We start from the raw sequence: 225,293 nt of genomic DNA, 5'->3' as shown, positions 1-225,293 counted from the left end.
GCATCCCACTAATTTCACCCCTACCTCTTGACCGGAACGCTTTGTCTGTTCATGTCGAGACACGACTTTTCGGCGCAAGGCGCCCGTTTCGCCGCGCGTCCAAGGGTGCGGCGCCCGTACTCAGAGAAAAATGACGATGAATGTTGTAGTTGTGGAATCGCCTGCCAAGGCCAAGACGATCAACAAGTATCTCGGCCCCGGCTACACGGTGCTCGCCTCCTTTGGCCACGTGCGCGATCTGCCCGCCAAGGACGGCTCCGTGCGCCCGGACGAGGACTTCGAGATGTCCTGGGAAGTGGACAGCGCCTCGGCCAAGCGTATGAAGGACATTGCAGACGCGGTGAAATCCTCCGACGGCCTCATTCTCGCGACCGACCCGGATCGCGAAGGCGAAGCCATCTCCTGGCACGTACTCGACGTCCTGAAGAAGAAGCGTGTCATCGGCGACAAACCGGTCAAGCGCGTCGTCTTCAACGCCATCACCAAATCGGCCGTGCTCGATGCCATGCGCAACCCGCGCGACATCGACATCGCGCTGGTCGATGCCTATCTCGCCCGCCGTGCCCTCGATTATCTCGTCGGCTTCAACCTCTCGCCGGTTCTCTGGCGCAAGCTGCCGGGCGCCCGCTCGGCCGGCCGCGTCCAGTCGGTGGCGCTGCGCCTCGTCTGCGACCGGGAATCCGAAATCGAGCGTTTCGTCTCGGAGGAATACTGGAACCTCTCCGCCCTCCTGAAGACGCCGCGCGGCGACGAGTTCGAGGCGCGCCTCGTTTCGGCCGAAGGAAAGCGTCTCCAGCCAAAGGCGATCGGCAACGGCGAGGAGGCGAACCGCCTCAAGGCGCTGCTCGACGGTGCGGCCTACCGCGTCGAAAGCGTCGAGGCCAAGCCCACCAAGCGCAATCCCTCGCCGCCCTTCACCACCTCCACCCTGCAGCAGGCCGCCTCCTCCAAGCTCGGCTTCTCCGCCTCCCGCACCATGCAGGTGGCGCAGAAGCTCTATGAGGGCATCGACATCGGCGGCGAGACGGTCGGTCTCATCACCTATATGCGTACCGACGGCGTGCAGATGGCGCCGGAGGCGATCGACGCCGCCCGCAAGGCCGTTGGCGAGCAGTTCGGCGCACGCTATGTGCCGGAAAAGGCCCGCATCTACTCCACCAAGGCGAAGAACGCCCAGGAGGCCCACGAGGCGATCCGCCCGACCTCCTTCGACCGCACGCCCGACCAGGTGAAGCGCTATCTCGATCCGGACCAGCTGAAACTCTACGATCTCGTCTGGAAGCGCGGCATCGCCAGCCAGATGGCCTCGGCCGAGATCGAGCGCACGACGGTCGAGATCGAGGCGGACAATGGCGGGCGCAAGGCAGGCCTGCGCGCCACCGGCTCGGTCATCCGCTTCGACGGCTTCATCGCCGCCTATACCGACCAGAAGGAAGATGGCGAACAGTCGGACGACGGTGACGACGACGGCCGCCTGCCGGAGATCAACGCCAACGAGACGGTCGCCAAGCAGAAGGTGAATGCCAGCCAGCACTTCACCGAGCCGCCGCCGCGCTACTCGGAAGCCTCGCTCATCAAGAAGATGGAAGAGCTCGGCATCGGTCGTCCGTCGACCTATGCCGCAACGCTTGCGACGCTGCGCGACCGCGAATACATCATCATCGACAAGCGCAAGCTGATCCCGGAGGCCAAGGGCCGCCTCGTCACGGCCTTCCTCGAGAGCTTCTTCACCCGCTATGTCGAATACGACTTCACCGCCGGCCTTGAAGAAAAGCTCGACAAGATCTCGGCCGGCGAACTCGACTGGAAGCAGGTTCTCCGCGATTTCTGGAAGGACTTCTTCGCGCAGATCGAGGACACGAAGGAACTGCGCGTCACCAACGTGCTCGATGCCCTCAACGAGGAGCTCGCCCCGCTCGTCTTCCCCAAGCGCGAGGACGGCAGCGATCCGCGGATCTGCCAGGTCTGTGGCACTGGCAAGCTCTCGCTGAAGCTCGGCAAGTTCGGCGCCTTCGTCGGCTGCTCGAACTATCCGGAATGCAACTTCACCCGTCAGCTTTCCGCCGACAACGGTTCGGATGCGGAGGCCGCCGCCTCCAACGAGCCGCAGAGCCTCGGCAAGGATCCGCATACGGGCGAAGAGATCACGCTGCGTAACGGCCGCTTCGGGCCGTATGTGCAGCGCGGTGACGGCAAGGAAGCCAAGCGTGCCAGCCTGCCCAAGGGCTGGACGCCGGCGAGCATCGATCACGAGAAGGCGCTCGCCCTGCTTTCGCTGCCGCGCGATATCGGCCAGCATCCGGAAACCGGCAAGATGATTTCCGCCGGCATCGGTCGCTACGGCCCGTTCCTGCTGCATGACGGCGGCTATGCGAACCTTGAAAGTGTCGAGGACGTGTTCTCGATCGGCCTCAACCGCGCTGTTTCTGTCATTGCCGACAAGCAGTCGAAGGGCCCCGGTGGCCGCTCGCGCGGCACGCCTGCGGCCCTGAAGACGCTCGGCGACCATCCGGACGGCGGCCCCATCACGGTGCGGGACGGCAAGTACGGCCCCTACGTGAACTGGGGCAAGGTCAACGCCACACTGCCCAAGGGCAAGGCCGCCGACAGCGTGACGCTGGAAGAGGCCCTCGTATTGATCGCCGACAAGGCCGGCAAGACGCCCGCCAAGGGCAAGGCCAAGGCGACGAAGACCACCAAGGCGGCGAAGTCGGACGATGCCAAGGCCGCAAAGCCGAAGGCAGCGCCCAAGGCCAAGACCGCAACCAAGGCAAAGAAGGCCTGACGGCATGACGAGAGAACCACGCGGCCGGGCAGGACGATCCATGCGGCCGGGCCGCGCGGGCCATGACCTGCCGCCGGCAGACGATACCCCGATCATCCATGGTGCCATCCCGCCGCGCGACGTGCTGCTGCGCTTCATCGCCGACCACCCGGAACAGGCCTCGAAGCGCGAGATCGCCAAGGCCTTCGGCCTGAAGGGCGAGGCGCGCGTCGAGCTGAAGGCGCTGCTGAAATCCTTCGAGGAAGACGGGTTTCTAGAAAAGCGCCGCAAGTCGCTGGTGCGACCCGGCGCACTTCCTCCGGTCACCGTGCTCGACATCACCACGCGGGACGTCGACGGCGAACTGATCGGCCGCCCGGCGGAATGGCTCGACGATGCCGGCGTCGCGCCCGCCGTCCTGATCCGTCAGTCGGGCGGTGCGCGCAAGGACAAGGCGCCCGTTGCCGGGCTCGGCGACCGGGTGCTGGCCAAGATCTTCCCGGCGAAGGAGCGCGGCGGCCCGGCCTATACGGCGCGCATCATCAAGGTGCTCGACAAGAAGAAGAATTCCGGCATGGGCGTGTTCCGCTCCATGGCAGGCGGCGGCGGACGCATCATGCCGATCGACCGGCGCGGCGAGGAGATGGAGGTCGACGCGGACTTCACGGCAGGCGCCAAGGACGGCGACCTCGTCGAGATCGACGTCGTGCGCATGGGCCGCTACGGCCTGCCACGCGCGCAGATCAAGGGCGTGGTCGGCTCCGTCGCCTCGGAAAAGGCGATCTCCATGATCGCCATCCATGCGCATGGCATTCCCTACATCTTCCCCGATGCCGTCATCCGCGAGGCGGAGGCCGCCGGCCCCGCCACCATGGCGCACCGCGAGGACTGGCGCAGCCTGCCGCTCATCACCATCGACCCGGCCGACGCCAAGGACCATGACGACGCTGTCTTCGCAGAGCCCGACCCGTCGCCCGACAATCCCGGCGGCGTGATCGTCACCGTCGCTATCGCCGATGTGAGCTACTATGTGCGGCCGAAATCGGCGCTCGACCGCGAGGCGCTGAAACGCGGTAACTCGGTCTATTTCCCGGACCGCGTCGTGCCCATGCTGCCGGAGCGCATCTCCAACGACCTCTGCTCGCTGAAGGAAGGCGTCGACCGCCCGGCGCTCGCCGTGCGCATGGTCTTCTCGCATGAGGGCCGCAAGGCGGGCCACACCTTCCACCGCATCATGATGAAGAGCGCGGCAAAGCTCTCCTACCAGCAGGCGCAGGCCGCCATCGACGGCGCACCCGACGACAAGACCGGCCCGATCCTCGAGACGATCCTGAAGCCGCTCTGGGAAGCCTACCGCATCATGACGGTCGGCCGGAACCGCCGCCAGCCGCTCGAACTCGACATGCCCGAACGCAAGATCCTCCTGAAGGAGGACGGCACGGTCGACCGCGTCGTCGTGCCGCCGCGGCTCGATGCCCACAAGCTCATCGAGGAGATGATGATCCAGGCCAACGTCGCGGCCGCAGAGACGCTGGAAAAGAAGAAGCAGGTCCTGATCTACCGCGTGCACGACGCGCCTTCGCTCGCCAAGCAGGAGGTGCTGCGCGAGTTCCTGCAGACGCTCGACATATCCCTGGTGAAGGGCGGCAACATGCGCTCCAACCATTTCAACGGCATCCTGGCGAAGGCCAAGGACAAGCCGTTCGAGCAGATGGTGAGCGAGATGGTGCTGCGCTCGCAGAGCCAGGCGATCTACAGCCCCGAAAACATCGGCCACTTCGGCCTCAACCTGATGAAATATGCCCATTTCACCTCACCGATCCGCCGCTATGCGGACCTCATCGTGCACCGGGCGCTGGTGGGCTCGCTCGGCCTTGGCGAGGGCGGCATCACGCCGGACGAGGAAGCGGTGCTCGACGACATCGCGGCCGAGATCTCGACCTTCGAGCGGCGCGCCATGGCGGCCGAGCGCGACACGGTCGACCGGTTGATCGCCCATCACCTGGCCGGGCGCATCGGCGAGGAGTTCGACGGGCGTGTTTCGGGCGTCACCAAGGCGGGACTTTTTGTCACCCTGCCGGCATATGGTGCCGATGGTTTCGTGCCTATATCTATGCTCGGACGCGACTACTTCATCTACGACGAGGCGCATCAGGCCCTGTCCGGCGAAAAAACCGCGCTCGGCTATCGACTCGGCGACGAGGTGCGCGTCAAACTCGCGGAAGCGGTGCCGCTTGCCGGTTCGCTCCGGTTCGACATGATCAGCGAGGGACGCAAGATGCCGACGGCGGTGCGCTCCTTCCACAAGTCGGGCCGGCGCAAGGGGAGCGCGCCGCGGCACCAGCCGGGTACGCGCCCGCCCCGCGGCAGACGCTGAGCGGTATCGCGCCGCCCCCGGCGCGAAGAGAAATGGCCGGCGCGAAGTGCCGGCGGGAAGGACAGGACATGCAGGCGAACGAAACCAGCGGCAACACGCAGCATTTCGGCGACAGCCCGGCCGCCCGGCCGGTGGAGCGCCCGCTCGGCCGTGCCATCAAGCGCGGCATGCTGAACCGCTGCCCCGCCTGCGGTTCAGGCCGCCTGTTCAAGTCCTTCGTCAAGCCCGTGGAAAACTGTGCCGCCTGCGGCGAGGACTACACGCACCAGCGTGCCGACGACCTGCCGCCCTATCTCGTCATCACCATCGTCGGTCATATCGTGGTCGGCGGCTACATGGCGACGGACCTCGTCTGGCCGCTCACCACCTGGCAGCACCTCGCCATCTGGACCCCGATCACGCTCATCCTGTCGCTCCTTCTGCTGCAGCCCATCAAGGGCGGCGCCATCGGCCTGCAATGGGCGCTGAAGATGCACGGCTTCGGCGACAAGCCGGAAGAGAGGGAAGTGGACACGGCGTCCGCCTACGGCGACCGGACGGCATGACACCCGTCCGACCCGTCGATGCAGCCTCGATCCTGCTTCTCGACCGGTCGGGCGAGCGCATGCGGGTGCTCGTCGGCCGGCGCAGCAGCAAGCATGTCTTCATGCCGGATGTCTATGTCTTTCCCGGTGGCCGGCGCGATGCGACGGACCGCCTCGTTCCCGTCTCCCATCCATTGAACCCGCTGGCCTGCGAACGGCTGGCGCTGCGCAGCGGCACCCGATGCTCCGATTCGCGCCTGCGAGCGCTGGGCGTTGCCGCGTTGCGGGAACTCTACGAAGAGGCCGGTATTTCCGTCGGCACGTCGATCGAGGCTGCCTCACAAAACGCCCTGCCCTTCCGCCCCGACCTTTCCAACCTGCGTTTCCTTGCCCGCGCCATCACGCCGGCCGGCATGGTCCGGCGGTTCGATACGCGCTTCTTCGCGCTCTTTACCGACGAGGCGGGCATCGACCCCGCCGGCGCAACGGCGAGCCATGAGCTGGAAGACCTGCGCTGGGTGAATATTTTTGACCGCGGCGGCATCGAGATGCCCGACATAACCGTATTGATCCTTGAAGAGCTTCAAAAAAGCCTTCAGGAAGACAAGTCTCTGCCCTTCGGAAGAACCGTGCCTCTGTATCACACCCAGCGCGGGCGCTTCCTTCGGGACCTTCTTTGAGGATCGATCGCATATGACGCAGCCGCAATCCGGCACCTCGGGCCCGGTGGAGAGCATCCACTGGCGGTCTCTCTTTGCAGCCGTCGCCGCCATTTCCGCCGTCGGCATCGCCATCGGCCTCGGTCTTCCGCTGCTCTCCATCATCATGGAGAAGCGCGGCATTTCCTCCACCATGATCGGCATCAACTCTGCCATGGCCGGCGTCGCCGCCATGGCTGCCGCCCCCTTCACCACGCGCCTTGCGCATGCCTGGGGCACCTCGACGATCATGATCGCCGCCATCATTCTGGCGGCGATCAGCGGCCTCGGCTTCTACTACATCCAGAATTTCTGGCTGTGGTTCCCGCTTCGCCTGGTCTTCCACGGCGCGATCACCACGCTCTTCATCCTCTCCGAATTCTGGATCAACGCCGCGGCCCCGCCCCGCCGGCGCGGTCTCGTGCTGGGCATCTATGCCACGGTGCTGTCGCTCGGCTTCGCCGCCGGTCCCCTGCTCTTCTCGCTTCTGGGCAGCGACGGCGTGCTGCCCTTTGCGGTGGGTGCCGCCATCATCCTTCTGGCTGCCGTTCCCATTTTCATCGCCCGCGGCGAAAGCCCTGATATCGACGAGAAGCCCGAGCTGCATTTCATGCGCTACATCCTTCTCGTACCGACGGCGACAGCGGCGGTCTTCATCTTCGGCGCGGTGGAGGTCGGCGGCCTTTCGCTCTTCCCCATCTACGCGACGCGGGCCGGCTTCAGCGAGCCGCAGGCCGCCCTGCTGCTGACCGTGATGGGTATCGGCAACATGGCGTTCCAGATCCCGCTCGGCATGCTTTCCGACCGCATGAAGGACCGCAGGCGCCTCCTGACGATCATGGCGGTCATCGGCCTCGTCGGCGCGCTCTGCCTGCCCCTCATCTCGCACAGCTGGGTGCTGATGGCGACCGTGCTGTTCCTGTGGGGCGGCTGCGTCGCCGGCCTCTACACGGTCGGCCTCAGCCACCTCGGCTCGCGCCTCGTCGGCGCGGACCTCGCGGCGGCCAATGCCGCCTTCATCTTCTGTTATGCCGTCGGCACCGTCGTCGGTCCGCAGGCCATCGGCGCGGCGATGGATGTTTCCGGCAATGACGGTTTTGCCTGGGCGATCGTCGGCTTCTTCGGGTTTTACCTCGTACTTTCTCTCGCCCGGATGGTTTTCCGGCCGAAACGGGGTTGACTTTTCGGGCGCGATTTGTAGTTTCCGCCCAGATTTAAGCCGTAGAGCAGACTGGCTGTCCGCGGCTTCGTTTTTGATAAAGGCAGGACGACCATGGCCAAGGCTACCACCATCAAGATCAAGCTGCTGTCGACGGCCGACACCGGTTTCTTCTACGTGACCACGAAGAACAGCCGTACGATGACGGACAAGATGACCAAGACGAAGTACGACCCGGTCGTCAAGAAGCACGTCGAATTCAAGGAAACCAAGATCAAGTAATCTTGGGAGCCGCTTCGGTTCGCAAAGGCGCTGGACGGAAACGTCCGGCGCCTTTTCTTTTTGCCGGCAGCCTTCGTGTCGCTTGCCCCGAATCAAAAACGCCGCTCCCCTGAGGGAGCGGCGTTGAATGGGGGTCGGCCAGACACGACGACGGCACGAGGATTCCGTATTTGTCGTAGCTGACCGACCGACCCCACGACCCAGGAGATGCGGCGGACCTAGCATCATGGGGTAACCGGTTGTGCGGCCTCGTTTGCCGCGCATGAGTTGAGCATCGCGCGAAAAAGAAAAAAAATCAACGAATTCTTAACGCTCCCCCGCCGGCGCCTTGTCTCATAGTTAACCGCGCCGAGGAGACGTGTGCCATTGAGCAGCGGTTCCGTCATGGATCGCAACAATGGTTGGCAACGCCAATTTCAACCATTGCGAGAGAAATATGCAACCATGGCAAAATACCCGGTTGACGTACGGGAAGGCGGTACACGACACAACCCATTGATAGGCTTCACCAAAGTCGAATAGTACGACTTATAGCCAATTTTCACCACGTGACCGGATTCCAAGGGCGACACGGTTCACGTACGGTCAGCAACCGGCACGAACCGTGCAACCTGCGGATTTCCAAGTCAAATGCCCGAAATATGAATTCGCCTGTGGACAACCTCGCGGCGAATCGGCCGCCTCACGCAGCGGCAGCCACGACCCGGTTTCGGCCGGAGCGCTTCGCCTCATAAAGCGCGGTATCGGCGCGCTTCAACAGGGCTTCCGGACTGTCTCCGGCCGACAGCGCACTGGCAAGGCCGAGCGAAGCGGTGATGGACAGGAAGACGTCCGTGCCGGGCACGCGGAACGGTTCCCGTTCGACGATCGTGCGGAGGCGCTCCGCGACACCTGCCGCCATGTCGGCAGAGGTATCCGGCATCACCAGAACGAACTCCTCCCCGCCGTAACGGCAGGCAAGGTCGGCGCCGCGCACGGCCGAGCGCACGCGGCTGGCGAATTCGCGCAGCACCGCATCGCCGGCATCGTGGCCATAGGTGTCGTTGACCAGCTTGAAGCGGTCGATATCCGTGATGCAGACCGACAGAGGCCGGCCCCGCGCCGTCGCACGGTCGATCAGCAGCTTCATGTGGCTGTCGAGATAACGACGGTTGTGCAGACCCGTCAGGCCGTCCGTGACGGCCAATTCGATCGTCTGGCGCACGCTGGCGCGCAGGCGGTCGTTGCAGCGCTTGCGGCGGATCTGGGTGAGGCTGCGGGCGATCAGCTCGTTCGGGTCGATCGGCCGCATCAGATAGTCCGTGACGCCGAGATCGAGTGCGCGCACCACCATGTCGTCGTCACCCTGCTCCGCGATCAGCAGGATCGGCAGAAAGCGGGTGCGTTCCAGCGAGCGGAGCTGCGAGCACAGGCGCAGCGGATCGTAGTCCTCGAAATTGGCGTTGACGATCACCAGCTCGAAATTGCTTTCGGCCGCCTGGAAGAGTGCAGCCTGCGGATCGGACATCGAGGTGACCTCGGCGATCGGCTTCAGCGCGCGGGTGATGCGCTCCTGGGAGCTGGCGCGGCCATCGACGAGGAGGATATCGCCCGGCTCGTCGCCGAGATTGCTGTCCAGCCCCTCCTCCAGGGAAATGGCGCGGGCGGTGGCCGCGCGCATGCGCAGCTCGTCCGTCAACGTCTTCAGCCGCACGAGGCTCTTCACCCGTGACATGAGTTGCAGGTCGTTGACCGGCTTGGTGAGAAAATCGTCGGCGCCGGCCTTGAGGCCGCGCACGCGGTCGGAGGGCTGGTCGAGCGCCGTCACCATGACAACAGGGATATGGGCCGTGCGCGGATTGGCCTTCAACCGTTCGCAGACCTCGAAACCATCGATGCCGGGCATCATGATGTCGAGCAGGATGAGATCCACCTGCGTGCGTTCGCACATGGCAAGCGCATCATAGCCATTCTCGGCCGTCAGCACGTCGAAATACTCCGCGAGCAGCCGCGCCTCGAGCAGCTTTACGTTTGCCGGAATGTCGTCGACGACGAGAATGCGCGCTGTCATGGCCCTGACCTCCGACTCATGCGTCGCCGAGATAGGTTTTGATGGTTTCGATGAACTTCGGAACGGAGATCGGCTTGGAGACATAGGCCTCGCAGCCGCCCTGGCGGATCCGCTCCTCGTCGCCCTTCATCGCGAAGGCCGTGACGGCAATCACCGGGATGACATGCAACTCGTCGTCTTCCTTCAGCCACTTGGTGACTTCGAGGCCGGAGACCTCGGGAAGCTGGATATCCATCAGGATCAGGTCCGGGCGGTGTTTGCGGGCAAGATCAAGGGCTTCCATACCATTCCGGGTCTGGATGGTCGTATAGCCGGACGCCTCGATGAGATCCCGGAAGAGCTTCATGTTGAGCTCGTTGTCCTCGACAATCATCACCTGCTTGGGCATCGTGCGTCCCTGTTCCTCTCGCCGGCCTTGCAACCTTCCGGTGGATCGATAAGTTGCGGCAAAGCCGAAATCACCCAGCTTGTCCGCATCGACGTTAGCGCGACTTGGTTGATTAAAAGGTAAATTTCCCGAGGAAAAACGATGAAAAGCCAAAAAGATACACCCGCGGTTGCCGATGCCGAGGCAACCGCCGTCGCCATCCTCGGCTGGCTGGCCGGAGAACCCGAACTGCTCTCGCGTTTCCTCTCGCTCACCGGCGTCTCACCTTCGGATGTGCGCAATGCCATCGACGATCCCGGCTTTCTCGCCGGCCTCGTCGCTTTCCTGATGGAGTACGAACCGACGCTCCTTTCTTTCAGCACCGCGACAGGTGTCACGCCGGAGGCGGTGGTGCACGCCCACGCCGTCCTCAGCGGGCCGCACGGCAGCGACGATTTCTGAGCGGGCGATAAGCGGGGATCTCCACGCGCTTGCCTGTGCGTCGTCATGCCTTCACCTCCCGCAGCGCTTGAGACTCGTGAATTTAAGCGGTAATGTCGCGATGTTCAATATTTGTTCCGCATGATGAGCACAGCCGAATCGCGTTTTCCGGGCTTCTGCCGCGACTGCCTTGCCGGGCAGCCTGTGAACCTGCGCCGTTGTCGCGCGTGCGGCAGCCCCCGCCTCGTCTATCATGCCGAACTCTATGGTCTGACGCTCGCCCATATCGACTGCGACGCCTTTTATGCGGCGATCGAGAAGCGCGACAATCCGGACCTTGCGGACAAGCCGGTCATTATCGGCGGTGGCAAACGCGGCGTCGTCTCCACCGCCTGCTATGTCGCACGGATCCACGGCGTGCGTTCGGCCATGCCGATGTTCAAGGCGCTGGAGGCCTGTCCCAACGCCATCGTCATCAGTCCGAACATGGAGAAATACGTCGCCGTCGGCCGGCAGGTGCGCGCGATGATGCAGGACCTGACGCCGCTCGTTCAGCCGCTTTCCATCGACGAGGCCTTTCTGGAGCTCAAGGGCACCGAACGCCTGCACCACGATCCACCTGCCCGTGTGCTCGCCCGATTTGCCCAACGCGTCGAAAACGAAGTCGGCATCACCATCTCGATCGGCCTTTCCTACTGCAAGTTCCTCGCCAAGGTGGCTTCGGACCTCAACAAGCCGCGTGGTTTTTCCGTCATCGGCGAAGCCGAGGCGCTCGACTTCCTGCGCGAGAAGCCGGTGCGCCTCATCTGGGGCGTCGGCAAGGCCTTTGCCGAGACGCTGGAGCGCGACGGCATCCGCACTGTCGGCCAGCTGCAGACCATGCAGGAAACCGACCTGATGCGCCGCTACGGCGTCATGGGCAAACGGCTCTTCAACCTCTCCCGCGGGCAGGACGACCGGGAGGTGCATGCGAACGATCCGGCCAAGAGCGTATCGGCCGAAACCACCTTCTTCGACGACATTTCAAGCTATGACGAGCTGGTGGCGCACCTGCGCCGTCTCAGCGAGAAGGTCGCCACGCGCCTGCGTAAGTCGGGCATCGCCGGCCACACCGTCGTCCTGAAGCTGAAGACGGCCGATTTCAAAGGCCGCACGCGCAACCGCAAGCTGGAAGACCCCACCATGCTCGCCGACCGCATCTTTCGCACCGGTATCGAGCTTCTGCGCAAGGAGGTGGACGGCACGAAGTACCGGTTGATCGGCATCGGCGTCAGCGATCTTGCCGATCCCGGCCGCGCCGACCCGCCCGATCTCGTCGATCCCGCCGCCAGCCGCCGCGCCGCCGCCGAGGCCGCGATGAACACCCTGCGCGACAAGTTCGGCAAGGCGAGCGTGGAGACCGGCTACACGTTCGGCAAGAACGGCCCCAGCCGGTTTCACGAAAAATTGACATTCAAGACCGCCGGAAAAATCGACGGACCCACCGAATAAATCCCGGCAAGCCAGCGTTCTTGACTGCATCGGGATGGCACAGATCGGGGGATCGTCTGCGTGCATCAAGCCTTCCTTAAATCGGATGCACTACGCTTCCTGCCGGTTTGTATTGCGTACGGATGGGTCACATGAAGTTTCGCCTCGTTACCGGCATGAGCATAGTGGGCCTGATGCTGAGCTGCGCCACCGCGCTCGGCGGCACGCTCGAAGGTCCGCTCCAGATCATGGTGTCGAAGGACCTGCAGGAGTTGAAGGTCTATGACGGCGGCGTGGTGGTCGCCACATCGCGCGTTTCCACCGGCAAGGCGGGACATTCCACGCCGACCGGCATCTTCTCGATCCTCGAAAAGAAGCGCACACATTTCTCGAACCTCTATGACAGCGCGCCGATGCCTTTCATGCAGCGGCTGACCTGGTCGGGCATCGCGTTGCACGCCTCCAACAGCGTGCCCTCCTACCCCGCCTCGCACGGCTGCGTGCGCCTGCCGAACGATTTTGCGAAACTGCTGTTCAGCACGACGCGCCGCGGCGGTCATGTCCTCGTCACCGACCGCGAGATCACGCCGCAGCGCATCGTGCATGCCGCGCTGTTCAAGCCTGTCGTCGTCGTTCCGGATACGCCGCTGCTCTCCGAGGCCGGCCTTCGCCCCGCGCTCATCGAAGCCGGCGAGAAGAGCGTCGAGGTGGCGATGACCGATCCGAAGCCGGAGGTCATCACGCCCATCGTACAGAGAACAGAGCAGGACCCGATCCGCATCCTGATCACCCGCCGCGGCGAGCGCGAGATGCTGATGGATCTGCAGACGCTGCTGACGACGCTCGGCTATGACGCCGGCGTGCCGGATGGCCTGCACGGCAAGCAGACCGTTACCGCCATCCGCGCCTTCCAGCTCGCGGAAGGGCTGAAGGAAGACGGCATGATCTCTCCGGAGTTTGTCGCCGCCGTCTACGCCAAGGCCGGCAAGGGGGCGCCGCCGAATGGGCAGATCCTCGTCCGGCAGAAATTCAAGCCTGTCCTCGAAATGCCGATCACCATCCGCAACCCCGAAATCGCCCTTGGCACGCATTTCCTGCTGGCCCGCGAGGTCGATGCCGACAAGGGCAAGGCGGAATGGTACGGCGTCAGCATGGACAACCAGCTTTCGCAGGCGACGATGAAGCGCCTCGGCATCACCACCGAAGCCGATGCCGCTGCCCCCGAGGTGCTGGCAAAAACCCTCGACCGGCTCGATATTCCGGAGGACATGCGCCTGCGCATTTCCGGCCTGATGGGCGAAGGCGCCTCCCTCTCCATCTCCGACACCGGGCTCGGCCCGGAAACCGGCGACGGCACGGACTTCATCACCGTGACGCGCAAGGTGCAGAAAGCCGATGCAGGAGCGGTACAGAGCGGCAAGACATCGAAGAAAATGAAGAAGGCATCGATCACCGTCGTGAACTGACAGGCAGCTGTGGCCTGCCTTGCAGCAGGCCATCGATACCGCCTGCCGGCGAACGTCTCGACGCGGGCGCCGTCCATGACATGACGCCCCTCGCTGCCTCTTCTCTTCAAAGGTGTCTGAATGACCTTCGGAAAACGCGTGACGCCACCCCAGCCGGCCCTTGTCGTCCCGATCCCTCATGCGCTTGCCAAGGATAGTCCCGGCAACGCGTCCGAGCTCGTTGCGACCGTCGTCGATTTCGTCAACCACCTCTTTTCGGCAGGCCTTTACCGTGCCGACGAGGTGCCGCATCGGCTGATCCAGCTCTACCACGCCGATTTCTACATCGCGCAGGTGCTGAACGGCGGACACAGCCAGTTCGTTCACAATTGCGGGACACGAAGGCAGGCCATTCTTGCCAATGCCATGGCAGGGCTGTCCGCCATGGGCGCGCCCGACCATGCCGCACTGCTGGGTGAGCTCGGCCTCTGGATTGCCGCCAACCCAGACCAGGCGGATGCACAGACCGGCTTTTCCGGCGGCCGGGACGGCGCGCTCGATGCGCTGGACAAGCGTTTCGAGGAGGCAGAACGCCTCAGGCCGGCCACGGACCAGGCGGCTGCCTGGATCAAGGCATGGCCCGACGTCCGCTTTCTCGATCCTGTCGGTTTCGAGGCGGCCTGGGCACAAGGTGCCCTTTCCAATCCCAGGCGTGCGCTCCGGCTGTCGAAAGCCCGCATCGAAGCCTTCCGGCAATCTCTTTCCGACCCTCTGCTCCTCGCTTTGGGGCTCGCGGCCGATGCGGCGGACGAGACCCTGATTGATCCGGGAACCACAGAGGTGATCGACATCGGCGGCCGCCGCGAAGAGGTCCGGCTCGTCCAGACGAGCTTCGGACTGCGTGGCGCAGCCTGCGCCGGCGGCGGTGTCCGCCTCTACGCCTTGCAGCTCGGCGGACGGGACGTGACATGGACGGCCGTCTCCCTGATCGGCATCGCGGAGCGGACGGACGTCGACACCATCACGGCCTTCGTCAGACACGAACCTGTCGCCGCAGCGGCCGACCTCCTGCTCCGCCGCGCCCGGCCCGCCGCAACCCATTGCGCGATCCAGCCCGCTGCGATGGCCGACGGCATTCCCCACCCGATTTTCCGGATCTCGATTGCCGACGACATGCTGATGCTGACAAAGGCAGGCTCGGGCTACGTCCTGGCGGGGCGGGCGCCGGGCGACACCCATGGCCCCGTCTCCTTCGCGCAAATCGCAGCGCACGAACGGGAAATCGACGGCCACGCAGGCTGAAAGGCCCCTCTTCACCGCTGCCGTCTTGAGACATGCCAGGCGACGAACATCACCGGCAGAATATCCCACGCCGCCGCCTAAGCGCTGCGTGCTGCGATTTCCTCCAGGGAAACGGTGCCGCGGGCCTCGGTGACCGCGCCATCGGCGATCCAGATGGCCTTGCCGAAACAGGCGACCCTGCCCTCATGAACGACCGCCCCGTCCCCATCATTGCAGGCAAGAATGGGGCGCCGCGTGTGCCTGCTGTAACGAAGGAGCGCGGGGAGATAGGCCGCGTCGTCATCGAGATGCGGGAAAAATTCCAACGGCATCAGATCGAGGGCTTCGCCCTCCACATCCTCCGGCCGTTCTCCAAGGAAGAGCGCGTCGGTCGCGATCGTCGGCGCCATGAGAATGGCGCCCGCGCTGACCCCGATCAGGACACCGCCGCCTCGTGCCCAGTCCCGCAGGGGCGCGAGCAGCGCACTGCGCTTCAGCCGCATCAGAAAATCGCCGGTATGCCCGCCGGAAAGGTGAATGGCATCGCAGGCGAAGAGCCGGGCGACGTCCATGGCATCCCGGGTGAGGTCCAGGTCGTGATAGAGGCAGAGATCAAGGCCGAGCCGCGCGTAATAGGCCCTGCCCGCCTGAAAAAACGTACGCTCCGGATCCGGGCCCGACGCAACGTAACCGATCCGGGCATCGCCGCGCCGCTCACGAAGGACGCCCAGGAGACAGGCATCGATCTCCGCGCCCTCGCCCGCGGTCTGATCGCTGTAGAGGACGAGGTTGACCAAGACACTCCGTCTCCCGTGCCTCAGACCAGTTCCACGTCCAGCACGCCCGGCGTGGAGCGCATGGCGGCGGCGATTTCCGAGGAAATGCGGAAGCGTTCGTTGAGCTCCACCTCGATTTCCCGCTGGCCGTTGTCCTTGATCACGATGAAGGAGACGAGACCGTCGCCCTTCGTGTTGAGATGGGCGGCGATGGAGCGAAGCGGGCCGCTGTCGCGCACGTAGACACGCAGCGCCTTCTGCGTCTGCAGCGATTCTTCCTCCAGCGACCGCAGCGTCTGGATGCGCAGGCCGATGCCTTCCGGCCGCTCTTCCGCCTGCACGGTCAGGACCAGCGACTTGCCGGGCTCCAGCAAGTCGCGGTACTGGTTCAGCATTTCAGAGAACAGCACTGCCTCGAACTGGCCGGACGAATCGGAAAAGGCGACGATGCCCATCTTGTTGCCGGTGCGCGTCTTGCGCTCCTGCTTGGAGGTCACCGTGCCGGCGAGGCGACCGGCGGTCGCGCCGCGCTTCACCGCCGCGGCGAAGTCACCGAAGGTCTGCACGCGCATCTTGGAGAGGATCGGCGCATAGGTGTCGAGCGGGTGGGCTGACAGGTAGAAGCCGAGCACCTGGAATTCGCGGTGCAGTTTTTCCGAGGCGAGCCAGGGCGTGTAGGACGGAAGCGTGATGACCTCCGGCCCCGTCGCCGCGCCCATGCCGAAGATATCGCCCTGCCCGCTCGTCTTGTTCTCCTGCGCGCGCTGGGCGGCGCCGAGAAGCCTGTCGAGGCCGGCGATCATCGCCGCGCGATCATGGCCGAAACAATCGAAGGCGCCGGCGACGATCAGGCTTTCGAAGACCCGGCGGTTGACGAACTTGGGGTCGATGCGCACGCAAAAATCTTCCAGACTCTTGAACGGCGCCGTACCGCGCACATCGACGATATGCTGCACCGCGGCCCCGCCGACGCCCTTGATGGCGGCAAGCGCATAGTAGATGCGGTTTTCCCCGGTCTCGAAATGAGGGAACGAGGTCTGCACCGAGGGCGGGATGACCTCGATACCGAGCCGGCCGGCATCCTGCCGGAAATCGTTCAGCTTGTCCGTGTTGGACATATCGTAGGTCATCGACGCGGCGAGGAACTCGACCGGGTAATGCGCCTTGAGATAGGCCGTCTGGTAGGAGACGATGGCATAGGCGGCGGCGTGCGACTTGTTGAAGCCATAGTTCGCGAACTTGGCGAGCAGGTCGAAGATGAGATCCGACTGCGGCTTCGATACGCCGTTCTTGACGGCGCCATCGACGAAGCGGGCGCGCTGCTTGTCCATTTCCTCCTTGATCTTCTTGCCCATGGCGCGGCGCAGTAGATCGGCTTCGCCGAGCGAATAGCCAGACAGGACCTGGGCGATCTGCATCACCTGTTCCTGGTAGACGATAACGCCCTGCGTCTCCTTGAGGAGATGGTCGATCATCGGGTGGATCGATTCGATCTCCTCCTCGCCGTGCTTGCGGGCGTTGTAGACCGGGATGTTCTCCATCGGGCCCGGGCGATAAAGCGCCACCAGCGCGATGATGTCTTCGATGCAGTCGGGCCGCATGCCGATCAGCGCCTTGCGCATGCCCGCGCTTTCCACCTGGAACACGCCGACCGTCTCACCGCGCGACAGCATCTCGTAGGTCAGCTGGTCGTCGAGCGGCAGGCTTTCGAGCTTCACCTCGATTGCGCGCTTGCGGATGAAATCGACCGCCGTCTTCAGCACCGTCAGCGTCTTCAGGCCGAGGAAGTCGAACTTGACGAGGCCGGCCTGCTCGACCCATTTCATGTTGAACTGGGTGACCGGCATGTCGGAGCGCGGATCGCGGTACATCGGCACGAGCTGCGAGAGCGGACGGTCGCCGATCACGATACCGGCGGCGTGCGTCGACGCGTGGCGGTAGAGGCCCTCGATCTTCTGGGCAATGTCGAGCAGGCGCGCGACGACCGGTTCCTTCTCCGCCTCTTCCTGCAGTTTCGGCTCCTCCTCGATCGCCTTGTAGAGCGGCGTCGGGTTGGCCGGATTGTTCGGCACGAGCTTGCAGATCTTGTCGACCTGGCCATAGGGCATTTCGAGCACGCGGCCGACGTCGCGCAGCGCCGCGCGCGCCTGCAGCGACCCGAAGGTGATGATCTGCGCCACCTGCTCGCGGCCGTATTTCTGCTGCACGTAGCGGATCACCTCTTCGCGGCGGTCCTGGCAGAAGTCGATGTCGAAGTCCGGCATCGAGACGCGTTCCGGATTGAGGAAGCGTTCGAAGAGCAGCGAGAAGCGCAGCGGATCGACGTCGGTGATCGTCAACGCATAGGCGACGAGCGAGCCCGCGCCCGATCCACGCCCCGGGCCGACGGGGATGTTGTGCTGCTTGGCCCATTTGATGAAGTCTGCAACGATCAGGAAGTAACCGGGGAACTTCATGCGCTCGATGACGCTGAGCTCGAAGTCCAGCCGCTCGCGATAGTCCTGTTCCGTATAGCCCGGTGTCAGGCCGAGCAGTTCCATGCGGCTTTCCAGCCCCTCCACGGACTGGCGCCGCAGTTCCGCGGACTCCGCGCGCTCCGCCTCCTCCGGATCGTCCGTCGCACCGGTGAAACGCGGTAGGATCGGCCCGCGTGTCTGCAGCACGAAGGAGCAGCGCCGGGCGATCTCGATCGTGTTCTCCAGCGCCTCCGGCAGGTCGGCGAAGAGCTTCGCCATGTCCTTGCGGCTCTTGAGATAGTGGTCCGGTGACAGGCGGAAACGGTTGTCGTCCGACACCATCGCATTGTGCGCCACCGCCATCAGGGCGTCATGCGCATCGTAATCGTCGGGGGCCGGGAAGAACGGCTCGTTGGTCGCGACCAGCGGCACGTCCTCCGCATAGGCGAGCTCGACCATGCGCCGTTCATGCTGCTTGTCAAAGCGGCCGTGCCGCTGCAATTCGATATAAAGCCGGTCGCCGAACACGCGCTTCAGCGCGTGAAGCCGCGCCCGTGCGACGGCCGGCTGGCCGGCGAGGAAGGCCATGTCGACGGGGCCGCCGAGCGCGCCGGAAAGCGCGATCAGTCCTTCCGCTCCCTCTTCCTGCAGCCAGCTATAGGCAATGCGGATCGCCTGGCTGCCTTCGCCGCCGAGATAGGCACGGCTGACAAGCGCGACGAGCCGCGCGTAGCCCGCATCCGTCGCCGCGAGAAGGACGATCGAAGGCAGCTTTGCAAGCTGGGCCTGCCCGCCGCGCCGCTCGCCTTCCCCCTCGTCTTCCATGTCGATGGACAGCTGGCAGCCGATCAACGGCTGGATGCCGTCGCCGACTGCCTTCTGCGAGAATTCGAGCGCCGCGAACAGGTTGTTCGTGTCGGTGATCGCGATCGCCGGCTGCTGGTCGGACGTCGCCTTGCCGATGATCTTCTTGATCGGCAAGGCGCCCTCGAGCAGCGAGAAGGCCGAATGGACGCGCAGATGCACGAATTCCGGCGTCTCTCCGATTGTCACGCCATCCGTCTTCTGCGCCGCGTCCGCCATGCCATCATCCTTCCGATCAGGAAGGGAAGCTTAAGCGGATTCGCACCCCTCCCGTCCAGACCGTTCTTGGCGTTGCACCCGCTTTCCACGCATGCAACACCGAACGGACGGCGACATACAGTCAGATGCCGAAGAGGATGACGGAGAAGCTGGCGACGAACATGGCCATGGAGGTGAATGCTGCAAGATCACGAAGAAAATCGGTCATTGTGGCTCCCTTTCCTTTTATGTTTTTACTTTGTTCTATTGTTGTTCTCATGTCAACCCTTATCCACAGGCCCTCTGGACCGGCATTGCGCGGCACAATAAGGTCGCGTCGATCACATGGAGGAAATGAGATGAAGTCGTTGAGTGCCGCCCTTCTGCTGTCGCTTGCCCTGCCCCTTGCGGCCGAGGCCGCGGACTTTCCGGCCGAGCGCGTCGCAGCCATGGCGAGCGGCGACTGGAACAAGGACGGCGTGGCCGATCTCGTCCTCGTCGCAACGCCGGGCGACAACAGCGGCGAGGACAACGGGCTTTACGTCTATATCGCCAAGCCGGAGGAGAACCGCCTGACGCTCGCCCTCACGCTGCCCAACACCATCTGGGGAAACCTCGCCATGTATGGGCAGGAGCCGGAGCTCGCCGCGCTCGCCAACGGCTCGTTCACGCTGACGACGAAGAACGATTCGGTCGGCCGTGACCGCTGGCGGCAGTCACTGACCATCGCCTACCGCAATTTCGATTTCATCGTCGCGGGCTATACGTTCTCGTCCTACGACACGCTCAATCCGGACGCCGGCAGCGAATGCGATCTCAACGTTCTGACCGGCAAGGGCAAGGCCCGCGGCCAGCCGATTGCCGGCAGGGCGCAGTTCGTGCTGCTCAAGGATTGGCAGGACGATGTCGGCCGCTCGATCTGCGGCCTCGACAACTGACAGGAAAAACCGGGACCGGCCTCAGGCGAGTTCGCGCACGAGGCCGTCCTCGATCGTCACGCGGCGATCCATCAGGCCGGCAAGCTCGTGGTTGTGGGTCGCGATAAGCGCGGCAAGGCCGGACTGGCGGGCGAGCGCCTCCAGCGCCTCGAAGACATAACCCGCAGTCTCGGGGTCAAGATTGCCGGTCGGCTCGTCAGCCAGCAGAAGAAGCGGCGCATTGGCGACGGCGCGCGCGATGGCGACGCGCTGCTGCTCCCCACCGGAAAGTTCCGAGGGGCGATGGTCTGCGCGATGGCCGATGCGCATGTAGTCGAGCAGCTGGGCGGCGCGCTCGCGCGCCTCCGCCTTGGTGAGGCCGGAGATGAGCTGCGGCATCATGATGTTTTCCAGCGCACTGAATTCCGGCAGCAGGTGATGGAACTGGTAGACGAAGCCGATCTCGCTGCGACGGATTGCCGTGCGCTGGTCATCGGCGAGCGTCGCGCAGGAATGGCCGTTGACGAAGACCTCGCCGGCATCCGGCTTCTCGAGAAGGCCGGCGACATGCAGCAGGGTCGACTTGCCGGTGCCGGACGGGGCGACGAGCGCAACGGTCTCGCCGCTCTTCAGCGTGAAATCGGCTCCCTTCAAGATCGACAGCAGGGTCTCGCCCTGGCCGTAGTGCCGTTCGATGCCCTTCAGTTCCAGAGCGACGCGCGCATTCATGCGTTTATCCTATTCGTACCGCAGGGCCTGGACGGGATCGAGCTTGGAGGCACGCCAGGCAGGGAAGATCGTCGCGAGGAAGGAGAGCGCCAGCGCCATGACGATGACCGAGACCGTCTCGCCGGCATTCATGTCCGCCGGAAGCTGGCTGAGGAAATAGAGCTCCGGATTGAACAGCGTCGTGCCCGAAAGCCACGAGAAGAACTGCCGGATCGATTCGACATTGAGGCAGACGACAACCCCGAGCAGCACGCCCGCAAAAGTGCCGACCGTGCCGATCGCCGCGCCCGTCATGAAGAAGATGCGCATGATCGAGCCTGACGTCGCCCCCATGGTGCGCAGGATCGCGATGTCGCTGCCCTTGTCCTTCACCAGCATGATGAGGCCGGAGATGATGTTGAGCGCGGCCACGAGCACGATCAGCGTGAGGATCATGAACATGACGTTGCGCTCGACCTGCAGGGCCGAGAAGAAGGTGCGGTTGCGCTGGCGCCAGTCGGTGATGAAGATCTGGCGTTCGGCGGCGGCCTCGATCGGCTGGCGCAGGTCGTCGACATCGTCGGGGTTGGCGACGAACAGTTCGATCGACTGCACGATGCCTTCGGCATTGAAATAGAGCTGTGCTTCTTCGAGCGGCATATAGATGATCGACGCGTCGTATTCCGACATGCCGATCTCGAAGATGGCCGAGACGGTGTAGGTCTTCACGCGTGGATTGACGCCGAGCGGCGTGACGTCGCCCTCGGGTGCGACGAGCGTGATCTGGCCGCCGGCGCTGAGGCCGAGCTGTTCGGCCATACGCGAGCCGATCGCGACGCCGCTGCCGGCGGCAAAGCCCACGAGGTCGCCTTCCTTGATGTTGTCGGAGACGGCCTTCATCTTGGCAAGGTCGTCGGCGCGCACGCCGCGCACCAGCGCGCCGGTCCCCGCGCCCGCAGTGCCGGAGGCCAGCGTCTGGCCCTCGACGAGCGGGATCGCCATGGTGATGCCCGGGACAGCGGAAAGCCGCTCGGCGAGAGCGGCATAATTGTTCAGCGGCGTATCGATCGGCTGGACGATCATGTGGCCGTTGATGCCGAGGATGCGCGAGATCAGCTCGGTGCGGAACCCGTTCATGACGGCCATGACGATGATGAGCGTTGCGACGCCCAGCATGATGCCGATGAAGGAGAACCCGGCAATCACCGAGATGAAGGCTTCCTTGCGCCGGGAGCGCAGGTAGCGCCAGGCGACCATCCGCTCGAAGGCGGAGAACGGGCGGCTCTTGTTGAAGGCCTGCGCCCCGGTTGCAGATGCACCGCTCGCTGCGTCAGCCATGATTCCTCCCGTTGCCGCCTGCGCCTGCGGGCATCAGTTGCCGGATGTCAGGCGGTTGATCGCCGCCTCGATGGTCAGCGTCTCGCGCTCGCCGGTCTTGCGGTCCTTGATCTCGACCTCACCGTTCGCAATGCCCCGCGGACCTGCAATGACCTGCAACGGCGCGCCAATGAGGTCGGCGGTCGCGAACTTCGCGCCGGCACGTTCATCCTTGTCGTCGTAGAGCACATCGATGCCGGCGTTCAGCAGTGCGCCGTAGATCTGCTCGCAGGCCGCGTCGCAGGCGGCATCGCCCGACTTCATGTTGATGACGACGACTTCGAACGGCGCGACGGCCTTCGGCCAGATGATGCCGTTCTCGTCATGCGAGGCTTCAATGATGGCGGGCACGAGGCGCGTCGGGCCGATGCCGTAGGAGCCCATGTGCACGGTGTGTTCCTTGCCGTCAGGGCCCTGAACCTTGGCACCCATGGCTTCGGAATATTTCGTACCGAAATAGAAGATGTGGCCAACCTCGATGCCGCGGGCCGACAGGCGTTCGCCTTCCGGAATCGCCTCGAAGGCGGGCGCATCGTGCATCTCGGAAGTGGCCGCATAGCGCGAGGTCCACTTGTCGAAAATGCCCTTGAGGCCTGCGACGTCCTCAAAGTTGGTGTCTTCGCCGGGAACGTCGAAGTTCAGGAAGTCCTTGTGGCAGAAGACTTCGGATTCGCCGGTATCGGCGAGGATGATGAATTCGTGGCTGAGGTCGCCGCCGATCGGGCCGGTATCGGCGCGCATCGGGATGGCGCGCAGGCCCATGCGCGAGAAGGTGCGCAGATAGGCCGCGAACATGCGGTTATAGGCGTGCACGGCGCCCTCGCGGTTGAGATCGAAGGAATAGGCGTCCTTCATCAGGAACTCGCGCGAGCGCATGGTGCCGAAGCGCGGACGGATCTCGTCGCGGAACTTCAGCTGGATATGATAGAGGTTGAGCGGCAGGTCCTTGTAGGACTTCACAAACGAACGGAAGACGTCCGTGATCATTTCCTCGTTGGTCGGGCCGTAGAGCATCGGGCGCTCCTGGCGATCCTTGATGCGCAGCATCTCCTTGCCGTAGGCGTCGTAGCGGCCGCTTTCCTGCCAGAGCTCGGCGGACTGCAGCGTCGGCATCAGCAGCTCGACGCCGCCGGAACGGTTCTGTTCCTCACGGATGATGGCGTTCACCTTGTCGAGGACGCGCTTGCCCAGCGGCAGCCAGGTATAGATACCCTGGGACTGTTGCTTGACCATGCCCGCACGCAGCATGAGCCGGTGGGAGACGATCTCGGCCTCCTTGGGGTTTTCCTTGAGGATGGGCAGGAAGAAGCGGGAAAGGCGCATATCGGGTTCCGGAGTGACTGATCCGCCCTATTTCGGGAATCGGGCAAAATGACGTTGATTTTGATGCGTTCATAAACGCTTCGCCACAGGAAGGAAACCCGGCAGCCCGAGGCGGAACACCGACTCACGCGAGCCGTCCACCGCCCGAGCGATCCAAAGAAATGTGGCAGAAAAATGGGGCCGCCAATAACAGAAATTGCGCGCGCCTTGTCAATGGAAAAATTTTATTCCACTGTAGCAAAAATGCAAAAAAAGCGGATGACAACGCCTAACGTTTGGGCTAGTTTCAGGCCACAAAACAGGCAAGAAGTGCAAATTCTTGCCATTTTCGCGGTCAAGTCTTGGGAGGATCAGATCTTTGGCGCGCGCAGACGCTGCCACCGCACAACGGATAAAGATCACGCGATACCTGTAAAACAAGGCTTTCAGCCTTGTTTTTTTTTGCCTTTTACCGACGATGCCTCCGCCTCTAGCAAATTCGCCGGGAAGCTCCATGCGTCAAAGACGCACACCGCGCGCTCCGCGACACTCCGCCTCACCCAAAGTGATGCAAATCCCTCGGCATGCACATGACTCGGCGTCAGAGGTCCGCTCCGCCGGCATTTTCCTGAAAAATGGGAGAGACGCCCAGCGGAAGACTTTTCCCGAACAGCCCGGGACACCTGGAATGGCTTGCCCCTGGCCCCGACGGGCGCGTTAACCTTTGTGGCAGCCGCCTATCTGAAACTCGGCATGAACTGCGGAATGGAATCGATGCCGTAGCCGAGGCGCACCGACAGGACGTACCAGGTGCCGTAAATGATGGCGGAAACGATCGTCGTCGTCAGAACGATGCGGCCACCGCGGAACCGTGCCGGCGCGCTTTCCACCGTACCGGGCACCACCTCCTCCGCCTCCGCCTGCGTCCTCAGCCCGAAGGGCAGCACGGCAAAGAGCGTCATCCACCAGACGATGAAATAGACGGCGAAGTAGGAAAAGATCTGCATGGGCGGCCTCTCGTGCGACAGCGGTCTTTTACGCTTGTCGCGGGCGAAGTTCAAACGGCGCAAGGGCGGCGTGCTGTCACACCCGTTTCGGCGGTGCCGCGCGTCCCCGCCGCGCCTGTGGCGACGGGGATGAATGCGCCTGTACCTGTCTCGTCAGACCTTTGTCAGGAAGACGGTGACGACGGGCTTCTTGCCCCAGATCTCGTTCGCCGTGGAGCGCACCGCGCGGCGCACGGCCTCGCGCACCATCTCAAGGTCCTTGCGGCGCGCGCGCGGGATGCTTTCGACGGCGCCGAGCACGGCGTCATAGAGCGTATCGCCCATGTCCTCGCCCTCGTCGTCGAACTGCGGCAGGCCGAAGGGCTCCACCTCGGGATCGCCCTGGAAGTCATAGCGACTGTCGAGCAGGATGCTGACGGCGACATGGCCAACGAAGGCGAGCTTGCGGCGGTCGCCGATGCCCATCTCGTCATAGTCGCCGATGAGATTGCCATCCTTGAAGATACGGCCGAAGGGCGCGTGATCGACGACCTCGGGCTCACCCGGCGCCAGCCTCAGGATATCGCCGTTGCGCACGCGCGGCACGTCGGCGATGCCCGACTGTTCGGCAAGCTCGGCATGGGCGGTGAGATGTGCAGCCTCGCCGTGCACGGGCACGACCATCTTCGGCCGCGTCCAGCCGTACATCTGCTGCAGTTCGTGGCGGCGCGGGTGGCCGGAAACGTGTACCAGCGCCTCGCTGTCGGTGATGACGTTGATGCCCTGCTCCACCAGCCCGTTCTTGATGTCGTTGATCGCCTTCTCGTTGCCCGGAATGGCGCGCGAGGAGAAGATGATCGTGTCGCCATCGGTAAAGGCGACGTTGCGCATCTCGTCGCGGGCGATCTTGGCGAGAGCCGCGCGCGGCTCGCCCTGGCTACCGGTCAAGATGACGACGACCTTGTCGCGCGGGATATAGCCGAATTCGTCTTCCGCGATGAAGGGCTTCAGGCCTTCCATGAGGCCGATGTCGCGGGCGACTTCCGTCACGCGCTTCATGGAACTGCCGAGCAGAAGCACCTCGCGGCCGGCAGCTTCGGCAGCCTGGGCGATGGAGCGGATGCGGCCGACATTCGATGAGAAGGTGGTGATGCCCACCCTGCCCTCGGCTGCCTCGATGATCTTGGTGAGGCTTTCCGACACTTCACGCTCGGAGGGCGAAACGCCATCGCGCAGCGCATTGGTGCTGTCGCAGATCAACGCCAGCACGCCCTCGTCGCCGAGTTTGCGGAAACGCGCCTCGTCCGTCAGGGGGCCAAGCGAGGGATCGAGGTCGATCTTCCAGTCGCCGGTGTGGATGACGGTGCCGAGCGGCGTCTTGATCGCCAGCGACATCGGCTCGGGAATGGAGTGGTTGACGCCGATCGCCTCGATCTCGAACGGGCCGACATTGATACGGTCGCCCTGCTTGAAGATCGTCACCGGGATTTCGGTGCGGCTCCTCTCGTAGTCGCGCTTGGCCTCCAGCATACCTGCGGTGAAGGGCGAGGCATAGACCGGCACGTTGAGACCCGGCCACAGCTCGTTCAGCGCGCCGTAATGGTCCTCGTGCGCATGGGTGATGATGATGCCCTTGAGATTCTTGCGCTCCTCGGCGAGGAAACGGATATCGGGCAGCACGAGATCGACCCCCGGCAGGTCCGGCCCCGGAAAGGTGACGCCGCAATCGACCATGATCCACTGGCGGTTCTTCTTCGGGCCGTAGCCGTAGAGCGCCAGGTTCATGCCGATTTCGCCGACGCCGCCAAGCGGCAGGAATACCAGTTCGTCTTCTTTTGCCATCGGCTTCTAAAATTCCTATCCAAAAAACACGTCGCCGGCCGCGATCAATCGCGTGCCGCCGTCATCCGTCTCCAGTTTCAGGAGACCTGTATCATCAATTCCGGAAAAGCGCCCGGAAATAGAACGGTCGGGCAGATTGACCGTGATGTTTTCCCCGATGCCGCCCGCCACCCGTTTCCAGCGCTCCATGATGGCGACAATGCCCTGTCCGCCGTCCCACAGCGACAGGGTCGTCGCCATCGACTGGAAGAGATGGGCGAACAGCTCCTCCGGCGAAGCAGTGGCGCCGAACTCGCGCAGCGTCGCCACGGGGTAGAGCCCTGCATCCGGCGCGACGGCGACATTGATCCCGATGCCGATGACCAGCCCGTGGCGCCCGTCGGGGAGCGTCTCCCCCTCGATCAGAATGCCGCAGACCTTGCGGCGATCGACGAGGATGTCGTTCGGCCACTTGATCAGCACATCGGGCGCGTCGAGCGGCATGATGCGGCTCACCCCGTCCTGCACGGCGACGGCGACGGCGAGCGGCAGGGAGCCGAGCCGGTCCATCGGCGCAGGATCGATCAGGAGCAGCGAAGCGTAGAGATTGCCGGGCTCGGAAAACCAGGCGCGTCCGCGCCGGCCGCGACCGCCCGTCTGCCGCTCCGCCGTGATCCAGAGACCGGAAAGCGCGCCCTTTCGGGCGCGCTCCAGGCATTCCGTATTGGTCGAGCCCACTTGCGCGAGCGCCTCATGCCGGAAGTCGTCCAGCGACATCCGGCGGTGCGTGCCGAACCCGCTCAAAAGAACGTCCGGGCCGCAGCTTCGGCGGCAGCGCCGATCGGCCCGCCGATCAGCACGTAGCCGACGACGAACAGGCCGGAAAGGCCGAAGACCAGCTTCAGTTCGCCGGCCGTGCGGGCGAACTCACCAGTCGGCTCGTCGAACCACATCACCTTGATGATGCGCAGGTAGTAGTAGGCGCCGACGACCGAGGCGAGCACGCCGATGATGGCGAGCGCATAGAGATGCGCCTCGATGGCCGCCATGAAGACGAAGTACTTGGCGAAGAAGCCTGCCATCGGCGGGATGCCGGCGAGCGAGAACATCAGGATCGTCAGAACGGTCGCCATGAACGGGTTGGTCGAGGCAAGGCCCGCCAGGTCGTTGATGTCCTCGACATTGCCGCCTTCCTTGCGGCGCATGGCGAGGATGATCGCGAAGGTGCCGAGCGTCATGACCATGTAGATCAGCATATAGAGCGCAACGCCGCGCACGCCCGCCATGGAGCCGGCGGCAAGGCCAACCAGCGCATAGCCCATGTGGCCGATCGAGGAATAGGCCATCAGGCGCTTGATGTTGCGCTGGCCGATGGCCGCGAAGGCACCGAGCAGCATGGAGGCGATCGAAATGAAGACGATGACCTGCTGCCAGTCGGCAACGACGGGCTCGAAGGCTTCGATGACGATGCGCACGAGCATGGCCATAGCGGCGACTTTCGGCGCAGCGGCGAAGAAGGCCGTGACTGGGGTCGGCGCACCTTCATAGACGTCCGGCGTCCACATATGGAACGGCACGGCCGAAATCTTGAATGCGAGGCCGGCAAGGATGAACACCAGGCCGAAGACGAGGCCCAGCGAGCGGCCCTCGGCGGTCAGCGCGGCGGCGATCTCCTGGAAGCCGATATGGCCGGTGAAGCCGTAGACCAGCGACATGCCGTAGAGCAGCATGCCGGAGGAGAGAGCGCCGAGCACGAAGTACTTCAGGCCCGCTTCCGTCGAACGCAGGCTGTCACGGTTGATCGCGGCGACGACGTAGAGCGCCAGCGACTGGAGCTCCAGCGCGAGATAGAGCGACAGAAGGCTGTTGGCCGAGATCATCAGCAGCATGCCGAGCGTCGACAGCACGATGAGCACCGGGAACTCGAAACGGTCGAGCTGCTCCGAGCGGGCGTGGCCGACCGTCATCACCATGGCGGTGATCGAGCCGATCAGCGCCAGCACCTTCATGAACTTGGCGAAGGGATCGGAGACGAAGGCGCCGCCATAGGCCTGGCCCTCGCCCGTGGCGAGCCCCAGCCAGAGGCCGGAGATGATGAGCAGCGCGACGGCAAGCCCCGTGACGGTCGTGCCCGAGCGTTCGCCCGAGAACACGCCGATCATCAGAAGGGCCAGAGCGCCGACGGCAAGAATGATCTCGGGGGTCGAGAGTTGAAGGCTGGCAAGGATCGTATCAGCGGTCATGTCTTCGAGTCCCGTCGTCAGTTCGCCGAAAGCGCAACGGATTGCGCCGCCTGCAGAGCCGCGGAGTAGTTATTGAGCAGCGCGTCGACCGAAGCCGCCGTCGCATCGAATACCGGCGCCGGATAGACACCGTAGAAGATCGTCAGGATCAGGAGCGGATAGAGCAGCAGCTTCTCGCGCAGATCAAGATCGAGCAGCGACTTCAGGCTTTCCTTCTCGAGCGCACCGAAGATCACCCGGCGATAGAGCCAGAGGGCGTAGGAGGCCGAGAGGATGACGCCGGTCGTTGCGAAGAGCGCGACCCAGGTGTTGGCGCGGAAGATGCCGATCAGGGTCATGAACTCGCCGACGAAACCCGAGGTGCCCGGAAGGCCCACATTCGCCATGGTGAAGATCATGAAGGCGACCGCGTATTTCGGCATGTTGTTGACGAGGCCGCCATAGGCCGCGATCTCGCGGGTGTGCAGCCGGTCATAGACCACGCCGACGCAGAGGAAGAGCGCGCCGGAGACGATGCCGTGCGACAGCATCTGGAAGATAGCGCCCTGAAGGCCCTGCGCATTAGCCGCGAAGATGCCCATCGTGACGTAACCCATATGGGCGACCGACGAATAGGCGATCAGCTTCTTGATGTCGTCCTGCATCATCGCGACCAGCGAGGTGTAGATGATGGCAATGACCGACAGCGCGAAGACGAACGGAGCAAAATAGTCCGAGGCCAGCGGGAACATGGCGAGCGAGAAACGGATGAAACCGTAGCCGCCAAGCTTCAGGAGAACGCCGGCCAGGATGACCGAGCCTGCCGTCGGCGCCTGAACGTGTGCGTCGGGAAGCCAGGTGTGGACCGGCCACATCGGCATCTTCACCGCGAAGGAGGCGAAGAAGGCGAGCCACAGCCAGGTCTGCATATGGGCCGGGAAGTTGTAGGCGAGCAGTTCCGTGATGTCCGTCGTGCCGGCCTGCCAGTACATCGCCATGATGGCGAGCAGCATCAGCACCGAGCCGAGCAGCGTGTAGAGGAAGAACTTGTAGGACGCGTAGACGCGATCCTTGCCGCCCCACACGCCGATGATGATGAACATCGGAATGAGGCCCGCTTCGAAGAACACGTAGAACAGCACGATGTCCAGCGAGACGAAGACGCCGACCATGAACACTTCCAGAAGCAGGAAGGCGATCATGTATTCGCGCAGGCGCTTCTCGATCGAATGCCAGCTCGCGAGCACGCAGAACGGCATCAGGAACGTCGACAGGATGACGAACAGCATGGAGATGCCGTCGACGCCGAGATGATAGGAGATGCCGGTGCCGAGCCATTCGGTCTTCTCGACCATCTGGAAACCGGGGTTCGAATTGTCGAAGCCGATCCAGATGAAGAGCGAGAGCACGAAGGTGAAGACCGTCGTCAGCAGCGAGACGTTCAGGATATTGCGGCGGCCATACGGGCTGTCCTCACGGGTCAGCAGCAGAAGCGCCACGCCGACGAGCGGGAGGAAGGTGACCGCTGAAAGAATGGGCCAATCGGTCATCAGAGGGAGCTCCCGAGCATCATCCAGGTAACGAGTGCTGCAATACCCAGCAGCATCGAGAATGCGTAGTGATAGAGGTAACCGGTCTGGAGGCGAACGACGCGTTCGGTGACATCGGCCACGCGGGCGGCGATACCGTTCGGGCCGAGGCCGTCGATGACGGCGCCATCACCCTTCTTCCAGAGGAACTTGCCGACCCACATGGCAGGACGGACGAAGATGAAGTCGTACAGTTCGTCGAAGTACCACTTGTTGAGCAGGAACTGGTAGAGACCGCGGTGCTGCTCGGCGAGGTACTTCGGCGTTTCCGGCGAGCGGATGTACATGTACCAGGCGGTGACGAAACCGAGGGCCATGGCCGCGAACGGGCTCCACTTCACCCATTTCGGAACGTGATGGTACTCGTTGACGAGGTCGTTGCCAGGCAGCGTGAACAGGGCACCCTGCCAGAATTCGGCATAGTGGTGGCCGAAGAAATACTCGACGAAGATCACGCCCGCGACGACCGCACCGGTGGCCAGCAAATAGAGCGGGATCAGCATCACGGCCGGCGACTCGTGCACATGGTGCATGACGTCGGCAGAGGCGCGCGGCTTGCCGAAGAAGGTCATGAAGGCCAGGCGCCAGGAGTAGAAGCTCGTGAAGAGCGCGGCGATGACCAGGAGCACGAAGGCGAAACCGGCGACCGGGCTGTGCGAGGCGAAGGTCGATTCGATGATCGCGTCCTTCGAGAAGAAGCCGGCAAAACCGATGACCGTACCGGGAATGCCGACGCCGGTCAGCGCCAGGGTGCCGATCGTCATCATCCAGAACGTGATCGGGATGTGCTTGCGAAGACCGCCCATGTAACGCATGTCCTGCTCGCCGTCGACGGCGTGGATCACCGAGCCGGCGCCAAGGAACAGAAGCGCCTTGAAGAAGGCGTGCGTGAAGAGGTGGAAGACCGCCGCACCATAGGCGCCGATGCCGAGCGCGACGAACATGTAGCCGAGCTGCGAGCAGGTCGAATAGGCGATGACGCGCTTGATGTCGTTCTGCACGAGGCCGACCGTCGCCGCGAAGAAGGCGGTGATGGCACCGACCAGCGTCACGACCATCAGGGCGGTGTGCGACAGTTCGAAGATCGGCGACATGCGGGCGACGAGGAAGACGCCGGCGGTGACCATGGTCGCGGCATGGATGAGCGCCGAAACGGGCGTCGGGCCTTCCATGGCGTCCGGCAGCCAGGTGTGCAGCAGGAACTGCGCCGACTTGCCCATCGCGCCCATGAAGAGCAGGAGGCAGGTTGCGGTCAGCGCATCCGCCTTGTCGAGGCTCATGCCGAACAGCGTGATGACGGGGGCTGCGGCATCCGCGGCGCCTTCGGCCGGCAGATAGGTCGCGGCCGTCGCGAAGATCGTCTCGAAGTTGATCGAACCGAAGAGCACGAAGACGCTGGAAATGCCGAGGATGAAGCCGAAGTCACCGACGCGGTTGACGATGAAGGCCTTCATGGCCGCAGCGCAGGCCGACGGCTTCTTGTACCAGAAACCGATCAAGAGATAGGACGCAAGGCCCACGCCTTCCCAGCCGAAGAACATCTGCAGCAGATTGTCCGACGTCACCAGCATGAGCATGGCGAAGGTGAAGAGCGAGAGATACGCGAAGAAGCGCGGCCGATGCGGGTCGTGGTGCATGTAGCCGATGGAATAGACATGCACGAGCGTCGAGACGGAGTTCACGACGACGAGCATGACGGCCGTCAGCGTATCGACGCGGAACGCCCACTCGACGTCGAAGCCGCCCGACTGGATCCAGCGCAGCACGCTGACCTTGACCATCTCCGTCTCGCCCATGGCGACGTCGAAGAAGACGATCCACGACAGGACTGCCGCCAGGATCATGAAGCCGGACGTGACATATTCGGACGCCTTGGCGCCGATGGCATTGCCACCGATGCCGGCGATCAGGAAGCCGATCAGCGGAAGGAAGACGATTGCCTTGATGATGGTATCCATGACCCGATCAGCCCTTCATCATATTGACGTCTTCGACGGCGATCGAACCGCGGTTGCGGTAGAAGACGACGAGAATTGCAAGACCGATGGCCGCTTCCGCAGCCGCGACGGTCAGAATGAACAGCGCGAAGACCTGGCCGACGATGTCGTTCAGGAAGTGCGAGAATGCGACCATGTTGATGTTGACCGACAAGAGGATGAGTTCGATCGACATCAGGATGACGATGACGTTCTTCCGGTTCAGGAAGATACCGAAGACGCCGAGGGTGAAGAGGATGGCGCTGACGGTGAGATAGTGGGAAATACCGATTTCCATGATGCTTTTCCTTGGTCTCGCGCTGCCTCAGATGCCCTGACCGGGCTTCACCTTGACGATCTCGACGGCGGTCTCCGGCGTACGGGCGACCTGGGTCGGGATGTCCTGGCGCTTGATATGCGGCTTGTGGCGCAGCGTCAGCACGATCGCGCCGATCATGGCGACGAGCAGCACGAGGCCGGCGATCTGGAAGTAGTAGACGTAGTGGGTATAGAGCACGTCGCCGAGGGCGGCCGTGTTCTGGCGCTCGGCGACCGGCGGGATCGGCATCGAGGCGTTGCTGGCGATTTCCGGCGAGAGCGTGGAGCCCCCGACGACGACCACGAGCTCGATCGCAAGGATCAGGCCGATCAGCGCACCGACCGGCGCGTATTCCAGGGCACCTGCCCTCAATTCGGCGAAATCGATGTCGAGCATCATGACGACGAAGAGGAAGAGGACCGCGACCGCGCCGACATAGACGACCAGCAGGATCATCGCCAGGAACTCGGCGCCCGTCAGAAGGAACAGGCCCGCCGAGTTGAAGAAGGTGAGGATCAGGAACAGCACGGAATAGACCGGGTTCCTGGACGCGATCACCATGAAGGCGGACGCCACCGCCACGAAGGCGAACAGATAGAAGAATAGAGCCTGCAGACCCATTTTGGTGCCTTTTCGTCTTCCCCGGAGAAGGTTCCCCCTCCCCCGTCGAAGCCTGACGACCGCTCGTCAGGCACTTTACATTCGTTATGCCTTCCGCCTGAAATCAGCGGTAAGGCGAATCCATAGCAATGTTGCGGGCGATTTCCCGCTCCCAGCGATCGCCGTTCTCGAGCAGCTTCTGCTTGTCGTAGTAGAGCTCTTCGCGCGTTTCCGTCGAGAACTCGAAGTTCGGGCCCTCGACGATGGCGTCGACCGGGCAGGCTTCCTGGCAGAAGCCGCAATAGATGCACTTCACCATGTCGATATCGTAACGCACCGTGCGGCGCGTGCCGTCGTTGCGGCGGGGGCCCGCCTCGATGGTGATGGCCTGAGCCGGACAGATGGCTTCGCACAGCTTGCAGGCAATGCAGCGCTCTTCACCGTTCGGATAACGGCGCAGCGCGTGCTCGCCGCGGAAGCGCGGAGAGACCGGGCCCTTTTCGAAGGGATAGTTCACCGTCGCCTTGGGGCGGAAGAAATAGCGCATCGACAGGAAGAACGCGCCGACGAATTCCTTGAGGAACAGCGAATTTACGGCTTGCGAAAGACTAGCCATGCTTAAGCTCCAATGCTGCTGAGGTCGCGGGCGGTCATGCGGACCAGCCCGTAAGCTTCAGCACGAATGCAACGATGACGACCATGGCGAGCGAGATCGGAAGGAAGACCTTCCAGCCGAGACGCATGAGCTGGTCGTAGCGGTAGCGCGGCACGAAGGCCTTCACCATCGCGAACATGAAGAAGACGAAGCACGCCTTCAGGACGAACCACACGATGCCCGGGACCCAGTTGAGGAACCAGACGTCGACCGGAGGCAGCCAGCCGCCGAGGAAGAGGATCGTGGTCAGCGCGCACATCAGGCAGATGGCGGCGTATTCACCGAGCATGAACATCATGTACGGGGTGGAGCCGTACTCCACCATGAAGCCGGCGACGAGTTCGGATTCGGCTTCCGGCAGGTCGAAGGGCGGGCGGTTCGTTTCGGCGAGCGCCGAGATGAAGAACACCACGAACATCGGGAACAGCGCCAGCCAGTGCCAATCCAGGAAAGAACCGGGCAGGCCGATCATCGTGCCGACGCCGTCACGCTGCGAATTGACGATATCGGTCAGATTCAGCGAGCCGACGCAGAGCAGAACGGTGACGATGACGAAACCGATCGACACTTCGTAGGAGACCATCTGCGCGGCGGAGCGCAGCGCGCCGAGGAACGGATACTTCGAGTTCGAAGCCCAGCCGCCCATGATGATGCCGTACACTTCGAGCGAAGAGATCGCGAAGATGTAGAGGATGCCGACATTGATGTTGGCGATCACCCAGCCTTCGTTCAGCGGAACGACCGCCCAGGTGGCAAGCGCCAGCGTCACGGAGACGAGCGGCGCGAGAAGGAAGATCACCTTGTTGGCCGTCGCCGGGATCACCGGCTCCTTGAAGACGAACTTCAAGAGGTCGGCGAAGGACTGGAAGAGACCCCAGGGGCCGACGACGTTCGGGCCGCGGCGCAGCTGCACGGCCGCCCAGATCTTGCGGTCGGCCAGAAGCACGTAGGCGATGAAGACCAGGAGCGCGACGAGCAGCAGCAGCGACTGCGCCACCATGATCACGCCGGGCCAGACATAGGTCGAAATGAAAGCGTCCATTACCGTCTATTCCTTCGCGCTCATTCCGCCGCGGCTTTGAAATTGTTGCGGGCAAGCGCCGAGCATTCGGCCATGACCGCGGAGGCGCGCGCTATCGGGTTCGTCAAATAGAAGTCTTTGATCGGAGACGCAAACCCGGAATTCGCCATCGTCCCGCCTTTTTTCGCAAGTGCGGAAAGATCAGCGGTTTCACCCGCCGCAATCTCGTCGATCGCAGCGAAATGCGGGTAGGCCTCGTAGAGCTTCGCCCGGAGCTGGACGAGCGAATCGAAAGGCAGTTTCTTGCCGAGCACGTCGGAAAGCGCGCGCAGGATCGCCCAGTCCTCGCGGGCGTCGCCCGGCGCAAAACCAGCGCGGTTGCCCATCTGGACACGGCCTTCGGTGTTGACCCACGTACCGGATTTTTCGGTGTAGGTCGCGCCCGGCAGGATGACGTCGGCGACATGCGCCGCATTGTCGCCGTGCGAGCCGATATAGACGGTGAAGGCGGTCTTGCCGGCAAAGTTCATTTCGTCCGCGCCGAGCAGGAACACGACGTCCGTGCCGGTGAGCATGTCGGCCGCCGTCTTGCCCCCCTCGCCCGGCACGAAGCCGAGGTCGAGGCCGCCGACGCGCGCGGCTGCGGTGTGGAGAACGGCAAGACCGTTCCAGTCCGCCTTCACCGCACCGACCTTCTCCGCCAGCGCGGAGACGGCCGAGAGGACGGCGAGGCCGTCGGGACGCGACAGCGCGCCCTGGCCGACGATGATCATCGGGCGCTCGGCCTTCTTCAGCTTGGCGGCAAACTTGACGGAGCCGTCGAGGAGGCCGGAGAGCGTGTCCGTGCCGGCACCGAGATAGTCGTAGCCGTAGCGCAGTTCGCCCTGCTCGCCGATCACGCCGATCGGGAAATTGTCCATGCGCCAGCGCTTGCGGATGCGGGCGTTGAGCACGGCGGCCTCGAGGCGCGGATTGGCGCCGACAATGAGCAGCGCATCGGCCTGCTCGATGCCTTCGATGGTCGGGTTGAACAGGTAGCTGGCGCGACCGAGCGACGGGTCGAGCACCGAGCCGTCCTGGCGGCAGTCGGTGTTGGTCGAGCCGAGCGCGGTCATCAGTTCACGCAGCGCGTAGATTTCTTCGACCGACGCAAGGTCACCGGCGATCGCGCCGATGCGGTCACCGGAGGTCGCGGAAACGGCGGCCTTGATGGCGCCGAAAGCGTCGGCCCAGGTGGCAGGCTGCAGGCGGCCGTCCTTGCGGACGTACGGGCGGTCGAGACGCTGGGTCTTCAGGCCATCCCAGATGAAGCGGGTCTTGTCGGAGATCCACTCTTCGTTGATCTCTTCATTGACGCGCGGCAGGATGCGCATGACTTCGCGGCCGCGCGTATCGACCCGGATCGCCGAGCCGACGGCGTCCATGACGTCGACCGATTCGGTCTTGTTCAGTTCCCACGGGCGAGCCGTGAAAGCGAAAGGCTTGGAGGTCAGCGCACCGACCGGGCAGAGGTCGACCACGTTGCCCTGAAGCTCCGAGGTCATCGCCTGCTCGAGATAGGTGGTGATCTCGGCGTCCTCGCCGCGGCCGATCAGGCCGAGTTCGGTGATGCCGGCAACCTCGGTCGTGAAGCGAACACAGCGCGTGCAGTGAATGCAGCGGTTCATGATCGTCTTGACGAGCGGGCCGATATATTTGTCCTCGACCGCGCGCTTGTTTTCCGCGTAGCGCGAACTGTCGATGCCGAAGGCCATCGCCTGGTCCTGCAGGTCGCATTCGCCACCCTGGTCGCAGATCGGGCAATCCAGCGGATGGTTGATGAGCAGGAACTCCATCACGCCTTCGCGCGCCTTCTTGACCATCGGCGTGGTCGTGAAGACTTCCGGCGCTTCGCCGTTCGGGCCGGGACGCAGGTCCCGCACGCTCATGGCGCAGGAAGCCGCCGGCTTCGGCGGGCCACCCTTCACCTCGACGAGGCACATGCGGCAGTTGCCGGCAACCGACAGCCGCTCGTGGAAACAGAAGCGCGGAACCTCGGCGCCGGCCTCCTCGCACGCCTGAAGCAGCGTGAAGTGATCCGGGACTTCGATTTCTTTTCCGTCGACTTTCAGCTTTGCCATATCTCAATCCCGCTTTTGACCCGGGAAAATCCCGCGTCGCGCCAGCGCCATTCTCTCCGGCGTCCGCTCGGGGCTTTCGCCCGTCCCGTACGCCCTTGTTCCATCTGCCGGGTCCGGCGGGGATTACCCCCTGCCCTTCGCCAGCGCCTTTGCCTGCTCCACCCAGCCGTCGCGGGCGATACGCCCCGCGAAACCGAGTTCGGCTTCGATCCTTGCGACATCGGTAGGCGCGAGGCCCGCGATGTCGGCATACCGCCGGAAGCCCATGCCGTTCAGCACCTGCTCCAGCTTCGGCCCAATCCCCGAAATCGCTTTCAGGTCGTCAGCCTTGGCGGCCTTTGCCGTCGGCGCCTTGCGCGCCGGCCGGACTTCCACCGTCTTCGGCGTCGCACTCTTCTCGCGCGCCACCTTCACCGTCTTCGCCACAGCGGGCTTTTCCGCCTTCGGCACCACGGTCAGCACCGGCTTCGCCTTGACCGGTTCGACCGGCTGGGGCTCCGCTTTCGCCTCCGCCAGCGCCGCGGCTTCGTCGAGCGCCACCTTCGCCCGCTCCGCTGCGCTCTGCATCACGCCGAGCATTGCGCCTGCCATCTGGCCTGCAATGCCGAAACCGATCGCGGTCGTCGCGGCGATTGCCGCCACCGGGTGGGCCATCAGCGGGTGCAGCGGCACATCCGGCATTTCCTTCAGCCACGGTGCGAGCCCGAAGGGGTCACCGCCGCCGGCTTCCGCCGGCTGAACTCTGGTTGCATTCGCATCCTGTCCTGCCGGCGTCTTCATCTTCTTACTCCGCCGCTTCCAGCACGGCGCCATGCGCCATGGCGTTGGCCGTGTACTGATCGATGCGCGCCTCGATTTCCGGACGGAAATTGCGGATGAGGCCCTGGATCGGCCAGGCCGCCGCATCGCCGAGGGCGCAGATCGTGTGGCCTTCGATCTGCTTCGTCACGTCGAACAGCATGTCGATTTCGCGCTTCTGCGCATTGCCCGTGACCATGCGCTGCATGACGCGCATCATCCAGCCGGTACCTTCGCGGCACGGTGTGCACTGGCCGCAGCTCTCGTGCTTGAAGAAGGCCGAGATGCGCCAGATCGCCTTGATGATGTCCGTCGAGCGGTCCATGACGATCATGCCGCCGGTGCCGAAGGAGGATTTCACCTCACGCAGGCCGTCGAAGTCGAGCGCCACGTTCATCATGTCCTCGGCCTTGACGACCGGGCAGGATGCGCCGCCGGGAATGACGGCAAGCAGGTTGTCCCAGCCGCCGCGAATACCGCCGCCGTGCTTTTCGACCATCTCCTTGAAGGAGATGCCCATGGCCTCCTCGACCGTGCAGGGACGGTTGACGTGGCCGGACATCATGAACAGCTTGGTGCCGACATTGTTCGGGCGGCCGAACGAGGAGAACCAGCTGGCGCCGCGGCGCAGGATGGTCGGCGTCACGGCGATGGATTCGACGTTGTTGACCGTCGTCGGGCAGCCATAGAGGCCCATATTCGCCGGGAACGGCGGCTTCAGGCGCGGCTGGCCCTTCTTGCCTTCGAGGCTTTCGAGCAGCGCGGTCTCTTCGCCGCAGATATAGGCGCCGGCGCCGTGGTGAACGTAGATGTCGATGTCGTAACCGAGCTTGTTGTTCTTGCCGAGAAGGCCGGCGTCATAGCACTCGTCAATTGCCGCCTGCAGCGCCTCGCGCTCGCGGATGAACTCGCCGCGCACATAGATATAGGCGGCGTTGGCGCCCATGGCGAAGGAGGCGATGACACAGCCTTCGATCAGCGTGTGCGGATCGTGGCGCAGGATGTCTCGGTCCTTGCAGGTGCCGGGCTCGGATTCGTCGGCGTTGACGACGAGGTAGTGCGGACGGCCGTCGGATTCCTTCGGCATGAAGGACCACTTGAGGCCCGTCGGGAAGCCGGCGCCGCCGCGGCCGCGCAGGCCCGAAGCCTTCACCTCGTTGATGATCCAGTCGCGGCCCTTTTCGAGCAGCTGCTTCGTGCCGTCCCAATGCCCCCGGGCCATGGCGCCTTTCAGCGACTTGTCCTTGGTGCCGTAGATATTGGTGAAGATACGATCCTGGTCCTTAAGCATGGTTCTTACCCGCCATTTTCCGTGGCATTGCCCGCGCCGAAGACGCGTCTGGCAATGAATTGAAACGCTACGCCGCCGGCAACCGCACTGCCCGCCGCCTTCAGCAGCAGCAGCGCGACGGCGCCCATGTCGGTGGTCTGCAGTCCGTCCTTGAACGCGGTCTGCTCACCGACTTCCACTCCCAGGACCTCGGAAGGCGCCAGGAATGTCGAATAGACAAAGTAGCCGAACCCGACAAGCGCACCTGCCAGATAGGCCGGCGACTTGAACGGATTGGTGCGGACGGCATGAAGGTCGTCCAGCGACTTGCGGAACTTGTTGGCCACCCAGTAGAAGAACAGGCCGGCCAGCAGCGATGTCAGAACGACGGAAAACGGATCCGTCCTGCCGCTCATCACCACGTTGAAATAGGCCGCAAACAGCGCCATGCCGACGCCCACGGCTTTTGGCCAGTGCTTCTCGACGAAGACGACCGTCGGGTTGGCCGCGCGCGGCTCGTGCGCACGCACCATCACACGGCTACGATCGCCCGACACCTGGTGCGGACTGGCGGCCTGCGGCAGACGCACGGACGCCGTCGGGGTTTTAGCCCCGACACCGGTCTCCATGCCCTTCTTGCCGAATGTCGCCATCGGTTCCCTGCCTTACCGCGGCTTCTTGCCGAAGACGCGGATGTATTCCGCTTCGCCGCCCTTGGCGAGCGCCTTGGCCTGCTTGACCCAGTCGTCGCGCTCGATGCGGCCCTTGAAATTGAGATAGGAATCGACCCACTCGCGCTCTGCCTTCTTCCAGGCCGCGACCTGCGCGAAGGTGAAGATGCCGAGCTCGTGGAGAATACCCTCGATCTTCGGGCCGACGCCCGAGATGAGCTTGAGGTCGTCAGGTGTTTCCGGGCGGGCAATGCCGGCCGGACGGTTCTTGTCTTCCAGCGATGGCTTGCCGACGGCGGCCGCGACCGGCTGCTTGGCGGCGGCATCGCCACCTTCGGCGCGCGTGTCGCCGGTCGCCTTGGTGTTGGCGGCGGCTTCCGCCTTGGCGTTTGCCGGCGTCTTCAGCTTGGGATCGGTCTCGACGGCATCCGTCTTCGGCTTTGCGGCATTCGACGGGGGAACGCTGACGCTTTCCTCCTCGGTCTTCTTGGCGCGGGCCGGGGCCTTCTTTGCGGCCGCTTCCGGTTCGTTGAGGCTGGTGAGGCCACCGACCGGGGCGGAGAAGATGCGATCGACCTGCGGGCCGGTCTCGACCGTCGAGCCCTTGCCGGCATCGAAACGGTCGATGATGTGCTCGAGCTGCGTCGCCGTCAGGTCTTCATAGCTGTCCTTGAAGATCATGATCATCGGCGCGTTGACGCAGGCGCCCTGACACTCGACCTCTTCCCAGGAAAGCGTGCCCGTCTCGTTGAGATGGAAGGGCTCGGGATGGATGCGTTTCTTGCAGACGTTGATGAGGTCTTCCGCGCCGCGCAGCATGCAGGGCGTCGTGCCGCAGACCTGGACATGGGCGCGCGTACCGACCGGCAGCAGCTGGAACTGGGTGTAGAAGGTCGCGACCTCGAGCACACGGATATAGGCCATGTCGAGCATGTCGGCGACGGATTCGATCGCCGCCTTGGTGACCCAGCCGTCCTGTTCCTGCGCCCGCATCAGGAGCGGAATGACCGCCGATTGCTGGCGGCCCTTCGGATACTTGTTGATCGTTGCCTTGGCCCAGGTCGCATTCTCCTTGGTAAAGGCGAAGCTGGCGGGCTGGACATTGTCATCGGCTAGTCGACGAACGGACATTCTGTAACGCCTTGTCTCAGTTAATCTGCCGGCACTGCGTTTGCGTCGTGTTGACGAATTCGCAGGCGTAGGCCGACGTGTCTTTCTGCATGAATACGACGTAGCGGCTGCCGTTCGGCGCCGCCGCCTTGATCTCGTAGCCCTGGCTTGCCAGTTGGCCCATGGAGGCGCTGGACGCACCGACCTGCACGTCCTCCTGCGCGCCGGCGACAGCGGCGCTTCCCAGGAAGATCAGCGTGGCAAGGGCTAGTTTCGGCATCAGCGATCGACCTCGCCGAACACGATGTCGAGGGAGCCGAGGATCGCCGAGACGTCGGCGAGCTGGTGGCCGCGACAGATGAAGTCCATCGCCTGAAGATGGGCGTAGCCCGGTGCGCGGATCTTGCAACGGTACGGCTTGTTGGTGCCGTCGGCGACGACGTAGACGCCGAATTCGCCCTTCGGCGCCTCGACGGCCGCATACACTTCGCCGGCAGGCACATGGTAGCCTTCCGTATAGAGCTTGAAGTGGTGGATAAGCGCTTCCATCGAGCGCTTCATCTGGCCGCGCTTCGGCGGCACCATTTTGCCGTCGATCGAGGAGACCGGGCCGACCTTGGCATCGCCCAGAAGGCGGTTGACGCACTGGCGCATGATCTTGGCCGCTTCGCGCATCTCGATCATGCGGATGACGTAACGGTCGTAGCAGTCGCCGTTCTTGCCGATCGGGATATCGAAATCGAGGTCGGAATAGCACTCATAGGGCTGCGAGCGGCGCAGGTCCCAGGCCGCGCCCGAGCCGCGTACCATGACGCCCGAAAAGCCCCAGGCCCAGCAGTCTTCCAGCTTCACAACGCCGATATCGACGTTGCGCTGCTTGAAGATGCGGTTGCCGGTCAGAAGCTCGTCGATGTCGTCGACGGTCTTCAGGAACGGGTCGATCCACTTGCCGATGTCTTCCACCAGCTCGTGCGGCAGGTCCTGGTGCACGCCGCCGGGACGAATATAGGCCGAGTGCATGCGCGCGCCGCAGGCCCGCTCATAGAACACCATCAGCTTCTCGCGCTCTTCGAAGCCCCAGAGCGGCGGCGTCAGCGCGCCGACATCCATGGCCTGCGTCGTGACGTTGAGGAGATGCGAGAGGATGCGGCCGATTTCGGAATAGAGCACGCGGATCAGCTGGCCGCGGATCGGAACCTCGGTGCCCGTCAGCTTTTCGACGGCGAGCGCGAAGGCATGCTCCTGGTTCATCGGCGCCACATAGTCGAGGCGGTCGAAATAGGGCACGGCCTGAAGATAGGTCTTCGTCTCGATCAGCTTCTCGGTGCCACGATGCAGCAGGCCGATATGCGGATCGACGCGCTCGACGATTTCGCCGTCGAGTTCGAGCACGAGGCGGAGAACCCCGTGCGCCGCGGGATGCTGGGGCCCGAAGTTGATGTTAAAGTTACGAACGTTGTGCTCGTTCATGCCGCTTGCTCCAGAAGCCGGCGCCCAATCGGGTCGCCTGACCCAAAATCAGTTCGTCTTCGCCTTCTCGTCACCCGGCAGCACGTAATCCGTGCCCTCCCAGGGAGAGAGGAAGTCGAAGTTGCGGAATTCCTGCTTCAGTTCGACAGGTTCGTACACGACGCGCTTGACCTCGTCGTCGTAACGCACTTCCACGAAGCCGGTCGTCGGGAAGTCCTTGCGCAGCGGGTGCCCCTCGAAGCCGTAGTCGGTGAGGATGCGGCGCAGGTCCGGATGGCCGGTGAAGAGAATGCCGTACATGTCGTAGGCTTCGCGCTCGAACCAGTCTGCCCCCGGATAGACCGGGAAAGCAGAGGGCACAGGCACGTCCTCGCCCGTTGCGACCTTGATGCGCACGCGAAGATTCTGGCGCGGCGACAGGAGGTGGTAGACCACGTCGAAACGCTCGGCGCGGGCCGGCCAGTCGACACCGCAGATATCGATAAGATTGACGAACCCGCACTGCACGTCGTCGCGCAGGAAAGTCAGAAGATCGAGGATGCGCGCACCGTCCGTCTTCAGGGTGAGTTCGCCAAAGGCGATGTCGGCGGAGGCGACGAGATTGCCTGCCGCTTCGCCGATATGGGAGGAAAGCTCCTGGAGGGCTTCGCTCATGTCTAAAGTCCCCTGCCCTTAACGCTCGATCGTACCGGTCCGGCGGATCTTCTTCTGCAGCAGGAGCACACCGTAAAGGAGCGCTTCCGCCGTGGGAGGACAGCCTGGTACATAGATGTCGACCGGCACCACGCGGTCACAGCCGCGCACCACCGAATAGGAATAGTGATAGTAGCCGCCGCCGTTGGCACAGGAGCCCATCGAGATGACGTAACGCGGCTCGGGCATCTGGTCGTAGACCTTGCGGAGCGCAGGCGCCATCTTGTTGGTCAGCGTACCGGCGACGATCATGACGTCGGACTGGCGCGGCGAGGCGCGCGGCGCAAAGCCGAAACGCTCGACGTCGTAGCGCGGCATCGACAACTGCATCATTTCAACGGCGCAGCATGCAAGGCCGAAGGTCATCCACATCAGCGAGCCGGTACGGGCCCAGGTGATGAGTTCGTCCGTCGAGGTGACGAGGAAGCCCTTGTCGGCGAGCTCGTTGTTGATCTCGCCGAAGAAGGCGTCGTTGCTGCCAATGGGCTTGCCGGTGTTGGGATCGATGATCCCCTTGGCCTGCGGCGCAACGAGCGTCGTGTTGGTGTGGGCTACTCCCATTCGAGCGCTCCCTTCTTCCATTCGTAGATAAAGCCGATGGTCAGCACACCGAGGAAGATCATCATCGACCAGAAGCCGAACCAGCCCATGTCGCCGAAGGAGACGGCCCAGGGAAAGAGGAAGGCCACTTCGAGGTCGAAGATGATGAAGAGGATCGACACCAGATAGAAGCGGATATCGAATTTCATGCGCGCATCGTCAAACGCGTTGAAGCCGCACTCGTAAGCGGAAAGCTTTTCCGAATCGGGGGCCTTGTATGCGACGGCAAACGGCGCGACCAGCAGTGCAATGCCGATCACGAGCGCGATACCGATGAAGATGGCGATCGGGATATAGGAACCGAGAAGTTCAGTCATTGGCGTCCATCCTGCCTGCTCGTGGCGCCGGAGAGACGCCTGTTGGTCCAAGACCTGCAAGCCGAGAAAGTATGTTGCAACGCCCCGTCGTTAGCGCAGTGAGCGCCCCCGCGCAAGGCTTTGTCCGGCTTTCGCCCCATTCATTGTGTTCTTTTCCGGGCGACCAGCAAATGCCTGCCGCAAAGCCATTTAAATCGTTACGATTTCACGACTGCCGCAATGCGGGACGTTTCGCCGCAGTTGCGAAGAAAAAAGTCTGACAAATCGCTCCTTCTACCGATTTACATTGAAATCGGGCAGCATGGACAGAGCCGCCGATCGGCCCTGCAAAGCGACAACCCCTCTCCCCCCTTTTGCCCGACCCTCTCTTTTCGGGGAGACAGGATTCGCCGTCAGGCACCAAGGCAAATCATGGCGACTCACAACGGCGGCTCGAAACGAGCGAATCCGACGCCCGAGAAAGGGCGCCGCACGAATCCCGGCTACCGCGAAAACGAAACAGATTTGAAAAGGAGGACACGGCGAAGCGACGTGAGAAAAACGCTGCAATGCCTTGGAGAGAAAGAAGAATGGCGCGAGTGACGGGGCTCGAACCCGCGACCTCCGGCGTGACAGGCCGGCACTCTAACCGACTGAGCTACACCCGCGCATCTTATGGCCTTGCGGCCCCGCATGTTTCGTCCGGCCTTTCGAGTGGCGCGAGTGACGGGGCTCGAACCCGCGACCTCCGGCGTGACAGGCCGGCACTCTAACCGACTGAGCTACACCCGCATCCTCGAAAGCGTCCGGAAGGCGAACCATCCGTCCCGAGCGGCCTGCGCCGTTCGATGAGCGGCTAACTAAGGGGTTCGCCTTTGGGTGTCAAGCAGGTTTCACGACAAAAGAATGACGTGTCCGAAAATGTTTCCACAGCCTTGGGCATCTTCATGGTCGCATTCAAAAAAATGCAAAAACTTTGCGATTGCCTCTTGCGGTTTGATCCGGTTCCGCATAGATCACGGCCACCAACGCGGCGGGCGATTAGCTCAGTTGGTAGAGCGCCTCGTTTACACCGAGGATGTCGGGAGTTCGAGTCTCTCATCGCCCACCATTTCCCCCCAGAATTCAAATTTCCCCGAGAATTCAACGCGCTCCGCGCGGGGAAACGGTATTTCAAAGCTCCGCCTGCCCCTACCCCGCCTTTCCAAGGCTGCGCGTTTCCCTGCGCAGATCGCGGAGAATTGTCCTGCGGTGCGGCAGATTCCGATTGCAATCGGAACCTGAGCGACTAGTTGACTCAGGAAAGAGCGGCTTCACACGGAAAGTTCCGTCGATAATGTCCAGGTATCGGCAATCGGCCACGAGATCGGGCAGGACGCCACGCCATCCCGCGGATGGATTTTGGATTTTTGGCAGATGAGGGATTTTGCTTGAGCGGCAAGGTGGCGCCGGGACAGCGTTTTGGCAGCGAAACCGACGAACGCCCGGCGGCCTCCCGGGCGTTTTTGCGCCGGTTGCGGCTGTGGACGGGCCTCACCCTTTTCCTCTACGCCACGATGCACCTTCTCAATCAGGCCTTCGGCATTCGTTCGCTCGAGGCGATGGATATGGCGAGCCGGGTGCTTTTCCATCCTTGGCAGAGCCCGCTGGGACGGGTGCTGCTTTACGGCGGGCTCCTCATCCATGCGTCGCTCGGGCTGCGTGCGCTCTACCGGCGGCGCCATCTGCGTCTGCCTGCAGTCGATGCGGTGCAGCTGGTCTTCGGGCTGGCGATTCCGGCCGTCCTCTTCGCCCATGCCGGCGCAATCGCCTATCTGAAGGGCGTCTACGGCGCGCGAATCGATTTCGACAAGACCGTCTACACGCTTTGGGTCGCCAGCCCCGATGCCGGCCTGCCCCGCCAGTTCCTGCTGATCCTCGTCGTGTGGATCCACGGATGCCTCGGTGTGCGCGCCTGGCTGCGCGGAAAACCCTGGTATCCGCGTTTCGTGCCGATCCTGATGTCGCTCGCCACCCTGCTGCCGGTGCTGGCGATCCTCGGCTTCATCAATGCCGGCCTCGATATGCGCGATCTCGCGGCCCAGGGCGCGGAGGCCCTGCGGCCCGGTCTTCTCGACCTGCCGGGTTCGCCAGCCGCGCTTGCGGCCGCCGAGGCCAATGCCGTCGCAAACCGCCTCACCATGGGCTATCTCGCGCTGCTCGCCGGCATCTTCATCCTGCGCATGGCGCGCGACTGGCATGCCACCCGGTTCGATTCGGTCCGGATCACCTATCCGGGCGGGCGCATCGTCTCCGTTCCGGTCGGCTTCAGCGTGCTCGAGGCGAGCCGCTGGTCCGGCGTTCCGCATGCGTCCATCTGCGGCGGCCGGGGCCGCTGCTCGACCTGTCGTGTCGAGATCACCGCAGGCGGCGAAACGCTGCCGGCCCCGGCGGGTGACGAGCAGCGCCTGCTGCGGCGCATCGGAGCGCCACCATCGGTGCGACTCGCCTGCCAGATCCGGCCGGAACAGGACCTCACGGTCGTGCCGCTCGTGCATTCCGCCACCGCGGCCCAGCTGCCGAAGGGCCAGCTCGGACCGGTGACGGCCGCCCGGCGGGAGGCGGAAGTGGCAGCGCTCTTCGTCGACCTGCGCCAGTCCACGCGCCTTGCCGACGACCGCCTGCCCTACGATACCTTCTTCATCGTCGAACGCTACATCAAGGCCGTGTCCTCGGCGGTGCGGGCGAGCGGCGGTCACGTCATCAACATCGCCGGCGACGGCGTCATGAGCGTTTTCGGCACCGACGGGCCGACGCATGATGCCGCCCGCGACGCCTTTCGCGCGGCGTTGCGGCTGTGGGAGGGGATCGACGCCCTTAACGAGGAGCTGCGGCAGGAACTGAGCGAGCCGCTGCGCATCGGCATCGGGCTGCATGTCGGGGTCGCGGTTGTCGGAACGGAATGGACGGGCGGCCTCGAAGGCACTCCCTTCCTCGGCGATACCGGCAATGTCGCCGCGCGCCTCGAGGCTCAGACCAAACAGCTCGGCGCCACCCTGATCGCCTCGAAGGAGGCGGTCCTGATGGCGGCGGGCGTACCGAACGACCTCACCTTCGCCCCCGTCATGCTGGCCGGAAAACAGGAGCCGATAGAGGTCCTTTGTTTTCGCGACAGCGAGGCGCTTCGCCAGCTCGTCGGCGCCGCCGCTTCCGGCTAACGCGCCGCGGCATTGCCACCACATCCTCTGCCACTGTCCTTTCGGCCGCGTTCCCATGCGTGCTGGACAACCGCTTGACAGCCGCCATCAAAAATAAGAACATAAAGAGAACAAATGGAGGTGCCGATGCAAAGCGATGCCGTTGAACGCGCCCTGGCCGAAGTTGCCGCCTGCCGGGCCCTGCGCGAAAAGCAGCAGGCTCACAGGGCGGAATTCCAGCGCAAGCTGGAGGCGGTCGCCAAGCCTCTCTATGTGCTGAAGTCCAAGGCGCAGCTGGAGCTGCGGCTGCAATGATGCATGTTATGAGACGACCGGGCGGCATCGTGCGCGAAGAGGCCGCCGAAATCCTCGCCCTTCACAACGGCAATGCGCTGGAGGCCCTGCGCACATTGATTGCCGAACGGGACGCCGTCGAGGAACGGCTTGCCGTCGCAACGCTTATCATGCGCCGGCAATGGGAGGCGGACGATCAGCGATGATGCCCGACAGATCGCTCAGGAAGGCGATCAGATCCGGCGCTTGCGCTGGACATTAGGAGGCAAGCAGACCCGGATGTTTGTCCGACAGGTGACGGTGGACGTTCCCCGTCACCAGGCGCCAGGACAAACAACCTAGCGCGTCGCAAGCAGCGCCACGTAAGCAATGACCGTCATCAGCAGCCCGCGGAAGGCGAAGCCGACAAAGCGGTACTTGTCGCGGGCGATGGAGGCCATCGCATCGGCATTCTGCATGTATTGTTCGAAGAGATAGCCGACATCACGGTCATGCGCCGCCTTGCGGAAACCCTCGCGGTGATGCGGCCAGGCCCCCCAGAACAGCGATGTCGCCTTGTCGGCCCGGCGTGGCAGCACGACGAGAATCGCCGAGACGATGGAGAAGATCAGCGCGAAGGCGAGCAGGCCGGAAAGGGCGATCGCCGTGAGGTTGCCTTCCGCATAACGCGACCAGGTGAAGACAGCGCGGCTTTCGGTGGAGGTAACCAGCAGCGCGAGCATGAAGGTGAAGATATAGGCAGCCTTCTGGTCGGAAATCTTCACCTGATCATAGAAGACGTCGTTGATGCGGCGGATATGGTCGAAATGCTCGAGCGCAATGCCCTGCGTGCCGTCAAGGGCCCGCTCGAGGATGGTCTGCCGCGTTTCCAAAGCCGTCATGTCGCGTCTGCCCCTGCTGCGCTTGTCCCGTGATAGCCGAGTGCCTTGAGAAAGCAACGGCCGCCCCTCCACACCGCTTGACTTTTTCAGGGCGATGTCGAGTTCTGGTTGCATGCTGAACCTCGCCCCGCCTCCCGGTCCGCCGACCCCAGCTGCCTTGCGGCACGCCAACCGGAGCCACGCATGAGCGCGGCGCTGCGCCTTCCTCACCGCTGGTCGCGCCGCACCCGGCGGCTTGCCGTTCTGGCCCTTGCGGTCATCACGCTCGTCTCTGCCCTGACACAGCTGCCGGCCTGGTCGCTCGCGGACCTGCGCGCCTTCGATTATCTCTCCACCGTCGACGATCCGCGCCCGCCGGCCGGCGGACCGGTGGTCGTCGCGATCGACGAGCCGTCGCTGGCGGAAATCAATGCGCAATGGCCCTGGCCGCGCGAACTGCACGGCCGGCTGGTCGAAAGCCTGCGCAAGGCCGGCGCCACGGCGATCGGCCTCGACATCATCTTCGCAGAGCCGTCCAACCCGGCCTCCGATGCCGCCTTTGCCGCAACGCTCGGCCCCGATGTCGTTCTGGCCGGCGACGAAAGCGTCATCGTCACGCCGCAGGCCGAGCAGCTTCTGCGCACGACGCCGCTGCCGGCATTCACCGAGGCCGGCGCGGTGACCGGTATCGCCGCGATCACGCTCGGCGGTGACGGCGTCTTCCGCGACCTGCCGCGCTACGAGGATGGCTTTGCGCTTGCGCTGGCCCGCATTGCGGGCACGCCGGCAGTCTCGCCAGAGGGCAAGCTCCTGCAATCCTACGGCCCCGCGCGCAGCTATCCGACGGTCTCCTACTATCAGGCGCTCGATCCGGACAACATGCTGCCGAAGGATACGTTCAGAGGCCGCGTGGTGGTGGTCGGCCTCAGCCTACAGAATGCGCCGGTCATCAATTCCGGCGGTGCGGACGCCTTCGCCACGCCCTATACCGTCCATACCGGCCGGCTGGTGGCGGGGGCCGAAATCCAGGCGACGATCCTCGACAATCTCACCGCCGGCGCGGCGATCACCCGCGCGGGCACGCCGCTCGCCATCACCGCCGTCGCGCTCGCCGCCCTGCTTTCGGCGGCGATCGTGCGGCGCGCGACAAGGTGGCAGACGGTCGTGCTCAGCGTCCTCGCAAGCGCCGGCCTCGCTCTCCTCAGCTTCGCGTTCATGCGCGAGGCCAACCTTTTCGTTTCACCCATCGGCCCGACCATTGCGCTTCTCCTGGTCGCAGCCGGCCAGACGGCGCTCGACTATGCCGAAGAGCGGCGCCAGCGCCGCGAGATCGTGCGCGCCTTCTCGCAATATCTCTCGCCCGCCCTCGTCGAGCGTCTCGCACGCGACCCCTCGCAGCTGAAGCTCGGCGGCGAGCGGCGCACGCTCTCCATCCTGTTTTGCGACGTGCGCGGCTTCACCACCATCGCCGAAACGATGAAGGACGATCCGGAGCAGCTGACGACGCTGATCAACCGGCTGCTGACCCCCCTCTCCGACATCGTGCTCAAGCACGGCGGAACGATCGACAAATATATCGGCGACTGTGTGATGGCCTTCTGGAACGCGCCGCTCGACGACGAAAACCATGCCCGGCATGCCGTGGCCGCCGCGCTCGACATGCTCGACGTGATGGCGACGCTGAATGCGAAACTCCAGGCAGAGGCGGCGGCGAGCGGAAGCACCCATCATGCGCTGCGCATCGGTATCGGCATCAACACCGGCGAATGCGTGGTCGGCAACATGGGCTCCTCGCAGCGATTCGACTATTCGGTGCTCGGCGATGCGGTAAACCTCGCCTCGCGTCTCGAAGGCGCCTCCAAGGCCTATGGCGTGCCGCTGCTTATCGGCGAAAGCACGGCCAGGCTGGCGTCGGCGGATTTCGCGGTGCTCGAACTCGACCGGATCACCGTCAAGGGCCGCAGTCTCGCCGCCCCCGTCTTCACCGCCATCCGCAGCCTGCCGGACGCGGCGAAGGCACTGCATGCCCGTTTTGTCGAAGAGAAATATGCCGGGCAACTCACCGCTGACGATGCGGCCTTCGATACGCTGATCGAAGCCGCCCCGACACTGGCACCGTACTATGCCACCGTGCGGGCCGAACACGCGGCCGGCGGAGCGTAGACCTCAAGCGCCCTGCTTGGGGTGCGAAGGGGCGAATTCGGCGACGAGCTCGTGTTTCTCGCCGGGATAGGTCAGCCGCACATGGGTGACATAAAGGCCGCCGCTCCAGGTGCGCCGCTCCACGACGAGGCAGGGCGTTCCGGGCGCGATCGCCAGAAGCTCGGCGGCGCGGGCATCGGCCCCGACCGCGCGGATACGGTGTTCGGCGGCGCTCCAGGGCACGCGGCTGATCAGCCAGGCGCCGGGCGCGATGCCGTCAAAGCTTTCCTCGGCCGCTTCCGGCACGGCTTCGAGATTGATCAGGCGGTCTTCCAGGCAGAAGGGCTGAGCGCCGGCGAAATGCAGGGCGGAAATGTCCGTCAGGCGGGCTGATTCGGAAAGCTCCATCAGCCGCCGGTCGACGGCCCTCGCCGCGCGGTTAATCCGTGTGCGCCGCTCGTAGCGATACGGCAGGCCGAGCGATTCGACCTCCAGGCGGATGTCGTGGATCTCGAGCACCGCGGATTGGGCATGCGGGTGGGTGACGTAGCTGCCGGATTTGCGCCGGCGCTCGATCAGGCCGCGCTTGACGAGTTCGGTGATCGCCTTGTTCACCGTCATGCGCGAGCACTGGTATTGCTCGGTCAATTCGTGCTCGAAGGGGATGCGGTGGCCCGGCGGCCATTCGCCCGAAAGGATCCTGCCCTCCACATCCTCCAGAATGCGGCGGTGCAGCGACGGCTCCTTGGCCTCGGGCTGCCTGTTGTCCTCGACGGTGGAAATGGTCGCCTCCGCGCTTGCCGGGCGCAGATTCGCCCGGTCGGGAAAAGTCATAAGAAAGGCGGGGGCGCCTTTCAATACGTCGTCAGGCCTCGGCCAGCGCCCGCATGGTGGCGGTGAAGCGCCGCCCGACCGCCTCGCGCGCCACATGGCGGCCGCCCTCGACCCGCCGGCAGCCGTTCACCCAGACGCAATCGACCGTCGCACCATTGGCAAAGATCCAGCCGTCGAGCAGCGCATCGCCCGCAAGATCGAGACCATGCCGTGCCTTGAGGCTGACGAAGTCGGCGGCGCGCCCGGCCGAAAGGCCCGATTCGGCACCGAGCGCCGCCGCGCCGCCAAGCAGCGCGCCGTCGAAGAGCGCCCGGCCCGTCGAACCGCCGGGGGCGGCCAGCACGTTGCGGGCGCGGTGGGCGAGACGCTGCGAGTATTCGAGCTGGCGCAATTCGTCCGGCAGGCCGATCAGCACGTTGGAATCCGAGCCGACGCCGAAGCGGCCGCCATGAGCCATAAAAACCGGTGCCGGGAAGGTGCCGTCGCCGAGATTGGCCTCCGTCACCGGGCAGAGGCCGGCGATCGCCCCGGTCTTCGCCATGCCGCGCGTTTCAGCCTCCGTCATGTGCGTCGCGTGGATGAAGCACCAGCGGCCGTCGACCGCCTGGTTGTCGAGCAACCACTCCACCGGACGGCGGCCGGACCAGGCAATACTGTCCTCGACTTCCTTGACCTGCTCGGAAATATGGATGTGGACCGGCGCATCGCCGGCCATGGCCACGACGTCGGCAAGCTCGTCCGGCGTGACGGCGCGCAGGCTGTGCGGGGCGACGCCGGTGATGCCGGCGGGCAGCGTATCGGTCAGCGCGCGGCAGCGCTCCAGCACTGCGCCATAGGACCGCCGGTCGTTGATGAAGCGGCGCTGGCCCTCGCCCGGCGCGGTGCCGCCGAAGCCGGCATGGGCGTAGAAGACGGGCAGCAGCGTCAGTGCGATGCCGGTCTCGGACGCCGCCGCGGCGATGCGCGCGGCCATTTCGGCGATATCGGCATAATGCCCGCCATCCTTGTCATGGTGCAGGTAATGGAACTCGCCGACGCGCGTATAACCAGCCTCCAGCATCTCGATATAGAGCTGGCCGGCGACCGCTTCCACATCGTCGGGCGTCATGGCGAGCGCGAAGCGATACATGACGTTGCGCCAGCTCCAGAACGAATCGCTGCCGGGCCCACGGGTTTCCGCCAGTCCTGCCATACCGCGCTGGAAGGCGTGGCTGTGCAGGTTCGGCATGCCGGCGACGATGGTGTCGTGGCGCTCGTCGCCCGGCGCCGGCGCGGCACCGGTTTCGAGCGTCGCGATGCGGCCGTCCACGATGCCCATACGAACATCCCTCGCCCAGCCGCCCGTAAGCAGCGCCTGCCTTGCATGAATGACGGCCATGGCCCGTTCCTTCTCCCGATGGTGCATCCTGGCGCCGCGCCGGCAAATTGGCTCTTGCGCCTCTCATAATTATGTATATACATTATATTCATCACAGGGAAGAGGCAATCACGATGACGACACCGGAAAAGGACAGTCCCCGAGTCTGGCGCAATGCCCGGCTCGCGACGCTCAAGGAGAGCCTGCCGGACCTTGGTATCGTCGAAAACGGCGCGATCGCCGTCCGCGACGGCCGCATCGCCTTTGCCGGCCCCGAGGCCGAGCTTCCCGCAGAATTCTCCGCCGCGGAGGCCATCGACTGCGAGGGCCGCTGGATCACGCCGGGCCTCATCGACTGCCATACCCATCTCGTGCATGCCGGCGACCGCGCCCATGAATTCGAGCTGCGCCTTGCCGGCGCCTCCTATGAGGAGATCGCCCGGGCCGGCGGCGGCATCGTCTCCTCCGTCAAGGCGCTGCGCGCGGCGAGCGAGGACGAGCTGGTACGTCAGACTCTGCCCCGCCTCGACGCCCTGATCGCCGAGGGCGTGACGACGGTCGAACTGAAATCCGGTTACGGCCTCGATACCGAGAACGAAGTGAAATCCCTACGTGCTGCACGGCGCATCGCGGAGATGCGCGACGTCACCGTGCGCACCACCTTTCTCGGCGCCCACGCGCTGCCGCCGGAAATGAACGGCGACAAGACGGCCTATATCGACAAGGTCGTCGGCGAGATGCTGCCGGCCATCGCGGCCGAAGGGCTTGCCGACGCCGTTGACGGCTTCTGCGAGGGCATCGCCTTCTCGCCGGAGGAAATGGCAAAGGTCTTCGACGCTGCCAAAGCACATGGCCTGCCCGTAAAGCTGCACGCCGACCAGCTTTCCAACCTCCACGGCGCGGAAATGGCCGCCCGCTACGGCGCGCTGTCGGCCGACCACCTCGAATACACCGACGATGCTGGCGCGGCTGCCATGGCCAAAGCCGGCACCGTCGCCGTCATCCTGCCGGGCGCCTTCTACTTCATCCGCGAGACGAAGAAGCCGCCGGTCGATCTCTTCCGCAAGCATGGTGTCCGGATGGCTGTTGCGACCGATGCCAATCCCGGCACCTCGCCGCTGACCTCGCTGCTTCTTACCATGAACATGGCCGCGACCCTCTTCGGCATGACCGTCACGGAATGCATTGCCGGCACGACGCGCGAGGCCGCCCGCGCCCTCGGCCTCGTCGACGAGGTGGGAACGCTCGAGGCCGGGAAATGGGCCGATTTCGTCCTCTGGGACATCGGCCGGCCGGCGGAACTGGTCTACCGCATGGGGTTCAATCCCCTGCATGCCCGTATCCGCAGCGGACACTGATCCATTCAACAGGCAGCACAAGGCTGCATCGGGAACTGCACCATGACGATCACGCTCCATCCGGGCTCCGTGCCCCTCAAGACCCTTGAAACCCTCTACTGGACCGGCGAAGCCACCCGGCTCGACGCGTCCTTCGACGCGGGCATCGAGAAGGCCGCCGCGCGCATCGCGGAAATCGCCGGTGGCGACGAACCGGTCTACGGCATCAATACCGGCTTCGGCAAACTCGCCTCCATCAAGATCGCGCCGGCCGATGTCGCGACCCTCCAGCGCAACCTGATCCTGTCGCATTGCTGCGGCGTCGGCAAACCGCTCGCCGAAAACATCGTGCGCCTCATCATGGCACTGAAGCTGATCTCGCTCGGCCGCGGCGCGTCGGGCGTGCGCATCGAGGTCGTGCGCCTCATCGAGGCGATGCAGGCCAGGGGCGTCATCCCGGTCATCCCGGAACAGGGTTCCGTTGGCGCCTCCGGCGACCTCGCCCCCCTCGCCCACATGACGGCGGTGATGATCGGCGAAGGCGAGGCCTTTTATGCCGGCGAACGCCTTTCCGGCGGCAAGGCGCTGGAAAAGGCCGGCCTGAAGCCCGTCGTGCTCGCCGCCAAGGAGGGCCTCGCCCTCATCAACGGCACCCAGGTCTCGACCGCCCTGGCGCTGACCGGCCTCTTCCGCGCTCATCGTGCCGCCCAGGCCGCCCTCGTCACCGGGGCGCTTTCCACCGACGCCGCCATGGGTTCCTCCGCGCCGTTCCATCCGGATATCCACACGCTGCGCGGCCACAAGGGCCAGATCGACGCCGCCTCCGCGCTGCGCGCGCTGCTTGCCGGCTCCGTCATCCGCGAAAGCCACATCACCGGTGACGAACGCGTGCAGGATCCCTATTGCATCCGTTGCCAGCCGCAGGTCGACGGCGCCTGCCTCGATCTCCTGCGCTCGGCCGCCCGCACGCTCGAAATCGAAGCCAACGCCGTCACCGACAACCCGCTGGTCCTCTCCGACAACAGCGTCGTTTCGGGCGGCAACTTCCATGCCGAACCGGTCGCCTTTGCCGCCGACCAGATCGCCATCGCGACCTGCGAGATCGGTGCCATCGCCCAGCGCCGCATCGCGCTGCTGGTCGATCCCGCCCTCTCCTTCGGCCTGCCGGCCTTCCTCGCCAAGAAGCCGGGCCTCAATTCCGGCCTGATGATCGCAGAGGTCACCTCGGCCGCGCTGATGAGCGAAAACAAGCAGATGGCGCATCCGGCCTCGGTCGATTCGACGCCGACCTCCGCCAACCAGGAAGACCACGTCTCCATGGCCTGCCACGGCGCCCGCCGCCTGCTGCGCATGACGGAAAACCTCTCCGCCATCGTCGGTATCGAGGCGCTGACGGCCGCGCAGGGCATTGAGTTCCGCGCCCCGCTCGTCACCAGCCCGGAGCTGAAGAAGGTCGTCGCCGCGCTTCGCACCGTCGTCGCCACGCTGGAAGAGGACCGCTACATGGCGCCCGACCTTGCCGCCGCCAGCAGCTTCGTCTCCTCCGGCGCGCTCGCCGCCTCCGTCACCAAGGGCATCCTGCCGGTTCTGGAGGCCTGAGGTGGCACTGGTCGAAACCCGGCAGGGCACATCGCCCGTGATTCTCGCCTTCCCGCATACCGGCACGGATGTCCCGGCCGATATCTGGGAACGCCTGAACGACAACGGCCGTATCCTCGCGGATACGGACTGGCACATCGAGCGTCTCTATGCCGGCCTCCTGCCGGAGGTGACGACGGTGCGCGCAACCTTCCACCGCTATGTCATCGACGCCAACCGGGATCCCGATGGTGTCAGCCTCTATCCCGGCCAGAACACGACAGGCCTCGTTCCGGAAACGGATTTCGACGGCAAGCCGATCTGGAAGGACGGCGAGGCGCCGACCGAGGCGGACATTGCCTATCGGCTCGCCCATTTCCACGCGCCCTACCACGCGGCCCTTGCCGCCGAGATCGAGCGCGTCAAGGCGGTCCACGGCGTGGCAATCCTCTATGATTGCCATTCTATCCGCTCGCTGATCCCCTTCCTGTTCGAAGACCGGCTGCCGGATTTCAATGTCGGCACCGACATGGGCCGCACCTGCGCCAGGGAGATCGAAACGGCGACGTTCGAAATCTGCGCCAAGGCCGAAGGCTATACCAGCATCCTCAACGGCCGCTTCAAGGGCGGCTGGACGACGCGCCACTACGGCAGGCCGCAGACCGGCGTGCACGCCATCCAGATGGAGCTTGCGCAGGTCAGCCACCTTGCCACGGAAGCCCTGCCCTTTGCCCTCGACGAGACGAAGGCCGCAAGACTGCGCATTCCCCTTCAAGACATCCTGAACCGTCTCGAGGCGCTTGCCTCCACCCTCACACGCTGATCCGGGAGAACCAGCCATGACCGACAATCCCCGCCACAACATCCGCGACGTCCGCGCCGCCACCGGCACCGAACGCACCGCCAAGAGCTGGCTGACCGAAGCGCCGCTGCGCATGCTGATGAACAACCTCGACCCCAACGTTGCGGAAAACCCGCACGAACTCGTCGTCTATGGCGGCATCGGCCGCGCCGCCCGCACCTGGGCCGATTTCGACAAGATCGTCGCGTCGCTGCGCGATCTGGAAGACAACGAGACGCTGGTCGTGCAGTCCGGCAAGCCGGTCGGCATCTTCCGCACGCACAAGGATGCCCCGCGCGTCCTTATTGCCAATTCCAACCTCGTGCCGCATTGGGCCACCTGGGACCATTTCAACGAGCTGGATAAGAAGGGCCTTGCCATGTACGGCCAGATGACGGCCGGCTCGTGGATCTATATCGGCAGCCAGGGCATCGTTCAGGGCACCTACGAAACCTTCGTGGAAGCCGGCCGCCAGGACTACAATGGCGACCTCAAGGGCAAGTGGGTGCTGACCGGCGGTCTCGGCGGCATGGGCGGCGCCCAGCCGCTCGCTGCCGTCATGGCCGGCGCCTCGTGCCTTGCCGTCGAGTGCAACCCGGACTCGATCGATTTCCGCCTGCGCACCCGCTACATCGACGAAAAGGCCGACACGCTCGACGAGGCGCTTGCGATGATCGACCGCTGGACGAAGGCCGGCGAAGCCAAGTCCGTGGGGCTTCTCGGCAACGCCGCCGAAATCCTGCCGGAAATGGTCCGCCGCGGCATCCGCCCGGACATGGTCACCGATCAGACCTCCGCCCACGACCCGATCAACGGCTACCTGCCGAAGGGCTGGACGATGGCCGAATGGAAGGCCAAGCGCGAAAGCGATCCGAAGGCTGTCGAAAAGGCCGCCCGCGCCTCGATGCGCGAGCATGTCGAGGCGATGATCGCCTTCCAGGACATGGGCATCCCGACCTTCGACTACGGCAACAACATCCGCCAGGTCGCCAAGGAAGAAGGCCTCGAAAACGCCTTCGCTTTCCCCGGCTTCGTTCCGGCCTATATCCGCCCGCTGTTCTGCCGCGGCATCGGCCCTTTCCGCTGGGCCGCCCTTTCGGGCGACCCGGAGGACATCCGCAAGACCGACGCCAAGGTCAAGGAACTGCTGCCCGACAACAAGCACCTGCACAACTGGCTCGACATGGCCGCCGAGCGCATCGCCTTCCAGGGTCTGCCGGCGCGCATCTGCTGGGTCGGCCTCGGTGACCGCCACCGCCTCGGCCTCGCTTTCAACGAGATGGTCAAGAACGGCGAACTCAGCGCACCCATCGTCATCGGCCGCGACCACCTCGATTCGGGCTCCGTCGCCTCGCCGAACCGCGAGACGGAAGCGATGAAGGACGGTTCGGACGCCGTGTCCGACTGGCCGCTGCTCAATGCCCTGCTCAACACCGCCTCGGGCGCGACCTGGGTGTCGCTCCACCACGGCGGCGGCGTCGGCATGGGCTTCTCGCAGCACTCGGGCGTCGTCATCTGCTGCGACGGCACGGATGAGGCGGCCGAGCGCATCGGCCGCGTTCTCTGGAACGACCCGGCGACCGGCGTCATGCGTCACGCCGATGCCGGCTACGACATCGCGCTCGACTGCGCCCGCGAAAAGGGCCTGCGCCTGCCGGGCATTCTCGGCAACTGATGCTTGTCGCCGGAAGCTGTGCAGCGGTTCTGGGAGAACGACATGCATAACGGAGCCCGCCTCCTGCGCAACAGCGACCATCGCCGCATGCCGTGGAAGAACGGCGGCGGCGAGACGGTCGAGGTGATCGTCCATCCGGAAGGCGCCAGCCTTTCGGATTTCGGCTGGCGCGTCAGCATGGCGACGGTGGCGAGCGACGGGCCGTTTTCGGTCTTCCCCGGCATCGATCGCACGCTGGCCGTCCTTTCCGGTGACGGAATGGCGCTTTCCATCGAGGGGCTCGGCGACAAGCTGCTGACGCCGGTCTGCGCGCCCCTCGCCTTTCCCGCCGATGCACTGACGACCGCCCGGCTGACGGGCGGCCCCATCACCGACCTCAACGTGATGACACGGCGGGGCGCCTTCCGGCATTCGCTGACGCACCAGGTTGCGGAAGGGGCCAGAGCGCTTCGCGAGACCACGGGGAAACGCCTGCTGCTGGCGCTTTCGCCGCTCGGTGTTTCCACCACCGAGGGCCTGATCGGCCTTCACCCGCTCGACGCCCTCGTGTTCGATGGCGCGCAGAAGGCGGAGGTGATCCCGACGGGTGAGAAGGCGGCTTTCTATCTGGTAGAAATCACGCCCGTCTGAGCCATCGGCGCAAGCGATTTCCTTGTTCGCCTCCCTGCGGAGTGCTACCTCCCGGCACAACGATTTTTGCCGGGAGACATTTTCATGAGACATCGCAAATTCGGCCGCACGGGTTTCACCACCACGGATATCGGCTTCGGCGCCTGGCAGATCGGCGGCGCCTGGGGTGATGTCAGCGAGGCGGACGGCCGCGCCGCCCTCAACGCCGCGCTCGATGCCGGCATGTCCTTCATCGACACCGCCGACGTCTATGGCGACGGCCGCTCGGAAAAGATCATCGCCGACGTGCTGAAGGACCGCGGCGGCCAGCGCCCGATGGTGGCCACCAAGGCCGGTCGCCGGCTTTCCCCGCATGTCGCCGATGGCTATACCAAGGAAAACCTCGAAGGCTTCATCGATCGCAGCCTGAAGAACCTCGGCGTCGAACGCCTCGATCTCGTGCAGCTGCATTGCCCGCCGACGGAGGTCTACTACCGGCCCGGGGTCTTCCATGCGCTGGAAGAGATCAAGACCGCCGGCAAGATCGCCAACTACGGCGTCAGCGTCGAGAAAGTCGAGGAAGCGCTGAAGGCGATCGAATATCCCGGCGTCGTCAGCGTGCAGATCATCTACAACATGTTCCGTCAGCGCCCGGTGCAGCTCTTCTTCCGGGAAGCCGCCCGCCGTCAGGTCGCCGTCATCGCCCGCGTGCCGCTGGCAAGCGGTCTGCTCTCCGGCAAGATCACGCGCGACACCGCCTTTGCCGCCGACGATCATCGCAACTTCAACCGCCAGGGCGATGCCTTCGACGTGGGCGAGACCTTTGCCGGCGTGCCCTTCGAGACCGGCCTGCAAGCTGTCGAGGAAATCCGCGCCCTGGTGCCCGCCGGCACCGCGATGGCCGCCTTCGCGCTGCGCTGGATCCTGATGGCCGACGCGGTCAGCGTCGTCATTCCCGGTGCGCGCAATGCCGCGCAGGCAGAGGCCAATGCCCGGGCTGCAGGCCTTCCGGCAATTTCGGAAGACGTGATGGAAGCAACGCGCGAGGTCTATTACCGGCTCATCGCGCCCCATGTGCACGATCGCTGGTAAGGAAAATCCGGAGAGTCTCGCGCATCAACTGAAATGATAGCCGACATCATGGCTATCTATTTCGTTTATGCGCGAGGCCGCGCTACCGTTCCCTATCGGTCACAATCACAACAGGGGAACGACCATGAAGAAAATGCTGCTCGCGCTGGCTCTCGCAGGCTCCACGCTGCTTTCCGCCCCGGCTTTTGCCGAGACGCTGAAGATCGGCACGGAAGGCGCCTACCCGCCCTTCAACTTCCAGGATTCCGCCGGCAAGCTTGGCGGCTTCGACGTGGAAATCGGTCTTGCGCTCTGCGAGAAGATGAAGGTCGAATGCGAGGTGGTGGCACAGGACTGGGACGGTATCATTCCCGGCCTCGTCGCCAAGAAGTACGACATGATCATCGCCTCGATGTTCATCACCGAAGAGCGCAAGAAGCAGGTCAACTTCACCGACCCCTACTATCTTGCCGCCATGACCCATGCGGCGCCGAAGAATTCCGGCATCACCGATTTCACCAATGAAGGCATGAAGGGCAAGACGATTGGCGCCCAGTCCGGCACCACGCAGGCCGATTTTGCCGCCGCCGTCTATCCGGATGCGGACATCAAGCTCTATCCGACGCAGGACGAGGTCAATCTCGACATGGCGAACGGCCGCCTCGACGTGCAGGTCGGCGACATGATCCCGCTGCTCGACTGGGTCACCAAGAACGACGACGGCAAGGCCTGCTGCGAGCTGATCGGCGAGCCGATCACCGACAAGAAGTTCGTCGGCGAAGGCGTCGGCATTGCCGTGCGCCAGGAAGACAACGACCTGCGCGAAAAGCTGAACGCCGCGTTGAAGGCCATCCGCGAGGACGGCACCTACAAGAAGATCAACGACAAGTATTTCTCCATCGACATCTATACGATGAAGTAAGCCAACCTCTTCCGCGTTGTGGTCAGGCTCGACTGGACCATGACGCGGCAGCGGATGGGACGATGTGGACATCAGACTGAGGCGGCTTCGGCCGCCTCTTTCGTTTTCGGGATCAAGGTAAGAAACGGAAGGGGCTCCCGCCCCGAGCGCCATTTATGGGCCGCGTAAAAAAGGCTTCGCCTTCTCCCTCGTCCGCCGGCCTCACCAGAAACGGATAGGGATCCAGCGCCCGCCGCGGGCGAAACTCCATCCGCGCCGCCACCCCGTCCGCCAGGAGGCCATCGAGATACGCCCCCGCGAGGCCGCTGGTGCTAAACCGTTCCCACATCACGTTTTTCCCCTTTATTCGCGATGGGCAATGCGCCAGCCTGCTTTTTGGTTCCGCGAAAAACCGGGCGCGCCGATCACATTTCGACGGTTCCAAGACCCGCCTCCCCTTGCCTTTGTCGACGCCGTGGCCGTAGCTACACGCATGCCGATCAACCGCCTTGAACGCTTCGCCCACAATCTTGACTGGAACCTCCTGCGCACCTTCGTGGTCGTGGTCGAGGAGGGCTCGATCACGCGGGCGGCGAACCGTCTGCTGCTGCAGCAGCCGGCTGTCAGCATGGCGCTGAAGCGACTGGAGCAATCGGTCGGCCACCGGCTGATCGACCGAAGCCCCGGCCGTTTCGAGCTGACCGAGGCCGGCGAGCGGCTGCATGCGCTCTGCCACGATATCTTTTCCGCCATCGTGCGCCTGCCGGAGGCCATGCAGCCCTCCGGCGAGGACATTTCCGGCCACATCACCATCCATGCGGTCAGCCATGCGATGAACCCGGCCTGGGACAGGGCGATCGCCGATTTCTTCCGGCTGCACCCGCGCGTCACCGTGGGTGTGACGGTGGAAACGACGACCGACGTCATCCGCTCGGTGGAGCGCGGCGTCGCGACGCTCGGGCTCTCGGACGGCATCATACCGGAGGGCCTCGACAAGGCCCCCTTCTGCTACGAGCGCTACGCGCTCTATTGTGGCCGCGGGCACCGGCTGTTCGGCATGCTGGATGCCCGGCTGGAGGACCTGCGCGGTGAACCCTATGTCAGCTTCCTTGCCGACGTTTTGGGCGGGCCGCATATGGGGCCGGTGACGGCGGTGCGGGCCATCGGCTCCTTCGGCCAGCAGGTGCGGGCGCTCGCCTTCAATGTCGAGGAGGTGCTTCGGCTCGTCGTCGCCAATGCCGGCATCGGCATGCTGCCGGTGCATCTCACCGGTGCCGCGCTGACGGCCGGCGAACTCTGGCAGCTACCGCCCTATGACGACCTGCCGGTGGCCGAGACCTTTCGTATCACCAATCCCGGTTCCGCGCTCAACCCCGCCGAGCGGGCCTTCCTCGCCCATATGACGGATGTGCCGCCCTGGCGCTGGGGCGAGCCACATCAATACGGATGATAGCTACCTTCATCGCTATAAATTTGAAGAATGCCGACGGCTTGCTTAGGCAGGAGGAAAGGGTTCACAGCGGAGGCAGGCCATGCGGACATTCGACATCGCGATCATCGGCGGCGGCATTGCCGGCCTTTCGCTCGCCTATTTCCTGAGCCCGTTCCGCTCCGTCGTCGTTCTGGAGCAGGAAGGCGCGCTCGGCTATCACAGCACCGGCCGCTCGGCGGCGGAGTTCACCCTGCGGGACAATGCACCGCTGGTGAATGCGCTCGCCCGCGCCAGCCATGATTTCCTGATGCAGCCGCCCGAGGGGTTTGCCGACGTACCGCTGCTCATAGAGCGGGGCAGCATCATCCTTGGCACGGCTGAGAAGACGGCACTGGTGCGCGCACGCTTCGAGGCCGCCAAAGCGCTCGGCGTGGCGGTGGAGTGGCTGGACGAAGCCGCAATGCTCGCCCGTGCGCCAATGCTCGACCCGGCCTATGCAGCGGCCGCCTATTTCGACCCCGACTACTGGGATATCGAGGTGGACGCCCTGCTGCAGGCCTATGCCCGCCACGCCCGGCGCAACGGCGCACAGATCCTCGAAGGGCAGACGTTCTCCGGCGCCCGGCGGGTCGCGGGCGCATGGCGGATCGAAACCGGTGGAGACACCATATCGGCCGGCACGCTGGTGAACGCGGCCGGCGGTTGGGCCGATGCGGTGGCCGCGCTTTCGGGCGTCGCCCCCGCCGGCATCGTGCCGCACCGCCGCACGGCCATCACCGTCGACCTGCCCGGGGGCATCGACGCGAGCCGCCTGCCTGAAATCAACGAGATCGAGGAACTGTTCTATTTCAAGCCGGAGGGGGGCCGCCTGCTCGCCTCGCCGGCCGACGCCACGCCCTGCGAGCCGGCGGACGTGCAGCCGGAAGAGCTCGATATCGCCTATGCCGCCCACTATGTCGAGGAAGTGACGACGCTCAGCGTGCGCCGCGTCTTCAAGAGTTGGGCCGGCATGCGCAGCTTCTCCGCCGACCGCCTGCCCGTCATCGGTCCGGCGAAAGACGAGCCGTCCTTCTTCTGGCTCGCCGGACAGGGCGGCTACGGCATCCTGACCTCGCCCGCCCTCGGCAGCCTTTCCGCCGCCCTCCTCACCGGAAGCTCCATGCCCGAACCCCTCGCGCGCGAAGGGATAACGGCGGAGACGTTCAGCCCCTCCCGCTTCTCCTGAAACGAAACGGGCGCCCCAGGGGCGCCCGCTTTGGTCTTAGGCTTCGGTTGCCGGCGTCGTTGCCGAACCGGGCGCCCGCGCGGTATCGCGATCCTTCCACCAGCGGCTGAGGAAGAGCAGGATCGGGCCGCCGATATAGATCGACGAGGTCGTTGCGACGATCACGCCGAACAGCATCGGCCAGGCGAAGGGCTTGACCGTGTCGCCGCCCCAGATCGCCATCGGCAGCAGCGAGGCCGCGACGGCAACCGAGGTGAAGATGCATCGCATGATCACCTGGTTGATCGAGAGATCGATAAGGTCCGAGAAGGGCATCGACTTGTACTTGCGCAGGTTTTCTCTCATGCGGTCGTAGACGACGACCTTGTCGTTGACCGAGTAGCCGATCAGCGTCAGCACGGCGGCGATGGCCGTCAGGTTGAAGTCGATCTGCATCAGCGAGAAGAAGCCGATCATCTTGGTGATGTCCAAGAGCAGCGTCGCGATGGCGCCCACGGCGAAGTGCCACTCGAAGCGCCACCAGATGTAGATCAGGATCGCCAGCATACCGAGGCCGACGGCGAGGAAGCCGGAGCGGGCAAGTTCGGTGCTGACCGTCGGGCCGACCACTTCCGTACGCTCGAAGCTGGCGTCCGGGATCACTTCGGCGACGCCGTCGCGGATCATCTGGAGCGCTGCGGTCTGCACCTCTTCGCCGCCCGGCTGGCGCTGGACGCGCACGAGGACGGACGTGCCCTGGCCGAATTCCTGCAGGGCCACTTCACCGAGATTGAGGCCCTCCATCTTCTCGCGCAGCGGGGCAAGGTTGATCGGCGTCTTCGACGTCGCCTCGACCTGGATGCCGCCGACGAAGTCGATGCCGTAGTTGAGGCCCGGCGTGAAGAACAGGATGACCGAGCTGATCGAGATGAAGGCCGACATGCCGATCGCGATATAGCGGCCACGCATGAAGGAGAAGCTCGGGATCGCCCAGACCTTGCCGAAGATCGAATGGATGTCGATCTTCTTCATCTTGCGGCGGATGACCACCTCGCGCATCAGGAGGCGCACGAAGGTGATCGACGTGAACATCGAGATCGCAAGACCGATGATCATGGTGATGGCGAAGCCACGCACCGGACCGGAACCGAACATGAAGAGCAGGATCATGCCGACCATGGTCGTCATGTTGCCATCGACGATGGTGGCATAGGCCTTGTTGAAGCCCACATCGAGCGCCTTCATGGCCCCCGCCCCGGCCGCCGTTTCCTCTCGGATACGGGCGTTGATCAGGATGTTGGCGTCAACGGCCATGCCGATGCCGAGGATGATGCCGGCGATGCCGGGCAAGGTGAGCGTCGAGCCGAGAAGACCGAGAAGACCGATCGTCAGGACGGTATGCAGCACGAGGCCGAGGTTGGCGATGAGACCCCACGAGCCGTAGAGCACCTGCATCAGCACCACGACGGCGGCAAGGCCGGCGAGACCCGTGTAGAGACCCATGCGGATCGAGTCCGAACCGAGGTTCGGCCCGACGGTGCGCTCCTCGATGATGGTGAGCGGAGCCGGCAGCGCGCCGGAGCGCAGCAGTGCCGAAAGGACGGTCGCTTCCTGCGGGTTGAAATTGCCGGAGATCTGGCCCTGGCCGCCGATGATCGGCTCGCGGATGACCGGCGCCGTCAGCACCTTGCCGTCGAGAACGATGGCGAAAGGCTTGCCGACATTGGCCTGGGTGATTTCCGCGAACTGGCGCGCGCCCGTCGAATCGAAGCTGAACGAGACGATCGGCTCGTTGGTACGCTGGTCGAAGCCGGCCTTGGCATCCGCAAGGCGATCGCCCGAAATGGCGACGCGCTCTTCCACGGCATACTTGCCGGGATCGTTGGCGCCGGGCAGGATCATCACGCCGCGCGGGGCGACGCTGTTCGGATCCACCGTCTGGTCGACCATGTGGAAGCTCATCTGCGCGGTCGAGCCGAGCAGCTGGCGCAGGCGCGTCGGATCCTGCAGGCCAGGCAGCTGGACGAGGATGCGGTCGCCGCCGACGCGCTGGATCAGCGGTTCGGCAACGCCGACCTGGTCGACGCGTCGACGGATGATTTCAAGGCTCTGCTCGACGGCGGCCGACATGCGCTCGTTGATGCCGGCTTCCGTCAGCGTGACGTTGATCAGGTTGCCGCTGGTGGCGACATCGATATCGGCGCTGCCGGCGGTGAAGCCGAGCGTCGTCGTCGGCGTCGCGAGCTTGCGCACCTCCGGCAGAATCTTGTCGAGCGTCGCCTGGTCGGGCAGCGTGATCGTCAGCGTGGTACCGCTGAGGCGGGCGGCCGAGGCGCGCTCGCCGGCAGTGCGCAGAATGGCGCGCGTATCGTTCAGCAGCACGTCCATGCGCGCTTTGCGCAGCGCCGCGGCATCGACCTCCAGCACGAGATGCGAGCCGCCCTTCAGGTCGAGACCGAGCGTGACGGGATTGGCGGGCAGGTAGCTCCCGAACTTGGCTTGCTGTTCGGACGTCAGCACGTTGGGCACGGCCGCGAGCACCCCGAAGAGGATGATCGCGATATAGACCAACAATGCCCATTTGGAGGTTTTCATGGGTTTGTTCCATCTAGACTGCCGGACGGGCGCGACAGGAAGTCGGCGCCGTCCGCGGGAATCGGAATTTCGAACGAATGGCGCGGCGTGCAGAGACGCCACAGGGCCTCAGGCGGCAAGGACCGGAGGCGCACGGCTGCGGAAGGATGCCGGGCCCAGGCGGAGGGGCACCGCATCGTCGACAGCGACAAAGACCACCGAAACAGAGGTCTCGAAGGGGTAGAGCACGACACCGGCGCCCGGGACGAGTGCCTTGCCGGCAGCATCGCCTTCCGGCAGGCCGCTCTTGGCCTTGGCGACCCGCCGTTCGGCATGGCCGCTTGCCGGGAACCACAGTTCATCGCCGGTCGCCGAGAGCGGCGATGGCGCGACGCCGCCTTCGGCGGCTGCCCGCGGCGGGTGGCCAGCATCATTTGCGCTGCCAGGAAGGGAGAATTGCGAGAGGAACAGGGTGACGAGCAGCACGAGGAAGCCGACGGGCGCAAAACCCCGCTCCCAGATCGTCGCTTCTCTGCCGGTCCTCAACGTCATACCCGTCCGTTTCTTCAGGGCGGAGCGCCGCGCGAAGCAGGCTTCGCAGCAATGCCGATGGTGCGCCAAGAACCACTTACCATCGGCCAAGTCAAGTTTTGACCGTAACGCTTCCTTTACACTTCGACGTTTCAGGCCTCACAATTCATGGATCGTGACGTCAGGGCAGGCCTTTTTCGCGAGGTCGCAGAGATGCTCGTGATGGGTCAGGTAGATCACCTGCCCGCCCGTCGCCATCGCGCCCATCACCGTCAGGGCATTGAGCGCACGCCGGTCGTCGAAGGTTTCCATGATGTCGTCGGCGATGAAGGGCACGATCTCGCGACTGGCGGCGATCTCGTGATAGCCCGCAACGCGCAGCGCCAGATAGAGCTGGAAGCGCGTGCCCTTGGAGAGGTCCTTCGCAAGCTTCGAGCCGCCTGGGGCGGCGTTGACGACGAGGAATTCGCTGTCCTTTTCGAGGATCGTCGACAGGCCGGTATATTCGCCCGCCGTGATGTCGCGGAACGTCCGCGAGGCGCGTTCCATCATCGCGCTGCGGTGACGCTCGCGGTAGAGTCGCAGAGCCTGTTCCGCCGCCAGAATGCCGGCGCGCGTCGCCAGATAGCGGCGCGACTTCTCCGCAAGCTCGATCAGCACCGTGCGCCGCCGTTCCTCCAGCACCGCCGCCGCATCGCTGCCGGCGACCTTAGCCAGCGCTTCCTCCGCTCGGGCGCGCAGAAGGTGCTGCTCCTGCACCGCGCGGTCGAGCTCCTCGAGCCGTGCGGAAAGGTCTCCCCTTTCCGCGGAAAGCTGGTCGTCATCGACCGCCGAGAGCAGCGCCTCGGCTTCATCGACCGTTTCCGTGTGCAGCTGCTGGGCGAGATCACGCCCGACATCCTGGACGCGCGCCAGAATGTCGTCGCGCTTGCGATAGGCTTCGATGAGAAGATCCGCCTCCGCAAGCGTGTCGCAGCCAAGGACGGAATAGACCTCCGCGAGCCGCGCGGTAAGCACCGCACGACGCTCGTCCAGTGCACCCTCCTCCTCGGCAAGGCGCAGCCCCGCCTTGTCGATCGCCTCGCGCCGCTGGCGCACCGCTGTCGCCGCGGCAAGCCGCCGGCCGAAGGCCGCGACGGTGGAAAGCGGGTCCTCATTGTCGAACGGCTCGGACAGACGCTCGGCAAGGCGACGGGCGTGGCCGGCATAATCCTGCTGGTCCCGGCGCATGCCGGCGATGCGGTGATCGAACTCCCCGCGCCGCTCGACATTCTGGGCGAGCGTCTGCAGCGCCGGAAGGAGGGCGCCGACGCGCTCCAGGGCGACGGGCGCGTCCGGCCCGGCGAGCCAGGTGCCGGCGATGTCCCGCTCCCAGGCCTCCTGCCATGCGCCAAGTGCCGCCGTGGCGTCTTCCGCGGCCTTGCCGCGCATATCCATATCGGCCTTCAGACGGGCAAACTGCACGGCCGCAGAATTCCGCCGGGCCTCGGCGGCCTTCAGCGCCTCCAGCCGGTCCTCGGCAAGGAACAACGCTTCATCGAAGGGGCTGTCCTCGGCCAGCACTTCACCCAGCAGGGCGGCCAACCGCGCCAGTACGTCGTGCCTCTCCCTTTCCACGAGATCGGCTTCCACGGTGCGCTGAGCAAGCCCGCCGATGGCATCAAGCGCTGCCGCCCGCCGCTCCAGCCAACCGGCCATGTCCGCCAAAGTCGTCCCCTCAGGCAAGCCGAGGCGTGCGGCAAGCGACGACACCTCACCTTCGACTTCCGCCCGCACCTCGGACAGACGGGTCCCTTCACCGGCAAGGGTCTCCAGCCGCGCCGTGCCTTCCGCGATCGTCCGTTCGAGAAGGCGCAGCTCCGAAAGGCGGTCGGCATTGCGCAGGCGCGCATCCGAAGCCTTGTCATCCGCGCGCATCGCCTGCTCGAAGGCATCGGCAGAGCCGCTGTCGAGCGTGCCGGCATGCCTCTGCCAGGCCGCATCCCGCAGGGCTCGCAGATGGCCGGCATGTTCTTCGCCCGCCGCACCGGTCGCCTTTTGAAGCGCCCCGAGCGTTGCGCGGGCAGAGGCGACCTCCAGCTCCAGCGCGGCAACCTGCTCGCGTTGACGGTGCAAGGCCTCATCGGCCGAATCATGTCGTTTGCGCAAACCCTCTATATCGCCGGGCGATGGCGCAGCCACGGCCTCCAGGCTCGCCGCGGTGCCGGACCAGGGAGCAAGACGCGCCATCGCTCCATCGGCATCCTGCCGGGCCAGCGCGACGAGGCGACGGGCCTCGCGCAAGCGCGCCGAAAGGTCGCCGGACCGCGCAGCGCGCAGGGCTGCGGCGAGCGAGGACTGACGCGCCGCGTCCGCCTGCACGTCCTCGTCCGAAATGGCGCCCGCCTCGTCTCCCATGGCGGCAAGCGCCCGCTCGGCCTCGGCACGCTCGCGAAGCGCCGTCGCGGCGCGTTCGGCAAGCGCCGACCGTCGGGACAGGAGGGCGGCAAGCTTTTCGCCAAGGCCCGGAGGCAGCAGAATGCCCGCCGGGTCGGCATCCGCAGCGAGCCCGAACGCGGCGAGGCTTGTCCCGATGGAAACGGCAACCCGGTCCCGTTCCGCCTCGCGGACAGCAAGATCCATCGCCGCGGTGCGGAAGCGGGCCTCGAGCGCGGAACCGGAAAGCGCCGTGATATCACCTGCGGCCGCCAGAACGGCCTCGTCCTCAGGCAGCTCCGCCAGCTCCTCGGAAAAATGCAGGCGCTCCCCCTCCATGCGCGCCGCGCGGGCAGCGATTTCCGCCTCCTCGCGCGCCAGTTCGCCGGAGAGCGAACGCCAGCTGATCGGCGGAGAATCGCCCAGATCGAAGGCGCCGAGCTCGGTACGCAAAGCCCGCAGGCGCCGAAGGTAAGGCAATGCGGAAAGGCAGCGCTCCACCTGCGCCAGCGCGGCGCGCACCTCGGTCCGGGCGGCCGTCATCTCGCCGTGCCGCTCGACAGCGGCGTCGCGGTCGCGCACCAGCAGGCCGTAATCGCGGGCGGCGACATCGAGCGCCTTGCGCTCGGCCGCCAGCGTCTCGATATCCGCCTTGAGCCCGGAGAGCCCGTGCTTGCGGCCGGAGGGACGATAGAACTCGTCGGCCTCCGCCTTCAGCGCCGCAAGACCCGTGGCCATGTCGGAAAGACCGGAGCTGGCGGAAAAGAGCATCGACCCCAGCTCGCCCTCGCTCTTCAGGATGTCCTCGCCGCCCCTCTCGATGCTCTCGTCGTCGAGCGAGAACATGGTGCGATAGGCGTTGCGATCCATGCCGCCGAGCACGGCGGCAAAGAGCGTCTCCGGCAAGGGCCGGTCATCGGCGGTGACGAGCGAGGCCTGGTTGCGCTTCAGGCGGTAGGCCTCGTGGCGCTCGGCACCGACGGAGAACTGCCCGCCGACGCGCATCAGGGCATAGGGATGCAGGAAGCCGTAGGCGCTGGATTTCTCGATGCCGAAAAGCAGATCGAGATAGGCCGAAAAAAGCGTCGACTTGCCCGCCTCGTTCGGGCCGTAGACAAGATGGAAATCCGGCTTGCCCGGCGTGGCCGTACCGAAATCGAGGCTGCGGTCGGTAAATTTTCCGTAGCGGACGAGGTCCAGGCGATCGAGACGCATCGGCTAGCCCCCCGCCCCTTCGCCGCCAAGGCGGGCGAGAACGGCATCGGCCCCTCGCAGGGCGAGGTCGTGCAATAGGGCCTCCTCCGCCGCTTCGTCCACGGCCAGCAGGCCGCGCGCCTCCTTCGGCAACTGGCGCAGGAGATCGCCCAGCGTCTCGCGCAACTCTTCGCGATAGGCATGGCTTTCGATGACATCCTCGCGCATCAGACGGGACATCTCCGTGAGCGGACCGGCATCGGCACCCGCCGCGGCAAGCGGCACGGAAACGGAAAGTTCCACCGCCTCGATCCAGCATTCGCCGAGCGAGGCGGCAACGTTCTGCAGCTCGGCGGTGAGCAGATCCTCGTCGCGGCGCAGGCGCCAGGAAAGCGGTGTGGCGCCGTCAAGCGCAAGGCGTGCGACGAGATGGGCGCCGCGTGCTTGCGCCCTCGCCTCGGCCAGCACGGCTTCGACGCGGTCAAGCATGCCGTGCCAGTCTTCGATACCAGAGAGATCGACGGAAAGCCGCTCGAACACCGCGACCGCGACCGGATGCATCTCGCAGGTGATCGTGCCGTCGTCCTCGATGGTGGCGAGCGTGATGCCTTTGGGGCCACCTTCGTTGATGTCGCGGCCCTGCGGATTGCCGGGCATGACGATCCACGGTTTTTCGAGATGCACCCGCCGCTGGTGGATGTGTCCAAGCGCCCAGTAGTCGAAGCCGTGCGCGGCAAGATCGGCTGTGCCGACAGGTGCATAGGGATCGTGGCGGCTCGCACCGGCCAAGCTGGTGTGCATGAGGCCGATGTTCACCGCATCCGGCACGGGTGCACGAAAACTCGGCAGCAGCGATGCCGGGGCATGGGGGTTGGCAAAGCTGATGCCGTGGACGTGGATCTCGCGGCCACTCGCCAGCACGCCGGCCTTCACCGGCTTTCCGCGGCCATCGAAGACGTGCACGTTCGGCGGAAAGGTAAGTTCGCGGGTGATCTGCGACTGGGCGTCGTGATTGCCGCGGATGAGGAAGACGCGGATGCCGGCCGCATCCAGCCGGCGCATCTGGCCCATCAGGAAGAGCGCCGTCGCCATGGAGGTCTGCGAACCGTCGTAGAGGTCGCCGGCGATGATGAGGGCATCGACCGCCTCGGTGATCGCAAGATCGACGATACGCTCCAGCGCCTTGCGTGTCGCTCCGCGCACCAGCTCGCCAAGCTCGGCATTGCGCAGAGCGAGCGATGTCAGGGGCGAATCGAGATGGAGATCGGCGGTGTGAATGAAGCGGAACGGCATGGCCGGACAATCGCTTTCCCCCTCCTCCGGGTCAATGCTTGGCGCCCCGCAGCCAAGGTTATGCAGGAGAGAAATCGTCTCACCCCGAAAATTCCGGGAAAGGGCAGGAATAACGCCCGCGACCTGACCGTTCGCATTTACAGAGATCGTTCAATATCTATGATCAAATTATCCGAAAACCTTCGTGATCATTTGACATGGTCCCTCATAATACCTATATTTCCCCTCATGAGTAGCACGATAGAAATTTCCCAGGGCATGTTCAAACTCTACCATCAGGTGAGCCGCCTGGTGAACGAGTGCATGATGGATGAAGGCGTGTCGCTTGCCCGTAGCAAGTTCCTGCTTCTTCTGGAATGTCAGGGCCCGCAGCGTTCGACGGACATCGCCTGCGCGCTCGGTTTCGCGCCCCGCACGGTAACGGAAGCGATCGACGGCCTCGAGCGGGACAAGCTGGTCAAGCGCGAGCCGGACCCGAAGGATCGGCGTGCCAAGATCGTCTCGATCACGGATATGGGCCGCACGGTGATCTCCGCCGCACAGCAGCCGCAGCACAAGATGATCGAGGCGATCTTCGCGGTGCTGACCGAAGACCAGAAGCAGCACCTCAAGGACATCATCGGCTGCCTCAGCGAGAAGACCGAGGAATTGCAGCGCGAACGGGACAAGGTCGAAGGCGACACCGCCGCAGCGCCCATGCGCCCCTTGCGGGCCGTCGGCTAAGCCGGACGGCAACGGAAAACGGAAGAAGGCCGGGATTTCACGACCCTGGCCTTCTTTGTCTGAAGCGTTCAGCGTCCTCCCCTGCCCGCTGCCTCCCCCCCCCCAATAAGCGGGGAGAAGTGTAAGCAAGAATGGACGGCCCGCGGAGCTTACATGGCGTTCATCGGGCCGATGCCGAAAAACAGCGTCTCACCCGAGGAACCATCCACGCCGTCATTGTCGGTCATGACGAAGCCATTGCCGGCGGCGTCGATGGCAAAGCCTTCGACCTTGTCGACGACGAAGCCGTTGGTGGCGCCCTTCAGGTCCGGGATGAGGTCACGGACCTCTTCCTTCTTGACGACAGGCAGTTCACCGCCGAGTGCGGCCGGCTTCAGATCGGCAAGCGCCACGCGGTACAGCTTCTTCAGCTTGGCCGCCTGGCCGATCAGGTTGTCGCGCTCGATGATATAGGCATGGTCGCCGCTGACGGTGATTTCGGAAAGGCCGACCCAGCCGCTTTCGGTTTTTTCGAGCGGATAGCGCACGGCGCCCCATTCCTCGGAGGACGGCTTGTAGGAGACGAGCTTCACGAAACCCTTCTCGTCGTCGCCCCATTCACGCTGCATGGCCATCCACAGCACCTTGTCATCGCCTTCGCCGACGCTGGTGATGCCTTCGAAGCCGAAGCGCTTCTCGCCGGCGCGCAGCGCGGCGGGAATGGCGATTTCCTTCTGGATCTCGCCCTTTTCGTTCACATGGATGATGGCATGGCCGACCAGCTTGTCGGCATCGCCCTCGTTGGCAAGCCAGAAACCGCCCTCGCCATCCGGCGTCAGGCCCTCGCTGTCGAGCTTCTGGGCGGCGGCACCGTTGCGGGTAATGCGCAGCGCATCGACGATCTTCGCCGGCTTCGCGGTGGCGTCGATCGTGAAGATCGTCGGCTGCGAGGCGTAGAAGGAATCGTTGACGGCGTAGAGCATACCCGGCTTGTCCTTGACCGGTGCGAGGCCCGAGAGGGCGCCGAAGCCGATCAGTTCGCCATCCTTTTCCGTGGAGACGATCTGCGGATAGGCAGCTTCGCCTTCGGCACGCTCATAGATCATGACATGCGAACGGGCGCCGCCGTCCTCCACGAGATCGGTCTCGTTGGCGGTCACGAAGAGATTGCGGTTCGGGATGGCGACGGCTCCTTCCGGGCCAACGCCCGAGGGCAGCAGCTGGAGAAGCGCGGGCTCGGCGCCGGTATCCTTGTAGACACCGACGATCGAGGCGCGCTCGGCGAGCACGAAGAACAGGTTGTCATCGCCGAACTTGGCGGCTTCCATGCCTTCCGGCTCGACGCCCTTCTTGTTGCGCTTGTCCGGATAGTGGCCGATCTTGGCAATCTCGCGCTCGAAGGCCGCGCCGTTCTCGTAGAGGACCTTGCCCTGCTTGTCGAAGATGGTGAAGCCGCGGGCGCCACCCTTCCAGTCGCCCTCATTGGCGACGACCAGGCGGTTGTCGTCCAGCCACTTCACGGCATCGGGCTCGCGCGCCACGTCCTTCATCTCGCCGGTGAATTTCAGCGCACCGTCCTTCTTGGTGTCGACGCCTTCAAGGCTGACCGTACCGGCGGAGAAGTGGCTCTTTACCGTGCCGGCCTTGCCGTCGACGATGACGATATGGTTGTTTTCCTGGAGGGTAACGGCAACTTCGTCGAGGCCGTTGAAGGAGACGAATTCGGGTTCGGGATCCTCGCCGGCGACATCGGCAAGGCCGGTCAGCGCCACATGCTTGATCGAACCGCAATCGACGACACCGTCCTTGAGGGAGAGCAGCACGAGATCGCCGGCCGGCATCTGCGGGATGGCGCCGTCATTGACCTCTTCGTCGCGCTCGTTCTCGATGGCGATGGCGGCGATCGTCCTGTCCTTGTTGAGGGCGATCGAATCCGGCTGACCGCCGAGATCGCAGGTCGCCTCGACGGCCCTGGAGGCCACATCGACCTGGGCGAGCACACCCGACGGCTTCACGAAGCTTTCGCGCGTGTTGATCGCGACGAGCGCCTTGCCGGCGGCAATGGTGACCGAGGTCGGCTCGCCGTCGAAGGCGACGGTGCCGCCGGCCTTCGGAGCCTTGGCGTCGGTGATGTCGATGAAGCCGATGGCCTTGTTCGGGCTGTCGGAATAGACGAGCGTGTTGCCGTCTTCCGAGGCGCTGATGATCTCGGACGAGGTCGGCGTCGCCTTGTCGACACCCTCGGGCAGGTTGTCGGCAACGGCGAAGGACGCAATGCGATTGAAGACGGGCTCGGCGCTGGCGGCGGAGGCCACCGATGCGGCGAGAACCGCAGCGAGCGCGGCGGTGATCGAACGGTTTTTCATGAAATCCTCCGGGATCCGGTCAAAAGGAACCCGGCGGTTCTGAGGCTTTCGTGTTACAGGCCGATGACATTTCGGCGACGGTCCGTTGCCTTCCCGTCAAATAAAAGGGGGCCCGGAAGAACCGGACCCCGACCCTGAATTTCAGGTTTGGCGGCGGAGTGGATAACCGCTCTGCCCGAACCAAGGATCAGCCGTTGACGGCGTCCTTCAGGCCCTTGCCGGCCGAGAACTTCGGCACGTTGCGTGCCGGAATCTCGATCTCGGCGCCGGTCGAGAGGTTGCGGCCCTTCGAGGCTTCACGGCGCGATACGGAGAAATTGCCGAAACCGACGAGACGAACGTCGCCGCCGTTCTTGAGCTCACCCTGGATCGTCTCGAAAACGGCGTCGACAGCCGATGCTGCGTCCGTTTTGGAGAGGCCAGACTTCTCAGCCACTGCGGATACGAGTTCATTCTTGTTCATGTTTCCACCCCTTTCATACGGTTTGAAACGACTCATACAAGTCGGGGGCAGAATACGCATCGCCCCTCGCCCCGCAAGAAAATTTCGTCGCAAAACCCTGAGAATCCGGGCTTTACACACGTTTTTCAACGAAAAAGACCGGCCGAAAGGCCGGTCTTTTCTCGTTTCGCTCCAAAATGCCGGATGCATTACCCGGCATCAAGGCTCAATGCGCGATCGCGCCGGTGCTCTCATCGGTCGATTCGACCGCCGGAACCTTGGCGTCTTCGACCGTCGCATCCCATTCGATCGGCTCCGGCCGGCGAACGAGCGCATGCTTGATCACCTCACCCATGCGCGAGACCGGAACGATCTCCATGTTGTTCTTCACGTTATCCGGAATCTCCGCCAGGTCCTTGGCGTTCTCTTCCGGGATCAGCACCTTCTTGATGCCGCCGCGAAGCGCCGCGAGCAGCTTTTCCTTGAGACCGCCGATCGGCAGGACCCGGCCGCGCAGCGTCACTTCGCCCGTCATCGCGATGTCCTTCGAGACCGGGATTCCGGTCATGATGGAAACGATGGCGGTCGCCATGGCGATACCGGCCGACGGACCGTCCTTCGGCGTCGCGCCTTCCGGCACGTGCACGTGGATATCGGTCTTGTCGAAGCGCGGCGGCTCGATGCCGAAATCGACGGCGCGCGAGCGGACATAGGACGCCGCTGCCGAGATCGATTCCTTCATCACATCCTTCAGGTTGCCCGTAACCGTCATGCGGCCCTTGCCACCCGGCAGGCTGACGCCTTCGATGGTGAGCAGCTCGCCGCCGACTTCCGTCCAGGCAAGACCCGTAACAACGCCAACCTGATCCTCGCGCTCGGCCTCGCCGTGGCGGAAGCGCGGAACGCCGAGGAAGTCGTGGATGTTGTCTGCCGTGACCTCGACCGTCTTCGACTTGCCCTTGATGATCTCGGTGACCGCCTTGCGGGCGAGCTTCATCAATTCACGCTCGAAGTTACGCACACCGGCTTCGCGGGTGTACTGCTGGATGACCGCCATCAGCGCGCCGTCCGTCACCGAAAACTCCTTCGGCTGAAGGGCGTGATCGCGGATCGCCTTCGGCAGCAGGTGCCGCTTGGCAATTTCCAGTTTCTCTTCTTCCGTATAGCCGGCAATGCGGATCACTTCCATGCGGTCCATGAGGGGCGCCGGAATGTTCAGCGTGTTCGCCGTCGTCACGAACATGACGTTGGACAGGTCGTATTCGACTTCCAGGTAGTGGTCCATGAAGGTCGAGTTCTGTTCCGGATCGAGCACCTCCAGGAGAGCCGAGGACGGATCGCCGCGGAAATCCATGCCCATCTTGTCGATCTCGTCGAGCAGGAAGAGCGGGTTGGACTTCTTCGCCTTCTTCATCGACTGGATGACCTTGCCGGGCATCGAGCCGATATAGGTGCGGCGGTGACCGCGGATTTCGGCCTCGTCACGCACGCCGCCGAGCGCCATGCGGATGTATTCGCGGCCGGTCGCCTTGGCGATCGATTTCGCGAGCGAGGTCTTGCCGACGCCCGGAGGGCCGACAAGGCACAGGATCGGGCCCTTGATCTTGGCCGAGCGAGCCTGCACGGCGAGATATTCGACGATGCGCTCCTTGACCTTGTCGAGGCCGAAATGATCCTCGTCGAGAATCTTTTCCGCAGCGTTGAGGTCGGTCTTGATCTTCGACTTCTTGCCCCACGGAATGCCCGTCAGCCAGTCGAGATAGTTGCGCACGACGGTGGCTTCCGCCGACATCGGGCTCATCTGGCGCAGCTTCTTCAGCTCGGCATCCGCCTTTTCGCGGGCCTCCTTGGAGAGCTTCGCCTTGGCGATCTTTTCTTCCAGTTCGGCCATCTCGTCACGGCCGTCCTCGCCGTCGCCGAGCTCCTTCTGGATCGCCTTCATCTGTTCGTTGAGGTAGTACTCGCGCTGCGTCTTCTCCATCTGGCGCTTGACGCGCGAGCGGATGCGCTTTTCGACCTGCAGGACCGAGATCTCACCTTCCATGAAGCCGAGCGCCTTTTCAAGGCGCAGCTTGACGCTCGTCGTCTCCAGCATCTCCTGCTTTTCGACGATCTTGATGGAGAGGTGCGAGGCGACGGTGTCGGCGAGCTTCGAATAGTCCTCGATCTGGCTCGCGGCACCGACGACTTCGGGCGAAATCTTCTTGTTGAGCTTTACATAGTTCTCGAACTCGGAGACGACCGAGCGCGATAGCGCCTCGACCTCCACCGGGTCTTCTTCCGGCTCGGCCAGGACATGGGCCATCGCCTCGTAGAATTCCTCGCGGTCCGTATAGCCGTCGATCTCGGCGCGCGCGCGGCCTTCGACCAGCACCTTGACGGTACCATCGGGGAGCTTGAGGAGCTGGAGCACGTTGGCGACGGTGCCGATGCGATAGATGGCATCGGTTTCCGGGTCGTCGTCGGAGGCATTGATCTGGGTGGCAAGCATGATCTGCTTGTCGGTACCCATGACCTCCTCGAGTGCGCGGATCGACTTCTCGCGGCCGACGAACAGCGGGACGATCATGTGCGGGAACACCACGATGTCGCGCAGGGGCAGGACCGGGAAGGCCGTGGAGTCGTGCGACGCAGACGTCTTTTTCGTCATGTCATTTCCTTTCAAACGTCCCGTTTCCGGGAACCGGTCCATTCGGCGCTCAGAGTGCCGGGCCGGCGATCTTTTCCATCCACAAGTGGCGTGCAGCCAACACATTTTCAAGCCCGGTTGCGGAGTGCCCCACCCCGTGACAGACAAGCGAACCAACACCGGAAGTGTAGTCTTCCGCGCTGTCGCGGAACTTGCGGCCTTCCCCCCGGCAGCACCGCCGGAGCATACGCAGAACAGAATCGAAGTCTTCCATTCTGGCTTGGCGCGCACCGTTTCGCAACGGCTCCCGAAGCAGCGGAAGGTTGCACATCATGCCCCTTCCCGCTGCAGGCGACCAGTCACGAAATGTCACTAGCCGCCTCAAACGAAAAGACCCGCCGGCGGCGGGTCCTTCCTGAACGGGTTTGGCGCGATCAGGCCGAAACGTTGGCCTTCTCGTCGGTGCGCTCCGAGTAGATGTAGAGCGGACGGGCCGACCCCTTGACCACCTCGTCGGAGATGACGACCTCGCGCACGCCTTCCAGCGTCGGAAGTTCGAACATCGTGTCGAGCAGGATCTTCTCCATGATCGAGCGCAGGCCGCGCGCACCGGTCTTGCGGACGATCGCCTTGCGGGCGATCTCGCGCAGCGCGTCCTCGTGGAAGGTCAATTCGACGTCTTCCATCTCGAACAGGCGCTGGTACTGCTTGACCAGAGCGTTCTTCGGCTCCGACAGGATCTGGATCAGCGCGTCCTCGTCGAGGTCTTCGAGCGTCGCCAGGACCGGCAGACGGCCGATGAATTCCGGGATGAGTCCGAATTTCACCAGGTCTTCCGGCTCCAGTTCGCGCAACACTTCACCGACGCGGCGGTCTTCCGGCGAGCGGACCTGTGCCCCGAAGCCGATCGACGTCTTTTCGCCACGGGCGGAGATGATCTTGTCGAGACCGGCGAAGGCACCGCCGCAGATGAACAGGATGTTCGTCGTGTCGACCTGCAGGAATTCCTGCTGCGGATGCTTGCGACCACCCTGCGGCGGTACGGATGCAACCGTGCCTTCCATGATCTTCAGAAGCGCCTGCTGCACGCCCTCGCCCGACACGTCGCGGGTGATCGACGGGTTGTCGGACTTGCGCGAGATCTTGTCGACTTCATCGATATAGACGATGCCGCGCTGCGCGCGCTCGACGTTGTAATCGGCGGCCTGAAGCAGCTTCAGGATGATGTTCTCCACGTCCTCGCCGACGTAACCGGCTTCGGTCAGCGTCGTGGCGTCGGCCATGGTGAAGGGTACATCGATGATGCGGGCGAGCGTCTGGGCGAGATAGGTCTTGCCGCAGCCCGTGGGGCCGACCAGCATGATGTTCGACTTCGCCAGTTCCACGTCCGAGCCCTTGGCGGCATGCGCCAGTCGCTTGTAGTGGTTGTGCACCGCGACCGACAGGATGCGCTTTGCCTGCTGCTGGCCGATGACATATTCGTCGAGAACCTTGATGATATCCTGGGGCGTGGGAACGCCGTCACGGGATTTCACCATGGAGGTCTTGTTCTCCTCGCGGATGATGTCCATGCACAATTCGACGCATTCATCGCAGATGAACACCGTCGGTCCGGCAATCAGCTTGCGGACCTCGTGCTGGCTCTTGCCGCAGAAGGAGCAGTAGAGGGTATTCTTGGAGTCGCCGCCGTTGCTGCCGCTGACCTTGCTCATATCACTTTCCTTCCAGCACGCCGTTCATCTCCCGGAAGATGGCCGGACCACTCAAACCGCCTTTGCCGGATACGCCTACGCGCCCTTTCAAAGGCTCCAGGGGTACTGACCGGCCAGGGCCCCGCCCTTGAACCGGTTGCAACGCATTCCCCGTTTAAACACCGAATGCTAAGCCGTCACAAATCAACATAGCATTAACGGCCAATATTACCGGCTTTGTGGCGAGGATAAAGCCCCGCGATCATTACAAATCGCGTGATTGCCTTCATCCGCGCATTAGGCCAAGATCGGAACGAGCCTTGCGCGTCAGTTTCGCCGCCACCAGACCGTGACTTTCCCTTAGATAGTCACACAACGCCGCATCATCAACTGATTCGCCCGTTTGCCGCTGGATCCACTTCATTCCGCGCGAGGCGAGATAGGGTGCTGGACGGCACCCCGGCTGCTCGCTCAGAATGTCGAAGGCGATGTCGGACACCTTGAACGTGACCGCAAGCCCCGCCGTGTCGCTCCATCCGGCAATGGCGAAAACCTTCTCGCCGACCTTCCAGACATGCGCCCCGCCCCATTGCACCACGTGGTTCGTGGCGGGGAGCGAAGCGCAGAAGGCGTTGTAGTCGTCGAGCGTCATGAGATCCTGCGGCGTCGAACGAGGTGTTACGTGGCGTCCGCGCCCTCGATCGCCTCGCGGCTGGTGATGACGCGATCGACCAGACCCCAGTCCTTCGCCTCGTCGGCGCTCATGAAATGGTCGCGATCAAGCGTCTGCTCGACTTCCTCATAGGTGCGGCCGCAATGTTTGACATAGACCTCGTTCAGCTTGCGCTTCATCTTGAGGATGTCCTTGGCGTGGCGCTCGATGTCCGATGCCTGGCCCTGGAAGCCGCCCGAGGGCTGGTGCACCATGATGCGGGCGTTCGGCGTGGCAAAGCGCATGTCCTTGTGGCCGGCGGCCAGCAGCAGCGAGCCCATCGAGGCGGCTTGGCCGATGCACAGCGTCGAGACAGCCGGCTTGATGAACTGCATCGTGTCGTAGATCGCCATGCCGGACGTGACGACGCCGCCCGGCGAATTGATGTAGAGCGCGATTTCCTTCTTCGGGTTTTCGGCCTCAAGGAAGAGAAGCTGCGCGCAGACGAGCGTGGCGATATGATCCTCGACCGGACCCGTCAGGAAGATGATGCGCTCCTTCAGGAGGCGTGAATAGATGTCGTAGGAACGCTCGCCGCGGTTGGTCTGCTCGACGACCATCGGCACCAGAGCCATGGCGGTATCTACGGGATTTCTCATGTCAATCCTTCATCGGTGTGGCCCTGAAACCCTTCGCAAACGTTGGGAATCAGCAAGTTTCGTCTTCCCTACATAGAGTGTGAGGGTGGCGGACTTCAAGACAGGTGCGTGTTTTGCGGCGCTCTATGCGAGAATGCAGTTAACTGACGCAACGGGCGGCAGCGATTTCCACAACCGAACCGCCGGCAAGGTGAAGGAAGGGTAAATCGCTCCCAGGCCTTGCCTCCTCCCGGTGATCGTCTGCACTATATCTCCCTCCAGTGGAGGTAGCCATGATGAAACGATCTCTCGTCGCCCTCGGGCTTCTTTTCCTGACATCGGTCGGGGTATCCGCCCAGCAGGCGTCCGACAGCGTCGCGCCGGAGCGCGCAACCGGCCTTGCGGCGGCGAAGGTCGTCACCGCGAAGGCCCATATGGTGGCGGCCGCCCACCCGCTCGCGGCCGAGGCCGGCGAAAAGGTTCTTGCGGACGGCGGCAGCGCAATCGACGCCATGATCGCCGTCCAGACCGTGCTCGGCCTTGTCGAGCCGCAATCCTCAGGCCTCGGCGGCGGCGCCTTTCTCGTCTACTACGATGCCGGGACCGGCCGGCTCACCACGCTCGACGGCCGCGAGACCGCGCCGATGGAGGCAACACCCAGGCTCTTCCTCGACGAAAAGGGCGAGCCGCTGAAATTCTTCGACGCCGTCGTCGGCGGGCGCTCCGTCGGCACACCCGGCACCGTCATGCTGATGCAGGAGGCGCACAACCGCTGGGGCCGCAAGCCCTGGAAGGACCTCTTCGTCCCCGCCGAAACGCTGGCCCGCGACGGTTTTTCCGTCTCGCCGCGTCTTGCCGGCCTGATCGCCACCGAGGGGGACCGGTTGAAGACCTTCGAGACGACAGCCGCCTATTTCTTCGGCGCGGATGGCGCGCCGCTGAAGGCCGGCAGAATCCTCAAGAATCCGGCCTATGCCGAGACGCTTTCGGCCATCGCCGGTGGCGGTGCGCCGGCCTTCTACACCGGCACTATCGCCCAGGGCATCGTCGATACGGTGCGCAGTTCCGGCAAGAATGCCGGCGTGCTCTCGCTCGCCGACCTTCAGAACTACCAGGTGAAGGAGCGCCGGCCGGTCTGCACCTCCTACCGCGCGCTTGACGTCTGCGGCATGGGACCGCCCTCCTCCGGCGCAGTCGCCATCGGCCAGATGCTCGGCATGCTGGAAAATTTCGACCTCAAGGCACTCGGCAAGGACAATGCCGAAAGCTGGCGGCTGATCGGCGACGCACAGCGCCTCGCCTTCGCCGATCGCGAACGCTACCTTGCGGACACGGATTTCGTGCCCGCCCCGATCAAGGGGCTTCTCGACAAAACCTATCTCGGCGAGCGGGCCAGGCTGCTAGACGGCGACAAGGCACTTGCCGAAGATGCCGTGACGGCGGGCAAGCCCGAATGGGACCACGCCTTCGACTTCGGCCGCGACGCCGCACTCGAACTGCCCTCCACCAGCCATTTCGTCATCGTCGATGCGGCAGGCAATGTGGTCTCCATGACGACCACGATCGAGAACGGCTTCGGCTCGCGGCTGATGACCGGCGGTTTCCTGCTCAACAACGAACTCACCGACTTCTCCTTCAAGACCCATGACGAGGGCATGCCGGTTGCCAACCGCGTGGAGCCCGGAAAACGCCCCCGCTCCTCCATGTCCCCCACCATCGTGCTGAAGGATGGCAAGCCCGTGCTGGCCATCGGCTCTCCCGGCGGCAGCCAGATCATCGGCTACGTCGCCGAGGCGCTGATCGCCCATATCGACTGGGGCATGGATGTCGGCCAGATCGTCGCCATGCCGCATCTCATCAATCGATTCGGCCCCTACGACCTCGAAGCCGGCACCGCAGCGGAAAAACTCGCCGCGCCTCTGAAGGCGCTCGGCTACGAGGTGAAGGTGGGCGAAATGAACTCCGGTCTGCACGCCATCGCCATCTCAGCCGGCGGCCTCGCCGGCGCTGCCGATCCGCGGCGTGAAGGTGTTGCCGTCGGGAAATGATCAGACGAGCCGCACCGGCCCGTCGTAGTCGGCGACGCGCGCGTCCGCCGTCAGCAACAGCAGGCCCTCATATCTCGCCTGTGCGATAAGAATGCGGTCGAAAGGATCACGATGCAGGGATGGCAGGTTCGCCACGGCGATGGCATGGCCTGCAGCGATCGGCAGTTCGATGTAACCGTTGTCGACCAGGCCCCGCCGCAGGCGTCCGGCATCCGCTTGAAAATCCGGGCGGCCGAGGCTCGATTTGATGACCACCTCCCACAGGCTCGCCACGCTGAAGTGGAGGGCGTTGTCCGGATCCGCCATCAGCGCCATCGCGGTGCCGCTCAGCCGCTCCGGGCTTGCCGCCGCCCAGAGCAGCAGGTGTGTGTCGAGGAGCAGCTTCATTCGTCACCGGAAAACTGGCGGGTGATTTCATCCTCGCCCATCCGGTCGAAATCGTCAGGAACCGTCAACTGCCCGCGCAGAAAACCGAAACGGCTCACCCTCCCCTCATCCGGCGCATCGAGCGGCACGACCTTGACCATCGGCTTGCCCGCCTTGGCAATAACGAAGCTTTCCCCTTTCGCCGCCTGCTCGACAAGGCGCGAAAGATTGGTCTTCGCATCGTGAATGTTGACCGTCCGCATCGCCATCTCCATGGACTTAGTTTATCAAACTTAGTTCACAGTCATGAACAAATCAAATTCCGGTTTCACCCGGTGCCGGAATACGCTACCGGTCTTTGATGACCACGACACATATCCCCTTCCTGTCCATCGACCCCGCCAGCCGCCGCGTTTCGCTCGACGGCCGTAATCCCGATTTCTACCGCGATCCGAACCCTGTCTACGCGGCGCTGCATGCGCACTGTCCCACCTTCTGGTGGGAAGAGCAGAAGATGTGGTATTTCACCGGCTACGACCATGTGAACGGCCTCCTGCGCGACCGTCGCTTCGGCCGGCAGATTTTGCATGTGGCGACGCGCGAGGAGCTGGGCCTGCCGGAGCCGCAGGCGCATCTCGCCCATTTCGACGCTGCCGAGGCCTGGTCTCTGCTCGAACTGGAACCGCCGGAGCACACACGGCTGCGCACCCTCGTCAACCGCGCCTTCGTCTCGCGCATGATCGAGAAGCTGACGCCGGAGATTTCCGCGCTCTGCCACGAAGCGATCGACCGGTTCGAGAAGGACGGGAAGGTCGAACTGCTCGCCGCCTTCGCCGATATCCTGCCGGTGACGATGATCGCCCGCATGATCGGCATTCCCGACGAGATGGGGCCGCAGCTCCTGAAATGGTCGCATGCCTATGTGCGCATGTACATGTTCGGCCGCACGCCGGAAGACGAGATTATCGCCGACAAGGCGGCCGAGGAATTTTCCGACTATGTGCGCAGCGTCATCGCCGAGCGCCGGGCGGAGCCGCGCGACGACCTGCTTTCGCATATGGTGCACACCGAGCACCGCGGCCAGCTTCTCACCGAAGACGAGCTGATCTCGACGACCATCGTCCTGCTCAATGCCGGCCACGAGGCGACGGTGCACCAGATCGGCAATGCCGTACGCAGCATTCTGGAGAACGGCGCCGATCCCAAAGTGATTTTCGCGGATGAGAAGGCGACGGAACGCACGGTCGAGGAATGCCTGCGCATTTCCGCCCCGGTGCACATCTTCGACCGTTTCGCGCTTGAAGATGTCGAACTCGACGGCATCCATTTCCGCCGGGGCGACAAGGTGGCCATGATTCTCGCCGCCGCCAATCTCGACCCGAAGAAATTCACCGATCCCCTCGCCTTCAAGCCGGATCGCAACGAAGGCGCCAACCTCTCCTTCGGCGCCGGCATCCACTTCTGCATCGGCGCGCCGCTCGCAAGGCTGGAACTCAACATCGCCCTGCCGATCCTCTTCCAGCGCCTGCCGGGGCTGAGGATCGCGAAAGAGCCCGTGGTGAAGGACGTCTATCACTTCCACGGGCTGGAGGCGCTGGAACTGGCGTGGTGAGGTCCGGAAACCCTAGACGCGGATGACGTAGTCCTTGCGAGTCGTTTCAACGACTTCCCAGGTTCCCCTGAAGCCGGGTCTCAGGATCAGGCGGTCGCCGGCCTTCAGGTGCGTGGCCTCGCCATCTTCCGATACCAAGATCGAATATCCCTCGAGGATGTGGAAATACTCCCACTCGTCGTACTGGACGCGCCATTTTCCCGGCGTCGATTGCCAGATGCCGGCATAGATGCCGCCGTCGGCTTCCTCGATGTTCCAGGTGGTGAAGACCGGGTCGCCGGAGATCAGCCGGTCGGCGGCCGGGCGGCCCTCTTCGGGTGTGATGCCGGAGACATCGAAGGATTGCGTGCTGCTCATGGATCTGTCCGCCTGCTGAAATGGGCCGCCTGCTGAAATGGCGCGGGCGGCCCGCTAAGATTCACGCCTTGGCCAACGACTGCTCGATGTCCGCGATGATGTCCGCGACATCCTCGATGCCGATCGACAGGCGCACGACATCGGGACCGGCGCCGGCAGCCACCTGCTGCTCCTCGGTGAGCTGGCGATGGGTAGTCGAGGCCGGGTGGATGACGAGGGAGCGCGTGTCGCCGATATTGGCGAGGTGCGAAAGCATTTCCAGACCCTCGACAAAGCGCTTGCCCGCTTCGTAGCCGCCCTTGAGGCCGAAGGTGAAGACGGCGCCGGCGCCCTTGGGCGAGTAGCGCTGCTGGGTGTCATGATTGGGATCGTCCTCAAGGCCCGCATAGGTGACCCAGGAGATTTTTTCATGGCCCTTCAGCCACTTGGCGACGGTGAGCGCATTGTCGCAATGGCGCTGCATCCTGAGCGGCAGGGTTTCGATGCCAGTCAGGATCTGGAAGGCGTTGAAGGGCGAGATGGCAGGGCCGAAATCGCGCAGGCCCAGAACCCGGCAGGCGATGGCGAAGGCGAAATTGCCGAATGTGGCGTGCAGCACCATGCCGGCATATTCCGGACGCGGCTCGGAGAGCGCAGGGTACTTGCCGGAGGCAGTCCAGTCGAAGGTGCCGCCATCGACGATGACACCACCCATGGAATTACCGTGGCCGCCCATGAACTTGGTCAGCGAATGCACGACGATGTCGGCACCGTGCTCCAGCGGGCGCACGAGATAGGGTGTCGCCATGGTGTTGTCGACGATGAGCGGCAGGCCGTGGCGGTGCGCCACTTCGGCAATGCCGGCGATATCCACGAAGGTGCCGCCCGGATTCGCCAGGCTCTCGATGAAGATCGCCTTGGTCTTGTCGTCGATCTGGCTTTCGAAGGAGGAAAGATCGGCCGTATCGGCCCAGCGCACATGCCAGTCGAAACTCTTGAAAGCATGGCCGAACTGGTTGACCGAGCCGCCATAGAGCCGGCGTGCGGCGATGAAATTGTCGCCCGGGCGCATGATCGTGTGGAAGACGAGAAGCTGGGCGGCATGGCCCGAGGCGACGGCAAGCGCCGCCGTGCCGCCTTCGAGCGCCGCGACGCGCTCCTCGAGCACGGCCTGGGTCGGGTTCATGATGCGGGTATAAATATTGCCGAAGGCCTGGAGGCCGAAAAGCGAGGCAGCGTGGTCCGTGTCGTTGAACACGAAGCTCGTGGTCTGGTAGATCGGCGTGGCGCGCGCGCCCGTCGTCGGGTCCGGCTGGGCGCCGGCGTGGATGGCGAGCGTTGCAAATCCGGGCTTGTTCTTCGTCATGAAATGGCCTCCCTGGCTGAAGTCGGGCGCACTATTTCAGAGAGCTAAGAGCCGGTCAAAGAAAGATTTTCCGGAAAAGCACGGGTGCGGCGATACGCGTTGCGCCGATGGCGAATTACGCGACGAGACGGGGATACTCGATCGCCGGGCAACGATCCATGACCACCTTCACGCCCGCGGCCTCCGCTGCCGCCGCCGCCGCGTCATGGCGCACCGAGAGCTGCCCCCAGATGACCTTGGGTAGCGGATTCAGCGCCAGCACCTCCTCCACGACCGACGGCAACGCATCCGCTGCGCGGAAAACGTCGACCATGTCGATCGGCTCGACGATATCGGCAAGACGGCCGACGACGGGCTGGCCGAGGATTTCCTTGCCGGCCTGGCCGGGATTGACCGGGATGACGCGATAGCCCTTGCGCAGCAGGAAGGCCATGACCCGGTGGCTGGGGCGCTCCGGATTGGGTGAGGCGCCGACGAGCGCAATCAGCCTGGTCGAGCGCAGGATGTCGGCGATGTAATAGTCCGGATAGGAATCATGGTTCATGCGGCTACCCCGTTTTGCTGCCGGAGAATTGGGGTAACGTTGCGTGAAGTCAATATGCGCGGCGCTCAGGAGGCCTTGAGCATCAGCACCGGATATTCCGTCACGGGGCAGCGATCCATGACCACCCGGATGCCAGCAGCTTCCGCCCGCGCGGCGGCGGCATCGTCGCGCACCGTGAACTGGCCCCAGAGCACGGAGGGACGCGGGGCGAGCGCCAGCACCTCGTCGACGACGGCAGGGAACTGGCTTGCCGCGCGAAAGACATCGACCATGTCAATCGGCTCCGCAATATCGGCGAGATGCGCATAGACCCGCTGGCCGAGAATGGTCTTGCCGGCATGGCCGGGATTGACGGGGATGACGTGATAGCCCTTGCCGAGCAGGAAGCCCATCACGCCGTGGCTCGGCCGACCATCGTTCGGCGAAGCGCCGAGCACCGCGATCGTGTGCACGGATCCGAGAATGTGGCGGATGTAGCTGTCGGGATAGTGATCGTGGTTCATCGCTGCCTCCTCCGGCGTTCGCGACCGTCTCTCACATGTCTTCCTGCCCGTCAGACTAGCGCAGAACCTTAAAGAACACGACCACGCCGGAGCAGCCGTTCAGCCACCGCTTGTGCCATTGTGGGTCAGCTTCGGCCGGTTTGCCGCTAAACCCGCGAGAATCCCGATTGCAAATCGGTGAAATTGCGCAGATGAAGAACCGAGCCCCTCCCCCCAATGGCCTGCCCTTCGAGGTCCCAGATTGCCGTTAGACGTTCTTTTTCTCGTGCTGTTCGGCGCGGCACTTCATGCCGTCTGGAATGCCCTCGTCAAATCCGGCACGGACAAATCGCTCGACGCGGCCATGGTCTCGCTCGGCGGCGGCATGGTCGGCCTTGCCTTCCTGCCCTTCGTGCCCATGCCCAACCCGGCGGCCTGGCCCTTCGTGCTCACCTCGGCCGCCTTGCAGTTCGCCTATTTCCAGCTCGTGGCCGCAGCCTACCGGGCCGGCGACATCGGCCTCGTCTATCCGCTGATGCGCGGCGCCGCGCCTCTCCTAGTCGCAATGACAAGCGGCATCGTCCTCGGCGAGCATCTGACACCGGGGGCGATGGCCGGCGTTCTCGTCATTTCCGTCGGCGTGCTGACGCTCGCCTTCGAATCGCGCCACGGCAGCCGGCGGGCCATCGTCTATGCACTGGCGAATGCCGCCGTCATCGCCACCTATACCTTCGTCGACGCTGCCGGGGCGCGGGCTTCCGGCAACGCCGTGTCCTATACGCTGTGGATGTCGCTGCTGCCGCCGGTGCTGCTCTTCGGCTGGGCCGTCGCGCGGCGGGGCAGCCGACCGGTCTGGACGCATGTGCGGCGCAACTGGGCGCGCGGCCTCTTCGGCGGCGCCGGCTCCATCGCCTCCTACGGCCTTGCCCTCTGGGCGATGACCAAGGCGCCGGTGGCCACCGTCGCGGCGCTGCGCGAAACCGCCATCCTCTTCGCCCTCCTCATCTCGGTCTTCATTCTCAAGGAAAAGGCCAGCATCTGGCGCTACATCGCCGGCGCGGTGATCGCGGCGGGCGTGCTGGTGCTGAAGCTGGCTTAGCAGCTACTCAAAGCCAAATTCAGCCTTCATAATCCCAAACAATTGGCGGGCCGCTTCCTCGTCCAATTGAAACGTTTGGCTCATCTTGCCAACACCCTGCCGGCTGGAACGCCCATAAGTTGATATTTAAACAAGCTTTCGACCATCGTAGTTTTGAACAAACAGCTTTGCATCAACTTCATCGTGAAGCTGAAGGCGGTCCATTTGGTCGCGCTGAAAATGTGTAATCCGGGCCACTACTTCTGCCTCCACTCCGGCATGCGCTTGCCGAGAAAGGCGCCGATCCCCTCTTTCGCATCGTCGACGAGCATGTTGTCGACCATTGCCGCGACGGCGACGTCGTAGGCTTCGGCGAGCGGCAAGCCGGCCTGGGCGCGGAAGGCGGCCTTGCCGATGCGCAGGGCCTGCGGCGACTTCGAGGCGATGACGGCGGCGTATTTGTCGACGACCTGGCGCAGGTATTGCTGCGGCACGATGCGGTTGACGAGGCCGAAATCCTTGGCCGTCGAGGCGTCGATCGTCTCGCCGGTCAAAAGCATTTCCATCGCCTGCTTGGGGTGCGCGGCGCGGGTGACGGCGACCATCGGCGTCGAGCAGAACAGCCCGATATTGACGCCGGGCGTGCAGAAGGTCGAGGTGTCCGTGCAGATGGCGAGATCGCAGCTTGCCACGAGCTGGCAGCCGGCGGCCGTGGCGAGGCCGTCAATCTCGGCAACGACGGGCTGCGGCAGCGCGGCGATCTTCAGCATGATATCGGCCGCCATGCGCATGGTCTTTTCGAAGAAGGCGCGGCCGCCGTCTTCATCCGTACGGCGGGCGGTCATTTCCTTGAGGTCATGGCCGGCGGAAAAGACTTTTCCGGTCGAGGCGAGCACGACGACGCGGGTGGCCTCGTCACCGGCCACGACATCCAGCGCGTCGCCAAGCGCCTCCATGACGGCAATCGAGAGGGCGTTGGCGGGCGGATTGTTGAGCGTGATACGGACGACCGGTCCCTGGCGCTCGATGCGCACCAGCCCGGCTGGTTCCTCTTTCCTGAACGACACCACATCCGCCATGATCGCCTCCATTCTGTTTCATCTGCGGTCCTACGCCTCGCGAGAGACGGTTTCAAGCGCGGCGACATAGACTTTGAGAGGGCTTGCTCCCCGGCACAAACCGGTCTGTAAACGCAGGGCAGACGAAGGAGAACGCCGTGAACCTGACGCCCATCATGGACCGGGACGCCCTGAACCGGTTCCTCGAAACCGATTTTCCGCAGATCCACACGGACGGAAAGGTTTTCGACGTGACCGAGGTCAGGTCCGGTACGGTCGTCATGCGACTAGATCCGAACGAGCGGCACCTGCGCCCCGGCGGCACGGTCTCCGGCCCCACCCTGTTCGCGCTGGCGGACGTTGCGGCCTATTGCGTCGTGCTGGCGCATATCGGCCCCGTGGCACTCGCCGTCACGACCAGTCTCAACATCAATTTCCTGCGCAAGCCCGAACCCGGCCCCCTCTCCTGCACCTGCCGGCTTCTCAAGCTCGGCAAGCGGCTGGCAGTGATCGAGGCGTCGATTTTCGGCGCGGATGGCGAAGATCTGGTTGCCCACGCCACCGCGACCTATTCGATTCCACCGTGATAATTTGCGGTATCAAAATACCTCAAATACAAGCCATTGTTTTCATTAAGATATCTTTGATGGCGCCCGGATCACATCCCTTGACGCCCCATCGGCTCTCGCTTATAAGCCGCACCAGATCGCGGTCCCCTCGGGCCGCGTTCGATTTTTGGCATCCACAGGGTGCCAAACCAAGCAACAAGAAACGCCCGTCGCCCAAAAAGCCTCGGGATCGCAAAAGAAAGACATCTCCCATGGCAACCTTCGTACAGAAGCCCGCCGAGGTAGAAAAGAAGTGGATCCTCATCGACGCCGAAGGCCTCGTTGTCGGTCGCCTCGCTACCCTCATCGCCAATCGCCTGCGCGGCAAGCACAAGGCAACCTTCACGCCCCACGTTGACGACGGCGACAACGTCATCGTCATCAACGCCGACAAGGTCGTCTTCACCGGCAAGAAGTACTCCGACAAGAAGTACTACTGGCACACCGGTTACCCGGGCGGCATCAAGGAGCGTACGGCTCGCCAGATCATCGAAGGCCGCTTCCCGGAGCGCGTTCTCGAAAAGGCTGTCGAACGCATGGTTCCGCGCGGCCCGCTCGGCCGTCGCCAGATGAAGAACCTGCGCGTCTACGCCGGCTCCAACCACCCGCATGAAGCCCAGCAGCCCGTCGCCCTCGACGTCGCCAAGCTGAACAGCAAGAACACAAGGAGCGCCTGATAATGGCCGACCTCTCCTCGCTCAAGGACCTCGGCGTCGCCGCTGCAGCTCCGGCCGCTTCCGCCCCGGTTCACGTCAAGAAGGTTGACGCCCAGGGCCGTTCCTACGCCACCGGCAAGCGCAAGGACGCCGTCGCCCGCGTGTGGGTCAAGCCGGGCTCCGGCAAGATCACCGTCAACGGCAAGTCGTTCGAAGCCTATTTCGCACGCCCGGTTCTGCAGATGATCCTGCAGCAGCCGATCGTCGCAGCTGCCCGTGACGGCCAGTTCGACATCGACGCCACCGTCGCCGGCGGCGGCCTCTCCGGCCAGGCCGGTGCCGTTCGTCACGGCATCTCCAAGGCACTGACCTACTTCGAGCCGGGCCTGCGCTCGGTCCTCAAGAAGGGCGGCTTCCTGACCCGCGACTCGCGCGTCGTCGAACGCAAGAAGTACGGCAAGGCCAAGGCCCGTCGTTCGTTCCAGTTCTCCAAGCGTTAATCGCTCGGAAGACTTGTTCTTCAGGAAAGGCCGGGGTTCGCCCCGGCCTTTTCGTTTTTCAGCGCGAAACCCCTTGCCTTCAAGATCGCGATTGGCGAACGTCCCGCCAGAATTCGGAGGGACATACATGGCCAACAAGACGATCGACCACGCCATCACCGCCAAGACGCTGAAAAGCGCCGCCTCGGACCCGACCCATGCGGGCATCCTCTCCTTCATGCGCCGGCGCTACACGAAAGTGCTTAAGGACGTCGACGCGGTGGTCTGGGGCATCCCCTTCGATGCCGCAACTTCCAACCGGCCGGGCACGCGCTTCGGGCCGCAGGCGATCCGCCGCGCCTCTGCCATCATGGACAACGACCCGCAATATCCCTTCGAGCGCGACCTCTTCGAGGACATGGCCGTCATCGACTACGGCGACTGCCTGCTCGACTACGGCAACCACCACAAGACGCCCGGCACCATCGAGCGCGAAGCCAAAAAAATTCTCAAATCCGGCGCCTATATGCTGACGCTCGGCGGCGATCATTTCATCACGCTACCGCTGCTGCGCGCCCATGCGGAAAAATACGGCCCGCTCTCCCTCGTCCAGTTCGACGCGCATCAGGATACCTGGGCGGACGAGAAAGGCCGCATCGACCACGGCTCCTTCGTCGGGACGGCCGTGCGCGAGGGGCTGATCGACCCCGAAACCTCGATCCAGATCGGCATCCGCACCCATGCGCCCGAAGATTGCGGCATCCGCATCCTCTATGGCTACGACGTCGAGGAGATGAGCGCCGGTGCGATCGCCGATGCGATCGTGCATCACGTCGGCGATCGTGCGACCTACCTGACCTTCGATATCGACTGCCTCGATCCCGCCTTCGCCCCCGGCACCGGTACGCCCGTTTCGGGTGGCCCGTCGAGCGCGAAAATCCTGTCGGTCCTGCGCAAGCTCGGCGCGCTCAACATCGTCGGGTCCGATGTGGTCGAGGTCGCGCCGGCCTATGACCATGCGGACATCACGGCCATCGCCGCTTCCAACATCGCCATGTACATGCTGGGGCTGCACGCCGAAGCGCTCGCCGAACGACGCTGAAAACAGCACATTGAATGCGACGGACCAAGGGGCTATATCGGCCGGAAACCGCTTTCCGCAGGCGGCGACGCAAAACCGTCGCACGGTTCTGCTGGAATGCTTTCAGGCTTCTTGAAGGATTGGATTGCAGATGAAACCGAAGATCTTCATCGATGGCGAACACGGCACAACGGGCCTGCAGATCCGCACGCGCATGGCCGGCCGCGACGATGTCGAGCTGCTCTCCATCCCCGAAGCCGAGCGCCGCAATGCCAAGCTGCGCGAAGACCTCCTGAACAGTGCCGACGTTGCCATCCTCTGCCTGCCGGACGATGCGGCGAAGGAAGCCGTCGCCATGGTTGCCGGCAACAATTCCGTCCGCATCATCGACACCTCGACGGCGCACCGCATCCACCCCGACTGGGCCTATGGCTTTGCCGAGATGGACCGCGAGCAGCCGAAAAAGATCGCCGGCGCCCGCCATGTCGCCAATCCCGGCTGCTATCCGACGGGCGCGATCGGTCTCCTGCGTCCGCTGCGCCTCGCCGGCCTGCTGCCCGAGGACTATCCGGTCACGGTCAACGCCGTCTCCGGTTACACGGGCGGCGGCAAGCAGATGATCGCGCAGATGGAAGAGGCAGGCCACCCTGATCCCATCGACGCGCCGCACTTCCTTTATGGTCTGCCACTGAAGCACAAGCATGTGCCGGAAATGCAGGTGCACGGCCTTCTTGCCCGCGCCCCCCTCTTCTCGCCGTCGGTCGGAAAATTCCCGCAGGGCATGATCGTGCAGGTGCCGCTCTATCTCGCCGACCTCAACGACCACGCCTCGCTCGGCTCGATCCACGAGGCGCTGGTGGAGCATTATGCCGGCCAGGATATCGTCGAGGTCGTCGACCTCAAGGAAAGCGCCAACCTCGCCCGCGTCAACGCCGTGGAACTCGCCGATACGGACCGCATGAAGCTCTACGTCTTCGGCACCGCAGGTGCGCCGCACGTCAACCTCGTCGCCCTGCTCGACAATCTCGGCAAGGGCGCTTCGGGCGCGGCCGTGCAGAACATGGACCTGATGCTGAGGGGATGAGCAGCAGCCTGCCGCCCTTCCCCGCCGAATGGCGGATCGAAAATGCCGAGCCGATCGCCGATACCGTTGCCGGCAGCGTCTATGACGTGACGCTCGCCGGGGGTGTCTCAGCTATCGTCAAGCACCTGAAGCCGAAGGTTCTGGAAGACAGCCAGCGCGGCGCGGATTTTTTGGCCTGGCGCGACGGCGTCGGCTGCGTGAGGCTTCTTGCCCGCACCGGCACGATGCTGCTGATGGAACATGCCGGCAGGACGACCTTGCGGGACCATCTTGAAGCCCAAGGCGATGCGGACGCGACCCGCATCGCCGCGGAGGTGCTTCTCGCGTATCACCGCCCCTCCGAGACGCCACCACCGACGAGCCTGCAACCGCTGCCGCGCTATTTCGCAAGCCTCTTCGACAAGGCCGAACGGGACCGCCGGGAGGGCCTCGCAGGCCCGTTCGCCGAAGCGGCGGACATGGCCGAGGCGCTGATTGCCGACCAGCGGGACATCAAGCCCCTGCACGGCGACCTGCATCACGAGAACATCGTCTACGGCCCGCGCGGCTGGCTCATCATCGATCCGGCCGGGCTGATCGGCGATGCGGCGCTCGATGTCGCCAACATGTTCTCCAACCCGCTCGACCGTTTCGACCTCAACCGCAGCGAGGAACGCATCGCCGCGATGGCCGGTGTCTTCGCCGAAACGCTCCAGCGCGATGTCCGCACCATCCTGCGCTACGCCTTCGCCTATGGCTGTCTGTCGGCGGCCTGGCATGACGAGGGCGGCGACACGGAAGAGTGCGACAACGAGCTTGCCGTTGCCACCGCCATCCGCACTGTCCTCGGACAGGCCTGATCAGTCGTCCGCGATCTCCCGCGGATATTCACCGTAGAACCCGCGCCAATGGGCAATGGCGAAGCCGAGAACGACCAGCGCTCCGCCCTGGTGCGCCAGCGCCCAGCCGAGCGGCACCTGCCAGATCAAAGTCAGGATGCCGATCGTCGCCTGGAGACAGACGAGGCCGAACAGCACCAGCGCGCGGCGGGCATGCGTCGTTTCCGGCGCGGCGCGCAGCGAGGCGATCATGTGCATGACGACGAGGGCAAAAAGCACGTAGGCGCCGATGCGATGGACGAACTGTACCGTCTTGGGGTTCTCGAAGAGATTGATCCACCAGGGCTGCTGCACGAAGAGGCCGCCGGGCACGAGGGCGCCGTCCATCAGCGGCCAGGTGTTGTAGGTGAGGCCCGCGTCGAGGCCGGCGACGAGCGCACCAAGATAAATCTGGAAGATCGCCATGCAGGCGATGATGCCGGCCATGCGGCGAGAACGGTCCGTCGGCGCGGCATCGTCGCTGTGCGGCGAGAGCGCGCGCATCAACCATGCCGTCCAGGCGAAGATCAGACAGGCGATGGTGAGGTGCGTGGCGAGCCGGTACTGGCTGACCGAGACACGTTCGGCAAGGCCCGACGAGACCATCCACCAGCCGATGAAGCCCTGAAAACCGCCGAGCGCCAGGAGACCGACCAGCGGCCAGCGCAGCTTCCTCTCGATCCGGCCGGTCAGCCAGAAGAAGGCGAGCGGCACGGCGAAGACGAAGCCGATGGAACGGGCGATCAGCCGGTGGGCCCATTCCCACCAGAAGATCGTCTTGAACTCCTCGACGGTCATGTCCTTGTTGACCTGCTGGTACTGCGGAATGCGCTTGTAGAGGTCGAACTCCTCCTGCCACTCCACGTCGGTGAGCGGCGGCACGACACCGTGGATCGGCTTCCACTCGGTGATGGAGAGGCCCGATTCGGTGAGCCGCGTCGCGCCGCCGACAAGCACCAGCACGAACAGCGTGAACAGCACGAAACCGAGCCAGCGGCGTACCTGGCGGCGGTCGCGGTCAATCCTGTCCGTGTCACTGGGGCTGCGGTATGCGGTCGCGGTCGTGGCGCTCATCGTCTCGGCTCCTTTTCCGGAATGGCGGGCCGGCCGCCGTTCCGGTTCCTTTCTCGCGTCCTTCCGGGTGCAAAACCGCGCGCGCGGCTTCAGCGGGAAGGACTGTGGCGTTGATTTGCCTGACCGGCCCGTGCAAAACAAGGCCCGAACCTTTGCGGCATGCCGTCGCGCCATTTTGCCGCTACCCAATCGAAAGACTGCCTATGCCCCCTCGCCTCCGAAAACTGATCGGCACGATCCTGATCATCATCCTCGTGCTCGTCTATGCGCTGGTCGCGACCACCATTGCCGCCGCAACGCTTGGAGAAGCGCCCTGGTATATCCACCTTCTCTACTTCACCGTGACCGGCCTTTTGTGGATCCTGCCGGCCATGCTGATCATCAAGTGGATGGAAAAGCCCGGCAAGCCGCGCGACGAATAGGTCATTTTTCAAGATGGGCGGCAAGGCCGGTGGGGTACAGCTCCACGCCGGCCGGCAGCGCTAGCGGATAGAACCAGCGTGCTGTCCAGATGGAGCGGTCATGCTCGACGAGCGTGATCTCGGGCCGCCGATAGAGGCTTTCGTCGAGCAGGTAGATGTTCACGGCGAAAACGAATTCGTGGCCCTGCGCGCCTTCATGCCAGAAGATGTTCTCGAAGGTCGTCCATGGCCCATCTATGGCGATCTCGCAACCGAGCTCTTCGCGGAACTCACGGGCAAGCGCCTGCTCCCGTGTCTCGCCGAATTCGATGGAGCCGCCGGGCGGGCGCACACCCTTGACCGTGCAGTCGTCGCGCGTCACTTCCGCCGCCAGCAGCCGGCCGGCGTGCCAGGCAAGGCCCAGCACCTTCACGTGGATTTTCTGCGGCGGCCGCCAGGTCTGCATGGGCTCCTCCTGCCGGTGGGCGCTCCGCCCACTGTTCCCGTTATCGACTTGCTAACCGCTCCGGCCGATTTCACGGGGCATACCGGGCAGGGTCAGCGGATGTAAACCAATTGCGCAAGCCTAGCGCCTATGGTGTCGCTGCGGCAACCGAATGCACGAAAGCCAGGTATGGGAGCGATGCAACTCCATTTCCAGATCATGCCGTCCGAGCACGACCTTGCACACGGCAATCTGGCGCCGAGCGAGAGCGGCGGCCAAGCACGTTCACCGATGCCGCTGTCGATACGCCTGCACGAACAGATGGAACCGGTGGAGGCCGGCTGGCGGGCACTCGAAACGGAAAACGCGCTTTCGCTCCACCAGAGCTACGACTGGTGCCGTTCCTGGGTGGAAAGCCATGCCTGCAGGCTTCTGATTGTCGAGGGCTTTTGCGCCGGGTGCACGCATCTCCTGCTGCCCTTCGAAATCGTGCGCCGCGGGCCGATCCGCATCGCCCGCTTTCTCGCCGCCCCGTTCAGCAACATCAATACGGGCCTCTACTCGCAGGATTTCCGTACCCTTGCCGCCCCGCCCCGGCTTCGGCAGGCGCTTGAGACGGCGCGCAGCCAGCTTGCCCGGCACTGCGACATCCTCCTTCTGGAAAACATGCCGCTCGACTGGCGCGGCGAAGCCAGCCCCTTTTCCGATCTGCCCGCGGTGCTGAACCAGAACGCCGCCTTCCAGATCGAGCTCTTCGCCGATTTCGAACGCACGCTGGCGCAGGTCAATGCCCGTCGCCGCCGCAAGAAGTTCCGCGCCTCCGAACGCCGCCTGATGGCGCTTGGCGGCTACGAACACGTCATCGCCGAGGCCGGCGCGGAAAGCCGGGCATTGCTCGAAACCTTCTTCCAGCAGAAGGCCGCCCGTTTCGACGCCATGGGCCTGCCGGACGTCTTTCGCGACGAGAGCACACGGAATTTCTTCCGGCGACTGGTATCCGTACCCGAAGCGGACGGCAGCTACCCGCTGCAGCTCCACGCCGTGCGCCTCAGGGGCGAGAATGACGGCCGTATTGCTGCGATTGCCGGCCTGTCGCGCAAGGGCGACCATGTGATCTGCCAGTTCGGCTCGATCGACGACACGATCGCCGCGGATGCCAGCCCCGGCGAGTTCCTGTTCTACCTTGCGATCGGCAAACTGTGCGGTGAAGGCGTGCGCCTGTTCGACTTCGGCATCGGCGACCAGCCCTACAAGCGCTCCTGGTGCACGATCGAGACGCGGCAGCACGACCTGCTCTGGCCGACGACGCTGGCCGGCGCGACGGTCGCCGCGCTGCACCGGGCCAAGGCCGGCGCGAAACGACGCATAAAACAGAGCCCGCAGGTCTATGCCTTCCTGCAACGCCTGCGCTCCGGCAAGACGGCGCGTCCGCACGAGGACAGTGTGGACTGACCGCCTTTACGCCGCCCGGCGGCCCGGATAGCGCGGCGGCTCGGCTCCCTCTCCCGTCATCAGCATGACCTCGCTGTAGCCAGCCTCGCCGAAGGCATCGATCAGTTCGACGATCTCGTCCTCCTCGGCCCCCGGAAGCGAGAGGAGAACATCCGTCTCCTGGTCGCGCGTCAGGCGCCGCACGCCCTCCACGTCGGCCGGGCCGCATTCGACGATCACCGTGTCATAGGCGTCGGCGAACGAGGAAATGACCATCGCCAGCCGGTCGATGCCGCGCATGGCGCGCTTGATATTGGCATTGCCGCGCGGAATGATGTGCGCTCCGGACAACCGGTCGCCATGGATGATGTCACCGAAGACGGCATCGCCGACGAGGAGATCGGTGATCCCCGGCATGTGGGCGGATTCGGCCATCAGACGCGTCGGGCAGGCAGAACCGGTCAGGTCGATGACCAGCGTCTTGCGGTGCTCCTCAGCAATACGGCGCGCCAACATGACGGTGGCGGTCGAACCACGGTCGCCGGAGGGCGAGACGGAGATCGCGACGGAAATGTTGTTCTCGATCATATAGCGGGCGACGGCGGCAATCGAGAACTCGACTTCCTCTTCCTCTTCCTCAGGCTCCGGCTCGTCGAGCAGCAGATCGTCTTCGCTCTCATCGGCCAGCATCTCCTCCTCGTCCGGCTCGATATCGGCCAGCAGCGATTTCGTGGGGGTCTCGGCATCACGGACCGGAACATGGTCGAAGCGGGCAACCGGATCGCGGCGCACGACGGGCGTCTTCTGGATCACGGGCTCTTCCGCTGCAGCCTCCGGCTCGAGCGCATCCTCGACAACCTCTTCCTCGCGCCGCAGCGGCATCGCCGCGGCAGCACCGACCGGCTTCAGCGCGCGGCCGCTGAAAAGTTCGGCGAGGAGAATGGCGATCGCGCTCAGCATGAAGCCCGCAACGCCGCCGACGACGGTGATCGGCACGATCTTCGGGAAGGCCACCTCCGTCGGCTCGACAGCGGCCGAGATGATGCGGGCATCGGCCGGCGTGGAACCGCTGTCGGTGCGCGAGGTCGCCTCGCGGTAGCGGGCGAGATAGGTTTCGAGCAGCTGGCGCTGGGCGGTCGCCTCGCGCTCCAGCGCCTTGAGGCCGACTTCGTCCTCGCCGGCGCGCGCGCTGTTCGCCTTCACCGTGTTGAGCTGCTGCAGGAGCTGGGTTTCACGCAGCTGGGCGGTCTTGGCCTCGTTTTCGAGGCTCGACAGGATCTTCTGCGTTTCCGACTTGATCTGTCCGCGGATGCCGACGAGCTGCGAGCGCAGCCCCTTCAGACGCGGATGGCCTTCGAGCAGCGAGGTGGAAAGGTCGGAGATCTGCCCCTGGATCTGCGCTTCGCTTTCCTTCAGGCGCTGGATCATCTGCGAGCCGACGACATCGCTCAGCGTGTCGGGTGCGCCGCCGGTCTTGAGCACGGCGCGCACGCTTTCGGCCCGTGCCTCCGCATTGGCGCGCTCGCCGCGCACGCGGGCAAGTTCCGTCGAGATGTCGGTGAGCTGGCGCGCGGCGAAGTTGGAGTTCTCGCCGGTCGGCAGGAGATCGGACTGCGAGCGATACTCGGCAACCTTCTGCTCGGCCTCGCGCACCTTCTCGCGCAGGTTGGCGATTTCCGGCTCCAGCCAGCGCGTCGCCTCGGAATTGGTGTCGAGTTTCGCCCCGCTCTGCAGCGAGAGGTAAACCTTTGCCATCTCGTTGGGGATTTCAGCGGCCAGGCGCGGGTCTTTCGAGGAGAACTCGATGCCGATGACGCGCGAGCGCTCCACCTGATAGACGGCGAGCTTGTCGGTGAATTCCTTCAACACGCGCTCTTCCGGTTCGATGTCGAGCGGGCTTTTCTTCAAGCCCGAAAGAACGAGCAGGTCGGAAATGGCAGAGGGTTTTGCCGCCGGGTCGAACTCTTCCAGTTCATAGAGCTTCATGTTGCGCGCGACCTGCTTGATGAGGTCGGCGGATCTGAGGAGCTGGACCTGGCTGGCGATGCCGAGTTCGTCGAGCGCCGGCTGCGGATCGCGGCCCTGCGTGCGGTCGGAGCCGGTCGTGAAGGCCGGTTCGCGCGTTTCGATGAGAAGGCGTGCCTCGCTCTTGTAGCGAGGCGTGACCAGGCTGGCGCCGGCAAAGGCAATGCCGGCGCAGGCGACCGTGGCCAGCAGCACGCGCATGCGGTTGCGCCAGATCGCGCCGAAAAGGCCGCCAAGATCGATATCGACATCCTGCTGGCTGTTTGCGCCCGACATATCCCAACTCCAAACACCACGATTTCCGCGCAAGGTAAACAAACATGGTAACGCAAGGGTTAATTATCGGCGGTTGTCTTGCCCTTCCCTCTCACCACCCTTGCGAAAAAAATCCGCGTCCTCCTGCCCATCCTTGCTGCGCCTTTACCAGCCATTAACCCTAACGGATCGATAACGGGCTCCAGACTTCTGATTCCGGGATTGGGTAAAGCGAATGACATTCGCAACGATCAATAAGGGCATGCTGCTTGCGCTGGCGCTCATCGTGCCGGCCGTCGCCGGCTGCAGCGGCTACCGCCCCGCCCCAAAGGCATTCCACGAGGCAACCATTCAGCCCTACCGCCTCGACAGCGGCGACAGGCTGCGCATCACCGTCTTCGAGCAGGCGGGCCTCAGCAACACCTATTCGATCGATCAGGCCGGTTATGTCGCCTTCCCGCTCATCGGCGCAGTGCCGGCACGCGGCCAGACGATCCAGGAACTGGAGCGCGTCATCGCGACGAAGCTCAAGCAGGGATATCTGCGCGACCCGGACGTCTCCATCGAGGTCGACCGCTACCGCTCGATCTATGTCATGGGTGAAGTCGGCCAGGCCGGGCAGTACAGCTATGTCGCCGGCATGACGATCCAGAACGCCATTGCCGTGGCCGGCGGCTTCTCTCCGCGCGCCAACCAGGGCGATGTCGACGTTACCCGCAAGATCAACGGCAAGATTCTCACAGGCCGTGTGTCCATCTCCGATCCGGTGCTGGCCGGCGACACGATCTATGTCCGCGAACGGCTGTTCTAAGCACAATGGCGGACGATGGGCCCCTGCGCATCATTCACTGCTTTCGCTCCCCTATCGGCGGGATCTTTCGCCATGTGCGCGATCTCGCCGAGTTCCACGCGAAGGCAGGCCATGACGTCGGAATCGTCTGCGACAGTCTCACCGGCAGCTCCTACGAGGACGGCCTCTTCGATGAAATCCGCCCCTATCTCTCGCTCGGCCTCACGCGCCTGCCGATCAGCCGGTCGATCAGCCCGCGCGACATCGGCGCGTTCTGGAGCAGCTATCACGAAATAAAAAGTTTGCAGCCGGATGTCCTGCACGGGCACGGCGCCAAGGGTGGCGCCATTGCCCGGCTCATCGGCTCAGCCCTGCGGGTCAACAGGTATCGCGTAGCCCGCCTCTATTCGCCGCATGGCGGCAGTCTGCACTACAATCGCCGCACGGCTACCGGCATGGCGATTCTCACCGCCGAGCGCCTCCTGGAAAGGCTCGGCGATGCGCTCGTCTTTGTCTGCGACTACGAGCGGGAGGCCTATGCCGCCCGTGTCGGCCGACCGCACGTCAGGGCGGAGCGCATCTACAACGGCATCCACGACCGCGACTTCGAGCCCGTCTATTCCCGTGAGGACGCCGTCGACTTCCTCTATATTGGCATGCTGCGCGACCTGAAGGGCCCCGATGTCTTCGTCGAGGCCTTCGCCCGCACGGAGCGCCGGATCGGCCGTCCGCTTTCCGCCCTGATGATCGGCGACGGACCGGACAAGGCGAAATACGAGGACATGATGCTGCGCATGGGCCTCGGCCGGCGCATCGGCATGCTGCCGGCCATGAAGGCGCATGACGCCTTCGCGCTCACGCGCAACGTCATCGTGCCTTCACGCGCCGAGGCCATGCCCTATATCGTGCTGGAAGCGCTCGCCGCACGAAAGCCGGTCATCGCCACCCGCGTTGGCGGTATTCCTGAAGTGCTCGGTCGCGACAGCATTGCCCTCACGGAACCGGGCGATCCAGACGGCCTCGCCGCCCTGATGGCCCGGGCCATCACCGATGCGGACTGGCCGCGCAGAGTGATGCCCGAACCGACGGGGTTCAAAGCGTCCTTCTCCGCCTCCACCATGTCCGGCGCCCTGCTCGACCTCTATCGTGACATCCTCACCCGGCAGACCGGCGGAAATCGGCACAGCACCTGACGCTGCGGCAACCGCAACGTAAACGTTTCTTAGGGGCTTCGTGCTATTTCCGGGACAGAGCTCCCTGCAGGTGCGTGCCATGAACCATGTCGACAAACCCGTCTCCTTCGATCCGGAAGCGCTGAGGCGCAAGGTATCCGAAATATCGGTCGCCGCACCCGGCGAGAACCAGGATGCCAACAGCCCTGTCGAGCTCAACCCGCTCGCCCGGAAGATCGCCGCACAGTTCCGCGTCGACACCTATTCGCCGAGCATGATCACCGGCCTCCTGCGCCTTTTCGAATTCGGTGCGCTGCTGGCGCTCGGCTATGGCATTCATGTGCTTTATGTCAGCGGGATGAGCCTGTCCGTCTTCTACCTTTTCGTTCTCGGCGGCGGCGCGGCGATCGGCGTCCTGATGCTCCAGCTGGCCGATGCCTATCAGGTTCCGGCACTGCGCTCGCCCTGGCGCATGACGCCGCGCATCCTCGCCGCCTGGGCGCTCGCCTTCGGCGCGATGGCGCTCATCGTCTTCTTCTTCAAGTCGGGTGAGGAATATTCCCGCGTCTGGTTCGCCTCCTGGTTCGTGGCAGGTGCCGTCTACCTCGTCATCGAGCGGCAGATGATCGCCTATTCGATCCGCCGCTGGGCACGCAACGGCACGATGGAGCGCCGCGCCGTCATCGTCGGCGGCGGCGAACCGGCCAAGGAGCTCATCCGTACGCTCGAACACCAGCCGGAGAACGACATCCGCATCTGCGGCATCTTCGACGACCGCGACGAGCGCCGCTCGCCGGCGATCATCGCCGGCTATCCGAAACTCGGCAATGTCGCCGAACTCGTCGAATTCGCCCGGCTTGCACGGATCGACATGCTGATCATCTCGCTGCCGCTTTCGGCCGAGGCGCGCATCCTCTCGCTTCTCAAGAAACTCTGGGTTCTGCCGGTCGACATTCGCCTTGCCGCCCATTCCAAGGGCCTGCGCTTCCGCCCGCGCAGCTACTCCCAGATCGGCAGCCTGCCGATGCTCGACATCTTCGACAAGCCGATCGCCGACTGGGACAATGTCGCCAAGCGAATCTTCGACGTCTTCTTCAGCGTGGTCGCACTGCTTCTGCTTTGGCCGGTGATGCTCGGCGCAGCCATCGCCGTCAAGCTGTCCTCGCCCGGCCCGATCATCTTCAAGCAGAAGCGGCACGGCTTCAACAACGAGGTCATCGAGGTCTACAAGTTCCGCTCGATGTACACGCACCTTGCCGACCCGACGGCAAAGGCCGCCGTGACGAAGGGCGACCCGCGCGTCACCCGCGTCGGACGGTTCCTGCGCAAATCCTCGATCGACGAGCTGCCGCAGTTCTTCAACGTCCTCAAGGGCGACCTGTCGCTGGTCGGCCCGCGGCCGCATGCCATCCAGGCGCAGTCGAACGACCGCAAATATGTCGATGTTGTCGAAAGCTATTTCGCCCGTCACCGCGTCAAGCCCGGCGTCACCGGCTGGGCGCAGATCAACGGCTGGCGCGGCGAGATCGACCATGACGACAAGATCCGCTTCCGCACCGAATTCGACCTCTATTACATCGAGAACTGGTCGCTCTGGCTGGACCTGAAGATCCTGTTCATGACCCCCTTCCGTCTGCTCAACACGGAAAACGCCTATTGAGCGACGCGGTCCTCCCCTACGCTCCACCGTTCCAGCCGCAGCGTGCAGCCCTTGGCATCATCGGCTCGCTGCTGGTGGTGTTCGGGGTGTTCCTCTCCGGCTTCGTCATCAGCGAGCCGGCCCCCTATGAGCTCTTCATGGCCGGGCTGATCACCCTCTGGGCGATCGTCGGGCTGCGCATCTCACGGGCCATCACGCCGCTGCTCGTGCTGCTCGTCCTGTTCAACATCGGCGGCATGCTATCGCTGACGATGGTCGACGACCTCTCGGTCGGTCCGCTCTACATCGCCGTCTCGCTGTTCCTGGCGCTCTCCAGCGTATTCTTCGCCGCCATCATCGAGGCGAAGCCGGCGCGGCTTGAGCTGATCTTCCGCGCCTGGGTGGCCAGCGCGCTCATCACCGCCTCGCTCGGCATTCTCGGCTACTTCCACGCCTTTCCCGGCTCCGAGGCCTTCACGCTCTACGACCGCGCCAAGGGCGCCTTCCAGGATCCGAACGTCTTCGGCCCGTTCCTTGTCGGTCCCTCGCTCTACCTGCTCTACGGCCTGCTTTCCGGGCGCATCCTCGGCGCGCCGCTGAAGGTTGTCGGCGTGCTGATCCTGGCGCTCGGCATCTTCCTCTCTTTCTCGCGTGCGGCCTGGGGGCTCTATCTCCTTTGCGTCGGGGCACTCGTCTTCGTCATGCTGCTGAAGGAGCGCACCGGCGCCTTCCGGCTGAAGATCCTGATCCTCAGCCTTTCGGCAGCCGGCCTGATGGTCATGGCGCTCGTCGTCGCGCTGCAATTCGACAAGGTCGCGAACCTCTTTTCCAGCCGCACCCAGCTCGTGCAGGAATATGACGGCGGCCATCTCGGGCGTTTCGAGCGCCACCGCATCGGCTTCCTCATGGCGATGGAAAAACCGCTCGGCATCGGCCCGATGGAATTCAGCAAGATGTTTCCCGAGGACGAGCACAATATCTGGCTGAAATCGCTGACCACCTACGGCTGGCTCGGCTTCGTCTCCTACCTCACCCTGATCGTCTGGACGCTCGCCGCCGGCTTCAAGGCGCTCCTGCGCGACCGGCCCTGGCAACCCTTCCTGATGATCTCCTACATCACCATCGTCGGCCACACCGCGATCGGCTTCGTCATCGACACGGATCACTGGCGGCATTTCTATCTGCTGCTCGGGGTCGTCTGGGGATGCCTTGCCCTCGAGAAGCGCCACAACAGGCAGATCGCCCCGGACTGACCGCACCATGAGCAGAAAACAGGACAGGGTTCCACGGCAGATGCGCCTCCTGCAGGTGCTGGAGACCGGCGGCGGCGGATCCGGCCGGCATTTCATCGACCTGTGCCGCGGCCTGACGGCCCATGGACATGCCGTGCATGCCATCTATTCGCCATTGCGGGCGGAAACGCGTTTCGTCGAGGAACTGCAGGCGCTGGGCCTTGCCGGGCTGCACACCGTCGCCATGACGCGCGCCCCCGGTCCATCGGACCTCCGTGCCTGGCGGGCAATCCGCGCCGTCATGCGCAGCGCCGGCCCCTTCGACGTCATCCATGCCCACAGCTCGAAGGCGGGTGCGCTGGCGCGCCTGCGCCTGCCCGGCCGTCATGTCCCGCGGGTCTATACGCCGCACGCCTTCTACACGATGGATCCCGGCCTCGGCGCGCTCGGCCGCAAGGTCTACGGCTCGATCGAGAAGCTGCTCGCCCGCACCCTCACCGACCGGGTCATCTGCGTTTCCGCAGATGAATATGCCCATGCCCGCGCACTCGGCATGCCGCGCAAAAAGCTGTCGATCGTCGTCAACGGCGTCGAAACGCCGCCCGCCGATTCCCGCGCCACCGTCCGGCAGGCCCTCGGCATCCCCATGGATGCGCTGCTCTTCGGCTTCGTCGGCCGCCTCTGCCACCAGAAGGCGCCCGAGCGGCTGGTGGCGGCCTTCGTGCGCGTTGCCGAACGCGTGCCGCACGCCCATCTCCTGATGATCGGCACAGGCGATATGGAGGCGGAGGTGCGCCGGCAGGTCGCGGCAAGCGGCCAGGGCACACGCATCCACCTCACCACGGGCTTTACCGGCGTCGAGGCGATGGCGGCCATCGACGTGCTGACCATGCCGAGCCGCTACGAGGCCATGTCCTATGTGATGCTGGAGGGCGCGGCTGCCGGCAAGCCGTTGATTCTCACCGATGTCGGCGGCGTCTCCACGGTGCTGAAGGACGGCGAGAACGGTATTCTCCTGAAGAACGCCGATGATCCAGAGGCCCTCGCCGATGCCATGTTGCGCCTCAGCGAGCCCGGCCACCTCGCCCGCCACACCGCCGCCGCCCTCACCCGCGCCCACAGCCCTGAATACCGCCTCGACCGCATGGTGGGTGAAACGGAAGCCATCTATCGCAGCCTGATCACATGAAACGAAAAACCGCCGTCCCTTCGGAGCGGCGGTTCCTGACGATCGAACACGTCTTCCTGGCGCGGCATCTTACCGCCTGATCGCCCGTGCCAGCGCAATGAGAATGCAGGCGCCGATGAAGCCCGCGATCAGATAGCCGATCCAGCCACCGAGCGAGACGCCGATCAGGCCGAGCAAAAGGTTCGCAACCATCGCGCCGACGATGCCGAGCACGATGTTCATCAGCACGCCCATATTGCTTTTCATGAACATTTCGGCGAGCCATCCCGCAATACCGCCGATGATGATAGCCGCAATCCAGCCGACACCTGCATCTTCCATTTCCGTCTCCTCACGCTGCCGATATCACCGGCAAACGAGGCCGGCCGTCGAGAACGCAAGTGAACGCGCAAGGTTCCGTACGGAACCGCGTAAAGTGTAGAGGAGGAAGGAAAAATGGTCGGAATGGCGGGATTCGAACCCACGACCCCTTGACCCCCAGTCAAGTGCGCTACCGGGCTGCGCTACATTCCGGACCGCGGAAACCCCTATAGTCTCGGGCACTTGGATGCAAGCCAAAAAATAGGTGGCAGGGACGAAAGTGGACAAATGTCTCGCAGCAGGAACCACACGGTCAGAAAACTCCGCGGAAAATTCCATGCATTCCCGGACCATGCCGGGACGGCGGCCCGCGAAGACGATCAGCCGCGCCCTTCCCACTGTTGGCTTGTCGCCGACCTAAACACCGAAAAGTGCAATTTTTTTCACAACCGTACCGGAAACGCCGAATCAGACCTTCCCCGACATTAGACGAAAGTCTTATGGTGCCCTTGCTCGCTTGTCATTTGCGAGCACTCCCCCGCGTCACTGAGAGCCAAGCGTGACGCTTGTTTGCCCCGCCACTGTGCGGGGCCTTTTCCTTTTGCGGCCTCTCTTGTTTGTGCGCTTGACTCTGCGGCGCATGAGAACATAATAGGAACGAACGGAAGAACCTTCACCCGACCCCAAAAGTCCCCGACTTGCTGTGTCACCACAGGAGAATACCGACGTGCGACCGCTTCCCGAGTACGAAGCACCAATGGAACCGCCGGAAAGCGGGGATGACGCCGTATGCGCCGCCCTCGCCTGGCATGATGGCGATGCACATGCGACGATCGCGACGCTGCTTGCCGACTGCGCGCATCTCCGGCGCCAGCTCGCACTGACCCGTTCGGCGATGGGCCGCGGCTTCGTGCGCGGCTGGGAGCCCGTGCAGCAGCGGGATTGATGCGGCCTCTCGTCGATCAGTGACTGGTGCTGAGGCGTGTGAGCAGCGCGGTTCGTGCCCGTAGCCAATGACAAGCCGATGCATACCCGCGCGCCACGCCTCTTTCGATACGGCCATGGGCGCCGCTACAAACCCGACGTGAAAGGAGCGGATTCCAAGGACGACAATTCGCCTGCGTGCATGCCTCGGTGCACACAGGCCTGCTGTCAGCAGCAGGACGCGGAACGCCCCACCTTGCAACGGCCCGCGGTAGAGAAACGGCGCTCAGCGCACCTGATCGAGCAGGCGCTTGCACTCCAGAAGATCGTAGAGCGCTTCCTGCAGGAGCGCGCGGTCTTCCTTGCCGACGCTGGTCTTGCCGATCGAGATTTCCGGCGTATCGTCCCCGCCGCCGACGAAGGAGAAGAAGCGGCGGCTGGCCGGTGCCTTGGCGCGGCCGACGATTTGGTCCTCGTCATTGCCCGCCTTGGGCGGGGTGGGCTCTTCGTGGCTGGCCGCGGCGAGCGCCTCGACGGTCGCGAGGTCCCCGCTGGCAATGGCGGCGACGAAGCGGTTGCCATTGACCTTCAGGAGCTTCTGGACGCCCTTGATCGTGTAGCCGTGGTCGTAGAGGAGATGGCGGATGCCCTTGAGAAGATCGACGTCCTCGGGGCGATAGTAGCGCCGCCCGCCGCCGCGCTTCATCGGCTTGATCTGCGTGAACCGAGTCTCCCAGAAGCGCAACACATGCTGCGGCAGGTCGAGATCGTCGGCGACCTCGCTGATGGTGCGGAACGCGTCCGGACTCTTGTCCATTCTACCCTCGATGAAAGCGCGTGGCACGGCAAACGAAAGCGTTGCCGAATCGTATGCATTTCAGCGGGTTGCCGGACGATATTCAAGTTTCAAATTGCCGAACCGCCGGCAATCGGCAGAAAATCGCTCAGGAAGCGGGCGAAGCCGGCTTCTGTTTCGCCTTGCGCGAGAGATGGGACTTCAGCACCCGCTGCTTGAGCACGTTGGATGCCTTGAAGGTCATCACCCGGCGCGGCGAGATCGGCACTTCCTCGCCGGTCTTCGGGTTACGGCCTATGCGCTCGTTCTTGTCGCGCACCTGGAAGGTCGCGAAGGAGGAGAGTTTCACGCTCTCGCCCCGCACGATGGCATTGCAGATCTCGTCGATCACGGTTTCGACGAGCTCTGCGGATTCGGTCCTGGAAAGGCCGACCTTCCGGAAAACCGATTCGGCCAAATCTGCGCGTGTCACCGTCTTGCCGCTCATCGTTCCTCACCGATTTCCCATTGAAAGCCTATGGTTACGTGGCGGAAGAGTATTGTCCTTGCCCCCGCGGGTCAAGCGGCCCTGCGCCCTGATGCGGGAGAGGCTGTTTCCCCGGTCACCAACCGGCGCTTCGGCACGACAAAGGGAGGCCGAAGCCCGCAGATTGCCCCTGTCCGTTTGCCGGGAAGCCGCCCTTCCATGGGAAAGGCGGCTGGAAACAGCTACCAGCGCAGCAGCACTGCACCCCAGGTAAAGCCGCCGCCCATGGCTTCCAGCAGCACGAGGTCGCCGTCCTTGATTCGTCCGTCGCTCGCCGCTGCAGCCAGTGCCAGCGGGATCGAGGCGGCAGAGGTGTTGCCGTGCAGGTCGACGGTGACGACGACCTTTTCGAGGGGAATGCCGAGTTTCTTGGCCGAACCGTCGATGATGCGCTTGTTTGCCTGATGCGGCACCAGCCAGTCGATATCCTCGGCGGTGAAGCCCGTCGCGTCGAAGGACGAGATGACCACGTCGGTGATCATGCCGACCGCATGCTTGAAGACCTCGCGGCCCTCCATGCGCAGATGCCCGACCGTACCCGTGGTGGACGGGCCGCCATCGACATAAAGCTTCTCACGGTGCGCGCCGTCGGAGCGCAGCTGCGTCGTCAGGACGCCGCGGTCCTGGTTGGTGCCCGCCCCTTCCGCAGCCTCCAGCACGATGGCGCCGGCGCCGTCGCCGAAGAGCACGCAGGTCGTGCGGTCCGTCCAGTCGAGGATGCGCGAGAAGGTCTCCGCACCGATGACAAGCACGCGTTTTGCAAGGCCGCCGCGGATATAGGCATCGGCGGTCGTCACCGCATAGACGAAACCGGAACAGACGGCCTGCACGTCGAAGGCAAAGCCATGGTGCATGCCGAGGCGGTTCTGGATGTTGACGGCGGTGGCGGGAAACGTGTTGTCCGGCGTCGAGGTGGCGACGATGATGAGGTCGATGTCGGCTGCCGTCAGGCCTGCCTTGTCGAGAGCGGCACGTGCGGCACCTTCGCCGAGCGACGCCGTCGTCTCGCCCTCGCCGGCGATGTAGCGCTGGCGAATGCCGGTGCGCTGCACAATCCAGTCATCGGACGTGTCGACCATGCTTTCCAGCTCGGCATTGGTAAGTACCCGCTTCGGAAGCGCCGTTCCGAAACCGCGGACCACTGAACGAATCATTCTATACCTCGTCGCTCATGCTCTGGGCGGCCCCTTCGACGGGGCGGCCGGCATGATACTTCTGCAAATCTTTTTCGATCTTGTCCTTCAGGCCGTTGCGGGCCATGTCGTAGCCGACATCGACAGCCGCGGCAAAGCCCTCGGCGTCCGTGCCCCCATGGCTCTTGATGACGATGCCGTTGAGACCGAGGAACACGCCGCCATTCACCTTGCGCGGGTCCATCTTCTCGCGCACCCGGTCGAAGGCGCTCTTGGCGAGGATATAACCGAGTTTGGCCATCCAGGTGCGCGACATGGCCGCGCGCAGATACTCGGCGATCTGCCGCGCCGTGCCCTCGGCCGCCTTCAGCGCAATGTTGCCGGCAAAACCTTCCGTGACCACCACGTCCACCGTGCCGCGACCGATATCGTCGCCTTCCACGAAGCCGTAATAGTCAATCGTGTCGAAATTGGCTTCGCGGATGAGTTGGCCGGCAGCCTTCACCTCTTCCTGTCCCTTGATCTCCTCGACGCCGACATTGAGCAGGCCCAGCGTCGGCTTGTCGATCCCGAACAGCGCGCGCGCCATGGCGCCGCCCATCAGCGCGAAATCGAAAAGCTGGTTCGCATCGGCGCCGATCGTCGCGCCGATGTCGAGAACGATGCTCTCGCCCTTCAGGGTCGGCCAGATGCCGGCGATCGCCGGGCGCTCGATATTGGCCATCATGCGCAGGCAGAACTTCGACATGGCCATCAGCGCGCCGGTATTGCCGGCGGAGACCGCAACATCGGCCTCGTTCTTGGCAACGGCATCGATCGCCTGCCACATGGAGGACTTTCCGCGGCCACGGCGCAGCGCCTGGCTCGGCTTCTCGTCCATGGCAACGGCAACGTCGCAATGGTGGAAGGTACTGGCGGCCTTCAGCTTGGGATGCTGCGCCAGAAGGGGCTCACATTCGGCGGCATTGCCGAAAAGCACGAAACGGATCTCGGGATGGCGCTCGAGAGCCTTGGCTGCGCCCGGGATAGCGACCTTGGGGCCGAAATCGCCACCCATGACGTCGACGGAAATTCTGACCACGCGTGTCTTGCCTTAATTCTTGTTTTCCAGGGACAGAGGGCTGCCGCGGCGGAATTCGGTCAAAATACCGCTTTTCGCCGGGGGCACAACTGAATTATCAGGCGCCTCAGGAGCCGTTCAGTCTTTTTTCCAGTCCTTCAGAACGGCAAAAGGCGACGGTTTTTTGTCATCCTTGTCCGTGCTCTCGATATGGCCGGAAAAGTCCACGTCGGACTTGCGCGGATAAGGATCGATGGCAAGCGCGGCATGTTCGGCAGCGACCACGCCGGCATCGATCGTATCGCCCGTGAAGATTTCCGGAGCATCCGGCCCATCGGGATCAAGCAGCATTTCGCCGGTCTCGCTTGCAACCGGAAGCCGCGCCAGCTTCGAGCCCTCGGGCACGAAGACCACCTCGACCGGCTCGTCGATATGCGCCTCGACGGGGTCGAGCGTGACGACGCAGGCCTGCACGACATCCGCCACGACGCGGCCCTTGAGGCGCACGCCGTCGCGCTTCCAGCGCTGCAGCTGGAAGGTGGCGGAAAGCGCCTTCACCTCCAGCACGGACCAGAGCTCGGCAAGGCCGGCGCACTCCTCGGCATTGGCGCTGATCGTCACCTCGACCGGGTTGGCGGAAATGTGCCCCACCTTGACCAGGTAGGAGAACGGCGTGTCGTCGTCTGTCTTCATTCTATTCCCTTTGGGCCGCCTTCAGGCGGCATGTCCTTGCGGGCCCGGCTCCACAACGCCGAGCGCTCCGACCCTGATATCGTCCTCGCTGACGGCCATCATCGCCCTTTCAGCCGCAAAGAGATAGAGGGCGAGCCCCGCCATCGACGGCGCGCCCTCGCCCGCCTCCGGATGGATGTTGCGCCGTAGCGCAGCAGCAAGACCGTCATGATCGTCGGAATCGAGCGCGCCGGCGTAGGACTCCAGCCGACCGTAGAACATGCCGGCGAACTTCTTCATGCGCTTGGGCACGCCGACATCGCCGACTCCGAGCTCGCGAATCGAATGATCGACATCCTCGAAGAAGGCATCGACGATCTCCTGGGCGATCTCCTGGCCGGACGTGCCGCTTGCACGGGTGCGCCGGAAGTAAAGGATCAGCATGGCCGAGAGCATCTCGAAACGGCCCATAACCGTGTCGGGAACATCAAGCACTTCATAGAGATAGGGATGGCGCGCCGCCTTTGTCAGCGTTGCGTACTGCTTTTCAACGATACGCCGGTTGCCGTTTTTTTTGCCGAACAGGCCGAAAATCATCATAAAGCCTAGTTTTGCCCGATTCAAACCATGGAGCCGTCGCAAGTCATGTTGCATGACGGTCGAAGCTGGTTTACCGAAGCAGGCATGAATTGCAATGGCTGCGCGGCCATCACAGTCCCGGGGATGTTGTTGAAGAGAGATGCTCTGAACATGAAGCTGTTGCGTAACGCCGCCATTGCCATCGCGCTTTCCTCGTCCGTTCTCGCAGGCTGCCAGGGTCCCGGCGAAGTGCTGCATCAGGGCTACGTCGTCGACCAGGAGACGCTGGCGCTGGCCCCGGTCGGCTCCTCGCGCGAACAGGTCATGCTCTCGCTCGGCTCGCCGTCCGCGACAGCGACCTTCGACAACGAGGTCTTCTACTACGTTTCGCAGAAGCGCAGCCGGCCCGTCGCCTTCATGAAACCGAAGGTCGTCGAGCAGAGCGTGCTCGCCATCTATTTCGACAAGGAGGGCGTGGTCGAGCGCCTCGCCCACTATACGCTGAAGGACGGTCGCGTCTTCGACATGATCTCGCGCGTCACACCGACCGGCGGCGTCGAGCTCACCTTCCTCGGCCAGCTGCTGCGCGGCACCGGCGGTGCACCGGGCGCGGCGATCCAGAACATCTTTGGCGGCGGCGGCCCGAAGTAAGACGCTTCGGCCCTTCCGGGAATCAAGAAACCGCGGGGATCGCTCCCCGCGGTTTCTTTTTTGCAGCATGAACGGCGATGCCGGTCAGGCGAGAACGGCCAGCAGCAGGAGCGCCACGATGTTGGTGATCTTGATCGCCGGATTGACCGCCGGGCCTGCCGTATCCTTGTAGGGGTCGCCGACCGTGTCGCCGGTGACGGAGGCCTTGTGCGCTTCCGATCCCTTCAGGTGGCGCGTGCCGTCCTTGTCGACGAAGCCATCTTCAAAGCTCTTCTTGGCATTGTCCCATGCGCCGCCACCCGACGTCATGGAGATCGCCACGAAGAGGCCGTTGACGATGACGCCGAGCAGCGAGGCGCCGAGCGCCGCAAAGGCCGAGGCCTTGGAGCCGGAGAGGAGCAGCACGCCGAAATAGACGACGAGCGGCGCCAGCACCGGCAACAGCGAGGGCACGACCATTTCGCGGATTGCCGCCTTGGTAAGAATGTCCACCGCGCGCCCGTAGTCCGGTCGCTCGGTGCCCGCCATGATGCCCGGCTTGTCGCGGAACTGCTTGCGCACTTCCTCGACGATGGAGCCCGCTGCACGGCCGACGGCCGTCATGGCGATGCCGCCGAAGAGATAGGGGATGAGGCCGCCGAAGATGAGGCCGGCCACGACGTAGGGGTTTGAGAGGTCGAAGGAGATCGTGCCGATGCCGGCGAAATAGGGATACTTGTCCCCGTTCGCCGCGAAATAGGCAAGGTCGTTCGAGTAAGCGGCGAAGAGCACCAGCGCGCCGAGGCCCGCCGAACCGATCGCATACCCCTTGGTGACGGCCTTGGTCGTGTTGCCGACCGCGTCGAGCGCGTCCGTCGACTTGCGCACTTCCGGCGGCAGGTGCGACATCTCGGCGATGCCGCCGGCATTGTCGGTGACCGGGCCGAACGCGTCGAGCGCCACGATCATGCCGGCAATGCCGAGCATGGCGGTGACCGCGATACCGGTGCCGAACAGGCCGGCAAGCTGGTAGGTCGCGATGATGCCGCCGACGATGACGATGGCCGGCAGCGCAGTCGATTCCAGCGAGACCGCAAGGCCCTGGATGACGTTGGTGCCGTGACCGGTGACGGATGCCTGGGCGATGGAGTTCACCGGGCGCTTGTTGGTGCCGGTGTAATACTCGGTGATCACCACGATGAGCGCTGTCACCACAAGCCCCAGCAGTCCGCAGATGAACAGGTTCGTCCCGGTGATCTCCCTGCCCGCGACGGTGCCGACAACGCCCCAGCCGATGGTGAGCGACGTGGCGACAGCGAGGCCGACGATCGACAGCAGGCCCGTGACGATAAGGCCCTTGTAGAGGGCGCCCATGATGGAGCCGTTCGTGCCGAGCTTGACGAAGAACGCGCCGACGATCGAAGTGATGATGCAGGCGCCGCAGATCGCGAGCGGATAGATCATCACGCTGGAGAGAACCGGCGTGCCGGCAAAGAAGATCGCCGCGAGCACCATGGTGGCGACGACGGTCACCGCATAGGTCTCGAAGAGATCGGCGGCCATGCCGGCGCAGTCGCCGACATTGTCGCCGACATTGTCGGCGATGGTGGCCGGATTGCGCGGATCGTCTTCAGGAATGCCGGCTTCCACCTTGCCGACAAGATCGCCGCCGACATCCGCACCCTTGGTGAAGATGCCGCCGCCGAGGCGGGCAAAGATGGAAATCAGCGAGGCACCGAAACCGAGCGCGACGAGCGCGTCGATGACCTCACGCGAGGCCGGCTCCTGACCGAGCAGGCCGGTGAGAATCCAGTAGTAGATCGAGACGCCGAGCAATGCGAGGCCGGCGACAAGCATGCCGGTGATCGCACCCGACTTGAAAGCGATGTCGAGGCCGGAGGACAGGCTGACGGATGCGGCCTGTGCCGTGCGCACATTGGCGCGGACGGACACATACATGCCGATAAAACCGGCAGCACCCGACAGGACGGCGCCGATCAGGAACCCGATGGCAGCCGTTGCGGAAAGCAGTAGCCAGGTGCCGACGAAGACGACGACCCCAACGATGGCAATGGTCTTGTACTGCCGGGTGAGATAGGCCTGCGCCCCTTCCCGGATATAACCTGCAATTTCCTGCATGCGGGCATTCCCCTGATCGGCGGCAAGCACCGACCGTGTCGCCCAGATGGCATAGACCACCGAAAGCAACCCGCATGCGATAACGCCCAACAATATGGTCATTTCGCTCTGTCCTCCTTGGAGGCCACAGGGTCCTCTCCCCGCAGCCGATACGCGCCCGCTCCCGTTTGCCTCCTCACAAGACAGGGGCCGGCGCGGGGTCAGAGTGCGTTTGCGAATCGGTTGCGTCAAGCCGCCGCACTGCGGCAAGCCGTGCGCTGCGCTGGATTTTTCGACGTCGGTCTGCGGGCGGGCTCAGGCAGCCGGTCGGCGGCCGCGCAAAAGCAGGAGAAGAACGAGAACGAGGCTCACCCCGGTGATCGGCCAGAACAAGAGGTTGATCGCCTGCCAGCCATAGGTGTTGAACACCTTGCCCGAGGAGAAGGAGGCAAGTGCCACCGTGCCGAACAGGATGATGTCGTGGAAGCCCTGCACCTTGTCCGCCTCATGCGGCTTGTAGCTGGAGGCGACGATGGCGGTTGCACCGATGAAGCCGAAATTCCAGCCGACGCCGAGCAGGATCAGCGCGCCCCAGAAATTCCACAGCGCGATGCCGGCATGGGCGACCGCGGCGCAGGCCATGAGGATGAGGAGACCGGCAGCGACGACCCTTTCCGTGCCGAAGCGCTGGATCAGCATGCCCGTGAAGAAGCTCGGCGCGAACATGGCGAGCACGTGCCACTGGATGCCGAGCGTCGCCATCTCCGGCGAGAAACCGCAGCCGATGACCATGGCCAGCGGCGCGCCGGTCATCATGAAGGTCATCAGGGCGTAGGAGGAGATGCCGCAGATCATGCCCGTCATGAACCGCTGGGTCAGCACGATCTCGCGGAGCGGCCGCGCCGCCTCCCCCGTCGCGACAGCCGCCGCCTTGTGGTCAGGTAGACGCAGGAAGAGGAAGAGCCCGATGGCGGCAAGGCAGAGCGGCGCGAGCGCCACGAAGGCACCGGCAAACAGCACCGGCTCGAACAGGTCCTTGGTGAGGATGACCACCTGGGGGCCGAGCACGGCGGAAATGACGCCGCCGGCAAGGATCCAGGAAATGGCGCGCGGCTTGTAGAAGGACGGCGAGGCATCGGCCGCGGCAAAGCGGATCTTCTGGGCAAAGCCGCTGGAAATGCCGACGAGCACGAAGCCGAGGGCAAAGAGCCAGAAATCGCCGCGGAACAGCGCAATGGCAGCCAGAAGGCCGCCCCCGGCGCCAATGAGCGCCCCGACGATAAAGCCGTAGGTGCGACCGAGCATGCGGGCCGCGATGGCGACGAGCACGGCGCCGAGCGCCACGCCGACATTGAAGCCGGTCAGCGGCGCGGTGGCGAGCGACTTGTCCGCGCCGAGCAGGTTGTAGCCGGCAAGGCCACCGACAGAGAAGACGATCGGCCCGGCCGAGGCGAGCAGGGCCTGTGCAATCGTCAGGAGGAAGACATTGCGGCGCGCGGCCGAAAGTTCCTGTTCAAGACCTTCGACCGTACCCGTGCTCATGTCGCCTACCGTTTACTTGCGTGTGTCCGGCCGAAGCTGCTTGGCGATGCGGTCAAGCACCGCATTCACCAGCTTCGGCTCCTCGTCCTCGAAGAACGCCTTGGCGATCTCGACATATTCCGTGACGATCACGGCGACCGGCACGTCCCTGCGCTCCTTCAGCTCGAAGGTGCCGGCACGCAGGATGGCACGCACGGTGGAGTCGACCCTGGACAAGGCCCAGTCGTCCTGCAGCGCCGCGCCGATCATCGGGTCGAGCAAGCGCTGGTCGCGCACGACACCCGAGACGATGGAACGGAACCAGGAGGCATCCGCCTTGAGATAGGTATCGCCGTCGACCTCCTGGCCGAGACGATGCGCTTCGTATTCGGCGACGACTTCGAGAACACCGCTGCCGCCGATATCCATCTGATAAAGCGCCTGAACGGCGGCAAGGCGCGCCGCGCCGCGCTGGTTGGCCGGTTTCACCGGCTGATGATCCCTGTCCGTCGTCACTGTTCGCCGCCCAGTTTCTTCTTCAGATCAATCATGGTGAGCGCCGCGCGCGCCGCAAAGCCGCCCTTGTCGCCTTCCGAACGGCGGGCGCGGGCCCAGCCCTGCGCATCGTTCTCGACGGTCAGGATGCCGTTGCCGATCGGCAGGCCTTCGCTGACCGAAAGGTCCATCAGCGCACGGCTCGATTCGTTGGCGACGATATCGAAATGGTAGGTCTCGCCGCGGATGACCATGCCGAGGGCGACGAAGCCGTCATACCAGGTGCCGGCATTTTCCATGCCGTCGAGGGCCATGGAGATGGCGGCAGGAATTTCGAGCGCGCCCATGACGGTCACGATGTCGTAGGTTGCGCCCGCGGCATCGAGCGCATGCTTGGCGCCGTCGAGCATCGCGTCGGCCATGTCGTCGTAGAAGCGCGCCTCGACGATGAGGAGATGGGGATTATCGGTGTTGGCCATAAATCACCTGAACATTGGAGGCAGGCCACGCATCAGCGGGCAGAGGCGGCGGTCAAACCACGACGGGCGAAGCTTGGCAAGCATTTTCCACCCCCCGCGTCGATTTCGGCGCCCCGGCGGGAGCCGCTTCGACCGAACGGGATTGACACAATGGAACAAAGTGCGAACAATATGTCAAGAGTCATAAAGGAGATGCGAATGGACGCCCAGAAACCGCCGATCGTCAATCTCGCGAGGCTGGCGCTGGAGCACTGGACGCAGGGAACGCTCTACGAATCCCGCGACACATCCTTCGGCGCCCGCCTCGGCCTGAAGGATCTCGGCATCGGCTATGGCGAGGTCCCGCCCGGCAAGTCCGGCTGTCCCTTCCACAGCCACCATGTCGAAGACGAGCTCTTCGTCATCCTAGAGGGCCACGGCACCTATCGCTACGGCAGCGAACGGCATCTCGTTGGTCCCGGCGACGTGCTGGGTGCGCCGGCCGGCGGACCGGAGACGGCGCACCAGATCCTCAACACCGGCACCGTGCCGCTGAAATACCTGTCCATTTCGTCCATGGCGGCGACCGAGATCTGCGAATATCCGGATTCCGGAAAATTCCTCGCCAAGACGCGCCTTGCCACGGGCGGGCGGACGGAATTCCGCACCATCGGCCGCGCGGGCGAGACCGTCGACTATTGGGAGGGCGAGCCCGGCGCCTGACATCCCCTCAGGCGGCGAGCGACACACGGTTGCGGCCGTTGCGCTTGGACATGTAGAGCGCCTCGTCGGCATTGCTGAGGAGGGAATCGAAACTCGTGCCGTTTTCTCCGGCAAGAGCGATTCCGGCACTGACGGTGCACGTGATGGACCGGCCCCCGATCGGGATGAGTTTGGCAGCGAAATCTTCGCGGACGCGTTCGGCGATGCGCTGCGCGCGTTCCGGCAAGGTGCGCTCCAGAACGACGACGAACTCTTCACCGCCAAGGCGGGCGAGGCAGGCCGCCACCCCGCAGGAATCGCGCAGGATATCGGCGAAGACCATGAGCACCGCGTCGCCCGCCGCATGACCGTGCCGGTCGTTGACCGCCTTGAAGTTGTCGAGGTCGAAGGCGATTGCCGCCTGGTGCTCACCGACGGGAAGCGCCCCGTAGCGATCGAAAAGGGCGCGACGGTTGAGGAGACCGGTCAGGGCATCGGTCATGGCGGCGTGGCGGTGGCTGCCGGCAACCCGCCACTGGTTGAGCGCGAGCGACATGGCCCCAATACCGGTGATGCCCATGATTGCCGCGACCAGATTGAGATTTTCCGCCCAGTTGTCCGGCGCGTGTCCCATCACCCAGCGGCCGTCGTGAATCAGCACGCCGGCGCAGAGCAGGAAGGAAACGGCGGTCAGGAGGTAGAGGGTGACGATGCCGGTCAGCGGCAGCGGCGCTTCCGCGCGGCCGCGCCAGTACTCCCGGGCCGTCGCGGCGAGGCAGGCCGTGATAAGCAGGTTGAGCGCAATGAAGGCGATGCCGTCATAGCCGGCGACCAGCGGCGGCAGAGCGATGGCGAGGCAGGCCGCAAAGACGATGGCGATGCGCCGGCGGGCGGAGGCGCCGGAGCGGAACCTGTAGGCTGCGCCATAGATGAAGGCGAAGCCGAGGAACTGCAGCGTGAAGGCGAGGCACCCGATCGCGACATTCGCCTGATCGATATAGAGGCTGTAGACCGCAACCGCGGGTACGATGCAGCCGATACCGATGGACCAGCTGAGAAGGAAGCGCTCGACGCGGGCGGACATCCACGAGGCGAACAGCGTGGCCGACAGGCAAAAACCCGCGAGCCCGATCGCCAGCAGAAGGGTTTGGTAATCAGGCGCCATGCGGCAACGGTCTCCAGCGGTCCGATGCGCGCACACTAGGGAGCAAGAAGTATCGATATCGTTACCTTGCAGGCCGGCCGTCACGCCGGTCTGTGCCGATCCGTGACGGCGCCCGCGAAAGTCACGCTGCCGTCACGCCTTGGGGGCGGGAAACTCGGCAAGCCGCGCCGCATACCGTGCCATGGTGTCGACCTCGAAGTTGACGAAGTCGCCCGCCTTGCGCTCGCCCCAGGTGGTGACATCGAGCGTGTGGCGGATGAGAAGCACGTCGAAGATAGCGCCATCGACGGCGTTGACGGTGAGCGATGTGCCGTCGAGCGCGACCGATCCTTTCGGCGCCACGAAGCGCTCCAGCCCCGCGGGCGCGCGGATGCGGAAACGCGTCGCGTCGCCCTCGGCCTCGACGGAGAGGATCTCGGCCTTGCCGTCGACATGGCCGGAAACGATGTGGCCGCCGAGCTCGTCGCCGATCTTCAGCGAGCGTTCGAGGTTGATGCGGGTGCCGGCCGTCCAGCCGGCGATGGTCGTCAGCCGCAGCGCCTCTTCCCAGGCCTCCACTTCGAACCAACGGGCGTTCGAGCCCTCTTCGGGCAGCGCCGTGACGGTGAGGCAGGTGCCGGAATGGGCGATGGAGGCCCCCATGTCGATGGTGGCCGGGTCGTAGGCCGTGCGCACGCGCAGGCGTACGCCCTCGTTCATGGGCTCGACCTTCTCGACCGTTCCGATGTCAGTGACAATGCCGGTAAACATCAATCGTCTCTTTCGTATTCGTGCAAACTGTCCGCGCCGAGGCGCGCCGTGTTCCGGAGCGAAAAGCCATCCGGCATGCGCCCGGACACACATGGGGATGCGACCCCGTCTTTGCCAATGGTACCGGTGCCCGCAAACAGCAGGATGCGATCGACGAGGCCGGCTTCGATGAAGGATTGCGCCGTGCGCGCGCCGCCTTCGACGAGCAGCGAGGAGACGCCGCGGGTGGCGAGCGCCATCAGGAGATCGTCGAGCCGGCGCGGGTCGCAGGTCAGGATTTCGACGCCCGCGGCTTCGAGGGCGCCGGCGCGCGCGTCGTCGGCCGGCAGGCCAGAGGGGGGTATCTCCGTCCCCTTGGTCGTCACAACGATAACAGGCACATCCTTCGCCGTCCGCGCCAGCTTCGAGGCCGGCGACAGTTCCAGCCGAGGATCGAGCACGATGCGCACGGGCGAGCGGGCTTCGAGCCCCGGAAGACGGCAGGTCAGCTCCGGATCATCGGCCAGCGCCGTGCCGATGCCAATGAGGATCGCATCTGTCTCGGCACGCAGACCATGCACCTGCCCGCGCGAAACCGGCCCCGTGATCGCCACCTGCCCCGCACCGAGGCGGCCAAGCATGCCATCGGCGGAAACGGCAAGCTTGAGAGTCACATAGGGGCGCTTCTTCGTCTGGCGTGTGAGATAGGCGGCGAGCGCCGCGCGGCCTTCCGCTTCCAGAACGCCCGTCTCGACCACGATGCCGGCATCGCGCAGCATCGAAAGCCCCCTGCCCGCCACGCGCTCGTCCGGATCCGTCACCGAGACCACGACGCGGGCGATGCCAGCGGCGATCAGCGCATCGGCGCAGGGCGGCGTCTTGCCGTGGTGCGAGCACGGTTCGAGCGTGACATAGGCCGTCGCGCCGCGCGCGGCTTCCCCCGCCTCGGCGAGCGCCTGCGTTTCGGCATGCGGCCGCCCGCCGCGCGCGGTCACGGCGGCGGCGAGGACCACACCGTGCTTGACGATCAGGCAGGCAACGGAGGGGTTTGTGGCAGTCAGGCCGAGATGACGGCGGCAGAGGCGGATGGCCGCTGCCATGAAGCGTGCGTCGTCTGTCGCCGCGCCGGACATCTAGCCGTCGGCGCCCGGATCCCGGGCGATCTTGGCGGCGACTTCGGAAAGGATCTTCTCGAAATCATCGACATGGGAGAAATCGCGGTAGACCGAGGCATATCGCACGAAGCCGACGTCATCGAGCGCCTTCAGCGCCTCCAGCACCTGGAGGCCGATTTCCTCGGAAGAGATTTCCGTCTCGCCGGAACTTTCAAGCCGGCGGACGATGCCCGAGACCGCGCGTTCGATGCGGTCCCGGTCGACGGGCCGCTTGCGAAGCGCGATCTCGAAGGAGCGAAGCAGCTTGTCGCGGTCGAAGGGGGCCTTGCGGCCCGTCTTCTTGGCGACCATCAGCTCACGCAGCTGCACCCGTTCGAAGGTCGTGAACCGGCCACCGCAATCCGGGCAGATGCGCCGGCGGCGAATGGCGGCCCCGTCCTCTGCAGGACGGGAATCCTTCACCTGCGAATCTTCCGAACCGCAATAGGGGCAGCGCATGAAGTCTCCTTGCTTTACGCGGTTCCGGACGGAAAACCGCGCGGCACTTTTCCTGGTACTGCTGTCTTACATATACGAGTACATCGGGAAGCGGTCCGTCAGCGCGACGACCTTCTCCCGAACGCCAGCTTCGACAGCCGCATTGCCCTCGTCGGAATTGGCGATCTTCAGGCCGTCGAGAACCTCGACGATCAGGTTGCCGATTTCCTTGAACTCGGCTTCCTTGAAGCCGCGGGTCGTGCCGGCCGGGGTACCGAGGCGGACGCCCGAGGTGACGAACGGCTTTTCGGGGTCGAACGGGATGCCGTTCTTGTTGCAGGTGACATAGGCGCGGCCGAGAGCGGCTTCCGCACGCTTGCCGGTGGCGTTCTTCTTGCGCAGGTCGACGAGCATCAGATGGTTGTCGGTGCCGCCCGAGACGATATCGAGACCACCGGCCTTCAGCGTCTCGGCAAGCGCCTTGGCATTCTTGACGATCTGCGCGGCATAGTCCTTGAACTCCGGCTGCAGCGCCTCGCCGAAGGCGACCGCCTTGGCGGCGATGATGTGCATCAGCGGACCGCCCTGCAGGCCCGGGAAGACCGCCGAGTTGACCTTCTTGGCAATCGTCTCGTCATTGGTAAGCACGATGCCGCCGCGCGGGCCGCGCAGCGACTTGTGCGTGGTGGTCGTGGCAACATGGCAATGCGGGAACGGCGACGGGTGCTGGCCGCCGGCAACGAGGCCGGCAATGTGCGCCATGTCGACCATGAGATAGGCGCCGACTTCATCGGCGATCTCGCGGAAGCGCTTCCAGTCCCAGATGCGGGAATAGGCGGTGCCGCCGGCAATGATCAGCTTCGGCTTGTTGGCGCGGGCCTTTTCGGCGACGTCGTCCATGTCGAGCAGGTGGTCTTCTTCACGCACGCCGTAGGAGACGACGTTGAACCACTTGCCGGACATGTTGACCGGCGAACCGTGCGTCAGGTGGCCGCCCGAGTTGAGGTCGAGCCCCATGAAGGTGTCGCCCGGCTGGAGCAGCGCGAGGAAGACGGCCTGGTTCATCTGCGAACCGGAATTCGGCTGCACGTTGGCGAAATCGACGCCGAACAGTTTCTTCGCGCGCTCGATGGCGAGTTCTTCGGCAATGTCGACGAACTGGCAGCCGCCGTAGTAGCGCTTGCCCGGATAGCCTTCGGCATACTTGTTCGTCATGATCGAGCCCTGGGCTTCGAGCACGGCGCGCGAAACGATGTTTTCCGAGGCGATCAGTTCGATCTCATGGCGCTGGCGACCGAGTTCCTTCTGGATCGAGCCGAAAATCTCCGGGTCGGTGTCGGCAAGGGAACGCGTGAAGAAAACGTCGGTAGCGGAAGAATTGCTCATCCTCGAGGCTCCTTAAGGGTGGGTGGCACGGTGTTTAACGTCCTCGCATGGCAAGGGCAATATCCGCTCCACGGTTTGCGCCATTTCCGCGCGTGTTCTGCGATAAAAACGACAGACGCAAAAAGCCGCAAAACAGAAAGGCCCCGCATTCCAAAGGGAAACGGGGCCTCGCAAAAGTCAGACAAATTGCCTTATTGCGGCAGAAGGTCGCTGTCGACGGCCTGGCCGCCTTCCTGGTTGTAGTTGGTCTGGAGGGCAAGCTCGGTAGCACCGTCCTTCTGGTAGATGTCGTCGCGGAACTGCACGACGCGGTCCTTGGCCGACCAGGCGGTGATGTAGGTGAAGAAGACAGGCACCTCTTCCGCCAGCTTGATCGGCGTGTTGACGCCGCTCTTGATCGTCGCCTCCATCTGCGAGCGCGACCAGCCGGCCGTATCCTTCAGCAGCCAGACCGAAAGGTCGCGCACGTTCTGCACGCGCACGCAGCCGGACGATTCGAAGCGCATCAGCTTGTTGAACAGGCCCTGCTGCGGCGTGTCGTGCATGTAGACCTGATGCTCGTTGTGGAAGTTGATCTTCGTCGAGGACATCGCGTTGATCTTGCCAGGGTCCTGACGGAACATCAGGTTCGGCGCCTTCTCGGCGTTCCAGTCAACCGTTTCCGGCGAGACTTCGCCGCCGTTGCCGTCGAAGAGGCGGATCGAGTTGCGCGAGAGGTACGTCGGATCCTTGCGCATCAGCGGCATGATATCCTTCTGGATGATCGAGCGCGGCGCGGTCCAGTAGGGATTGAGGATCACTTCATAGATCTTGGAGTTCAGCACCGGCGACTGGCGGTCGATCTTGCCGACGATGGCGGTGTGGCGCGAGGCGACGCGGCCGTTTTCGACAGCCTCGATATAGGCGGCCGGGATATTGACCATGACATAGCGGCGGCCGAGGTCGCCCGACATGGCCTGCAGGCGCACGAGGTTGGTCTGAAGCTGGCCGAGGCGCGTGACGGCCGGGACGTTCAGCGCCTTCAGCGTGTACTCGCCGACGGCACCGTCGGCCGGCAGGCCATGGCGCGCCTGGAAGCGCTTGACGGCGCCGTCCACATAGGAATCGAAGGCGCCGTTCGTGCCGGCGGAACGCGGCAGGTCGCCGGAGATGATCAGGCGCTGACGCAGCTGCTGCACGGCGGGATCGGCGACGCCCATCTCCATCTTCTGCTGCGTGTTGACCGTCGGCCAGCCGCCGTTCGAGACGATGTTCTGGTAATCGACGATCGCCTGCTGGAGATAGCCCGTGGTGCCGGAGCCGAAGATCGGATTGTTGGAGACGACGGCGGTCGCGGTGCGCGATGCCTCTGCGTCAAACTGGTCGTCCCAGTTGCCGCGGCGCGGAGCATTGAGGATGTCGTCGAGCGCTGTCTGGGCGAGCGCCTGACCGGCCACGGCGGCGGCGCCGAAGGTTGCGGCAGAGCGCAGGAATGCGCGGCGCGAGAACACATCAAATCCGGTTTTGCGAGACATTTATCCTACCATCTCCTGAGCGCCGCTGAAGGCGGCGAGGTGCACGCGGCACGGTGACCTCAAGGGTCCATACCCGATGCAGCTATCACGAACAGGGTTAACAAACGCAAACCGGCCCTGCCGCCCGCGCATACCTTAGCCCAGTTTCCGGGTGTCACAGCAATATGGCCAATTCGTGTCTCGGCAGGCACACGTCACCCTAACCCCCCGCACGAAAACGTGAAAAGCCGGACGCGCAGGGGACGCGGCCGGCTTTTATGGAGGAGGTCGAAAACGGCGCCCGGACTTACAGGCGATAGAGGATCGAGTCGTTCCAGAAGCGATCGAGGCGCTGGAGCAGCTTGTTCATCTGGTTGAACTCGCCTTCGCCGATACCGCCGACCTTCTGGATCGAACCGATATGGCGCTCATAGAGCTTTGCCACGGTCTCGGCGATTTCCTGGCCGCTTTCCGTCAGGCTGATACGGACGGAGCGACGATCGATGCGCGAACGCTGGTGATTGATGAAGCCGAGGTCGACCAGCTTCTTGACGTTGTAGGAAACGTTCGAGCCGAGATAATAGCCGCGGCTGCGCAGCTCGCCTGCCGTCAGTTCCGAATTGCCGATGTTGAAGAGGAGCAGCGCCTGGACGGCGTTGACATCCGAGCGGCCGGCGCGGTCGAACTCGTCCTTGATGACGTCGAGCAGACGACGGTGCAGACGCTCGACGAGGTGGAGGGATTCCAGGTAGAGATTGCGGATCGCGTCTTCCTGCGGGTCGACGACGGGGGCCTGCTGCGGCTTCATCTTGGTGTTCATGGTTTCTGCCTCACTGTTTTGTTTGGCGGTGTGGTTTGTTTTCCCGCCTTGAGTGAGAACCTAACGAATGCATCTAAAATTCTACTTAAACCGCAGCCTTAACAGCGCCTTACCGGAAGGCGACTCTGTCTCAGGGTGAATCAGTTCTTACCGTGCGGGCCTGCCGGCGGCGCTGGACGAAGAGCGCGACGCGGAAAAGAACGAAGACAAGCGCGATGGCACCGTGGGTCAGAACCAGCAGCCGGTTGACGCCGAAGGTCGAGGGATAGACCTCGTGCATGGCGATCTCGGTGGCGGCCGCGATGAGCCAGATCACCGGCCCCCAGGAGACGAGGAGCCAGAGGCCGACGGCCGCGACGGGAAACAGCACGGCGAGCGCCGTATAGGCCGCCTTCCAGGCCGGCGGCAGCAGGTCGAAACGCCCCTGCCCGCCGAAGGAGAAGCCCGTCAGCATCGCCCAGTACTGCAGCGCGAACCACAACGAGCCGACCGCCACCAGCCGCAGGAACAGCGCGAACAGCGTCTCGGTCAGGCTGGGCCTCGGGCCCTTTGCAGAATCAGCAACCATGGCGCGGACAGTAAGGGCAAGGCCGGCCGGCATAAAGCCCGTAACCGCGATCATGCACGGCCATATGCCGCACGTCCCCGTATCGCTGGCGATTTGATTGACGCATGCAGCATGATAAGGAGGCGAAAACGGGCCCACGCAAGGAAATGGCATCATGACCGGCAGCAGGAACATCGTCGACGAGATCACCGGCCACCGCCGCATGCGGCGCAACCGGAAGGCCGACTGGACGCGCCGGCTGGTCCAGGAAAACCGTCTGACGGTCGACGATCTCATCTGGCCGGTCTTCGTGGTGCCCGGCGAGAATGTCATCGACCCCGTCACCGCCATGCCCGGCGTCAACCGCATGAGCGTCGACAGGCTGGTGGAAGCGGCAAAGGAAGCCGCAGATCTCGGCATTCCCGCCATCGCCACCTTCCCGAACATCGAGATGCACCTGCGCGACGAGACCGGCTCGAACAGCCTTGCGGCCGACAACCTCATCAACGCCGCGACGCGCGCCATCAAGAAGGCCGTGCCCAATATCGGCGTCATCACCGACGTCGCGCTCGACCCCTTCACCAGCCACGGCCATGACGGCGTGCTGCGCGGCGACGTCATCGTCAACGACGAGACGGTCGAACTTGTGGCGCGCGCCGCGGTCATCCAGGCCGATGCGGGCTCCGACATCATCGCGCCGTCGGAAATGATGGACGGCCGCATCGGCGTCATCCGCCAGGCGCTCGACGCCGCCGGCCACCAGGATGTCGGCGTCATGTCCTATGCAACGAAGTTCGCTTCCGCCTTCTACGGCCCGTACCGCGACGCGATCGGCACCGGCGGCCTCCTGAAGGGCGACAAGAAGACCTACTACATCGACCCGGCCAACGGCACGGAGGCGATCCGCGATGCGGCGCTCGACGTGGAGGAAGGCGCCGACATGCTGATGGTCAAGCCCGGCCTTCCCTATCTCGATATCTGTTGGCGCATGAAGGAGGCCTTCGGTCTTCCGGTCTTCGCCTATCAGGTCTCGGGCGAGTACAGCCAGATCAAGGCCGCCGCGATGAACGGCTGGATCGACGGCGAACGCGTGATGCTGGAGACCCTCCTGGCATTCAAGCGCGCGGGGTGTGACGGCATCCTGACGTACTTTGCGATGGACGTGGCGCGGCATCTCGCCCGCAAGGGCTGAAATCCGATTTGCCCCTCCCCCTAGCTCCCTCCCCGCAAGCGGGGAGAGGGGCGTGCCCAACTCTACGGCAGAGAGTTCGGAAAACGGCGCGGCATACCCCCCTCGCCCCGCTTGCGGGGAGAAGGTGGCCGGCAGGCCGGATGAAGGGCATACGCCCCAACCCCAATCACCGTTGTTTTCCCCCAAGAGCCTCCCCATATAACAGGCATGTTCCATTCGGGAGACAATGAGATGAGCGCCGACTTCAACGAAACGCGGGTTCCCACGACGGACTGGCAGGCCTATCGCGGCGTGCTGTCGCGCCGGATTTTTGCGTTTCTGATCGACTATGCGATCGTCGCCCTGCTCTGGATCCCGGCCGCCGTGATCGTTTTCTTCCTCGGCATCCTGACACTCGGCTTGGGCTTCTTCCTCTATCCGGCGCTCTTCGCCATTGTCGCCATGCTCTATTTCGGCCTGACGATGGGCGGCCCGAGCCAGGCGAGCGCCGGCATGAACGTGATGGGCCTCGCACTTGCCCGTGTGGATGGGCGCCCGATCGACTTCCTGACGGCGATCGTGCATCTCGTGCTGTTCTGGATCGGCAACGCGCTTCTGACGCCGTTCATCGTGCTCGTCGGCCTCTTCACCGACCGTGGCCGCCTGTTGCACGACCTCCTGCTTGGCACCGTGGTGGTGCGCCGGGACCGTTACTGAGGATGGGGCGCCCTCACCGCGCGCGCGATCCGTTGTCCCAGTCGATTCCGGCCCGAAGGGTCGCGCGCCAGTTGACCTTTTTTTGAACTAGGCCATGGTATTGGCATAGAAGTGTCACACAGCGACGGAGTCGCCCCACGGCCGATGAATACGCAGGCAACACCCTCTCCGCAATTCTATCTCACCGCGCCGGCGGCCTGTCCCTATCTGCCGCAGGAGATGGAGAGGAAGGTGTTTACCCATCTGGTGGGCGAGCGTGCGCCGGAACTGAACGACCTCCTGACGCAGGGCGGGTTCCGCCGCTCGCAGAACATCGCCTATAGACCTGCCTGCGAGACCTGCCGCGCCTGTATTTCCGTGCGCATCCTCGTCAATGAGTTCGAACCGCGCCGCTCGATGCGCAAGGTGCTGGCCGCCAACGCCGATCTCATTTCGCACGAATATCCGGCCGAGCCCTCCAGCGAGCAATACTCCCTCTTCCGTCATTATCTCGATGCCCGCCACCAGAAGGGCGGCATGTCCGACATGTCGGTGCTCGATTATGCGATGATGGTGGAGGACACCCATGTGCACACCAAGATCATCGAATACCGCCTGCGCGAGGAAGGCTCGGGGCTGAAGGAACGGCCGCAGGGCGAATTGCTCGCCGTGGCGCTGACGGACCGCATGGGCGACGGCCTGTCCATGGTCTATTCCTTCTACAATCCCGAGGTGGCGGACCGCTCCCTCGGCACCTTCATGATTCTCGACCACATCCGCCGCGCCAGAATGCTCGGCCTGCCGCATGTCTATCTCGGCTACTGGGTCAAGGGATCGCGCAAGATGGACTACAAGACGAAGTTTCTGCCGCAGGAACACCTGATGCCACGCGGCTGGGAGCGCTATGACGGCGAGACCAACGATACCTGAAGCCATATCGGCGAAAGCCCGACCTGCTCCAGAAACATTGTATTCAACGCCTTTCCAGCTTCTAAAACCGGTCCCGCCGTGCCCTCGACAAGCGATCCCGCCCTTCACCGCAAGGGTCTTCTCATCACCGCCATCGGCGGCCTCGCCCTCTCCTTCGACATTCCGCTGATCCGCGCCGCCGGCGGCGACGTCTGGTCGATGGTCGCCGTGCGGAATATCTCGGTTTTTGTTGTGGCGATCGCGCTCTGGGCCGGTCTGAACTTCGTCGTGCGCCGCAGGACGGTGCTCGTTCCCGGGCGCATCGGCCTGCTGATCGGCCTGTGCTACGGCATCAACGGGCTGACCTTCATGCTGGCGGTGTTCAACACGACGACGGCCAATGTCGTCTTCATCCTCGCCTTCACGTCGATGTTCGCCGCCATCCTCTCCTGGATCTTCCTCGGCGAGCGCCCGAGCAACGCCACGCTGCTCACCATGGCCGCCATGGTCGCGGGCGTGCTTTTGATCGTGCATGACGGGCTTTCGAGCGGAAACCTCTTCGGCGACGCCATGGCCCTCTGCTCGGCGCTGGTGCTGGCGACCTCCTTGACACTCAGCCGCAGGAGCAAGGCCGACATGGGCTTCGTTCCGCTCGTTGCCGCCGTGCTATCGGGCGTCGTTGCGCTGTTCTTTCTGCCGCCCGGCGGCCTTTCGATCGCCGAGCCGGTCTATATCCTCCTCAACGGCCTCGTGCTCCTCCCCCTCGCCTTCTGGTGTCTTGCAACCGGCCCGCGCTACCTTTCCGCCCCGGAAGTCGGCATGTTCTATCTCGTCGAAACGGTGCTCGCCCCCATCTGGGTCTGGGTCGCCTTTGCCGAAACACCCACCACGCAAACCCTGATCGGCGGCTCGATCCTCATCCTCGCACTGCTCGCCCACTCGCTGTGGCAGCTGCGCTCCAGAGCCCGCGCTGCGGAGAGGGATGCCGCGGTTGAGCTTCCGTCTGCGGGGTAAATTGAAGTGAGGGGCGAGCCGTGTTATAACTCGGTTATAACAAGATGCACCATGAACATCACTATTCGCAAGATCGGCAATTCCGAGGGCATAATCATCCCGAAAGACGTCCTTGACCGTATGGGTGTCAAGGCTGGCGATGAACTGATCCTTTCTGAGGAGGACGGCAAGATCAAGCTGGTCCCGCAAAATACCGACCTTGCGGAACAGTTGAAGGCCGCTCGCCTCGGCATGGAGAAATATCGCGTCGCCCTGCGCGAACTCGCCAAATGAGGGACATCAAATGGCTTTCGCGCCAAACCGTCGAGGTCATGCGTGATGAGCAGCTTCGCGAGCATGGCGGGCTGGCTGGCCTCAAGGACGAGAACGCCCTCGAAGCCGCGTTAGCTCGCCCGATCAACAAGGCCATCTATAGTCAGCCCGATATTTTTGAACTCGCCGCGGCCTACCTGTACGGTATTGTACAAAACCGTCCATTTTCAGACGGGAACAAGCGAACCGGCTTCCTCGCCGCGTTCACATTTCTGATGCTGAACGGTTTCTTGATCGAAGCATCACAAGCCGATGTCATCGCGTTCGTCCTCGCCGTCGCAGCCGGCGAGATCGATGAGGAAGGCGCGACGCGCTTCCTGCGCGACGTCAGCCTTCCCTATTCCGTTTGATCAGCCGCTGAACTTTCCGCTGCGCGGGAAACCCTTGGGAACAGTGCGGCCGGCGCCGGCGCGGTCGGCGAGCCACTCGGCGAGTTCGTCCTTGCTGCGCACGAAGTTGCGGCCGGCGCTGTCGTCCCAGGTGAGGCCGTCGGCGATGGCGAAGCAACGCAGATCCGACACGCCGCCGTCCTTGTAGCGCTGCAGGCGGACGCCCTTGCCGCGCGACATCTCGGGAAGCTGCGCCAGCGGGAAGACCAGCATCTTGCGGTTCTCGCCGACGACGGCGACGTGATCGCCGCGCACCGGCACAACCAGCTTGGCCTCGTCGGGCATGCCCACATTCATCACCTGCTTGCCCTTGCGGGTGTTGGCGACCATCTCGGTTTCGGCGACGACAAAACCGTTGCCGGCCTGCGAGGCGACGATGACCTTGCGCGAGGCGTCATGCACGAAGGCGGTCAGCACGTCCTGGTCGTTCTCCATGTCGACCATGATGCGCAAGGGCTCGCCATGGCCGCGACCGCCGGGCAACTTGTCCGCGCCGAGCGTGAAGACCTTGCCGCCCGTCGTCATGATCAGCACCTTGTCGGTCGTCTGCGCCGGGAAAGCCACCTTCAGGGCGTCGCCCTCCTTGAACTGGAGGCCGGACGTATCGGCGATATGTCCCTTCAACGCGCGGATCCAGCCCTTTTCCGAGATGACGACCGTAACCGGCTCCTTCTCGATCATCGCCTGCTGGATGGCCTCGACATCGGCCTCCGGAGCGCTGGCAAACTGGGTGCGGCGGCGGCCGATCTCGGTGGCCTTGGCGAATTTCTTGCGGACCTCGCCGATTTCCCAGGCGACGGTCTGCCACTGCTTCTCGTCGGAGGCAAGCAGCGCCTCGATCTCCGCCTTCTCCTTCGACAGCGTGTCGAATTCGGTGCGGATCTCGAATTCTTCCAGCTTGCGCAGCGAGCGCAGGCGCATGTTGAGGATCGCCTCGGCCTGCACGTCGGTGAGCGAGAAGGTCTCCATCAGGGAGGTCTTCGGCTCGTCCTCCTCGCGGATGATGCGGATCACCTCGTCGAGGTTGAGATAGGCGACGAGATAACCGCCGAGGATTTCGAGGCGGCGGTCGATGGCGGCAAGGCGATGGCGCGAACGGCGCTGAAGCACCTCGCGCCGATGGGCGAGCCACTCGACGAGCACGTCCTTCAGGCCCATGACCTTCGGCACGCGCCCCATCGAGAGCACGTTCATGTTGAGCGGAATGCGGTTTTCCAGCTCCGACAGCTTGAAGAGCGATTCCATCAGGATCGTCGGATCGACGGTGCGGCTCTTCGGCACCAGCACGATGCGCACGTCTTCGGCCGATTCGTCCCTGATATCCTCGAGCAGCGGCAGCTTGCGGGCAATGAGCAGCTCGGCGATCTTCTCGATCAGCCGCGACTTCTGCACCTGGTAGGGAATTTCGGTGACGACGATCTGGTAGCCGCCGCGGCCGAGATCTTCCGTCTCCCACTTCGAACGCACACGAAAACCGCCGCGTCCCGTCTTGTAGGCCTCGATGATGCTTTCGCGGCTGTCGATGATGATGCCGCCGGTCGGGAGATCGGGGCCGAGCACGAACTCGGTGAGCTTTTCGACATCGGCATCCGGATGACGGATGAGATGCAGCGCCGCGTCGCACAGTTCATGCACGTTGTGCGAAGGGATCGACGTCGCCATGCCGACGGCGATGCCGGAGGAACCGTTTGCAAGCAGGTTCGGGAAGGCGCCCGGCAGGACGATCGGCTCCTCGTCCTCCTCGTTGTAGGTCTTGCGGAAGTCGACGGCGTCCTGGTCGATGCCTTCGAGCAGCAGCGTCGCGACCTCGGTCATGCGCGCTTCGGTGTATCGGTAGGCAGCGGCGTTGTCGCCGTCGATATTGCCGAAGTTGCCCTGGCCGTCGACGATCGGGTAGCGCTGCGAGAAGTCCTGGGCGAGGCGCACCAGCGCGTCATAGACCGACTGGTCGCCATGCGGGTGGAACTTACCGATGACGTCGCCGACGATACGCGCGCATTTCTTGAACGAGGAATTGGACCTGAGGCCCATTTCGCTCATCGCATGGATGATGCGGCGATGCACCGGCTTCAGGCCGTCGCGCACATCCGGCAGCGCGCGCTGCGTGATGGTCGACAACGCATAGGCAAGGTAGCGCTCTTCCAGCGCCGCCTTGAGGTCGACCGGCAGGATATTCTCGTCTCCGCCATCCGGCGGCAAAGTGTTCTGTCCCATGGGTCTTGACTAGCGTTCCTGCCGATTCGCGGCAAGGAAACCGGGCGAGCGGCCTGTGGATAGCGCTTTGTAAAGCCTAAGTCGGAAATCCGGCCGGCGGCTGAGATTTCCATGGAAAGTTCCAACGGCCCGAATATAGTCGCCGCGCCGCACGTATAGATGCGGTAACGGCAAGGCAGCCGTCCAAAAATCCAGAAAGAGAGCCTAACATGATGCGCACCTCCCATTTCCGCACCCTCCTCGCCGGCGCCGCGCTCGCCTCCCTGGCAAGCCCCGCCTTCGCGCTCGATGGCGCGGATCTGCTGGCCAAGCTGAATGCCACCTATGCCACGAGCGGCGTCACCATCAGCTCCTCGAACGTTGCCGTCGACGGCTCGACCGTGACGCTGGACAGCGCCGAACTGAAGGCCACCGGCTCGGAAGCCCCGGTCAAGCTCGGCACCATCACCATGGATGGCGTCGAGGAAGACGGCGAAGGCGGCTACACCGTCGAGACCGTTTCGTTCCAGGACATCAACGTCACCGAAGCGGATGCCACGGTTTCGGCCAAGGACATCGCCATCAACGGCGTCATCATACCCGGCACGGTCGTTCCCGGCACGCTGGAATCGCTGCTGATGTACGAATCGGCCACCGCCGGCCCGGTCTCCGTCACCTCCAAGGGCAAGGAAGTCTTCTCCATGTCCGGCATGGAGGCGAACATCAAGCGCATGGACGCCGATGCCGGCCTCGAATTCGACGCCACGCTGTCGGACCTGAAGGCCGACCTCACCTCGGTCGAAGACCCGAAGGCCAAGGACACCCTCGCCAAGCTGAACATGCAGACGCTGGAAGGCAAGGTCTCGATGTCGGGCAGCTGGGAACTTGCCAGCGGCAAGCTCGCCGTCGACGAATACGCCTTCGACTTCAAGGATGTCGGCCGTCTCAACCTGGCGCTGGAATTCTCCGGCTACACGCTCGACTTCCTGAAGAGCATGCAGGAGGCCATCAAGGCCGCCGAAGCCAATCCGAACAAGGAAGAGGCCAACGCCGCCATGGGCATGTCCATGATGGGCCTCGTGCAGCAGCTGACCTTCAACAGCGCCTCCATCTCCTTCGAAGACGCCTCGATCACCAAGAAGCTGCTTGACTATGCCGGCAGCGAACAGGGCGTTTCCGGCGACCAGATGGCCCAGTCGCTGAAGGGCCTCATCCCGATCATGCTCGCCCAGCTGAACATGCCGGATCTGCAGAACCAGATCGCGGAAGCCGCCAACGCCTATCTCGACGATCCCAAGAGCATCACGATCAGCGCCGAGCCGAAGGAGCCGGTACCGTTCCCGATGATCATGGGCGCCGCCATGGGTGCACCGCAGACCATCCCGCAGGTTCTCGGCGTCACGGTTACGGCCAACGACGAGATGTAAGACATTCGGTTGATCGACCGAAAAGGAAAGGCCCGGAGCTGACGCTCCGGGCCTTTTGCGTTGAGAGACTTGCCTCAGCGAGCCGGGGCCGCCTGCGGCACCGACCATTCGACGCGGCGCGTCGCGTACATCGTCGCTGCGATGGTGACGAAGGAGATCAGCGCGCCGGCGAGCAGCGCGTATTCGTCCTCGCGCAGCACCAGATACATGACGCCATAGGCCGAGAGCAGCACCGCGCCGAGCGACAGGCCGTTCCTGCGGCTGCCCGTCGCGCTGCCGAGATAGGCGGCGATCAACAGGGTCGTGGCGAGCGAGGCTGCGGCATAGGCGATGGTGAAACCGGTGTGTTCGGCAAGCGCCAGAAGCAGTACGTAGAACACGATGAGCGCAAGCCCCGTCAGCACATACTGGATCCAGTGCACCATGCGCCCGCCCTTCAGCTCCACGACGAAGACGGCGAGAAAGACGAGCGAAATGAAGCCGATCGAGTATTTCAGCGTCCGCGACACCACCTGATAGAACTGCACGGGCTCCACGAGGTTGATGCTCATCATGCTGCCCGACAACGGCAGGGTCGGGCCGGCAGCGACGCGGTCGATGCCGCGGGCGAGATAGGGGATCGTCCACTTGGCCGAAAAATCCGACGCGGTGACGGTCTTCTGCTCCGGCAGAAAGAGGCCTTCGAAACCGGGATGCGGCCAGTTCGCCTTGGCCGAAAAGGTCGTCGTCTGGCCGGCGGGCGCGACGGCGAAGCTGCGCGAACCGTTGAGCGACAGGGCGATCTCGAAGACGAAACCGTTTTCGATGAGCGAGCGTTCGATGAACCGGTGCACGCCTGCGCTCGTTTGTGGTGTGGCATAACCCTCCGCGCCCGTGCTCGCCATCGCGGAAATCTGCCGCATGCCGGGATCGAACGGACGCGCGACCCCGTTGTCGATCCTCACACCGGCATCGGAGCGGATGCCGGTGATGTCGTTGATGTTGAGCACCAGAAACGCCCGGTCGAGCTGCGGCGTGCCGTCGAATTGCGCAAGGTCCTGCAGGATGTTGCCGGCAAAGCGGCCCTTCAGTGTCAGCGCACCGTTATAGACCGGCAGCGTGTAGATGGAGAGCTTGCGCTCCTCCGCCTTCAGGTCGGCCGTCACGTCGAGTGTTTCCGGCATGACGAGCACCCATTCGGTCACCCGCTCGACGACCGTGCGCGCATCCATCGTGCGGCTGCGCTCGACCTCGAAGGGTACCGCAAGATAGGGGCCGTTGATCGCCTGGTCGCCGCCCCAGCCGTTGGCGATGCGCCGCGAGACATCGGCCGCGCGCTGTGCGCGCTCCTCCGTCAGGCCCCAGACCAGGAGCAGCGGCACCAGCAGCGCCACCGAAATGATGCCGATCATGATGAATTTGACGCCAGGCGATCGCAGGAACGTGGCAAGATTGCCGCGCGGCTCGATGGGCGGCATCTGCCTGTCCGATACGGGAATGGGATCGTCCGCTTCCGTCGATGTCATGAAAAGTCCCTCCAGTCGTGAATCGCCTCTTTCGGGCGCATCTTCACGCTAGGGGTGCATTTCGACTGATTGTGCGCGGAATTGGGATCGACTGGCGGCGAATTCACGGCATTGTGGCGTCCGCGCAAAAGGAAAGGGCCGGTGTTTCCACCGGCCCTTTCACAGGAGACAGCCGCGAAGGCTCAGTCCTTCTTCTGCGAGGGAACGACGCGCAGCGCCAGTTCCCGCAGCTGCGCCGGGGCGGCCGGCGACGGGGCGTTCATGAGGAGGTCCTGTGCCTGCTGGTTCATCGGGAACAGCGAGATCTCGCGCAGGTTCTTCGCGCCGACGAGCAGCATGACCACGCGGTCGATGCCGAAGGCGCAACCGCCATGCGGCGGAGCACCGTACTGGAAGGCGCGGTAGAGGCCGCCGAAGCGCTCTTCCACGTCGCCCTGCGAGAGGCCGACCTTCTCGAAGGCCTTGACCATCAGTTCCGGCGACTGGTTACGGATCGAGCCCGAGGCGATTTCGAAGCCGTTGCAGACCGCGTCATACTGGTAGGCCTTCAGCTCCAGCGGGTCCTTGCTGTCGAAGGCCTCGAGGCCACCCTGCGGCATGGAGAAGGGGTTGTGCGCGAAGTCGATCTTCTTTTCGTCTTCGTTGTATTCGTAGAACGGGAAGTCGACGATCCAGCACATTTCAAAGCGATCGCGGTCGACGAGGTTCAGCTCCTCGCCGGCGCGCGTGCGGGCTTCGCCGGCGAACTTGTAGAACTTCGCGGGATCGCCGGCGACGAAGAAGCAGGCATCGCCGTCATCGAGACCGAGCTGCATGCGGATGGCTTCCGTGCGCTCCTCGCCGATGTTTTTCGCCAGCGGGCCGGCGCCTTCGAGCTTCTCGCCCTCCTTGCGCCAGAAGATGTAGCCGAGGCCGGGCTGGCCCATCGACTGTGCCCAGGCGTTCATGCGATCGCAGAAGGCACGGGAACCGCCGGTCTTGGCCGGGATCGCCCAGACCTGGACCTTCGGGTTCGAGGCGATCATGTTCGCGAAGACCTTGAAACCGGAACCGGCGAAATGATCGGTGACGGCCTGCATGACGATCGGGTTGCGAAGGTCCGGCTTGTCGGAGCCATACTTGCGGATCGCCTCGTCATAGGGGATGCGCGGCCACTTCTTGGTGACGGGCTTGCCCTCGGCGAATTCTTCGAAGACGGCCGTCATCATCGGCTCCATCGTTTCCCAGACGTCTTCCTGGGTGACGAAGCTCATCTCGACGTCGAGCTGATAGAATTCGCCCGGCAGGCGGTCGGCACGCGGATCTTCGTCGCGGAAGCACGGCGCGATCTGGAAGTAGCGGTCGAAACCGGCAACCATCAGGAGCTGCTTGTACTGCTGCGGGGCCTGAGGCAGGGCGAAGAACTTGCCTTCGTGGATGCGCGAGGGCACGAGGAAGTCGCGCGCGCCCTCGGGCGAGGAGGCGGTCAGGATCGGCGTCGTATATTCGGCAAAACCCGCCTCACCCATGCCCTTGCGCATGGAGGAGATGATCTGCGTACGCTTGACGATGTTCTTGTGTAGCGTCTCGCGGCGCAGGTCGATGAAGCGGTACTTCAGGCGCACGTCTTCCGGATAGTCCGGCTCGCCGAAGACCGGCAGCGGCAATTCCTTGGCGGCCGAGAGGACTTCGATGTCCTGCGCGTAGAGCTCGATCTCGCCGGTCGGCATGCCCTTGTTGACGGTATCCTCGGTGCGCGCCTTGACGAGACCGTCGATGCGGATCACCCATTCGCCGCGCACGGTCTCGGCTTTCTTGAAGGCCGGCGAATCGGGATCGGCGACGACCTGGGTGATGCCGTAATGGTCGCGCAGGTCGATGAAGAGCACGCCGCCATGATCTCGAACGCGGTGAACCCAGCCGGAAAGACGGACGGTCTGGCCGACATCGGACTTGCGGAGGGCGGCGCAGGTGTGGCTGCGGTAACGGTGCATCGTGGTATCCTGAAATGCTGATAGGCCGCGCGGGAAGAACCCGGCGCGGCGACCAAGAAAAATCGCGCGGAAAAGCGCATGGCCGACGCTGTTTGTCAAGGCTTGCGGGTCTTTTGCCGGGAGGGTGCCGCGTGTCCCCGCCCCTCATCCGGCTGCCGCCACCTTCTCCCCGCAAGCGGGGCGAAGGGGATATGCCGCACCGTTTTCCTTCGTCATCACCGGTTCGTGGGGCACGTCCCCTCTCCCCGCTTGCGGGGAGAGGGTCAGGGTGAGGGGCTACGCCTTGCTTCCAGCCGCGCCCCGGAAACGTTCTGCATCCCGGCCGCGAACATGATCCCGGCGAAGAATCAGCCGAACTCCCCACGGTGCAGCATCAGCCATTGCAGCATGACGATGGTCTTCGCATCCTGGATGCCACCGGTGGCGATGAGGCCGTAGGCTTCGTCGATCGGCAGTTCGACGACCTCGATATCCTCGCCCTCCCCGTCGACGCCGCCGCCCTCGCCGTCACGCGCCGTCGCGTCGATACGGGCAACGAAGCAGCCGACGCGCTCCGTCAGCGTGCCGGGGCTGGAATAGATGTCGAAGAGATGGCGCACGTCGCGCACCGCATAGCCGGTCTCCTCCATCGCCTCGCGGGCGACGGCCGCCTCGGGCGCGTCGTCGTCGAGCAGGCCCGCCGGCACTTCCGCAAGGAAACCGTCCGGATGGCCGCCGAAGAAGGCGCCGGGGCGGAACTGCCGCACCAGGATGACCGACTGGCGGACCGGATCGACCAGCAGCACGCAGGCCGCCGGGCCATGGTCGTGCACCTCGCGATCCAGCTGCTCCACCCGGCCGTCCGCCCGCCTCTGCTCGACCACGACAGTGCGAAGATGGATGAAGCGCTTCCAGACCGTCTGCTGATCGACGATACGGACGGCGGAGGACATGTCGGACGTCATGAAAAATCCTTGCGTGACGTTCAGGCCTTGCGCAGCCAGACGCGGTTGTCGTGGAAGGCAGCGCCGCCATAGGGCGCGACCGGGTCGGCGCCGGTCAGGACATTGATGCCCTCCCCGTCGAGATGGGCGGAATTCGGCCAGATCCCTTCGGCGATCAGCACACCCGGCTTCACGCTGTCTGTCACCTTGGCGTGCAGGCGGATGTCGCCGCGGACGTTGCCGAGCTGTACGATATCGCCCTCGGCTACACCGCGCGCCGCCGCATCCTCGGGATGGATCATCACCTCCGGCCGGCCCTCGCGTTCGCGCGAGCCCTTCGTCTCCGTGAAGGTCGAGTTGAGGAAGGTTCGGGCGGGCGACGTGGCGAGACGGAAGGGGTGATCCGCATCCGGCGTCTCTATGATCGCTACATGATCCGGGAAGGTCGGCAGCGCCTCATGCGGACCGAAGGCGCCAAGCACCTTCGGCGGCCGGTTGGGCGCGGGCGTGTTCGTCCAGTTCGGCCGGAAGCGGAACTTGCCATCGGGAAAGCCGAAGCCCTTGGAAAAATGCGCGGTTTCGAAATCTGGCTGACAGTCGATCCACTTCTCCTCCTTCAGGCCGTCGAAATCCCGCTCGTAGTAGGGCAGCATGCGGGTGATGTGCTCCTGCTCGGAAAGCCCGAAGCCCGGTATGTCGCCGACGCCGAGACGCCTGGCGAGCTCTTCGATGACGAAAAGATTGGTGCGTACCGTTTCGGGCGGCTCGACGAGCTTCGGCCCGAGCAGGATGTGCTGGTGGCCACCGCCGCGATAGATGTCGTCATGCTCGACGAACATGGTGGCCGGCAGCACGATATCGGCAAGCTTCGCCGTATCGGTCATGAAATGCTCGTGCACCGCCACGAAAAGGTCGTCGCGCAGAAAGCCCTGCTTCACCAGGCGTTGCTCCGGCGCGACATTCGCCGGATTGGTGTTCTGGATCAGCATGGCGTTGACCGGGCCGCGCCCGCGCAACGCGACGGCATCGCCTGTCAGGATGCGGCCGATCTGCGACTGGTCGAGCATGCGGATATCGGGATCGACGAGCTTCGCGCCCGTCAACTCGCCCTTGCGCAGATGGAAGATCGCGGAATTGCTGTGGAACGCACCGCCGCCCTCATACTGCCAGGAACCGAGCACGGTGGCGATGGAGAGCGCCGCATGCATGGAGACGGCACCGTTGCGGCTGCGGGTAAAACCATAGCCGAGGCGGAAAAAACTCCGTTTTGTTTGCCCAACGAGAGCGGCGAAGGCCTCGATTTCGTCCACCGTCAGACCGGTGATTCCGGCCGCCCAGGCCGGATTACGGCTGGCAAGATGCGTTTCGAGACCGGCCGGGTCGTCGGCGAATGCCTCCATATAGGCACGGTCGGCATAACCGTCGCGGAAGGCGACATGCATGACGGCGCAGGCGAGCGCGGCATCGGTGCCGGGCCGAAGTTTTAATGCAAGGTCGGCCTGCTTCATCGTAGGGTTGTCGTAAATGTCGACAACGACGATCTTCGCCCCCCGCTCCTTGCGCGCCTTCACCGCATGGGTCATCACGTTGACCTGGGTGGAGACGGCGTTTGTGCCCCAGATCACCACGCAGTCCGATTTTGCCATCTCGCGCGGATCGGGTCCGCGCAGCGTTCCGGCGCCCATGGAAAAGCCGGTCCAGGCGGGATTGGTGCAAATCGAATCGAAGAAGCCGGAATAGCGTTTCGCATGACGCAGGCGCTCGATGGAATCGCGCTGCACCAGACCCATCGTTCCGGCATAATAATAGGGCCAGACCGCCTCGCTGCCATGGGCCTGCTCGGCCCTGACGAAGCTTTCCGCAATGGCGTCGAGCGCCGCCTCCCAGGAAATGTCGGCCCATTCGCCGCCGCCCTTCTCGCCCCTGCGCACCAGCGGCTTCATCAACCGGTCCGGATGGTAGAGGCGATCGGCATAGCGGGCGACCTTGGCGCAGATGACGCCGGCCGTGTAGCTGTTGTCGGCGCTGCCCTTGACGCGGCCGATGCGTCCGTCTGCGCCGATCTCGACATCGAGAGCGCAGGTGGAGGGACAGTCATGCGGACAGGCCGAGTGGCCGATACGCGGTTTTCCGAGATGGGGGGTCGCAACGTTCATGGCTTTTCTATATTGCAGAGCACGAAGTGCCAAAAGGCAAATCATTCTACCATTGCAACAATTCATCGTCGCATCAGCGCGGATGATCGTGGGCGTCGCACGGGGCCTCAAATGAACTACCGCCACATCTATCACGCCGGCAATTTCGCGGATGTGCTCAAACACGCCGTGCTCGCTCGCCTCGTCCTCTACATGCAGGGCAAGGACAAGGCGTTCCGCGTGCTCGACACCCATGCCGGCATCGGCCTCTACGATCTTTCGAGCGGGGAAGCGCAGAAGACAGGCGAATGGCGCGACGGCATCGGCCGGCTGCTCGACGGCGACCTGCCGGCGGCGGTTGCGGAAATTCTCGCGCCCTACCTGAAGGCTGTTCACGAGTTGAATCCGCAAGGCGGGCTAACCTATTATCCAGGCTCGCCAAAACTGGCGCGCCTGCTCTTCCGCCCGCAGGACCGGCTCTCCGCCATGGAACTGCATCCGGACGACTACGAGACGCTGCATCGCCTGTTCGACGGCGACTTCCAGAGCCGCGTCACCCGGCTCGACGGCTGGCTGTCGCTCGGCGCGCACCTGCCGCCGAAGGAAAAGCGCGGCATCGTGCTGGTCGATCCGCCCTTCGAGATCGAGGGCGAGTACGAGCGGCTGGTCGACGGGCTGCAAAAGGCCGTGCGCCGCTTTCCCGGCGGGGTCTATTGCCTGTGGTATCCTCTGAAAAAGAACGCTCCCATCGCCGCCTTCCACAAGGCGCTGAAGGAGACAGGCATCCCCAAGATGCTCTGCGCGGAGCTTTCGGTGAAGAGCGACCGCGAGACGACGGGACTGACGGGCTCCGGCCTCATCGTCGTCAATCCACCCTATACGCTGAAGCAGGAACTCGACGTTCTGCTGCCCTTCCTCAAGGAGCGGCTGGCGCAGGACCGCTTCGCCTCGGCCCGCGCCTTCTGGATCGCCGGGGAGACGAAGGCCTCTTGACCTTTGCCGTCCGGCGGCAACAATCGCGCGCCGAACCGGGAGACCTCAATGACGCCTTTGCCTGCCACCGCCGAACGATGAGCCGCCCGCCTTCCTTCCCCCTCGCCCGCCCCCTGTGTCTGCTCCTCGCCGGGCTGGCCGCGCTTGCCGGCTGCAGCGAGGACAAGCCGGCCGAAAAGCAGAAGACCGAGGCGAGCCGCAAAGCGCCGGAAACGCGCGCGGCCGTGCCGCTCGGCACGGGCTTCGATTTCTACGTGCTGTCGCTCTCCTGGTCACCGACCTGGTGCGCGGACAACGATGCAGGCGGCCGAACGCAACAGTGCCGGCGCGGCGAGAACAACGGCTTCATCGTGCACGGGCTCTGGCCGCAGAACGACCGCGGCTACCCGGAATTCTGCCCGACGCGCCAGCCGGACCGCGTGCCGGAGAAGCTCGGCCGCACCGTGCTCGACATCATTCCCTCCATGGGGCTGGTCGGCCACCAGTGGCGCAAGCACGGCTCCTGCTCTGGCCTCAGCCAGAAGGACTATTTTGCCGTGACCCGCGCGGCCTTCGAGCGCATCGACATTCCCGCCGACCTCGCGCCACAGCGCGGCGTTGCCCGGCTTTCCCCCGATGCGGCGGAGGCCGCCTTCATCGCGGCCAATCCCGGGCTCGATCGCAAGGGCATCGCCGTGACCTGCGAAGACGGGCGGCTGGAGGAGATCCGCATCTGCATGACGACGGACCTTTCCTTCCGCACCTGCCCTGCCGTCGACCGCGCGGGCTGCCGCGCCAAATCCATCGAACAACCGCCCATTCGCTAGAACAGGATGCCGCTGATGAAGATCTTCTATTCGAGTGCCTCGCCCTATTCCACCAAGGTGCGCATGGCCGCGCATTTCGCAGGCCTTGCCGCGCAGTCGGTCTCAGCCGACACCAATGCCGACCCGGCGGAGCTGCTGGCTGCCAATCCCCTCGGGAAGATCCCGACGCTCGTGACCGACGAGGGCCTTGCTGTCTATGACAGCCGTGCGATCATGAACTACATCGACCGCCAGACGAAGGGTACGCTCTACCCCCGCAATGCGGCAAAACGCACGGAAGTGGATATACTGGAGGCGACGGCCGACGGTATCTGCGACAGCCTGCTCGCCATCGTCTACGAGCGCCGCTCGCGACCGGAAGAGAAGGTCCACCAGCCCTGGATCGACCGGCAGTGGCAGAAGGTGGAGCGTGCGCTCGACCATCTCGAAGAAAACATGCCGCGCCTCGGCAAGAAGCCAAATGCCGGCCATTTCGCGCTCGCCGCCATGCTGCGCTACATCGAGCTGCGCTTTGCCGGCAAATGGCAGCGTGGCCGGCCGAAGCTGAAGCGCTTCCTCTCCCGCTTCGAGGCGGTTTTCCCTGACTATGCGCAGTTCAAAGACTGACGGCTCGATTGCAAAGCCCCTCATCCGGCCTGCCGGCCACCTTCTCCCCGTAAACGGGGCGAAGGGGATATGCCGCGACGATTTCCCCAGGCAACAACAATTTGCGGGGCACATCCCCTCTCCCCGCTTGCGGGGAGAGGGTTAGGGTGAGGGGCAATCCCATCCCTCCAAAACAGAAAAGGCCGGGCTTTCGCCCGGCCTTTCCGTCTTGCTGGAGCCGTGAGGCTTAGAACTTCACGCCGAGACCGACGCGAACGCTGTGGTCTTCGAAGCCCGACTTGACCTTGTCGCCGCCGAGGTTGAAGCTCTTCTTCTGGTAGTCGCTGTAGCGGTACTCGATACGCGCCGTGACGTTGTTGGTCACGAAGGCTTCGGCACCGGCACCGGCGGTCCAGCCGACCATGTTGCGGTCGTCCTTGCCGTTGGCGTTCTTCATCTCGACGTTGGTACCGGCGATACCGGCCGTGCCGTAGACGAGGACCGGGTTCAGGTCGATACCGACGCGGCCGCGGATCGAGCCGTTGACGCCCTGCTTGCCCTTGAGGCCGTTGCGCTCGGCATCGACGCCCGAGTAGTTCAGGTCGGTTTCACCGCCGTAGACGAGCTGGCCGCTCTGCATGTTGTAGCCGCCGTAGACGCCGCCGCCGAGGCCGTTCGCCTTGGCGTCACCCTGACGGTTGAAGTCACCGCGCTGCCAGCTTGCCGTACCACCGGCATAGGCGCCGGCCCAGTTGCCGCTGGCAACCGGCTCGGAATATTCGGCGGCCGGAGCCTGCGGAATTTCGTCGATGGCGTCAGCAGCGTGAGCAGCCTGGAAAGCGACCATGGAAACGGTCGAAGCGATGAGGGTGGCGATAAGTGTACGCATGATATTCTCCTTTACTAAACGACGCCCTCTCTGGGAGGCGATCGGGCATCGTCATTTCCAATTCAGTCCCGCCCGGTTGAGCGGAAATTGAATAAAGATTGAGGAATTGAAAGAGCCAAAATGTGAAATGATTGTGGCAACGGCGCGGCACAAATGGGATGTGACTTTTGCGCACCAGGGTATTTGTTAACCACGATTTCAGTAAGCGGAAAAATCAATAAAATATACTTCAAATTACTTTGAAGTCGCTTTTGCAGTTAATTTTTCTGCAACCAATTGTCAGGGGGAGTTTAAGCCTGCGCTGGGATGTCTATATCTTGGGCCGGTTAATCAAATGAATCGGCAGGATGGATTTTCGTGAACAAGCCCCTCAGGACAGCCCTCGTGACGGGCGGCGCGAAACGCATCGGCAAGGCCATCGTGGAAGACCTCATCGCGAACGGTTTCGCCGTCGCCATCCATGCCAACACATCTCTGGAAGACGCCGAGGCGATGGCCAGCGCCGTCAATGAGGCCGGCGGAAGGGCCGTCGCCGTGCAATGCGACCTCGCGGACGGGGCGGCGACCGGTCGACTGATCGGCACTGCGGCAGCGGCGCTCGGCCCCATCGACCTCCTTGTCAACAACGCCTCCCTCTTCAAGCCCGACACGGTCGAGGCGTTCGACGATCCCTTGTGGGACCGGCATTTCGCCGTGCATGTGAAGGCGCCGTCGATCCTTGCACGCGACTTCGCTTGCCAGCTTCCAGAGGGCACAGCGGGCTTGATCGTCAACATCATCGACCAGCGCGTCTGGAACCCGACGCCGCGCTACTATTCCTATACGCTTTCCAAATCGGCGCTGTGGATGGCGACCCGCACCATGGCGCAGAGTTTTGCGCCGCGCGTGCGCGTCAATGCCATCGGTCCCGGCCCGTCGCTGCCGAACGAGCGGCAGGACGATGCCGCCTTCCAGGCGCAGGTGGAGGGCCTGATCCTACGCCGGGGACCGGATCTTGGGGAATTTGGCCGCACAGTTCGCTTTTTGTTCGACACGCCATCCATTACCGGGCAAATGATAGCGCTCGACGGCGGACAGCATCTCGCCTGGGAAACACCCGATGTCGGGGGAATAACCGAATGAATGGCCGGAAGGTGGAGGATGGCGGCATCCTCTATGACGAGAACGAGACGGACGACGAGGACGAGCTGCAGGAATCCCCCGCGGCAACCGGCGCCGTCACGCCCGGCATCGCCACTCCCGGAATCGATTGGAACGAAGGCGGCGATACCCCCGAGGGCATCATCGGCGCCGAGCTGATCCAGCACTTCGTCAAGCGCCTGCCGAACAGCCCCGGCGTCTATCGCATGTTCAACACGGCCGGCGACGTGCTCTATGTCGGCAAGGCGCGCAGCCTGAAGAAGCGCGTGACGAACTATGCGCAGGGCCGCGGCCATTCCAACCGCATCACCCAGATGATCCGCCAGACGGCGAACATGGAGTTCGTCACCACGCGCACCGAAACCGAGGCGCTGCTGCTGGAAGCGAACCTCATCAAGCGCTTGCGCCCGCGCTTCAACGTGCTCCTGCGTGACGACAAGTCCTTCCCCTACATTCTCGTGACGGCCGATACGCGTGCGCCGGCAATCTTCAAACATCGCGGTGCGCGCAGCCGGAAGGGGGACTATTTCGGCCCCTTCGCTTCCGCCGGCGCGGTGGGGCGCACGATCAACTCGCTGCAACGCGCCTTCCTACTGCGCACCTGCACGGACAGTGTCTTCGAGACGCGCACACGGCCCTGCCTGCTCTACCAGATCAAGCGCTGTTCCGGCCCCTGTACCCATGAGATCCGCGATGCCGACTATGCGGAGCTGGTGCAGGAGGCGAAGGACTTTCTTTCCGGCAAGAGCCAGAAGGTGAAGGCGCACATGGCCGAGGCCATGAATGCCGCTGCCGAAGACCTCGATTTCGAGCGCGCCGCCGTCTATCGCGACAGGTTGGCGGCGCTGAGCCACGTCCAGAGCCACCAGGGCATCAACCCGGCCGGCGTCGAGGAAGCCGATATCTTCGCCATCCACCACGAGGGCGGCGTCTCCTGCATCCAGGTGTTCTTCTTCCGCACCGGGCAGAATTGGGGCAACCGCGCCTATTTCCCGAAGGCCGACCCGCAGCTTTCAGGCGCCGAAGTGCTGAACGCGTTTCTCGCCCAGTTCTACGACGACAAACCCTGTCCCCGGCAGATTCTTCTCTCCGAATCCGTCGAGGAAATGGACCTGCTCAGCCAGGCTCTTTCCGAACGCTCGAACTACAAGGTCGCCATCTCCGTGCCGCAGCGCGGCGAGAAGAAGGACCTCGTCGACCATGTCGTCGCCAATGCCCGCGAGGCCCATGGCCGCAAGCTGGCGGAGACGGCCTCGCAGTCCCGCCTGCTCGATGGCTTCGCCGCAACGTTCAAGCTTTCCTCCGTACCGCGCCGCATCGAGATCTACGACAACTCGCACATCATGGGCACCAATGCCGTCGGCGGCATGGTGGTGGCGGGGCCGGAAGGCTTCGTGAAGGGGCAGTACCGCAAGTTCAACATCAAATCGACCGACATCACGCCCGGCGACGATTTCGGCATGATGAAGGAAGTGATGACCCGGCGCTTCTCCCGCCTCATCAAGGAAGAAGGACTGCCGGACCGCACCGCCGACCAGAGTGCGGACGCGGCGGACCTGCCCTTCCCCGCCTGGCCCGACGTCATTCTCATCGACGGCGGCCAGGGCCAGATGACGGCGGTGCGCGCCATCCTCGAAGACCTTGGAATCACCGACCAGGTCGTCGCCATCGGCGTCGCCAAGGGCGCCGACCGCGAGGCCGGGCGCGAACGCTTCTTCATGAAGGGCCTTGCCGACTTCTCCCTGCCGCCGCGCGATCCCGTGCTCTATTTCGTGCAGCGCCTGCGCGATGAGGCGCACCGCTTCGCCATCGGCTCGCACCGGGCACGGCGCAAGAAGGAAATGGTGAAGAACCCGCTCGACGAGATCGGTGGCATCGGCCCGACGCGCAAGCGTGCCCTGCTCCAGCATTTCGGCACCGCCAAGGCCGTTTCCCGCGCGGCGATGGCCGACCTCATGGCGGTCGCCGGCATTTCCGAAAGCGTCGCCCGCATCGTCTACAACCATTTCCACGACGACGCCGCGGGATAGCTGGCCCGCCCTGCCGGTGGGTGCTAGGGTGCCTCCACGGCATTCCTTCACCCGGAGCGACATCATGACCGCCTTCCGCCGGATCACGCCCTTCGGCGTCTGTCTTCTCGCGACAGCCGCGCAGACGCAGGTCGGCGATGCGCAGATGCTGGGTGTCAGCGGAACCTGCAGTGAACTCATCGTCGGCGACCTGGAATTCAGCAAGGCCTGTTCGCAAAAGCTGCTCAACGTCACCTATCCGGACGGCCGCGTCGGTTTCTATTTCGTTCTCGACGACAGCCGCATCATTACCTTCACCGGCATGGACGGCGACAATCCGACACCGGAGACGGACGTGGTCAAGCTCGACAAGGTGATCGTCAGCCGCACGGACACGCCGGACCAGCCGGACGTCTTTCCGGCGACGGGCACCTGCGGTTTCGGCAACCCGATGAAAGGACCGGCGACAATTGCCTGCGAGGGCACGCTGCCGGATGGCAAGCGCTTTTCCGCCGCCTTCACGACGGACGGAAAACCTCCGACGTGAACCCGCCAGAACCGGAGAATCCGCAGCGTTTTGCGACAATGGCTGCGACATTCGTCCACGCTCCGTAAAATCGCCAAGAATTGCCGGAAACAAAGGTTGACGGCGATGTCACAAAGACCTCATCTAGCCGCAAACCTGTCGAGACTGAAGAATCCATGGCTTCCCGCGCATACAGCATACCGAACCTCCTCACCTACGCCCGCATCGTGGCCGTGCCCCTGATCGTTCTCTGCTTCTTCGTCGAAGGGCGGCTGGAATCGTCGGACTTTGCGCGCTGGGCGGCCTTCTGGCTGTTCGTCGTCGCCTCGATCACCGACTATCTTGACGGCTACCTCGCCCGCATCTGGAACCAGACGTCGAACATCGGCCGCATGCTGGACCCGATCGCAGACAAGCTGCTGGTCGCCTCGGTGCTGCTGCTGATGGCCGCCGACGGCACCATCGCCGGCTGGACGATCTGGGCCGCGATCATCATCCTATGCCGCGAGATCCTCGTCTCGGGCCTGCGCGAATATCTCGCCGACCTCAAGGTCAGCGTACCCGTCACGCGCATCGCCAAGTGGAAGACGGCGATCCAGATGTTCGCCATCGCCTTCCTTCTGGCAGGCCCCGCCGGCGACAAGATCCTGCCATACACGACGGAGATCGGCATCACCCTGCTCTGGGCCGCCGCCCTCATCACCATGTATACCGGCTACGACTATTTCCGCGTCGGCCTGAAGCACATCGTGGACGAGTGAGATGACGAAGCTCGTCTACTTCGCCTGGGTGCGCGAACGGATCGGCAAGGGTGAGGAAGAGATCGACCTGCCCGCCTCCGTCAGGACCGGCGGCGACCTGCTCGCCTATCTGAAGACGCTCGGCGAGGACTATGCCCACGCGCTGGAGCATGAGACGGTTATCCGAATCGCGATCAACCAGGAGCATGTCGAGCATGACGAGCCCATTCTCGGCGCCCGCGAGATCGCCCTCTTCCCGCCGATGACGGGAGGCTGAGCGGTGGCCGGCGTCCCGGTCACCGTGCGCGTCCAGCCGGCGGATTTCGACGCCGCCGCGGAAGCTGCGCGCATGACTGCCGGCCGGCGCGATACCGGTGCCATCGTCACCTTCACCGGCCTCTGTCGCGACGAGGGCGGCAGACTGTCCGCCCTTGAGCTCGAACATTATCCCGGCATGGCCGAAGCCGAAATCGGCCGCATCTGCCGCGAGGCCGTCGAGCGCTTCGCGCTTCTCGGCATCACCGCCATCCACCGCGTCGGCAAGATCGCACCGGGCGAGAACATCGTGCTCGTCATCGCGCTCGCCCCGCACCGGCATGCCGCCTTCGACGGCGCCTCCTTCGTCATGGACTATCTGAAGACCTCCGCCCCCTTCTGGAAGAAGGAGCACTTTGCCGACGGCCGCGAGGGCGGCTGGGTGGATGCCAAGGAAAGCGACGACCGGGCGCGGAACAAGTGGTCGTAACGTCCCTCACGGCGACGGCCGCTCGCGCCTGAAGATCACCAGCAGCAGCACCAGCGCGGAAAAGATCACCAGATCCCGCCACAGGAAATCGCCATAGGCGCTCCAGAGCGTTTCGGCGAGGCCCATGGCCGCACCGCCGAGGGCGGAGAGCAGCGGCGTGCCCGCCCCGCCGATGGCGGCGATGAACAGCACCTTCACCCCGAAGACGAGGCCGCCGCCGAAATCCATGTTGCCGTAATAGGAGACGGCAAGGATGCCGGTGAGGCTGGCGATCAGCGCCGCCAGCGCATAGGCCGAAAGGTAGACGCCCGCAGCATCGACGCCGCAGAGCTCCGCCGCCCGCCGATCCTGCGAAACCGCCCGCCAGCGCCGGCCCCAGGCGGACCGCGCGAGGAAGACGTGGCCGGCAAGAACGATAGCGGCCATGGCAAGGGGGTTGGCCATTTGCAGCACCGTCAGCGCGACGGGAAAGGCCGGATCACTCCACAGGACGACCGGCGTGTTGAGAAAGGGCGGCAGCCAGAGGCTGCGCGTGTCCGAGGCGAGCCGCGCCGTCTCCATCAGCACCAGAACGACGCCGAGCGCGGCGACCACCACCGTGTTGTCCGAGGAGAAGGCGAGCGGGCGCATGACATGGCGTCCGATGACGAGGCCTGCCCCGACGCCGTAAAGCAGCGCGACGACCGCACCGAAACCGAGCGCTGCCGGCAACATCAGCCAGAGCCGATCCCAGCCGTACCCGGAAAACAGGATGAACATCTGCGCGGCGAAGGCGAAGAGCGCGCCATAGCCGATATCCGCCCGGCGCGTTACGGCAAAGGCGATCGAATAGCCGAAGGCGAGCGCCGCATAGAGCGCGGCCACGGGCGCGGCATTGGCGATCTGCTGGAGGAAATAGGCCATGGCGGTTCCAGGTTTCCCGCATTGTCACGCACGCCGCCCGGAAGGGCGCTCCCCGTCCTCCTGGATCCATACGGAATTATAACTGGCAAAAATACTTTTACCAGTTAGAATATCGCATGACCTTTTCCTGGACCCCGCATCGTTTCTCCGGCGGCGCACTCGCCCTCGATGTCGCCAATTCGGTCGTGCTGCGCGGTGATCCCGAGCGGCGGATCGACCGTTTCGCCGATCCTGTCGTCATGGACGCCTTCCCCGCCGGAGCAGGCCGGCACGGGGCGGAGCGCGCACTTTTCGGCTCGCTCGAACCGGTGCGCGAGGATGCACGCGCGGGACTTTTCGCGCTGCGCGAGGCGATCGACCGGCATTTTCGTGCCGAAGTGCTGGGCCAGGGAACGCCGGCGCTGCTTGCCGGTCTCCTGGAGGCCATCGCCGCCACGCTGCGTCGCTCGGGTACAAGGCCGCAGGCGCTCGATACCGCGACGGCGCGCTCGGCCCTGCTCCTGCTCGCGCAGCCCGAGTCGGAGCGCCTGAAAATCTGCCCGAACTGCCATTGGCTTTTCCTCGATCGCAGCCGCAACCGTTCGCGCGCCTGGTGCGACATGGCGGTCTGCGGCAACCGGGCAAAGGCCAGCCGCCACTATCACCGCAACCGCGAGGAGAAAGGGCCATGAGAGCGTCCTGGCTGATCCTGCTGCCGCTCCTGCTTTCGCTTGCCGCCTGCCAGCGCGAGACGGGACCGGATCCGCTCAAGCTGACGGGCAAGATGTTCGTCTTCAACTACCGCCTCGCCTACGCCACCTACATGGTGACGCTCGACCGGACAGAACCGGTGCCGGAAGGCTCCGTGGTCCGGGCCGAGTTCGAAAACCCGGCGGGCGGCGCGCCGTTGACGCTGGAGCGCAAGCTGTTTGCCAACCTCACCCGCGTCGCGCTGGAGAGCCCGGACATCTCCTGCGTGAAGAAGGGCGTTCCCTACAAGGTGACCATCCGGGTCGTCGGGCCAGACGGCGCGGTGCTGCAAAGCCTGGAAACCCGGGTTACGTCCAATGTGGACCAGAGCATCCTGCCGGCAAAGGCGCTGGTCGTCGGCCCCGGCTACGACAAGAACCCGGAGGTGTTCAAGGACGGCAAGGCGCCGGCGCATTTCGAAATGGCGACCTGCCCCACCGACTGACGAATATTCGCCAGGGTTCGTGCGTTCCCTCCAAAGCTGCTTCCCGGAGGATCGGACCGATGCGATTCCTGCCTGCCCTGGTTCTCGGCCTGTCCGTTTTCTCTCCTGCGGCCTATGCCGAGGAAGCCGCGACCTGTCCAGCAAAGCCCGTCATCCTTGCATTTTCTGATACGGTGCTGGCCGACCGGGAAAAACTGCCGCGATTGAAAGCGCGCGGTTTCGGGGCGGAAGCCGCCTATCTGAAAATCCGCTACGGCCGCCTTTCCATGGACGAGGCGACCAAGCTCGCCCACGGACTGCGCGATGCCGGCGTGCGCGAAGCCATCGATCTTGCAGGCGCCATCGATGGAGCGCGAGACGGGTTCGACGCGCTGGGCAACGCCGATCCGGTTCAACTGAACGGGCTGATCTCCACCGTGCGGGCAATCCTGGTGCATGGCGATGGCGACAAATTGCTGGCCGCCATCGCCAGCCTGCCGCCGGAACGGCAGATCCCGATAAGCGGGCGGATCGTGCCCGCCATTGCAGACCGGCCCGACGAGGAGAAGGCCAGGCTCGCCGCATCGGCAGGCCGCCACAAGCTGTTCTTCCTTCAGGCGGGGCTCGTTGCGAGCCAGCGCGACCCGAATGCCTGGCCGGTCTTCGTTGCCAGCTTTCCCGAGGTAGCGATGCTCGCGGACCTGACGCGCATGTGGAGCTGGGCGCCGGCGCTGGTCGGCAACCCGGCCTTGCCGCGAATCCCGGTGCCTGATGCCGCAATGCAGGCGACGCAGAAAAGCCTGCATGCCATCTGGATTATGGCCGCGAAGGAGCCGGAGCGCGATTTCCTGATGACCTATCTGAACCAGACCGGCGATGTCGCCTCCGCGGAAAAGGCGGCGACGGTGGTTCTGGCCGAGATCTCGGCCGGGCGGATCAAGCCGGAAGGCCTTCTCGATCCTGCATGGCTGCTGGCCTATCGGACCCTTCGCGCTGCCGTGCCCGATCCTGCCGTGGTCGATACGACGCTCGAAAGCATGCCTATCAATACGCGCCGCGTCGTTCCCCCGACCAGCAATGTCTCGATACGGGACCTCATCGACCGGATCGTGGCGATCGGCGCGCTTGCTCCCTACCTCACCGGAAAGTCCGATGTCCTCCCGGAGGCGCCGACGGATATCAGCCTGAAATTCCAGGCGGAATGGCCATTGTGGGCGGAGCTTTCAAAATCCCTGACATCCGTACCGCTGACGCCGCTTGCAAAAGACCCGGTAAAGGCGCCGATCGTCGCAGAGCTGCTGTTTGCCGCCGGCGACCATGCTCGTCTTGCCGATTTCGTCCTTGCCGTCGAGCCAGCCGAAACGAAGCTTGCCATCGCCACCGATTTTGCAATGCGCCTCGATCGCGGCTGCCAGAGCTACATGCACCACCCGGCCGAAGCACTGCTCCTGGCCGGCCAGCCGCTCTTCAAGTTCGACCCGGCACAATAAAAACCGGGGCCTTTCGGCCCCGGTTTTCAAGTTCCGTCAAAGGTTTCCGGCCGGAGCCGGAGAAACCGATTCAGCCGACGATTTCGGTGTCGGAGAACCAGTACTTGATTTCCTGAGCAGCGGTCTCCGGAGCATCCGAACCGTGAACCGAGTTTTCGCCGATCGACAGGGCGTGCGTCTTGCGGATCGTGCCTTCGTCGGCATTGGCCGGGTTGGTGGCGCCCATGACTTCGCGGTTCTTCAGGATGGCGTTTTCGCCTTCCAGAACCTGGACGATCGTCGGGCCGGAGGTCATGCCTTCAACGAGCTCGCCGAAGAACGGACGCTCCTTGTGAACGGCGTAGAAGCCTTCGGCTTCGCGCTTGCTCATCCAGACGCGCTTGGAAGCAACGACGCGCAGGCCCGCGTCTTCGAGCATCTTGGTGATCGCGCCGGTCAGGTTGCGCTTCGTCGCGTCCGGCTTGATCATCGAAAAGGTGCGTTCAATCGCCATTTTCCCGTTTCCCTTGGTTTTCCGGTGAAAGTGGCCGGTTCCATAGCCGCCAACGACCGGCAAAACAAGAGGGGCGCCGCGATTGGCGCCGCCAGCGGCAAAGTTTCACGCCGCCGTCACACGGTGGCCGACGCCGCCATGCAGATCGAGGCAGCGGGCAAACCAGTCGGCAACGGGATCGCCCTCCTCCAGCACCTTCGTGCCCGCCGTCGTGCGCAGCCATTGCAGCGCGCCGAAGACGATATAATCAGGAAAGAGCGGGCCTTCGCCGCCGATGAAGGGCTGGATCTTTAGCATGTTGCGCAGCGGCTGCAGTTTTCGGGAAAAGCCCTCGACCTCCGCCTTGCCGGCCGCCGCGATCTCCTCGAGCGAGGCGCCGAGGCGTTCCTCGCGGCTGCGGCGGAAGTAGGTCTGGTCGGCAGGCTCCAGGAGATTGTGGATGTCAAGGATGGCGATGCGGGTGACGGCCATGTGCAGGATCGATTGCGACCAGCTCTCGATGAAGCGGGCCATCGCCTTTCCGCCCTCCCCGCTGAACAGCGACGGACGGTCGGGATAGGCTTCGTCGAGATAGAGCGCGATGTCGAAACTGTCGCGCACCAGCCGGTCACCGTCGCGCAGGAGCGGCACCGTCGCCGTGCTGCCGCCCTCGATAGCCGGGATCTCGGTAAAGCCGACCGGCACCGTCTCATAGGCAAGGCCCTTGTGGGCGAGCGACATCACCGTCTTCCAGACATGGGGCGAAAACTGGCGGGTCCGGTCGGCACCGGAAAGCGCATAGAGCAGTCGGGTCATCAAAGCCTCTTCGTTCGGTTTCCCGCCATAGGACCGCAGGATGACGCCTTACGCAAATCACATAATTTCATGGGTGGTATTCACGCGGCCCATCCGCGCTTCGGTTATAGTTCGGTCAGATCATGGAGACTGCAATGCTCGACCACTACCGCATGTTCGCCGCCTACAATGCCTGGGCCAACCGTACGCTCTACACCGAAGTCGGCAAGCTCGACGACGACGCGTTTCGCCGGGATACCGGCACTTTCTTCGGCTCGCTGCACCGCACGCTGAACCATTTGCTCACGGCCGACCGCATCTGGATGAAACGCTTCACCGGCATGGGCGATGCCCCGACGCGCCTCGATACGATCCTCCACGAGGATTTTTCCGGCCTCTGGGCGGCGCGACAGGCGGAGGACGCCCGGCTGGTCGCCTATGCCGATTCGCTTTCGGAAGAGACGATCGCCGCCGATTTCACCTATAGCCCGCTCACCAATCCGACGGTCATCACCCATCCGCTTGGCCCCGCCCTCACCCACATGTTCAACCACCAGACCCACCACCGTGGCCAGTGCCACGGCATGCTGACAGCGGTCGGCGGGCCGAGCATTACGCTCGATCTCATCTACTTCGCGCGCACCGAAGGAAAGGAATTCCTATAAATTTTAGGGCGAGTGACCCTTCCTGTTCCTGCAATAGTGGTGATACACTTGGGGTGTATGGGAGCGCTCGGCATCGATTAAGGGGGCTGCTTCGTCCTGTCACCTAAGTGACAGGCACGGGCGATCGGTAATGGGATAGTCGCTGCCATTGAGGCTGATGCGGGACGGCACAGGCCTCTCCTGAAAGAGGGAAGAAAAATGGCAAGAACGACCGAAGAGTGGGCAGCCCTGCTCGGCAGTACGCTTTGCAAGATGGCACGGGTTTACGGCACGGACGCCCCGAATGCCTATCTGCCGGAGGAGTGCTATCCGGTGATCGAGAAGACCCTTGACGTGGCGCTGCAGGAAGCGCGCGCGGAGGGATATGCGGCGGCGATGCGCGAACTCCAGCAAAATCGCGCGCCCCGCACCAAGGAACCGGCCCGCTCGACCGTGATCGGACAGGTGATGCGGGTGATCCCGCTTACCCGCCGAACGGCATGAGGTTCTGAACCATACCCTCGTGCGGCGGCGTCCACAGGATGCCGCCGCACACCGCCCCTTCCGTCTTGCGCATTATCAACTTTGGCCTGAATCTTTCTTCAGCACACGCAAAATTAACCGCGCAATCCGATAGTTACGCCGATCGATCCCTTCCCGCGCCGGCGCCCGCCCGCGCAGCACCCGACGGCGTTTCATGAGCAGCAAAGACAGCACCACCCCGAACACGCAGCCCGCCGTTCCGCCGATCACGGCGCGCATCGCACATGTGATGGCCAATCTCGGCATCGCCGGCCTGCCGCGGAACTATGAACTGCTGTTCGAGGCGCTGAACGGCAATGCGAGCGTGGCGCGCGAGATCGCGGCGCTCGGCAAGACACCGGAACAGGCGGCGCTCGATTCGATCGCGCTGCGCCACTCCCTACCCAGCCACAACGTGCTCGCCGCCGGCCAGGCGGCAGGCGAGGCCGTGCGGGTGCTCACCGAAATCTCGGCGGCGGCGGAAGCCAGCCGGCGCAACCGCGCGGTCGCCCTGCAGGAGCTGGAGGAAATCGCCGCCCGCATGCGCAAGGACCCGGTGCTCGGCATTTCCGATTTCTCCAGCGATACGGTCCGGCTCCTGTCGATCCTGCGCGACATCCTCGGCGCCGATCGCTCGGCTACCGCGCGCATAGAGGACCTGCAGGCCCATCTCGACGGACTGCGCTCGGGTCTTTCCGTCAGCCGCGAGGCGCTGACCCACGATCCCGTGACCGGCCTTGGCAATCATGCCGCCCTGCTCGGCCGGCTGAAGGCCTTCTACCAGACCGAGGCGGCGAGCGGGACCGCCGGCCTGCTGATGTTCCGCGTCGAGCAGCTCAAGGAATTTGCCGAGACCCATCCCGCGGGCGCTGCGGAAAAGACGCTGAAGCGGCTTGCCGCCATCTTCCGCCGCTCGGTCAAGAAGGGTGATTTCGTCGCGCGCACCGGGCCGGATGTCTTCTGCCTGCTGCTGCCGGATGTCAGCCGCGAGATCGCCGTGACGATCGCCCGGCGCATTGCCGTGCGCGTCGCGGAAAAGCCCTTCCCCTTCATGGACCGCGAACTGCCCGCCGGCTTCCTGACGCTGACGGCCGGCGTCTCGATGAGCGATGCGGCCGCGTCGCCAGCCGTGTTCTACGACCAGGCGGAGCAGGCACTCGCCTATGCGGGCGACGCCGGCATTGCGCTGAGAATCTACTCGGCGGAAGTCTCCGACCGGGCCGGCCGGGGCTATCGCGGCGGCGCGGCCGCCTGACACCGCCGGCACGCGAGCATCGTTCCCCAACAGACTGTCCCTTTTGGTGCAATTCCGGGCACAAAACCGCTTCGCACTTTTGCGGAAATTGCTCTATAGACCCGGCATGATCACGATTTCCGGCCTCACCGCCCGCGTTGCCGGGCGTCTCCTCATCGACAACGCCTCCCTTTCGCTGCCGAGCGGGGTGAAGGTGGGTCTTGTCGGCCGCAACGGCACCGGCAAGTCGACGCTGTTCCGCGTCATCACCGGCCAGCTCGCCTCCGAGGCCGGCAGCATTTCGCTGCCGAAGAACGCGCGCATCGGCCAGGTGGCCCAGGAGGCGCCGGGCACGGACGATTCGCTGATCGAGATCGTGCTCGCCGCCGACAAGGAGCGCGCAAGCCTCCTGAAGGAGGCGGAAACCGCGACCGACCCGCACCGCATCGCCGAAATCCAGACGCGCCTCGGCGATATCGGCGCCCATTCGGCGGAAGCGCGCGCAGCGAGCATCCTCGCAGGCCTCGGCTTCGACCATGAGGCGCAGCAGCGTCCGGCAAAGAGCTTTTCCGGCGGCTGGCGCATGCGCGTGGCGTTGGCGGCCGTGCTGTTCTCCGAGCCGGACCTCCTGCTGCTCGACGAACCGACCAACTATCTCGACCTCGAAGGCACGCTCTGGCTGGAGGACTATGTGCGGCGTTATCCGCACACGGTCATCATCATCAGCCACGACCGGGACCTGCTCAACACCGCCGTCAACGCCATCGTGCATCTCGACCAGCAGAAGCTCACCTTCTACCGCGGCTCCTACGACCAGTTCGAGCGCCAGAAGGCCGAGGCCGACGAACTGCAGATGAAGGCCAAGACCAAGAACGAGGCCGCGCGCAAACACCTGCAGAGCTTCATCGACCGCTTCAAGGCCAAGGCGACCAAGGCCAAGCAGGCGCAGAGCCGCGTCAAGGCGCTGGAGCGCATGGGCACGGTCGCCGCCGTCGTCGAGACGCATGTACAGCCGATCACCTTCCCCGAGCCGGAGAAACAGCCGGCCTCGCCGATCGTCGCGATCGAGGGCGGCACGGTCGGTTATGTGCCGGGCAAGCCGATCCTCAAGCAGATCAACCTTCGCATCGACAACGACGATCGCATCGCCCTGCTCGGCTCGAACGGCAACGGCAAGTCGACCTTCGCCAAGTTCATTTCCGGCCGGCTGGAGGCCGAATCGGGCGCGGTGAAGCGCGCGCCGGGCCTGAAGATCGGCTTCTTCGCGCAGCACCAGCTCGACGACCTCATTCCGGACCAGTCGCCGGTCGAACATGTGCGCCGGCTGATGCCGGAGGCACCGGAAGCGAAGGTGCGCGCCCGCGTTGCCCAGATGGGGCTTGCGACGGAAAAGATGTCGACCGCCGCCAAGGATCTCTCGGGCGGCGAGAAGGCGCGCCTTCTGATGGGGCTTGCGGCCTTCGACGCGCCGAACCTGCTCATCCTCGACGAGCCGACCAACCATCTCGACATCGACAGCCGTCGTGCGCTGATCGAGGCGCTGAACGACTATGAGGGCGCCGTCATCCTCATCTCGCATGACCGGCATCTCATCGAGGCGACCGTCGACCGGCTCTGGCTGGTCAACAACGGCACGGTAAAAACCTTCGACGGCGACATGGAGGAATATCGCAGCCTCATCGTCCAGTCCGGCAAGAGGGACGACAAGGACAAGTCCACCCCGAACGGCGGCGAGACCAGCAAGGCGGATCTGCGCAAGGCGAATGCGGACCGGCGCGCGCAGTTCGCCCCGCTGAAGAAAAAGATCAATGAAATCGAATCGCTGACGGCAAAGCTGCAGAAGCAGATTCAGCTTCTTGACGTGGAGCTTGCAGATCCCGCGCTCTACGAGAAGAGCCCGGCCAAGGCCGCGGAGAAGGCCAAGCTGCGCTCGATGGCAGCCGACAAGCTCAACGATGCCGAGGAACAGTGGCTGGAGCTTTCGGCGGAATATGAGGAGGCGATGGCCGGGTAACGCGCCTTCCTTCCGGCCGCGCAACGCTTCATTAACCATGATTTGACAAAAGTTCTCGCAAGATCATTGCCTTGCGAGTGCTCCCGATGCGTTGCCGCCTGCTTCTTGCCGCCCTGGCGGCCCTCTCCGTTCTTGCCGGCTGCAACACGACGAAGCCGCGCTCGTCCACCCAGACCGCCTTTGCCGAGGCCGAGACGACGAAGAAGCTCGACGCGGATGATCCCGTGCCGATGTCGCCGGCTCGCTGGGCCGGGCGAACAGGCCTTGCCGGGCGCACACTCGCTGTCGCCTCGCTCGGCGACCTGAAGCTGAAGCACAAGGAGGTTGTGCTGACCTTCGACGACGGCCCCGTGCCCGGCCGCACCGAAGCGATCCTCGACACGCTCGACAGCTATGGCGTGAAGGCGACCTTCCTGATGGTCGGCCAGATGGCCGACGCCTATCCGGCAATCGCCCGCAAGGTTGTGGCGCGCGGCCATACCGTCGGCAGCCACACCTATCGCCATGCCAATCTGCGCTATCTCGCCTTCGAGGCGGCCATGGCGGAAATCCGCAAGGGCGAGAAGGCCGTGGAACGCGCCACCGCGCGCCAGCCGGATTTCTTCCGCTTCCCCTATCTCGCGGATACGTCCGCGCTGCGCAGCGCCGTATCCCGTCGCGGCACCATCATCATGGACATGGATGTCGATTCGAAGGATTACTTCAAGGTGACGCCCGCCTCCGTCGCCAGCCGCACCATGCAGGGCCTGCGCAAGCGCGGCCGCGGCATCATCCTGATGCACGACATCCACAAGCGGACCGCTGCCGTGCTGCCCTCGCTGCTCGCGCAGCTAAAGGCGGAAGGCTATTCGGTGGTGACGCTGCGCCACAAGGGCGGCACGGAACCGCAACTGCTCGCCCTGGCAGACCGGTAAGGTCGCTCAGCCGAGCTCGAAGCTCGTGATCCCGTAGATGTGTCCGAGCGGCAGGTCCGGCGCCGCGCCCCGGTACATGCGCGCGGTCTCGAAGACCGGCGAAAGACCATGGCGCACGCAAAGCGCCTTCGCCTCGGCATTGGGCGCAGGGATGTCGAGAAAAATCTCCCCGCCACCGACGCTTGCGACCAGCGCCCGGAAGATCACCTCGGCGCCAACATCGGTGTCGGAGAACAGCGGGCCGATCTTGAAGCCCTCCCGGCTGGCGCGGATCGTGCCGTAGCCGGAAATGCCGGTGCCGTGCAGCAGCGCCACGCTCTGGCGCGTCTCCTGCTCCTTCAGCCATTCGCGCAGGAATGCCTCGCGGCGCGCCGGAGTAAAGCGCGCGTCGTAGTCGACGATCAGCGGCATGTGGACGGGCGAGACCGGCGTCAGCCGCGAATCCGTCGGCATGGCGCTCTCCACCCGGCCCCCGTGGCGGATATTGGCGTGGGCGTAGGCAAAGCCGGATCGGCGGTAATTCTCCTGCTGGGTGACGACCCCATCGAGGCCGACCAGGCGGCCGCCGGCCAGATCCATCGCCGCATTCCAGAGGCGCAGGCCGACGCCCTGCCCGCGCACCTGCGGATCCACGATGTAAAAGCCGAGAAAGGCATAGTCCGCACCGTAGCGCACGAGCGAGATCGTACCCACGACGCGCTTGTCCGCTTCGGCGACGAGATAGCCTTCGGGGTCCGCCGCCCAGAACGGCGCGGCATCGCCAAGGCCCGGGTTCCACCCTTCTGCGGCAGCCCGCTCCAGGATGTCGACCAGCTCGTCGCGATAGGCCCTGCGAATCTCGATATCCATGCCGTGCCTTCCATCCCATGCTCCGCGCTCAATCTTTCAACCGCGCGAGAGGCTGTCAACCTTGCGGAAAACCGCCGGAAAAGCTCAAAAAACAGGCAGATAGCGGAGAATCGCCGTCTAAGACGAAAGTTGTAGAAGAGGCTTTCACCTTCTTCCCCACCTCGGCTTGAAACCCCCTTGCCGACATGGTTAGGTTTCCGACGATGACAAAGGGCGGAAAAACCACCGCTCGCCATTGGGAGGAAAACTATGGATCGTCGTTCATTCATGAAGAAGGCCGGTGTTGCCGGCGTGGGCGGTGCGGCCGCCACCGTGCTTGCGGCCCCGGCCATCGCGCAGAGCAATCCCAAGATCAACTGGCGCCTCGCCTCCTCGTTCCCCAAATCGCTCGACACGATCTATGGCGGCGCCGAAGTGCTGTCGAAATACGTCTCCGAAGCGACGGACGGCAACTTCCAGATCCAGGTTTTCGCCGCCGGTGAAATCGTGCCCGGCCTGCAGGCCGCCGATGCTGCGTCCGCCGGCACCGTCGAGGCCGCACACACCGTTTCCTACTATTACTGGGGCAAGGACCCGGTCTGGGCGCTTGGCGCGGCCGTGCCCTTCGCGCTCAACGCCCGCGGCATGAACGCCTGGCAGTACCATGGCGGCGGTATCGACCTCTTCAACGAATTCCTCGCCACCCAGGGCCTCGTCGGCTTCCCCGGCGGCAATACTGGCGTGCAGATGGGCGGCTGGTTCCGCAAGGAAATCAAGACTGTCGCCGACATGCAGGGCCTGAAGATGCGCATCGGCGGTTTTGCCGGCAAGGTCGTCGAGAAGCTCGGCGTCGTGCCGCAGCAGATCGCTGGCGGCGACATCTATCCCTCGCTCGAAAAGGGCACGATCGACGCCGCAGAATGGGTCGGCCCCTATGACGACGAGAAGCTCGGCTTCTACAAGGTCGCGCCCTACTACTACTATCCCGGCTGGTGGGAAGGTGGCCCGACGGTGCATGCCATGTTCAACAAGGCGGCCTTCGACGGCCTGCCGAAGGCCTACCAGTCGCTGCTGCGCACGGCCTGCCAGGCGACTGACGCGAACATGCTGCAGAAATACGACTACCTGAACCCCTCGGCCATCAAGCGCCTCGTCGCCGCCGGCGCGAAGCTCAGCCCGTTCAGCCAGGAAATCCTCTCGGCCTGCTTCGACGCCGCCAACGAGGTCTATGCCGAGATGGAAGCCTCGAACCCGACCTTCAAGAAGATCTGGGAATCGATCAAGGCCTTCCGCGGCGAGTACTACCTCAACGCCCAGATCGCCGAATACAACTACGACACCTTCATGATGATCCAGCAGCGCAGCAACAAGCTGTAAGCCTGCCGGAATAGGGATGCAGAAACCCCGGAGCAGCGATGCTCCGGGGTTTTTCTTTGCCACAAGACCATGGCCATAACCTCACAGGGTCTGCGGCTCGCCGATCTCGACCGCATGCCTGTCGGGATCGTAGAAGCGGAATACACGCTGCCCCCAGGCCTGCCGCTCGACCGGATGGATCAGGTCCACATGCGGCGCGATGGCGTCGAATGCCGCATCGACATCCTCGTGTTCGAAGTAGAGCAGCAGGTTCCGCCGTCCGTAGGGCTCGTCTCCCGGGGAGGCCTCCTGCCAGATCGTCTCTTCCAATGCCGGCCCCTCATGGAGGGCAAACCCCGTCTCGAAGAGCACGAAGCTTCCGAAATCCTCCCGCACCACGAGCCCGAGCCTGTCCCGGTAGAACGCCTTCGAACGCACGATATCGCGGACGAAGGGGATGGGGTTCACAAAGCGCATCGACACTCCTCCCGTGGCATCCGCGGAAGCAGAATGCGGAAAAGAAAAACCGCCTGCAACCCGTTGGCTGCAGGCGGTTCCCATGTCCGTCTCCCGGTCGTTCCCGTCAGTTGAAGGACGGCGGGCTCGACAGGTCCGTGGCGGGCTTCTGCTCTCCGCCCTGCTCGGCCGGCTTCTGCTCGCCGCCTTCCAGCGGATTGCCGGCGGGAAGCTGCAGGCCGCCCGGCAGGCCGAGGCCGCCGCCATTGTCGGGCAGTGTCAGGCCGGGCAGGCCGCCGTCGCTGCCACCGAAGCCGGGCACCTCGATCTTGATGGTCGCCGGATCGACGCCGCTGCCCTCACCCTTGTAGTGCATGACCATGCCCGGGAAGAGGATGGTGAGCGCCACCATGAGGATCTGGATACCGACGAAGGGCACGGCGCCCCAGTAGATCTGCCCCGTCGTAACCGGCTGGGTCACCTTGCCGGTCACCTTGTCGAGATAGGGCACCTTGGCCGCGACCGAGCGCAGGTAGAACAGCGCAAAGCCGAAGGGCGGATGCATGAAGCTCGTCTGCATGTTGATGCCGAGCAGCACGCCGAACCAGATGAGGTCGATGCCGAGCTTGTCGGCGGCCGGCGCGAGCAGCGGCACGATGATGAAGGCGAGCTCGAAGAAATCGAGGAAGAACGCCAGGAAGAAGACCAGCACGTTCACCGCGATCAGGAAGCCCGTCTCGCCGCCCGGCATCGAGACCAGCAGGTGCTCGACCCACAGGTGCCCGTTCACGCCGTAGAAGGTGAGCGAGAAGACGCGCGCACCGATGAGGATGAACAAGACGAAGGCCGAAAGCCGGGTTGTGGCCGTCAGCGCCGAGCGGATGACCTCCAGGGAAAGCCGGCCCTTGGCCGCCGCCATGGCGAGGGCGCCGACAGCGCCCATGGCGCCGCCTTCCGTCGGCGTCGCAATGCCGAGGAAGATCGTGCCAAGCACGAGGAAGATCAGCGCCAGCGGCGGGATCAGCACGATGATGACCTGCTGGGCCAGCCGCGACATCATGTTGATGTTGAGCGTCTTGTCCGCCACCGCCACGATGTAGATGAAGATGACGCCGACGGTGCCGCCGAGAATGTCGGCGTTTTCGCCCTGCGTCGGATAGAGATAGATATGCGCCGCATAGGCAAAACCAGCCGCGACGGCGAGCGCGATGGCGAGCGACGTCACGCCCGAGCCGAGAGAACGCGCCTCCAGCGGCAGCGCCGGCATCGAGTCCCGCTTCAGGAAGGTCATCAGCAGGATGTAGCCCATATAGAGCCCGGTCAGCACCAGACCCGGAATGAGCGCACCGGCATACATGTCACCGACCGAGCGGCCGAGCTGGTCGGCGAGCACGATGAGGACGAGCGACGGCGGGATGATCTGCGCCAGCGTGCCGGAGGCCGCGATGACGCCCGAGGCGATGGACCGGTCATAGCCGTAGCGCAGCATGATCGGCAGCGAGATGAGGCCCATCGCGATGACCGAGGCGGCGACGACGCCGGTGGTGGCGGCAAGCAGCGCGCCCACGAAGATGACCGCATAGGCAAGACCGCCGCGGATCGGCCCGAAGAGCTGGCCGATCGTGTCGAGCAGGTCCTCGGCCATGCCGGATTTCTCCAGCACGATCCCCATGAAGGTGAAGAAGGGGATGGCGAGCAACGTGTCGTTCGACATCACCCCCCAGAGCCGCTCCGGCATCGCGTTGAGAAGCGGCCAGGAGAGGTTGATCGTGTCGGAAAACGGCGCGAGTTCCACGCCGATGACGAAGAAGAGCAGGCCGTTCGCCGCGAGCGCGAATGCCACCGGGTAGCCAAGCAGCAGGAACACGATCAGCGACATGAACATGATCGGCGCGAGATTTTCCGCAATGAACTCGATCATGCGCCCTTCTCCCCTGCGACGGACGTATCGAGCGGCGCGTGCGTCGGCACGTAGGGCGTCGGGTCCTCCATGTCGCCGCGCATGATGGCGATCTTCTTGATGATCTCGGAGACACCCTGGAAGGCCAGCAGCAGGAAGCCGCCGAGGAGAATCGCCTTCGCCGGCCAGACGATGAGGCCGCCGGCGCTGGAAGAGCCCTCGCCAGAGCGATAGGACATCAGCACATAGGGCACGAGGAAATAGACCATCAGCAGCACGAAGGGCATCAGGAAGAGGCAATGGCCGAGCAGGTCGATCCAGTGCTGCACCCGGCGCGAGAACTTGCCGTAAACCACGTCGATGCGGATGTGCTCGTTCTGGGACAGTGTGTAGGCGGCGGCGAGCATGAAGGCGCCGCCGAACAGATACCATTGCGCCTCGAGCCAGGCGTTGGACGATGTGTTGAAGACCTTTCGGACGATGGCATTTCCGGCACTGACGAGCACGGCGATCAGGATCAGCCAGCCAACGGCCTTCCCGATATTTTCCGTGATCACGTCGATGAGCCGGCTGAAGGCCAGCAGCGCTTTCATGAGAACTCCTCCCCGCTTGGTATGTTATTGCTTTGGTGCCAAGCACAGCCAGAGTGCCGATTTCAAGGCTCGTTTCAAGTCCGCGGCCCGGTTTTCCCGGCCTGAGGGCCTGCATTAGACGAAAGGCGAATACGGCTTCGGCCGCATTGCACAAACGATAGGCAGATATGGGCGCAACCGCGCCCTTGCCCCCTTCGGCGGTTCTGCTACAACAGCGCCAAATCATCATACAAATAAGGGCGGAGCCATGTCCCCGATCAATCTCGCAATCGTCGGCGTCGGCAAGATCGTGCGCGACCAGCATCTTCCGGCCGTCGCGAAGAATGCCGACTACAAGCTGATCGCGGCGGCGAGCCGCCACGGCACGGTCGATGGAATCGACAATTTCAAGTCGATCGACGGGATGCTGGCCAAAGTGCCCGCCATCGATGCCGTCTCGCTTTGCATGCCGCCGCAATATCGCTACGAGGCGGCGGAAAAGGCACTTTCGGCCGGAAAACACGTCTTCCTGGAAAAGCCGCCGGGCGCGACGCTCTCCGAAGTCGCCGACCTCGAGGCACTGGCGGCATCGAAGGGCCTGTCACTCTTTGCCAGCTGGCATTCGCGTTACGCACCGGCCGTCGAGGCGGCCAGGGCCTTCCTCGCCGGCACGACGATCCGTTCCATGCGGGTGATCTGGAAGGAGGACGTGCGCCACTGGCATCCGAACCAGGAATGGATCTGGCAGGCTGGCGGCCTCGGCGTCTTCGATCCGGGCATCAACGCGCTCTCCATCGTCACCCATATCCTGCCGCGCCCGGTCTTCATCACCGCGGCCACGCTGGAGTTCCCGGAGAATCGCGATGCGCCGATCGCCGCCGCGATGACCTTCACCGACGCCAGGGGTCTCGACCTCGCCGCCGAATTCGACTGGCGGCAGACCGGCAAGCAGAGCTGGGACATCATTGCGCAGACCGAGGCGGGCGAGATGGTCCTGTCGGAGGGCGGCGCAAAGCTCTCCGTCGACGGCAAGCTGGTGCATGACGAGCCGGAACAGGAATATCCGACGCTCTACAGGCGCTTCGCCGACCTGGTGAAGACCGGGCAATCGGACGTCGATCTCGCGCCGCTTCGCCACGTCGCCGACGCCTTCATGCTCGGGCGGCGCAAGTTCGTCGACATGTTCTACGATTAGCCTGCATGCAAAGGCCCGCCTCCCGGCGGGCCTTCCCCGTCAGGGCTTCGTCACCCCGCCTGCGTGGCGAGCGGGGCCGGATCGGGACGCTTGAGGAACAGGACAGAAAGCGCCGCAAGAAGGCACATCAGGCCGGCGATCTGCAGCGCAGGCATGTAGGTGTCGTAGTCGCTCTTAAGGTAGCCGGCACCGAAAGCCGCCGTTGCCGCACCGAGCTGGTGGCCGGCAAAGACCCAGCCGAAAACGAGGCCGGCCTTTTCGCGGCCGAAATTCTCCGCCGCAAGCTTGACGGTCGGCGGCACGGTGGCAACCCAGTCGAGGCCGTAGAAGACGGCGAAGACCGACAGCTCCACCACGCTGAAACCGGAAAAGGACAGGTAGAGCAGCGAGAGGCCGCGCAGCCCGTAGAACCAAAAGAGCAGGAGGCGGTTGTCGTAGCGGTCGGAGAGCCAGCCGGCAAAGACGGTGCCGAAGAAATCGAAGATGCCGATGACGGCAAGCGTGCCGGCCGCCGTGACCGCCGCCATGCCGAAATCACCGCAGATCGAAATCCAGTGCGTCTGGATGAGGCCATTGGTCGAGAGGCCGCAGACGAAAAACGTGCCGAACAGCACCCAGAACACCGCGTTGCCGGAAACGCTCTTCAGCGTGACGAGCGGCGCAAGCAGCGTGGCGCGAAGATTGTGATCCTGCTTCGGCGGACGGACGACCGCCGTCTCGCCATAGGCGGGCAGGCCGAGATCGGCGGGATGATCGCGCATCAGGAGAAGGACGAGCACCATGGCCGCGGCGATGACGGCGACGGCGAGCGTCAGGGCCGCGCGCCAGCCATAGGCGTCCGTAAGCGCCGCGAGCAGCGGCAGGAAAACGAGCTGTCCGGTGGCGCTGCTTGCCGTCATCAGGCCGACGACGAGGCCGCGGCGTTTCGCGAACCAGCGCGCGGCGACAGTCGCACCCAGCACCAGCGCCGTCATGCCGGTGCCGAACCCGACGACGACGCCCCAGAGCAGCAGGAGCTGCCAGACCTTCGTCATGAAGAAGGAGGCGACGATGCCGCCCATGATGAGGGCGAGCGCCGTCGACACCACCTGGCGGATGCCGAAATGGTTCATGAAGGCGGCGGCGAACGGGCCGAGCAGGCCGAAGAGCACCAGCCGCACGGCCATGGCCGAGGAGATGTCGGCAATGTCCCAGCCGAACTCCTCGTGCAGAGGCTGGATCATGACACCGGCCGAGCCCATCGCGCCGGCGGTGGCCAGCATGGTGAGGAAGGTGGTCGCGGCCACCATCCAGCCGTAGTGAAGATTGCGGCCGGCCATCCAGCGGGCGACGCCTGTCGAGAACATCCGTAAATCCCTTCCCACCTGCGCTATGCAGCGCGATTTTCGGGTATATGCCCTCATTAGCGGGCATATACCCCTTTCAAGCCAAAAACTCAGAGCGCCGCGAGCAGTTCCCGCAGCCGTTCCGTACCGTCGGGACCCAAGCGGGCTTCGATCGCGTCCTGCACGCCATCCCACAGCGGCGCACCTTCCCGCAGCACCGCGTGGCCGGGTTCTGCGATGGTCAGAACCGCCTCGCGCTGGTCCTTGCCGGGCTGGATCGCAATCAGCCCCATGCGCTCCAGCACCTTGGCGTTGCGGCCGACCGTCGACCGGTCGAGCTCGACGCGCGTACCGAGATCCGTCAGCGAGACGGGCGCCATGCGATGGATGTTTCGGAGCAGGCTGAACTGCGCGATGTTCACCCCCAGCGGCGCCAGCGCCTCGTCATAGTAGGACGAGACCCGTCGCGAGGCCTTGCGCAGCACGATGCAGTGACAGAGATCCCTGGACATTTTTTCGGGTATATACCCATAAACTCCCGGAAGCAAGGCCTGCCGCAACGCGGTCAGGCCTTCTTCATCCAGCGGCCGTCGCTGTTCTGCTGCCAGTAGGTGAGCTGGTGCCCCTCGCCTTTCAGGCGTTTCCAGTGTTCGCGCGCCGTTTCCACCTCGGCCTGGTCGTAGCCGTCGAACATGAAGATGACGCGTTCATAGGCATCGAGCGGCGGCGGCGCGGCACCGGCGACGAGGAAGCGCACCGTCGCGCCGTTCGCATTGTCGAATGCGGTGGTCAGCAGCACCGGCTGCTCGGCGGGAAAGGCCTGCTCGTCGGTGCCATGCGGCAGGAAACTGTCCTCGCGGAAGGTCCAAAGATGTGTGTCGAGCGCATCGCGGCGCTCCGCATCGCCGGTCTGCACGACGACGCGCCAGCCGCGCTCGAGGCTCTTGTCGACGAGCGGCGGCAGCGCATCCTCGAGCTTCGATTCGGTCAGGTGGTAGAAGAGGACTTCGCTCACCCTCTCCTCACCCTTCGTAGTTCGCGCGCACCAGCTCATCCAGCAGGCGCACGCCGAAGCCCGAACCCCAGGACTGGTTGATCTCGTCGGTCGGCGAGCCCATGGCGGTGCCGGCGATGTCGAGATGCGCCCAGGGCGTGTCCTTGACGAAGCGGTGCAGGAACTGCGCGGCGGTGATCGAGCCGGCATAGCGGCCGCCGGTGTTCTTCATGTCGGCGAACTTGCTGTCGATCATCTTGTCGTATTCGCGGCCGAGCGGCATGCGCCACAGGCGCTCATTCGTCGAAAGGCCGGCGGCGGTGAGGCGCGCGGAGAGCGTGTCGTCGTTGGAGAACAGCCCGGCATGGTGGCTGCCGAGCGCAACCATGACCGCGCCGGTCAGCGTTGCAAGGTTCACCATGAACTGCGGCTTGAAGGTCTCGTTGCAGTACCAGAGCGCATCGCACAGCACGAGGCGGCCTTCGGCATCGGTGTTGATGACCTCGATCGTCTGGCCGGACATCGACTTGACGATGTCGCCCGGGCGCTGGGCGTTGCCGTCGGGCATGTTTTCCACAAGGCCGAGAATGCCGACGACGTTCGCTTTCGCCTTGCGGGCGGCAAGCGTGTGCATCAGGCCGATGACGGCGGCAGCGCCGCCCATGTCGCCCTTCATGTCCTCCATGCCGGCGGCCGGCTTGATCGAGATGCCGCCCGTATCGAAGACGACGCCCTTGCCGATGAAGGCGATCGGCCGATCCTTGTCCTTGCCGCCCTTCCACTGCATGACGGCAAGGCGCGGCGGGCGCACGGAGCCCTGCGCGACGCCGAGCAGCGCCGCCATGCCGAGCTTCTTCATCTCGCGCTCGGTGAGAATATCCACCTCGACGCCGAGTTTTTCGAGCGCCTTGGCCTTGTCGGCGAACTCGACGGGGCCAAGCACGTTGGCCGGCTCGTTGACGAGGTTGCGGGCGAGAATCACGCCCTCGGCGACGGCATCGGACACCTCGTTCGCCTTCTTGGCGGCGCTCGCCACGGCGGTGACGACCGTCACCTTGACGGCCTTGCCGTTCTTCGCCTCATCGTCGTCGCTCTTCTTCGTCTTGTAGGTGTCGAAGCTGTAGGCGCCGAGCTGCATGCCGAGGGCGAAATCGGCGGCGTTCTTGGCCGTCACGGTGGCGCCAGGCGCATCGAGATAGATCGTCACCTTCTCGGCGCGGCCAATCCTGCCGGCAGCGGCGCCGCCGGCCTTCAGCCAATCATGAGCCACCAGCTTTTCCGCCTCGCCGAGGCCCAGCACGAGGATCCGGTCGACAGGGGCGCCGTGCGGCGCCAGAACGTCGAGCGTCTTCAGCGCCTTGCCCGAAAATTTCGCAACACCCGCCGCGCGGGTGACGACACCTTCCGGATCGACCTCGCCGAGACCGGCCGGGGTCTCGTTCGCAATCTGCAGGAGGATCGCAAGGCCGCCCGAAGCGCGTGCCGTCTTTGCGAAACCGATGTCGAATCTGGAAGCCATGACTTACTCCGAATGAATGCCGGCAGGCCTGTCATCCCGCCAGGGAGGCCGCCAATCTCATCAATTCCTTGTCGCTTTTGCGGCGCTTGGCAAGATGCGACACCTTGTTTACAGATGGTTAGGCATGCTTGTTCGCCATAAATTTTCCTTGGCCGGAGAGACTCCCGCCTATGGCATCAGCCTGAAGAAAGCTTATATGCCCATGGCTGTTCCGATGGGTGCCCCCGCACGAGGCCGGAGCCGCTTGTCGGAAACGCGGACGAAACGATGAAACTGATCGAGCGCTATATCCTGCGGCGGGCGTCGCTCATGTTCGTCGCCACGCTTGTGCCCCTGCTCGGCATCGTCTGGGTCACGCAGGCGCTCGGCAGCATCAATCTCGTCACCGACAGCGGCCAGTCGATCTTCGCCTTCCTGAAGCTGGCGTCGCTGGTCCTGCCTTCGGTCATCCCGATCATCCTGCCCTTCGCACTCGTTATCGGCGTGTCGCAGACGCTGACCGTGATGAACTCCGATTCGGAGCTGACCGTGCTGAATTCGGCCGGCGCCTCGCGCATGACGATCATCCGGCCCGTGATGATCCTCGCCGTGGCGATGAGTTTCGTCTCCTTCGCCGTCGACAACTTCGTCGAACCCTATTCGCGCACCGCCGTGCGCAAGATGATCGCCACGGCCCATGCCGACATGCTGTCCGCCGTCGTGCAGGAAAACACCTTCCGCAAGATCACCGACGGCCTCTATGTGCAGGTGGCGGAGCGGCGCAATGGCGGCGTGCTCTCCGGCCTCTTCGTCGCCGATACGCGCGACCCGCGCTTCGAGCTCGTCTACTATGCCCGCGAGGGCGCGGTGGACGAGAACAGCTCGGCGCTCGTCATGAAGGACGGCGAGGTGCACCGCAAGCTGCCGGACGGCAACGTCTCGATCATCAAGTTCGATTCCTATGCCTTCGACCTTGCCGACCTCACCCAGAGCGTCGGCAAATCCAACATCAGGGCCAAGGATCGCGATCTCATCTATCTCTTCGACCCGGATCCCAACGATCCGCAATACAAGAAGAACCCCGGCGCCTTCACCGCCGAGATCCACCGCCGCTTCACCGAATGGCTCTTCCCGGCGGTCTTCGGTCTCATCGCGCTCGTCGTCAGCGGCGATGCCCGCTCGCACCGCGAGGCGCGCGTCCATCCGATGATCACGGCGCTGCTGACCGCCCTCTTCGTGCGCTGGACGAGCTTCTACGCATCGAACAACGCGGACGATTCCGCCTTTTACATTCCCATCATGTATCTCATTCCGGCCATCACCGCGGCGCTGGCGATCCGCTATCTCGGGCGCAACAAGAGCCTCGACATTCCCGTGACGCTGGGCGAGCGGCTGACGGACCTGCGCGACCGGCTCATGACCCGCTTTTCGCGGGCAGGCTCCACCCCCGCCGGCGGGAGCGGCACGCCATGATCCCGACGCTCGGCTTCTATTTCTTCCGCCGCTACATCATCACCACCGTCTGGTTCCTGCTCGGCATCTTCTCGCTGATCTTCATCATCGATTTCAGCGAGATGTCGAACCGTGTCGGCGTGCTGCCGGGCTATACCATCACCAGCGGCCTCCTGGTGACGGCGCTGCGCATCCCGACCATCCTGATGCAGACCGTGCCCTTCGTCGCGCTCTTTGCCGGCATGGCAGCGCTAATCTCGCTCAACCGGCGCTACGAACTGGTCGTCACGCGCGCGGCGGGCATTTCGGTCTGGCAGTTCCTGCGCCCCTTCATCATCGGCGCCTTCCTGTTCGGCATCACCGCCGTACTGGCCATCAATCCGATCGCCGCCTGGGGCTCGAAGAAGGCCGCGGAACTGGAAGCGGGCTGGGGCGCCAGCAACGCCGCACGCACCGAGACCGCCGTACCGTGGCTGCGCCAGATCTACGGCAACGACCAGGCGATCATCGGCGCCAAGGCCGTTCTCGACGGCGGTACGCGCCTTGTGAACGTCACCGTTATCCACTTCGATCCCGACGGCCGCATCGTTCTGCGGCAGGACGCCGATTCGGCGACCTTGGAAGATGGTTACTGGTTGCTTAAGAACGTGCACGAGACGCGCAACGGCGAATTGCCGGTCCGTCTCGACGAGGTACAGCTTCGTACCAACCTGAAACGGGAATTCGTTCAGGAGAGCCTCGAAAAGCCTGAATCCATTCCGTTTTTGAGCCTTGGACGCAAGATCGAGGCGGCCAAGTCCTTCGGCTTCCCCACGGATGCAATGGAAACCCAGTTCCATTCCATGCTGTCCCTGCCGCTGCTTCTGGTTGCCATGACGCTGATCGCAGCCTGTGTATCATTGAAATTTAGCCGGTTTAATCAATCGCGTGCGGTGATTCTGGGTGGCATCCTGTCGGGCTTCATGCTTTATGTCGTCACCGTGCTTGTGAAAGCATTCGGAAGCAGCGGTGTTGTACCTCCGTTCGTTGCGGCCTGGCTCCCAGTGGTCGTCGCAATGTCCTTGGGCGCGACGATTCTTCTCCATCAGGAGGATGGCTAGTGGCGGCAGGCGACCGCAAAACGAATCGGTGGTTGAAAGCCGCCCTGCTTGCAGGTGCGGCCATGTGCGCCATCGTGTCCGCGCTCCCCGCCCGGGCGCAGGCACCCGACATCCAGTCGATGGAACCGAAGATTTCCGACGACGCCAAGCTGCTGCTGGCGGCCAACGAGCTCGTCTATAACAAGGATACGGAAAAGGTGATCGCCCGCGGCGCGGTGCAGATCAACTATGGCGGCTACAAGCTCGTCGCGCGCCAGGTCGAGTACAACCAGCAGACCGGCCGCCTGACGGCGCATGGCAATATCGAGCTCATCGAGCCGACCGGCAATCGCGTCTATGGCGACGAGATGGACCTGTCGGACGATTTCGCCAACGGTTTCGTCAATGCGCTGCGCATCGAGACCACGGACCTTACCAAGCTGGCGGCAACCAGCGGCGAGCGCGTCAACGGCGAGGAGATGATCCTCAACCACGCCGTCTACACCGCCTGCACGCCCTGTGCCACCAACCCCACGCACCGGTCGCTCTGGCAGGTCAAGGCCGAGCGCGTCGTGCAGAACGGCCGCACCAAGACCATCCGCATGGAGCGCGCGCGCTTCGAGATGTTCGGCAAGCCGATCGCCTATATTCCCGTGCTGGAAGTGCCGGACCATACGGTCAAGCGGAAGAGCGGTTTCCTCTTCCCGCAGTTCAGCTACGAACAGAAGCTCGGCCTCGGCATCACGACGCCCTATTATTTCGCCATCGCGCCGGACATGGACGCGACCCTCTCGCCGACCGTCCTGACCCGTCAGGGCTTCCTCGTCGAGGGTGAATTCCGCAAGCGCTTCCACAACGGCCAGATCACGCTGCGTGCTGCCGGCATCGACCAGTGGAACCCCGGTGTGTTCACCGCCGGCACGAGTGACCGGCGCGACGACTTCCGCGGCATGGTTGCCTCCGAAGGTCGCTTCAAGATCAATCCCCGCTGGTCCTTCGGCTGGGATGTCATGGCGCAGACCGACAACAACTTCTCGCGCACCTACGATCTCGATGGCCTGGAAGACCGTATCCACGTCAACCAGATCTACCTGACCGGCCTTGGCGACCGGAACGTCTTCGACCTGCGCTCGTTCTATTTCGACGTGCAGGACGCCGATCCGCAGGACCGTCTGGAGCGCAAGCAGGCGATCGCCCAGACGCTCGACCACGAATATATCGTGCCGCAGCCGGTGCTTGGCGGCGAGCTGTCGATCACCACGAACATCACCAATGTCGAACGCGACCTGCGCGACGCCTACAGCGTGCGCGGCAACGACCGCTTCCGCGGTCTTGCCGGCGGTACGACGCGGCTGACCAGCGAGGTCGAATGGCGGCGCCAGTTCGTCGTGCCGGGCGGCCTTGTTCTGACCCCCCTGCTCGCGGCGCGCGGCGATATCCACCGCCTCGACATGACCGACCCGGGCCTCGGCTATGCCGGCAACTATGTCGACGACAACAGCACGACCCGCACGATGCTGACCGCCGGCCTCGAAGCCCGTTATCCGATCCTGGCGACGACCGACTACAGCACGCATCTCTTCGAGCCGATCGCACAGATCTACCTGCGTCCGGACGAAGACCATGCCGGCGGCCTGCCGAACGAGGACGCCCAGAGCTTCGTCTTCGATGCCACCAACCTTTTCGAGCGCGACAAGTTTTCCGGCTTCGACCGGATCGAGGGCGGTTCGCGCGCCAATCTGGGCCTGCGTTATACCGGCACCTTCGACAACGGCCTTCGCCTGCGCTCGATCATCGGCCAGTCCTTCCATCTGGGCGGCGTGAACTCCTTCGCAACGCCCGATCTCGTCAATGTCGGTGCCAATTCGGGCCTGGAGACGGATTCGTCCGACTATGTCGGCATGGCCGGCATCGATCTGCCGAACGGCCTGTCGATTGCCCACAGCGCGCGCCTCGACAAGGATGACTTCTCGATGCGTCGTGCCGACACCTCGGTGCGCTTCGACGGTGCCCGCTTCGAGACGGAAATCACCTATACGCGCATCGCCGCGCAACCGGCCTATGGTCTGGCGGACGATTCCAGCGAAATCCAGAGCGCCGCGGCCTTCAAGTTCCAGGACTACTGGTCGGTGTTCGGGTCGCTGACCTACGACATCAAGCGCCAGAGCCTGTCGCGCAACGGCATCGGCTTCTCCTATGACGATCGCGACACCGTGTTCTCGATCGTCTACGAGCAGACGCGCGACAAATCCGGCACGACGGCGAACGACTGGTCGATCGGTGCGCGGCTGATGTTCCGCACGCTCGGCGACATCAATGTCGGCGACACGACGCTGACCGGCTTCGAGTAAGCGTCGCCGCGCTCTTGTCATCGTTTGGCCGCATGTATTATGCACATCCGGGAGAAACGCCCGCCGGTGAAGGCCTCCTGCGTGGACGGCATTCCCGCACGAACGACACCGGTGCGCGCGAAATGGGTTTGGGAAAGGGACTGGCATGACGGGCAGACACTCTCTGGTTCGCTCCATGATGATGGGCGTGGCACTTGCCGCTGCGGCGACGATCGCGGTTCCGGCCGGCACGGTCCAGGCCGCAAGCGGCATCGTGGCCGTCGTCAACAACACGCCGGTCACCTCGGGCGAGATCGAGCGCCGCGCCGCCTTCCTGCGCCTGCAGCGCGCCGACGGGAACCTGCGCGCCAAGGCTCGCGAGCAGATGATCGACGAAGTGCTCAAGCGCACGGAGATCCTGCGTCTCAAGATGTCCGTCAGCAGTTCCGAGGTGGAGGCCGCCTATGCGCGCTTTGCCGCCTCCAACAAGATGTCGACACAGCAGCTCGGCGAGATCCTGAACCGCGCCGGCGTCGGTTCGGATCACTTCAAGCAGTATATCGCCATCCAGATGAGCTGGCCGCGCGTCGTCAATGCCCGCTATGGCGCCGCCAAGGACAGCAAGACCCTGGTCCAGCGCATGCAGGAGAACGGCGGCAAGAAGCCGGTCACCACCGAATATTTCCTCAAGCAGGTCATCTTCGTCGTGCCGGAAAAGCGCCGCAACGCCATTCTCGGCAAGCGCAAGCAGGAAGCCGAAGCCTCGCGTTCGAAATTCCCCGGCTGCGAACAGGCCAAGGTCTTCGCCGCCACCATGCGTGACGTCTCGATCCGCGATCTCGGCCGTGTCCTGGCGCCGGAGATGCCGGAAGACTGGAAGCCGTTCATTGAGAAGGCGAACGGCATGACGACGGGCACGCGCGTCACCGAACGCGGCGTCGAATACCTCGCTATCTGCAAGAAGCGCGAGGTCAACGACGATGTGGCGGCCGAAATGGTCTTCCGCGCTGAGGACCTCAGCAAGGCCAAGAGCAACGAAGGCGACGAGAACAGCGAGAAGTACATCGCCGAACTGCGCAAGAAGGCGACGATCACCGAACGTTGATACCCGGAGCTCCGCCCGGCGCTTCCCATGAAGCGCTGCTGCAGAGGCGTTCCCCTTTCAACCCGCTGACCGGCAGGGTCCCCATGACGACGACAAGTTTTCCTCCGCTGGCGCTCACCATGGGCGATCCGGCGGGGATCGGGCCGGATATCACGCTCGCCTTGTGGTCGGCTCGCAGGGCGCTCTCCCTGCCGCCCTTCCTTTTCATCGGCGATGCCGCCGTGTTGCGCACACGCGCCGCAGCTCTCGGGATTGATGTCACCGTCGCGCTGGCGGAGCCGGAAGCGGCAACCGCCCTCTTCCCGGACGCCCTGCCGGTGCTTGCCTGCGACTGCACCGTGCCGGCTGTCGCCGGCTCGCCCGATTCCCGCAACGCCGCCGCCATCACCGGCGCGATCGAGACCGCGGTCACGCTGACATTCGCCGGCCGCACCGCCGCCGTGGTGACGAACCCGATCGCCAAGGCCGTGCTCTACGATGCCGGCTTCGGCTTTCCCGGCCATACGGAATTCCTCGCGGACCTCGCTGCACGGAAAACGGGACGACAGGCCCTGCCCGTCATGCTGCTGGCCGGGCCGAAGCTGCGCAGCGTGCCCGTCACCATCCACATTCCCCTGAAGGATGTGCCGGACATGCTGACGGAAGAGTTGATCGTGGAGACGGCGACCATCACCGAGCGCGACCTGCGTCAGCGCTTCGGCATTGCTCGTCCGCGCCTAGCGCTTGCCGGGCTCAACCCGCATGCCGGCGAAGGCGGTGCGCTGGGCCTTGAGGACGATGCCATCGTGCGCCCGGCCGTGGAGCGGCTGCAGGCAGCCGGCATCGACGCGGTCGGCCCGCTGCCGGCCGACACGATGTTCCACGATGCCGCCCGTGCCACCTATGACGTCGCGCTCTGCATGTATCACGACCAGGCGCTGATCCCTGCCAAGGCGCTCGGCTTCGACGATTCCGTCAATGCCACGCTTGGCCTGCCCTTCATCCGCACCTCGCCGGATCATGGAACGGCCTTTTCGCTGGCCGGCAAGGGCATCGCCAAGCCCGACAGCCTGCTCGCCGCCCTTCGCCTCGCCCACGACCTCGCCCTACATGAACGGGCCGCAAAGGAGACCGCCTGATGGCTGCACTCGACGGGCTGCCGCCGCTTCGCGATGTCATCCAGCGCCACGGGCTGGATGCGAAGAAGGCGCTTGGCCAGAACTTCCTGCTCGACCTCAACCTCACCCAGAAAATCGCCCGCACCGCCGGCCCGATCGAAAACCATACGGTGATCGAGGTCGGTCCCGGCCCGGGCGGCCTGACGCGCGCCATCCTGGCGCTCGGCGCAAAGCGCGTGATCGCCATCGAGCGCGACGCGCGCTGCCTGCCCGCGCTCGCCGAAATCTCGGAGCACTATCCGGGCCGTCTGACGGTCATCGAAGGGGACGCGCTGAAGACGGATTTCGAGGCGCTGGCGCCGGGCGAACCGGTGCGCATCATCGCGAACCTGCCCTACAATGTCGGCACGCAGCTCCTCGTCAACTGGCTGCTGCCGAAAGCCTGGCCGCCCTTCTGGGAATCGCTGACACTGATGTTCCAGCGTGAGGTGGGCCTGCGCATCGTGGCGGAAGAGAACGACGACCACTACGGTCGGCTCGGCGTGCTCTCAGGCTGGCGCACCCATGCCCACATGGCCTTCGACGTTCCGCCCCAGGCTTTTACCCCGCCACCGAAGGTCACCTCGTCGGTCGTGCATCTGGAACCGGTACCCAACCCCTTGCCCTGCGATGTGGCCGCGCTGGAGCGCACCACCCATGCCGCCTTCGGCCAGCGCCGCAAGATGCTGCGCCAGAGCGTCAAGTCGCTCGGCGGCGAAGCCCTCTTGGCGCGCGCGGAGATCGACCCGCAGCGACGGGCCGAGACGCTGAGCGTGGAAGAGTTCGTACGGCTGGCGAACGCGTTGTAGGCTTTAAACAGCCCCTCATCCGGCCTGCCGGCCACCTTCTCCCCGCAAGCGGGGCGAAGGGATAGGCCGATCCGTTTTTCCTCAACCAATACCCGTTTACAGGGCAAGTCCTCTCCCCGCTTGCGGGGAGAGGGTTAGGCTGAGGGGCAATCCCACGGAAAGAGGATGCGAACGAACGCCTACAAAGCCGGCTTTTCCGTCACCAGCTTCGTCACGAACTCGAACAGGCCATGCCGCCGGTCGCGGCGCAGGCGTTCGGCCTTGACGATGCTCTGCACGGCGTCGAAGGCGACGGAGAGGTCATCGTTGAGGATGACGTAGTCGTATTCCCGCCAGTGCTCGATCTCGGCACGGGAATTGGCGAGACGGGTCTGGATGACCTCTTCCGTATCCTCGGCTCTCCGGTGCAGGCGCGATTGCAGCTCCGTCATCGAGGGCGGCAGGATGAAGATCGAGACCACATCGGCCGGCATCTTCTCCTGCAGCTGCTGGGCGCCCTGCCAGTCGATGTCGAACAGCATGTCGCGGCCGGCGGACATCGCCTCCTCCACCGGCTCGCGCGGCGTGCCGTAGAAGTTGCCGTGCACCTCGGCCCATTCGAGCAGCGCATCGCTGTCGCGCAGCCGCTCGAACTCCTTGTGGTTGATGAAATGGTAGTGGCGCCCGGCGATCTCGCTGGCCCGGCGCTGGCGGGTCGTGACGCTGACCGACAGGCTGAGTCCGGGATCGGCCTCCAGGAGGTTGCGGGCGATGGTCGACTTGCCGGCGCCCGACGGCGAGGAGATGACGAGCATGAGCCCGCGGCGTTCGATTTGGATATGCTTCGACGGCTCGGCCATGGCCTACTCCAGATTCTGGACCTGTTCCCTGAACTGATCGATGACGACCTTCAGTTCGATACCCGCAGCCGTTACAGCAGCGGCGTTCGACTTGGAACAGATCGTATTCGATTCCCGGTTAAATTCCTGTGCGAGAAAATCGAGCTTGCGGCCGATCGGCCCGCCTTCGGCGATCAGCTCCCGCGCCGCGGCGACGTGTCCCTTCAGCCGGTCGATCTCCTCGCGCAGGTCCGCCTTGGTGGCAAGCAGCGCCGCCTCCTGGTGCAAGCGGTCGCGGTCGAGCGCCGTCGTTCCCTGCAGGAGCACGGCGACCTGGGCCGAAAGCCGCTCGGCAATGGCCGAAACGCTGCGTGAGGGATCGGCCTCGACGGTCGCCGTCAACGTCTCGACGCGGGCGACCTGGCCGAGCAACACCCCGGCAAGCGCCACGCCCTCCTTGCAGCGCATCTCGGCAAGACAGCGGATCGCCTCCAGGAGCCCCGTGCGGATATCGGCATCGCGCGCCACGCGCTCGGCCTCGCTCTCGTCAGCCTCGCGGAAATCGACGACGCCGCGCATGGCGAGCAGCGTGTCGAGCTTGAGCGGCGCCGGATCGATCTTGCCGGCCAGCTGCTCGCGCAGCGCCAGCACGGCCGCAAGCGCACCCTGGTTCACCACCGCCTCGACCTGGGCTTCGCTGACGCTGACGGAGAGGCCGATCTGGAGATTGCCGCGCGCGAGGGTCTCACCTGCAAGGCGCCGCACATCGCTCTCCAGCGCCTCGAAGCCGGGTGGCAGGCGCAGCCTGATGTCGAGACCCTTGCCGTTGACCGAGCGAAGCTCCCAGACCCAGCGCGTGCGCCCGCTGGTTCCCTCGACCCGCGCAAAGCCGGTCATCGATTGCAATGTCATGTCGTCCTCCTGTGGCGCCCGGCGACGGCAGGTCAAGCCGGAAGGCGGGGCAGCCGAAACGCGCGGCAGGCGCGAAAACCATCCCCCAAAGTGGAGCAGTTTCACGGGGTTGGAAACGGGGGAGCGCCGGGAACGATACGCGATCCACATCAAAGGTGGGGATGAACCGGAAAGCATGCCCCGGAATACGAAAAGGCCCCGGATTTGCCGGGGCCTTCAGCATGAAAAAAGGCGTTCTTACTGCGAGCCTGCCGCTTCCGCCTCTTTGGCGGCCTCGGCCGCCTTTTCCGCTTCCAGCTTGCGCCAGCGGCGGACATTCTGGTTGTGCTCGTCCAGCGTCTCGGCGAAGACGTGACCGCCCGTGCCGTCGGCGACGAAATAGAGATCCGGCGTGCGCGACGGATTGGCGACCGCCTCGAGGGCGGCACGGCCCGGATTGGCGATCGGCGTCGGCGGCAGGCCCTTGATGATGTAGGTGTTGAACGGCGTCTGCTTCTCAAGATCCGACTGGTAGATCGGGCGGTCAGCCGGCTTACCGTCGCCGCCGAAGATGCCGTAGATGATCGTCGGATCGGACTGCAGACGCATGCCCTTGTCCAGGCGGTTGAGGAAGACCGAGGCGACGCGCGGCCGCTCGTCGGCCCGGCCCGTCTCCTTCTCGACGATCGAGGCGAGCGTCACGAACTCCTCGCGCGTGGCGATCGGCAGGTTGTCGTCGCGGCGCTCCCAGATCTGGTCGATCAGCGCCTTCTGCGCATCCTGCATCTGGTGCAGGATGTCGCCACGCTTCGTACCGCGGGAGAACTTGTAGGTATCGGGCATCAGCGAGCCTTCGGCCGGCAGGTCGGCCGGCAGATCGCCTTCGAGTACCGGATCGTCGGACAGGCGCTTGAAGATCTGCTTGACCGTCAGCCCCTCCGGCACGGAAACGCTGTAGAGGATCGACTTGCCCGACTTCAGGAGTTCGACGATCTCGCGCATCGTCGCACCGGACTTGATCTCGTATTCGCCGGCCTTCAGCGTCTCGCCGTCGAGATAGATGCGCGAAAGCACACGGAAGACGCGGCTGTCGGTGATGATGTTGTTGCGCTCGAGATTGGCCGCGATCTCGTTCGTGCCGGCGCCGCCACGCACGATGAAGTTCGTGTTGGCCGTCAGCGGGCCCTGTTCCTCGTAGCTCTTCACGCCATAATAGAAGATGCCGATGCCGATGATCGTGGCGAAGACGACCACGGTCATGACGAAATTCAGGAAGATGACGATCTGGCTGCGCGCCTTGCGCGAGCGGCGCTTGCTCGGCGGCTGCGGCACCTGTTCCGGCCGGAGGGCCTCATTGGCGGACTTGGGAATGATGCGCGACTGGCCGGAGGCCTCGCCGCGGCCAAACTGCGTCTCGCCGGGTTCGTTCGTGTCGCTCACGGACTGTCCTCATGTTCGGGCATTGCTCGACTGTCTTCCAGCAGAGCAATACGGCAAAAGCAGGATGGGCCTGCCCTGCGCATTCGGGTGTGTAGCGTGCCGGGGCAGAAGCCCCGGTTCAGGCGTAGCGCTTGAGAACCAGCGACGCATTCGTTCCGCCGAAGCCGAACGAATTGGACAGCGCCACGTTGATCTCGCGCTTGCGCGCCTTGTGCGGCACCAGGTCGATCGCCGTCTCGACGTCGGGATTGTCGAGGTTCAGCGTCGGCGGAGCGATATTGTCACGGATCGCCAGCGCCGTGAAGATCGCCTCGACGGCGCCGGCGGCGCCGAGCAGATGGCCGATCGCCGACTTGGTGGACGACATGGAGACGCGCGATGCGGTATCGCCGACCAGACGCTCCACCGCACCAAGCTCGATCGTGTCGGCCATGGTGGAGGTGCCGTGTGCGTTGATATAGTCGAGCTCGCTTGCCGGAATGCCAGCGCGCTTCAGCGCCATCTGCATGCAGCGATAGGCGCCATCGCCGTCTTCCGACGGCGCGGTGATGTGGTAGGCATCGCCCGAAAGACCGTAGCCGACGACTTCGGCGTAGATCTTTGCGCCGCGCGCCTTCGCGTGCTCCAGCTCTTCCAAGATGACGACGCCGGCGCCCTCGCCCATGACGAAGCCGTCGCGGTCGCGGTCATAGGGGCGCGAGGCAGCGGTCGGGTCGTCATTGCGGTCGGTGGAGAGCGCCTTGCAGGCGGCAAAGCCGGCGAGCGCGATGCGGCAGATCGGCGATTCGGCACCGCCCGCCACCATGACGTCAGCATCGCCCAGCGCGATCAGGCGGCTGGCATCGCCAATGGCGTGCGCGCCGGTCGAGCAGGCGGTGACGACGGAATGGTTCGGGCCGCGCAGCTTGTGCTTGATGGAGACCTGGCCGGAGGCGAGGTTGATCAGGCGGCCGGGAATGAAGAAGGGCGAGACGCGGCGCGGACCCTTGTCGCGCAGCGTGTAGCCGGCCTCGACGATGCCATCGAGGCCGCCGATACCCGAGCCGATGAGCACGCCGGTCGCGATCTGGTCCTCGTCGGTCTTCGGATGCCAGCCGGCGTCTGCCAGCGCCATGTCGGCGGCAGCGACGGCGTAGACGATGAAAGGATCGACCTTGCGCTGCTCCTTCGGTTCCATCCACTGGTCGGCATTGTAGGTACCGCCGGTACCGTCGCCGAGGGGAATGGAGCAGGCTATCTTTGCAGGGAGGTCATCGACCTCGAAGGTGGTTACCCTGGCAGCGCCGCTGCGGCCTTCAAGAAGCCGGCTCCAGGTAACTTCGGTGCCACAGCCAAGCGGGGATACCATGCCGGTACCCGTGATAACGACACGCCTCATCGTCCGTGATCCACCCTTATGTATTCTATGTCTATTGCCCCAAGAGGAGGTGCGGCCCGGGAAGGCCGGGACGGGCCACCCGAAGGAGGCCCGCCGGAATGTTCGATCAGGCCTGGGCCTTCTCGATGAACTTGACGGCGTCGCCGACCGTCAGGATCGAGTCAGCCGCATCGTCCGGGATCTCGACGCCGAATTCTTCTTCGAACGCCATGACCAGTTCGACGGTGTCGAGCGAGTCCGCGCCAAGATCATCGATGAAGCTTGCGCCTTCGCTGACCTTTTCGGCGTCAACACCCAGATGATCAATGACAATTTTCTTTACGCGTTCTGCTACGTCGCTCATGTCGGATTCCTCGACCTTTGTTTTTGATCGGCGCCTGTCACGGCACCGGACACTCAACACGCCCGATGTGCCTCAAGAACACATCCGGCAATCCCTTCAACTGGCAATGCGGCATTGACGATACTGTTGCGTACCGCCTGAACGCGCGAGGCATTTGCCGATCGACTGCTGACAGTCATGGCCCGATTAACACGGTTTAAGTCTGCCGCAAAGTCCGAAAATGCCCGGTGCGCCAGCGGTCAACATGCTATTCGTGCTGCAACGCCGGGCACTTGGCCCTGTATCAGATCATCGCCATGCCGCCGTTCACATGCAGCGTCTGGCCTGTCATGTAGGACGCTTCCGAGGAGGCGAGATAGGCGACGGCGGATGCAACTTCCGCGCCGGTGCCCATGCGCTTCATCGGAATGGCGCCCATGATGGCTTCCTTCTGCTTGTCGTTCAGCTTGCCGGTCATCGCGCTTTCGATGAAGCCGGGCGCGACGCAGTTGACCGTGACGTTGCGGGTGGCGATCTCCTGCGCGAGCGACTTGGTGAAGCCGATCATGCCGGCCTTGGAGGCGCAATAGTTCGCCTGGCCCGGATTGCCGGTGACGCCGACGACGGAGGTGATGTTGATGATGCGGCCGTAGCGGCGGCGCATCATCGGATGGGTGAGCTCGCGCGTCAGGCGGAACACGGCCGTGAGGTTGACTTCCAGAACCGCATCCCAGTCGTCGTCGCTCATGCGCACGAAGAGACCGTCCTTGGTGATGCCGGCATTGTTGACGAGGATGTCGACGCCGCCGAGATCGGCTTCCGCCTTCTCGCCCAGCGCCTTGACTTCGGCGCGGTCGGAGAGGTTTGCCGGGAAGATGTGGACGCGCTCGCCAAGCTCATTGGCAAGCGTTTCGAGCTTTTCGACGCGCGTGCCATGCAGGCCGACGATGGCGCCCTGGGCATGGAGGATGCGGGCGATCTCTTCGCCGATGCCACCGGAAGCGCCGGTAACGAGAGCCTTGCGGCCGGAAAGATCAAACATGGTTCCGTTCCTTTAAGATTAGATCAACCGATGAGGGCTGCGAGCGCGCTGTCGATATCGGCGGGCGTGTTGATGGCGATGCCGGTGACGGACTTGTCGATGCGGCGGGCAAGGCCCGTCAGCACCTTGCCGGAACCGACCTCATAAAGCGTGGTGACATTGTTTGCCGCGAACCATTCGACCGTCTCGCGCCAGCGCACCTGGCCGGTGACCTGCTCGACGAGCAGGCGGGCGATCTCCTGCGGCTCACTGACCGGAGCCGCGCGTACATTGGCAATGACGGGCACGACCGGCGCCTTGACCGAAACGCCTGCCAGCGCCTCGCGCATGGCGTCGGCGGCCGGGCCCATCAGGGCGGAATGGAAAGGGGCGGAGACGGACAGCATCAGCGCACGCTTGGCACCCTTTTCCGTCGCAAGCCGGGCTGCGACCTCGACGGCCGGCTTGGAGCCGGAAATGACGAGCTGGCCACCGCCGTTGTCGTTGGCGATCTGGCAGCTGCCGCCGGTGGAGGCTTCCTTGCAGATGGCTTCGACATCCGCCTGTTCCAGGCCGATGATGGCAGCCATCGCACCTTCGCCGACCGGGACCGCGGACTGCATGGCATTGCCGCGGATGCGCAGAAGGCGTGCCGTATCGGCCAGCGTGAAGGTTCCGGCGGCACAGAGCGCCGAATATTCGCCGAGCGAGTGTCCGGCGACATAGGAGACCTGATCCTTCAGCGACAGGCCGCGCGCCTCGAGCACGCGCATGACGGCGATCGACACGGCCATCAGCGCCGGCTGGGCGTTGGCCGTCAGCGTCAGCGTTTCTTCCGGTCCTTCGAACATGATGGCGGAAAGCTTCTGGCCGAGCGCCTCGTCGACTTCCGCGAAAACGGCGCGCGCCTCCGGGAAGGCTTCCGCGAGATCCTTGCCCATGCCGACGGCCTGGCTGCCCTGGCCGGGGAAGGTGAATGCTACGCTCATAGGGGTCTCTCCCGTCTCATGTTTTCTTTTCCATTCACATTCCGACCCGGCGAGTCAAGGCGTGCGGCAGGCTTCCGGCACCTCAAAGCCGGCATTTCCAAGGCCTTCACACAGGGAAAAGGCGCTTTCCGTCTTGCGATTCACGAGGAGCCGCCTACAGTCGCGCCGTTTCCACAACAGGATTTCTCCTCCCATGAAGTATAATCCGCTTGGCCGGACCGGCATCAGCGTGTCGGAAATCTGCCTTGGCACGATGACCTGGGGCTCGCAGAACAGCGAGAAGGACGCGCACGACCAGCTCGACTATGCGTTCGCCCACGGTGTGAACTTTATCGATACTGCCGAACTCTATCCGACGACACCGCTTTCCGCAGAAACCTACGGCGACACCGAACGGTTCATCGGCACCTGGATGCAGGCGCGCGGCAACCGCGAGAAGGTCATCCTCGCCACCAAGGTCGCCGGCCCCGGCCGCCCCTATATCCGCAGCGGCGCACCGATAAACCGTGCCGGCATCCTTGAAGCCATCGACGGCAGTCTCCAGCGGCTGAAGACCGACTATGTCGACCTCTACCAGCTGCACTGGCCGAACCGCGGGCACTATCACTTCCGCAACGCCTGGAGCTACGACCCGTCGAAGCAGGATCGCGAGGTGGTTGCCGCCGAGCTGGCGGAAGCCCTCGAAACCGTCGGGGAACTCGTCAAGGCCGGCAAGGTGCGGGCCCTCGGCCTTTCCAACGAGACGGCCTGGGGCACGATGCAGTTCCTGCGCCACGCCGAGACCAGGGGCCTGCCGCGCGTCGCCTCGATCCAGAACGAATACAATCTGCTCTACCGGGCCTATGACCTCGACCTTGCCGAAGTCTCGCACCACGAGGATATCGGCCTGCTCGCCTATTCGCCGCTCGCTGCCGGGCTTCTGACGGGCAAGTATCTCGACGGCGCCCGCCCCGAGGGGTCGCGCCTGACGAAGAACGGCGACCTCGGCGGCCGCTACCAGCCGCTTCAGGAGCCGGCCGTGCGCGCCTATGTGGACCTTGCCAAGGAGCACGGGCTGGACGCCGGCCAGATGGCCCTCGCCTTCTGCCTGGCGCGGCCCTTCATGGCCTCCGTCATCATCGGCGCGACGTCGATGGAGCAGCTGAAGACGGATATCGGCGCCGTCGACGTAACTCTCTCGGCCGACGTGACGAATGGCATCCGCCGCATCCACCGGCTCTATCCCGCGCCGATCTGACAAGAAGCGGGCGGCCATTGGCCGCCCGTCTCTTATCTTCCGAAAAGGTTCGCGACTCAGCCGCGCCGGGCCGCCTCGATGGCGGCGACGTCGATCTTCTTCATCGTCATCATCACGTTGAAGGCGCGTTTCGCCTCGTCGCCACCGGCGGCAAGCGCATCCATGAGGACGCGCGGCGTGATCTGCCAAGAGATACCCCATTTGTCCTTGCACCAGCCGCACTCGCTTTCCTGCCCGCCATTGCCGACGATCGCATTCCAGTAACGGTCGGTGTCTTCCTGATCCTCCGTGGATATCTGGAAGGAGAAGGCTTCGTTGTGCTTGAAGGTCGGCCCGCCGTTCAGGCCGATGCACGGAATGCCGGCGACCGTGAAGCCGACGACCAGCACTTCTCCCTGCTTGCCATCGGGGTAATCGCCCGGCGCGCGGGTGACATCGCCCACGGCGCTGTCGGGAAACGTCGCGGCATAAAAGCGGGCGGCCGCTTCGGCATCCTTGTCAAACCACAGGCAGATCGTGTTCTTCGGCATTGGTGCATCCTCCATCCGGTTACGAGGCCATCGATCGCGGCCCATGCAGTGTAGACGTTCGGCGCGGCCGCGACCCGACACCGGGCTTCAAAAAAACCGAGACGACGAAAGAAACCCGCCGTTGCCGACGGGTTTCCTTTCGCCCTGCTCTTTGCGGGGTGACGTTACGGCGTGGTCGTGGTCGCGCCACCACCTTCGGCGGGCTGCTGGCCGCCGCTCGGCTGGCCTTCCAGCGGCTGCGTGCCGGTAGCACCGCCCGTCTGGCCATCCGTTGCCGTGCCGCCGGCCGGCGCCGTGTCCGTCGTGCCGATGGCCGAGGTGTTGGCGTTCGGGTCGACGCCGTCACCCGGCGTTCCGCTGCCGACGAAATAGAAGATGCCCACGGCAACGAGCACTGCGAGAATCACGGCCACTGCCCAGCCGCCCGTGCCACTCCCGCTGCTCTGGTTCACGACGGTCGGTCCGCGGTCATCCACCGGACGCGTCGTGCGATCTTCCGGGGGACGATTGACAAGGTTCGGGTCTTGCATGTCTGTCACTCCATCTGGTTGGATCGGAATGAACAACGCGGCGTCTTCCTTTTGGTTCCCGCCCTGTTGCAAAACGGGTCAGCACGCTTCTGGAGTGCTAGACTTGCTTTCCGCCGGAAAATCCGTATAAGGCGCGCTGTTCAACACACCCGGTCAATCGGCTGGTGGCTGAACGGAGGGCCGGCGACCCCAAAAGACCGCCGTTGGAGCCAAGGGCTCCGGCCTCCCGTGTCTCCGCTCTCGACCGTCTGGATTAACGCTTTTCTTGCTTCGGGCGCCCCGCCCTTGAGAACTGTCGTTGAGGCTTGGCGCCGGTTTCGGGTGTAAACGCAAGAAAGGCAAAGCCACATGGCTCTTTACGAACATGTATTCCTGGCCCGCCAGGACGTGTCCGCCCAGCAGGTCGACGCTCTCGTCGAACAGTACAAGGGTGTGATCGAATCGCTCGGCGGCAAGGTCGGCCGGGTTGAGAACTGGGGCCTCAAGTCCCTCACCTACCGCATCAAGAAGAACCGCAAGGCGCATTACGCGCTGATGGACATCGACGCTCCGGCCGCCGCCATCCACGAGATGGAACGCCAGATGCGCATCAACGAAGACGTTCTTCGTTACATGACCATCGCCGTGGAAGCCCACGAAGAAGGCCCGTCGGCCATGATGCAGAAGCGCGACCGCGACGACCGTCCGCGCCGTGATGGCGACGACCGTGGCCCGCGTCGCGATTTCGGTGACCGTCCGCGCCGCGACTTCGGCGACCGCCCGCCGCGTGGCGACCGTCCGGCCCGCGAAGACCGCGCGTAATCGAAGCAGAAGGAGATTTTGACTATGGCTGATGTTTCTTCCGCTCCGGCACGCCGTCCGTTCCACCGCCGCCGCAAGACCTGCCCCTTCTCGGGCGCAAACGCACCGAAGATCGACTACAAGGACGTCCGTCTCCTGTCGCGCTACATTTCCGAGCGTGGCAAGATCGTTCCGTCCCGCATCACGGCCGTTTCCCAGAAGAAGCAGCGCGAACTCGCCAAGGCGATCAAGCGCGCCCGCTTCCTCGGCCTGCTGCCCTACGTCGTAGCGTAAGCATACTGACTCTGCGGCCTGACTCGACGTCGGGCCGCAAAGCATGACTCCGGAGAAGACGGCCCTGCCGCCTTCCCCTTTCCCTTCCGCGTTGGGCGCGGATCGGAGCCGCCGACCTTGAAAGAGGTCAAATCCCATGTTGGGGAGACGGTCCTGAATCAATCTGTCAGGAAACTCCTCTAACTGTCTGACCGGACAGGACAGCGAAACCGTGAAGACCCTGACGCCAACCTCGATTGCGACCGGCCTGATTGCCGGTGTGACCGCCGCTCTGCTGTCGCTGAGCGCGAACGCGCAGTCGACTCTCGCGATCGTGCTTTACGCCGCGTCCGCCCTTCCCATCCTCATCGCCGGCCTCGGCTGGGGCAATGCCAGCGCGCTGATCGCCGTCGTCGCCGGCGGGGCGACCGCCTCCATGCTGGTCTCCTCGCATTTCGCGCTGCTGATCGTCATCATCACGCTGATCCCGGCCGGCTGGCTCTCCAATCTCGCGAATCTAGCCCGCCCCGCCTCCGAACTCGGCGGCCCGGACAATGCACTCGCCTGGTATCCGCTGTCCAACATCCTCGCACATCTCGCCGTCATGGTGACGCTCGGCATGGTCGCCGTCGGCGCGATCGTCGGCTACGACAGCGCCATGGCGAGCCAGCTCGTCGATATCGTCATCGCGACGCTGAAAGCGCAGGAACCGCTCTACAATCCCGATGCGACCGCCGTCGCGCAGCTCAAGGCCGTTTTCGCGCTGGCGCTGCCGCTGGTGCAGGGCGCTCTCTGGGTGTTCCTGCTGTTCGCCGCATACTACGTTGCGACCTTCATCGTGCGCCTGTCCGGCCGCGGCCTTCGCCCGCGCGAGGATATGCCCTCGACGCTGCGCATGCACCGCAACGCGATCTTCTTCTTCCTCGCCGGTCTCGTTCTCGCCTTCATGGGCGGCGTGCCGGCGATCATCGGCGCGCTCGTCTGCGGCACCTTCGGGGCCGGTTTCGTGCTTGCCGGCTTTGCGAGCCTGCATTTCAGGACGCGCGGCAAGCCGTGGCGGCTGTTCGCCCTGTGGTTCGCCTATATCTCGGTACTGCTCTTCACCATACCGATCTTCGCCATCCTCATTCTGGGCCTGATGGACACGCGGCGCACCATCGCGCTGACGCCAGCCGGCCCGGCAGAGAAGAAAAACCAGAACACCTGACATTCAGAAAGGAACTCTAAAATGGACGTCATTCTCCTCGAACGCATCGCCAAGCTCGGCCAGATGGGCGAAACCGTAAAGGTTCGCGACGGCTTTGCCCGTAACTACCTGCTGCCGCTCGGCAAGGCGCTGCGCGCCAACGAAGCCAACAAGAAGCGCTTCGAATCCGAGCGTGCGACGCTCGAAGCCCGCAACCTCGAGCGCAAGTCGGAAGCCCAGGCCGTCGCCGAGAAGCTCGACGGCAAGTCCTTCATCATCGTCCGCTCCGCCGGCGAAACCGGCCAGCTCTACGGCTCGGTCGCTGCCCGCGACGTCATCGAGGCGCTGGCTGCCGAAGGCTTCAACATCGGCCGCAACCAGGTCGAGCTCAACACCCCGATCAAGGCGATCGGCCTGCACAAGGTCGTCCTGCACCTGCACGCCGAAGTCGAGATCTCGGTCGAAGTCAACGTTGCCCGCTCCGTCGAAGAAGCCGAACGTCAGTCGAAGGGCGAAAGCCTGACCTCTGCCGACGCCATCTACGGCGTTGACGAAGACGCCCTGACGGCAGCCGACTTCTTCGATCCGGAAGCCGACGGCGTAGACGAAGACGAAGCCTGAGAACAACAGTGAGCCGGCTTTGCCGGCTCATCTGCTTTTTGGGGCCGGCTTTGCCGGCCCTTTGCTTTTGCGGCAGCCGAAAGGCACGGCTTGAAATCCGGATTTTCGCATCAATATTTATATGTCGTTAGACTGGATTGGCGGTCGGGCCGCTTTTTTTAGGCCGGTTTGCGACCAGACCCGTTCCGCCAGATTTTTTAAGCGCGACGGAGTTTAGCGAATGAAATTCATTGTACAGGCTCTCGTTTCCCGCCTCGTCGAGACCGGAAATCTGACGATCACCTACCCGGACGGCACCCGCCAGAGCTTCGGCGACGGCACCGGAAATCCCGTCCACATGCGTCTCAACACGAAGAAGGCGGTCTGGGGCCTCGCCCTCGACCCTGCCTACTATCTCGGGCATCACTATGGCACGGGGGATATCGAGATCGTGGAGGGCGATATCTACGACCTCCTGACGACCATCTTTACCGGCAATCCCGATTTCAAATATTACGACAGTCGCTGGAACCACCTGCTCGAACGGGCGCGCTACCTCTTCCGCTGGATACGGGAGAAGAACAGCATCGTACGCTCGCGCAAGAACGTGCAGCACCACTATGACCTGACGGGTGCGCTCTACGATCTCTTCCTCGACCAGGACCGGCAATATTCCTGCGCCTATTTCGAACGGCCGGACCAGACGCTCGACGACGCGCAGCTTGCCAAGAAGCGCCACATCGCGGCGAAACTCAACATCATCCGGCCGGGGCAGAGCGTGCTCGACATCGGCAGCGGCTGGGGCGGCATGGCGCTCTACCTTGCCCGGCAGCTCGGCGCCAAGGTCACGGGCGTGACGCTCTCCGACGAGCAGCACGCCCTTTCCATGACGCGGGCGAGCGAAGCCGGACTCTCGGAAGAGGTCAAGTTCCTGCTGCAGGACTATCGCAACACGGACGGCCCGTTCGACCGCATCGTCTCGGTCGGCATGTTCGAACATGTCGGCCGCCCGAACTACCTGACCTTCTTCCGCAAGAGCGCGTCGCTCCTGAAGCAGGACGGGGTGATGCTGCTGCACACGATCGGCCGTACGGACCGTCCCTCCGCCAACAACCCGTTCATCGAGAAGTACATCTTCCCGGGCGGCTATATCCCTGCCCTTTCGGAGGTCATGCAGGCGGTGGAGAAGAGCGGGCTTGCCGTGACGGATGTGGAAATCCTGCGCCTGCACTATGCCGAAACGTTGCGCCACTGGCGGGAACGCTTCATGGCCCGGCGCGACGAGGCCAAGGCGCTCTACGACGAGAAATTCTGCCGGATCTGGGAGTTCTACCTCGCGGCTTCCGAGAGTGCCTTCCGCTGGCAGAACCTCGTCGTCTTCCAGCTTCAGCTGGCGCATGACCAGAAGGCCGCGCCGCTGACGCGCGAATATATCGGCCGCGGCGAGGATTGTCTCAAGGCGCACGAGGGCAATCCCAAGGGCGAACGCCGCGGTGCGCGGCAGTTTCCGCAGGAAGCCTCGCTCTGAGATTCGAAAGCGGTGTCAACCGAAAGCCAGCAGGCCCGGCGCAATCCGGGCTTGCTGTGTCCCGCACGCCTGTGGAAAAGTCTAACAACGGGCTTAATGGTCGGGCCGAGTCGGAAGCGCTTGACCCCCGGCGGCAAAGAAACCAAACCAGCGGCCTTCGCAAACAGGGATGGGGAGATTCGGGACGATGAACGACGCCGTGCGCAAACTCAGCCAGGCGGGCCGCGACAATGCGGAGCTGCATCATCGCGAGGCACCGAACAACGTCGAGGCCGAACAGGCGCTGCTCGGCGCGATCCTGGTCAACAACGATGCCTATTACCGCGTCTCGGATTTCCTGAAGCCCATGCACTTCAACGAGCCGCTGCACCGCAAGATCTACGAGCTTGCCGGCGACACGATCCGCATGGGCAAAATCGCGACGACGATCACGCTGAAGACCCACCTGCCGGCCGACGGCAAGGTCGGCGACCTGACGATCCCGCAGTACCTCGCGCGTCTTGCCGCCGAAGCCGTGACGATCATCAACGCGGAAGATTACGGCCGCGCCATCTATGACCTTGCGCTGCGCCGCTCGCTGATCACCATCGGCGAGGACATGGTCAACATCGCCTATGACGCTCCGCTCGACATGCCGCCGCAGAACCAGATCGAGGATGCCGAACGGCGCCTGTTCGAACTGGCCGAAACCGGCCGCTACGATGGCGGCTTCCAGTCGTTCAACGATGCCGTTGCGCTGGCGATCGACATGGCCGGCGCCGCCTTCGAGCGCGACGGCTCGCTATCGGGCATTTCCACCGGCATCCACTCGCTCGATGGCCGCATGGGCGGCCTGCAGCGCTCGGACTTGATCGTGCTCGCCGGACGCCCCGGCATGGGCAAGACCTCGCTTGCCACCAACATCGCCTACAACATCGCCGCCTCCTACGAGCCGGAAGTGCAGGCGGACGGTTCCTTCAAGGCGAAAAATGGCGGCGTCGTCGGCTTCTATTCGCTCGAAATGTCGTCCGAACAGCTCGCAACGCGTATCATTTCCGAGCAGACGGAAGTTTCCTCGTCAAAAATCCGTCGCGGTGACATTTCCGAGGCCGATTTCGAAAAGCTGGTCGCCTGCAGCCAGATGATGCAGAAGGTGCCGCTCTATATCGACCAGACCGGTGGTATCTCGATCGCCCAGCTTTCCGCCCGCGCCCGCCGCCTCAAGCGCCAGCGCGGCCTCGATTGCCTCGTGGTGGACTATATCCAGCTGATGACCGGCTCGGGAAAATCCAGCGACAACCGCGTGCAGGAAATCACCCAGATCACCACCGGCCTCAAGGCGCTCGGCAAGGAGCTGAACGTGCCGATCATCGCGCTCTCCCAGCTCTCCCGTCAGGTGGAAAGCCGCGAGGACAAGCGCCCGCAGCTTTCCGACCTTCGCGAATCGGGCTCGATCGAACAGGACGCCGACGTGGTGCTCTTCGTGTTCCGCGAGGAATACTACGTGAAGAACCTCGAGCCGCGCGACGAGTTCGACCCGAAATACGAAGAGTGGAAGATGAAGTTCGAGGCCGTGAAGGGCACCGCCGACGTCATCATCGCCAAGCAGCGCCACGGACCGACCGGCACGGTGAAACTGGCCTTCCAGTCGGAATACACCCGCTTCACCGACCTCGCCGATCCGTCGTTCACCCAGTACGAGCATTGACGGGAGCCGGGGTTCGCCCCTCACCCTAGACCTCTCCCCGCAAGCGAGGAGAGGGAACTTGCCTCACGAACCATCATTGGTTGGGGAAACCGGTGCCGCACATCCCCTTCGCCCCGCTTGCGGGGAGAAGGGGGCCGCCAGGCCAGATGAGGGGCAATCCTCCTCTTGCCCGCTCACCGCTTGCCGAAAGCCGGGGCCTTGCAGAAATCGCCCACGATGGCGAGCGCCCGCCGGCCGCGCGCCTTTTGCTCCTCGTCCATCATCGACAGGTCCAGCCTGTCCGAGCAGGTGCCGTCAGAGGCCCCACTCTCCCCTGAAAGCGCCATGCGGCTCGAACAATAGAGCCCCTCGCCCGTCAGAACGATCTGCTCCACGTCGGGAGAGGCGAGCGGAATGGGTTTTGCCTCCGCGATCATGTCATCGGCAGAGGCATAGGCCGTGACCGCCGTCACGCGGCTGAGATCGACCAGGCCGAGCGTCAGCGTCGCCCACTTTTCCGGGAACTGCAGGGCTGCGGTCGTGCGGGCACGACAGGGCGCTCCGGAGACTTCCAGCCGGGTCACCAGCCGGGGCGCCTCGGGATTGTCGACGATGGAATAGTAGATGTCCGCGCCCGCCTCGCGCACCGGCACCGCACCGTCCTGGGCAAGGCCGAGCAGCACCGCATGCGCCTCGCGCATCGCGGCATCCGTCGGCACGCTCTCCGCAACCGCCGCCTCGCCCGAAAGAGCGAGGGCCATCGCCCCAACGGCCGTTCTCATTCCTGCCCGCATCGTCTCTCCCTTTCGGCGCGGCACCATAGAGGCCGCGTTTCGTACCGGCAATGCAGCCGGCGGCCGTATTGCCGCCATGGTCCACAGGCTGTATCTCACTGAAATGAGCACGCACCACACGCCCACCCGCTCCACCCTGCCCGTCGCCGGCGAGGACCATGCTCGCCTGACGATCGATCTTTCTGCGCTTGCCGACAACTGGCGCGCCATGGCGCGGCGCTCCGGCGCAGCGCGTACCGCCGCGGTGCTGAAGGCCGACGCCTACGGCATCGGCCTCGAACCGGCGGCAAGGACCTTTCACCTGGCAGGTGCGCGCGATTTCTTCGTCGCCACCCCGGCGGAAGGCGCTGCGTTGCGCGCGACGCTGCCGGATGCCCGCATCTACGTTCTGTCCGGCATGTGGGCCGGCTCCGAGCGGCTGTTCTTCGAGTTCGACCTTGTGCCGGTCATTGCCTCGGAGGAACAGCTCGCCGTCTTCATGGCCGCGGTCTCCGACGGAAGCGACCACCCCTGCGTGCTGCATGTCGACACGGGTATGAGCCGGCTCGGCCTGCGCGTCGAAGATGCCCTGGCGCTTGCCGGCGACGTGGCGCGGCCGGCGAGCTTCTCGCCGATCATGCTGCTCAGCCATCTCGCCTGCGCGGATGATCCGAACCACCCGCTCAACCGCCAGCAGCTCCAGCGGTTCCGCACCGCCGTCGATGCCTTCGACGGCATCGATGCGACGCTGGCCAATTCGGCCGGCATCTTCCTCGGCGAAGAATATCACTTCACCCTCACCCGCCCGGGCATCTCGCTCTATGGCGGCGCGGCCGTCAACGACGCGCCGAACCCGATGAAGCCCGTCGTCACCGCCGAAGCCCGCATCCTCCAGGTGCGCGAGGCGAAAACCGGCGAAAGCGTCAGCTACGGCGCCACCACCGTCTTCACCCGCGACACGCGCATCGCCGTCGCCGCGGTCGGCTATGCGGATGGCTACATGCGCGCCCTTTCCGGCTCAGGCGTGCCGCTGCGCAAGACGAACGTCCCGGGTGCCGGCGGCGTGCTGCACGGCCGCGCGGTACCGCTGATCGGCCGCGTCACCATGGATCTCACCCATTTCGACGTGACGGACCTGCCGGAGGGAAGCGTCCGGCCCGGCGACTTCATCGAGCTCTTCGGCCGCAATATGCCCATCGAGGATGTGGCCCGCGCCGGCGGCACGATCGACTACGAGCTCCTGACCAGCCTCGGAAGGCGTTACGAACGACGCTACGAAGCGGCGAAAAAATAGGACACGTTCCCCTTTTGTGCTAGGGACTTCCGGAACGATTCCGGAAAGCGAGATTTTATGGCGAAAGCCCGCACCCAATTCGTCTGCCAGAACTGCGGCACCGCCCATTCCCGCTGGGTCGGGAAATGCGAGGGCTGCGGCGAGTGGAACACCGTCGTCGAGGAAGATCCGATGGGCGGCATCGGCTCCGGCCCCGGCAAGGTACCGAAGAAGGGCCGCCCCGTCGCGCTGACCGCTCTCTCCGGCGAGATCGAGGAAGCCCCGCGCATCCACACCGGCATCGGCGAGCTCGACCGTGCCACAGGTGGCGGCTTCGTGCGGGGCTCGGCCGTGCTGATCGGCGGCGATCCCGGCATCGGCAAATCCACCCTTCTTATGCAGGCCGCCGCCGCCCTCTCCCGCCGCGGCCACCGCATCATCTATGTCTCGGGCGAAGAGGCCGTGGCGCAGGTGCGCCTGCGCGCCCAGCGCCTGCAGGCCGCCGAGACCGACGTGCTGCTCGCCGCCGAGACCAATGTCGAGGACATCCTCGCCACCGTCGGTGAAGGCAAGCGGCCCGATCTCGTGATCATCGATTCGATCCAGACCCTGTGGAGCGACACCGCCGAGGCCGCGCCCGGGACGGTGACGCAGGTGCGCACCGGCGTGCAGGCGATGATCCGCTTCGCCAAGCAGACAGGCGCCGCCATGGTACTCGTCGGCCATGTCACCAAGGAAGGCCAGATCGCCGGCCCGCGTGTCGTCGAGCACATGGTCGACGCCGTGCTCTATTTCGAAGGCGACCGCGGCCACCACTACCGCATCCTGCGCACCGTCAAGAACCGTTTCGGCCCGACTGACGAGATCGGTGTCTTCGAGATGTCCGACAAGGGCCTTCGCGAAGTCTCAAACCCGTCCGAACTCTTCCTCGGCGAGCGCAATGCGAAATCGCCGGGCGCGGCGGTCTTTGCCGGCATGGAGGGCACGCGGCCGGTGCTGGTCGAGGTGCAGGCCCTCGTCGCCCCCACCTCGCTCGGCACGCCGCGCCGTGCGGTCGTCGGCTGGGATTCGGCGCGGCTTTCGATGATCCTCGCCGTGCTGGAGGCCCATTGCGGCGTGCGCCTCGGTCAACACGACGTCTACCTCAATGTGGCGGGCGGCTACCGTATATCGGAACCGGCTGCAGACCTTGCGGTCGCCTCGGCGCTCGTTTCGTCGCTTGCCGGTCTTGCCCTTCCTGCCGATTGCGTCTATTTCGGCGAAGTCAGCCTGTCGGGCGCAATCCGCCCGGTGGCGCACACCGCCCAGCGCCTCAAGGAGGCGGAAAAGCTGGGTTTTTCGCAGGCCGTCCTGCCCGCCGGTTCCGCCGATCTGCCCAAGGGCAATGGCGGCCGCTGGAGCGAGATCGACAGCCTGCCGGATTTGGTGGCGCGCATTGCCGGTTCGAAGAGCGCCCTGAAGCGGGAAGACGAGGACGTTTGACGCCCTCCGGCAGACGGCAATGGCCTGTGGGAAACATCGGTCGCCGGCGTGCCGAACTGAGACGGCGAAGACGCCTTCCGCTAAGGTGCCCCCGCTTGAACGAGGCGGGGCCCGGCGACATTTCGGGTTTGGAGTAGGACGAACATGCCCATCACAATTCTCGACGGTATCGTCATCGGCGTCGCGCTGTTTTCCGCCGTACTGGCGATGGTGCGCGGTTTTTCGCGTGAGGTGCTCTCCGTCGCCAGCTGGGTGGGTGCCGCGGCAGCCGCCTACTTCCTCTATCCGGTCCTCGTGCCCTATGCGAAGGACTACACGACGAGCGATACGGTCGCCATGGTCGGCTCGGCCGCCGCCGTCTTCCTCGTCGCGCTCATCGTGATCTCCTTCATCACCATGCGCATGGCCGATTTCATCATCGACAGCCGCATCGGCGCGCTGGACCGTACGCTTGGCTTCCTGTTCGGTGCAGCGCGCGGCATCCTGCTCGTCGTCGTCGCCATGCTGTTCTTCAACTGGCTGGTCGCGCCGCAGCAGCAGCCGTCCTGGGTCACCACGGCAAAGTCCAAGCCGCTGCTCGACAATCTCGGCTCGCGCCTCGTGGCGCTCCTGCCGGAAGATGCCGACGCGACGATCCTCGACCGCCTGCGCGGCAAATCCGCCGAAGGCGCGCCCACCGAAGGCGGCACGGAGGATCCGGATGGCGCCTCCGGCGGCACGAACCAGGCGCCCGCCGAAGAGACGCCCGCCACAAACGGATAAATCGATCAGGGGAGCTGATACTCGCGAGAAATGGCGAAGGCAGGCTCCCCGATTTTTTGGTAGAATAGACCATCAGCCACTGACGCTTCCGGGCCTCGGTGGCAAATGCTTTCGGCAATACCCATATGGGCCTTGCCGAATGACCCAGAACCCCGTGCAACCTCTTACGGTCCCGAGCAAAGGCTTGCAGCAATGAGCGACTTCCAGTTCCCCGGCCGCCACGACGACGATCTCGATGGCGACACGCTTCACGAAGAGTGCGGCGTCTTCGGCATTCTCGGTCATCCGGAAGCCGCAACGCTGACGGCGCTCGGCCTGCACGCGCTCCAGCACCGCGGCCAGGAAGCCGCCGGTATCGTCTCCTTCGACGGCAAGCAGTTCCATACGGAAAAGCATATGGGCCTCGTCGGTGACCACTATACGAACCCGGTAACGCTCGCCAAGCTGCCCGGCAACATGGCGATCGGCCACACGCGCTACTCCACGACGGGAGAAGTGGCGCTGCGCAATGTGCAGCCGCTCTTTGCGGAACTGGAAGTCGGCGGCATCGCCGTCGCCCATAACGGCAACTTCACCAACGGCCTGACGCTGCGCCGGCAGATCATCGCGGGCGGCGCCATCTGTCAGTCGACATCGGACACGGAAGTGGTGCTCCACCTCATCGCCCGCTCGCGCTACACCTCCACGACCGACCGCTTCATCGATGCGATCCGCCAGATGGAAGGCGGCTACTCGATGCTCGGCATCACCCGCACCAAGCTGATCGCCGCGCGCGACCCCACGGGCATCCGTCCGCTCGTCATGGGCGAGCTCGACGGCAAGCCGATCTTCTGCTCGGAAACCTGCGCGCTCGACATCATCGGCGCGAAGTACATCCGCGACGTCGAGAACGGCGAGATCATCGTCTGCGAAATCCAGCCGGACGGCTCGATCACCATCGAGGCGAAGAAATCGGGCAATCCGCAGCCGGAACGCCTCTGCCTCTTCGAATACGTCTATTTCGCCCGCCCCGATTCCGTCGTCGGTGGCCGTTCGGTCTATGTCGCACGCAAGAACATGGGCATGAACCTTGCCAAGGAACACCCGGTCGAGGGCGACGTCGTCGTTCCCGTCCCGGATGGCGGCACGCCCGCGGCACTCGGCTACGCGCAGGAAAGCGGCATCCCGTTCGAATACGGCATCATCCGCAACCACTATGTCGGCCGCACCTTCATCGAGCCGACACAGCAGATCCGTGCCTTCGGCGTGAAGCTGAAGCATTCCGCCAACCGCGCGATGATCGCCGGCAAGCGCGTTATCCTCGTCGACGATTCGATCGTGCGCGGCACGACGTCGCTGAAGATCGTGCAGATGATCCGCGATGCAGGCGCCAAGGAAGTGCATATCCGCGTCGCCAGCCCGATGATCTTCTACCCCGACTTCTACGGCATCGACACGCCCGACCGGGACAAGCTGCTCGCCAACCAGTACAACGACGTCAAGGCGATGGCGAAGTATATCGGGGCGGATTCGCTGGAGTTCCTCTCCATCGACGGGCTCTACCGCGCCGTCGGCGGCGAGGACCGCAACCCGGCCCGCCCGCAGTTCACCGACCATTACTTCACCGGCGACTATCCGACGCGCCTCCTTGACAAGGAAGGCGAGACGATGGGACGGAAGGTCTCGGTAATGGCAAGCAACGGATAATCGAAGATAGTATGAGCATCGACCTGAAAGGCCGCCTCGCGCTGGTCACCGGCGCGTCGCGCGGTATCGGCTATTTCACCGCCCTCGAACTCGCAAAGGCCGGCGCGCATGTCATCGCCTGCGCCCGAACGATCGGTGGCCTCGAAGAACTGGACGATGCCATCAAGGCCGCCGGCGGCGCGGCAACGCTGGTGCCCTTCGACCTCGCCGACATGCCGGCGATCGACAAGCTCGGCGGCTCGATCTTCGAGCGCTGGGGCAAGCTGGACATTCTCGTCGCGAACGCCGGCGTGCTCGGCACGATCTCGCCGATCGGCCATATCGAAGCGAAGGTGTTCGACAAGGTGATGGCGATCAACGTCACCGCCACCTGGCGGCTGATCCGCTCGCTTGAGCCGCTGCTCCTGAAATCGGATGCCGGCCGCGCCGTCATCCTCTCGTCCAGCGCCGCACACAAATGCAAGCCCTTCTGGGGCCCCTACTCGGCCTCCAAGGCCGCTGTGGAGGCGCTGGCGCGCACCTGGGCCGGCGAGACGCAGCGCACCGCCCTGCGCATCACCTCGCTCGACCCCGGCGCCACCCGCACCGCCATGCGCGCACAGGCCATCCCCGGCGAGGACCCTTCGACCCTGCAGCATCCCTCGGAGGTCGCCAAGGTCATCCTGTCGCTGGTGGCGCCGGATTTTGCGGAGACGGGCAAGCTCTTCGACATGCGCCAGGGGCGGCTGCTGGATTATCGCCTGCCGGAGTGATCCCAGGAAGTTGCCCCTCATCCGGCCTGTCGGCCACCTTCTCCCCGCAAGCGGGGAGAAGGGATATGCCGCACCGTTTCCTCAGACAATGCCCCTTTGCGGGGCAAGTCCCCTCTCCCCGTTTACGGGGAGAGGGTTAGGGTGAGGGGCAGTCACAGCAGAACCCGGCAGTACGCGCCGAAGTTTCCTACTCCCCCACCACCGTCTTCACCACCACCGAAAGCCCCGGTGCGAGTCGCTTCGCCATGTCCTGCCCCTGGTCGATGCTGATGCGCACGGGCACGCGTTGGGCGATCTTTGTAAAATTGCCGGTGGCGTTGTCGGGCTTGATCACGCTGAACTCCGAGCCGGCGGCAGGCGAGAAGCGCTCGACATGGCCGGTCAGCGTCGCGTGCTTCAGCGCATCGACGCTGACCTCGACCTTCTGGCCGGGCTGGATATAGGCGAGCTGGGTTTCCTTGAAGTTGGCGATGACCCAGGTGTCATGCGGCACGACGGCCATCAGCTGTGTGCCGGCGGCGACATACTGGCCGAGCTTGACGCCCACCTCGCCCACGGCACCGTCACGCGGGGCGGTGATGACCGTGTTGGAAAGATCGATCCTGGCGAGCTCCACCGAGGCCTCCGCACCCGCCACCGCGGCGCGCAAGGAATCACGGCCGACGATGATCGTCTGCAGGTCCTGCCGGGAGACTTCAAGATTCGCCTGCGCCTGCGCAATGGAGGCTTCCGCCTGGTCGAGCGTGGTGCGGCTCTGCTCGCGATCGCTCTGGGTGGCGATGCCCTTGTTCGACAGCTCCTCGATGCGGTTCCAGTTCTCCTCCGCCCGGCGCTTGGCGTAGGTCGCGCTGTCGAGCGCCGCCTCGCTGGCGCCGATGCGCGCCTTGGCGGCGTTCTCCTGCTGCTCGGAATTGGCGAGCGCCGCCTTCTGGCTGGCGAGCGTGGCATTGGCCTGCTCGACCTTCTGGCGGAAGATACGGTCGTCGAGCCGGGCGAGCACCGCGCCGGCCTTGACCGTCTCGTAGTCCTTCACGGACACCTCGGTGACGTAGCCGGCGAGCTGCGGGCTGATCAGCGTCACGTAGCCGCGCACATAGGCATTGTCCGTCGTCTGGACGTCGCTGGCAAAGGGCGGCAGCTGCCAGGCGTAGAGCACTGCGCCGATGCCGGTCACGCCGAGGACGAGGGCGAGCGCCGTGGCGGTATTGCGGATGTAAGTCTTCATTTCGGTCAACCTTCAACGGCCGCCGGCTCGCCATTGCGAGCGCTGGCCTCTCTGATACGGATGTAGAGCATGTGGATGGCGAGCGCCGCGGCGGCGCCGACGGCAAGCAGCGCGATGACGAGGAAGGCATCGTTGTGGGCGAGCACATTGGCCTCCCGCGTCACCTGCTGGCCGAGCAGCGCGACGCCCTCTGCCTTCAGCACGGCCGGATCGATGATCGTGCGGCCATAGGCGGCGGAAAGCTGCGCCACGCGGCCGGCAACGAGCGGATCGGCAAGCGTCATCGCCTCGGCGAGGATGTTCGAGTGGAACTTCTCGCGCAGCGTGATGAAGGAGCCGAACAGCGCCGAGCCGGCAAGGCCGCCGAGGCTCTGCGTGACCAGGAAGACGACGATGAAGCTGAGGATGTATTGCGGCCCCTTGCGCAGCGCCAGCGTGAAACCGGAAGCAATGGCCGGCGGCAGGAACAGGCTGCCGCCGGCGGCGATCATCGCCTGGCTGACATACATCTGCTCCGGCCGCGTCAGGTTCGTCGCCCGGCTGTCGAGAAAGGCGCCGACGCCGATCAAAAGCAGCGCCACCATGTGGATACCCGGCTCCCGGCCGGGCTTCAGGATGGCCGCACAGAGAAGGCCGCCCGCGGCGGTGGCGAGCGCCACCATGCCGTAGAGCCCGGCCAGCTGATCGTTCTGCAGACCGGTGATCTGGAAGAAATTGCCGGCGACGGCGGTCTGTTCGGCCAGCATCAGCCGGAACAGCACCAGCACGGCGGCAAAGTGCAGCATCTCGCGACTGAACAGCCAGCGCAGGTCGATCAACGGCCTTTCACGGTTAAGCTCGATGACGGCGGCGATGGTGAGCGCGCCGACCATGACAACGAGCAGCGTGCCGATCCAAGGGGCCTCCAGCCACCAATATTGCCGGCCGAGCACCAGCACGACGGCACCCGAGCCGAAACCGACGGCGATGAACAGGTAGCTGACGATATCGAGCTTCTCGATGACCTTTGCCCGCGGTGGCGGCGCCAGCGGCAGGAGATAGATCGCTGCAAAGGAGAGCATGGCAAGCGCCAGCTCGAAATGCAGCAGCGCCCGCACACCGCCGAGATCGATGAGCGCCGGCGAGATGAACCGGGTGAGCGGGGCGGCAAGACCGATATTGGTCAGCGCGAGCGAGATGCCGATCGTCAGCTTGCGCGCCGGGCTGAAGGCCTCCAGCATGTAGAGGAAGCCGAGCGAGGAAAGCGGTGCCGCCGCGATGCCGGCGAAGAAGCGCAGCACGAGGGCGGACTGCAGGTCCGTGATGAAGATATGCGCCACTGATACAAGGAGAAAGGCGGCGATGCCGAGTTCGGCGAAGGGGCGCAGGCCAAACTGGTTGCGGATCTTGATGAGCGCCAGCGAGAGCGAGGCGTTCGGCGCCATGTAGGCGGCCATCAGCCAGGTCGCCTCGGCAGCGGTGGCGCCGAATGGGCCCTGGAGCTGCGGGATGTTGGCGGCGACGAGGTTCAGGCCGAAGCCCTGCGTCATGGCGAGCAGGGTGGAGGCGATCATGTAGGCGGCAGCCCTTGGCGGCGCCATGGGCGGCGGCGGTGGCGGGGCGGCGGGTTTTTCCTCGGCCGGCTCCTGCGCCCCGGATCGCGGCGGCTCGCCCTCCCCTCCGCGCCCGTCGGCAGCGGGAACGGCGCTCATGCCTCGACGCACTCCCGACAGCTCTGCGCGATATTGTCGGACATGGCGGCGAACACCTTGACGGTGGTCGACATGTCCTGCGCCGAAATACTCTTCAGCACGTCGGCGCGCAGCGAGCGGGCGAGCTCCAGCACCTCTCCGGCGACCTTGGCGCCGCGCGGCGTCATGGCGATCTGCTTGGCGCGGCGGTCGCCCTCCACCGACTGGCGCTGGATGAAACCCTGCTTCTCCATGCCGTCGAGCAGGCGCACGAGCGTCGGCGTCTCGATGTCGAGTTCGTCGGCGAGCTCACGCTGGTTGAGATTAACGCCACGGCCGAGGATCAGAAGTGCGCGGGCGCGGGGCAGCGTCAGCCCCCGCTCCTTCACACGGGCGTCGAACAAGGCGCGCATCTTGCGCTGCACGCGGGAAAGGTCGTCTAGGATACGCTCGCGCGGATCGGGTGTGTTCATCTCAGTAGTCCAAATACAATTAGCTTACTATCTATTTGATTGCTAGTTAATCGACCTGCAATAAAAAATCAAGCCCTGCCCACAGCATGTGGACAGGGCTTTCTGAAAATTCACATGGATGTGATGGGCGTTGCTACTGCCCGTCGGGATCCTCGGGGAACTCGCTGGCCCCCGGTGTCACTGGCGCCGTCCAGCCGCCATATTTACGCTGCCAGGAGCGGGCGCCGAACGGCAGGGTCGCCAGATAGGCGACGACCGTCACCACCATGGTTTCCCAGGTGAAGCTCATCAGCGTTGCGACATAGAGCACGACGAGCAGAATGCCCGGCAGCACGAGGTCACGACGGATGCGGCTGCCTTCCGACTTGCCGGACCAGACCGGCAGGCGGCTGACCAGCAGGAAGCCGATCAGCACGGTGTAGCCGGACGCGAGATAGGCAAAGAGCGGGCTCGGCGCGAGACCAAGGAAACCGAGATAGACCGGCAACAGCACCAGCATGGCGCCGGCCGGTGCCGGCACCCCGACAAAATATTCCGATTGCCACTTCGCCTTGGTCTCACGCTCGGCCATGACGTTGAAACGCGCCAGCCTGAGGCCGGCGGCGATAGCATAGATCAGCGCCGCGATCCAACCGAAGGAGCGCGCCTGGTCGAGGATGAAGACGTAGAGCACGAGTGCCGGCGCCACGCCGAAATTGACGATGTCGGCGAGCGAATCCATCTGGCCGCCGAACTTCGAGGTGGCCTTCAGGAGGCGCGCGATACGCCCATCGATGCCATCGAGGAAGGCGGCGAGCAGCACCATGCCGACGGCGAGCTCGTACCGGTTTTCGAAGGCGAGCCTGATACCGGTGAGACCCGCACAGATGGCAAGCACCGTGATGAGGTTCGGGATGATGATGCGCAGCGGGATTTCCCGCAGGCGCGGACCGCGCGCTTCGTCGTTCGGTCCATTCGGCTCATAGGGCGGAAAGGGTGTGTCCATCGCTTTTCGCTTTGCTGTTTTCGGGCGGCAGGCAGAAAGGGTCGATGTTGCGAAACCCTGTTGGCGACTGCCTGTTGCCTCTCTTCTCGTTTCCTCAGCCGCGACGGCTGATGACCGGCCCCTTGGCCGAGCCGAATTCTGCCAGCACCGTCTCACCGGCGATCGCCGTCTGACCAACGCTGACGCGCGGCTGCACGCCTGCCGGAAGGAAGACGTCGAGGCGCGAGCCGAAGCGGATGAGGCCGAAGCGTTCGCCGGCCTCCAGGCTGTCGTTCATGTTGGTCCAGCACAGGATGCGGCGGGCGACGAGGCCGGCGATCTGCACGACGCCGATCGGCCCGTGCGCGCTCTCGATGACGAGGCCGTTGCGCTCGTTCTCCTGGCTCGCCTTGTCGAGATCGGCATTGAGGAATTTTCCCGCACGATAGGCGACGCGCGTGACGCGGCCACGCATCGGCGCGCGGTTCACATGGCAATTGAAGACGTTCATGAAGACCGAGATGCGCATCATCGGCTGGTCACCGAGTTCCAGTTCGGCCGGCGGCGTCACCATGGCGACGGCCGAGACGCGGCCATCGGCCGGGCTGATCACAAGGTCGTCATCCTGCGGCGTCAGGCGCTCGGGATCGCGGAAGAAGTAGGCGCACCAGGCCGTGAGCACGAAACCGATCCACATCAGCGGTTCCCAGGCTGCGCCGAGGAGCAGCGAGGCGACGAAGAAGCCGGCCACGAACTTCCAGCCCTCCCGATGAATCGGCACCAGGGTGCTGCGTATCGTATCGACCAAACTCATCTTCCGACATCTCCTGATGATTTCACGCCATCGACCTAGCGTGAAATGGCGGTGGGGGCAATGCGGCGTGGCGATTAGCCCCCAGGCGCACGGCCCTCTCCGGCGCCCGCCCCACCAGGTGCAAGTGCGGTTCTCAGCCGTCCGATACCGTGCTTTCCCGCCCTGCGGTTGACAAACGCCGGGCGGTGCGGGCACACTTTCCGTGTTGCTGTAGGGCGCATCGGCGGGAGCCGAAGGGGCAATGCCCACCTACGACCGAAACCGTAGCAGCGCCCATGCCGAACATCGAAAACCTCCGCAAGCAGGCCAAGCAGTTCCTGCGCTGGCATCGTGAACGACACCATCCGGTGGCGGCGATCATCCGTGCCGGTCTGCCCGCTTTCCGGGATCTGACCGATCGGGAGGTGCTCGACGCCGCATTCTCGCTTGCCGATGCGCAGGCGCTCGTCGCCCGTCAGAACGGGTTTGCGGACTGGCAGGCGCTCAGAACAGGAGCCCCCATCATGAACAGCACGACCGAAAGCATGCAGCAAGGCCCGATCCTCAGCGGAGCGGAGCCGATCCTCTACGTCGCCGATTTCGTCGCCTCCCTCGCCTTCTTCACGGAAAAACTCGGCTTTGCCGTCGATTTCGCCTATGGCGACCCGCCATTCTACGGGGTCGTTGTGCGTGACCGGGCACGGCTCTGCCTGCGACTGGTGCACGAGCCCGTCTTCGTCGGAGACATCCGCCAACGGGAAGAACTGCTTTCGGCCTCGATCACGCTCGACAGCGCGGCGGAGATCAAGGCGCTTTTCCTCGGCTATCAGGCGGCCGGCGTCGCGTTCCACAAAACGCTCCGGACGGAGCCTTGGGGGGCGCGGACCTTCATCCTCCTCGATCCGGACGGCAACCTGATCCTCTTCGCCGCGCCGGGAGCGTGATCACTCCGCGGCGGGCGCACCGCGCACGATAATACCAAGTTCGTCGCTTTCGCGCACCTGCTTTAGGCGCTCCTCGGCCTGCACGGCCTCGCGCTGGCGGTTCCACATGGAGGCGTAGAGGCCGTCGTCGCGCTGCATCAATTCGCCATGCGTGCCGCGCTCGGCAATGCCGCCGTCCTTCAGCACGATGATTTCGTCCGCCGCGATGACGGTGGAGAGGCGGTGTGCGATGACGAGCGTGGTACGGTTCTTCGAGACGACGTCGAGTGCCGCCTGGATTTCCTGCTCCGTGCGGGTGTCGAGCGCCGAGGTCGCCTCGTCGAGAATGAGGATCGGCGGGCTCTTCAGGATGGTGCGGGCGATGGCGACGCGCTGCTTCTCGCCACCGGAGAGTTTCAGGCCACGCTCACCGACCATCGCCTTGAAGCCTTCCGGCAAGTGGCGGATGAAGGGGCCGATCTGCGCCGCCTCAGCGGCGGCGGTGACCTCCTCGTCGCTGGCGCCAGGTCGGCCGTAGCGGATGTTGTAAGCGATCGTGTCATTAAAGAGCACGGTATCCTGCGGCACCATGCCGATCACCGAGCGCAGGCTCTTCTGCGTGACATCGCGCACATCCTGCCCGTCGATGGTGATCGCGCCCTCCTGCACGTCGTAGAAACGATAGAGCAGCCGCGAGAGCGTCGACTTCCCTGCTCCGGACGGGCCGACGACGGCGACGGTCTTGCCGGCGGGAACATCGAAGGAGACGCCCTTGAGGATCGGCCGCGCCGGATCATAGGAAAAATGCACGTCCCTGAAGGAGATCGCGCCATCGGCGATGATGAGGTCCTTGGCACCGGGCTTGTCCTGTACCTCTTCCTCCACTTCGAGCAGATCGAACATCTGTTCGATATCCGTCAGGCCCTGGCGGATTTCGCGGTAGACGAAGCCGATGAAGTTGAGCGGGATGGCGAGCTGGATCAGCATGGCGTTGATGAAGACGAAATCGCCGACCGTCTGCTCGCCGCGCTGCACGGCAAGCGCCGACATCGCCATCATGACCGCCATGCCGACACCGAAGATCAGCGCCTGGCCGAAATTGAGCCAGCCGAGCGAGGTCCAGACCTGGGTCGCCGCCTTCTCGTAGCGCGCCATGGACTGGTCGAAGCGGCGCGCCTCCATCTCCTCGTTGCCGAAATACTTGACCGTCTCGAAGTTGAGCAGCGAGTCGATCGCCTTGGTGTTGGCTTCGGTGTCGCTGTCGTTCATCGAGCGGCGGATCGAGATGCGCCAGTCGCTCGCACGCACCGTGAACCAGATGTAGAGACAGACAGTGACGGCCGTGACGAGAAGATACTGCAGCCCGTAACCCCACCAGAAGATGGCGGCGGTGAGCAGGAACTCGATGAAGGTCGGCACGCTGTTGAGGATCGTGAAGCGCACGATCGTCTCGATGCCCTTGGTGCCGCGCTCGATGACACGCGACAGGCCGCCGGTGCGCCGCTCCAGATGGAAGCGCAGCGACAGGCGGTGCAGGTGCACGAAGGTGCGGTAGGCGAGCTGGCGCACGGCATATTGCCCGACGCTGGCAAACAGCGCGTCGCGCAGCTGGTTGAGGCCGGCCTGCAGGATGCGCGCACCGTTGTAGGCAAGCACCAGCATGACGGCGCCAAGCAGGAAGGTCGGCAGAAGCGAGACGGCATCCGCCTTGCCGTTCAGCGCATCCGTTGCCCACTTGAAGAAATAGGGCACCAGCAGCAGCACGATTTTCGAGGCGAGCAGGAAGACCGACGCCCAGACGACGCGCATCTTCAGGTCGGGCCGGTCGGAAGGCCACATATAGGGCCAGAGGTTCACCAGCGTGTGGAGGGGATTGCTGCTGTCGGCCGAAACCGTCTTTTTCGTCGTTCTCGCCACGCTGGCCTCCGCCGGGTCGCCGTCACGCCCCGGTCTTCGTTTCTTGCCGGACTTGCCGAATGAAAATGCGGCGCCCGGTAGGGGCGCCGCATCGGGGAGATAGGTCCTTGCCGGCCGCTTCGCAACGGCCGGCGGGAAATTGTCCTTGTGCAAGTCAGGCAAACTCCGCCTTGCCGGACCTGCGAGGGATCAATTGCCGCGAACGCGCTTGCGGTGCAGCTCTTCCGCCTCCGCATCGCTTTCCACCGTCTTGTCCGGCACGCCGAAGACCTGGCCGGGGATGATGCGGTCCGGATCGGTGATCTGGTCCTCGTTGGCGAGGTAGATCGTCGTGTAGCGCACGCCCTTGCCGTAGATGCGGCGGGAGATCTGCCAGAGCGTGTCGCCGCGGCGGATGATGACCGAGGTCTTGCTCTGCTGCAGCGGCGCCTGCTCGACCGTTTCCGGCTCCTCGGCAACCGCCTGTCCGCCGCCCGTTGCGGCGGCTTCGCCCGAGGTGGCGGTGCCGCTCTCGCTGCCGGTCGCAGCCGCGGTACCGCCGGCCGTCGTGGTTTCCTCCGCCGGGCTCGCAGCGTCGGCAACCGGCGCACCGCCCACCGCTTCGCTGCCCGACGCAACGGCGTTGGCGGCGGCCGTCAGCGAGGGCATGCCTTCCAGCGCCACAAGCGCCTGCTGATAGGCCTCCTTGCCGGCGCCGGCCGGAACCGCGGCGAAGCGGTCGAGCGCGGTCGAGGCCCAGCCCTTCAGCTTTTCGATGGCCGCCGTCACATCCGCGGCCGTGCCCGCCGGGGGCGTGAAGCCGGTGATGCCCTTGAGGGCGGCTTCAAGCGCGGTGCGGGCGGTCTGGATTTCCGCCGACGTCGCATTTCGGCCGTCGGAGAACAGCGCAACGAACTGCTGCTGGAGCGCCGTCGCCTGGCCGGCCAGCGCTTCGATGGAGCTGTCCGCCGCGGCCGACGCCGCGCCGACCACGGCCTCCGCCTTCTCGATGGCCGGAGCCAGCGCATCGGCAACGGCCGTCTCGATCGAGCCGAGAGCACCGCCGACAGCGGCAGCGTCCTTCGGCAGGGCCTGGAGGCGGGCGAGCGCCGTGGCCGCAGCGGCCGAGGCCTTGGCGGCCATGTCGCGGGCCGCATCGCCCTCTTCCGGGCCGGGCTTGAACTCCGATAGCGACTTCAGCGCGATCTCCGTCGCGGACCGGGCAGCCGCCAGCTCCTCGACGGTCGGCAGGCGGCCATCGGCATAGAGGCCCTTGAGCAGCGCCAGCGCCTTGTCGGCCTCGGTGCGCAGCTTGTCGAACGTGCCGCCGCCGATGAGGCCGAGCGCCGGGGCGGTATCGCCGGTGGCATTCTCCTGCGCGACAACGGCGACCTGTTCGCCTTCCGGCCGATCGAACGGAACGGAAGCGCGGAATTCGACCTTGCTGCCATCCGGGCTCATCACGTCGGCGCGGACGGTGTGGCGGCCGACCGACAGGTCGATCTTGCCATCGGCCACGTAGCGGCCCTGATCATCCGCCTTCGCCTCGCCGACGAGCGTGTCGTCGGCATAGATACGCACAAGCGCGCCCGGCTTGGCCGTGCCGGCAATGAACATGCGCTCGCCTTCCAGCTCGACGGCCGAAACACGGGCCTGGGGCTTGGCTGCCGTTTCCGTCGCCGCGCTGCCGGCTGCACCCGCCGTCTCCGTCGCAGCGGCCGTGGCGGTTTCGCCCGTGGCTGCCGCATTGCCGCCGCTCGTCCCGGCCGTTTCCGTCCCGGCAGGCTGTTCGCCCGCGGTGCCGGCTGCGCCCGCATCGGTGGCAGCGGCGGTTTCGCCGGCTGGCTGGTCGATGGTCTTTTCCGCGGTAGCGGCAGCCTTGTCCGCGGTGTCCGGCACCGTGATCAGGCGGCTCGCCTCGCCGGGCTTGGAGACCATGGCTAGGAGCTCGCCGCCGGCATCCTTCGGCACGGAGACGGTCGCCACCTCGTCCGAGGTCTTCGAGACGCCCTTGTCGTCCTTGGTGTTCAGGGTGAGCTGATAGTCGCCGGCCGAGAGCGGCTGATCGAAGACGGCCGCGAAATCGCCGGACGGGCCGATATCGGCCGTCGCGACGACGGTCTCGCCATTCTTGATCTCCAGCTTGGTGTTCGGCTGGCCGCGGCCGGCGATCACCGTCGAACCATCGGGCTCGACGCGCAGGAGATCGAAGGCAGGCGTGACCCAGCCGGCGGCCGGATCGGCCGGCGTCGTTTCCGCCTTGGCGACCTCCTGGGTCGCGGTCGCAGCCTCGCCTGTCGTCGCATCGGCCGGCTTCTCGCTTCCGGCAGCAGAGCCCGTGCCGGTCGCTTCTCCACCCGTCGCTGCCTCGCCGGTTCCCGTCGTCGGACGGGCCTGCTTGCCCTCGGCCGTCGTGGTCTCGCCGCCGCCTTGCGTCGTCGTATTGGTAAGGCTCGCGACCGGGGTTTCAGCCGGCTTGTCCTTGTTCATGTTGGGCAGCACGAAGAAAACCATGAGCAGCGTTGCCGCCGCCAGCACGATCAAGGCCACCAGACCGGTCTTGTTCTTCATCATCAACTCTCTCTCTGTCCCGGTTTCCCGGGGGTCCCCTCCTGAAATTGCTATCGATTCCCAATGTTTTGCACAAGGTTCCCGGGACGTTCCGGAGCCGCCGCCCCGCGCTTTTTCGTCATTATCCTTGACGGGCTGCCAGCCGGGTGGCTGAATCCCGTCATGAGCGAACAAACCCTGCCGATTCGATCCGTCTGCGTTTACTGCGGCTCCCAGCCGGGCCGCGAAACCACCTATGTCTCCGCCGGGCGACGCCTCGGCAAGGCGATGGCCGAAAACCATCTCCGCCTCGTCTATGGCGGCGGCACGAAAGGCATCATGGGGGCGGTGGCCAGCGGCGTGCTCTCGCATGGCGGCCGCGTCACCGGCATCATACCGCAGTTTCTCATGGATATGGAGGCCACCCGCCATTCGCTCGGCCAGCTCTCCGAGCTGATCATCACGCCCGACATGCACGAGCGCAAACACAAGATGTTCGAGCGCGCCGACGCTTTCGTGGCGCTGCCGGGCGGCATCGGCACGCTGGAGGAGATCGTCGAGGTGATGACCTGGGCACAACTCGGCCGCCACCGCAAGCCGATGGTCTTCGCCAATATCGGCGGCTTCTGGGACCCGATGCTCAAGCTCATCCGCCACATGGCGGACGAAGGCTTCATCCACACGGCCCATCTCGTGCAGCCGATGGTGATCGACGAACCGGAAGAGATCGTCGCGGCGCTCGTCGACCATTGGGCCGGCCAGGTCGACCGCGAAGGCGAAGCCGACATCATCGCCCGGCTCTGATCTTCTCAAGAGAAACGGAAGCCCGCCTTAAGGGCGGTCGAGTTCGTACCACACTTCGCCGTGCTCGCTGCCCGCGACCGGATCGGGAAAATCGCCAGAAACCGTCCGCGCATGCCTCATGCCGATCTTTTCCATGACGCGGCGCGAAGCCTGGTTCACGGTCATCGTCGTCGCCACGATCTTTTCGTATCCGGCGGTTTCAAAACCCCAGTCGACGAGAGCTGCCGCCCCCTCTGCGGCCAGCCCCTGGCCCCAGTTCACGCGATGCAGGCGATAGCCGAGTTCAGCCAGCGTCTCGCTTTCCGGCCAGAGGCAGAACCAGCCGACAAAGACACCATCGGCCGTCCGACGGGCTGTCCAGACATAGGGCTCCGTGCCGGTCGGCATCAGAAAGGTCGCGTTCGGCGCGACCGTCTCCCGATCGACGGCATATCCCCCGTTCAGAAAGCGCATCACCTCCGGATCACGCTCCAGATCGATGAAGTCCGCGCGGTCGCCTGGCCGGCAAGGGCTGAGCGTCAGACGCGCCGTCTGCAAAACGGCCATCGTCTATTCCGCCGGTTTGAGCTCCATGGCCGCAAGACGCTTTGCCCGCGCCGTCCGTAGCATGGAGCTGGAATAGAGGAGAAGCGCGGCCCAGATGAAGGCGAAGGCGATGAGCTTCGTCGTGCCGAAAGGTTCGTTGAAGGCGAAGACGGCGATGAAGAAGATCATCGTCGGCGCGATGTACTGCATGATACCGATGGTGGACAGACGCAGCAGCTTGGCGCCATTGGCATAGATCATCAGCGGGATGGCAGTGACGACGCCGCAGGCGAGCAGCCAGAGAACATCGGCGGCACCGGTATCACCGAAATGGCCCTGCCCCGAGGATTCGAGCCAGAAAATATAGCCGAGCGCCGGCACGCTCAACAGCAGAACCTCCAGGAAGAAACCCTGATTCGGACCGATCGGCAGCGTCTTGCGGAAGAAGGCATAGAAGCCCCAGGAGATGCAGAGGCTGATGGACACCCACGGCAGCCCGCCGGCGTCGAAGGCAAGGATCCCCACCGCCAAGGCCGCAAGCCCGATCGCCAGAATCTGCGTCCGGTCGAGTTTTTCCTTCAGGAGGACGGCGCCGAGGAAGATCGAGAAAAGTGGGTTGATGTAATAACCGAGGGCCGTCTCGATGGCCCGGCCGGCGCCGATGGCCCAGACGTAGATGCCCCAGTTGATGGTGATCAGCACCGCCGTCAGCGTCGCCATGGCGAGCATGCGCGGCGAGCGCAACGCCACCTTGATATCGGCGGTGCGGCCGAGCCAGATCAGCACCAGCCCGGCGAGCGGCACCGACCAAACGATGCGGTGCGCCACCACCTCGGCAGCGGGAATGTGGGCGACGGCCTTCATGAAGAAGGGCAGGAACCCCCAGAACACGTAGGCCGTCAAGGCGAAGGCGAAACCGCGCGGCGAATCGCCGGTTTCGGGGCCGCTGGTGGATTTAGCGTCGGCCATGGCGTGGTATCCCGTCATTTCATGGATTTTTCGACGGGATACTCCAAAGGAAGGTTATGCACCAATTCATTCCGGTGAAGGGACGATGAGCGGCGCTGAACCTCGCCCCGCTACTCCGCGGCCACCCGCCCCGCCTCCCCGCGGTTCTTCAGGAGCTTGTAGATGATGGAATCCATCAAGGCCTGGAAGGACGCGTCGATGATGTTGTCGGAAACCCCGACCGTCCACCAGCGCGCGCCGCTGGCATCGGTGGATTCGATCAGGACGCGGGTGATGGCCTCGGTGCCGCCGTTGAGGATACGCACCTTGTAATCCGCCAGCTCCAGGTCGGCGATCTCGGCCTGATACTTGCCAAGGTCCTTGCGCAGCGCGAGATCGAGCGCGTTGACCGGGCCGTGACCTTCGGCAACGGACATCATCGTCTCGCCATCAACGACGACGCGCACCACGGCCTCCGAGACGGTCTTGAGCTGGCCGTTGGCGTCGTAGCGGCGCTCCACCATCACGCGGAAGCTTTCGACGTGGAAAAACTCCGGCACCGTGCCGAGCGTGCGGTAGGCCAGCAGCGCGAAGCTCGCATCCGCGCCCTCATAGGCATACCCGGTCGCCTCGCGTTCCTTGACGATCTGGATGAGACGATCGAGCTTCGGGTCATCCTTGCCCACGGTGATGCCGCGCAGCTTGAGCGCATTGATGAAGTTCGCCTTGCCGCCCTGGTCGGACACCATGACCTTGCGCAGGTTGCCGACGCTTTCCGGCGTCACATGTTCGTAGGTGCGCGGGTCTTTCAGGAGCGCCGAGGCATGGATGCCGGCCTTGGTGGCGAAGGCGGAAGCCCCGACATAGGGCGCCTGATGGTCCGGCGAACGGTTCAGCAATTCGTCGAAGGTATGGGCAAGCTTGGTGAGGCCCGTCAGGTCCTCCGTGTCGATGCCGATCGAAAAGCGCGTCGCATAGGTCTCCTTCAGCGCCAGCGTCGGGATGAGCGTCACCAGATTGGCATTGCCGCAGCGCTCGCCGATGCCGTTCAGCGTACCCTGGATCTGGCGCACGCCGGCTTCGACGGCGGCAAGCGAATTGGCAACGGCCTGCCCCGTGTCGTTGTGGGCGTGGATGCCGAGATTGTCGCCGGGCACACCGGCGGCGATCACCGCCCGGACGATCGCCTGCACCTCCGACGGCTGCGTGCCGCCATTGGTGTCGCACAGCACCACCCAGCGGGCGCCGGAGGCATAGGCCGTGGCGGCACAGGCCAGCGCATAGGCCGGATTGGCCTTGTAGCCGTCGAAGAAATGCTCGCAGTCGACCATGGCTTCGCGACCGGAGGCGGCGACGGCCTTGACCGATTCGGCAATGCTCTCGAGGTTCTCCTCGTTGGAACAGCCGAGCGCCACGCGCACATGATAGTCCCAGCTCTTGGCGACAAGACAGATCGCGTCGCTCTTCGAGTCGAGAAGCGCGGCAAGGCCAGGATCGTTGGAGGCGGAAATGCCGGCGCGTTTCGTCATGCCGAAGGCGACGAATTTCGCGCGGCCGGTGCGCTTCTTCGAGAAGAAAGCCGTATCCGTCGGGTTGGCCCCGGGATAGCCGCCCTCGACATAGTCCAGGCCGAACGCGTCCAGCATGCCGGCAATGGCGATCTTGTCCTCGACGGAAAAGTCGATGCCGGGCGTCTGCTGGCCATCACGCAGCGTGGTGTCGAAAAGGTAGATACGGTCTTTTTTCATCTGTTCCCTCCCTGGGAACTCATTGAACACTTCAATCCGCCCCTCATCCGGCTGCCGCCACCCTCTCCCCGCAGGCGAGGAGAAGGAATATGCCGCGCCGAAAATCTCGAACCCGAACCCTGCATTCGACAGGCCCCCTCTCCCCGCATGCGGGCAGAGGGTTGGGGTGAGGGGCAGTCTCTCAAACTTTCCCCGCGAACTTGTCCGTTGCGTAGATCAGCCGGTCGAGAATGCCCGGCTCGGAATAGGCGTGCCCCGCCCCCTCGACGAGGTAGAATTCCGCCTCAGGCCACGCCTTGTGCAGGGCCCAGGCCTGTTTTGCCGGGCACGGCATGTCGTAGCGCCCGTGCACGATGAGGCCGGGAATGCCCTGCAGCTTGTGCGCATCGCGCAGGAGCTGCCCCTCGTCCAGCCAGCCGGCATTGACGAAGAAGTGGTTCTCGATGCGGGCAAAGGCGTGGGCGAACTCGTCCTCGCCGAACTTGTCGCTCGTCGAGGGCTCCGGCAGCAACGTGATCGTCTCGCCTTCCCACAGGCTCCAGGCAAGCGCCGCGGCGATACGGGTCGCCTTGTCATCGCTCGTCAGGCGGCGGTGATAGGCATGCATCATCTCGTGCCGCTCTTCCGGGGGGATGGGCGCGATGAAACGCTCCCACTTGTCGGGGAACATTTCCGAGACGCCGAACTGGTAGTACCAGTCGAGCTCGCCCTTGGTGAGCATGTAGATGCCGCGCACCACGAGCTCGGAGACGCGCTCGGGATATTTTTCCGCATAGGCAAGCGCCAGCGTCGAGCCCCAGGAGCCACCGAAGACCAGCCATTTTTCGGCGCCGGCCATTTCACGCAGGCGTTCGATGTCGGCAACGAGATGCCAGGTCGTGTTGGCCTCCAGCTCCGCATGCGGCGTGGACTTGCCGCAACCGCGCTGGTCGAACAGCGTCACGTCGTAGAGGGCGGGATCGAACAGGCGGCGGTGGGCGGGCGAGAACCCGCCGCCGGGGCCGCCATGCAGGAACACCGCCGGCTTCGCACCGGGCGTTCCGGCGCGCTCCCAGTAGATGACATGCCCATCGCCGACGTCGAGATGGCCGGAAGCATAGGGTTCGATTTCGGGATAGAGGGTACGCAGGGTCTCGCTCATAATTTCATTCCGTGGGCAGGCCAGTTTTCGGTTTCGTGGTCGGGGTGCTGGAAGGAGATGATCTTCTCCTGCTGGCTATAATAATCGGGGTCCTTGTGGGCGGGCGCCGAAAAGATCGCCTCGACCCAGGGAAGCCGTGCGTCGAAATTGACCTGGATCTGCGGCGCGAGGTCATCGCGCCTGTCGAAGGCGCCGATGGCGATCTCCAGCCCGCCGGGATGCTTGTAGGCCAGCGGCGTGCCGCATTGCTGGCAGAAGCCGCGGGCGATGTTGATCGAGGACTGGAAATAGGCCGGCTCGCCGCGCGGCCACTCCACCTCGCCCTCGACCGTGACGAGCGGGCCGAAAAAACCGCCGAACTGCTTCTGGCACATGCGGCAATGGCAGATCGACGGGCGGCCGAGCCCGCCCTTGATACGGAAACGCACGGCGCCGCACTGGCAGCCCCCGGTTCTTGTCTCGTCCTGTTCGACGCTCATGGCAGCTCCTTCAACGATAGGCGGAATAGACGACGACGGCGACCACCACGGCAGTGATCAGGATCAGCTTGCCGGCGATGAGATAGAGCCACTTGCGCGGAAAACCGAGCTCCGGCCGGGTCTCGATCATGGAATGTCCTCCGGCGGCCAATGGTCCGTGTCATAGTCCGGGTGCTGACGGTTGGAGGCGCGGACCACGATGTGACGCGCCGCGCCGAACTCGCCGTCCTCGCTCTCGCTTTCCGGCAGTTTCGCCAGCTGCGCGAACCAGACGAGCCGCGATTCGACGCCCGCCTGAGCGACCGGGCGGACATCGTCGGGATCGTCGAGCGAGCCGAGCGTCACATTGATATGGTCGGCGGCGAGCGCGTCGTAGAACAGCGGCGTGCCGCAATCGCGGCAGAAACCGCGGCGCACGATCTCCGAGGACTGGAACCAGCCGGCCTCGCCGCGGGTCATGGTGAAACGGTCGCGTGGCGCATTGGCAAGCGGCAGGAAATAGTTGCCGGCCGCCTTCTGGCACATGCGGCAATGACACAGATGCGGATCGCCGAGTGTGCCTTCCACCCGATAGCGCACCGCGCCGCACTGGCACCCGCCGGTATAGATGCGGGAAATGCTCATGGCTTGCGCTCCGGCGGCCATGCGTCCGTGTCGTGGTCCGGATGCTGGTAGGAGACAAGGTCGGCGAGGAAGGACGCCGCCTCCTGGTCCGCCATTGTCTCTTCCCCCGGCAGGTCGCAAATCGCGTCCACATAGGGCAGCTTCGCCTCGACGCCCCACTGGATGCGCGGGGCGATCTCCGCCGGGTCGTCAAAAGCGGCGATGGTCAGCGCCACGCCGTCCGGCGCTTCATAGGTCAGCGGCGTGCCGCAATCGGCACAGAAGCCGCGATAGCCATGGTTCGACGACTGGAAGCGCTTCGGCTCTCTCCGCGTCCAGGTCAGCTTGGCCTGCCGCACGGAGACCAGCGGCAGATAGAAATTGCCGCTCGCCTTCTGGCACATGCGGCAATGACAGACCGACGCATCGCCGAGCGCCCCTTCGACATGAAAGCGCACGGCACCGCACTGGCACCCGCCGGTGTAGAAGGGGGTGGTCACCTTTTCACCTCCCATGTCGTCACGCGCTCGCCCGTCTGGGCGTCCTTGCCGTCCTTCAGCTGGACTCCCCTGGCGGCGAGGTCGTCGCGAATCTTGTCGGCTTCGGCGAAGTTCTTCGCCTTGAGCATTTCCAGGCGAAGTTGGATCAGCGTTTCGATGCTATCCTCGAGCGCCTTGGAGATCTCGGCCTTCTTCGGCAGGACGCCAAGAAGTTCGGCGCTGGCGGCGAAGACCGGCAGCATCAGCGGATCGGCATTGGCGCACTGGGCGAGCGCATGCAGCGCCTGCACGGCCGCGACGGTGTTGAGATCGTCGAAAAGCGGCGCACGCACGCTTTCATCCACCCGGCCCTCGGCCGGATTGCCACCGGCGGGCCATTTGGCAAGCAGGCGCTCCGCCTCTTCCAGCCGCTTGACGGAGAAGTCGATCGGTTCGCGGTAATGCGTCATCAGCATGGCGAGGCGCAGCACCTCGCCCGGCCACTTGCGGCCGCCGAACTTTTCCTCGTGCAAGAGTTCCGCGATCGTGAAGAAATTGCCCTCGGACTTCGACATCTTGCGGCCTTCGACCTGCAGGAAGCCGTTATGCATCCAGACATTCGACATGACTGGCGTGCCATGCGCGCAGCGCGACTGGGCGATCTCGTTCTCGTGGTGCGGGAAGATGAGATCGAGGCCGCCGCCATGGATGTCGAAGGTCTCGCCGAGATAGGCGGCAGACATGGCGGAGCACTCGATGTGCCAGCCCGGACGACCGCGGCCCCAGGGGCTTTCCCAGCCGGGCTCTTCCGGCGAGGAGAGTTTCCAGAGCACGAAATCGCCGGGATTCTTCTTGTGCACGTCGACGGCGACGCGGGCGCCGGCCTGCTGTTCGTCGAGGTTGCGCTTGGACAGCTGGCCGTAGTCGGCCATGGACTGCGTGTCGAACAGCACCTCGCCGCCCGCCTGATAGGCATGGCCGCGCTCGATGAGGCGTTCGATCAGCGTGATCATGTCGACCTTGCCGTCGCCGCGCGGCTGGACGAACTCCGTGGCGCGGGGCTCGTGCGTCGGCTCCATGGTGCCGAGCGCGGCGATATCCGCGTGGAACTGGTTCGCCGTCTTCTCCGTCACCCGGCGGATCGCCTCGTTGAGCGAAAGCGTGCCGTCCCCGATCTCCTTTCCGAAATCGCGCAGTGCCCGGGCGTTGATCTTGTCATCGACGTCGGTGATATTGCGGGCATAGGTGACGTGGTCTTCGCCGTAGACATGGCGCAGCAGGCGGTACAGCACATCAAAGACGATGACCGGCCGCGCATTGCCGATATGGGCGAAGTCGTAGACCGTCGGGCCGCAGACATACATGCGCACATTGTCGGGATCGATGGGAGCGAAGGGCTCCTTCGAGCGCGTGAGCGTGTTGTACAGCGTCAGGACCGGCTTTTCGGCCATAGAAATCTCCCCAAAAGGCGTAAACCCGGCTGGCCGGGTCGTTGTCATCCGGGGATTTTGAGGGACGAAAACGGCCGGGCCAGCGCGTGCGCTAGCGAATAATGCTCCGGCGAATGCAGAGTACCGTTTTCATGGCCTGCTTTATCGCGCCGTGCGGGCGTCCGGTCAAGCGGGCGCGGCCCGTTCCCGGACGAAATTCTCGCCAGGCCTCCTGTTCCCGCGGTGACACGGCCGCCCCTGCCCGCATGGGAAAAAGAAGGGGTGAGACCGGCAGTGCCCGCCGGCAAACCGAAGGGACAGCATCATGACGACCCGGAAGACAGAGACACGCCCCGAGACCGATCTTGCCAGCCGCTACAATCCGATCGGCATCCGCGCCGTCATCGCGGCCTTTCTGATGATCAAGGTGCGGCAGGTTCCGAGGAAATGAATGTTTGCGGCCGTCACAATAGTTGATCTCGAAAACCTGTGTTTTCAGTCGCTTGCCGCAGATCGATCAAAATTTGAGCAGAATTTGGCCGAATGGGTCGCGTAAATGCATAACGCATCGGGGGTAGCAACCGGGGGATCGAAACGGGGCTGCCTGACAATTCAGGAGAAAGACAATGTCAACCGCACGAAAACAGCCGCCGCAGAACCATGCGGCAAACGAAAACCTCCAGGCGCGCTACAAGCCGCTCGGCCTGCCCGCCGTCGTGGCCGCCACGCGCTGCAAGCCCGAGGCGAAGACAGAGGACAAGCGCTCCAAGCGCGATATTCCGGCCGTGCTCCAGCCGCTCTACGATTGAGCCGCTCCAAGGCGGCCTCGCCGGCGCGATTTCAGAACAGCGACAGCTGGTCGGACGATGATGGGGGCGCTTCCGCGCCCTTTTTCTTTTCCGCCGGCGCTTCGTCGGCCCGCTCTTCCACCGGCTCCAGGATGTCCGGCCCCATATTGGCGACCTTGCCCACCTTGTCGGAGACCGGGATCGCCTCGAAGAAACCGTCGTCGATCGGCTTCATCAGGTCAGCCACCTCACGCGGCTCCTGCGTCTTGCAGTCGAGCCAGCGCGAAAAGTCCTGCCTGCGGATGACGACGGGCATGCGGTCGTGGATGCGGGCAATGTCGTTGTTGGCCGCGGTCGTCAGGATCGCGCCGGTGTCGACCTCCGAACCGTCGGCGGAAGACCACGTCTCCACCAGTCCGGCAAAGGCGAGAATCTCGCCCTTCTTCGGGCGGATCCAGTAGGCCTGCGCCTTGGCGCCCTTCCCTTCCGGCCGGCGCCATTCGAAAAAACCGGAGGCCGGCACGAGGACGCGGCGATGGCGCATGGCGGCGCGGAACGAGGCCTTGCCGATCGCCGTCTCGGCGCGCGCATTGATGAGCAGCGGAAAGTCGCGCGGGTCCTTCACCCAGCCGGGCATGAAACCCCAGCGCACCAGCATGGCCTTACGCTCCGGCAGGTTGCTGCCGGGCTCCTGCCTTTCCCCCGCGACGACGACCAGGATCGGCTGCGTCGGGGCGATGTTGTAGCGCTCGGTCAGGTCGTCCAGCTCGGCGAGATCGAGATAGTCGCGCGCAAGATCCCGCTTGGCCAGCAATGCAAATCGTCCACACATGGCATCGTCATCGCACTTTGCCTATAAGGGGTCAATCGAGCGCAACCGAACCGGACCGCGATGAAGAAATCCAAGACGCCCCAGCCCGCCTCCTCCGCCATCATCGAACGCGACGGGCGCTATCTCCTGGTCCTGCGCAGCAACCCGCCCTCGGCGGACATGTATGCCTTTCCCGGCGGGCGCGGCGAGCCGGGCGAGACGCCGGCCGAGACGGCGCTGCGCGAACTCTTCGAGGAAACCGGCATCAGCGCCGAAAAACCGCTGCTTTTCGCGACCTACGACCTGCCCGGCCGGGAAGACGGCCCCGGCAGCCCGTCGTTCCGCCTCTCCGTCTTCAAGGTGAAGGCGGATGCCACGGCCATCGCCGTCGCCTCGGACGATGCGGCGGCCGTCGGTTGGTATACGGCCGGGGAGATCGAAAAGCTGCCGGCGCCGGACAGCGTGCGCGAATGCATCCGGCGCCTCGAGGCGGAACGCACGGGGCAGACCGCATGACGGTGATTCGGCTCGCCCTCCTTCTCACCCTGACGCTTTCCGCGCCCGCCTTCGCCCAGAAGGCAAAGGGTGACGCGAAGGAAACACCGCCCGCGGCGGCCATCGAGGAAAAGCCCGCACCCTATGATGAACGGCTGGAACGGCTCTCGGAAATCCTCGGCGCCGTGCACTACCTGCGCAATCTCTGCATGGACAAGCCGGAGGACGGCTGGCGGGCCTCGATGCAGCGCCTCATCGAGCTGGAAGCCGCTAACGAGCCGAAAAGACAGGAGAAACTGACCGCGGCATTCAACCGTGGATATCGTTCCTTTGCGGCCATCTATACCGCTTGCACCGACTCGGCTGTTGTCGCAGAAGAGAGATACCGTAACGAAGGCGCAACACTTGCCACAGAAATTACCGCACGCTTCGGAAATTAGCGGTTAATTAACCTCTTTTTACAGGACCCAGTGCCGTTTTGGGAAAAGGCTGCTAAGGTCGTTAACAGTCAAGTAAGAACTGAATGCCCCGCATGGACCGATCAATGGAACCTACTCTCAACGATATCGACGAGATGATCGTGCACGAGAAGATGCAGGCCGCTCTGGAATACCAGAACGAGGCCTGGGCCGACGGCATGGCTGATGGCATCGAACCGGAAATCATCGCCGATGCCGCCATCGCGCTCGCCATGCGCGAGACGATTCGCATTCACGGCGAACGTGGCGCGGAGGCGATGCTCGAATCGCTGCGCGAGCGCATGCTGGCTGGAGAATTCTCCCCCGAGCGCATCCTGCAATAGGCTGGAAAGACAAGTCATGCAGACGTCGCCTGACGGCAAAACGCTGTTTCGCAGCAGCCTCATCGTCTTGTCCGTGCTTTTCACGACGACGGCACTGGTGGCACCCGTGCGCCCCGCCTTTGCGCTCAGCGAGTTGAAGAACGAACAGGGTCAGGTGCCGCAGAAGCCGGCCGAGGACGGCCAGACGCCGCCCGTCGAGGAGGAGCAGGAAGAAACCGGCCCTCTCGAACTGCCGCTGCCCGATCCGCTGATTCGCCGTAACCAGGCGGTGACAGAACCCTCCGACGACACGCCCGCCACCGACGACAAGGCTGACGACGAACCGGAGGTTCCGGTCGAATTCTTCTCCGACATCGCCAAGGCGCCGGAACCCGTGCGCCGCATGCGCGAACTCATCGTCGAGGCTGCCGCCTCCGGCGATATCGAGCGCCTGCGCCCCCTGCTCGGCAAGGGCATGACGGAAACGCAGGTCTCCATCGTCGAGACCGACGAAGGGCCAGTCGAAACCCTCAAGGGCCAGTCGGGCGACGAGGAAGGCATCGAGGTTCTGGCGATCCTGCTCGACGTGCTGGCGACCGGCTTCGTGCATGTCGGCAAGGGCACCGCGGACGAAATGTATGTCTGGCCCTATTTCGCCGAAAAGTCGCTCGCCACGCTGACACCGCCGGAAAAGGTGGAACTGCTGCGCATCGTCACCGCCGGCGACTTCGCCGACATGAAGGAATTCGGCAGCTACAATTTCTATCGCGTCGGCATCACGCCGGACGGCCAGTGGAAATTCTTCGTCACCGGCGACTGAGCCTTACAAGACCACGCTCCAGGCATGATCCGGATGGGCCTGCACGAGGCAGGCCTGCAACCAGCACCTTTGCTTTGCGTCGAGCCGCGGCAACGCCTTGGCGAAATCCGCCTCGTCCTTGTCGCGCCGGTGTTTTGCCTTGAATAGCAGGACGATCTCCGGCGCGAGATAGGCGATGCCACCGCCCGTCCTGCGCACGGCATCGGCTCGCGGCATCGGCGCGCGGCAGGCGGATCGACGGATCGCGCTTGTAGACCCAGGTCTCGGGCGTGCCGTCCTCCAGCATCATGTCGACACGCCAGCAGCCCGCCGCTACATCCTCGCACCAGACCTGCGCGATGCCTGAAGGCAGCACGTCCTCCGCGCCGAGCGGCTCGACATGGCCGTCGCCGACCGCATGGAGACGCAGGCCCGGCAAGGCTGCGCGGAAATCCGCAAAATCGGTGCGCAGAATGGTGAATTCGAGGTCGTCGTGCGGCCGCATCTGCTCCCCGTGCCAGAGATCGAGCGCCCAGCCGCCGACGATGCACCAGGGCCGTGTGACGCCGGCTAGCCGGTGGGCGAGCTCCTGCGGGTGCCAGGCGGCCCATGCATCGTGGGGAAGTGTCGGCGTTGCCGTCATCATGGATCACCTTTCTTCGCGCGGCGTCCTTCTCCGCCATCCGGACGTACAGCGCAAGGCGGCACGACCTTGCGAAAGGCGCCCGGCCGTTCTACCTCTGTTTCAACGGGTGCGATCATGCACCGCCCGCTGCCGCATGGTGCCGGCGGGCGCACAATCTGGATCGAATCATGCCTTCCGTCACACTTTCCGACCGCGCCTTCCTCCGCATTTCCGGTGCCGATGCCGAGACCTTCCTGCAATCGCTCATCACCACCAACCTGCCCGACCTTGCGACCGGCGAGATTCGTCCCGGCGCCCTGCTGACGCCGCAGGGCAAGATCCTGTTCGACTTTCTAATATGCCGCGACGGCGACGGCGCCTTCCTGATCGAGACGACGGACGCGCAGCGCGATGCACTCCTGAAGCGCCTGACCATGTACAAGCTGCGCGCCGCGGTCGACCTTGCAACCGTCGAGGGCGACACGGTGGCGATCGCCTGGGACGCGCCCGAGGCCGGCGCGCCGCAGGACGGTCGCTTCGCCAAGGCCGGCCTTCTCCTTTCCCGCCGCCCGGGCACCGGCGGCGAGGACGACCCGGCGCTCTATGACGCTCTGCGCATCGGCACCGGCCTTGTCGAAGCCGGCCAGGACTATGTGCTCGGCGATGCCTTTCCGCACGATGTGCTGCTCGACCTCACCGGCGGCCTTTCCTTCCGCCAGGGCTGCTATGTCGGGCAGGAAGTCGTCTCCCGCATGCAGCACCGCGGCACCGCGCGCCGCCGTCCCGTCATCGTCACCGGCGAGGCCGACCTTCCCGCGACCGGCACCGAGCTTCTGGCCGGCGGCAAGCCGATCGGCACGCTCGGCAGCGTGTCCGGCACGCGCGGCCTTGCCATCGTGCGCATAGACCGCGCGGCCGACGCCATGCATGGCGGCACGCCGATCACCGCCGACGGCATGCCTGTCACCGTCGCCCTGCCGCAATGGACGCGCCTTGCCTTCCCGCAGGAAACCGCCGAGGTGCCGGCGCAATGAGCGGAGCCGCCCGCGCCAAGACGGAACCCCGCGCCTGGCAGCGCATGCTGTCGGGCCGCCGCCTCGACCTGCTCAATCCGTCGCCGCTCGACATCGAGCTGTCCGACATCGCACACGGGCTTGCCCGCGTCGCGCGCTGGAACGGCCAGACCAACGGCGACCACGCCTTTTCGGTGGCGCAACATTCGCTTGTCGTCGAGGCGATCTTCCGCCAGCAGAACCGTTGCAATGCCGACGAGTGCCTGATGGCATTGCTGCACGATGCACCGGAATATGTGATCGGCGACATGATCTCGCCCTTCAAGGCGGTGGTCGGCGGCGGCTACAAGACGGTGGAGAAGCGGCTGGAGGCGGCCGTGCATCTGCGCTTCGGCCTGCCGTCCGCCACGCCCGCGAGCCTGAAGGCGAAGATCAAGAAGGCCGACCAGGTCGCCGCCTTCTTCGAAGCGACGGAGCTTGCCGGCTTCTCCCATGCCGAGGCGGTCAAGTTCTTCGGCGCGCCGCGCGGCATCACACTCGACATGATCGAGATCGCCCCGCTCACCGCGCCCCTTGCGCAGCAGCGCTTTGCGGATCGCTTCGAAGCGCTGGAACGGGAGCGCGGCCCGCTCGCCGCGGCGGTTTGACGATGGGCACGATCGTCGTCGCGCCCATCGGCAAGATCGCGGAGCTCGCCGTGCGGCACCGTTGCCGCGACATGCTGAGCCTCGTCGCACCGAAGCAGAGTTTCCACCGCCCGGCCGTCATCGCCGCCGATCGCCACCTGATCCTCGGTGTCAACGACATCGCCTTTGCCGGCACCGGCAACCTTGTCGCGCCCGGCGAAGAGCATGTGGCTGCGATCATCGGGTTCGCCCGCGGCTGGGACCGGCAGGCGCCGCTGCTTGTCCATTGCATGATGGGCGTTTCCCGCTCACCCGCCGCCGCGCTGATCGCCGCACTCGCCGTGGAACCGGACCAGGACGAACACGAGCTTGCCACCCGCCTTCGCCACGCCTCCGTGCAGGCGACGCCGAACGCCCGGCTGGTCGAAATCGGCGATCATGTGCTGTCGCGCGGCGGGCGGCTCGTCGCCGCCGTCAAGGCCATCGGCCGCGGGGCGGACTATGTCGGCGACAGCCCCTTCGCCTTTTCCGCAGCGCCGGAGACGGCGCAGCCATGACGGAGAGCCGCGTCCGTCCGCCCGTCGAGATCGGCCTCAACGCGGCGGTCGTCGCGATTTCCGGCCGCACCCCCTGCATCCTCGCCATCGGCGGCGGCGCGGGCGGCCGGGATGCCCTGCCCTTCGGCCCCTTCGATCCCCACCAGCACCGCACCTTCGAGACGAGCCTGCGCGCCAGCGTCGAGGCGCAGACGGCACTGAAGCTCGGCTATATCGAACAGCTCTACACCTTCGGCGACCGCGGCCGCCAGAAGCTGCCGGACGAGGCCGGCACGCACATGGTCTCCGTCGGCTATATCGCGCTCACCCGTACAGATGCGGAGGCGAACGAGCGGCTGGCGGAAGCCGGCGCCGCCTGGCGCGACTGGTACACCTACCTTCCCTGGGAGGATTGGCGGCAGGGCCGGCCGGCCCTCATCGACCAGATCATTCTCCCCGCCCTGAAGGCCTTCGCCGCCGATACCACGCGCGAGGAGCGGGTGAGCGCCCTGCCTTCGATGCGCACGCGCCTGCGCCTCGCCTTCGGCCTCGACGATTTTCCCTGGGACGAGGAGCGCGTGCTGGAACGCTACGAGCTGCTCTATGAAGCGGGCCTTGCCGAGGAGGCGGTGACGGACGGGCGCACCGGATCGTGCCATCCCGTGCCCGGCATCGCCATGCGCCACGACCACCGCCGGATTCTTGCGACCGCGATGGCGCGGCTGCGCGGCAAGATAAAATACCGTCCGGTGATCTTCGAGCTGATGGCGCCGGAATTCACGCTCACCGAATTGCAGGCGACGGTGGAGGCGATCTCCGGACGACACCTGCACAAGCAGAACTTCCGCCGCCTGGTCGAGGGTGCCGAGCTGGTCGAGGCGACCGGCGGCTCCACCGCCGCCACCGGCGGGCGCCCCGCCGCCCTCTTCCGCTTCCGCCGCCGCATTCTCGAGGAGCGTCCGGCCCCGGGGCTCAAGGTGGGCATGCGCTAAAGCATTTTGTTTCTTCCGCATTGCCCGACGCCGAAGCGGCCCCGCTTCGGCTGGAAATGCTCTCGCCGGAACTTATCCTGCATCCTGCCATTCCCCCTTTGATATCAATGGGGAAAGCTTTCATGGAACAACAGGCAACCGACATCATCGTCGCAACACGGGCGGCGCTGGCTCAGGCGAGCGCGCTTGCCGTGCAATATTCCTTCTCGATCCTCGGCGCGCTCGTGCTGCTCGTGCTCGGCTGGTTTCTCTCACGGCTGCTGCACCGCTGGGCGCTGACGGGGCTTTCGCGTGTGCGCGGCATTGATGCGACGCTCGCGCATTTCTTCGCGAACATCCTGCGCTATGCGGTCCTCGTGCTGGTCTTCGTCACGGTGCTCGGCCAGTTCGGCGTGCAGACCGCCTCGATCATCGCCGCCCTCGGTGCCGCAGGCCTTGCCATCGGCCTCGCCCTGCAGGGCACGTTGCAGAACATCGCGGCCGGCATCATGCTTCTGGTGCTGCGGCCCTTCCGGGTCGGCGAGTACATCGAGACGAAGGACGTTTCCGGCGAGATCACCGAGGTCGGGCTGTTTGCCACCGAACTCAAGACCAGCGACGGCCTCTATCGCCTGGCGCCGAACGCGACGCTGTGGAACACGCCCGTCACCAACTACAGTCGCGAGCGCACCCGCAAGCACGATCTCCAGGTGAAGGTGCCCGACGATCGCGATATCGACGGCGAGATCGACCGGCTTTTGTCGATCGCACAGAACGATCCCGCGATCGAATCCGCGCCGCCGCCGCAGGTCTTCGTCGACAGCCTGGAGGAAAGCGCCGCCACCCTGACGCTGCGCTACTGGGTGGCGACGCCGCAATGGTTCAGAACGACGCGGGAGATGAACCGCCGCGTGCGAATCGCCTTCGGGCAGAAGCGCACGGGGCCAGCGCGGGATGCA

General features: G+C 64.4%; 214 protein-coding genes and 4 tRNA genes (1 of these 218 cut by a window edge). 102 read left to right on the top strand and 116 right to left on the bottom strand.

Translation table 11 applies throughout. The features are described from left to right. The first annotated feature begins 136 nt into the window (after positions 1-136). The 6 genes from topA (at position 137) to rpmG (ending at position 7,804) form a co-directional block, all read left to right on the top strand. A complete protein-coding gene (gene topA, locus K0P03_RS06560; protein WP_023512787.1) occupies positions 137-2,785 on the top strand; it encodes a type I DNA topoisomerase in 2,649 nt (882 codons plus the stop codon). Positions 2,786-2,789: 4 nt separating this feature from the next. After that, entirely contained in the window at positions 2,790-5,141 is a 2,352-nt protein-coding gene (gene rnr, locus K0P03_RS06555; RefSeq protein ID WP_443020536.1) for a ribonuclease R, read from the top strand. A 68-nt stretch (positions 5,142-5,209) separates the two neighbouring features. After that, positions 5,210-5,686: a DUF983 domain-containing protein gene (locus tag K0P03_RS06550; RefSeq protein WP_023512789.1), complete on the top strand. Its 477-nt coding sequence runs from the start codon at positions 5,210-5,212 to the stop codon at positions 5,684-5,686. Further along, complete coding sequence (locus K0P03_RS06545; RefSeq protein WP_023512790.1) at positions 5,683-6,345, top strand: NUDIX hydrolase; 663 nt, start codon at positions 5,683-5,685, stop codon at positions 6,343-6,345. The genes K0P03_RS06550 and K0P03_RS06545 overlap by 4 nt, the downstream gene beginning before the upstream one ends. A 13-nt stretch (positions 6,346-6,358) precedes the next feature. Next, entirely contained in the window at positions 6,359-7,543 is a 1,185-nt protein-coding gene (locus K0P03_RS06540) for an MFS transporter (RefSeq protein ID WP_272789176.1), read from the top strand. 93 nt (positions 7,544-7,636) lie between these two features. Next, on the top strand, positions 7,637-7,804 hold the full coding sequence (rpmG, locus tag K0P03_RS06535; RefSeq protein ID WP_023512792.1) for a 50S ribosomal protein L33: 168 nt from the start codon (positions 7,637-7,639) through the stop codon (positions 7,802-7,804). 682 nt (positions 7,805-8,486) lie between these two features. Here the strand turns inward: rpmG and K0P03_RS06530 are convergent. Beyond that, positions 8,487-9,854, bottom strand: a complete 1,368-nt coding sequence (locus K0P03_RS06530; RefSeq protein WP_024270874.1) for a PleD family two-component system response regulator — start codon at positions 9,852-9,854, stop codon at positions 8,487-8,489. A 16-nt stretch (positions 9,855-9,870) separates the two neighbouring features. After that, positions 9,871-10,242: a response regulator gene (locus K0P03_RS06525; protein WP_003547430.1), complete on the bottom strand. Its 372-nt coding sequence runs from the start codon at positions 10,240-10,242 to the stop codon at positions 9,871-9,873. A 141-nt stretch (positions 10,243-10,383) separates the two neighbouring features. Here K0P03_RS06525 and K0P03_RS06520 point away from each other — a divergent pair, with 141 nt between their 5' ends. From K0P03_RS06520 to K0P03_RS06505, 4 genes are all read left to right on the top strand, one after another. After that, on the top strand, positions 10,384-10,683 hold the full coding sequence (locus K0P03_RS06520) for a DUF3572 domain-containing protein (RefSeq protein ID WP_272789175.1): 300 nt from the start codon (positions 10,384-10,386) through the stop codon (positions 10,681-10,683). Between the two features lie 123 nt (positions 10,684-10,806). Beyond that, positions 10,807-12,153, top strand: a complete 1,347-nt coding sequence (locus K0P03_RS06515; RefSeq protein ID WP_272790454.1) for a DNA polymerase IV — start codon at positions 10,807-10,809, stop codon at positions 12,151-12,153. Between the two features lie 131 nt (positions 12,154-12,284). Beyond that, positions 12,285-13,598 carry a L,D-transpeptidase family protein gene (locus K0P03_RS06510; protein WP_272789174.1) on the top strand — a complete coding sequence of 438 codons (1,314 nt, stop codon included), beginning with the start codon at positions 12,285-12,287 and terminating at the stop codon, positions 13,596-13,598. Between the two features lie 120 nt (positions 13,599-13,718). Continuing rightward, positions 13,719-14,879, top strand: a complete 1,161-nt coding sequence (locus K0P03_RS06505; protein ID WP_272789173.1) for a DMP19 family protein — start codon at positions 13,719-13,721, stop codon at positions 14,877-14,879. A gap of 77 nt (positions 14,880-14,956) precedes the next feature. On the opposite strand, the gene K0P03_RS06500 is transcribed toward K0P03_RS06505, so the two are convergent. Both K0P03_RS06500 and dnaE read right to left on the bottom strand, forming a co-directional pair. Beyond that, positions 14,957-15,655, bottom strand: coding sequence for a Type 1 glutamine amidotransferase-like domain-containing protein (locus K0P03_RS06500; protein ID WP_272789172.1), 699 nt, complete (start codon positions 15,653-15,655; stop codon positions 14,957-14,959). A 20-nt stretch (positions 15,656-15,675) separates the two neighbouring features. After that, positions 15,676-19,173 carry a DNA polymerase III subunit alpha gene (dnaE, locus tag K0P03_RS06495; protein ID WP_272789171.1) on the bottom strand — a complete coding sequence of 1,166 codons (3,498 nt, stop codon included), beginning with the start codon at positions 19,171-19,173 and terminating at the stop codon, positions 15,676-15,678. A 338-nt stretch (positions 19,174-19,511) separates the two neighbouring features. Here dnaE and K0P03_RS06490 point away from each other — a divergent pair, with 338 nt between their 5' ends. Further along, positions 19,512-20,090: a hypothetical protein gene (locus K0P03_RS06490; protein WP_050743048.1), complete on the top strand. Its 579-nt coding sequence runs from the start codon at positions 19,512-19,514 to the stop codon at positions 20,088-20,090. A gap of 21 nt (positions 20,091-20,111) precedes the next feature. Here K0P03_RS06490 and K0P03_RS06485 read toward each other — a convergent pair whose 3' ends face one another. The 25 genes from K0P03_RS06485 to K0P03_RS06365 all read right to left on the bottom strand — a co-directional run bounded on the left by K0P03_RS06485 (position 20,112) and on the right by K0P03_RS06365 (position 44,465). Beyond that, on the bottom strand, positions 20,112-20,798 hold the full coding sequence (locus tag K0P03_RS06485; protein ID WP_023515964.1) for an ABC transporter ATP-binding protein: 687 nt from the start codon (positions 20,796-20,798) through the stop codon (positions 20,112-20,114). 9 nt (positions 20,799-20,807) lie between these two features. Further along, a complete protein-coding gene (locus K0P03_RS06480) occupies positions 20,808-22,115 on the bottom strand; it encodes a lipoprotein-releasing ABC transporter permease subunit (RefSeq protein ID WP_023515965.1) in 1,308 nt (435 codons plus the stop codon). Positions 22,116-22,148: 33 nt separating this feature from the next. Continuing rightward, a complete protein-coding gene (proS, locus tag K0P03_RS06475) occupies positions 22,149-23,477 on the bottom strand; it encodes a proline--tRNA ligase (RefSeq protein WP_272789170.1) in 1,329 nt (442 codons plus the stop codon). A gap of 716 nt (positions 23,478-24,193) precedes the next feature. After that, positions 24,194-24,463 carry a DUF1467 family protein gene (locus tag K0P03_RS06470; RefSeq protein WP_023512038.1) on the bottom strand — a complete coding sequence of 90 codons (270 nt, stop codon included), beginning with the start codon at positions 24,461-24,463 and terminating at the stop codon, positions 24,194-24,196. A 153-nt stretch (positions 24,464-24,616) separates the two neighbouring features. Beyond that, positions 24,617-26,284, bottom strand: a complete 1,668-nt coding sequence (locus tag K0P03_RS06465) for a ribonuclease J (protein WP_272789169.1) — start codon at positions 26,282-26,284, stop codon at positions 24,617-24,619. A 15-nt stretch (positions 26,285-26,299) separates the two neighbouring features. Beyond that, positions 26,300-27,040: a biotin--[acetyl-CoA-carboxylase] ligase gene (locus tag K0P03_RS06460; RefSeq protein WP_130515165.1), complete on the bottom strand. Its 741-nt coding sequence runs from the start codon at positions 27,038-27,040 to the stop codon at positions 26,300-26,302. Between the two features lie 23 nt (positions 27,041-27,063). After that, entirely contained in the window at positions 27,064-28,506 is a 1,443-nt protein-coding gene (gene nuoN / locus K0P03_RS06455; RefSeq protein WP_023512041.1) for an NADH-quinone oxidoreductase subunit NuoN, read from the bottom strand. Positions 28,507-28,523: 17 nt separating this feature from the next. Further along, complete coding sequence (locus K0P03_RS06450; protein ID WP_024270870.1) at positions 28,524-30,035, bottom strand: NADH-quinone oxidoreductase subunit M; 1,512 nt, start codon at positions 30,033-30,035, stop codon at positions 28,524-28,526. After that, positions 30,035-32,032: an NADH-quinone oxidoreductase subunit L gene (gene nuoL, locus K0P03_RS06445; protein ID WP_024270869.1), complete on the bottom strand. Its 1,998-nt coding sequence runs from the start codon at positions 32,030-32,032 to the stop codon at positions 30,035-30,037. The genes K0P03_RS06450 and nuoL overlap by 1 nt, the downstream gene beginning before the upstream one ends. Positions 32,033-32,039: 7 nt before the next feature. Then, on the bottom strand, positions 32,040-32,348 hold the full coding sequence (gene nuoK, locus K0P03_RS06440; RefSeq protein ID WP_024270868.1) for an NADH-quinone oxidoreductase subunit NuoK: 309 nt from the start codon (positions 32,346-32,348) through the stop codon (positions 32,040-32,042). 27 nt (positions 32,349-32,375) lie between these two features. Next, on the bottom strand, positions 32,376-32,990 hold the full coding sequence (locus tag K0P03_RS06435) for an NADH-quinone oxidoreductase subunit J (protein ID WP_023513862.1): 615 nt from the start codon (positions 32,988-32,990) through the stop codon (positions 32,376-32,378). A 103-nt stretch (positions 32,991-33,093) separates the two neighbouring features. After that, positions 33,094-33,585, bottom strand: a complete 492-nt coding sequence (gene nuoI, locus K0P03_RS06430) for an NADH-quinone oxidoreductase subunit NuoI (protein ID WP_023513863.1) — start codon at positions 33,583-33,585, stop codon at positions 33,094-33,096. A 34-nt stretch (positions 33,586-33,619) separates the two neighbouring features. After that, a complete protein-coding gene (gene nuoH, locus K0P03_RS06425) occupies positions 33,620-34,666 on the bottom strand; it encodes an NADH-quinone oxidoreductase subunit NuoH (RefSeq protein WP_023513864.1) in 1,047 nt (348 codons plus the stop codon). A 20-nt stretch (positions 34,667-34,686) separates the two neighbouring features. Further along, complete coding sequence (nuoG, locus tag K0P03_RS06420) at positions 34,687-36,765, bottom strand: NADH-quinone oxidoreductase subunit NuoG (protein ID WP_272789168.1); 2,079 nt, start codon at positions 36,763-36,765, stop codon at positions 34,687-34,689. 123 nt (positions 36,766-36,888) lie between these two features. Next, a complete protein-coding gene (locus K0P03_RS06415; RefSeq protein WP_272789167.1) occupies positions 36,889-37,545 on the bottom strand; it encodes an NADH:ubiquinone oxidoreductase in 657 nt (218 codons plus the stop codon). A 4-nt stretch (positions 37,546-37,549) separates the two neighbouring features. Continuing rightward, positions 37,550-38,854, bottom strand: coding sequence for an NADH-quinone oxidoreductase subunit NuoF (gene nuoF / locus K0P03_RS06410; protein ID WP_272789166.1), 1,305 nt, complete (start codon positions 38,852-38,854; stop codon positions 37,550-37,552). Positions 38,855-38,859: 5 nt separating this feature from the next. Next, positions 38,860-39,486 carry a hypothetical protein gene (locus K0P03_RS06405; protein WP_272789165.1) on the bottom strand — a complete coding sequence of 209 codons (627 nt, stop codon included), beginning with the start codon at positions 39,484-39,486 and terminating at the stop codon, positions 38,860-38,862. A gap of 12 nt (positions 39,487-39,498) precedes the next feature. Beyond that, positions 39,499-40,635, bottom strand: a complete 1,137-nt coding sequence (locus tag K0P03_RS06400) for an NADH-quinone oxidoreductase subunit E (protein ID WP_272789164.1) — start codon at positions 40,633-40,635, stop codon at positions 39,499-39,501. A 16-nt stretch (positions 40,636-40,651) separates the two neighbouring features. Further along, the gene (locus K0P03_RS06395; protein WP_050743040.1) at positions 40,652-40,894 is read right to left on the bottom strand and encodes a hypothetical protein; all 243 of its coding nucleotides are present in this window, start codon (positions 40,892-40,894) and stop codon (positions 40,652-40,654) included. Next, positions 40,894-42,084, bottom strand: coding sequence for an NADH-quinone oxidoreductase subunit D (locus tag K0P03_RS06390; protein WP_023513871.1), 1,191 nt, complete (start codon positions 42,082-42,084; stop codon positions 40,894-40,896). Before K0P03_RS06390 ends, K0P03_RS06395 begins: the two co-directional genes overlap by 1 nt. Before the next feature lie 48 nt (positions 42,085-42,132). Then, a complete protein-coding gene (locus tag K0P03_RS06385) occupies positions 42,133-42,738 on the bottom strand; it encodes an NADH-quinone oxidoreductase subunit C (RefSeq protein ID WP_272789163.1) in 606 nt (201 codons plus the stop codon). An 18-nt stretch (positions 42,739-42,756) separates the two neighbouring features. Further along, positions 42,757-43,338, bottom strand: a complete 582-nt coding sequence (locus tag K0P03_RS06380; RefSeq protein ID WP_023513873.1) for a NuoB/complex I 20 kDa subunit family protein — start codon at positions 43,336-43,338, stop codon at positions 42,757-42,759. Further along, positions 43,329-43,694 (bottom strand): NADH-quinone oxidoreductase subunit A, encoded by a 366-nt coding sequence (locus tag K0P03_RS06375; RefSeq protein ID WP_024270867.1) that lies wholly within the window; start codon positions 43,692-43,694, stop codon positions 43,329-43,331. The genes K0P03_RS06380 and K0P03_RS06375 overlap by 10 nt, the downstream gene beginning before the upstream one ends. Before the next feature lie 570 nt (positions 43,695-44,264). After that, positions 44,265-44,341: transfer RNA gene (locus tag K0P03_RS06370), tRNA-Asp, on the bottom strand. Positions 44,342-44,388: 47 nt separating this feature from the next. Next, a tRNA-Asp gene (locus K0P03_RS06365) sits at positions 44,389-44,465 on the bottom strand. Positions 44,466-44,708: 243 nt separating this feature from the next. Here K0P03_RS06365 and K0P03_RS06360 point away from each other — a divergent pair. From K0P03_RS06360 to K0P03_RS06345, 4 genes are all read left to right on the top strand, one after another. Further along, positions 44,709-44,784: transfer RNA gene (locus tag K0P03_RS06360), tRNA-Val, on the top strand. Between the two features lie 319 nt (positions 44,785-45,103). Beyond that, positions 45,104-46,870 (top strand): adenylate/guanylate cyclase domain-containing protein, encoded by a 1,767-nt coding sequence (locus tag K0P03_RS06355; RefSeq protein ID WP_272789162.1) that lies wholly within the window; start codon positions 45,104-45,106, stop codon positions 46,868-46,870. A gap of 126 nt (positions 46,871-46,996) precedes the next feature. Then, on the top strand, positions 46,997-47,164 hold the full coding sequence (locus K0P03_RS06350; RefSeq protein ID WP_023511902.1) for a hypothetical protein: 168 nt from the start codon (positions 46,997-46,999) through the stop codon (positions 47,162-47,164). Positions 47,165-47,172: 8 nt separating this feature from the next. Next, positions 47,173-47,349 carry a hypothetical protein gene (locus K0P03_RS06345; RefSeq protein WP_156032026.1) on the top strand — a complete coding sequence of 59 codons (177 nt, stop codon included), beginning with the start codon at positions 47,173-47,175 and terminating at the stop codon, positions 47,347-47,349. A gap of 132 nt (positions 47,350-47,481) precedes the next feature. Here the strand turns inward: K0P03_RS06345 and K0P03_RS06340 are convergent, their stop codons facing one another. After that, positions 47,482-48,024 carry a Pycsar system effector family protein gene (locus K0P03_RS06340; protein WP_272789161.1) on the bottom strand — a complete coding sequence of 181 codons (543 nt, stop codon included), beginning with the start codon at positions 48,022-48,024 and terminating at the stop codon, positions 47,482-47,484. Positions 48,025-48,207: 183 nt separating this feature from the next. On the opposite strand from K0P03_RS06340, the gene K0P03_RS06335 reads away from it, so the two are divergent. Continuing rightward, positions 48,208-50,166 carry a CHASE2 domain-containing protein gene (locus tag K0P03_RS06335; RefSeq protein WP_272789160.1) on the top strand — a complete coding sequence of 653 codons (1,959 nt, stop codon included), beginning with the start codon at positions 48,208-48,210 and terminating at the stop codon, positions 50,164-50,166. 3 nt (positions 50,167-50,169) lie between these two features. On the opposite strand, the gene hutC is transcribed toward K0P03_RS06335, so the two are convergent. After that, complete coding sequence (gene hutC, locus K0P03_RS06330; RefSeq protein WP_272789159.1) at positions 50,170-50,979, bottom strand: histidine utilization repressor; 810 nt, start codon at positions 50,977-50,979, stop codon at positions 50,170-50,172. Between the two features lie 31 nt (positions 50,980-51,010). Then, on the bottom strand, positions 51,011-52,357 hold the full coding sequence (locus K0P03_RS06325) for a formimidoylglutamate deiminase (protein WP_272789158.1): 1,347 nt from the start codon (positions 52,355-52,357) through the stop codon (positions 51,011-51,013). 113 nt (positions 52,358-52,470) lie between these two features. On the opposite strand from K0P03_RS06325, the gene hutI reads away from it, so the two are divergent. The 9 genes from hutI (at position 52,471) to K0P03_RS06280 (ending at position 63,005) form a co-directional block, all read left to right on the top strand. Beyond that, complete coding sequence (gene hutI, locus K0P03_RS06320; RefSeq protein ID WP_272789157.1) at positions 52,471-53,694, top strand: imidazolonepropionase; 1,224 nt, start codon at positions 52,471-52,473, stop codon at positions 53,692-53,694. A gap of 42 nt (positions 53,695-53,736) precedes the next feature. Further along, positions 53,737-55,272 carry a histidine ammonia-lyase gene (hutH, locus tag K0P03_RS06315; RefSeq protein ID WP_023511973.1) on the top strand — a complete coding sequence of 512 codons (1,536 nt, stop codon included), beginning with the start codon at positions 53,737-53,739 and terminating at the stop codon, positions 55,270-55,272. Position 55,273: 1 nt separating this feature from the next. Continuing rightward, on the top strand, positions 55,274-56,074 hold the full coding sequence (hutG, locus tag K0P03_RS06310; RefSeq protein ID WP_272789156.1) for an N-formylglutamate deformylase: 801 nt from the start codon (positions 55,274-55,276) through the stop codon (positions 56,072-56,074). Positions 56,075-56,090: 16 nt separating this feature from the next. Beyond that, positions 56,091-57,767: a urocanate hydratase gene (gene hutU / locus K0P03_RS06305; RefSeq protein ID WP_272789155.1), complete on the top strand. Its 1,677-nt coding sequence runs from the start codon at positions 56,091-56,093 to the stop codon at positions 57,765-57,767. 42 nt (positions 57,768-57,809) lie between these two features. Beyond that, on the top strand, positions 57,810-58,397 hold the full coding sequence (locus K0P03_RS06300) for a HutD/Ves family protein (RefSeq protein ID WP_272789154.1): 588 nt from the start codon (positions 57,810-57,812) through the stop codon (positions 58,395-58,397). A gap of 84 nt (positions 58,398-58,481) precedes the next feature. Further along, positions 58,482-59,468, top strand: a complete 987-nt coding sequence (locus tag K0P03_RS06295; RefSeq protein WP_272789153.1) for an aldo/keto reductase — start codon at positions 58,482-58,484, stop codon at positions 59,466-59,468. 124 nt (positions 59,469-59,592) lie between these two features. Continuing rightward, positions 59,593-60,369, top strand: coding sequence for an ABC transporter substrate-binding protein (locus K0P03_RS06290; RefSeq protein WP_023511968.1), 777 nt, complete (start codon positions 59,593-59,595; stop codon positions 60,367-60,369). Positions 60,370-60,841: 472 nt separating this feature from the next. Then, on the top strand, positions 60,842-61,798 hold the full coding sequence (locus K0P03_RS06285; RefSeq protein WP_050743028.1) for a LysR family transcriptional regulator: 957 nt from the start codon (positions 60,842-60,844) through the stop codon (positions 61,796-61,798). An 82-nt stretch (positions 61,799-61,880) separates the two neighbouring features. Continuing rightward, positions 61,881-63,005: an NAD(P)/FAD-dependent oxidoreductase gene (locus K0P03_RS06280; RefSeq protein WP_272789152.1), complete on the top strand. Its 1,125-nt coding sequence runs from the start codon at positions 61,881-61,883 to the stop codon at positions 63,003-63,005. A 36-nt stretch (positions 63,006-63,041) separates the two neighbouring features. Here K0P03_RS06280 and secD read toward each other — a convergent pair whose 3' ends face one another. From secD to K0P03_RS06260, 4 genes are all read right to left on the bottom strand, one after another. Next, positions 63,042-65,579: a protein translocase subunit SecD gene (secD, locus tag K0P03_RS06275; RefSeq protein ID WP_272789151.1), complete on the bottom strand. Its 2,538-nt coding sequence runs from the start codon at positions 65,577-65,579 to the stop codon at positions 63,042-63,044. A 108-nt stretch (positions 65,580-65,687) separates the two neighbouring features. Continuing rightward, positions 65,688-66,110, bottom strand: coding sequence for a hypothetical protein (locus K0P03_RS06270; RefSeq protein WP_272789150.1), 423 nt, complete (start codon positions 66,108-66,110; stop codon positions 65,688-65,690). A 138-nt stretch (positions 66,111-66,248) separates the two neighbouring features. Continuing rightward, positions 66,249-69,719 carry an AAA family ATPase gene (locus tag K0P03_RS06265; protein ID WP_272789149.1) on the bottom strand — a complete coding sequence of 1,157 codons (3,471 nt, stop codon included), beginning with the start codon at positions 69,717-69,719 and terminating at the stop codon, positions 66,249-66,251. A 3-nt stretch (positions 69,720-69,722) separates the two neighbouring features. Beyond that, positions 69,723-70,991, bottom strand: coding sequence for a metallophosphoesterase family protein (locus tag K0P03_RS06260; RefSeq protein WP_272789148.1), 1,269 nt, complete (start codon positions 70,989-70,991; stop codon positions 69,723-69,725). Between the two features lie 258 nt (positions 70,992-71,249). Here K0P03_RS06260 and K0P03_RS06255 point away from each other — a divergent pair, with 258 nt between their 5' ends. Next, positions 71,250-71,714 (top strand): MarR family winged helix-turn-helix transcriptional regulator, encoded by a 465-nt coding sequence (locus K0P03_RS06255; protein ID WP_245290097.1) that lies wholly within the window; start codon positions 71,250-71,252, stop codon positions 71,712-71,714. Between the two features lie 149 nt (positions 71,715-71,863). Here K0P03_RS06255 and K0P03_RS06250 read toward each other — a convergent pair whose 3' ends face one another. The 6 genes from K0P03_RS06250 to clpP form a co-directional block, all read right to left on the bottom strand. Further along, positions 71,864-74,059, bottom strand: coding sequence for an esterase-like activity of phytase family protein (locus K0P03_RS06250; protein WP_272789147.1), 2,196 nt, complete (start codon positions 74,057-74,059; stop codon positions 71,864-71,866). Between the two features lie 187 nt (positions 74,060-74,246). Beyond that, positions 74,247-74,522 carry a DNA-binding protein HupB gene (gene hupB, locus K0P03_RS06245; RefSeq protein WP_023516583.1) on the bottom strand — a complete coding sequence of 92 codons (276 nt, stop codon included), beginning with the start codon at positions 74,520-74,522 and terminating at the stop codon, positions 74,247-74,249. A 205-nt stretch (positions 74,523-74,727) separates the two neighbouring features. Next, a complete protein-coding gene (lon, locus tag K0P03_RS06240; protein WP_050743021.1) occupies positions 74,728-77,151 on the bottom strand; it encodes an endopeptidase La in 2,424 nt (807 codons plus the stop codon). A gap of 413 nt (positions 77,152-77,564) precedes the next feature. After that, positions 77,565-78,842 (bottom strand): ATP-dependent Clp protease ATP-binding subunit ClpX, encoded by a 1,278-nt coding sequence (gene clpX, locus K0P03_RS06235; RefSeq protein ID WP_024270647.1) that lies wholly within the window; start codon positions 78,840-78,842, stop codon positions 77,565-77,567. A gap of 265 nt (positions 78,843-79,107) precedes the next feature. After that, the gene (locus tag K0P03_RS06230) at positions 79,108-79,473 is read right to left on the bottom strand and encodes an MmcQ/YjbR family DNA-binding protein (RefSeq protein ID WP_023513713.1); all 366 of its coding nucleotides are present in this window, start codon (positions 79,471-79,473) and stop codon (positions 79,108-79,110) included. 26 nt (positions 79,474-79,499) lie between these two features. Beyond that, entirely contained in the window at positions 79,500-80,132 is a 633-nt protein-coding gene (gene clpP / locus K0P03_RS06225; RefSeq protein ID WP_023513714.1) for an ATP-dependent Clp endopeptidase proteolytic subunit ClpP, read from the bottom strand. A 275-nt stretch (positions 80,133-80,407) separates the two neighbouring features. Here clpP and ggt point away from each other — a divergent pair, with 275 nt between their 5' ends. Then, positions 80,408-82,159 (top strand): gamma-glutamyltransferase, encoded by a 1,752-nt coding sequence (gene ggt, locus K0P03_RS06220; RefSeq protein WP_272790453.1) that lies wholly within the window; start codon positions 80,408-80,410, stop codon positions 82,157-82,159. Here the strand turns inward: ggt and K0P03_RS06215 are convergent, their stop codons facing one another. Together K0P03_RS06215 and K0P03_RS06210 are read right to left on the bottom strand one after the other, a co-directional pair. Beyond that, on the bottom strand, positions 82,160-82,546 hold the full coding sequence (locus K0P03_RS06215; RefSeq protein WP_272789146.1) for a type II toxin-antitoxin system VapC family toxin: 387 nt from the start codon (positions 82,544-82,546) through the stop codon (positions 82,160-82,162). It lies immediately after the preceding gene. Then, positions 82,543-82,788, bottom strand: coding sequence for a type II toxin-antitoxin system Phd/YefM family antitoxin (locus tag K0P03_RS06210; RefSeq protein ID WP_130515026.1), 246 nt, complete (start codon positions 82,786-82,788; stop codon positions 82,543-82,545). Before K0P03_RS06210 ends, K0P03_RS06215 begins: the two co-directional genes overlap by 4 nt. Before the next feature lie 98 nt (positions 82,789-82,886). Here K0P03_RS06210 and K0P03_RS06205 point away from each other — a divergent pair, with 98 nt between their 5' ends. Further along, positions 82,887-84,137, top strand: a complete 1,251-nt coding sequence (locus tag K0P03_RS06205) for a cytochrome P450 (RefSeq protein WP_272789145.1) — start codon at positions 82,887-82,889, stop codon at positions 84,135-84,137. A 12-nt stretch (positions 84,138-84,149) separates the two neighbouring features. On the opposite strand, the gene K0P03_RS06200 is transcribed toward K0P03_RS06205, so the two are convergent. The 4 genes from K0P03_RS06200 to K0P03_RS06185 form a co-directional block, all read right to left on the bottom strand. Next, positions 84,150-84,494: a cupin domain-containing protein gene (locus tag K0P03_RS06200; protein ID WP_272789144.1), complete on the bottom strand. Its 345-nt coding sequence runs from the start codon at positions 84,492-84,494 to the stop codon at positions 84,150-84,152. A gap of 61 nt (positions 84,495-84,555) precedes the next feature. Then, positions 84,556-85,839, bottom strand: a complete 1,284-nt coding sequence (locus K0P03_RS06195) for an O-acetylhomoserine aminocarboxypropyltransferase (protein WP_272789143.1) — start codon at positions 85,837-85,839, stop codon at positions 84,556-84,558. Positions 85,840-85,954: 115 nt separating this feature from the next. Then, positions 85,955-86,383, bottom strand: coding sequence for a CoA-binding protein (locus K0P03_RS06190; RefSeq protein ID WP_023513734.1), 429 nt, complete (start codon positions 86,381-86,383; stop codon positions 85,955-85,957). 65 nt (positions 86,384-86,448) lie between these two features. Beyond that, a complete protein-coding gene (locus tag K0P03_RS06185) occupies positions 86,449-86,886 on the bottom strand; it encodes a CoA-binding protein (RefSeq protein WP_272789142.1) in 438 nt (145 codons plus the stop codon). Positions 86,887-87,127: 241 nt separating this feature from the next. Here K0P03_RS06185 and K0P03_RS06180 point away from each other — a divergent pair, with 241 nt between their 5' ends. Next, positions 87,128-87,964, top strand: a complete 837-nt coding sequence (locus K0P03_RS06180; protein ID WP_050743014.1) for an EamA family transporter — start codon at positions 87,128-87,130, stop codon at positions 87,962-87,964. A 236-nt stretch (positions 87,965-88,200) separates the two neighbouring features. Here K0P03_RS06180 and K0P03_RS06175 read toward each other — a convergent pair whose 3' ends face one another. Beyond that, positions 88,201-89,022: an enoyl-CoA hydratase gene (locus K0P03_RS06175; RefSeq protein WP_272789141.1), complete on the bottom strand. Its 822-nt coding sequence runs from the start codon at positions 89,020-89,022 to the stop codon at positions 88,201-88,203. Between the two features lie 137 nt (positions 89,023-89,159). Between K0P03_RS06175 and K0P03_RS06170 the strand changes: the two genes are divergently transcribed. From K0P03_RS06170 to K0P03_RS06145, 6 genes are all read left to right on the top strand, one after another. Further along, positions 89,160-89,588: a PaaI family thioesterase gene (locus tag K0P03_RS06170; RefSeq protein ID WP_272789140.1), complete on the top strand. Its 429-nt coding sequence runs from the start codon at positions 89,160-89,162 to the stop codon at positions 89,586-89,588. Positions 89,589-89,821: 233 nt separating this feature from the next. Continuing rightward, positions 89,822-90,286: a 50S ribosomal protein L13 gene (gene rplM / locus K0P03_RS06165; RefSeq protein WP_023513729.1), complete on the top strand. Its 465-nt coding sequence runs from the start codon at positions 89,822-89,824 to the stop codon at positions 90,284-90,286. A gap of 2 nt (positions 90,287-90,288) precedes the next feature. Further along, entirely contained in the window at positions 90,289-90,765 is a 477-nt protein-coding gene (gene rpsI / locus K0P03_RS06160) for a 30S ribosomal protein S9 (protein WP_023513728.1), read from the top strand. A gap of 127 nt (positions 90,766-90,892) precedes the next feature. Beyond that, entirely contained in the window at positions 90,893-91,846 is a 954-nt protein-coding gene (gene speB, locus K0P03_RS06155; RefSeq protein WP_023513727.1) for an agmatinase, read from the top strand. Between the two features lie 130 nt (positions 91,847-91,976). After that, a complete protein-coding gene (gene argC / locus K0P03_RS06150) occupies positions 91,977-92,909 on the top strand; it encodes an N-acetyl-gamma-glutamyl-phosphate reductase (protein ID WP_023513726.1) in 933 nt (310 codons plus the stop codon). Then, positions 92,906-93,748, top strand: a complete 843-nt coding sequence (locus K0P03_RS06145) for an aminoglycoside phosphotransferase family protein (protein WP_272789139.1) — start codon at positions 92,906-92,908, stop codon at positions 93,746-93,748. The genes argC and K0P03_RS06145 overlap by 4 nt, the downstream gene beginning before the upstream one ends. Here K0P03_RS06145 and K0P03_RS06140 read toward each other — a convergent pair whose 3' ends face one another. Then, positions 93,749-94,840: a COX15/CtaA family protein gene (locus tag K0P03_RS06140; protein WP_272789138.1), complete on the bottom strand. Its 1,092-nt coding sequence runs from the start codon at positions 94,838-94,840 to the stop codon at positions 93,749-93,751. A 203-nt stretch (positions 94,841-95,043) separates the two neighbouring features. Between K0P03_RS06140 and K0P03_RS06135 the strand changes: the two genes are divergently transcribed. Further along, a complete protein-coding gene (locus tag K0P03_RS06135) occupies positions 95,044-95,262 on the top strand; it encodes a DUF2842 domain-containing protein (protein ID WP_023513723.1) in 219 nt (72 codons plus the stop codon). Position 95,263: 1 nt separating this feature from the next. Here K0P03_RS06135 and K0P03_RS06130 read toward each other — a convergent pair whose 3' ends face one another. Further along, entirely contained in the window at positions 95,264-95,707 is a 444-nt protein-coding gene (locus K0P03_RS06130; RefSeq protein WP_272789137.1) for an NUDIX hydrolase, read from the bottom strand. A 177-nt stretch (positions 95,708-95,884) separates the two neighbouring features. Here K0P03_RS06130 and K0P03_RS06125 point away from each other — a divergent pair, with 177 nt between their 5' ends. Continuing rightward, entirely contained in the window at positions 95,885-97,138 is a 1,254-nt protein-coding gene (locus K0P03_RS06125; protein ID WP_272789136.1) for a GNAT family N-acetyltransferase, read from the top strand. Positions 97,139-97,144: 6 nt separating this feature from the next. Here K0P03_RS06125 and K0P03_RS06120 read toward each other — a convergent pair whose 3' ends face one another. Next, positions 97,145-99,418 carry a Wzz/FepE/Etk N-terminal domain-containing protein gene (locus K0P03_RS06120; RefSeq protein WP_272789135.1) on the bottom strand — a complete coding sequence of 758 codons (2,274 nt, stop codon included), beginning with the start codon at positions 99,416-99,418 and terminating at the stop codon, positions 97,145-97,147. Positions 99,419-99,659: 241 nt separating this feature from the next. Here K0P03_RS06120 and K0P03_RS06115 point away from each other — a divergent pair, with 241 nt between their 5' ends. The 5 genes from K0P03_RS06115 (at position 99,660) to K0P03_RS06095 (ending at position 105,419) form a co-directional block, all read left to right on the top strand. After that, positions 99,660-100,208 (top strand): polysaccharide biosynthesis/export family protein, encoded by a 549-nt coding sequence (locus tag K0P03_RS06115; RefSeq protein WP_371260038.1) that lies wholly within the window; start codon positions 99,660-99,662, stop codon positions 100,206-100,208. 5 nt (positions 100,209-100,213) lie between these two features. Then, positions 100,214-101,380 (top strand): glycosyltransferase family 4 protein, encoded by a 1,167-nt coding sequence (locus tag K0P03_RS06110; protein WP_272789134.1) that lies wholly within the window; start codon positions 100,214-100,216, stop codon positions 101,378-101,380. A gap of 79 nt (positions 101,381-101,459) precedes the next feature. Further along, a complete protein-coding gene (locus K0P03_RS06105; RefSeq protein ID WP_023513717.1) occupies positions 101,460-103,019 on the top strand; it encodes an undecaprenyl-phosphate glucose phosphotransferase in 1,560 nt (519 codons plus the stop codon). Continuing rightward, a complete protein-coding gene (locus K0P03_RS06100) occupies positions 103,016-104,251 on the top strand; it encodes an O-antigen ligase family protein (protein WP_050743004.1) in 1,236 nt (411 codons plus the stop codon). Before K0P03_RS06105 ends, K0P03_RS06100 begins: the two co-directional genes overlap by 4 nt. A gap of 7 nt (positions 104,252-104,258) precedes the next feature. Next, positions 104,259-105,419, top strand: coding sequence for a glycosyltransferase family 4 protein (locus K0P03_RS06095; protein WP_272789133.1), 1,161 nt, complete (start codon positions 104,259-104,261; stop codon positions 105,417-105,419). A 69-nt stretch (positions 105,420-105,488) separates the two neighbouring features. Here K0P03_RS06095 and K0P03_RS06090 read toward each other — a convergent pair whose 3' ends face one another. Together K0P03_RS06090 and K0P03_RS06085 are read right to left on the bottom strand one after the other, a co-directional pair. Further along, the gene (locus K0P03_RS06090) at positions 105,489-105,740 is read right to left on the bottom strand and encodes a GlsB/YeaQ/YmgE family stress response membrane protein (RefSeq protein WP_050743002.1); all 252 of its coding nucleotides are present in this window, start codon (positions 105,738-105,740) and stop codon (positions 105,489-105,491) included. Positions 105,741-105,855: 115 nt separating this feature from the next. Next, positions 105,856-105,932, bottom strand: a tRNA-Pro gene (locus K0P03_RS06085). A 514-nt stretch (positions 105,933-106,446) separates the two neighbouring features. Between K0P03_RS06085 and K0P03_RS06080 the strand changes: the two genes are divergently transcribed. Continuing rightward, positions 106,447-106,665, top strand: coding sequence for a hypothetical protein (locus K0P03_RS06080; protein WP_024270684.1), 219 nt, complete (start codon positions 106,447-106,449; stop codon positions 106,663-106,665). Between the two features lie 264 nt (positions 106,666-106,929). Here the strand turns inward: K0P03_RS06080 and K0P03_RS06075 are convergent, their stop codons facing one another. From K0P03_RS06075 to K0P03_RS06050, 6 genes are all read right to left on the bottom strand, one after another. Continuing rightward, the gene (locus tag K0P03_RS06075; protein ID WP_024270685.1) at positions 106,930-107,460 is read right to left on the bottom strand and encodes a MerR family transcriptional regulator; all 531 of its coding nucleotides are present in this window, start codon (positions 107,458-107,460) and stop codon (positions 106,930-106,932) included. Between the two features lie 127 nt (positions 107,461-107,587). Further along, complete coding sequence (locus tag K0P03_RS06070) at positions 107,588-107,926, bottom strand: integration host factor subunit alpha (protein WP_023513396.1); 339 nt, start codon at positions 107,924-107,926, stop codon at positions 107,588-107,590. A 221-nt stretch (positions 107,927-108,147) separates the two neighbouring features. Then, a complete protein-coding gene (locus K0P03_RS06065; protein WP_050742932.1) occupies positions 108,148-109,119 on the bottom strand; it encodes a beta-ketoacyl-ACP synthase III in 972 nt (323 codons plus the stop codon). Between the two features lies 1 nt (position 109,120). Then, on the bottom strand, positions 109,121-110,179 hold the full coding sequence (gene plsX, locus K0P03_RS06060; protein WP_023513394.1) for a phosphate acyltransferase PlsX: 1,059 nt from the start codon (positions 110,177-110,179) through the stop codon (positions 109,121-109,123). Positions 110,180-110,296: 117 nt separating this feature from the next. Next, entirely contained in the window at positions 110,297-110,851 is a 555-nt protein-coding gene (locus K0P03_RS06055; RefSeq protein ID WP_024270686.1) for a YceD family protein, read from the bottom strand. A 21-nt stretch (positions 110,852-110,872) separates the two neighbouring features. Continuing rightward, entirely contained in the window at positions 110,873-111,427 is a 555-nt protein-coding gene (locus K0P03_RS06050; RefSeq protein ID WP_023513392.1) for a ubiquinol-cytochrome C chaperone family protein, read from the bottom strand. Positions 111,428-111,580: 153 nt separating this feature from the next. Between K0P03_RS06050 and K0P03_RS06045 the strand changes: the two genes are divergently transcribed. Continuing rightward, positions 111,581-112,060 (top strand): outer membrane protein assembly factor BamE, encoded by a 480-nt coding sequence (locus K0P03_RS06045; RefSeq protein ID WP_088016390.1) that lies wholly within the window; start codon positions 111,581-111,583, stop codon positions 112,058-112,060. A gap of 84 nt (positions 112,061-112,144) precedes the next feature. On the opposite strand, the gene K0P03_RS06040 is transcribed toward K0P03_RS06045, so the two are convergent. The 4 genes from K0P03_RS06040 to ribH all read right to left on the bottom strand — a co-directional run bounded on the left by K0P03_RS06040 (position 112,145) and on the right by ribH (position 116,652). Next, positions 112,145-114,280 carry a sodium-translocating pyrophosphatase gene (locus tag K0P03_RS06040; RefSeq protein WP_023513390.1) on the bottom strand — a complete coding sequence of 712 codons (2,136 nt, stop codon included), beginning with the start codon at positions 114,278-114,280 and terminating at the stop codon, positions 112,145-112,147. A gap of 192 nt (positions 114,281-114,472) precedes the next feature. Then, positions 114,473-115,699: an MFS transporter gene (locus K0P03_RS06035; protein ID WP_023513389.1), complete on the bottom strand. Its 1,227-nt coding sequence runs from the start codon at positions 115,697-115,699 to the stop codon at positions 114,473-114,475. Between the two features lie 12 nt (positions 115,700-115,711). Next, positions 115,712-116,194, bottom strand: a complete 483-nt coding sequence (gene nusB, locus K0P03_RS06030; protein ID WP_130514999.1) for a transcription antitermination factor NusB — start codon at positions 116,192-116,194, stop codon at positions 115,712-115,714. After that, a complete protein-coding gene (gene ribH, locus K0P03_RS06025; protein WP_023513387.1) occupies positions 116,191-116,652 on the bottom strand; it encodes a 6,7-dimethyl-8-ribityllumazine synthase in 462 nt (153 codons plus the stop codon). Before ribH ends, nusB begins: the two co-directional genes overlap by 4 nt. Positions 116,653-116,850: 198 nt before the next feature. Here ribH and K0P03_RS06020 point away from each other — a divergent pair, with 198 nt between their 5' ends. Further along, positions 116,851-117,354 (top strand): cupin domain-containing protein, encoded by a 504-nt coding sequence (locus K0P03_RS06020; RefSeq protein ID WP_050742929.1) that lies wholly within the window; start codon positions 116,851-116,853, stop codon positions 117,352-117,354. 7 nt (positions 117,355-117,361) lie between these two features. Here the strand turns inward: K0P03_RS06020 and K0P03_RS06015 are convergent, their stop codons facing one another. The 8 genes from K0P03_RS06015 to K0P03_RS05980 form a co-directional block, all read right to left on the bottom strand. Continuing rightward, a complete protein-coding gene (locus tag K0P03_RS06015) occupies positions 117,362-118,498 on the bottom strand; it encodes a GGDEF domain-containing protein (RefSeq protein ID WP_050742928.1) in 1,137 nt (378 codons plus the stop codon). Between the two features lie 132 nt (positions 118,499-118,630). Then, a complete protein-coding gene (locus tag K0P03_RS06010; RefSeq protein ID WP_272789132.1) occupies positions 118,631-119,248 on the bottom strand; it encodes a riboflavin synthase in 618 nt (205 codons plus the stop codon). Next, on the bottom strand, positions 119,248-120,360 hold the full coding sequence (gene ribD / locus K0P03_RS06005) for a bifunctional diaminohydroxyphosphoribosylaminopyrimidine deaminase/5-amino-6-(5-phosphoribosylamino)uracil reductase RibD (protein WP_272789131.1): 1,113 nt from the start codon (positions 120,358-120,360) through the stop codon (positions 119,248-119,250). The genes K0P03_RS06010 and ribD overlap by 1 nt, the downstream gene beginning before the upstream one ends. Then, positions 120,361-120,840, bottom strand: a complete 480-nt coding sequence (gene nrdR, locus K0P03_RS06000; RefSeq protein WP_023515610.1) for a transcriptional regulator NrdR — start codon at positions 120,838-120,840, stop codon at positions 120,361-120,363. Between the two features lie 66 nt (positions 120,841-120,906). Beyond that, positions 120,907-122,205 carry a serine hydroxymethyltransferase gene (gene glyA / locus K0P03_RS05995; protein ID WP_023515611.1) on the bottom strand — a complete coding sequence of 433 codons (1,299 nt, stop codon included), beginning with the start codon at positions 122,203-122,205 and terminating at the stop codon, positions 120,907-120,909. Positions 122,206-122,396: 191 nt separating this feature from the next. Continuing rightward, a complete protein-coding gene (locus K0P03_RS05990; RefSeq protein WP_050742925.1) occupies positions 122,397-123,719 on the bottom strand; it encodes a L,D-transpeptidase family protein in 1,323 nt (440 codons plus the stop codon). Between the two features lie 286 nt (positions 123,720-124,005). Beyond that, positions 124,006-124,518 carry a transcriptional regulator LdtR gene (gene ldtR, locus K0P03_RS05985; RefSeq protein ID WP_024270688.1) on the bottom strand — a complete coding sequence of 171 codons (513 nt, stop codon included), beginning with the start codon at positions 124,516-124,518 and terminating at the stop codon, positions 124,006-124,008. 130 nt (positions 124,519-124,648) lie between these two features. Beyond that, a complete protein-coding gene (locus K0P03_RS05980) occupies positions 124,649-125,086 on the bottom strand; it encodes a DUF6163 family protein (protein WP_037407643.1) in 438 nt (145 codons plus the stop codon). 154 nt (positions 125,087-125,240) lie between these two features. On the opposite strand from K0P03_RS05980, the gene hemB reads away from it, so the two are divergent. The 6 genes from hemB (at position 125,241) to K0P03_RS05950 (ending at position 129,517) form a co-directional block, all read left to right on the top strand. Next, positions 125,241-126,257 (top strand): porphobilinogen synthase, encoded by a 1,017-nt coding sequence (gene hemB, locus K0P03_RS05975; protein WP_023513588.1) that lies wholly within the window; start codon positions 125,241-125,243, stop codon positions 126,255-126,257. Between the two features lie 231 nt (positions 126,258-126,488). After that, the gene (locus K0P03_RS05970; RefSeq protein ID WP_023516918.1) at positions 126,489-126,953 is read left to right on the top strand and encodes an RDD family protein; all 465 of its coding nucleotides are present in this window, start codon (positions 126,489-126,491) and stop codon (positions 126,951-126,953) included. 144 nt (positions 126,954-127,097) lie between these two features. Then, on the top strand, positions 127,098-127,862 hold the full coding sequence (locus tag K0P03_RS05965; RefSeq protein ID WP_023516919.1) for an arginyltransferase: 765 nt from the start codon (positions 127,098-127,100) through the stop codon (positions 127,860-127,862). A gap of 78 nt (positions 127,863-127,940) precedes the next feature. Further along, a complete protein-coding gene (locus K0P03_RS05960; protein ID WP_272789130.1) occupies positions 127,941-128,855 on the top strand; it encodes a DMT family transporter in 915 nt (304 codons plus the stop codon). Between the two features lie 51 nt (positions 128,856-128,906). Further along, a complete protein-coding gene (locus tag K0P03_RS05955; protein WP_024270876.1) occupies positions 128,907-129,128 on the top strand; it encodes an AbrB/MazE/SpoVT family DNA-binding domain-containing protein in 222 nt (73 codons plus the stop codon). Continuing rightward, positions 129,125-129,517 carry a type II toxin-antitoxin system death-on-curing family toxin gene (locus K0P03_RS05950; RefSeq protein WP_272789129.1) on the top strand — a complete coding sequence of 131 codons (393 nt, stop codon included), beginning with the start codon at positions 129,125-129,127 and terminating at the stop codon, positions 129,515-129,517. The genes K0P03_RS05955 and K0P03_RS05950 overlap by 4 nt, the downstream gene beginning before the upstream one ends. On the opposite strand, the gene parC is transcribed toward K0P03_RS05950, so the two are convergent. Beyond that, on the bottom strand, positions 129,518-131,770 hold the full coding sequence (gene parC / locus K0P03_RS05945) for a DNA topoisomerase IV subunit A (protein ID WP_272789128.1): 2,253 nt from the start codon (positions 131,768-131,770) through the stop codon (positions 129,518-129,520). It lies immediately after the preceding gene. A 209-nt stretch (positions 131,771-131,979) separates the two neighbouring features. Between parC and K0P03_RS05940 the strand changes: the two genes are divergently transcribed. Next, positions 131,980-133,176, top strand: a complete 1,197-nt coding sequence (locus tag K0P03_RS05940; RefSeq protein WP_023512798.1) for a hypothetical protein — start codon at positions 131,980-131,982, stop codon at positions 133,174-133,176. A gap of 74 nt (positions 133,177-133,250) precedes the next feature. Here K0P03_RS05940 and creD read toward each other — a convergent pair whose 3' ends face one another. From creD to K0P03_RS05920, 4 genes are all read right to left on the bottom strand, one after another. After that, positions 133,251-134,681, bottom strand: coding sequence for a cell envelope integrity protein CreD (gene creD / locus K0P03_RS05935; RefSeq protein ID WP_272789127.1), 1,431 nt, complete (start codon positions 134,679-134,681; stop codon positions 133,251-133,253). 182 nt (positions 134,682-134,863) lie between these two features. After that, on the bottom strand, positions 134,864-136,654 hold the full coding sequence (aspS, locus tag K0P03_RS05930; RefSeq protein ID WP_023512796.1) for an aspartate--tRNA ligase: 1,791 nt from the start codon (positions 136,652-136,654) through the stop codon (positions 134,864-134,866). A gap of 347 nt (positions 136,655-137,001) precedes the next feature. Continuing rightward, the gene (locus K0P03_RS05925; RefSeq protein ID WP_050742919.1) at positions 137,002-137,598 is read right to left on the bottom strand and encodes an NUDIX domain-containing protein; all 597 of its coding nucleotides are present in this window, start codon (positions 137,596-137,598) and stop codon (positions 137,002-137,004) included. 20 nt (positions 137,599-137,618) lie between these two features. After that, a complete protein-coding gene (locus K0P03_RS05920; protein ID WP_443020534.1) occupies positions 137,619-139,733 on the bottom strand; it encodes a molybdopterin-containing oxidoreductase family protein in 2,115 nt (704 codons plus the stop codon). A gap of 111 nt (positions 139,734-139,844) precedes the next feature. Here K0P03_RS05920 and K0P03_RS05915 point away from each other — a divergent pair, with 111 nt between their 5' ends. From K0P03_RS05915 to K0P03_RS05905, 3 genes are read left to right on the top strand one after another with little or no spacing between them, the layout of a single operon-like run. Beyond that, entirely contained in the window at positions 139,845-140,705 is an 861-nt protein-coding gene (locus K0P03_RS05915) for a 23S rRNA (adenine(2030)-N(6))-methyltransferase RlmJ (RefSeq protein WP_272789125.1), read from the top strand. Next, complete coding sequence (locus tag K0P03_RS05910) at positions 140,702-141,511, top strand: ribonuclease T2 family protein (RefSeq protein WP_443020533.1); 810 nt, start codon at positions 140,702-140,704, stop codon at positions 141,509-141,511. The genes K0P03_RS05915 and K0P03_RS05910 overlap by 4 nt, the downstream gene beginning before the upstream one ends. A 12-nt stretch (positions 141,512-141,523) precedes the next feature. Next, positions 141,524-142,117: a glutathione S-transferase gene (locus K0P03_RS05905; protein WP_197283960.1), complete on the top strand. Its 594-nt coding sequence runs from the start codon at positions 141,524-141,526 to the stop codon at positions 142,115-142,117. 226 nt (positions 142,118-142,343) lie between these two features. Here the strand turns inward: K0P03_RS05905 and K0P03_RS05900 are convergent, their stop codons facing one another. Continuing rightward, positions 142,344-142,985, bottom strand: a complete 642-nt coding sequence (locus K0P03_RS05900) for an outer membrane protein (RefSeq protein WP_024271289.1) — start codon at positions 142,983-142,985, stop codon at positions 142,344-142,346. A gap of 357 nt (positions 142,986-143,342) precedes the next feature. Here K0P03_RS05900 and K0P03_RS05895 point away from each other — a divergent pair, with 357 nt between their 5' ends. From K0P03_RS05895 to K0P03_RS05870, 6 genes are all read left to right on the top strand, one after another. Beyond that, positions 143,343-144,107 carry an SDR family oxidoreductase gene (locus K0P03_RS05895; protein WP_272789124.1) on the top strand — a complete coding sequence of 255 codons (765 nt, stop codon included), beginning with the start codon at positions 143,343-143,345 and terminating at the stop codon, positions 144,105-144,107. After that, the gene (gene uvrC / locus K0P03_RS05890; RefSeq protein ID WP_272789123.1) at positions 144,104-146,155 is read left to right on the top strand and encodes an excinuclease ABC subunit UvrC; all 2,052 of its coding nucleotides are present in this window, start codon (positions 144,104-144,106) and stop codon (positions 146,153-146,155) included. Before K0P03_RS05895 ends, uvrC begins: the two co-directional genes overlap by 4 nt. 64 nt (positions 146,156-146,219) lie before the next feature. Beyond that, positions 146,220-146,681, top strand: a complete 462-nt coding sequence (locus K0P03_RS05885) for a hypothetical protein (protein WP_272789122.1) — start codon at positions 146,220-146,222, stop codon at positions 146,679-146,681. A 155-nt stretch (positions 146,682-146,836) separates the two neighbouring features. Further along, positions 146,837-147,421, top strand: a complete 585-nt coding sequence (gene pgsA, locus K0P03_RS05880; protein WP_023515486.1) for a CDP-diacylglycerol--glycerol-3-phosphate 3-phosphatidyltransferase — start codon at positions 146,837-146,839, stop codon at positions 147,419-147,421. Between the two features lies 1 nt (position 147,422). After that, a complete protein-coding gene (moaD, locus tag K0P03_RS05875; protein WP_023515485.1) occupies positions 147,423-147,677 on the top strand; it encodes a molybdopterin converting factor subunit 1 in 255 nt (84 codons plus the stop codon). Between the two features lie 3 nt (positions 147,678-147,680). Then, a complete protein-coding gene (locus K0P03_RS05870; protein ID WP_050742913.1) occupies positions 147,681-148,145 on the top strand; it encodes a molybdenum cofactor biosynthesis protein MoaE in 465 nt (154 codons plus the stop codon). A 6-nt stretch (positions 148,146-148,151) separates the two neighbouring features. Here the strand turns inward: K0P03_RS05870 and K0P03_RS05865 are convergent, their stop codons facing one another. Next, entirely contained in the window at positions 148,152-149,048 is an 897-nt protein-coding gene (locus K0P03_RS05865) for a branched-chain amino acid ABC transporter permease (RefSeq protein ID WP_272789121.1), read from the bottom strand. A gap of 116 nt (positions 149,049-149,164) precedes the next feature. Here K0P03_RS05865 and K0P03_RS05860 point away from each other — a divergent pair, with 116 nt between their 5' ends. From K0P03_RS05860 to K0P03_RS05850, 3 genes are read left to right on the top strand one after another with little or no spacing between them, the layout of a single operon-like run. Then, positions 149,165-149,719 (top strand): CGNR zinc finger domain-containing protein, encoded by a 555-nt coding sequence (locus K0P03_RS05860; protein ID WP_050742911.1) that lies wholly within the window; start codon positions 149,165-149,167, stop codon positions 149,717-149,719. Further along, positions 149,716-150,222 (top strand): hypothetical protein, encoded by a 507-nt coding sequence (locus tag K0P03_RS05855; RefSeq protein WP_272789120.1) that lies wholly within the window; start codon positions 149,716-149,718, stop codon positions 150,220-150,222. The genes K0P03_RS05860 and K0P03_RS05855 overlap by 4 nt, the downstream gene beginning before the upstream one ends. A 59-nt stretch (positions 150,223-150,281) precedes the next feature. Next, positions 150,282-151,691, top strand: coding sequence for a hypothetical protein (locus K0P03_RS05850; protein WP_272789119.1), 1,410 nt, complete (start codon positions 150,282-150,284; stop codon positions 151,689-151,691). Between the two features lie 70 nt (positions 151,692-151,761). Here the strand turns inward: K0P03_RS05850 and ndk are convergent, their stop codons facing one another. Next, positions 151,762-152,184: a nucleoside-diphosphate kinase gene (gene ndk, locus K0P03_RS05845; protein ID WP_050742909.1), complete on the bottom strand. Its 423-nt coding sequence runs from the start codon at positions 152,182-152,184 to the stop codon at positions 151,762-151,764. A 105-nt stretch (positions 152,185-152,289) separates the two neighbouring features. After that, positions 152,290-152,979: a glutathione S-transferase family protein gene (locus K0P03_RS05840; protein WP_272789118.1), complete on the bottom strand. Its 690-nt coding sequence runs from the start codon at positions 152,977-152,979 to the stop codon at positions 152,290-152,292. A 134-nt stretch (positions 152,980-153,113) separates the two neighbouring features. On the opposite strand from K0P03_RS05840, the gene K0P03_RS05835 reads away from it, so the two are divergent. The 5 genes from K0P03_RS05835 (at position 153,114) to K0P03_RS05815 (ending at position 158,286) form a co-directional block, all read left to right on the top strand. Continuing rightward, a complete protein-coding gene (locus tag K0P03_RS05835) occupies positions 153,114-153,623 on the top strand; it encodes a DinB family protein (RefSeq protein WP_272789117.1) in 510 nt (169 codons plus the stop codon). A 198-nt stretch (positions 153,624-153,821) separates the two neighbouring features. Next, on the top strand, positions 153,822-154,106 hold the full coding sequence (locus K0P03_RS05830; protein WP_023515476.1) for a hypothetical protein: 285 nt from the start codon (positions 153,822-153,824) through the stop codon (positions 154,104-154,106). A gap of 193 nt (positions 154,107-154,299) precedes the next feature. Next, on the top strand, positions 154,300-155,379 hold the full coding sequence (locus tag K0P03_RS05825; protein WP_272789116.1) for a GGDEF domain-containing protein: 1,080 nt from the start codon (positions 154,300-154,302) through the stop codon (positions 155,377-155,379). A gap of 106 nt (positions 155,380-155,485) precedes the next feature. Next, the gene (locus tag K0P03_RS05820; RefSeq protein ID WP_023516344.1) at positions 155,486-157,372 is read left to right on the top strand and encodes an ABC-F family ATP-binding cassette domain-containing protein; all 1,887 of its coding nucleotides are present in this window, start codon (positions 155,486-155,488) and stop codon (positions 157,370-157,372) included. 86 nt (positions 157,373-157,458) lie between these two features. Beyond that, positions 157,459-158,286 (top strand): polysaccharide deacetylase family protein, encoded by an 828-nt coding sequence (locus K0P03_RS05815; protein ID WP_272789115.1) that lies wholly within the window; start codon positions 157,459-157,461, stop codon positions 158,284-158,286. Positions 158,287-158,292: 6 nt separating this feature from the next. Here K0P03_RS05815 and K0P03_RS05810 read toward each other — a convergent pair whose 3' ends face one another. Further along, complete coding sequence (locus K0P03_RS05810; protein ID WP_053190670.1) at positions 158,293-159,135, bottom strand: GNAT family N-acetyltransferase; 843 nt, start codon at positions 159,133-159,135, stop codon at positions 158,293-158,295. 249 nt (positions 159,136-159,384) lie between these two features. Between K0P03_RS05810 and K0P03_RS05805 the strand changes: the two genes are divergently transcribed. Next, a complete protein-coding gene (locus K0P03_RS05805; RefSeq protein ID WP_023516232.1) occupies positions 159,385-160,491 on the top strand; it encodes a TRAP transporter substrate-binding protein in 1,107 nt (368 codons plus the stop codon). Between the two features lie 81 nt (positions 160,492-160,572). On the opposite strand, the gene K0P03_RS05800 is transcribed toward K0P03_RS05805, so the two are convergent. The 3 genes from K0P03_RS05800 to K0P03_RS05790 all read right to left on the bottom strand — a co-directional run bounded on the left by K0P03_RS05800 (position 160,573) and on the right by K0P03_RS05790 (position 163,419). Continuing rightward, positions 160,573-160,947 (bottom strand): VOC family protein, encoded by a 375-nt coding sequence (locus K0P03_RS05800; RefSeq protein ID WP_272789114.1) that lies wholly within the window; start codon positions 160,945-160,947, stop codon positions 160,573-160,575. A gap of 106 nt (positions 160,948-161,053) precedes the next feature. Then, on the bottom strand, positions 161,054-162,847 hold the full coding sequence (locus K0P03_RS05795) for a TRAP transporter large permease (RefSeq protein ID WP_023516230.1): 1,794 nt from the start codon (positions 162,845-162,847) through the stop codon (positions 161,054-161,056). Beyond that, positions 162,844-163,419 carry a TRAP transporter small permease subunit gene (locus tag K0P03_RS05790; protein ID WP_050742904.1) on the bottom strand — a complete coding sequence of 192 codons (576 nt, stop codon included), beginning with the start codon at positions 163,417-163,419 and terminating at the stop codon, positions 162,844-162,846. Before K0P03_RS05790 ends, K0P03_RS05795 begins: the two co-directional genes overlap by 4 nt. 247 nt (positions 163,420-163,666) lie before the next feature. Here K0P03_RS05790 and K0P03_RS05785 point away from each other — a divergent pair, with 247 nt between their 5' ends. Then, positions 163,667-164,593 (top strand): Gfo/Idh/MocA family protein, encoded by a 927-nt coding sequence (locus K0P03_RS05785; RefSeq protein WP_272789113.1) that lies wholly within the window; start codon positions 163,667-163,669, stop codon positions 164,591-164,593. A 50-nt stretch (positions 164,594-164,643) separates the two neighbouring features. Here K0P03_RS05785 and K0P03_RS05780 read toward each other — a convergent pair whose 3' ends face one another. The 4 genes from K0P03_RS05780 to K0P03_RS05765 all read right to left on the bottom strand — a co-directional run bounded on the left by K0P03_RS05780 (position 164,644) and on the right by K0P03_RS05765 (position 168,431). After that, on the bottom strand, positions 164,644-165,939 hold the full coding sequence (locus K0P03_RS05780; RefSeq protein ID WP_272789112.1) for an MFS transporter: 1,296 nt from the start codon (positions 165,937-165,939) through the stop codon (positions 164,644-164,646). An 89-nt stretch (positions 165,940-166,028) separates the two neighbouring features. Continuing rightward, positions 166,029-166,430 carry a MarR family winged helix-turn-helix transcriptional regulator gene (locus tag K0P03_RS05775; RefSeq protein WP_272789111.1) on the bottom strand — a complete coding sequence of 134 codons (402 nt, stop codon included), beginning with the start codon at positions 166,428-166,430 and terminating at the stop codon, positions 166,029-166,031. 53 nt (positions 166,431-166,483) lie between these two features. Next, positions 166,484-166,933, bottom strand: coding sequence for a DNA polymerase III subunit chi (locus K0P03_RS05770; RefSeq protein WP_023512333.1), 450 nt, complete (start codon positions 166,931-166,933; stop codon positions 166,484-166,486). A 7-nt stretch (positions 166,934-166,940) separates the two neighbouring features. Further along, complete coding sequence (locus K0P03_RS05765) at positions 166,941-168,431, bottom strand: leucyl aminopeptidase (protein ID WP_023512334.1); 1,491 nt, start codon at positions 168,429-168,431, stop codon at positions 166,941-166,943. 267 nt (positions 168,432-168,698) lie between these two features. On the opposite strand from K0P03_RS05765, the gene lptF reads away from it, so the two are divergent. The 6 genes from lptF to rsmA all read left to right on the top strand — a co-directional run bounded on the left by lptF (position 168,699) and on the right by rsmA (position 176,321). Further along, positions 168,699-169,883, top strand: a complete 1,185-nt coding sequence (gene lptF / locus K0P03_RS05760) for an LPS export ABC transporter permease LptF (protein ID WP_023512335.1) — start codon at positions 168,699-168,701, stop codon at positions 169,881-169,883. Beyond that, on the top strand, positions 169,880-170,962 hold the full coding sequence (gene lptG / locus K0P03_RS05755; protein WP_050742899.1) for an LPS export ABC transporter permease LptG: 1,083 nt from the start codon (positions 169,880-169,882) through the stop codon (positions 170,960-170,962). Before lptF ends, lptG begins: the two co-directional genes overlap by 4 nt. After that, positions 170,962-173,292 (top strand): LPS-assembly protein LptD, encoded by a 2,331-nt coding sequence (locus K0P03_RS05750; RefSeq protein WP_023513991.1) that lies wholly within the window; start codon positions 170,962-170,964, stop codon positions 173,290-173,292. Before lptG ends, K0P03_RS05750 begins: the two co-directional genes overlap by 1 nt. 145 nt (positions 173,293-173,437) lie before the next feature. Then, on the top strand, positions 173,438-174,376 hold the full coding sequence (locus tag K0P03_RS05745) for a SurA N-terminal domain-containing protein (RefSeq protein WP_272789110.1): 939 nt from the start codon (positions 173,438-173,440) through the stop codon (positions 174,374-174,376). Between the two features lie 83 nt (positions 174,377-174,459). After that, positions 174,460-175,494: a 4-hydroxythreonine-4-phosphate dehydrogenase PdxA gene (gene pdxA / locus K0P03_RS05740; RefSeq protein ID WP_272789109.1), complete on the top strand. Its 1,035-nt coding sequence runs from the start codon at positions 174,460-174,462 to the stop codon at positions 175,492-175,494. Further along, the gene (gene rsmA / locus K0P03_RS05735; protein WP_023513994.1) at positions 175,494-176,321 is read left to right on the top strand and encodes a 16S rRNA (adenine(1518)-N(6)/adenine(1519)-N(6))-dimethyltransferase RsmA; all 828 of its coding nucleotides are present in this window, start codon (positions 175,494-175,496) and stop codon (positions 176,319-176,321) included. Before pdxA ends, rsmA begins: the two co-directional genes overlap by 1 nt. Positions 176,322-176,500: 179 nt before the next feature. Here rsmA and gmk read toward each other — a convergent pair whose 3' ends face one another. From gmk to fabD, 7 genes are all read right to left on the bottom strand, one after another. Further along, complete coding sequence (gmk, locus tag K0P03_RS05730) at positions 176,501-177,160, bottom strand: guanylate kinase (RefSeq protein WP_023513995.1); 660 nt, start codon at positions 177,158-177,160, stop codon at positions 176,501-176,503. A 3-nt stretch (positions 177,161-177,163) separates the two neighbouring features. Further along, the gene (locus K0P03_RS05725) at positions 177,164-178,051 is read right to left on the bottom strand and encodes a YicC/YloC family endoribonuclease (protein ID WP_050742896.1); all 888 of its coding nucleotides are present in this window, start codon (positions 178,049-178,051) and stop codon (positions 177,164-177,166) included. Positions 178,052-178,288: 237 nt separating this feature from the next. After that, positions 178,289-179,470, bottom strand: a complete 1,182-nt coding sequence (gene mltG, locus K0P03_RS05720) for an endolytic transglycosylase MltG (RefSeq protein ID WP_050742895.1) — start codon at positions 179,468-179,470, stop codon at positions 178,289-178,291. 118 nt (positions 179,471-179,588) lie between these two features. Continuing rightward, complete coding sequence (fabF, locus tag K0P03_RS05715) at positions 179,589-180,848, bottom strand: beta-ketoacyl-ACP synthase II (protein WP_272789108.1); 1,260 nt, start codon at positions 180,846-180,848, stop codon at positions 179,589-179,591. Positions 180,849-180,954: 106 nt separating this feature from the next. Next, positions 180,955-181,191 (bottom strand): acyl carrier protein, encoded by a 237-nt coding sequence (locus tag K0P03_RS05710; protein ID WP_018327362.1) that lies wholly within the window; start codon positions 181,189-181,191, stop codon positions 180,955-180,957. A gap of 283 nt (positions 181,192-181,474) precedes the next feature. After that, positions 181,475-182,212, bottom strand: coding sequence for a 3-oxoacyl-[acyl-carrier-protein] reductase (gene fabG / locus K0P03_RS05705; protein ID WP_023513139.1), 738 nt, complete (start codon positions 182,210-182,212; stop codon positions 181,475-181,477). 23 nt (positions 182,213-182,235) lie between these two features. Continuing rightward, entirely contained in the window at positions 182,236-183,180 is a 945-nt protein-coding gene (gene fabD, locus K0P03_RS05700; RefSeq protein ID WP_050742894.1) for an ACP S-malonyltransferase, read from the bottom strand. Between the two features lie 193 nt (positions 183,181-183,373). Here fabD and K0P03_RS05695 point away from each other — a divergent pair, with 193 nt between their 5' ends. Beyond that, positions 183,374-184,417: an aldo/keto reductase gene (locus tag K0P03_RS05695; RefSeq protein ID WP_272789107.1), complete on the top strand. Its 1,044-nt coding sequence runs from the start codon at positions 183,374-183,376 to the stop codon at positions 184,415-184,417. Between the two features lie 56 nt (positions 184,418-184,473). On the opposite strand, the gene K0P03_RS05690 is transcribed toward K0P03_RS05695, so the two are convergent. Beyond that, positions 184,474-184,947 carry a VOC family protein gene (locus K0P03_RS05690; RefSeq protein ID WP_272789106.1) on the bottom strand — a complete coding sequence of 158 codons (474 nt, stop codon included), beginning with the start codon at positions 184,945-184,947 and terminating at the stop codon, positions 184,474-184,476. Positions 184,948-185,111: 164 nt separating this feature from the next. Continuing rightward, positions 185,112-185,477 carry a hypothetical protein gene (locus K0P03_RS05685; protein ID WP_023515803.1) on the bottom strand — a complete coding sequence of 122 codons (366 nt, stop codon included), beginning with the start codon at positions 185,475-185,477 and terminating at the stop codon, positions 185,112-185,114. Positions 185,478-185,825: 348 nt separating this feature from the next. Between K0P03_RS05685 and rpsF the strand changes: the two genes are divergently transcribed. The 6 genes from rpsF to K0P03_RS05655 all read left to right on the top strand — a co-directional run bounded on the left by rpsF (position 185,826) and on the right by K0P03_RS05655 (position 191,531). Further along, entirely contained in the window at positions 185,826-186,278 is a 453-nt protein-coding gene (gene rpsF / locus K0P03_RS05680; protein WP_023515802.1) for a 30S ribosomal protein S6, read from the top strand. Between the two features lie 24 nt (positions 186,279-186,302). Next, positions 186,303-186,551 carry a 30S ribosomal protein S18 gene (gene rpsR / locus K0P03_RS05675; RefSeq protein ID WP_023515801.1) on the top strand — a complete coding sequence of 83 codons (249 nt, stop codon included), beginning with the start codon at positions 186,303-186,305 and terminating at the stop codon, positions 186,549-186,551. A 211-nt stretch (positions 186,552-186,762) separates the two neighbouring features. Next, positions 186,763-187,737 carry a DUF2232 domain-containing protein gene (locus K0P03_RS05670; RefSeq protein WP_023515800.1) on the top strand — a complete coding sequence of 325 codons (975 nt, stop codon included), beginning with the start codon at positions 186,763-186,765 and terminating at the stop codon, positions 187,735-187,737. Positions 187,738-187,758: 21 nt separating this feature from the next. Continuing rightward, positions 187,759-188,337, top strand: a complete 579-nt coding sequence (rplI, locus tag K0P03_RS05665) for a 50S ribosomal protein L9 (RefSeq protein ID WP_023515799.1) — start codon at positions 187,759-187,761, stop codon at positions 188,335-188,337. A gap of 220 nt (positions 188,338-188,557) precedes the next feature. Beyond that, the gene (locus tag K0P03_RS05660) at positions 188,558-189,844 is read left to right on the top strand and encodes an SAM-dependent methyltransferase (RefSeq protein ID WP_272789105.1); all 1,287 of its coding nucleotides are present in this window, start codon (positions 188,558-188,560) and stop codon (positions 189,842-189,844) included. A 187-nt stretch (positions 189,845-190,031) separates the two neighbouring features. Next, the gene (locus K0P03_RS05655; protein ID WP_023515061.1) at positions 190,032-191,531 is read left to right on the top strand and encodes a replicative DNA helicase; all 1,500 of its coding nucleotides are present in this window, start codon (positions 190,032-190,034) and stop codon (positions 191,529-191,531) included. A 173-nt stretch (positions 191,532-191,704) separates the two neighbouring features. Here K0P03_RS05655 and K0P03_RS05650 read toward each other — a convergent pair whose 3' ends face one another. After that, entirely contained in the window at positions 191,705-192,292 is a 588-nt protein-coding gene (locus tag K0P03_RS05650; protein WP_272789104.1) for a hypothetical protein, read from the bottom strand. A 115-nt stretch (positions 192,293-192,407) separates the two neighbouring features. Between K0P03_RS05650 and alr the strand changes: the two genes are divergently transcribed. The 5 genes from alr to K0P03_RS05625 all read left to right on the top strand — a co-directional run bounded on the left by alr (position 192,408) and on the right by K0P03_RS05625 (position 198,238). Next, complete coding sequence (alr, locus tag K0P03_RS05645) at positions 192,408-193,577, top strand: alanine racemase (protein ID WP_272789103.1); 1,170 nt, start codon at positions 192,408-192,410, stop codon at positions 193,575-193,577. A 57-nt stretch (positions 193,578-193,634) separates the two neighbouring features. Beyond that, positions 193,635-195,038, top strand: coding sequence for a DNA repair protein RadA (radA, locus tag K0P03_RS05640; protein WP_023516733.1), 1,404 nt, complete (start codon positions 193,635-193,637; stop codon positions 195,036-195,038). 144 nt (positions 195,039-195,182) lie between these two features. Beyond that, entirely contained in the window at positions 195,183-195,800 is a 618-nt protein-coding gene (locus tag K0P03_RS05635; protein WP_023516732.1) for a CvpA family protein, read from the top strand. 192 nt (positions 195,801-195,992) lie between these two features. After that, complete coding sequence (purF, locus tag K0P03_RS05630) at positions 195,993-197,486, top strand: amidophosphoribosyltransferase (RefSeq protein WP_050742889.1); 1,494 nt, start codon at positions 195,993-195,995, stop codon at positions 197,484-197,486. Positions 197,487-197,497: 11 nt separating this feature from the next. Then, positions 197,498-198,238, top strand: a complete 741-nt coding sequence (locus K0P03_RS05625) for an SDR family NAD(P)-dependent oxidoreductase (protein WP_050742888.1) — start codon at positions 197,498-197,500, stop codon at positions 198,236-198,238. Between the two features lie 187 nt (positions 198,239-198,425). Here K0P03_RS05625 and K0P03_RS05620 read toward each other — a convergent pair whose 3' ends face one another. The 5 genes from K0P03_RS05620 to K0P03_RS05600 form a co-directional block, all read right to left on the bottom strand. After that, complete coding sequence (locus K0P03_RS05620) at positions 198,426-199,463, bottom strand: HlyD family secretion protein (RefSeq protein WP_130514943.1); 1,038 nt, start codon at positions 199,461-199,463, stop codon at positions 198,426-198,428. Between the two features lie 5 nt (positions 199,464-199,468). Further along, entirely contained in the window at positions 199,469-201,043 is a 1,575-nt protein-coding gene (locus tag K0P03_RS05615; protein WP_272790451.1) for an MFS transporter, read from the bottom strand. A 107-nt stretch (positions 201,044-201,150) separates the two neighbouring features. After that, positions 201,151-201,606 carry a MarR family winged helix-turn-helix transcriptional regulator gene (locus K0P03_RS05610; protein WP_023512610.1) on the bottom strand — a complete coding sequence of 152 codons (456 nt, stop codon included), beginning with the start codon at positions 201,604-201,606 and terminating at the stop codon, positions 201,151-201,153. A gap of 133 nt (positions 201,607-201,739) precedes the next feature. Next, the gene (gene pssA / locus K0P03_RS05605; protein WP_023512609.1) at positions 201,740-202,591 is read right to left on the bottom strand and encodes a CDP-diacylglycerol--serine O-phosphatidyltransferase; all 852 of its coding nucleotides are present in this window, start codon (positions 202,589-202,591) and stop codon (positions 201,740-201,742) included. Positions 202,592-202,685: 94 nt separating this feature from the next. Then, a complete protein-coding gene (locus K0P03_RS05600) occupies positions 202,686-203,384 on the bottom strand; it encodes a phosphatidylserine decarboxylase (protein ID WP_023512608.1) in 699 nt (232 codons plus the stop codon). 275 nt (positions 203,385-203,659) lie between these two features. Here K0P03_RS05600 and K0P03_RS05595 point away from each other — a divergent pair, with 275 nt between their 5' ends. After that, the gene (locus K0P03_RS05595) at positions 203,660-204,307 is read left to right on the top strand and encodes a VOC family protein (RefSeq protein WP_272789102.1); all 648 of its coding nucleotides are present in this window, start codon (positions 203,660-203,662) and stop codon (positions 204,305-204,307) included. Here the strand turns inward: K0P03_RS05595 and K0P03_RS05590 are convergent, their stop codons facing one another. Next, on the bottom strand, positions 204,308-206,203 hold the full coding sequence (locus K0P03_RS05590; protein WP_050743151.1) for an ABCB family ABC transporter ATP-binding protein/permease: 1,896 nt from the start codon (positions 206,201-206,203) through the stop codon (positions 204,308-204,310). It abuts the gene before it with no gap. Positions 206,204-206,392: 189 nt separating this feature from the next. Beyond that, positions 206,393-208,756, bottom strand: a complete 2,364-nt coding sequence (locus tag K0P03_RS05585) for a LysM peptidoglycan-binding domain-containing protein (RefSeq protein WP_272789101.1) — start codon at positions 208,754-208,756, stop codon at positions 206,393-206,395. A gap of 159 nt (positions 208,757-208,915) precedes the next feature. On the opposite strand from K0P03_RS05585, the gene K0P03_RS05580 reads away from it, so the two are divergent. After that, a complete protein-coding gene (locus tag K0P03_RS05580) occupies positions 208,916-209,536 on the top strand; it encodes a TIGR00730 family Rossman fold protein (protein WP_050743150.1) in 621 nt (206 codons plus the stop codon). Positions 209,537-209,563: 27 nt separating this feature from the next. Here K0P03_RS05580 and K0P03_RS05575 read toward each other — a convergent pair whose 3' ends face one another. From K0P03_RS05575 to cysS, 8 genes are all read right to left on the bottom strand, one after another. After that, positions 209,564-210,082: a GNAT family N-acetyltransferase gene (locus K0P03_RS05575; protein ID WP_272789100.1), complete on the bottom strand. Its 519-nt coding sequence runs from the start codon at positions 210,080-210,082 to the stop codon at positions 209,564-209,566. 3 nt (positions 210,083-210,085) lie between these two features. After that, positions 210,086-211,030, bottom strand: coding sequence for an EamA family transporter RarD (gene rarD, locus K0P03_RS05570; protein ID WP_050742882.1), 945 nt, complete (start codon positions 211,028-211,030; stop codon positions 210,086-210,088). A gap of 110 nt (positions 211,031-211,140) precedes the next feature. After that, on the bottom strand, positions 211,141-212,757 hold the full coding sequence (gene cimA / locus K0P03_RS05565) for a citramalate synthase (protein ID WP_050742881.1): 1,617 nt from the start codon (positions 212,755-212,757) through the stop codon (positions 211,141-211,143). Positions 212,758-212,938: 181 nt separating this feature from the next. After that, complete coding sequence (pip, locus tag K0P03_RS05560; protein ID WP_050742880.1) at positions 212,939-213,898, bottom strand: prolyl aminopeptidase; 960 nt, start codon at positions 213,896-213,898, stop codon at positions 212,939-212,941. Then, positions 213,895-214,377 (bottom strand): GFA family protein, encoded by a 483-nt coding sequence (locus K0P03_RS05555; protein WP_272789099.1) that lies wholly within the window; start codon positions 214,375-214,377, stop codon positions 213,895-213,897. The genes pip and K0P03_RS05555 overlap by 4 nt, the downstream gene beginning before the upstream one ends. A gap of 126 nt (positions 214,378-214,503) precedes the next feature. Next, entirely contained in the window at positions 214,504-215,001 is a 498-nt protein-coding gene (locus K0P03_RS05550; protein ID WP_023513241.1) for a GFA family protein, read from the bottom strand. Beyond that, positions 214,998-215,495: a GFA family protein gene (locus K0P03_RS05545; protein WP_443020532.1), complete on the bottom strand. Its 498-nt coding sequence runs from the start codon at positions 215,493-215,495 to the stop codon at positions 214,998-215,000. Before K0P03_RS05545 ends, K0P03_RS05550 begins: the two co-directional genes overlap by 4 nt. Then, a complete protein-coding gene (gene cysS / locus K0P03_RS05540; protein WP_023513239.1) occupies positions 215,477-216,910 on the bottom strand; it encodes a cysteine--tRNA ligase in 1,434 nt (477 codons plus the stop codon). Before cysS ends, K0P03_RS05545 begins: the two co-directional genes overlap by 19 nt. 304 nt (positions 216,911-217,214) lie before the next feature. On the opposite strand from cysS, the gene K0P03_RS05535 reads away from it, so the two are divergent. Both K0P03_RS05535 and K0P03_RS05530 read left to right on the top strand, forming a co-directional pair. Beyond that, on the top strand, positions 217,215-217,340 hold the full coding sequence (locus K0P03_RS05535; RefSeq protein ID WP_023513238.1) for a hypothetical protein: 126 nt from the start codon (positions 217,215-217,217) through the stop codon (positions 217,338-217,340). A 175-nt stretch (positions 217,341-217,515) separates the two neighbouring features. Then, positions 217,516-217,698, top strand: a complete 183-nt coding sequence (locus tag K0P03_RS05530) for a hypothetical protein (RefSeq protein ID WP_023513237.1) — start codon at positions 217,516-217,518, stop codon at positions 217,696-217,698. 31 nt (positions 217,699-217,729) lie between these two features. On the opposite strand, the gene K0P03_RS05525 is transcribed toward K0P03_RS05530, so the two are convergent. After that, complete coding sequence (locus tag K0P03_RS05525; protein WP_050742878.1) at positions 217,730-218,509, bottom strand: SOS response-associated peptidase; 780 nt, start codon at positions 218,507-218,509, stop codon at positions 217,730-217,732. 60 nt (positions 218,510-218,569) lie between these two features. Here K0P03_RS05525 and K0P03_RS05520 point away from each other — a divergent pair, with 60 nt between their 5' ends. The 4 genes from K0P03_RS05520 (at position 218,570) to K0P03_RS05505 (ending at position 220,584) form a co-directional block, all read left to right on the top strand. Continuing rightward, positions 218,570-219,004: an NUDIX hydrolase gene (locus K0P03_RS05520; protein ID WP_023513235.1), complete on the top strand. Its 435-nt coding sequence runs from the start codon at positions 218,570-218,572 to the stop codon at positions 219,002-219,004. After that, a complete protein-coding gene (locus K0P03_RS05515; protein WP_023513234.1) occupies positions 219,001-219,423 on the top strand; it encodes a TIGR02301 family protein in 423 nt (140 codons plus the stop codon). Before K0P03_RS05520 ends, K0P03_RS05515 begins: the two co-directional genes overlap by 4 nt. 92 nt (positions 219,424-219,515) lie before the next feature. Next, entirely contained in the window at positions 219,516-219,785 is a 270-nt protein-coding gene (locus K0P03_RS05510; RefSeq protein ID WP_037409294.1) for a hypothetical protein, read from the top strand. Between the two features lie 16 nt (positions 219,786-219,801). Then, positions 219,802-220,584 (top strand): hypothetical protein, encoded by a 783-nt coding sequence (locus K0P03_RS05505; protein WP_272789097.1) that lies wholly within the window; start codon positions 219,802-219,804, stop codon positions 220,582-220,584. Here K0P03_RS05505 and K0P03_RS05500 read toward each other — a convergent pair. Next, positions 220,571-221,209 (bottom strand): nucleotidyltransferase domain-containing protein, encoded by a 639-nt coding sequence (locus tag K0P03_RS05500; protein ID WP_336314282.1) that lies wholly within the window; start codon positions 221,207-221,209, stop codon positions 220,571-220,573. The two genes, K0P03_RS05505 and K0P03_RS05500, sit on opposite strands and share 14 nt — an antisense overlap. A gap of 167 nt (positions 221,210-221,376) precedes the next feature. Between K0P03_RS05500 and ygfZ the strand changes: the two genes are divergently transcribed. From ygfZ to K0P03_RS05475, 5 genes are all read left to right on the top strand, one after another. After that, positions 221,377-222,222: a CAF17-like 4Fe-4S cluster assembly/insertion protein YgfZ gene (gene ygfZ, locus K0P03_RS05495; RefSeq protein ID WP_272789096.1), complete on the top strand. Its 846-nt coding sequence runs from the start codon at positions 221,377-221,379 to the stop codon at positions 222,220-222,222. Beyond that, entirely contained in the window at positions 222,219-222,848 is a 630-nt protein-coding gene (locus tag K0P03_RS05490; RefSeq protein ID WP_050742873.1) for a YfbR-like 5'-deoxynucleotidase, read from the top strand. Before ygfZ ends, K0P03_RS05490 begins: the two co-directional genes overlap by 4 nt. A 2-nt stretch (positions 222,849-222,850) precedes the next feature. Continuing rightward, complete coding sequence (locus K0P03_RS05485) at positions 222,851-223,384, top strand: tyrosine phosphatase family protein (protein WP_130514920.1); 534 nt, start codon at positions 222,851-222,853, stop codon at positions 223,382-223,384. After that, entirely contained in the window at positions 223,381-224,355 is a 975-nt protein-coding gene (locus K0P03_RS05480) for an NUDIX hydrolase (RefSeq protein ID WP_024271434.1), read from the top strand. The genes K0P03_RS05485 and K0P03_RS05480 overlap by 4 nt, the downstream gene beginning before the upstream one ends. Before the next feature lie 122 nt (positions 224,356-224,477). Then, positions 224,478-225,293 carry the 5' portion of a mechanosensitive ion channel family protein gene (locus K0P03_RS05475; protein WP_130514918.1) on the top strand. It continues 15 nt past the right edge of the window, so only the first 816 of its 831 coding nucleotides appear in the window; its start codon is at positions 224,478-224,480; its stop codon lies beyond the right edge, outside the window.

Origin of the sequence: Shinella sp. HY16 (genome assembly GCF_028534175.1) — a bacterium.
GTDB lineage: Bacteria > Pseudomonadota > Alphaproteobacteria > Rhizobiales > Rhizobiaceae > Shinella.
Note: the sequence above shows the minus strand (reverse complement) of the source record. Positions and strands in the feature narration are given on the sequence as shown.

What these genes read in the sequence shown, in the direction of transcription:
- topA (WP_023512787.1), top strand. Translation starts at nt 137, where the DNA reads ATGAATGTTGTAGTTGTGGAATCGCCTGCCAAGGCCAAGACGATCAAC.
- rnr (WP_443020536.1), top strand. Translation starts at nt 2,790, where the DNA reads ATGACGAGAGAACCACGCGGCCGGGCAGGACGATCCATGCGGCCGGGC.
- K0P03_RS06550 (WP_023512789.1), top strand. Translation starts at nt 5,210, where the DNA reads ATGCAGGCGAACGAAACCAGCGGCAACACGCAGCATTTCGGCGACAGC.
- K0P03_RS06545 (WP_023512790.1), top strand. Translation starts at nt 5,683, where the DNA reads ATGACACCCGTCCGACCCGTCGATGCAGCCTCGATCCTGCTTCTCGAC.
- K0P03_RS06540 (WP_272789176.1), top strand. Translation starts at nt 6,359, where the DNA reads ATGACGCAGCCGCAATCCGGCACCTCGGGCCCGGTGGAGAGCATCCAC.
- rpmG (WP_023512792.1), top strand. Translation starts at nt 7,637, where the DNA reads ATGGCCAAGGCTACCACCATCAAGATCAAGCTGCTGTCGACGGCCGAC.
- K0P03_RS06530 (WP_024270874.1), bottom strand. Translation starts at nt 9,854, where the DNA reads ATGACAGCGCGCATTCTCGTCGTCGACGACATTCCGGCAAACGTAAAG.
- K0P03_RS06525 (WP_003547430.1), bottom strand. Translation starts at nt 10,242, where the DNA reads ATGCCCAAGCAGGTGATGATTGTCGAGGACAACGAGCTCAACATGAAG.
- K0P03_RS06520 (WP_272789175.1), top strand. Translation starts at nt 10,384, where the DNA reads ATGAAAAGCCAAAAAGATACACCCGCGGTTGCCGATGCCGAGGCAACC.
- K0P03_RS06515 (WP_272790454.1), top strand. Translation starts at nt 10,807, where the DNA reads ATGAGCACAGCCGAATCGCGTTTTCCGGGCTTCTGCCGCGACTGCCTT.
- K0P03_RS06510 (WP_272789174.1), top strand. Translation starts at nt 12,285, where the DNA reads ATGAAGTTTCGCCTCGTTACCGGCATGAGCATAGTGGGCCTGATGCTG.
- K0P03_RS06505 (WP_272789173.1), top strand. Translation starts at nt 13,719, where the DNA reads ATGACCTTCGGAAAACGCGTGACGCCACCCCAGCCGGCCCTTGTCGTC.
- dnaE (WP_272789171.1), bottom strand. Translation starts at nt 19,173, where the DNA reads ATGGCGGACGCGGCGCAGAAGACGGATGGCGTGACAATCGGAGAGACG.
- K0P03_RS06490 (WP_050743048.1), top strand. Translation starts at nt 19,512, where the DNA reads ATGAAGTCGTTGAGTGCCGCCCTTCTGCTGTCGCTTGCCCTGCCCCTT.
- K0P03_RS06485 (WP_023515964.1), bottom strand. Translation starts at nt 20,798, where the DNA reads ATGAATGCGCGCGTCGCTCTGGAACTGAAGGGCATCGAACGGCACTAC.
- K0P03_RS06480 (WP_023515965.1), bottom strand. Translation starts at nt 22,115, where the DNA reads ATGGCTGACGCAGCGAGCGGTGCATCTGCAACCGGGGCGCAGGCCTTC.
- proS (WP_272789170.1), bottom strand. Translation starts at nt 23,477, where the DNA reads ATGCGCCTTTCCCGCTTCTTCCTGCCCATCCTCAAGGAAAACCCCAAG.
- K0P03_RS06470 (WP_023512038.1), bottom strand. Translation starts at nt 24,463, where the DNA reads ATGCAGATCTTTTCCTACTTCGCCGTCTATTTCATCGTCTGGTGGATG.
- K0P03_RS06465 (WP_272789169.1), bottom strand. Translation starts at nt 26,284, where the DNA reads ATGGCAAAAGAAGACGAACTGGTATTCCTGCCGCTTGGCGGCGTCGGC.
- K0P03_RS06460 (WP_130515165.1), bottom strand. Translation starts at nt 27,040, where the DNA reads ATGTCGCTGGACGACTTCCGGCATGAGGCGCTCGCGCAAGTGGGCTCG.
- nuoN (WP_023512041.1), bottom strand. Translation starts at nt 28,506, where the DNA reads ATGACCGCTGATACGATCCTTGCCAGCCTTCAACTCTCGACCCCCGAG.
- K0P03_RS06450 (WP_024270870.1), bottom strand. Translation starts at nt 30,035, where the DNA reads ATGACCGATTGGCCCATTCTTTCAGCGGTCACCTTCCTCCCGCTCGTC.
- nuoL (WP_024270869.1), bottom strand. Translation starts at nt 32,032, where the DNA reads ATGGATACCATCATCAAGGCAATCGTCTTCCTTCCGCTGATCGGCTTC.
- nuoK (WP_024270868.1), bottom strand. Translation starts at nt 32,348, where the DNA reads ATGGAAATCGGTATTTCCCACTATCTCACCGTCAGCGCCATCCTCTTC.
- K0P03_RS06435 (WP_023513862.1), bottom strand. Translation starts at nt 32,990, where the DNA reads ATGGGTCTGCAGGCTCTATTCTTCTATCTGTTCGCCTTCGTGGCGGTG.
- nuoI (WP_023513863.1), bottom strand. Translation starts at nt 33,585, where the DNA reads ATGGCTAGTCTTTCGCAAGCCGTAAATTCGCTGTTCCTCAAGGAATTC.
- nuoH (WP_023513864.1), bottom strand. Translation starts at nt 34,666, where the DNA reads ATGGACGCTTTCATTTCGACCTATGTCTGGCCCGGCGTGATCATGGTG.
- nuoG (WP_272789168.1), bottom strand. Translation starts at nt 36,765, where the DNA reads ATGGCAAAGCTGAAAGTCGACGGAAAAGAAATCGAAGTCCCGGATCAC.
- K0P03_RS06415 (WP_272789167.1), bottom strand. Translation starts at nt 37,545, where the DNA reads ATGAAGACGCCGGCAGGACAGGATGCGAATGCAACCAGAGTTCAGCCG.
- nuoF (WP_272789166.1), bottom strand. Translation starts at nt 38,854, where the DNA reads ATGCTTAAGGACCAGGATCGTATCTTCACCAATATCTACGGCACCAAG.
- K0P03_RS06405 (WP_272789165.1), bottom strand. Translation starts at nt 39,486, where the DNA reads ATGGCGACATTCGGCAAGAAGGGCATGGAGACCGGTGTCGGGGCTAAA.
- K0P03_RS06400 (WP_272789164.1), bottom strand. Translation starts at nt 40,635, where the DNA reads ATGTCCGTTCGTCGACTAGCCGATGACAATGTCCAGCCCGCCAGCTTC.
- K0P03_RS06395 (WP_050743040.1), bottom strand. Translation starts at nt 40,894, where the DNA reads ATGCCGAAACTAGCCCTTGCCACGCTGATCTTCCTGGGAAGCGCCGCT.
- K0P03_RS06390 (WP_023513871.1), bottom strand. Translation starts at nt 42,084, where the DNA reads ATGAACGAGCACAACGTTCGTAACTTTAACATCAACTTCGGGCCCCAG.
- K0P03_RS06385 (WP_272789163.1), bottom strand. Translation starts at nt 42,738, where the DNA reads ATGAGCGAAGCCCTCCAGGAGCTTTCCTCCCATATCGGCGAAGCGGCA.
- K0P03_RS06380 (WP_023513873.1), bottom strand. Translation starts at nt 43,338, where the DNA reads ATGGGAGTAGCCCACACCAACACGACGCTCGTTGCGCCGCAGGCCAAG.
- K0P03_RS06375 (WP_024270867.1), bottom strand. Translation starts at nt 43,694, where the DNA reads ATGACTGAACTTCTCGGTTCCTATATCCCGATCGCCATCTTCATCGGT.
- K0P03_RS06350 (WP_023511902.1), top strand. Translation starts at nt 46,997, where the DNA reads ATGCAAAGCGATGCCGTTGAACGCGCCCTGGCCGAAGTTGCCGCCTGC.
- K0P03_RS06345 (WP_156032026.1), top strand. Translation starts at nt 47,173, where the DNA reads ATGAGACGACCGGGCGGCATCGTGCGCGAAGAGGCCGCCGAAATCCTC.
- K0P03_RS06340 (WP_272789161.1), bottom strand. Translation starts at nt 48,024, where the DNA reads ATGACGGCTTTGGAAACGCGGCAGACCATCCTCGAGCGGGCCCTTGAC.
- K0P03_RS06335 (WP_272789160.1), top strand. Translation starts at nt 48,208, where the DNA reads ATGAGCGCGGCGCTGCGCCTTCCTCACCGCTGGTCGCGCCGCACCCGG.
- hutC (WP_272789159.1), bottom strand. Translation starts at nt 50,979, where the DNA reads ATGACTTTTCCCGACCGGGCGAATCTGCGCCCGGCAAGCGCGGAGGCG.
- K0P03_RS06325 (WP_272789158.1), bottom strand. Translation starts at nt 52,357, where the DNA reads ATGGCCGTCATTCATGCAAGGCAGGCGCTGCTTACGGGCGGCTGGGCG.
- hutI (WP_272789157.1), top strand. Translation starts at nt 52,471, where the DNA reads ATGACGACACCGGAAAAGGACAGTCCCCGAGTCTGGCGCAATGCCCGG.
- hutH (WP_023511973.1), top strand. Translation starts at nt 53,737, where the DNA reads ATGACGATCACGCTCCATCCGGGCTCCGTGCCCCTCAAGACCCTTGAA.
- hutU (WP_272789155.1), top strand. Translation starts at nt 56,091, where the DNA reads ATGACCGACAATCCCCGCCACAACATCCGCGACGTCCGCGCCGCCACC.
- K0P03_RS06300 (WP_272789154.1), top strand. Translation starts at nt 57,810, where the DNA reads ATGCATAACGGAGCCCGCCTCCTGCGCAACAGCGACCATCGCCGCATG.
- K0P03_RS06295 (WP_272789153.1), top strand. Translation starts at nt 58,482, where the DNA reads ATGAGACATCGCAAATTCGGCCGCACGGGTTTCACCACCACGGATATC.
- K0P03_RS06290 (WP_023511968.1), top strand. Translation starts at nt 59,593, where the DNA reads ATGAAGAAAATGCTGCTCGCGCTGGCTCTCGCAGGCTCCACGCTGCTT.
- K0P03_RS06285 (WP_050743028.1), top strand. Translation starts at nt 60,842, where the DNA reads ATGCCGATCAACCGCCTTGAACGCTTCGCCCACAATCTTGACTGGAAC.
- K0P03_RS06280 (WP_272789152.1), top strand. Translation starts at nt 61,881, where the DNA reads ATGCGGACATTCGACATCGCGATCATCGGCGGCGGCATTGCCGGCCTT.
- secD (WP_272789151.1), bottom strand. Translation starts at nt 65,579, where the DNA reads ATGAAAACCTCCAAATGGGCATTGTTGGTCTATATCGCGATCATCCTC.
- K0P03_RS06270 (WP_272789150.1), bottom strand. Translation starts at nt 66,110, where the DNA reads ATGACGTTGAGGACCGGCAGAGAAGCGACGATCTGGGAGCGGGGTTTT.
- K0P03_RS06265 (WP_272789149.1), bottom strand. Translation starts at nt 69,719, where the DNA reads ATGCGTCTCGATCGCCTGGACCTCGTCCGCTACGGAAAATTTACCGAC.
- K0P03_RS06260 (WP_272789148.1), bottom strand. Translation starts at nt 70,991, where the DNA reads ATGCCGTTCCGCTTCATTCACACCGCCGATCTCCATCTCGATTCGCCC.
- K0P03_RS06255 (WP_245290097.1), top strand. Translation starts at nt 71,250, where the DNA reads ATGTTCAAACTCTACCATCAGGTGAGCCGCCTGGTGAACGAGTGCATG.
- K0P03_RS06250 (WP_272789147.1), bottom strand. Translation starts at nt 74,059, where the DNA reads ATGAAAAACCGTTCGATCACCGCCGCGCTCGCTGCGGTTCTCGCCGCA.
- hupB (WP_023516583.1), bottom strand. Translation starts at nt 74,522, where the DNA reads ATGAACAAGAATGAACTCGTATCCGCAGTGGCTGAGAAGTCTGGCCTC.
- lon (WP_050743021.1), bottom strand. Translation starts at nt 77,151, where the DNA reads ATGACGAAAAAGACGTCTGCGTCGCACGACTCCACGGCCTTCCCGGTC.
- clpX (WP_024270647.1), bottom strand. Translation starts at nt 78,842, where the DNA reads ATGAGCAAGGTCAGCGGCAGCAACGGCGGCGACTCCAAGAATACCCTC.
- K0P03_RS06230 (WP_023513713.1), bottom strand. Translation starts at nt 79,473, where the DNA reads ATGACGCTCGACGACTACAACGCCTTCTGCGCTTCGCTCCCCGCCACG.
- clpP (WP_023513714.1), bottom strand. Translation starts at nt 80,132, where the DNA reads ATGAGAAATCCCGTAGATACCGCCATGGCTCTGGTGCCGATGGTCGTC.
- ggt (WP_272790453.1), top strand. Translation starts at nt 80,408, where the DNA reads ATGAAACGATCTCTCGTCGCCCTCGGGCTTCTTTTCCTGACATCGGTC.
- K0P03_RS06215 (WP_272789146.1), bottom strand. Translation starts at nt 82,546, where the DNA reads ATGAAGCTGCTCCTCGACACACACCTGCTGCTCTGGGCGGCGGCAAGC.
- K0P03_RS06210 (WP_130515026.1), bottom strand. Translation starts at nt 82,788, where the DNA reads ATGCGGACGGTCAACATTCACGATGCGAAGACCAATCTTTCGCGCCTT.
- K0P03_RS06205 (WP_272789145.1), top strand. Translation starts at nt 82,887, where the DNA reads ATGACCACGACACATATCCCCTTCCTGTCCATCGACCCCGCCAGCCGC.
- K0P03_RS06200 (WP_272789144.1), bottom strand. Translation starts at nt 84,494, where the DNA reads ATGAGCAGCACGCAATCCTTCGATGTCTCCGGCATCACACCCGAAGAG.
- K0P03_RS06195 (WP_272789143.1), bottom strand. Translation starts at nt 85,839, where the DNA reads ATGACGAAGAACAAGCCCGGATTTGCAACGCTCGCCATCCACGCCGGC.
- K0P03_RS06190 (WP_023513734.1), bottom strand. Translation starts at nt 86,383, where the DNA reads ATGAACCATGATTCCTATCCGGACTATTACATCGCCGACATCCTGCGC.
- K0P03_RS06185 (WP_272789142.1), bottom strand. Translation starts at nt 86,886, where the DNA reads ATGAACCACGATCACTATCCCGACAGCTACATCCGCCACATTCTCGGA.
- K0P03_RS06175 (WP_272789141.1), bottom strand. Translation starts at nt 89,022, where the DNA reads ATGGCGGATGTGGTGTCGTTCAGGAAAGAGGAACCAGCCGGGCTGGTG.
- rplM (WP_023513729.1), top strand. Translation starts at nt 89,822, where the DNA reads ATGGCAACCTTCGTACAGAAGCCCGCCGAGGTAGAAAAGAAGTGGATC.
- rpsI (WP_023513728.1), top strand. Translation starts at nt 90,289, where the DNA reads ATGGCCGACCTCTCCTCGCTCAAGGACCTCGGCGTCGCCGCTGCAGCT.
- speB (WP_023513727.1), top strand. Translation starts at nt 90,893, where the DNA reads ATGGCCAACAAGACGATCGACCACGCCATCACCGCCAAGACGCTGAAA.
- argC (WP_023513726.1), top strand. Translation starts at nt 91,977, where the DNA reads ATGAAACCGAAGATCTTCATCGATGGCGAACACGGCACAACGGGCCTG.
- K0P03_RS06145 (WP_272789139.1), top strand. Translation starts at nt 92,906, where the DNA reads ATGAGCAGCAGCCTGCCGCCCTTCCCCGCCGAATGGCGGATCGAAAAT.
- K0P03_RS06140 (WP_272789138.1), bottom strand. Translation starts at nt 94,840, where the DNA reads ATGAGCGCCACGACCGCGACCGCATACCGCAGCCCCAGTGACACGGAC.
- K0P03_RS06135 (WP_023513723.1), top strand. Translation starts at nt 95,044, where the DNA reads ATGCCCCCTCGCCTCCGAAAACTGATCGGCACGATCCTGATCATCATC.
- K0P03_RS06130 (WP_272789137.1), bottom strand. Translation starts at nt 95,707, where the DNA reads ATGCAGACCTGGCGGCCGCCGCAGAAAATCCACGTGAAGGTGCTGGGC.
- K0P03_RS06125 (WP_272789136.1), top strand. Translation starts at nt 95,885, where the DNA reads ATGCAACTCCATTTCCAGATCATGCCGTCCGAGCACGACCTTGCACAC.
- K0P03_RS06120 (WP_272789135.1), bottom strand. Translation starts at nt 99,418, where the DNA reads ATGTCGGGCGCAAACAGCCAGCAGGATGTCGATATCGATCTTGGCGGC.
- K0P03_RS06115 (WP_371260038.1), top strand. Translation starts at nt 99,660, where the DNA reads ATGCTGCTTGCGCTGGCGCTCATCGTGCCGGCCGTCGCCGGCTGCAGC.
- K0P03_RS06110 (WP_272789134.1), top strand. Translation starts at nt 100,214, where the DNA reads ATGGCGGACGATGGGCCCCTGCGCATCATTCACTGCTTTCGCTCCCCT.
- K0P03_RS06105 (WP_023513717.1), top strand. Translation starts at nt 101,460, where the DNA reads ATGAACCATGTCGACAAACCCGTCTCCTTCGATCCGGAAGCGCTGAGG.
- K0P03_RS06095 (WP_272789133.1), top strand. Translation starts at nt 104,259, where the DNA reads ATGAGCAGAAAACAGGACAGGGTTCCACGGCAGATGCGCCTCCTGCAG.
- K0P03_RS06090 (WP_050743002.1), bottom strand. Translation starts at nt 105,740, where the DNA reads ATGGAAGATGCAGGTGTCGGCTGGATTGCGGCTATCATCATCGGCGGT.
- K0P03_RS06075 (WP_024270685.1), bottom strand. Translation starts at nt 107,460, where the DNA reads ATGGACAAGAGTCCGGACGCGTTCCGCACCATCAGCGAGGTCGCCGAC.
- K0P03_RS06070 (WP_023513396.1), bottom strand. Translation starts at nt 107,926, where the DNA reads ATGAGCGGCAAGACGGTGACACGCGCAGATTTGGCCGAATCGGTTTTC.
- K0P03_RS06065 (WP_050742932.1), bottom strand. Translation starts at nt 109,119, where the DNA reads ATGATTCGTTCAGTGGTCCGCGGTTTCGGAACGGCGCTTCCGAAGCGG.
- K0P03_RS06055 (WP_024270686.1), bottom strand. Translation starts at nt 110,851, where the DNA reads ATGAAGACAGACGACGACACGCCGTTCTCCTACCTGGTCAAGGTGGGG.
- K0P03_RS06050 (WP_023513392.1), bottom strand. Translation starts at nt 111,427, where the DNA reads ATGATTTTCGGCCTGTTCGGCAAAAAAAACGGCAACCGGCGTATCGTT.
- K0P03_RS06045 (WP_088016390.1), top strand. Translation starts at nt 111,581, where the DNA reads ATGAAGCTGTTGCGTAACGCCGCCATTGCCATCGCGCTTTCCTCGTCC.
- K0P03_RS06040 (WP_023513390.1), bottom strand. Translation starts at nt 114,280, where the DNA reads ATGACCATATTGTTGGGCGTTATCGCATGCGGGTTGCTTTCGGTGGTC.
- K0P03_RS06035 (WP_023513389.1), bottom strand. Translation starts at nt 115,699, where the DNA reads ATGAGCACGGGTACGGTCGAAGGTCTTGAACAGGAACTTTCGGCCGCG.
- ribH (WP_023513387.1), bottom strand. Translation starts at nt 116,652, where the DNA reads ATGGCCAACACCGATAATCCCCATCTCCTCATCGTCGAGGCGCGCTTC.
- K0P03_RS06020 (WP_050742929.1), top strand. Translation starts at nt 116,851, where the DNA reads ATGGACGCCCAGAAACCGCCGATCGTCAATCTCGCGAGGCTGGCGCTG.
- K0P03_RS06015 (WP_050742928.1), bottom strand. Translation starts at nt 118,498, where the DNA reads ATGGCGCCTGATTACCAAACCCTTCTGCTGGCGATCGGGCTCGCGGGT.
- K0P03_RS06010 (WP_272789132.1), bottom strand. Translation starts at nt 119,248, where the DNA reads ATGTTTACCGGCATTGTCACTGACATCGGAACGGTCGAGAAGGTCGAG.
- ribD (WP_272789131.1), bottom strand. Translation starts at nt 120,360, where the DNA reads ATGTCCGGCGCGGCGACAGACGACGCACGCTTCATGGCAGCGGCCATC.
- nrdR (WP_023515610.1), bottom strand. Translation starts at nt 120,840, where the DNA reads ATGCGCTGCCCCTATTGCGGTTCGGAAGATTCGCAGGTGAAGGATTCC.
- glyA (WP_023515611.1), bottom strand. Translation starts at nt 122,205, where the DNA reads ATGAGCAATTCTTCCGCTACCGACGTTTTCTTCACGCGTTCCCTTGCC.
- K0P03_RS05990 (WP_050742925.1), bottom strand. Translation starts at nt 123,719, where the DNA reads ATGTCTCGCAAAACCGGATTTGATGTGTTCTCGCGCCGCGCATTCCTG.
- ldtR (WP_024270688.1), bottom strand. Translation starts at nt 124,518, where the DNA reads ATGAACACCAAGATGAAGCCGCAGCAGGCCCCCGTCGTCGACCCGCAG.
- K0P03_RS05980 (WP_037407643.1), bottom strand. Translation starts at nt 125,086, where the DNA reads ATGGTTGCTGATTCTGCAAAGGGCCCGAGGCCCAGCCTGACCGAGACG.
- hemB (WP_023513588.1), top strand. Translation starts at nt 125,241, where the DNA reads ATGACCGGCAGCAGGAACATCGTCGACGAGATCACCGGCCACCGCCGC.
- K0P03_RS05970 (WP_023516918.1), top strand. Translation starts at nt 126,489, where the DNA reads ATGAGCGCCGACTTCAACGAAACGCGGGTTCCCACGACGGACTGGCAG.
- K0P03_RS05965 (WP_023516919.1), top strand. Translation starts at nt 127,098, where the DNA reads ATGAATACGCAGGCAACACCCTCTCCGCAATTCTATCTCACCGCGCCG.
- K0P03_RS05955 (WP_024270876.1), top strand. Translation starts at nt 128,907, where the DNA reads ATGAACATCACTATTCGCAAGATCGGCAATTCCGAGGGCATAATCATC.
- K0P03_RS05950 (WP_272789129.1), top strand. Translation starts at nt 129,125, where the DNA reads ATGAGGGACATCAAATGGCTTTCGCGCCAAACCGTCGAGGTCATGCGT.
- parC (WP_272789128.1), bottom strand. Translation starts at nt 131,770, where the DNA reads ATGGGACAGAACACTTTGCCGCCGGATGGCGGAGACGAGAATATCCTG.
- K0P03_RS05940 (WP_023512798.1), top strand. Translation starts at nt 131,980, where the DNA reads ATGATGCGCACCTCCCATTTCCGCACCCTCCTCGCCGGCGCCGCGCTC.
- creD (WP_272789127.1), bottom strand. Translation starts at nt 134,681, where the DNA reads ATGACATCGACGGAAGCGGACGATCCCATTCCCGTATCGGACAGGCAG.
- aspS (WP_023512796.1), bottom strand. Translation starts at nt 136,654, where the DNA reads ATGCACCGTTACCGCAGCCACACCTGCGCCGCCCTCCGCAAGTCCGAT.
- K0P03_RS05925 (WP_050742919.1), bottom strand. Translation starts at nt 137,598, where the DNA reads ATGACGTCCGACATGTCCTCCGCCGTCCGTATCGTCGATCAGCAGACG.
- K0P03_RS05920 (WP_443020534.1), bottom strand. Translation starts at nt 139,733, where the DNA reads ATGAACGTTGCGACCCCCCATCTCGGAAAACCGCGTATCGGCCACTCG.
- K0P03_RS05915 (WP_272789125.1), top strand. Translation starts at nt 139,845, where the DNA reads ATGAACTACCGCCACATCTATCACGCCGGCAATTTCGCGGATGTGCTC.
- K0P03_RS05900 (WP_024271289.1), bottom strand. Translation starts at nt 142,985, where the DNA reads ATGCGTACACTTATCGCCACCCTCATCGCTTCGACCGTTTCCATGGTC.
- uvrC (WP_272789123.1), top strand. Translation starts at nt 144,104, where the DNA reads ATGAATGGCCGGAAGGTGGAGGATGGCGGCATCCTCTATGACGAGAAC.
- K0P03_RS05885 (WP_272789122.1), top strand. Translation starts at nt 146,220, where the DNA reads ATGACCGCCTTCCGCCGGATCACGCCCTTCGGCGTCTGTCTTCTCGCG.
- pgsA (WP_023515486.1), top strand. Translation starts at nt 146,837, where the DNA reads ATGGCTTCCCGCGCATACAGCATACCGAACCTCCTCACCTACGCCCGC.
- moaD (WP_023515485.1), top strand. Translation starts at nt 147,423, where the DNA reads ATGACGAAGCTCGTCTACTTCGCCTGGGTGCGCGAACGGATCGGCAAG.
- K0P03_RS05865 (WP_272789121.1), bottom strand. Translation starts at nt 149,048, where the DNA reads ATGGCCTATTTCCTCCAGCAGATCGCCAATGCCGCGCCCGTGGCCGCG.
- K0P03_RS05860 (WP_050742911.1), top strand. Translation starts at nt 149,165, where the DNA reads ATGACCTTTTCCTGGACCCCGCATCGTTTCTCCGGCGGCGCACTCGCC.
- K0P03_RS05855 (WP_272789120.1), top strand. Translation starts at nt 149,716, where the DNA reads ATGAGAGCGTCCTGGCTGATCCTGCTGCCGCTCCTGCTTTCGCTTGCC.
- K0P03_RS05850 (WP_272789119.1), top strand. Translation starts at nt 150,282, where the DNA reads ATGCGATTCCTGCCTGCCCTGGTTCTCGGCCTGTCCGTTTTCTCTCCT.
- ndk (WP_050742909.1), bottom strand. Translation starts at nt 152,184, where the DNA reads ATGGCGATTGAACGCACCTTTTCGATGATCAAGCCGGACGCGACGAAG.
- K0P03_RS05840 (WP_272789118.1), bottom strand. Translation starts at nt 152,979, where the DNA reads ATGACCCGACTGCTCTATGCGCTTTCCGGTGCCGACCGGACCCGCCAG.
- K0P03_RS05835 (WP_272789117.1), top strand. Translation starts at nt 153,114, where the DNA reads ATGCTCGACCACTACCGCATGTTCGCCGCCTACAATGCCTGGGCCAAC.
- K0P03_RS05830 (WP_023515476.1), top strand. Translation starts at nt 153,822, where the DNA reads ATGGCAAGAACGACCGAAGAGTGGGCAGCCCTGCTCGGCAGTACGCTT.
- K0P03_RS05825 (WP_272789116.1), top strand. Translation starts at nt 154,300, where the DNA reads ATGAGCAGCAAAGACAGCACCACCCCGAACACGCAGCCCGCCGTTCCG.
- K0P03_RS05820 (WP_023516344.1), top strand. Translation starts at nt 155,486, where the DNA reads ATGATCACGATTTCCGGCCTCACCGCCCGCGTTGCCGGGCGTCTCCTC.
- K0P03_RS05815 (WP_272789115.1), top strand. Translation starts at nt 157,459, where the DNA reads ATGCGTTGCCGCCTGCTTCTTGCCGCCCTGGCGGCCCTCTCCGTTCTT.
- K0P03_RS05810 (WP_053190670.1), bottom strand. Translation starts at nt 159,135, where the DNA reads ATGGATATCGAGATTCGCAGGGCCTATCGCGACGAGCTGGTCGACATC.
- K0P03_RS05805 (WP_023516232.1), top strand. Translation starts at nt 159,385, where the DNA reads ATGGATCGTCGTTCATTCATGAAGAAGGCCGGTGTTGCCGGCGTGGGC.
- K0P03_RS05800 (WP_272789114.1), bottom strand. Translation starts at nt 160,947, where the DNA reads ATGCGCTTTGTGAACCCCATCCCCTTCGTCCGCGATATCGTGCGTTCG.
- K0P03_RS05795 (WP_023516230.1), bottom strand. Translation starts at nt 162,847, where the DNA reads ATGATCGAGTTCATTGCGGAAAATCTCGCGCCGATCATGTTCATGTCG.
- K0P03_RS05790 (WP_050742904.1), bottom strand. Translation starts at nt 163,419, where the DNA reads ATGAAAGCGCTGCTGGCCTTCAGCCGGCTCATCGACGTGATCACGGAA.
- K0P03_RS05785 (WP_272789113.1), top strand. Translation starts at nt 163,667, where the DNA reads ATGTCCCCGATCAATCTCGCAATCGTCGGCGTCGGCAAGATCGTGCGC.
- K0P03_RS05780 (WP_272789112.1), bottom strand. Translation starts at nt 165,939, where the DNA reads ATGTTCTCGACAGGCGTCGCCCGCTGGATGGCCGGCCGCAATCTTCAC.
- K0P03_RS05775 (WP_272789111.1), bottom strand. Translation starts at nt 166,430, where the DNA reads ATGTCCAGGGATCTCTGTCACTGCATCGTGCTGCGCAAGGCCTCGCGA.
- K0P03_RS05765 (WP_023512334.1), bottom strand. Translation starts at nt 168,431, where the DNA reads ATGGCTTCCAGATTCGACATCGGTTTCGCAAAGACGGCACGCGCTTCG.
- lptF (WP_023512335.1), top strand. Translation starts at nt 168,699, where the DNA reads ATGAAACTGATCGAGCGCTATATCCTGCGGCGGGCGTCGCTCATGTTC.
- lptG (WP_050742899.1), top strand. Translation starts at nt 169,880, where the DNA reads ATGATCCCGACGCTCGGCTTCTATTTCTTCCGCCGCTACATCATCACC.
- K0P03_RS05745 (WP_272789110.1), top strand. Translation starts at nt 173,438, where the DNA reads ATGACGGGCAGACACTCTCTGGTTCGCTCCATGATGATGGGCGTGGCA.
- pdxA (WP_272789109.1), top strand. Translation starts at nt 174,460, where the DNA reads ATGACGACGACAAGTTTTCCTCCGCTGGCGCTCACCATGGGCGATCCG.
- rsmA (WP_023513994.1), top strand. Translation starts at nt 175,494, where the DNA reads ATGGCTGCACTCGACGGGCTGCCGCCGCTTCGCGATGTCATCCAGCGC.
- gmk (WP_023513995.1), bottom strand. Translation starts at nt 177,160, where the DNA reads ATGGCCGAGCCGTCGAAGCATATCCAAATCGAACGCCGCGGGCTCATG.
- K0P03_RS05725 (WP_050742896.1), bottom strand. Translation starts at nt 178,051, where the DNA reads ATGACATTGCAATCGATGACCGGCTTTGCGCGGGTCGAGGGAACCAGC.
- fabF (WP_272789108.1), bottom strand. Translation starts at nt 180,848, where the DNA reads ATGAGGCGTGTCGTTATCACGGGTACCGGCATGGTATCCCCGCTTGGC.
- K0P03_RS05710 (WP_018327362.1), bottom strand. Translation starts at nt 181,191, where the DNA reads ATGAGCGACGTAGCAGAACGCGTAAAGAAAATTGTCATTGATCATCTG.
- fabG (WP_023513139.1), bottom strand. Translation starts at nt 182,212, where the DNA reads ATGTTTGATCTTTCCGGCCGCAAGGCTCTCGTTACCGGCGCTTCCGGT.
- fabD (WP_050742894.1), bottom strand. Translation starts at nt 183,180, where the DNA reads ATGAGCGTAGCATTCACCTTCCCCGGCCAGGGCAGCCAGGCCGTCGGC.
- K0P03_RS05695 (WP_272789107.1), top strand. Translation starts at nt 183,374, where the DNA reads ATGAAGTATAATCCGCTTGGCCGGACCGGCATCAGCGTGTCGGAAATC.
- K0P03_RS05690 (WP_272789106.1), bottom strand. Translation starts at nt 184,947, where the DNA reads ATGCCGAAGAACACGATCTGCCTGTGGTTTGACAAGGATGCCGAAGCG.
- K0P03_RS05685 (WP_023515803.1), bottom strand. Translation starts at nt 185,477, where the DNA reads ATGCAAGACCCGAACCTTGTCAATCGTCCCCCGGAAGATCGCACGACG.
- rpsF (WP_023515802.1), top strand. Translation starts at nt 185,826, where the DNA reads ATGGCTCTTTACGAACATGTATTCCTGGCCCGCCAGGACGTGTCCGCC.
- rpsR (WP_023515801.1), top strand. Translation starts at nt 186,303, where the DNA reads ATGGCTGATGTTTCTTCCGCTCCGGCACGCCGTCCGTTCCACCGCCGC.
- rplI (WP_023515799.1), top strand. Translation starts at nt 187,759, where the DNA reads ATGGACGTCATTCTCCTCGAACGCATCGCCAAGCTCGGCCAGATGGGC.
- K0P03_RS05660 (WP_272789105.1), top strand. Translation starts at nt 188,558, where the DNA reads ATGAAATTCATTGTACAGGCTCTCGTTTCCCGCCTCGTCGAGACCGGA.
- K0P03_RS05655 (WP_023515061.1), top strand. Translation starts at nt 190,032, where the DNA reads ATGAACGACGCCGTGCGCAAACTCAGCCAGGCGGGCCGCGACAATGCG.
- K0P03_RS05650 (WP_272789104.1), bottom strand. Translation starts at nt 192,292, where the DNA reads ATGAGAACGGCCGTTGGGGCGATGGCCCTCGCTCTTTCGGGCGAGGCG.
- alr (WP_272789103.1), top strand. Translation starts at nt 192,408, where the DNA reads ATGAGCACGCACCACACGCCCACCCGCTCCACCCTGCCCGTCGCCGGC.
- radA (WP_023516733.1), top strand. Translation starts at nt 193,635, where the DNA reads ATGGCGAAAGCCCGCACCCAATTCGTCTGCCAGAACTGCGGCACCGCC.
- K0P03_RS05635 (WP_023516732.1), top strand. Translation starts at nt 195,183, where the DNA reads ATGCCCATCACAATTCTCGACGGTATCGTCATCGGCGTCGCGCTGTTT.
- purF (WP_050742889.1), top strand. Translation starts at nt 195,993, where the DNA reads ATGAGCGACTTCCAGTTCCCCGGCCGCCACGACGACGATCTCGATGGC.
- K0P03_RS05625 (WP_050742888.1), top strand. Translation starts at nt 197,498, where the DNA reads ATGAGCATCGACCTGAAAGGCCGCCTCGCGCTGGTCACCGGCGCGTCG.
- K0P03_RS05620 (WP_130514943.1), bottom strand. Translation starts at nt 199,463, where the DNA reads ATGAAGACTTACATCCGCAATACCGCCACGGCGCTCGCCCTCGTCCTC.
- K0P03_RS05615 (WP_272790451.1), bottom strand. Translation starts at nt 201,043, where the DNA reads ATGGCGCCGCCAAGGGCTGCCGCCTACATGATCGCCTCCACCCTGCTC.
- K0P03_RS05610 (WP_023512610.1), bottom strand. Translation starts at nt 201,606, where the DNA reads ATGAACACACCCGATCCGCGCGAGCGTATCCTAGACGACCTTTCCCGC.
- pssA (WP_023512609.1), bottom strand. Translation starts at nt 202,591, where the DNA reads ATGGACACACCCTTTCCGCCCTATGAGCCGAATGGACCGAACGACGAA.
- K0P03_RS05600 (WP_023512608.1), bottom strand. Translation starts at nt 203,384, where the DNA reads ATGAGTTTGGTCGATACGATACGCAGCACCCTGGTGCCGATTCATCGG.
- K0P03_RS05595 (WP_272789102.1), top strand. Translation starts at nt 203,660, where the DNA reads ATGCCGAACATCGAAAACCTCCGCAAGCAGGCCAAGCAGTTCCTGCGC.
- K0P03_RS05585 (WP_272789101.1), bottom strand. Translation starts at nt 208,756, where the DNA reads ATGATGAAGAACAAGACCGGTCTGGTGGCCTTGATCGTGCTGGCGGCG.
- K0P03_RS05580 (WP_050743150.1), top strand. Translation starts at nt 208,916, where the DNA reads ATGAGCGAACAAACCCTGCCGATTCGATCCGTCTGCGTTTACTGCGGC.
- K0P03_RS05575 (WP_272789100.1), bottom strand. Translation starts at nt 210,082, where the DNA reads ATGGCCGTTTTGCAGACGGCGCGTCTGACGCTCAGCCCTTGCCGGCCA.
- rarD (WP_050742882.1), bottom strand. Translation starts at nt 211,030, where the DNA reads ATGGCCGACGCTAAATCCACCAGCGGCCCCGAAACCGGCGATTCGCCG.
- cimA (WP_050742881.1), bottom strand. Translation starts at nt 212,757, where the DNA reads ATGAAAAAAGACCGTATCTACCTTTTCGACACCACGCTGCGTGATGGC.
- pip (WP_050742880.1), bottom strand. Translation starts at nt 213,898, where the DNA reads ATGAGCGAGACCCTGCGTACCCTCTATCCCGAAATCGAACCCTATGCT.
- K0P03_RS05555 (WP_272789099.1), bottom strand. Translation starts at nt 214,377, where the DNA reads ATGAGCGTCGAACAGGACGAGACAAGAACCGGGGGCTGCCAGTGCGGC.
- K0P03_RS05550 (WP_023513241.1), bottom strand. Translation starts at nt 215,001, where the DNA reads ATGAGCATTTCCCGCATCTATACCGGCGGGTGCCAGTGCGGCGCGGTG.
- K0P03_RS05545 (WP_443020532.1), bottom strand. Translation starts at nt 215,495, where the DNA reads ATGGGAGGTGAAAAGGTGACCACCCCCTTCTACACCGGCGGGTGCCAG.
- cysS (WP_023513239.1), bottom strand. Translation starts at nt 216,910, where the DNA reads ATGGCCGAAAAGCCGGTCCTGACGCTGTACAACACGCTCACGCGCTCG.
- K0P03_RS05535 (WP_023513238.1), top strand. Translation starts at nt 217,215, where the DNA reads ATGACGACCCGGAAGACAGAGACACGCCCCGAGACCGATCTTGCCAGC.
- K0P03_RS05530 (WP_023513237.1), top strand. Translation starts at nt 217,516, where the DNA reads ATGTCAACCGCACGAAAACAGCCGCCGCAGAACCATGCGGCAAACGAA.
- K0P03_RS05525 (WP_050742878.1), bottom strand. Translation starts at nt 218,509, where the DNA reads ATGTGTGGACGATTTGCATTGCTGGCCAAGCGGGATCTTGCGCGCGAC.
- K0P03_RS05520 (WP_023513235.1), top strand. Translation starts at nt 218,570, where the DNA reads ATGAAGAAATCCAAGACGCCCCAGCCCGCCTCCTCCGCCATCATCGAA.
- K0P03_RS05515 (WP_023513234.1), top strand. Translation starts at nt 219,001, where the DNA reads ATGACGGTGATTCGGCTCGCCCTCCTTCTCACCCTGACGCTTTCCGCG.
- K0P03_RS05510 (WP_037409294.1), top strand. Translation starts at nt 219,516, where the DNA reads ATGGACCGATCAATGGAACCTACTCTCAACGATATCGACGAGATGATC.
- K0P03_RS05505 (WP_272789097.1), top strand. Translation starts at nt 219,802, where the DNA reads ATGCAGACGTCGCCTGACGGCAAAACGCTGTTTCGCAGCAGCCTCATC.
- K0P03_RS05500 (WP_336314282.1), bottom strand. Translation starts at nt 221,209, where the DNA reads ATGATGACGGCAACGCCGACACTTCCCCACGATGCATGGGCCGCCTGG.
- ygfZ (WP_272789096.1), top strand. Translation starts at nt 221,377, where the DNA reads ATGCCTTCCGTCACACTTTCCGACCGCGCCTTCCTCCGCATTTCCGGT.
- K0P03_RS05490 (WP_050742873.1), top strand. Translation starts at nt 222,219, where the DNA reads ATGAGCGGAGCCGCCCGCGCCAAGACGGAACCCCGCGCCTGGCAGCGC.
- K0P03_RS05485 (WP_130514920.1), top strand. Translation starts at nt 222,851, where the DNA reads ATGGGCACGATCGTCGTCGCGCCCATCGGCAAGATCGCGGAGCTCGCC.
- K0P03_RS05480 (WP_024271434.1), top strand. Translation starts at nt 223,381, where the DNA reads ATGACGGAGAGCCGCGTCCGTCCGCCCGTCGAGATCGGCCTCAACGCG.